Annotated in this window: 216 protein-coding genes and 2 pseudogenes; 135 read left to right on the top strand and 83 right to left on the bottom strand. The window is 61.6% G+C overall.

Features of this window, described 5'->3' with window-relative positions; all coding sequences use genetic code 11:
- Positions 1–319: 319 nt before the first annotated feature.
- The 5 genes from ACUXH0_RS15600 (at position 320) to ACUXH0_RS15580 (ending at position 4,445) form a co-directional block, all read left to right on the top strand.
- Positions 320–1,165, top strand: a complete 846-nt coding sequence (locus ACUXH0_RS15600) for a DNA-binding protein (protein WP_012435602.1) — start codon at positions 320–322, stop codon at positions 1,163–1,165.
- Positions 1,166–1,269: 104 nt separating this feature from the next.
- Positions 1,270–2,220: a TraB/GumN family protein gene (locus tag ACUXH0_RS15595; RefSeq protein WP_012435603.1), complete on the top strand. Its 951-nt coding sequence runs from the start codon at positions 1,270–1,272 to the stop codon at positions 2,218–2,220.
- Complete coding sequence (locus tag ACUXH0_RS15590) at positions 2,217–3,086, top strand: hypothetical protein (RefSeq protein WP_021197350.1); 870 nt, start codon at positions 2,217–2,219, stop codon at positions 3,084–3,086. The genes ACUXH0_RS15595 and ACUXH0_RS15590 overlap by 4 nt, the downstream gene beginning before the upstream one ends.
- A 119-nt stretch (positions 3,087–3,205) precedes the next feature.
- Positions 3,206–3,598 carry an HU family DNA-binding protein gene (locus tag ACUXH0_RS15585; protein ID WP_012435605.1) on the top strand — a complete coding sequence of 131 codons (393 nt, stop codon included), beginning with the start codon at positions 3,206–3,208 and terminating at the stop codon, positions 3,596–3,598.
- An 85-nt stretch (positions 3,599–3,683) separates the two neighbouring features.
- The gene (locus ACUXH0_RS15580; protein ID WP_004635272.1) at positions 3,684–4,445 is read left to right on the top strand and encodes a hypothetical protein; all 762 of its coding nucleotides are present in this window, start codon (positions 3,684–3,686) and stop codon (positions 4,443–4,445) included.
- Positions 4,446–4,589: 144 nt separating this feature from the next.
- On the opposite strand, the gene ACUXH0_RS15575 is transcribed toward ACUXH0_RS15580, so the two are convergent.
- The 5 genes from ACUXH0_RS15575 to ACUXH0_RS15555 all read right to left on the bottom strand — a co-directional run bounded on the left by ACUXH0_RS15575 (position 4,590) and on the right by ACUXH0_RS15555 (position 9,820).
- Positions 4,590–5,315, bottom strand: a complete 726-nt coding sequence (locus tag ACUXH0_RS15575) for a hypothetical protein (RefSeq protein ID WP_004635270.1) — start codon at positions 5,313–5,315, stop codon at positions 4,590–4,592.
- A 389-nt stretch (positions 5,316–5,704) separates the two neighbouring features.
- On the bottom strand, positions 5,705–8,104 hold the full coding sequence (locus tag ACUXH0_RS15570) for a restriction endonuclease (protein ID WP_004635269.1): 2,400 nt from the start codon (positions 8,102–8,104) through the stop codon (positions 5,705–5,707).
- A gap of 16 nt (positions 8,105–8,120) precedes the next feature.
- Positions 8,121–8,975 (bottom strand): DUF5677 domain-containing protein, encoded by an 855-nt coding sequence (locus ACUXH0_RS15565; protein ID WP_004635267.1) that lies wholly within the window; start codon positions 8,973–8,975, stop codon positions 8,121–8,123.
- A gap of 54 nt (positions 8,976–9,029) precedes the next feature.
- Positions 9,030–9,215, bottom strand: coding sequence for a hypothetical protein (locus ACUXH0_RS15560; RefSeq protein WP_004635264.1), 186 nt, complete (start codon positions 9,213–9,215; stop codon positions 9,030–9,032).
- Entirely contained in the window at positions 9,212–9,820 is a 609-nt protein-coding gene (locus ACUXH0_RS15555) for a hypothetical protein (protein WP_225694715.1), read from the bottom strand. Before ACUXH0_RS15555 ends, ACUXH0_RS15560 begins: the two co-directional genes overlap by 4 nt.
- Positions 9,821–10,016: 196 nt before the next feature.
- Between ACUXH0_RS15555 and ACUXH0_RS15550 the strand changes: the two genes are divergently transcribed.
- From ACUXH0_RS15550 to ACUXH0_RS15535, 4 genes are all read left to right on the top strand, one after another.
- Positions 10,017–12,131, top strand: coding sequence for a phage integrase family protein (locus tag ACUXH0_RS15550; RefSeq protein ID WP_012435607.1), 2,115 nt, complete (start codon positions 10,017–10,019; stop codon positions 12,129–12,131).
- A gap of 718 nt (positions 12,132–12,849) precedes the next feature.
- A complete protein-coding gene (locus ACUXH0_RS15545; RefSeq protein WP_012435608.1) occupies positions 12,850–13,548 on the top strand; it encodes a ParA family protein in 699 nt (232 codons plus the stop codon).
- Entirely contained in the window at positions 13,541–14,617 is a 1,077-nt protein-coding gene (locus ACUXH0_RS15540) for a ParB/RepB/Spo0J family partition protein (protein ID WP_012435609.1), read from the top strand. Before ACUXH0_RS15545 ends, ACUXH0_RS15540 begins: the two co-directional genes overlap by 8 nt.
- A gap of 970 nt (positions 14,618–15,587) precedes the next feature.
- Positions 15,588–16,895 carry a replication initiation protein gene (locus ACUXH0_RS15535; protein WP_012435610.1) on the top strand — a complete coding sequence of 436 codons (1,308 nt, stop codon included), beginning with the start codon at positions 15,588–15,590 and terminating at the stop codon, positions 16,893–16,895.
- Between the two features lie 4 nt (positions 16,896–16,899).
- Here ACUXH0_RS15535 and ACUXH0_RS15530 read toward each other — a convergent pair whose 3' ends face one another.
- The 15 genes from ACUXH0_RS15530 to ACUXH0_RS15460 form a co-directional block, all read right to left on the bottom strand.
- Entirely contained in the window at positions 16,900–18,621 is a 1,722-nt protein-coding gene (locus ACUXH0_RS15530) for an ATP-dependent helicase (protein WP_012435611.1), read from the bottom strand.
- Positions 18,622–18,728: 107 nt separating this feature from the next.
- Positions 18,729–19,202, bottom strand: coding sequence for a hypothetical protein (locus tag ACUXH0_RS15525; protein ID WP_012435612.1), 474 nt, complete (start codon positions 19,200–19,202; stop codon positions 18,729–18,731).
- 136 nt (positions 19,203–19,338) lie between these two features.
- Positions 19,339–19,641, bottom strand: coding sequence for a flagellar transcriptional regulator FlhD (locus tag ACUXH0_RS15520; protein WP_012755739.1), 303 nt, complete (start codon positions 19,639–19,641; stop codon positions 19,339–19,341).
- Positions 19,642–19,789: 148 nt separating this feature from the next.
- Entirely contained in the window at positions 19,790–20,656 is an 867-nt protein-coding gene (locus ACUXH0_RS15515; protein ID WP_012435614.1) for a hypothetical protein, read from the bottom strand.
- Positions 20,657–20,715: 59 nt separating this feature from the next.
- Entirely contained in the window at positions 20,716–21,276 is a 561-nt protein-coding gene (locus ACUXH0_RS15510; RefSeq protein WP_225694716.1) for an IncC plasmid conjugative DNA transfer DtrJ family protein, read from the bottom strand.
- A gap of 56 nt (positions 21,277–21,332) precedes the next feature.
- Positions 21,333–21,581 carry a hypothetical protein gene (locus tag ACUXH0_RS15505; RefSeq protein ID WP_012435616.1) on the bottom strand — a complete coding sequence of 83 codons (249 nt, stop codon included), beginning with the start codon at positions 21,579–21,581 and terminating at the stop codon, positions 21,333–21,335.
- A complete protein-coding gene (locus ACUXH0_RS15500; protein WP_012435617.1) occupies positions 21,553–22,059 on the bottom strand; it encodes a hypothetical protein in 507 nt (168 codons plus the stop codon). The genes ACUXH0_RS15505 and ACUXH0_RS15500 overlap by 29 nt, the downstream gene beginning before the upstream one ends.
- Positions 22,060–22,066: 7 nt before the next feature.
- Positions 22,067–23,923 carry a conjugative transfer system coupling protein TraD gene (traD, locus tag ACUXH0_RS15495; protein WP_012435618.1) on the bottom strand — a complete coding sequence of 619 codons (1,857 nt, stop codon included), beginning with the start codon at positions 23,921–23,923 and terminating at the stop codon, positions 22,067–22,069.
- Entirely contained in the window at positions 23,920–25,182 is a 1,263-nt protein-coding gene (locus ACUXH0_RS15490) for a TraI domain-containing protein (RefSeq protein WP_012435619.1), read from the bottom strand. The genes traD and ACUXH0_RS15490 overlap by 4 nt, the downstream gene beginning before the upstream one ends.
- A gap of 4 nt (positions 25,183–25,186) precedes the next feature.
- Positions 25,187–26,257, bottom strand: a complete 1,071-nt coding sequence (locus ACUXH0_RS15485) for a type IV secretion system protein (protein WP_012435620.1) — start codon at positions 26,255–26,257, stop codon at positions 25,187–25,189.
- Positions 26,258–26,268: 11 nt separating this feature from the next.
- Positions 26,269–27,060, bottom strand: coding sequence for a TrbJ/VirB5 family protein (locus ACUXH0_RS15480; protein WP_012435621.1), 792 nt, complete (start codon positions 27,058–27,060; stop codon positions 26,269–26,271).
- Between the two features lie 56 nt (positions 27,061–27,116).
- Positions 27,117–29,564 carry a VirB4 family type IV secretion system protein gene (locus ACUXH0_RS15475; RefSeq protein ID WP_012435622.1) on the bottom strand — a complete coding sequence of 816 codons (2,448 nt, stop codon included), beginning with the start codon at positions 29,562–29,564 and terminating at the stop codon, positions 27,117–27,119.
- Positions 29,558–29,887, bottom strand: a complete 330-nt coding sequence (locus ACUXH0_RS15470) for a VirB3 family type IV secretion system protein (RefSeq protein WP_012435623.1) — start codon at positions 29,885–29,887, stop codon at positions 29,558–29,560. The genes ACUXH0_RS15475 and ACUXH0_RS15470 overlap by 7 nt, the downstream gene beginning before the upstream one ends.
- 2 nt (positions 29,888–29,889) lie before the next feature.
- Positions 29,890–30,234 (bottom strand): hypothetical protein, encoded by a 345-nt coding sequence (locus ACUXH0_RS15465; protein WP_012435624.1) that lies wholly within the window; start codon positions 30,232–30,234, stop codon positions 29,890–29,892.
- Positions 30,235–30,246: 12 nt separating this feature from the next.
- Positions 30,247–31,233, bottom strand: a complete 987-nt coding sequence (locus tag ACUXH0_RS15460; RefSeq protein WP_235202026.1) for a TadA family conjugal transfer-associated ATPase — start codon at positions 31,231–31,233, stop codon at positions 30,247–30,249.
- Between ACUXH0_RS15460 and ACUXH0_RS15455 the strand changes: the two genes are divergently transcribed.
- The 16 genes from ACUXH0_RS15455 to pilV all read left to right on the top strand — a co-directional run bounded on the left by ACUXH0_RS15455 (position 31,159) and on the right by pilV (position 46,257).
- Positions 31,159–31,425, top strand: coding sequence for a hypothetical protein (locus ACUXH0_RS15455; RefSeq protein WP_235202027.1), 267 nt, complete (start codon positions 31,159–31,161; stop codon positions 31,423–31,425). The genes ACUXH0_RS15460 and ACUXH0_RS15455 overlap by 75 nt on opposite strands.
- Positions 31,426–31,717: 292 nt before the next feature.
- Positions 31,718–32,431, top strand: a complete 714-nt coding sequence (locus ACUXH0_RS15450) for a VirB8 family type IV secretion system protein (RefSeq protein WP_012435626.1) — start codon at positions 31,718–31,720, stop codon at positions 32,429–32,431.
- Positions 32,428–33,309: a TrbG/VirB9 family P-type conjugative transfer protein gene (locus ACUXH0_RS15445; RefSeq protein WP_012435627.1), complete on the top strand. Its 882-nt coding sequence runs from the start codon at positions 32,428–32,430 to the stop codon at positions 33,307–33,309. The genes ACUXH0_RS15450 and ACUXH0_RS15445 overlap by 4 nt, the downstream gene beginning before the upstream one ends.
- Positions 33,310–33,319: 10 nt before the next feature.
- Entirely contained in the window at positions 33,320–34,531 is a 1,212-nt protein-coding gene (locus ACUXH0_RS15440; RefSeq protein WP_012435628.1) for a TraB/TrbI/VirB10 family type IV secretion system protein, read from the top strand.
- Between the two features lie 19 nt (positions 34,532–34,550).
- Positions 34,551–35,324, top strand: coding sequence for a lysozyme family protein (locus ACUXH0_RS15435; protein ID WP_012435629.1), 774 nt, complete (start codon positions 34,551–34,553; stop codon positions 35,322–35,324).
- Complete coding sequence (locus ACUXH0_RS15430) at positions 35,321–36,571, top strand: TrbG/VirB9 family P-type conjugative transfer protein (protein WP_012435630.1); 1,251 nt, start codon at positions 35,321–35,323, stop codon at positions 36,569–36,571. Before ACUXH0_RS15435 ends, ACUXH0_RS15430 begins: the two co-directional genes overlap by 4 nt.
- On the top strand, positions 36,568–37,044 hold the full coding sequence (locus tag ACUXH0_RS15425) for a lytic transglycosylase domain-containing protein (RefSeq protein WP_012435631.1): 477 nt from the start codon (positions 36,568–36,570) through the stop codon (positions 37,042–37,044). Before ACUXH0_RS15430 ends, ACUXH0_RS15425 begins: the two co-directional genes overlap by 4 nt.
- A 17-nt stretch (positions 37,045–37,061) precedes the next feature.
- Positions 37,062–37,586 (top strand): toxin co-regulated pilus biosynthesis Q family protein, encoded by a 525-nt coding sequence (locus tag ACUXH0_RS15420; protein ID WP_012435632.1) that lies wholly within the window; start codon positions 37,062–37,064, stop codon positions 37,584–37,586.
- Positions 37,583–39,274: a type II secretion system protein GspD gene (locus ACUXH0_RS15415; protein WP_012435633.1), complete on the top strand. Its 1,692-nt coding sequence runs from the start codon at positions 37,583–37,585 to the stop codon at positions 39,272–39,274. Before ACUXH0_RS15420 ends, ACUXH0_RS15415 begins: the two co-directional genes overlap by 4 nt.
- A 105-nt stretch (positions 39,275–39,379) precedes the next feature.
- Entirely contained in the window at positions 39,380–39,997 is a 618-nt protein-coding gene (gene pilP / locus ACUXH0_RS15410) for a type IV pilus biogenesis protein PilP (protein ID WP_225694717.1), read from the top strand.
- Between the two features lies 1 nt (position 39,998).
- Positions 39,999–41,252 (top strand): type 4b pilus protein PilO2, encoded by a 1,254-nt coding sequence (gene pilO2 / locus ACUXH0_RS15405; RefSeq protein ID WP_012435635.1) that lies wholly within the window; start codon positions 39,999–40,001, stop codon positions 41,250–41,252.
- A gap of 1 nt (position 41,253) precedes the next feature.
- Positions 41,254–42,840 (top strand): ATPase, T2SS/T4P/T4SS family, encoded by a 1,587-nt coding sequence (locus ACUXH0_RS15400; RefSeq protein WP_012435636.1) that lies wholly within the window; start codon positions 41,254–41,256, stop codon positions 42,838–42,840.
- On the top strand, positions 42,837–43,910 hold the full coding sequence (locus ACUXH0_RS15395) for a type II secretion system F family protein (RefSeq protein WP_012435637.1): 1,074 nt from the start codon (positions 42,837–42,839) through the stop codon (positions 43,908–43,910). The genes ACUXH0_RS15400 and ACUXH0_RS15395 overlap by 4 nt, the downstream gene beginning before the upstream one ends.
- Positions 43,911–43,946: 36 nt before the next feature.
- Complete coding sequence (locus tag ACUXH0_RS15390) at positions 43,947–44,447, top strand: type 4 pilus major pilin (RefSeq protein WP_012755741.1); 501 nt, start codon at positions 43,947–43,949, stop codon at positions 44,445–44,447.
- A 22-nt stretch (positions 44,448–44,469) separates the two neighbouring features.
- The gene (locus ACUXH0_RS15385) at positions 44,470–44,946 is read left to right on the top strand and encodes a hypothetical protein (RefSeq protein WP_012435639.1); all 477 of its coding nucleotides are present in this window, start codon (positions 44,470–44,472) and stop codon (positions 44,944–44,946) included.
- 12 nt (positions 44,947–44,958) lie between these two features.
- The gene (gene pilV, locus ACUXH0_RS15380) at positions 44,959–46,257 is read left to right on the top strand and encodes a shufflon system plasmid conjugative transfer pilus tip adhesin PilV (protein WP_012435640.1); all 1,299 of its coding nucleotides are present in this window, start codon (positions 44,959–44,961) and stop codon (positions 46,255–46,257) included.
- A gap of 761 nt (positions 46,258–47,018) precedes the next feature.
- Here the strand turns inward: pilV and ACUXH0_RS15375 are convergent.
- The 6 genes from ACUXH0_RS15375 to ACUXH0_RS15350 all read right to left on the bottom strand — a co-directional run bounded on the left by ACUXH0_RS15375 (position 47,019) and on the right by ACUXH0_RS15350 (position 52,399).
- On the bottom strand, positions 47,019–48,002 hold the full coding sequence (locus tag ACUXH0_RS15375; protein WP_012435642.1) for a CAP domain-containing protein: 984 nt from the start codon (positions 48,000–48,002) through the stop codon (positions 47,019–47,021).
- Positions 48,003–48,150: 148 nt separating this feature from the next.
- Positions 48,151–48,594 (bottom strand): hypothetical protein, encoded by a 444-nt coding sequence (locus ACUXH0_RS15370; protein WP_012435643.1) that lies wholly within the window; start codon positions 48,592–48,594, stop codon positions 48,151–48,153.
- A 110-nt stretch (positions 48,595–48,704) separates the two neighbouring features.
- Positions 48,705–49,064, bottom strand: coding sequence for a hypothetical protein (locus ACUXH0_RS15365; protein WP_012435644.1), 360 nt, complete (start codon positions 49,062–49,064; stop codon positions 48,705–48,707).
- A gap of 146 nt (positions 49,065–49,210) precedes the next feature.
- Positions 49,211–50,392 carry a FlhC family transcriptional regulator gene (locus ACUXH0_RS15360; RefSeq protein WP_012435645.1) on the bottom strand — a complete coding sequence of 394 codons (1,182 nt, stop codon included), beginning with the start codon at positions 50,390–50,392 and terminating at the stop codon, positions 49,211–49,213.
- 50 nt (positions 50,393–50,442) lie between these two features.
- Positions 50,443–51,567: a hypothetical protein gene (locus ACUXH0_RS15355; protein WP_012755742.1), complete on the bottom strand. Its 1,125-nt coding sequence runs from the start codon at positions 51,565–51,567 to the stop codon at positions 50,443–50,445.
- A 652-nt stretch (positions 51,568–52,219) separates the two neighbouring features.
- Positions 52,220–52,399: a hypothetical protein gene (locus ACUXH0_RS15350; RefSeq protein ID WP_146049767.1), complete on the bottom strand. Its 180-nt coding sequence runs from the start codon at positions 52,397–52,399 to the stop codon at positions 52,220–52,222.
- Here ACUXH0_RS15350 and ACUXH0_RS15345 point away from each other — a divergent pair.
- From ACUXH0_RS15345 to ACUXH0_RS15320, 6 genes are all read left to right on the top strand, one after another.
- Positions 52,398–52,712 (top strand): hypothetical protein, encoded by a 315-nt coding sequence (locus tag ACUXH0_RS15345; RefSeq protein WP_012435647.1) that lies wholly within the window; start codon positions 52,398–52,400, stop codon positions 52,710–52,712. The genes ACUXH0_RS15350 and ACUXH0_RS15345 overlap by 2 nt on opposite strands.
- Positions 52,713–52,809: 97 nt before the next feature.
- On the top strand, positions 52,810–53,238 hold the full coding sequence (locus tag ACUXH0_RS15340) for a hypothetical protein (protein WP_012435648.1): 429 nt from the start codon (positions 52,810–52,812) through the stop codon (positions 53,236–53,238).
- Between the two features lie 8 nt (positions 53,239–53,246).
- The gene (locus ACUXH0_RS15335) at positions 53,247–54,014 is read left to right on the top strand and encodes a hypothetical protein (RefSeq protein ID WP_012435649.1); all 768 of its coding nucleotides are present in this window, start codon (positions 53,247–53,249) and stop codon (positions 54,012–54,014) included.
- A 17-nt stretch (positions 54,015–54,031) separates the two neighbouring features.
- Positions 54,032–54,565, top strand: coding sequence for a single-stranded DNA-binding protein (locus ACUXH0_RS15330; RefSeq protein ID WP_012435650.1), 534 nt, complete (start codon positions 54,032–54,034; stop codon positions 54,563–54,565).
- 237 nt (positions 54,566–54,802) lie between these two features.
- Positions 54,803–55,879, top strand: coding sequence for a primase-helicase zinc-binding domain-containing protein (locus ACUXH0_RS15325; RefSeq protein WP_012435651.1), 1,077 nt, complete (start codon positions 54,803–54,805; stop codon positions 55,877–55,879).
- A 101-nt stretch (positions 55,880–55,980) separates the two neighbouring features.
- Positions 55,981–56,187, top strand: coding sequence for a hypothetical protein (locus ACUXH0_RS15320; RefSeq protein ID WP_225694718.1), 207 nt, complete (start codon positions 55,981–55,983; stop codon positions 56,185–56,187).
- A gap of 81 nt (positions 56,188–56,268) precedes the next feature.
- On the opposite strand, the gene ACUXH0_RS15315 is transcribed toward ACUXH0_RS15320, so the two are convergent.
- The 3 genes from ACUXH0_RS15315 to ACUXH0_RS15305 form a co-directional block, all read right to left on the bottom strand.
- Positions 56,269–56,406: a hypothetical protein gene (locus tag ACUXH0_RS15315; protein ID WP_012435653.1), complete on the bottom strand. Its 138-nt coding sequence runs from the start codon at positions 56,404–56,406 to the stop codon at positions 56,269–56,271.
- Between the two features lie 117 nt (positions 56,407–56,523).
- Entirely contained in the window at positions 56,524–56,910 is a 387-nt protein-coding gene (locus ACUXH0_RS15310) for a hypothetical protein (RefSeq protein ID WP_012435654.1), read from the bottom strand.
- Between the two features lie 19 nt (positions 56,911–56,929).
- Positions 56,930–57,928: a PRTRC system protein D gene (locus ACUXH0_RS15305; protein WP_012435655.1), complete on the bottom strand. Its 999-nt coding sequence runs from the start codon at positions 57,926–57,928 to the stop codon at positions 56,930–56,932.
- A gap of 1,179 nt (positions 57,929–59,107) precedes the next feature.
- Between ACUXH0_RS15305 and ACUXH0_RS15300 the strand changes: the two genes are divergently transcribed.
- Both ACUXH0_RS15300 and ACUXH0_RS15295 read left to right on the top strand, forming a co-directional pair.
- On the top strand, positions 59,108–60,295 hold the full coding sequence (locus ACUXH0_RS15300; RefSeq protein WP_012435657.1) for an integrase domain-containing protein: 1,188 nt from the start codon (positions 59,108–59,110) through the stop codon (positions 60,293–60,295).
- A 9-nt stretch (positions 60,296–60,304) separates the two neighbouring features.
- Complete coding sequence (locus tag ACUXH0_RS15295) at positions 60,305–61,462, top strand: hypothetical protein (RefSeq protein ID WP_012435658.1); 1,158 nt, start codon at positions 60,305–60,307, stop codon at positions 61,460–61,462.
- A gap of 79 nt (positions 61,463–61,541) precedes the next feature.
- On the opposite strand, the gene ACUXH0_RS15290 is transcribed toward ACUXH0_RS15295, so the two are convergent.
- The 12 genes from ACUXH0_RS15290 to ACUXH0_RS15235 all read right to left on the bottom strand — a co-directional run bounded on the left by ACUXH0_RS15290 (position 61,542) and on the right by ACUXH0_RS15235 (position 72,548).
- Complete coding sequence (locus ACUXH0_RS15290; protein ID WP_012435659.1) at positions 61,542–61,664, bottom strand: hypothetical protein; 123 nt, start codon at positions 61,662–61,664, stop codon at positions 61,542–61,544.
- A gap of 25 nt (positions 61,665–61,689) precedes the next feature.
- Positions 61,690–62,607: a DNA/RNA non-specific endonuclease gene (locus ACUXH0_RS15285; protein ID WP_012435660.1), complete on the bottom strand. Its 918-nt coding sequence runs from the start codon at positions 62,605–62,607 to the stop codon at positions 61,690–61,692.
- Between the two features lie 241 nt (positions 62,608–62,848).
- Positions 62,849–63,421 (bottom strand): Lar family restriction alleviation protein, encoded by a 573-nt coding sequence (locus ACUXH0_RS15280; protein WP_021197366.1) that lies wholly within the window; start codon positions 63,419–63,421, stop codon positions 62,849–62,851.
- Between the two features lie 80 nt (positions 63,422–63,501).
- Entirely contained in the window at positions 63,502–63,744 is a 243-nt protein-coding gene (locus tag ACUXH0_RS15275) for a hypothetical protein (RefSeq protein WP_012435662.1), read from the bottom strand.
- 310 nt (positions 63,745–64,054) lie between these two features.
- Entirely contained in the window at positions 64,055–64,867 is an 813-nt protein-coding gene (locus ACUXH0_RS15270) for a hypothetical protein (RefSeq protein WP_021197367.1), read from the bottom strand.
- Positions 64,868–64,901: 34 nt separating this feature from the next.
- Positions 64,902–65,195, bottom strand: a complete 294-nt coding sequence (locus ACUXH0_RS15265) for a hypothetical protein (RefSeq protein WP_225694719.1) — start codon at positions 65,193–65,195, stop codon at positions 64,902–64,904.
- 38 nt (positions 65,196–65,233) lie between these two features.
- Positions 65,234–67,063 (bottom strand): hypothetical protein, encoded by a 1,830-nt coding sequence (locus ACUXH0_RS15260; protein WP_021197368.1) that lies wholly within the window; start codon positions 67,061–67,063, stop codon positions 65,234–65,236.
- A 179-nt stretch (positions 67,064–67,242) separates the two neighbouring features.
- Entirely contained in the window at positions 67,243–68,013 is a 771-nt protein-coding gene (locus tag ACUXH0_RS15255) for a hypothetical protein (RefSeq protein ID WP_012435666.1), read from the bottom strand.
- 39 nt (positions 68,014–68,052) lie between these two features.
- Entirely contained in the window at positions 68,053–69,420 is a 1,368-nt protein-coding gene (locus tag ACUXH0_RS15250) for a hypothetical protein (protein WP_012755744.1), read from the bottom strand.
- Complete coding sequence (locus ACUXH0_RS15245; protein ID WP_012435668.1) at positions 69,420–70,640, bottom strand: DUF1173 family protein; 1,221 nt, start codon at positions 70,638–70,640, stop codon at positions 69,420–69,422. The genes ACUXH0_RS15250 and ACUXH0_RS15245 overlap by 1 nt, the downstream gene beginning before the upstream one ends.
- 11 nt (positions 70,641–70,651) lie before the next feature.
- Entirely contained in the window at positions 70,652–72,112 is a 1,461-nt protein-coding gene (locus ACUXH0_RS15240; RefSeq protein WP_012435669.1) for a 3'-5' exonuclease, read from the bottom strand.
- 1 nt (position 72,113) lies between these two features.
- Positions 72,114–72,548, bottom strand: coding sequence for a hypothetical protein (locus ACUXH0_RS15235; RefSeq protein ID WP_012435670.1), 435 nt, complete (start codon positions 72,546–72,548; stop codon positions 72,114–72,116).
- 172 nt (positions 72,549–72,720) lie between these two features.
- Here ACUXH0_RS15235 and ACUXH0_RS15230 point away from each other — a divergent pair, with 172 nt between their 5' ends.
- The 30 genes from ACUXH0_RS15230 to ACUXH0_RS15085 all read left to right on the top strand — a co-directional run bounded on the left by ACUXH0_RS15230 (position 72,721) and on the right by ACUXH0_RS15085 (position 95,941).
- Positions 72,721–73,209, top strand: a complete 489-nt coding sequence (locus ACUXH0_RS15230) for a hypothetical protein (RefSeq protein WP_012435671.1) — start codon at positions 72,721–72,723, stop codon at positions 73,207–73,209.
- A 351-nt stretch (positions 73,210–73,560) separates the two neighbouring features.
- Entirely contained in the window at positions 73,561–73,935 is a 375-nt protein-coding gene (locus tag ACUXH0_RS15225; protein WP_012435674.1) for a hypothetical protein, read from the top strand.
- Between the two features lie 53 nt (positions 73,936–73,988).
- A complete protein-coding gene (locus tag ACUXH0_RS15220; RefSeq protein WP_253916036.1) occupies positions 73,989–74,864 on the top strand; it encodes an N-6 DNA methylase in 876 nt (291 codons plus the stop codon).
- Between the two features lie 266 nt (positions 74,865–75,130).
- Positions 75,131–76,795: a PRTRC system ParB family protein gene (locus ACUXH0_RS15215; protein ID WP_012435676.1), complete on the top strand. Its 1,665-nt coding sequence runs from the start codon at positions 75,131–75,133 to the stop codon at positions 76,793–76,795.
- A 44-nt stretch (positions 76,796–76,839) separates the two neighbouring features.
- A complete protein-coding gene (locus ACUXH0_RS15210) occupies positions 76,840–77,325 on the top strand; it encodes a PRTRC system protein E (RefSeq protein ID WP_012435677.1) in 486 nt (161 codons plus the stop codon).
- A 9-nt stretch (positions 77,326–77,334) separates the two neighbouring features.
- Positions 77,335–77,553, top strand: a complete 219-nt coding sequence (locus ACUXH0_RS15205; protein WP_012435678.1) for a PRTRC system protein C — start codon at positions 77,335–77,337, stop codon at positions 77,551–77,553.
- Positions 77,546–77,764, top strand: a complete 219-nt coding sequence (locus ACUXH0_RS15200; protein ID WP_012435679.1) for a hypothetical protein — start codon at positions 77,546–77,548, stop codon at positions 77,762–77,764. Before ACUXH0_RS15205 ends, ACUXH0_RS15200 begins: the two co-directional genes overlap by 8 nt.
- 11 nt (positions 77,765–77,775) lie before the next feature.
- Positions 77,776–78,789, top strand: coding sequence for a PRTRC system protein F (locus ACUXH0_RS15195; protein ID WP_225694731.1), 1,014 nt, complete (start codon positions 77,776–77,778; stop codon positions 78,787–78,789).
- Positions 78,790–78,797: 8 nt separating this feature from the next.
- Positions 78,798–79,520 carry a PRTRC system protein B gene (locus ACUXH0_RS15190; protein ID WP_012435681.1) on the top strand — a complete coding sequence of 241 codons (723 nt, stop codon included), beginning with the start codon at positions 78,798–78,800 and terminating at the stop codon, positions 79,518–79,520.
- A gap of 1 nt (position 79,521) precedes the next feature.
- The gene (locus ACUXH0_RS15185) at positions 79,522–80,163 is read left to right on the top strand and encodes a PRTRC system protein A (RefSeq protein ID WP_012435682.1); all 642 of its coding nucleotides are present in this window, start codon (positions 79,522–79,524) and stop codon (positions 80,161–80,163) included.
- Between the two features lie 5 nt (positions 80,164–80,168).
- Positions 80,169–80,960, top strand: coding sequence for a PRTRC system ThiF family protein (locus tag ACUXH0_RS15180; RefSeq protein WP_029674028.1), 792 nt, complete (start codon positions 80,169–80,171; stop codon positions 80,958–80,960).
- Positions 80,961–81,239: 279 nt separating this feature from the next.
- Positions 81,240–81,770, top strand: a complete 531-nt coding sequence (locus tag ACUXH0_RS15175; protein ID WP_021197371.1) for a hypothetical protein — start codon at positions 81,240–81,242, stop codon at positions 81,768–81,770.
- Between the two features lie 372 nt (positions 81,771–82,142).
- Entirely contained in the window at positions 82,143–84,218 is a 2,076-nt protein-coding gene (locus ACUXH0_RS15170; protein ID WP_012435685.1) for an SPFH domain-containing protein, read from the top strand.
- Positions 84,219–84,338: 120 nt separating this feature from the next.
- A complete protein-coding gene (locus ACUXH0_RS15165; protein WP_225694722.1) occupies positions 84,339–84,614 on the top strand; it encodes a hypothetical protein in 276 nt (91 codons plus the stop codon).
- Between the two features lie 138 nt (positions 84,615–84,752).
- A complete protein-coding gene (locus tag ACUXH0_RS15160; protein ID WP_012435687.1) occupies positions 84,753–85,136 on the top strand; it encodes a hypothetical protein in 384 nt (127 codons plus the stop codon).
- Positions 85,137–85,455: 319 nt separating this feature from the next.
- Positions 85,456–85,881 carry a hypothetical protein gene (locus ACUXH0_RS15155; RefSeq protein WP_012435688.1) on the top strand — a complete coding sequence of 142 codons (426 nt, stop codon included), beginning with the start codon at positions 85,456–85,458 and terminating at the stop codon, positions 85,879–85,881.
- 252 nt (positions 85,882–86,133) lie between these two features.
- A complete protein-coding gene (locus ACUXH0_RS15150) occupies positions 86,134–86,298 on the top strand; it encodes a hypothetical protein (RefSeq protein WP_012435690.1) in 165 nt (54 codons plus the stop codon).
- Between the two features lie 15 nt (positions 86,299–86,313).
- Positions 86,314–86,610 carry a hypothetical protein gene (locus ACUXH0_RS15145; protein WP_012435691.1) on the top strand — a complete coding sequence of 99 codons (297 nt, stop codon included), beginning with the start codon at positions 86,314–86,316 and terminating at the stop codon, positions 86,608–86,610.
- A gap of 461 nt (positions 86,611–87,071) precedes the next feature.
- On the top strand, positions 87,072–87,371 hold the full coding sequence (locus ACUXH0_RS15140) for a glycine zipper 2TM domain-containing protein (RefSeq protein WP_225694730.1): 300 nt from the start codon (positions 87,072–87,074) through the stop codon (positions 87,369–87,371).
- 70 nt (positions 87,372–87,441) lie between these two features.
- The gene (locus ACUXH0_RS15135; RefSeq protein ID WP_012435693.1) at positions 87,442–87,678 is read left to right on the top strand and encodes a hypothetical protein; all 237 of its coding nucleotides are present in this window, start codon (positions 87,442–87,444) and stop codon (positions 87,676–87,678) included.
- A 10-nt stretch (positions 87,679–87,688) separates the two neighbouring features.
- Positions 87,689–87,922 carry a hypothetical protein gene (locus tag ACUXH0_RS15130; protein ID WP_012435694.1) on the top strand — a complete coding sequence of 78 codons (234 nt, stop codon included), beginning with the start codon at positions 87,689–87,691 and terminating at the stop codon, positions 87,920–87,922.
- A 181-nt stretch (positions 87,923–88,103) separates the two neighbouring features.
- Positions 88,104–88,484, top strand: a complete 381-nt coding sequence (locus ACUXH0_RS15125; RefSeq protein ID WP_012435695.1) for a hypothetical protein — start codon at positions 88,104–88,106, stop codon at positions 88,482–88,484.
- Between the two features lie 12 nt (positions 88,485–88,496).
- A complete protein-coding gene (locus ACUXH0_RS15120; RefSeq protein WP_012435696.1) occupies positions 88,497–88,967 on the top strand; it encodes a hypothetical protein in 471 nt (156 codons plus the stop codon).
- A 295-nt stretch (positions 88,968–89,262) separates the two neighbouring features.
- Positions 89,263–89,694: a hypothetical protein gene (locus tag ACUXH0_RS15115; protein ID WP_021197375.1), complete on the top strand. Its 432-nt coding sequence runs from the start codon at positions 89,263–89,265 to the stop codon at positions 89,692–89,694.
- A gap of 122 nt (positions 89,695–89,816) precedes the next feature.
- On the top strand, positions 89,817–90,197 hold the full coding sequence (locus ACUXH0_RS15110) for a hypothetical protein (RefSeq protein WP_012435699.1): 381 nt from the start codon (positions 89,817–89,819) through the stop codon (positions 90,195–90,197).
- 85 nt (positions 90,198–90,282) lie between these two features.
- A complete protein-coding gene (locus tag ACUXH0_RS15105) occupies positions 90,283–91,821 on the top strand; it encodes a hypothetical protein (RefSeq protein ID WP_012435700.1) in 1,539 nt (512 codons plus the stop codon).
- Between the two features lie 280 nt (positions 91,822–92,101).
- A complete protein-coding gene (locus ACUXH0_RS15100; protein ID WP_012435701.1) occupies positions 92,102–93,166 on the top strand; it encodes an ATP-binding protein in 1,065 nt (354 codons plus the stop codon).
- A 76-nt stretch (positions 93,167–93,242) separates the two neighbouring features.
- A complete protein-coding gene (locus tag ACUXH0_RS15095; protein WP_012435702.1) occupies positions 93,243–94,166 on the top strand; it encodes a hypothetical protein in 924 nt (307 codons plus the stop codon).
- Between the two features lie 9 nt (positions 94,167–94,175).
- Positions 94,176–95,393 carry a vWA domain-containing protein gene (locus ACUXH0_RS15090; protein WP_012435703.1) on the top strand — a complete coding sequence of 406 codons (1,218 nt, stop codon included), beginning with the start codon at positions 94,176–94,178 and terminating at the stop codon, positions 95,391–95,393.
- A gap of 143 nt (positions 95,394–95,536) precedes the next feature.
- Positions 95,537–95,941, top strand: coding sequence for a hypothetical protein (locus tag ACUXH0_RS15085; protein WP_021197377.1), 405 nt, complete (start codon positions 95,537–95,539; stop codon positions 95,939–95,941).
- A gap of 174 nt (positions 95,942–96,115) precedes the next feature.
- Here ACUXH0_RS15085 and ACUXH0_RS15080 read toward each other — a convergent pair whose 3' ends face one another.
- The 6 genes from ACUXH0_RS15080 to ACUXH0_RS15055 form a co-directional block, all read right to left on the bottom strand.
- Entirely contained in the window at positions 96,116–96,394 is a 279-nt protein-coding gene (locus ACUXH0_RS15080; RefSeq protein ID WP_231887671.1) for a hypothetical protein, read from the bottom strand.
- 129 nt (positions 96,395–96,523) lie between these two features.
- On the bottom strand, positions 96,524–97,213 hold the full coding sequence (locus ACUXH0_RS15075; RefSeq protein ID WP_012435707.1) for a hypothetical protein: 690 nt from the start codon (positions 97,211–97,213) through the stop codon (positions 96,524–96,526).
- A gap of 10 nt (positions 97,214–97,223) precedes the next feature.
- Positions 97,224–97,955, bottom strand: a complete 732-nt coding sequence (locus tag ACUXH0_RS15070) for a hypothetical protein (protein ID WP_012435708.1) — start codon at positions 97,953–97,955, stop codon at positions 97,224–97,226.
- A gap of 159 nt (positions 97,956–98,114) precedes the next feature.
- A complete protein-coding gene (locus tag ACUXH0_RS15065; RefSeq protein ID WP_012435710.1) occupies positions 98,115–98,498 on the bottom strand; it encodes a bactofilin family protein in 384 nt (127 codons plus the stop codon).
- 10 nt (positions 98,499–98,508) lie between these two features.
- Entirely contained in the window at positions 98,509–99,189 is a 681-nt protein-coding gene (locus ACUXH0_RS15060; RefSeq protein WP_012435711.1) for a hypothetical protein, read from the bottom strand.
- Between the two features lie 193 nt (positions 99,190–99,382).
- A complete protein-coding gene (locus tag ACUXH0_RS15055; RefSeq protein ID WP_012435712.1) occupies positions 99,383–99,970 on the bottom strand; it encodes a hypothetical protein in 588 nt (195 codons plus the stop codon).
- Positions 99,971–100,611: 641 nt separating this feature from the next.
- Here ACUXH0_RS15055 and ACUXH0_RS15050 point away from each other — a divergent pair.
- The 7 genes from ACUXH0_RS15050 (at position 100,612) to ACUXH0_RS15020 (ending at position 110,084) form a co-directional block, all read left to right on the top strand.
- Positions 100,612–100,929: a DUF7696 family protein gene (locus ACUXH0_RS15050; RefSeq protein WP_182594177.1), complete on the top strand. Its 318-nt coding sequence runs from the start codon at positions 100,612–100,614 to the stop codon at positions 100,927–100,929.
- Positions 100,881–102,158, top strand: a complete 1,278-nt coding sequence (locus tag ACUXH0_RS15045; protein ID WP_182594178.1) for a recombination directionality factor — start codon at positions 100,881–100,883, stop codon at positions 102,156–102,158. The genes ACUXH0_RS15050 and ACUXH0_RS15045 overlap by 49 nt, the downstream gene beginning before the upstream one ends.
- 121 nt (positions 102,159–102,279) lie before the next feature.
- A complete protein-coding gene (locus tag ACUXH0_RS15040; protein WP_182594179.1) occupies positions 102,280–103,692 on the top strand; it encodes a metallophosphoesterase family protein in 1,413 nt (470 codons plus the stop codon).
- Between the two features lie 144 nt (positions 103,693–103,836).
- Entirely contained in the window at positions 103,837–104,349 is a 513-nt protein-coding gene (locus ACUXH0_RS15035; RefSeq protein ID WP_012435716.1) for a hypothetical protein, read from the top strand.
- The gene (locus ACUXH0_RS15030) at positions 104,331–106,655 is read left to right on the top strand and encodes an AAA family ATPase (RefSeq protein ID WP_012755750.1); all 2,325 of its coding nucleotides are present in this window, start codon (positions 104,331–104,333) and stop codon (positions 106,653–106,655) included. Before ACUXH0_RS15035 ends, ACUXH0_RS15030 begins: the two co-directional genes overlap by 19 nt.
- Positions 106,656–106,780: 125 nt before the next feature.
- On the top strand, positions 106,781–106,993 hold the full coding sequence (locus ACUXH0_RS15025; RefSeq protein ID WP_068768265.1) for a hypothetical protein: 213 nt from the start codon (positions 106,781–106,783) through the stop codon (positions 106,991–106,993).
- Between the two features lie 157 nt (positions 106,994–107,150).
- On the top strand, positions 107,151–110,084 hold the full coding sequence (locus ACUXH0_RS15020) for a Tn3 family transposase (RefSeq protein ID WP_012435719.1): 2,934 nt from the start codon (positions 107,151–107,153) through the stop codon (positions 110,082–110,084).
- Positions 110,085–110,183: 99 nt separating this feature from the next.
- On the opposite strand, the gene ACUXH0_RS15015 is transcribed toward ACUXH0_RS15020, so the two are convergent.
- The 3 genes from ACUXH0_RS15015 to cadR (ACUXH0_RS15005) all read right to left on the bottom strand — a co-directional run bounded on the left by ACUXH0_RS15015 (position 110,184) and on the right by cadR (ACUXH0_RS15005) (position 113,675).
- On the bottom strand, positions 110,184–111,146 hold the full coding sequence (locus ACUXH0_RS15015) for a site-specific integrase (RefSeq protein WP_012435720.1): 963 nt from the start codon (positions 111,144–111,146) through the stop codon (positions 110,184–110,186).
- A gap of 24 nt (positions 111,147–111,170) precedes the next feature.
- Entirely contained in the window at positions 111,171–113,099 is a 1,929-nt protein-coding gene (locus ACUXH0_RS15010) for an FTR1 family protein (RefSeq protein ID WP_012435721.1), read from the bottom strand.
- 144 nt (positions 113,100–113,243) lie between these two features.
- Entirely contained in the window at positions 113,244–113,675 is a 432-nt protein-coding gene (gene cadR / locus ACUXH0_RS15005; RefSeq protein WP_009277754.1) for a Cd(II)/Pb(II)-responsive transcriptional regulator, read from the bottom strand.
- An 87-nt stretch (positions 113,676–113,762) separates the two neighbouring features.
- On the opposite strand from cadR (ACUXH0_RS15005), the gene ACUXH0_RS15000 reads away from it, so the two are divergent.
- Both ACUXH0_RS15000 and ACUXH0_RS14995 read left to right on the top strand, forming a co-directional pair.
- Positions 113,763–116,165, top strand: a complete 2,403-nt coding sequence (locus ACUXH0_RS15000) for a heavy metal translocating P-type ATPase (protein WP_012435722.1) — start codon at positions 113,763–113,765, stop codon at positions 116,163–116,165.
- Positions 116,162–116,767 (top strand): phosphatase PAP2 family protein, encoded by a 606-nt coding sequence (locus ACUXH0_RS14995; protein WP_009241695.1) that lies wholly within the window; start codon positions 116,162–116,164, stop codon positions 116,765–116,767. The genes ACUXH0_RS15000 and ACUXH0_RS14995 overlap by 4 nt, the downstream gene beginning before the upstream one ends.
- 51 nt (positions 116,768–116,818) lie before the next feature.
- On the opposite strand, the gene ACUXH0_RS14990 is transcribed toward ACUXH0_RS14995, so the two are convergent.
- The 7 genes from ACUXH0_RS14990 to ACUXH0_RS14960 all read right to left on the bottom strand — a co-directional run bounded on the left by ACUXH0_RS14990 (position 116,819) and on the right by ACUXH0_RS14960 (position 125,118).
- Positions 116,819–117,157 (bottom strand): copper-binding protein, encoded by a 339-nt coding sequence (locus ACUXH0_RS14990; RefSeq protein WP_004635229.1) that lies wholly within the window; start codon positions 117,155–117,157, stop codon positions 116,819–116,821.
- Entirely contained in the window at positions 117,154–120,321 is a 3,168-nt protein-coding gene (locus tag ACUXH0_RS14985) for an efflux RND transporter permease subunit (RefSeq protein WP_004635226.1), read from the bottom strand. Before ACUXH0_RS14985 ends, ACUXH0_RS14990 begins: the two co-directional genes overlap by 4 nt.
- On the bottom strand, positions 120,318–121,868 hold the full coding sequence (locus ACUXH0_RS14980) for an efflux RND transporter periplasmic adaptor subunit (protein WP_004635224.1): 1,551 nt from the start codon (positions 121,866–121,868) through the stop codon (positions 120,318–120,320). Before ACUXH0_RS14980 ends, ACUXH0_RS14985 begins: the two co-directional genes overlap by 4 nt.
- Positions 121,865–123,169, bottom strand: coding sequence for a TolC family protein (locus ACUXH0_RS14975; protein WP_004635223.1), 1,305 nt, complete (start codon positions 123,167–123,169; stop codon positions 121,865–121,867). The genes ACUXH0_RS14980 and ACUXH0_RS14975 overlap by 4 nt, the downstream gene beginning before the upstream one ends.
- Before the next feature lie 71 nt (positions 123,170–123,240).
- Positions 123,241–123,660, bottom strand: a complete 420-nt coding sequence (locus tag ACUXH0_RS14970) for a hypothetical protein (RefSeq protein WP_009277756.1) — start codon at positions 123,658–123,660, stop codon at positions 123,241–123,243.
- A 150-nt stretch (positions 123,661–123,810) separates the two neighbouring features.
- A complete protein-coding gene (locus ACUXH0_RS14965; protein WP_004635218.1) occupies positions 123,811–124,011 on the bottom strand; it encodes a hypothetical protein in 201 nt (66 codons plus the stop codon).
- Between the two features lie 606 nt (positions 124,012–124,617).
- A complete protein-coding gene (locus ACUXH0_RS14960) occupies positions 124,618–125,118 on the bottom strand; it encodes a hypothetical protein (protein ID WP_004635214.1) in 501 nt (166 codons plus the stop codon).
- A 185-nt stretch (positions 125,119–125,303) separates the two neighbouring features.
- Between ACUXH0_RS14960 and ACUXH0_RS14955 the strand changes: the two genes are divergently transcribed.
- The 5 genes from ACUXH0_RS14955 to ACUXH0_RS14935 are packed head-to-tail and all read left to right on the top strand — an operon-like array spanning position 125,304 to position 129,247.
- Entirely contained in the window at positions 125,304–127,757 is a 2,454-nt protein-coding gene (locus tag ACUXH0_RS14955) for a heavy metal translocating P-type ATPase (protein ID WP_004635213.1), read from the top strand.
- Positions 127,754–127,972, top strand: coding sequence for a hypothetical protein (locus ACUXH0_RS14950; RefSeq protein ID WP_004635211.1), 219 nt, complete (start codon positions 127,754–127,756; stop codon positions 127,970–127,972). Before ACUXH0_RS14955 ends, ACUXH0_RS14950 begins: the two co-directional genes overlap by 4 nt.
- Positions 127,973–127,986: 14 nt before the next feature.
- On the top strand, positions 127,987–128,286 hold the full coding sequence (locus ACUXH0_RS14945) for a YHS domain-containing protein (protein ID WP_004635209.1): 300 nt from the start codon (positions 127,987–127,989) through the stop codon (positions 128,284–128,286).
- 44 nt (positions 128,287–128,330) lie between these two features.
- Positions 128,331–128,582 carry a DUF2933 domain-containing protein gene (locus tag ACUXH0_RS14940; protein WP_004635207.1) on the top strand — a complete coding sequence of 84 codons (252 nt, stop codon included), beginning with the start codon at positions 128,331–128,333 and terminating at the stop codon, positions 128,580–128,582.
- A 2-nt stretch (positions 128,583–128,584) separates the two neighbouring features.
- Complete coding sequence (locus tag ACUXH0_RS14935) at positions 128,585–129,247, top strand: methyltransferase family protein (protein ID WP_004635205.1); 663 nt, start codon at positions 128,585–128,587, stop codon at positions 129,245–129,247.
- A gap of 415 nt (positions 129,248–129,662) precedes the next feature.
- Here ACUXH0_RS14935 and ACUXH0_RS14930 read toward each other — a convergent pair whose 3' ends face one another.
- Positions 129,663–131,546 carry a DUF3141 domain-containing protein gene (locus ACUXH0_RS14930; protein WP_004635203.1) on the bottom strand — a complete coding sequence of 628 codons (1,884 nt, stop codon included), beginning with the start codon at positions 131,544–131,546 and terminating at the stop codon, positions 129,663–129,665.
- Between the two features lie 186 nt (positions 131,547–131,732).
- Positions 131,733–131,978, bottom strand: a complete 246-nt coding sequence (locus tag ACUXH0_RS14925) for a hypothetical protein (RefSeq protein WP_004635201.1) — start codon at positions 131,976–131,978, stop codon at positions 131,733–131,735.
- A 490-nt stretch (positions 131,979–132,468) separates the two neighbouring features.
- Here ACUXH0_RS14925 and ACUXH0_RS14920 point away from each other — a divergent pair, with 490 nt between their 5' ends.
- The 6 genes from ACUXH0_RS14920 (at position 132,469) to ACUXH0_RS14895 (ending at position 139,628) form a co-directional block, all read left to right on the top strand.
- Entirely contained in the window at positions 132,469–132,693 is a 225-nt protein-coding gene (locus ACUXH0_RS14920) for a hypothetical protein (protein WP_004635200.1), read from the top strand.
- Between the two features lie 9 nt (positions 132,694–132,702).
- The gene (locus ACUXH0_RS14915) at positions 132,703–133,506 is read left to right on the top strand and encodes an outer membrane lipoprotein-sorting protein (RefSeq protein WP_021197388.1); all 804 of its coding nucleotides are present in this window, start codon (positions 132,703–132,705) and stop codon (positions 133,504–133,506) included.
- Positions 133,503–134,207, top strand: a complete 705-nt coding sequence (locus ACUXH0_RS14910) for an ABC transporter ATP-binding protein (RefSeq protein ID WP_004635197.1) — start codon at positions 133,503–133,505, stop codon at positions 134,205–134,207. Before ACUXH0_RS14915 ends, ACUXH0_RS14910 begins: the two co-directional genes overlap by 4 nt.
- The gene (locus ACUXH0_RS14905; RefSeq protein WP_182594180.1) at positions 134,204–136,696 is read left to right on the top strand and encodes an ABC transporter permease; all 2,493 of its coding nucleotides are present in this window, start codon (positions 134,204–134,206) and stop codon (positions 136,694–136,696) included. Before ACUXH0_RS14910 ends, ACUXH0_RS14905 begins: the two co-directional genes overlap by 4 nt.
- On the top strand, positions 136,689–137,834 hold the full coding sequence (locus ACUXH0_RS14900; RefSeq protein WP_004635189.1) for a hypothetical protein: 1,146 nt from the start codon (positions 136,689–136,691) through the stop codon (positions 137,832–137,834). The genes ACUXH0_RS14905 and ACUXH0_RS14900 overlap by 8 nt, the downstream gene beginning before the upstream one ends.
- A gap of 96 nt (positions 137,835–137,930) precedes the next feature.
- Positions 137,931–139,628: an ABC1 kinase family protein gene (locus tag ACUXH0_RS14895; RefSeq protein ID WP_004635187.1), complete on the top strand. Its 1,698-nt coding sequence runs from the start codon at positions 137,931–137,933 to the stop codon at positions 139,626–139,628.
- Between the two features lie 50 nt (positions 139,629–139,678).
- Here the strand turns inward: ACUXH0_RS14895 and ACUXH0_RS14890 are convergent, their stop codons facing one another.
- Entirely contained in the window at positions 139,679–140,863 is a 1,185-nt protein-coding gene (locus ACUXH0_RS14890; RefSeq protein ID WP_004635185.1) for a methionine adenosyltransferase, read from the bottom strand.
- Positions 140,864–141,117: 254 nt separating this feature from the next.
- Here ACUXH0_RS14890 and ACUXH0_RS14885 point away from each other — a divergent pair, with 254 nt between their 5' ends.
- The 4 genes from ACUXH0_RS14885 to ACUXH0_RS14870 are packed head-to-tail and all read left to right on the top strand — an operon-like array spanning position 141,118 to position 143,647.
- Positions 141,118–141,741, top strand: a complete 624-nt coding sequence (locus ACUXH0_RS14885) for a LemA family protein (RefSeq protein ID WP_004635183.1) — start codon at positions 141,118–141,120, stop codon at positions 141,739–141,741.
- Positions 141,738–142,619 carry a TPM domain-containing protein gene (locus ACUXH0_RS14880; protein ID WP_004635180.1) on the top strand — a complete coding sequence of 294 codons (882 nt, stop codon included), beginning with the start codon at positions 141,738–141,740 and terminating at the stop codon, positions 142,617–142,619. The genes ACUXH0_RS14885 and ACUXH0_RS14880 overlap by 4 nt, the downstream gene beginning before the upstream one ends.
- The gene (locus ACUXH0_RS14875) at positions 142,619–143,119 is read left to right on the top strand and encodes a TPM domain-containing protein (protein WP_004635178.1); all 501 of its coding nucleotides are present in this window, start codon (positions 142,619–142,621) and stop codon (positions 143,117–143,119) included. Before ACUXH0_RS14880 ends, ACUXH0_RS14875 begins: the two co-directional genes overlap by 1 nt.
- Positions 143,120–143,170: 51 nt before the next feature.
- The gene (locus tag ACUXH0_RS14870) at positions 143,171–143,647 is read left to right on the top strand and encodes a hypothetical protein (RefSeq protein WP_009241694.1); all 477 of its coding nucleotides are present in this window, start codon (positions 143,171–143,173) and stop codon (positions 143,645–143,647) included.
- Between the two features lie 156 nt (positions 143,648–143,803).
- Here ACUXH0_RS14870 and ACUXH0_RS14865 read toward each other — a convergent pair whose 3' ends face one another.
- Positions 143,804–144,052 (bottom strand): hypothetical protein, encoded by a 249-nt coding sequence (locus ACUXH0_RS14865; protein WP_004635173.1) that lies wholly within the window; start codon positions 144,050–144,052, stop codon positions 143,804–143,806.
- 348 nt (positions 144,053–144,400) lie between these two features.
- Here ACUXH0_RS14865 and ppk2 point away from each other — a divergent pair, with 348 nt between their 5' ends.
- Positions 144,401–145,261, top strand: a complete 861-nt coding sequence (gene ppk2 / locus ACUXH0_RS14860) for a polyphosphate kinase 2 (protein ID WP_004635170.1) — start codon at positions 144,401–144,403, stop codon at positions 145,259–145,261.
- Between the two features lie 76 nt (positions 145,262–145,337).
- On the top strand, positions 145,338–145,943 hold the full coding sequence (locus ACUXH0_RS14855; protein ID WP_009241693.1) for a YqaA family protein: 606 nt from the start codon (positions 145,338–145,340) through the stop codon (positions 145,941–145,943).
- A gap of 112 nt (positions 145,944–146,055) precedes the next feature.
- Here ACUXH0_RS14855 and ftsH read toward each other — a convergent pair whose 3' ends face one another.
- Complete coding sequence (ftsH, locus tag ACUXH0_RS14850) at positions 146,056–147,996, bottom strand: ATP-dependent zinc metalloprotease FtsH (protein ID WP_009241692.1); 1,941 nt, start codon at positions 147,994–147,996, stop codon at positions 146,056–146,058.
- Positions 147,997–148,374: 378 nt separating this feature from the next.
- On the opposite strand from ftsH, the gene ACUXH0_RS14845 reads away from it, so the two are divergent.
- The 11 genes from ACUXH0_RS14845 to ACUXH0_RS14795 all read left to right on the top strand — a co-directional run bounded on the left by ACUXH0_RS14845 (position 148,375) and on the right by ACUXH0_RS14795 (position 161,803).
- Complete coding sequence (locus ACUXH0_RS14845; protein WP_004635167.1) at positions 148,375–149,970, top strand: oleate hydratase; 1,596 nt, start codon at positions 148,375–148,377, stop codon at positions 149,968–149,970.
- Positions 149,971–150,741: 771 nt separating this feature from the next.
- Complete coding sequence (locus ACUXH0_RS14840; RefSeq protein ID WP_004635162.1) at positions 150,742–151,035, top strand: heavy-metal-associated domain-containing protein; 294 nt, start codon at positions 150,742–150,744, stop codon at positions 151,033–151,035.
- A gap of 73 nt (positions 151,036–151,108) precedes the next feature.
- Positions 151,109–151,423 carry a DUF2933 domain-containing protein gene (locus tag ACUXH0_RS14835; protein WP_004635160.1) on the top strand — a complete coding sequence of 105 codons (315 nt, stop codon included), beginning with the start codon at positions 151,109–151,111 and terminating at the stop codon, positions 151,421–151,423.
- Between the two features lie 23 nt (positions 151,424–151,446).
- A complete protein-coding gene (locus ACUXH0_RS14830; RefSeq protein WP_004635159.1) occupies positions 151,447–152,112 on the top strand; it encodes a methyltransferase family protein in 666 nt (221 codons plus the stop codon).
- A 16-nt stretch (positions 152,113–152,128) separates the two neighbouring features.
- A complete protein-coding gene (locus ACUXH0_RS14825) occupies positions 152,129–153,493 on the top strand; it encodes an MBL fold metallo-hydrolase (RefSeq protein WP_004635157.1) in 1,365 nt (454 codons plus the stop codon).
- Positions 153,490–155,004: a thymidine phosphorylase family protein gene (locus ACUXH0_RS14820; protein WP_004635154.1), complete on the top strand. Its 1,515-nt coding sequence runs from the start codon at positions 153,490–153,492 to the stop codon at positions 155,002–155,004. The genes ACUXH0_RS14825 and ACUXH0_RS14820 overlap by 4 nt, the downstream gene beginning before the upstream one ends.
- Positions 155,001–155,906, top strand: a complete 906-nt coding sequence (locus ACUXH0_RS14815) for a ribose-phosphate pyrophosphokinase (protein WP_004635153.1) — start codon at positions 155,001–155,003, stop codon at positions 155,904–155,906. The genes ACUXH0_RS14820 and ACUXH0_RS14815 overlap by 4 nt, the downstream gene beginning before the upstream one ends.
- Before the next feature lie 142 nt (positions 155,907–156,048).
- Positions 156,049–157,392, top strand: coding sequence for an SAM-dependent methyltransferase (locus ACUXH0_RS14810; RefSeq protein WP_009241691.1), 1,344 nt, complete (start codon positions 156,049–156,051; stop codon positions 157,390–157,392).
- Positions 157,393–157,396: 4 nt separating this feature from the next.
- A complete protein-coding gene (locus ACUXH0_RS14805) occupies positions 157,397–158,047 on the top strand; it encodes a DUF6629 family protein (RefSeq protein WP_004635145.1) in 651 nt (216 codons plus the stop codon).
- A complete protein-coding gene (locus ACUXH0_RS14800; RefSeq protein WP_004635142.1) occupies positions 158,044–160,488 on the top strand; it encodes a heavy metal translocating P-type ATPase in 2,445 nt (814 codons plus the stop codon). The genes ACUXH0_RS14805 and ACUXH0_RS14800 overlap by 4 nt, the downstream gene beginning before the upstream one ends.
- Positions 160,489–160,561: 73 nt before the next feature.
- Positions 160,562–161,803 carry an MFS transporter gene (locus ACUXH0_RS14795; RefSeq protein WP_235202023.1) on the top strand — a complete coding sequence of 414 codons (1,242 nt, stop codon included), beginning with the start codon at positions 160,562–160,564 and terminating at the stop codon, positions 161,801–161,803.
- A gap of 165 nt (positions 161,804–161,968) precedes the next feature.
- Here the strand turns inward: ACUXH0_RS14795 and ACUXH0_RS14790 are convergent, their stop codons facing one another.
- Positions 161,969–162,295, bottom strand: a complete 327-nt coding sequence (locus ACUXH0_RS14790) for a four-helix bundle copper-binding protein (RefSeq protein ID WP_012435756.1) — start codon at positions 162,293–162,295, stop codon at positions 161,969–161,971.
- Between the two features lie 577 nt (positions 162,296–162,872).
- Here ACUXH0_RS14790 and copC (ACUXH0_RS14785) point away from each other — a divergent pair.
- Positions 162,873–163,259 (top strand): copper homeostasis periplasmic binding protein CopC, encoded by a 387-nt coding sequence (copC, locus tag ACUXH0_RS14785; RefSeq protein WP_009277764.1) that lies wholly within the window; start codon positions 162,873–162,875, stop codon positions 163,257–163,259.
- 122 nt (positions 163,260–163,381) lie between these two features.
- Here copC (ACUXH0_RS14785) and ACUXH0_RS14780 read toward each other — a convergent pair whose 3' ends face one another.
- Positions 163,382–164,779: a heavy metal sensor histidine kinase gene (locus tag ACUXH0_RS14780; RefSeq protein WP_009241690.1), complete on the bottom strand. Its 1,398-nt coding sequence runs from the start codon at positions 164,777–164,779 to the stop codon at positions 163,382–163,384.
- Positions 164,779–165,465 carry a heavy metal response regulator transcription factor gene (locus ACUXH0_RS14775; RefSeq protein ID WP_012435757.1) on the bottom strand — a complete coding sequence of 229 codons (687 nt, stop codon included), beginning with the start codon at positions 165,463–165,465 and terminating at the stop codon, positions 164,779–164,781. Before ACUXH0_RS14775 ends, ACUXH0_RS14780 begins: the two co-directional genes overlap by 1 nt.
- 171 nt (positions 165,466–165,636) lie before the next feature.
- Between ACUXH0_RS14775 and ACUXH0_RS14770 the strand changes: the two genes are divergently transcribed.
- Genes ACUXH0_RS14770 through ACUXH0_RS14750 form a run of 5 tightly spaced genes read left to right on the top strand, consistent with a single transcriptional unit; the run spans position 165,637 to position 170,379 of the window.
- Entirely contained in the window at positions 165,637–167,532 is a 1,896-nt protein-coding gene (locus ACUXH0_RS14770) for a copper resistance system multicopper oxidase (protein ID WP_009241688.1), read from the top strand.
- On the top strand, positions 167,532–168,506 hold the full coding sequence (locus tag ACUXH0_RS14765) for a copper resistance protein B (RefSeq protein ID WP_009241687.1): 975 nt from the start codon (positions 167,532–167,534) through the stop codon (positions 168,504–168,506). The genes ACUXH0_RS14770 and ACUXH0_RS14765 overlap by 1 nt, the downstream gene beginning before the upstream one ends.
- Positions 168,507–168,538: 32 nt before the next feature.
- The gene (gene copC / locus ACUXH0_RS14760; protein WP_009241686.1) at positions 168,539–168,925 is read left to right on the top strand and encodes a copper homeostasis periplasmic binding protein CopC; all 387 of its coding nucleotides are present in this window, start codon (positions 168,539–168,541) and stop codon (positions 168,923–168,925) included.
- A 4-nt stretch (positions 168,926–168,929) separates the two neighbouring features.
- Positions 168,930–169,859, top strand: coding sequence for a copper homeostasis membrane protein CopD (copD, locus tag ACUXH0_RS14755; protein ID WP_009241685.1), 930 nt, complete (start codon positions 168,930–168,932; stop codon positions 169,857–169,859).
- A gap of 31 nt (positions 169,860–169,890) precedes the next feature.
- Positions 169,891–170,379 carry a DUF411 domain-containing protein gene (locus tag ACUXH0_RS14750; protein ID WP_021197391.1) on the top strand — a complete coding sequence of 163 codons (489 nt, stop codon included), beginning with the start codon at positions 169,891–169,893 and terminating at the stop codon, positions 170,377–170,379.
- Positions 170,380–170,422: 43 nt separating this feature from the next.
- On the opposite strand, the gene ACUXH0_RS14745 is transcribed toward ACUXH0_RS14750, so the two are convergent.
- A complete protein-coding gene (locus ACUXH0_RS14745; RefSeq protein ID WP_009241683.1) occupies positions 170,423–171,688 on the bottom strand; it encodes a hypothetical protein in 1,266 nt (421 codons plus the stop codon).
- Positions 171,689–172,032: 344 nt separating this feature from the next.
- Positions 172,033–172,866, bottom strand: coding sequence for a site-specific integrase (locus tag ACUXH0_RS14740; protein WP_009241682.1), 834 nt, complete (start codon positions 172,864–172,866; stop codon positions 172,033–172,035).
- Positions 172,867–172,984: 118 nt separating this feature from the next.
- Here ACUXH0_RS14740 and ACUXH0_RS14735 point away from each other — a divergent pair, with 118 nt between their 5' ends.
- The 7 genes from ACUXH0_RS14735 (at position 172,985) to ACUXH0_RS14705 (ending at position 177,374) form a co-directional block, all read left to right on the top strand.
- Positions 172,985–173,308 (top strand): ArsR/SmtB family transcription factor, encoded by a 324-nt coding sequence (locus ACUXH0_RS14735; RefSeq protein ID WP_009277705.1) that lies wholly within the window; start codon positions 172,985–172,987, stop codon positions 173,306–173,308.
- Between the two features lie 13 nt (positions 173,309–173,321).
- Positions 173,322–173,804 (top strand): ArsI/CadI family heavy metal resistance metalloenzyme, encoded by a 483-nt coding sequence (locus tag ACUXH0_RS14730; RefSeq protein WP_009241680.1) that lies wholly within the window; start codon positions 173,322–173,324, stop codon positions 173,802–173,804.
- Positions 173,805–173,814: 10 nt separating this feature from the next.
- Entirely contained in the window at positions 173,815–174,309 is a 495-nt protein-coding gene (locus ACUXH0_RS14725; RefSeq protein ID WP_009241679.1) for an arsenate reductase ArsC, read from the top strand.
- A 14-nt stretch (positions 174,310–174,323) separates the two neighbouring features.
- Entirely contained in the window at positions 174,324–174,818 is a 495-nt protein-coding gene (locus ACUXH0_RS14720; RefSeq protein ID WP_009241678.1) for an arsenate reductase ArsC, read from the top strand.
- 5 nt (positions 174,819–174,823) lie between these two features.
- Positions 174,824–175,528, top strand: coding sequence for an aquaporin (locus ACUXH0_RS14715; protein WP_009241677.1), 705 nt, complete (start codon positions 174,824–174,826; stop codon positions 175,526–175,528).
- Between the two features lie 8 nt (positions 175,529–175,536).
- Positions 175,537–175,980, top strand: coding sequence for an arsenic resistance N-acetyltransferase ArsN2 (gene arsN2 / locus ACUXH0_RS14710; protein WP_009241676.1), 444 nt, complete (start codon positions 175,537–175,539; stop codon positions 175,978–175,980).
- Between the two features lie 209 nt (positions 175,981–176,189).
- A complete protein-coding gene (locus ACUXH0_RS14705; protein WP_009241675.1) occupies positions 176,190–177,374 on the top strand; it encodes an MFS transporter in 1,185 nt (394 codons plus the stop codon).
- A 71-nt stretch (positions 177,375–177,445) separates the two neighbouring features.
- Here the strand turns inward: ACUXH0_RS14705 and ACUXH0_RS14700 are convergent, their stop codons facing one another.
- Positions 177,446–179,368 (bottom strand): cytochrome c/FTR1 family iron permease, encoded by a 1,923-nt coding sequence (locus tag ACUXH0_RS14700; protein ID WP_009241674.1) that lies wholly within the window; start codon positions 179,366–179,368, stop codon positions 177,446–177,448.
- A gap of 160 nt (positions 179,369–179,528) precedes the next feature.
- Positions 179,529–179,963, bottom strand: a complete 435-nt coding sequence (gene cadR, locus ACUXH0_RS14695; protein WP_009241673.1) for a Cd(II)/Pb(II)-responsive transcriptional regulator — start codon at positions 179,961–179,963, stop codon at positions 179,529–179,531.
- A gap of 85 nt (positions 179,964–180,048) precedes the next feature.
- On the opposite strand from cadR (ACUXH0_RS14695), the gene ACUXH0_RS14690 reads away from it, so the two are divergent.
- The gene (locus ACUXH0_RS14690) at positions 180,049–182,448 is read left to right on the top strand and encodes a heavy metal translocating P-type ATPase (protein ID WP_009241672.1); all 2,400 of its coding nucleotides are present in this window, start codon (positions 180,049–180,051) and stop codon (positions 182,446–182,448) included.
- The gene (gene lspA / locus ACUXH0_RS14685) at positions 182,445–183,518 is read left to right on the top strand and encodes a signal peptidase II (protein WP_009241671.1); all 1,074 of its coding nucleotides are present in this window, start codon (positions 182,445–182,447) and stop codon (positions 183,516–183,518) included. The genes ACUXH0_RS14690 and lspA overlap by 4 nt, the downstream gene beginning before the upstream one ends.
- Before the next feature lie 55 nt (positions 183,519–183,573).
- Here lspA and ACUXH0_RS14680 read toward each other — a convergent pair whose 3' ends face one another.
- The 5 genes from ACUXH0_RS14680 to ACUXH0_RS14660 all read right to left on the bottom strand — a co-directional run bounded on the left by ACUXH0_RS14680 (position 183,574) and on the right by ACUXH0_RS14660 (position 190,390).
- A complete protein-coding gene (locus ACUXH0_RS14680; protein WP_009241670.1) occupies positions 183,574–183,912 on the bottom strand; it encodes a copper-binding protein in 339 nt (112 codons plus the stop codon).
- Positions 183,909–187,079 carry an efflux RND transporter permease subunit gene (locus tag ACUXH0_RS14675; protein WP_009241669.1) on the bottom strand — a complete coding sequence of 1,057 codons (3,171 nt, stop codon included), beginning with the start codon at positions 187,077–187,079 and terminating at the stop codon, positions 183,909–183,911. Before ACUXH0_RS14675 ends, ACUXH0_RS14680 begins: the two co-directional genes overlap by 4 nt.
- Entirely contained in the window at positions 187,076–188,608 is a 1,533-nt protein-coding gene (locus ACUXH0_RS14670) for an efflux RND transporter periplasmic adaptor subunit (RefSeq protein WP_009241668.1), read from the bottom strand. The genes ACUXH0_RS14675 and ACUXH0_RS14670 overlap by 4 nt, the downstream gene beginning before the upstream one ends.
- Entirely contained in the window at positions 188,605–189,906 is a 1,302-nt protein-coding gene (locus tag ACUXH0_RS14665) for a TolC family protein (protein WP_009241667.1), read from the bottom strand. The genes ACUXH0_RS14670 and ACUXH0_RS14665 overlap by 4 nt, the downstream gene beginning before the upstream one ends.
- 70 nt (positions 189,907–189,976) lie before the next feature.
- A complete protein-coding gene (locus ACUXH0_RS14660; protein WP_009277706.1) occupies positions 189,977–190,390 on the bottom strand; it encodes a hypothetical protein in 414 nt (137 codons plus the stop codon).
- Between the two features lie 236 nt (positions 190,391–190,626).
- Here ACUXH0_RS14660 and cueR point away from each other — a divergent pair, with 236 nt between their 5' ends.
- The 8 genes from cueR (at position 190,627) to dsbD (ending at position 198,344) form a co-directional block, all read left to right on the top strand.
- Positions 190,627–191,055 (top strand): Cu(I)-responsive transcriptional regulator, encoded by a 429-nt coding sequence (cueR, locus tag ACUXH0_RS14655; RefSeq protein WP_009241665.1) that lies wholly within the window; start codon positions 190,627–190,629, stop codon positions 191,053–191,055.
- 12 nt (positions 191,056–191,067) lie between these two features.
- Positions 191,068–193,461: a heavy metal translocating P-type ATPase gene (locus tag ACUXH0_RS14650; protein ID WP_009241664.1), complete on the top strand. Its 2,394-nt coding sequence runs from the start codon at positions 191,068–191,070 to the stop codon at positions 193,459–193,461.
- Positions 193,462–194,084: 623 nt separating this feature from the next.
- Positions 194,085–194,315 (top strand): hypothetical protein, encoded by a 231-nt coding sequence (locus ACUXH0_RS14645; RefSeq protein ID WP_009241663.1) that lies wholly within the window; start codon positions 194,085–194,087, stop codon positions 194,313–194,315.
- Positions 194,316–194,436: 121 nt separating this feature from the next.
- Positions 194,437–194,754, top strand: a complete 318-nt coding sequence (locus tag ACUXH0_RS14640) for a hypothetical protein (protein WP_021197397.1) — start codon at positions 194,437–194,439, stop codon at positions 194,752–194,754.
- Positions 194,755–194,802: 48 nt separating this feature from the next.
- Entirely contained in the window at positions 194,803–195,048 is a 246-nt protein-coding gene (locus ACUXH0_RS14635) for a DUF2933 domain-containing protein (protein WP_009241661.1), read from the top strand.
- A gap of 158 nt (positions 195,049–195,206) precedes the next feature.
- Positions 195,207–195,869, top strand: a complete 663-nt coding sequence (locus ACUXH0_RS14630; protein ID WP_009241660.1) for a methyltransferase family protein — start codon at positions 195,207–195,209, stop codon at positions 195,867–195,869.
- Positions 195,870–195,927: 58 nt separating this feature from the next.
- A complete protein-coding gene (locus tag ACUXH0_RS14625) occupies positions 195,928–196,257 on the top strand; it encodes a P-II family nitrogen regulator (RefSeq protein ID WP_009241659.1) in 330 nt (109 codons plus the stop codon).
- Positions 196,258–196,397: 140 nt separating this feature from the next.
- Positions 196,398–198,344 (top strand): protein-disulfide reductase DsbD, encoded by a 1,947-nt coding sequence (gene dsbD, locus ACUXH0_RS14620; RefSeq protein ID WP_009241658.1) that lies wholly within the window; start codon positions 196,398–196,400, stop codon positions 198,342–198,344.
- Between the two features lie 79 nt (positions 198,345–198,423).
- Here the strand turns inward: dsbD and ACUXH0_RS14615 are convergent, their stop codons facing one another.
- Positions 198,424–198,921: a c-type cytochrome gene (locus tag ACUXH0_RS14615; protein ID WP_021197398.1), complete on the bottom strand. Its 498-nt coding sequence runs from the start codon at positions 198,919–198,921 to the stop codon at positions 198,424–198,426.
- 223 nt (positions 198,922–199,144) lie between these two features.
- Positions 199,145–199,507, bottom strand: coding sequence for a COG4315 family predicted lipoprotein (locus tag ACUXH0_RS14610; RefSeq protein WP_009241656.1), 363 nt, complete (start codon positions 199,505–199,507; stop codon positions 199,145–199,147).
- Positions 199,508–199,670: 163 nt separating this feature from the next.
- On the opposite strand from ACUXH0_RS14610, the gene ACUXH0_RS14605 reads away from it, so the two are divergent.
- The 5 genes from ACUXH0_RS14605 (at position 199,671) to ACUXH0_RS14585 (ending at position 203,138) form a co-directional block, all read left to right on the top strand.
- Positions 199,671–200,009, top strand: a complete 339-nt coding sequence (locus tag ACUXH0_RS14605; protein WP_009241655.1) for a hypothetical protein — start codon at positions 199,671–199,673, stop codon at positions 200,007–200,009.
- Between the two features lie 1,024 nt (positions 200,010–201,033).
- Positions 201,034–201,789, top strand: a complete 756-nt coding sequence (locus ACUXH0_RS14600) for a class I SAM-dependent methyltransferase (protein ID WP_009241653.1) — start codon at positions 201,034–201,036, stop codon at positions 201,787–201,789.
- Between the two features lie 68 nt (positions 201,790–201,857).
- Entirely contained in the window at positions 201,858–202,253 is a 396-nt protein-coding gene (locus ACUXH0_RS14595) for a GtrA family protein (RefSeq protein ID WP_009241652.1), read from the top strand.
- 77 nt (positions 202,254–202,330) lie between these two features.
- A complete protein-coding gene (locus ACUXH0_RS14590; RefSeq protein WP_009241651.1) occupies positions 202,331–202,738 on the top strand; it encodes a hypothetical protein in 408 nt (135 codons plus the stop codon).
- Positions 202,739–202,883: 145 nt separating this feature from the next.
- A complete protein-coding gene (locus ACUXH0_RS14585; protein ID WP_009241650.1) occupies positions 202,884–203,138 on the top strand; it encodes a nicotinamide mononucleotide transporter in 255 nt (84 codons plus the stop codon).
- Positions 203,139–203,154: 16 nt separating this feature from the next.
- On the opposite strand, the gene ACUXH0_RS14580 is transcribed toward ACUXH0_RS14585, so the two are convergent.
- The 3 genes and pseudogenes from ACUXH0_RS14580 to ACUXH0_RS14570 all read right to left on the bottom strand — a co-directional run bounded on the left by ACUXH0_RS14580 (position 203,155) and on the right by ACUXH0_RS14570 (position 206,460).
- A complete protein-coding gene (locus ACUXH0_RS14580) occupies positions 203,155–203,589 on the bottom strand; it encodes a CzcE family metal-binding protein (protein ID WP_232295863.1) in 435 nt (144 codons plus the stop codon).
- A 126-nt stretch (positions 203,590–203,715) separates the two neighbouring features.
- Positions 203,716–204,480, bottom strand: a complete 765-nt coding sequence (locus tag ACUXH0_RS14575) for a copper resistance protein B (protein WP_232295862.1) — start codon at positions 204,478–204,480, stop codon at positions 203,716–203,718.
- Positions 204,481–204,658: 178 nt separating this feature from the next.
- Positions 204,659–206,460 (bottom strand): annotated as a pseudogene (locus ACUXH0_RS14570) (copper resistance system multicopper oxidase).
- Positions 206,461–206,723: 263 nt separating this feature from the next.
- Between ACUXH0_RS14570 and ACUXH0_RS14565 the strand changes: the two are divergent.
- From ACUXH0_RS14565 to ACUXH0_RS14545, 5 genes are all read left to right on the top strand, one after another.
- A complete protein-coding gene (locus ACUXH0_RS14565) occupies positions 206,724–209,009 on the top strand; it encodes a copper-transporting P-type ATPase (RefSeq protein ID WP_009241644.1) in 2,286 nt (761 codons plus the stop codon).
- A gap of 83 nt (positions 209,010–209,092) precedes the next feature.
- A complete protein-coding gene (locus tag ACUXH0_RS14560; protein WP_004635287.1) occupies positions 209,093–210,001 on the top strand; it encodes a DUF6662 family protein in 909 nt (302 codons plus the stop codon).
- Between the two features lie 27 nt (positions 210,002–210,028).
- The gene (locus tag ACUXH0_RS14555) at positions 210,029–210,550 is read left to right on the top strand and encodes an FMN-binding protein (RefSeq protein WP_004635288.1); all 522 of its coding nucleotides are present in this window, start codon (positions 210,029–210,031) and stop codon (positions 210,548–210,550) included.
- Positions 210,547–211,395 (top strand): FAD:protein FMN transferase, encoded by an 849-nt coding sequence (locus tag ACUXH0_RS14550; RefSeq protein ID WP_009277715.1) that lies wholly within the window; start codon positions 210,547–210,549, stop codon positions 211,393–211,395. The genes ACUXH0_RS14555 and ACUXH0_RS14550 overlap by 4 nt, the downstream gene beginning before the upstream one ends.
- Complete coding sequence (locus ACUXH0_RS14545) at positions 211,392–211,874, top strand: hypothetical protein (protein WP_009241642.1); 483 nt, start codon at positions 211,392–211,394, stop codon at positions 211,872–211,874. The genes ACUXH0_RS14550 and ACUXH0_RS14545 overlap by 4 nt, the downstream gene beginning before the upstream one ends.
- 136 nt (positions 211,875–212,010) lie before the next feature.
- Here ACUXH0_RS14545 and ACUXH0_RS14540 read toward each other — a convergent pair whose 3' ends face one another.
- From ACUXH0_RS14540 to ACUXH0_RS14525, 4 genes are all read right to left on the bottom strand, one after another.
- Positions 212,011–212,244, bottom strand: a complete 234-nt coding sequence (locus ACUXH0_RS14540) for a hypothetical protein (RefSeq protein WP_009241641.1) — start codon at positions 212,242–212,244, stop codon at positions 212,011–212,013.
- Positions 212,245–212,374: 130 nt separating this feature from the next.
- Positions 212,375–212,701, bottom strand: coding sequence for a four-helix bundle copper-binding protein (locus tag ACUXH0_RS14535; RefSeq protein WP_009241640.1), 327 nt, complete (start codon positions 212,699–212,701; stop codon positions 212,375–212,377).
- Between the two features lie 226 nt (positions 212,702–212,927).
- Positions 212,928–214,298, bottom strand: coding sequence for a heavy metal sensor histidine kinase (locus ACUXH0_RS14530; RefSeq protein WP_012755706.1), 1,371 nt, complete (start codon positions 214,296–214,298; stop codon positions 212,928–212,930).
- Complete coding sequence (locus tag ACUXH0_RS14525; protein WP_182594181.1) at positions 214,298–214,984, bottom strand: heavy metal response regulator transcription factor; 687 nt, start codon at positions 214,982–214,984, stop codon at positions 214,298–214,300. The genes ACUXH0_RS14530 and ACUXH0_RS14525 overlap by 1 nt, the downstream gene beginning before the upstream one ends.
- Positions 214,985–215,171: 187 nt before the next feature.
- Here ACUXH0_RS14525 and ACUXH0_RS14520 point away from each other — a divergent pair, with 187 nt between their 5' ends.
- Together ACUXH0_RS14520 and ACUXH0_RS14515 are read left to right on the top strand one after the other, a co-directional pair.
- Complete coding sequence (locus ACUXH0_RS14520) at positions 215,172–217,040, top strand: copper resistance system multicopper oxidase (protein WP_104577723.1); 1,869 nt, start codon at positions 215,172–215,174, stop codon at positions 217,038–217,040.
- A gap of 19 nt (positions 217,041–217,059) precedes the next feature.
- A pseudogene (locus ACUXH0_RS14515) lies at positions 217,060–217,472 on the top strand (copper resistance protein B); the annotation flags it as partial.

The following is a 217,472-nucleotide window of genomic DNA, read 5'->3' as shown; positions in this document are numbered from 1 at the left end:
CCTCGCTTTCAACGTAATTAAAATTGTCACTACAGAGCCCGCGTTGGCTCAGTTTCGCCAAACCGTAGTGACATTTTTATTTTGTTCTACGCCGATGCGCTCCGCGAGGTCGCGGGATCGGGACCGGGCTATCGAAGGACTGACTTTTCCCCATAAGATCAAGGCCTTACGAAGGGAGTGGAAGTCTAGGATGCCAATTGACAAATTTAATGCGGGCTTACGCCTATTGACGCTATTGCCTCGCTTTCAACGTAATTAAAATTGTCACTACAGAGCCCGCGTTGGCTCAGTTTCGCCAAACCGTAGTGACATTTTTATTTTGTTCTACGCCGAGCAAATCAAGCCGACGCTAAGCGCAGTGCGCGAGCGGCTGGGCACTGGCAGCATGAACACCATCCACCGCCATCTGGTTACTTGGCAGGGTCAACAAAAGCCTGCCGCGCGCAAGATTGGCGATCCGAACCCCCGCCTGCTGGCCGCACTGGGCACCGAGTTTTCGCGGGTGGCCGAGGACGCCGCGGCCGACGCCGAGGCCGCACTGGCGCAGGTCATGAGTGAAAACGCGGTGCTGGCCAGCACTGGCGAGGCTCTGGAAGCTGAACGCGACGCCCTGACGCAGGAGCTGCAGCAGGTTGCGACAGAGCGCGACAAGCTTGCCGGCAAGGCGGCCGAGCAGGCAGCAGAGATCGAACGCTTGAATGCAGAGTCGGAGCGGGAGCGCGGCGAACTCGCCGCCGTTCGTCGGGCGCTCGCGCAAGTGGAGTTGCGCCTGGAAGCGCTGCCACACTTGGAGCGCGAACTGAGCGAACTGCGCGCCCAACTGGCGGCGGAACAGGCCGCCCGGGTCGCTGCCGATCGCACCGCCGCCGTCGCCGATGCGCAGCGTGAAGCTGCTGACATCGCCCGAATCCAGGCCAACGAGCGCTTGGCCAACGCCGAATCGCGCGAGCACCAGGTGCGTGCCCAACTGGCTGAAGCGCAGGCCGCGCATGAGCGCACCCGCGAGAAACTAACCGAGGTCGTCGGTCTTGAGGCCGGTGCCCAGGCCGAGTTGCGAATGCTGCGCGAGCAAATTGAGGCCGCGAAGCCGACACCAGAGTCGGCACCAGATCAGCAGACCGGTCAACCGCCGAGCAAACCAAACTCACGGCGCAAGGGGGCGTAGCAACGCCGCTTACCTACCCACTGGGCGGCACGGCCCCCCTCTGCATTGCGCCCTGCCCGCCATACAGTCCTTCCCCTAGCCCTCTTCACATCCGGAGTCATCGCATGCTGCGGTCGTTTGGCCTGGTTGACCAATTTCGCACACTGGCGGCATTCGTTTGTGCCGCCACCCTCGCCTCCACACCGGCTATTGCACAGGATGGCGTACCCGCACTCGCAATCACCGCGCCGAACGGGGCCAAAAGCGTGCTGGTCGCCACTCTCCACGTCCCCTATCAGGGCATGCGCCAGCCGGCGATGTCGGTGCTCCAGGGCGCCACAAGTTTTGTCATTGAAAGTTCGAGGGCCCAAGGTCCACAGCCTGTCGAACTCCAGGGCGCCGATCTACTGGACCCCGAGGTGTTTGCTGGTCGGGCCTCTCGTGCACCATGGGCCCGGTCATTGACCGATACACAGGTTGAATTTCTTCAGCTGCGCGCGAAATGCGCAGCACCTCAACGTCCCGACCTGGCCATCGAAATGCTGCAGCACAAGAGTCCGCGTATGGCCGCCGCGTACGCTTGGATTCCCTGCACAGAATTGAGCAACCTGTCCAGAGACGCGATATTCGCGATAGCGGCACTGCGCTACAACGTAGCGATAGTGCCTCTCGAAGATCAGACCGACTTGGAAAACCGGCGACGCGCGGTCCCGGATCGGATCTATTGGCGCCTGCTGATGGGCGGCTTGAACATCGCCCGCCAGCGAGAGGATTTCCGTCAAGCTGTTATCGCATTCAATCGCGGCGACTATGAGAGGATCGCCGCTCTCGCGAGTCTGGGTAACGAATCTCCAGAGGATGCGGCGATCTATCACCGCCTGATGGTCCACGACCGCAATTTGTCCTGGATGCCGCGCTTGCGCCAAGCCCTCGACGCCGGCGGCGCGGTGGTCGCGGTTGGTGCTGCTCACCTGCCAGGGTCCGACGGACTCATCGCACTCTTGCGAGCGGACGGCTACCAAGTCAACGACATTCTGCTGCCGAATGACACAGCAATGGAGATGCAAGCACCATGATGGATGATGCAATGCATCGCGCTCAAGATGTCGTCTATGGCCAAGACCAAGCCGCGCAGATGCGAAAGGCACCGGGCCTTGCGCGCATCCGCGCGGCAGCATCTGACTCCAGTTGCACGGTATTGGACCAGTCGGTCTGGAAGCGCACTGAGCTGGGCCCGGTCCTTGATCTCCTCACGACTGAAGGATCAACCCAGCGGGTCTACGTCGACGTGCCCATCGCCGCCGTGGTTGGCTTAACGCATCGGAATTTCAGCAAGGCCTTGACGTGGCGCGGCATGCTGCAGGACCTGCACGGTTTTGGCTGGGACGAGCGCGTCATTGACTACTGCGAATCGGAAATCGGCCACCAATCATTTCCCGCCCCTGAGGCAGCGTACGAACTGAAGCTGGCCGCCTACGGCGGGGCTGTGACGTGCACCAACGGCGTCCACCGCCTGGTCGCGGCCGTGAACTGGTTGGGCGCCACGCAAGGTGAACACGCCGTGCTGCGCAAGGTCTCGGTCTGGTACCGGCCGACCGATGCCTCGTTGGTCAGTGCGTTGCGCGCGCTCGAGCAGCAAGGCGCCCGATTGCGTCTCGGCTGCGCCAGAGACGACGCCGGCATCCGCCGTATGTGGTTCATCGAATCAACCACCGCGCACCGCGTCAGCTATTTCCACGTCACGCCCGGACGCTGCACTCCAATTCAGGTCGGACCGCGCTGGGTGGCAAAAGCACGAGCATGGGCGGGCCTAGAGGCCGACGCCGTACATTTCGTGTCGGAGTGGTTCGATATTCCCCCGACCGTTCTCGATACGGTGGTAAAGGATGCTTGGATCGACGCGCAGATCCGCGCGCCCCGCTACGAGGCCCCTCTTGACTAAATGAAGACGGTGAGTCCCGTTGTCCAGCACGACTGGCCTTGCTATTCTTCCCTCGCACGCAGTAGCGCGCACAATTCGCCATCTCGCGATGGTCAACCACCTTGAAATCTACGCACTCCATGGCGACGAAATCCAAGACCGCAGCAAAGAAAGCCGCACCGGCAAAGAAGACCGCCGCCGCCGCGGCCCCGACCATCAAGCCGCTGAAGGACACCTTCACCAAAGCCAGCCTGGTGAGTCACTTGGCCGAGCAGACAGAACTTGAGGCCAAGGCCGTGAAGTCCGTGCTCCTGCATCTGGAGAACACCATCCTGAGTGCGCTGCACAAGAAAGGCGCCGGCGAGTTCACGCTGCCTGGTCTCTTCAAGGTGGTATCCGTGAAGGTACCGGCCACCAAGCGTCGCTTCGGCAAAAACCCTTTCACGGGCCAAGAGCAATGGTTCGAGGCCAAGCCGGCCAGCGTGCGTGTCAAGGTGCGCCCGCTGAAGAAGGTGAAGGACGCCGCTCAGTAAGTCCTCCGCTGCCATTCGTGCCAACGGGAGGCCAAGCCTCCCGTTTTCATTGGCGCGTGTGCCCAACGCAACCCATGAGGATGTCTTGTCTCTCTTTCCCCAGCGTAGCGCGGACGTGCGCCGCTACAAGTTCATCAATTGGAACGTCGTACTGAAGCCGGCTCTGCAAGAGAAATTTGAGAAGGTCATCACTGCAGCCGAGCAAGCAGGCTACCTCGAACGGCTATACGTGCGCGTCGAACGCGAGCACCGAACTGTCACCCTATTCCCAGGCCAGCATCCGGTGGGCGCTTCGCTGAGAAAACAGGGCTCGACAGCGGCGGAGCACGGAGCCGCACTTGTGTTCTCTCAAGCCAAAACCGGCAATGTCGCCGTGCTGCTCTATCCGTACGAGTCTGAATTCATGCGGCAGCCCGAAAAGCTCATCGTTTGGCGAGTGTTCGTGGGCCCGAACGATGTCACACAAAGCGTCATCGACGCAGCCGTGGCCGACGCGTTCCGATACTGGCGCGTATCCAGTGTGCTCGACGGTGGTTCGCGGTGGGATCGTTGGCGCATCGGAATGCTGCGGCGCCGAGACCGTTACCAATCGGCGGAGAAGGCGATGACGACTCGGCCAAGCCTGGTAGCAAGGGCCGTCGGCGCGTTCCTTGCCTGGTGGCCTGTTGCTGCCTTCGTCGCGTTTAGTGCCCTCGTGACGGTCGTGACCGGCTGGCACGACTTCAGCGACAAGTTTGGTGCCGCTTTCCACTCAACATCCACCGCAGCGAAAGAGTCGACGACTACATCAAAGACAGGCCGCGCCAGCGAAGCGGCGGCGGCCCCCTCGACAGCGCAGGATCGCTAGGCCCGCACCCGTAGTTACGGGTTCAACCGAACTGGGGGGCGAGGCATCCCTGTTTTCGGGTAGTAGCTGTAGTACACGTCAACAGCGCGGGCCCAGCAGTCGAGCAACTCGTCCGAGTGGTCGCGTACCCACTTGGCCAAGGCCTCAGCGTTCGGGTGGCTCATTCCGAACGCCGGCGCACCAGTCGCCACGTCGAACGCGCTTCGTGTCCAAGCAGAAAGCGAACGCCTTCGCCTTCTCGAAGGGATAGTCGCAGGGCACCAGGGGGTGCAGCGACTGTAGCGTGGCGGCGCTGGGCACCACAAAGCCTGCGTCATGGAAGTGCTGCCGGCCATGCGCTTCAAAGTCGTAGTCTACGAACCCAGCCGGGCTGTTGTATTCGACCCGCGTAATCTCGGAGGCGGTGATCGGCGCAAACGAGAGCCACCACGTGCCTTCTTTGGTTGTGGTCGATTTCAATAAATGCCGCCGTCTCGTGAGAGGCAGACGCCAAGGATTTTCGACGTATGCGGAAAGGCCCATAAGCTTGGCTTCATCGGGCTTTTCGCCACGACGCGCGTAGTACTCGACAAAGGGCATCAGAGTGGCTGTGTCGGCCGACATCTCCACCGTCAGGCGCACTCGGGTTTTGTTCATGACGATGCCATTCTTGGGTGCGACCCCATCGACGCGGGTCAGATACTCCATGTCTCTCGCGGTCAACGTTTTGTCGCCTGTCGTCAGGCCGTGACCATCAGCATCGGGATCCGTCGTCAGCCAGACCACTGAGTTGCGAATGCTTCCGTCACCATGCTTCACGTGGCCACGCGAAATCCCCATCGAGAGGATCGTTTCGGCGTACGAGACGGACGTGAAATGGTAGAACTTCATCCGCGTTCCTTCATCGTTGTGTGTGTTGATAGTTCAGCAACGCGATTGACCGAATGCGGTGTCAAACGGGTGCCGACAAGCTTTCTTCATTCAATTAGTCGCAACTGTCCTAGGCGCTCCAATCGCTCGCGGTCGGCCTGATCACTATGCTCCGGTGCGACCGGGTGGGCAGCGCCGCAAATCGTGCAGATCCAAAGCTGCACCCGGTGTGCCGCGTCGAACGATGTTACGCCGGCATTTTCGGGAACGTGGTCACGCAGGACGCCACAACTGTTGCAGGCGAGCCATCGTGTGTGGGATCTCATGGGAGTGCTTCGAGGGTTTTGGCCCGTTCGATGATAGCGCGCACGTTCGCAAGGCAAGGTGCTCGCTCATACAGTGAACCAACTTCAATGCCGATTTTGGCGCCACTGAGCAAATTGCTGGCCGTCGATTAGTTCGAAGCCAAACTCGCGCCCGACCTCGGCGGCCCCCGAAGTAAAGCGGCTTGTGGTAATGACGATCCCTTTGCTGGTGCCGCTGCTGCCGCGATCAGCAAAGGCAATGGCCCCATGCAGTTCACGCACGATTTCCGGGCCGACACTGCGATGCGCCGCCCAGCATTTGCATTGTACGATCCAAGATTGGCCGCTCTCGTCAACCGCGTATAGATCGACGCCACCATCGCCATCCCGACTGGCGGCCTGGTGAATCACGCGCAGCCCTCGTTCCCTGAGCAGTTGCATACAATCCCGCTCGAACTCAAACCATGCCGGCCGCGCACCTTCTGGCGCGGTTGATACCTCTTCGTAGATCATGCGCGATGCCGAGCGGCTGCGGTAGACACGCACCCGCTCAGCCTCCGCCATTGCCCCGCGAGTGTGTGGGCGCACGAATGTGAACCCTTCTGGAAGGTGCATTCCATACCGCTGTGCGAGAAAACGCTGAGTCGCCGATGTTGTTGCCGCCCGGCGCAGGTGTTGAGTGACAGCGTGTGGGGCACGACCAGATTCGTGCGCGTGTTGTGTCGCCTGCCGTAGATTGGGCCGGCTATAGCGTACGCGCGGCAGGTACACCACCGTCGTCAAGTCACGGCCACGGCTGCGGCGCGTTGTCGTTCGCGTACCAAACAGCGACTCTCGCTCCTCCACCACAAGAAAGTCCCGGATGATCGCAGCTGCGATCAACTGCAAGCTCAACTCGGCGTCCGTGTTCCACGTCACTTCGCCATCATCATCGCGCGGGCGGATCAAGCGGCCACCTGTTGCGCGCGGCGGATCGCTGGCAATGCCAATCGCGACATGGTGGTAGCGCTGCGCTGCGTCGAGAAATTGGCACGCGAACTCGCCTTGGTTCTCAAAGATCCGCACCGCCACGAATGGGCCGAACGCCACTTCTACTCGTGCGCCCCACGGGATAGTCCATTGCCGAGCTTCCTGTGCTTCGCGCAGCATCGCCTGAATCGTCGCTTCAGCTTCGTCTTCGGTGCCATCGAGCGCGACGCCGCGCATGGCTTCACAGACATCCGACAACGGGACCGGAAAATCGTTTGGCCCGAGGCGCTGGCCCGCGTCAATGAGGTCCAGCATGTCCAGACCGCTGCGCCACATCTCCTCGATGTCGGACAGCGACGCTTCGAGGTTGAACGGCGCACTACGCAATTCCAAACCGTGTTGCCCAGTGTTGGCGAACCAGGGCCGGTGGGTGCCGCCCTGCGTGATCTTGTCATCCAACAGAGCAGCCTCGAACGTCCAACGTGCGGCTTCGGACAACATTTGGTCGCCCGCATCGTTGAGCAGCGGAATCAGCTTGTCGAGCAAACAGAACAGCGCGTACGTGTCATGCAGCACCTCAACACACGCCCGATACGCAGCTTCCGCATCGGGGGCTGGACCCGCCAATGCTGCCAGCCAACGTCCGATCAATGGCGCACGCGCCACTAGCACCCTGCCCTGCTCGGCAATAATGCCCTCACCGAGCCAGTTGCCCTCTTCCGTGACGACCGGTGGTACGCGGTCATATGCCTGTCGCTCTGCAATTCCGCGCACGAAGCCAGCGGCGAGGCGGCGATTCCGATACACCTGCCTGCCCCATGCGACGCGAGCCTTGTCTGTTGCATTTAGGTCGCCTGCCCAGGGCCCGTCATAGTTCAGCTCCGACCAGACGTCTGACGCGGGTTCCGCCCAAAGCGGGATCGCAGGAGCGGCATCGGTTGTGTCAGCCTTTCGTTCGCGCTCGAATGGATCGAATCGCTGACCCTCGCGTGACCCCTGCAGTCCAGGCACCGGATGTTGCCATTGCTGCTCCATGCCTTGGAGTGAGGGAGCGGTTTCCCCAAAACCCGAATGCAACTGCGCCTCAAACCAAACAGTTTGGTACCCCTCCGGCGAAACGGCGATCATGCGAAAGCGACCGCGCTGGCGAATCGCCGCAACCACTGGATCAGCGCTCGGCCGCATCCACCGTGTGTGGGGATGGGGATTCTTTCCCTCTGTCATCAACGTAAAGGAAAACACCATGGAGGGGGTGTTGTTCCAACGCCAACCAATTGCGACGCACGTCCGCTGTCGACGTAGCCGTTGGATGGTGTCACGGTCCTGGGCGATGAACACTATGCAAGCAACGCCATCTTCACCGATCCAGCCAGGTCCGAAGAACCGTTGACCCACCGAGGTTCCCTTGAACGGCTCCGCCAGCGCTTTGACTTGGGCGGCCGTGGCATGTTCTATCGTCGTGGCAACCGCGCGCGCCACCGGCACTCGTTCGTTCCGGGGGAATTGCTTAGCAGGTGGGTTTTGGTCGGCGGGCATAGGCGAATCGGCAAGCTCAGTTCGTTGTGCCATACAGGGCAGACTGGCGATCAGCGGTCAGATGCCACCGCTGGGCAAGGTTGGCCGCTTCGGTGTTGCTGGCCAGGACCGCCTCAGCCTGCGGAAACAAGGCAACGTAGCTCGTTGCAAAGAAGCTCATGAAAACGAGGGCCACGCTTACGAACCTAGCGGCCATCGCCTCCTGGTCGCAAAGCGCTTGTGCATCGCGAATCTGCAGAATGCTGAGCCAGCTCGAGTGCGCGTAGCCGCAGAGGAAGCTGTAGATTTGGCGGATATAGACGGGGTGGAAACCGGCGGCGATGCCAGTGTCGATCCAAGACTGGCCGGCGCGCCATTCGCCCTTCAGAACCTTTTTACGCATCGGTTCGGAATACTGCTGCCAGACGCCGTGGGCTTCGATCTCGATCTGGAGTTGATCGATCCTTGTCTTCTCGTCGGCCAACTTCTGTTGGTGCTCTGGCGCACGTGCCGGATACGCCTGTCGGTCCAGTAGGCCGGCACGACGCCAGATCATATGGCGGAATTGTCGGACCTCCACATCTTTGCTGCCGTAGATGTAGGCGAACGTGAGGTAGGTCTCCAGAGCCGCGCGCGCAAGAATCATCACGGAACTGTGGTCGATGTGAAGATCTGCGCCATACCCGGCAATATCGATTTGGACCGGTTGGGCTATCAGGCGCAGCGAGGCTACGTGGTAACAGAATTTTTTGCCCAGCACTTGCGCATCGTTCATCCAAAGCTGGTCCACCGGGATCTGCTGCCCGGCCTGGGACTCAACGAGCTGCATCACCAACGTGAGCAGGCGCTCAAAGTCCCCCGAAAGATCATGGTTCAGCACTGATGCAGTCATTGCAGATATGAAAAAGCCGCCCGAAGGCGGCTCCTGTAACGTGCGAGTGTGGCCTCAGCCTGCAACCCTTACGCGCCGGCCTGCCAACACCGATCCTGCTACTTTGGGCTCCACTACCGACCGGCGCGCGACCGCCTGTTCGCGCGTCAATTTGGCGAACACGGCGAGGCGCGCGGCGACCTGTTCCGGCTTTTCGGCCAGGAGCGCTTGGCGTCGAATTTTGCGTGCTGTCGGCTTCATGGTTGATCTCCCTTGCGCATTGCGGACAGGACTGCCCCCAGATCGCGCTCAAGTCTCTCAATCTTACCCTTTTTCTCCACGACCCGTGAGTAGCCCAGGCTTTTGTAGAAATCTACCAACTCGGGAATGGGCCGCTGCAATGAGGCCGTCGTGCAGTCAAACGCCGCCGCACAGAATTCCAGGTAGCGCACTGCGATCTTGGCAAAGCGGCCCTGCAGCGGGTTAGGTGCCGGCGCACGGCTGAGCAGGTGGATCGACGCGACCACGTGTCGATTACTGATCCGCCCCAGGATCAAGCCACACAAGACATGCGTGTGATCCGGCAACTCCGCATAAACGGCGGCCTCCACGCGGCGCGGCCGACGGCGAGCCCGTGTCAACTCGCGGGACCATAGCCAGCCTGGGGCATAGCCTCCGAAGGTCCAGCGATCTGCAGCATCGACGTCCGTCCGTCCGATCGGCCGGAAGCGCACCGTTACCCCCTCTTCTACCGCGACGGCCGCGCTGGCCGCCGCGCCTGCCAGCTCGCGACGCTCAGCGCAGCGGCTTTCGGCAGTGTCCCAGTCTTGGCGCTGGGCCGCCATTTTTGAGGTCGGCGACGACATTTCGGTCTGGATGGAGGCTATTGGGCTGATTCTAACATGCCTAAAAGCGCACTCCATCGAGTGAAGTGCGCTTTTTACTGTGGTTGATAAGTATTCTTATCATGTACTGTGAAATTAATGTACGCTTTCGAGAACGTCACTTTTTCGCGTTTTCCAACAGGCCCGGAAACCCAAGCCCGACAACGCTTCGCCGCCCATGGACCCGCTCGACCCCGACCACAACCCTGAACCACCCCCCAGCCTCGAGACGCTGCAAAGTGAAATAAAGCGCACTCGACCCACCCGCCGCCGCGTTGTCGTTCGACGCCACCTCCACCGTGGCCATTTCGCGTTCCTGCGCGCGGTCGTCCAGGGGCTGGATGCCCGGCCGATGTGGGCGCGCTACCTGGCCATCGATGGCGAACTGGAGGCGCAGGCCGAGCTGACGCAGGAGACCTTCGTCGCGCACCCGAAGGTACGGCGCATGACCGCCTGGCTGCGCGCTGAACTGGCGGCGGCCGTGCGCCGCGCCGGCCACTACGGCAAGGTGCGCCTGATCCGCATCGACCTCTCCGGCCTTGCGCAGCGCGGACCCGCGTTGCCAGCGCTGGAGGAGTTCGCGCTGGAGAACGGGCTGGATGACTTCAGCATCGAGGAGCAGCTCGAAGCCTATCGGGAGCGCTTCGGAGACGCGGTGCAGCGGGCCGAGCGCCGGACCAAGCTGATGGAGCGGCAGCTGCGCCTGCTGGCCGACCTGGAACAGGTGCTGGCGGAGCCGGTGCGGGTCGACGACCACTGCCACGCGTGGCTGGCCGCGGGCGTCGCGGATCGGCTGGAGGCCGCCGGCGTAGCCACCATCGGCACCCTGATCGACCGTATCAACAGCCTGGGCGGCGGCTGGTTCCGCGCGCTGCGCGGGGTCGGCGAGAAGAAAGCCCACGCCATCGAGCGCTTCCTGCGCGCGAACGCCGACACGCTGGCGCGCAAACTGGGCGAACACGCCCGGATCCCGCGCCGGCAACTCACCGCGCACGAGCGTGACCGCGTGGTGGCATCCGGCACTGGCCTCCTGCCCCTGGAAAAGATCGTTGTGCCGGCCGCGCTCGACGGCAGTAACGGCCGTTTCCGGCGGCCCCCGGTCGAGTGCCTGCTGGACGCCCAGAACGACTACGAGGCGGTACTCACCTGGCTGCGCTCGAAACCGGGGCTGCCGCCTGCCGAGATCGCCCGGCGGCGCACCGGCCGGCGCGATGTCATCACCGAGCCCGGCCCGCTGGATTGGCTGCACTACCTGTCCAACACCCAGCGCAGTTATCGCAAGGAGGCAGAACGCTTTCTGCTGTGGGCCATCTGGATTCGGCGCAAGCCGCTCTCGTCGATGACGACTGAGGACTGCGTCGCCTACCGCGATTTCCTGGCCGACGTGCCCGACGACTGGTGTGCGCCACGCTCTCGGGAACGGTGGACGCCGAGCTGGAAACCGTTCGAGGGCAAGCTGTCGCCCGAGTCGCAGGCCTATGCCCTGACCGTGCTGCAGAACCTGTACCGGTACCTCAACGACAAGAACTATCTGAGCGGCAATCCGTGGGGCGGCGTGCGGGCGACGAATGGTGGCAAACCACAGCTGGACGTTGGGCGCAGTCTGACCGAGGACCAATGGGCGTTTGTGGTGGAGCGCCTGTTCCTGCTGGAGCGCACGTCATCGAACCTGCGGCTGCAGGTCGCCTTGCCCTTGCTCTACGCCACGGGCTTGCGTCTCGCGGAGATCGTGGGAGCGACAACGGCCGACCTGGCATGGCGCAGTCTCGCCCTCCCCCGCTCCGGCGAACGCATGGACGGCTGGTGGCTGACCGTGGTCGGCAAGGGGTCGCGTGTACGTGAGGTGCCAGTGCCCGATGAGGTCGTGCACGCGCTGGGCGCGTACCTGGACTCCCGCGGCTTCCCCAGCGACCCCGCCCAGATTCGTGAGCCGGTGGCCCTGCTCGGCCACGCGACCGATCAGGCTGAGCGTGCGCCGTGGGCAAAGCGGGACACGGCGAGCCCTGCCGCTCCGCTGACGCCGGGTGTGCTCTACCGGCAGATCAAGCGCTTCTTCCAGGCCTGCGCAACCGAGTTGGAGGCAACCGATCCGCAGGGAGCAGCACGGCTGAACGAAGCCAGCACGCACTGGCTGCGACACTCACACGCATCACATGCCATTGCCGCCGGCACGCCGGTCGAGATCATGCAGCAGAACCTGGGGCACAAGTCGCTCGACACCACGACGGTCTACGTGACGTCGGAAGAGGCCATTCGGATGAAGGAGCTGCGGGGGTTTTGGAAGCGTTCGTGATTTTCGAATGCGGGGGCCGCAACTTCCCCGTCTTTGCAGGCTTAGCCGGCACTGTCCTTAAGCTGGCGCCAAGATCAAACGAAGCCCGTCCTTCATTGGGCTAACTTTCAGTATATAGCGAGCCCCCGTGAACCCCTCAATGAGTTGTCACGTGGAAACTCGCCCCGCAAGCATCCCCAGCTGCATTGCTGCAGTTTCCACGTGACAACTTATCAGACGAGTGTCATGCGCACGCAGAATCATGCGACATGTTGTCGCCGACTGCCGCCAGAGACCGTACTTCTGAACCTTCTATTGCATCACATAGATGCTGGATAGTGACGCCAGCAAAGGGGCCCATCGCGTTTCCAGGTGGCAGCTACCAATGGGGTTCGGTAGATCCGTAAAAGTTTCGCCCAGACTTCGCGTCATTGCGATCGCCGATTCGGCTAATAGCTCCAAGTGTTCCCGTCAGCCACGAAGCCCGTTCGCCCGAACCGCACATGCAACGTATGCTTGGCACGAGTTTCCACGTGACAACTGCACTCCAGCGTCAGGAAAGATGTGACGGGTTGTCACGTGGAAACTGGTCGCAAAGTTCAGTCCACAGTGCATGACGAGGATAGTTTCCACGTGGCAACTCATTTACAACGGCTGATGAGAAAAACACTAAGAGAGATAAGAAATTCCTTGAGTTCACAGCAAGTCTCGCTAAAATCACAAAAACCTTGGAGAACCTATGAGCGCATTTACGATTGCAATCGCAAACCAAAAAGGTGGCGTAGGTAAGACAACGCTGAGTCTCAATCTCGCATCTGCCTTCCAATCTGGAGGCACGGACGTCGCTCTAGTCGACGCAGATCCTCAGAACACCTCATTGCGATGGGCAACAAGCGGTGAGGAGCCTCTCAAGATTTCGGTGGCGAGTCTCGCTCCCGCAGGTTCTAAGATCGGAAACGAAATCCAAAAATTGCAAGGCAAATACGATCTTGTCGTTGTGGACTGCCCTGGTAACCTTGAGGACCCGCGAACGCCCGAGGTGCTCGGCATCGCAGATTTCTGCCTGATCCCAATGGGGCCATCGCCGGCTGACTTGTTCAGCACTCTGGCAATGATTAACGAAATCAAGAACATCAAACGGCGCATCAATCCGGAATTAGCTTCCGCACTGATGCTGAACAACATCAATGGCCGTACACGCATGCGAGAAGAAATCCTTTCGCTGCTGAACCAGCAAGACGTTGGTACGCATCTGCTCCAGAGTCAAATTGCCCAACGTGAAATCTATCGGCAGCTGTTTGCTCTTGGGACTACCGCACATGAGTGCGGGCGATACATGAAGGGGTTGAAGGAAGCACGCGCTGAAATCGAGTCGCTGGTCCTTGAGTTGACGCAGCACATCACTCAATCGCGTTCGCAAAAGGTGGAAAATGTCTAAGAATACTAAGGACACTAAAGTGCAAGGCGCCTCGACAACAAAGGGGCAGCCCATCCCAAAGCTCACCCTCGCGAGCGGGCTGATTAAGGGGTTCAAGAACGAGCAGCAGGCCATTCAGACTCGCGAGCGAGAGCAGGAACCGCCTCCGGCTTCCCCTCAGGAGCAAGAATCTCAACCCGTTACCGAGACAACCGCCAACACGGTGGAACCTGCTGCCGGCCCAACTGCGTCCGCAGTTGGTGGGCGCAAGAGCATCGCAATTGCCGATTGCGTCTCGAACCCGTACAACCCTCGCGTCTTCTATCCAGAGGCGAAAATCCAAGAGTTGGCCCTAACCCTTCAAAGGGAAGGCCAAATTGAGGCCATCAAGTTCACGCGCCTACCTCAGTTCCCTGGCAAGTATGTGATCATCGACGGCGAGCGTCGGCTGCGTGCGAAGAGATCGCTGGGCGAGACGCACATCGATGCCGAAGAACGTCATGACGTACTGCCCATCGACCTCTACACCACGGCTTACCGAGCGAACAACGACCACGAGCGGCAGTCAATCTTCGATGACGCGATTGCGTGGCAGCAATTGATCGAGCAACAGGTGGTCGCGGATCAAAATTCGCTGGCTGAGAAGGTCACCAAAGACAAGGCATACGTCAGCAAGGTTCTTTCGCTGAACGCACTGCCGAGAGCCATTCTAGAGCGCATGGCAGAAAGTGCTGATCGTGTGGGGTTGCAGGCGGCCTACTGCCTCAAGTTGATCTTCGACCGTGTCGGGGAGGAAGGCGCTGATCGTCATCTGACGGCAGTTATCGAAGGCAAGAGAACGGTGCGCGAATTGGAGCTCATCTTGCGCAACCTGCAAGGCCCGGGCGCTACCGCGAAGCGAAGTCGCACTCGCTACCACCAGCTTTTCGATTTCAAAGCTGATGGTGTGCAGCGCGGCCAACTTAAGACATTTCCTGACGGCCGAATTAGCTTGGAGCTGAAGGAAATTCCGGCTGATAAACAAGAGGCGCTGGCTGAGAAGCTGAAGGCACTGGTTGACCAAGAGTTGGTAGAGCCATCAGCGGGCTAGCAACAGCACGCTGTATGCAGGTTTTTCAACGACGAGGCCCAGGTGTACCTGGGTCTTTGTCTTTTTTTGACGCTCTCTGAAAGAGACGCAGCGTTTACTTTGTTTACGTAAACACTTTAAACCTTTAAACAACATTTAGGCTCCGGAAACCCAAGCCCAGTAAGGCTTTGCCGGTCATATGGTGCATAGATTTGTGGATTGGGTGAACACCATTGGGGAACGCCGGTTGTGGATTTGGGGCTACGGTGAAAGCCATTGGGGCCAAGGGGTTGTGGATTTGGGGCTTTGGTGAACGGATTTGGGGCGCCGCCAGCGAACCCTAAAGGTGAAAGGATTTGGGGATGGCGAGGGTGAACAGATTTGGGGAGAGCCACCCTAGAGTACAGCCCAGGTGCGACACACGAGACCGTAGGTTGGACCCGCTTGGTGAACGGATTTGGGGAGATGAAAGGTGAAAGGATTTGGGGCGCATGCGAGCAGGCACTCCCGCACAAATCCATGCCTGCAAACATAGGTGAAAGGATTTGGGGATTCCATAGGTGAACGAATTTGGGGTAACCCCGTGAGTACCCACTTCCATCCAGCCCCAGGCTCCCGGGCATAGGTGAAAGGATTTGGGGAGGGGAAGGGTGAAAGGATTTGGGGCAATTGGCTCCGAAAGCGCACCCGAGACGACTTCAAGAGTCTGTCGCCCCTTCCAATGCTTACGAAATGGGCAAATGAGCGCTATGGAGCACAATAGATGGACGGGCAACTGCGGAAAGCCCCCCCAAATCCGTTCACCTTTCGAGGAATGCGGGGCCGAAAGCCCGCGTAAAAGGTGAACGTTTTTGGGGAGAGCGAGATCAAGAGTCGAACACTCAGGCAGCGAGCGCTGTCCCTTCCTGGCAACGTAAGATTGCCAAACGAGCGCTATAGGTGAAAAATCTACCCCTAGTTTTTCACCTATAGCGAACCCACCCACTAGGTCATGGCACGCGTACCCGAAGCAAAGAAGGGTTCCCAGATCGCCCTGTTTCAACAACAGGAGGCTCCTGAGCCGTTCAAGAAGGCGGTTCAAGCGATCCACGTTTCACCGGTAGGTAGTGCGCTGTCGCTCCAGCAGCGCCGCATCTTCAATGCACTGATCAAGAACGCCATCGAGCAACGCCTGGCAGGCCGAGAAACAAACAACACGTTTCAGGTCTCTATCCCTCAGATGATGGCAGCGCTCGACCTCACCACGAAGGACAACGCATACATCAAAGAGACCGCAAAATCGTTGATGCGCACTGTCGTGGATTGGGATCAGCTCAATAGCGACGGCACGTCGACATGGACGGGTTCAACACTCATTGCCGGCGCCAAGATTGTGGGCTCCGTCTTGTCGTATTCGTTCGCTCCGCAGATCAGTGAGGAGCTACTGGATCCCCAACGGTACGCAATGATCGACATGCGGATCGCCAAGCTGTTCCGGCGGTCCTATTCGCTTGCGTTGTGGGAGAACACTGTACGGTTCGAACGGATAGGCCTGACCGCACGTATCCCACTGGCCACCTTTCGCAATCTCATACTCGGACGCGAAGAGAGCGAGACCAAATACAAGGAATACAAGATCTTCAAGCGAGCGGTGTTGACGCCGAGTATTGCCGAAATCAATGATGTATCAGACCATGAGATCGAGTTGATCGAGCACAAGGTCGGCCGAACCGTCGGTGAGATTCAATTCAAGATCAGTCGCAAAGTGAGCGCACTGGAGGAGGAGCCTCACCAAGACCTAGTCAACACAGTGGTCAAGTTCGGTGTCCCGCATTCCGAGGCCAAGCGCCTCGTTCGCACGTTCGGAGCCGAACGCATCCTGGAGGCAATCAGCTACACGCGCGCTCGACAAGCGAAGAAGGGTGTTCCGCCGTTGGATAACATCCCGGCGTACTTTCGCAAGTCGCTTACGGAGGATTGGGGCAAGGGCGCGGGCAAGGCTGAGTCTGCCGGAGCTGGTCAACAGCAGCAGAAGCCGTTGGCACGAAGCCCAAAGAATGAAGAGGATGCGCGGGCGCAATACCTCGCAGCTCGCATTCCGCATGCGCAGGGCTACTTTGGGGAACTATCCGCTGACGATCAGTCGGCGATGCTCTCGCGTTACAACGATCAGTGTTCTGTGAAGGAGTTGAAGGTCGTCGCAGGCAAGAAGCCCTCCAAGGCAGCGGAATCGAATTTTTTCGAATGGGTGGCACACGAAACTTGGGGCGAACCCAATGCCGGCGAAATTCTGAACTTCGTGCTGTCGGGAAAAGTCTAGCTGATTATTTCGACACACCGGCTTCAAGAACGAATCGAGAGGTTGGATTCTTCTTCGCCGTGCTCATCTCAAGACGGTCGCGCGCACGGGTCATGGCCACGTAGAACAAGCGACGCTCCTCGGACTCTGTGCTCTTCTCGTTCGGCACCACGGTTTCTTCAGCCCTGATGATGCATACGTGATCCCACTCCAAGCCCTTTGAGTTGTGCATGGTCGTGAGAATCAGCGCGTCGGCCGCCGGTACGTTGTTCTCGCGCCGCAGGAAGGCGATACGATCCGAGAATGGACCGTTGAGGCGGCTCAGCACGTCGTAGGTCGTGGTGACCGCACGCTTGGCGGTGTCTGCTTTGGCACGTTGAGCCATCCACTCGTAGACACCTTCCAGCACGAGCGGATAGAACTTCCGATCGCAGAGACCGCGCCATTCGGCAAGCCGCTTCATCAGCTCCCGGTACGTGTCCGCGGTGCTCTCGGCCAGGCCCATCTCGACCAGCTCCTTGCGCGGCCGCTGCTCAAGACTGGGACCGATCCGGCTGTGCAACGTCTTGAGGTCTTGCGCTCCGACGCCAGCGAACGCCAGCACGGCATCGAGGCCGTTGGTCTTCGTTTTCTGGATGAGTTCGAGCAGGTTGCACATTAGCGCGGCCTCGGCCCGGCTCAGGATTGATTTGCCGGACGCTCGGAAATACTTCACGCCATGGGAGCGGCAGACGGCCTCAACTGGGTCGAGGATACGGTTCGTTCTTGCCAGGATCGCTGCCGATTTGCTGGCGCGCATCGACGCTGCGAGGGCCTCCACTGCGTTCACGGCCTCGGCATATTCGTCATCGAAGCGCCGAAACGAGATGTGGCCGCCGGGGCCACGCGCGGCGACCAGATCTTTGCGGATGCGCTCCTTGTTGTTCCGAATGACGTTGTCGGCAGCGGCGAGGATTTCTGACTTGCAGCGATAGTTCTCCCCCAGAATCACGGGACGCGCGTCGAACTCCTTGATGAACGACTCCATGCCTCGGAATCCGAGCGCGGCCCTGAAGCCGTAGATGCTTTGGTCATCGTCACCGACTACGGTCACGATCGAGCCACTGCGCGCGTGCTGCGCGACCCACTGGTATTGCAGCGGATCGGTGTCCTGGAACTCATCGACCAGCAGGTGCGTGAAAGGGTAGGGCGAGATGGTTCCGCGCTCCATGCCCTCGATGGCCATACAGAGCATGTCCTGGAAGTCGAGCTTCCCGTTCCGCGCCAGCGCTTGTTGGTATGCCGAATACAGGCGCTCCTCAACGCTGCCAGGCGGAACCCTGCCGAAGTCCATTTTGATTGCCTCGATGGCGGCCAAAGCGGCTTCTTCCTTCCAATCAAGGTCGGCTTCCTTCAGGGCTTGTGCAACCAGCGCCAACTGGTCCCCCTCGTTGGCGATGTCCTGCTGCTTGCATCCCTTTGGTGTGAGCTGCTTGAACGCCAGCCCGTGAAAGGTCCCTGCCAACAGGCGAGCCTTCGATGCCGGCCCGGCCAGCGCGCGAATGCGCTCCTGCAGTTCCGTGGCCGCCTCCTTGTTGAAGGTCACAGCACCGACCCTGCATGCGGGATCGGCGAGAAGAATGGCTGCCTTGGTCGCAATTGTCTTTGTCTTTCCGGCGCCCGGGCAGGCAACGGCGACACAGTGCAGGCGTAGGTCTGCCACTTCGCGCTGTGACGGGTTCAGTTCGTCTAGGATTGACGTGGGCATCTGAGAAACCAATACGGTGGCCAACCCCGAGCCTGCGATGGCCGATGGGGTCGGCAAGTGGCCTGCGAGCCGGGTGAAGCTTCTGGAAACTCGCAGGCACCCGGGACTTAGGCTCGACGGACCTTCTGAAGCGACGAGCGGAATGCGCGCAGGCTGTCGTTGAAGGACCCAGAGAACAAGTACCAACCCCAGCCCAGAAGCGCGAAGATGCTGTACATCAGCGCCAGATTCATCCCCGCTTCGCGCGCCGAAGCGTCGATCGACTGCTGTTCGAAGCCAAACGTCTTGCACAGGGCCTGCGGCGGGGGCAAGCCTTTGACGGCAGACGTGGTGTCCTTGCATGTCTGCATCGTGATATAGCCAGCCGGAGCCGCCGGATACTTGGCTCTATCAGCGACGGACTGGAGCAGCTCGCGCGGGATCGCGGAGAATGAGAAGTCACTATGGATCGCAAGCAGTAGGCAGAACGCGACGCTCGGCACGACAACCAGCAAGCGGAAAGCCCAACCACCCCAGAATGCGATGTGGCGGACCAGCGTCCATGCGACGGACAGCTTTGTCAGTGTGGCCTGTGAGTTCATGGTGTTCCCAATGGATGTGTAAGCGGTTAGCGATCGAGTGCGTCGCCACTCCATAAATGGCAGTGACTCGCAAAAACCGGCAATCGGCTTCAAAAAATGTCGGTGGAGTAGACCGCTGCGCGCCGAACCCGGGGCGTCACGCAATCGCGGGGGCCGCCTTGCCCGCCGAGGCAGGGCTTTCCAACAGCTCCAGGCGAGGTCCAGCCAACAGCGCAGCGAGCACCCGATCATCAAAGTGGATGCGGCACAAAAACAGATTGGTCTGTGCCATGCGCACGCATGCCTCTTCGTCGAGGGTCAGCAATGCCTCGCCCATCGATTGAGAGATACCCAGCGCAGTTGTCGCCAGGGCTTGATCGGTGGCTAGCAGCCTGCGAGCAAGGCGCAGATACGCGATATTGAGAGATCGAATCTCGCTCAGCAGCGATGTCGCTTCCATGGTGATGTCGTTTGCAGGCGATTCAGGAAATGCCGAGCGCATGTGGCCCGCCGCCGGCGGAACCCTCTGTGCCGATGCGTACGCCGTACCGCCACCAACAGGTGAAGATACGGCGGAGGTCGTCCGGCAGGGCACGAGCGCGCTCAGATCAGATGTTGCGCACGGTGGTCATCAGACGCAGGTGCGTCGTGTAGCAACGAATGGCCAGCGGTTGGAACTTGCGCAGGAAGCGATTCACTTCCTCGTTCACGTCCGACTGATCGCGGATGGCGTTCCACACCATGAAGTCGAAGTGATCCATGGCCCGGTCGAACTTGTTCAGCACGCCCAGAGCCCGCATCGAGAAGGGCGAGTATGCTTCGACCACCATCTCCATCGACGGCTTTGTGACCGACGGCTTCCAGATCATTGCGCCGCTGGATTCCATGTCCTTCTCGCGTGCTGCGCGATAGCCCTCGGCGACGCGCAGCTGCTCATCGACGTAGGCTTCCAGATTGGCCATTTGTGTCTCGAAGTGCTTTGTGATGGTCGACAGCTCCGACGCGGTGAACGTGCTGTGTCCGAAGCGGGTCAGGTTGATGGTCATCCGGTTCATGAACGGCCACCACTGCTCGAACAGGGGCTTGAGGCGCGTGTGGTTGAGTTTGACCATAGTCTCGACAACAGACGCACCCGCGAGCTGACGGGTCAGGATCTGGCGCCCCAGTTCGCGCCGGCGGGACACGATCTTGGCGCGATCATCCGGCGACATTTCGCGGAACATTTTGCGGGTGCGCGCAACCTCGCCCTTCTGGCTGTCCGCGTCGGCCGCCGAGATCAGACTGTCGCGCTGCAGCGCATCGACCGCGCTCTCCATCTCGTTGAGTTCTTGTTCAACGTCGGACGGTGTTGTTGCGCCTGCCGTATTCGCTGCGGCGCTGGATTCAACTTCATCGTTGGGAAGGGTATCCCCGTTCGTCGTCACGGCAACGTCGGAGTTGTCGGCGCCTGCAACCTTATCGATCGTGTTCTGCATGGTGTGCTCCTTAAAATTTGCTCCCAAAATGGGCGCCAGTGGGACGGAATGAAACGCGGCTATCGGCCTACGTGAAACGATGCAGCCATCCGCCAGCCGAGCACGCCCAACACCAGCGCGCCGACTGACCACCACATCGTGTTCAAGGAAAATGGAAACAGGAGGGCGGACGTGCCCAATCCCAGGGTGATGACCGTGGCGTGTGCCGCCACGTGAAAAGCAACGGGGCTTGCGAACCCGGCAGCAGCTGCTTTGATTCGGCGCGAGACGGCACCGTCGTTCATCATGGCCATGCCGAAGACGAAGGCACCGAATGCCCACGAGAGAGCGACGTTCGCGCGGAAGATGCCTCGGTAGATGGACATCCAGAAGTGCCGCAGCCAAGCGTTGCTCATGTCCGTCGCGCCAGCGTCGGAGATATCGGTGCTGTTCGGCAGCGTGGACGTCCACGCCTTCATGGCGCCAGACTCGACGAACCAGTGCCGAAACTGCGTGTTGGTCCGATCCGCAGCCCGCGTCGCCGCGGTGTCTCCCAGGTTCAGTTCAACCGACGCCAGTTCGGCGTCGGAAATCTCGAATGTGGTATCGCCTTCGAGGAAGGGACAGCCGACCGCGAGCATGATCGGGGCAACAAGCGTCCACAGGCGAAGGTGCGAGGCGAAGCGACTGTCAGCCATCAGAGCACCACGCGCAGGATCAGCAACGCCGGCGTCACGATGACGGAAGCCAACCCAAACCAGAACAGCGCCGGTCGGCGAAGTGCGACGCTCTGCAGCGCGAAGCACAGTGCTTCGCGGCCGCGGGCGTACTCGGGCGGAATCTCGGCCAGTTCCTGCAGGTAGCCTCGGGCGGCGAGTTCGATACGGCCGACCGTATCGAGATCGAGCCGGGACACCTTAGCGATGAGCGAATTCTTCAGCGACATCGTATTCCTCGAAATAGCGGCAGAAGACGTGCCCACTGAGCACCCGCGCAGCCATTTGCATGGCAGCGCTGCGCGGCGTCACGTCGTCAGGGCAGGGCTCATCGACCATGCGGCACTGGTAGCCGGCGCTTTGGCGTGCCTCGAAGTCCGGGATGGGTTCCTGCAGTGGTGCCCAGACGTGGTACTTCTCGCCCTTGAACGCGGCGTAGCGCATGGAAAAGATCTCGTGCGAGCGGGTGAAGAGGCCGCGCACGAAAGCAATATTCGCGTCGCCCTCCTTGCGCGCCTGGCGGTAAGCCGACAACGCATCCATCAGCATCTCGGCCACGAGGGGTTCTTCGCGCACGCGAAAATTGACGCCGAGAAAATCGACGACGCGCTTGCAGGAGTCATCCAGCTCCGGGAAGGCGATGAAGACGGGCGCGAGCTTCGACGAAAGCTTGTACTGGTTCACGACTTGTCGAAACAGACTGGGCATGCTGCAGTTATCCTTGGATGATGGGAATGCGACCTTGGTAGACCGAGCCACCGGAGATGCGCATGAAGTACTGGAGGTTCGGCAGTTCGGTGATGAGGCGTGGCGGAATCAGCGGCGCCTTCTCCAACTGCGTCGAGCGAGATACGGAGCCGCTGAATTCCCCGACGTGCGACTCGGAACCTGTGCTTGCGCTGCTCGACACCACGATGTTGCGAATGGCTGTCTCGCCCACCTTGTCGGAGAACCATTGCGCGGTGTCGGTATCCTCAAGGCGCAGGATGATCTGGTTGTTCAGGTTGCCGAGCACCTGCAGCATCTTTGCAGCACTGCCAAGCTTGGCTTCCAGGTCGGAGCGGCTTTGGAACGCCACGAACGACCGGAAGCCGGCGCCACGGCCTTTGTTGAGAATCTGGATCACCTGCTCGTTGATGGCTTCGGCCACCTCATCGACCAGCAAGACGATGTCGGGTGGCGTCTCGTAGAAGTTGTAGATGGCGCCCGCGACAGAAGCCACGTCGGCCAGCAGCATGGAAGCGATCGCCTTGGCGACGATGCTGTTGGACATCGAATCCAGGCCAACGTACAGGACGGCCTTCTGCTTGATCACGCGCTCGATATCCCAGATCTCACGGTCATCCGTGAAATCGTCGGCCTTCGGCGCGAGCATGAGACCGGTTTCGCCGGTAGCCAGCATCTGCAGCAGCGGCAGCGCCGAGGCGATGATCCGCATGTAGTGCTCGCGATCGTGCACGAAGGTGGCCACCAGGCCGTCGATCGTCTCGTGGCCGAGGCCCTTCTTTGCGAAGTTGTCGACGTAGAGCTGAACCATCCCCTGCAGAGGATCCACCCCGCCCTTCTGGGCGATGCGCTGCAGAAAGCCTCTGGCCTCGTCTTCCCAGTCGAGCATGCCCGCTTCCGGAAAGAATCGGCGCAGGCATCGATCGAGCAGACCATTGATGCCGGACTGTGCGTAATTCAGGATCGAGCGGAGGTTCGGCTTGTCGCCGACGTACAGCTCACCCTTGACTGCGCGGTCGATGAAGAGGAAGGCAAAGTCGCGGAAAGGGCCTTCTTCCATCAGTTGGGAGACGCGGCTGGCGATTTCCGACGGCTGCGACCAATTCTCAACCGGATTCATCCGAATCGATTCGGACGGCGCAGCCTGCTTCCAGTACAGGAACTTGCGACCGGCACGCTTGCATTCACGCTCGACGCGCTTCTTGAAGTCCTTGTCGTTCTTCGGGTCGACAATAATGAGGACGTCTTTGTTGGGGCTGTGAATGACCTGTGTCGCAATCAGCTCGTAGGTCTTGGTTTTCCCGGCACCCGTGGTGCCGCTCACGGCCGTGTGACCGCCGAGCGCCTTATAGTGCAGGGGCACTTCGATCTTGTTGGGTTCCATCCCGTGGATCCAGGACTTGCCCTGCGGGGCCGTGTCGGGGACGCTGTTGGGCGGCGCAAACGCGGTCTCGATTCGCTTGGCGACTTTCGGCGGGAGCCACTTCGGAAGACCCGGAATTTCGGTGGACGGCATGCGCAAGATGTCGTGCGCGATCTGGCAATGGCGCTGCGTCCATTCGAAGCCGTTACCGAAGTACATCGCGTCAAGGTCGGCTCGCATGCGGGCACTCGTGCGCAGCAGCACGTCGATCTGAATGAGGGTGAGCCAACGCGTCGAAATCGACATGCGAAAGGCCAGCGCCTTGCGCACCTGGTAGGCGCGCGCCACGAGGAACAGAGCACAAATGACCGCGAACGCCCATGCGTGGGGCATGCCGGACAGGGGGAGCAAGATCAAACCGATCAGCCAACCGACGGCCGCGCGGGCCTCGAAGATCGGGCGAAAGTGGCTCACGTAGTTCATTGCTGCGGACGGGCGAGGATCAGCGAGCCAATGCGCTCGACCAGCACGATGTCAGCGCCCTGCGAGCTGGCGAGGAGGTTGAGCTTGCGCAGGTTGTCCACCAGCGTTTCGCTGGCGATGCCGTAGCTGCCGAGAATCCGCTTTTGCAGCACCAGCCCCTTTTCGGCCCAGTGCACGGCCACCTTGCCCGACTCGACGTCCTGCACGAGTGCGCGGAAGAACTCGCGCATGAGCGTGCTCGCAGAACTCAGGATTTCGGCAAACGGGTCTTCCTGTTTGACCGTTGGCTCTTTGGGCACCTGCATCGAGTCCAAGTCGAACAGTGAGCTTTGGGTGTTGGGCTTCTCCGATGTCGGCGCTGGCGTCTCAGGCGAAGCTGAAGCGGTTGACGTCGGCGTGGCCTTGGCCTGCTCGAACAGCGCCGAGACGCTATCCGCTGCCGACGGCTCGCTCTTTGCCGCCTTGGCTTTGGGCTGCGATGGACGTTTCTCGGCCGCCGGGGCCGGTTGAGCGTGAGCGGCAAATCCGTCCTCCAACGTCTTCGCGGGAGGAATCGGCGTGGTATCGGGGGCAAAGCGCGCGCGCCGTGCTTTGTCCTCGGTGTCGCAGGTCACCGCCACGGCTTGACGCAGGACCTTGTGCAGCAGCGACTCGGTACCGGCCGGGCGGCTCTCCGGATTGATCGCACCGAAGAGGTCGGTTTGCACCATGCTCTCGAGCAGCTCCAGCCGAGTGTTGCCGAGGATGGAACGTGCGAGCAGGGCGGTACGCATCCGCTCGATGGGCAATGGCGCCTCTCGGCGTTGCACACGGTATTCGCCACCTTCCAGCCAAGCCGAGAAGGCGCCATGCGCGGCAGGGCTCCACTCGGCCTGGTCTCTCAGTCGGTAGAACTGGAAATGGCGGAACGGTTCGTCCAGCCAGGTGCAGCACGCCGCGAGGAACACGGCATACAGGTATTGTGGTTCGAGCTTGCGCCGACGCTCCGAGGGCTGGTCGGCGCCGAACTTCTGTCCCCCGGATAGCCGCAGGGCGTAGTAGACGGTCTCGACCGTGGCGCGAAACGCGCCACCGGGTTCCGGATGCTGTTCGGGGCGCAGCGGCATCGACGAATACCAGTCGGCGCAGGTTTCGAGCACGGACAACCACTTGCGCTCGAAATCCGCGCTCGACGACTCGTTCGCGTACTGCCGAACGAGGTCCAGCCGCGAACCGAGCGTGGCGGTCAATGCAGCGATGGGCATTGGCGTGTGGTTCATATCGTCAGCCCGCCATGCGCTTGCCAAGGCCCCACGCCGCCTTGATGCCGCCCTTTACGGCCCCGCCGCTGATGCCGGCACCATTGCCAAACAGCTTGCCTGCAATGCTCGGAATCTCGAACGAAATGAACAGCAGGAAGATGCTCAGCACGAGCGCATAACAGGCGCCCGCCATCGTGTCGGTACCGATCGAGTTCACGTCACCGAGTGAAGATGCGAACGACGCGGTCACCAGCTTCGACATGATTGCCGCGACCACTGCATACAGAGAGCCGGACACCATGTAGTCAAACCAGGCGAGGAAGTATTTGCGCGTGAATTCGGAAAAACCCAGGGCGACCGCGAGCTGGCCGACGACGATGCCGATGGCCACCTGAATTTGACCGAGCGAGATGTAGAAGTTGTAGATCACCGATGTCGCCACCGTCACGGCGAAGGCAAGCAGCAGGGGGATCAGGGCCAGGGCCACCCCAATCTTCTGGTACCAGGTCGCGGCATTCAGGGCATTGCCGTAGGAGTCCCACAAATTGCCGGCCGTCGTGGCCAACGTCGCACCGGGCGAAAGGTCGCCGCCGGCGATGGACGTGGCCATGGTGTTGAAGTACTGGTAGATGCCTGGCGCGAACCGCTCGTATCCCACATAGATCGCGGCGAATATCCCGAGCGTCGCCATCTCTTCCAGGAAGTTCGTCCACGCGGTGACGGGGTGGTGAGCGCCAGCGAAGCGCATTGCCGCCAGGACAATGGTGATGATGCCCAGCGCCGCCGCGAACTTGGCGGCTTCTGGGGTAATCGTGTGACTGATACCGACCGCGGCATTGATGACCTGCGCCGTCGAATCGGTGAACTTCTTGAGCGCGCTAGAGATGGCTTCCCCGACCGCGCCTTTCGGCCCGGCGAGGTTGGGACCGGATTGGTTATCCGCGCCTGACCCCGCAGAGCCGGTGGGAGACGGCGTCGAGGGTGTCGTGACAGGGAAGGTCGCGTCTGCCTGCGCCGTTGCACCTGTCGACAACGCCGCGAGGCAGACCAGCAACGCTATGCGCATCAGGCCCATCAGTCGAGGAAAGCTCATCTGTGCCACTCTCACTGGGCGGTGCTGCTGCGCGTGTACACGGACTGGCGCAGCTTCTGGAGCTGAGCGTCCTGGCTGGAGATCACGCTCTGCATGGCCGCCGTTTTTTCTTCCGTGTCGGCGTTCTCCTTCCGGTCTTTCACGGCGTCAGCCTGCACCTTGGTGCCAATCAGCTTGATGAGGTCGGCGTTCTGGCTGGAGAGCAGGTCCAGGTATTGATTGGTGGTCTGGGCGGTGGCCTGCGCCGTCGGGCTCAGCGTCATCTGTGACTGCAGGTCCTGACGACGTTGGGCCAGATGCGCGATGTTCTTGGCGACGTCGGTGCCGGCATCGAACAAGGCTTGCGCCGTCTTATTCCCAGAGGTCAGGAGCGTGCGTTGGTCCTCGAACCATTGCGCGGGCGACTTGCCGGACACCACCACCAGGCCGTTCACCTTGTCCAAGAAGCTCGCATCGCTGGAGACTGCCCCGTAAAGCTGCTGGAGCACTTGGCCGTAGTCCGAGTAGCGCTTCACGTCCGCCAGGATCGAGTCGATCTGCGCTTGGTTCTTGATGTCATCAAGGCCCACAGCCTGCTGGAGCTGGTTCAGCATCATCTTGTACTGGTAGATGATGTTGGTGTTCTCGTACACCTCGGTCTTCAACGCTTGCGCCGCGCTGATGGTGTTCTTGAGGAAGTTAGCGGCATCGAACACCGGCCAGCCGGAGGCATGGGCGGGGCTCGACAGCACGACGGCGGATGCGGCCACGACGAATGTGCCGCGCATCTTTCGCAAAGTTGCAGAGAATGTGGTCTTGAGCATGGGTGGCTCCTTCGATTGAGAGATGGCGCAACGCAGCGCCGTGGTACGACTTCGGCTTAGGCGGCCAGAAGTTCACGCACGTAGCGGTCCTCCCAGCCATCGCCCTGCATGTAGTGCTTGTCGAAAACCGCTTGCGCCTTGCCGTCGGAGCGCAGCCGGGCAACCATCTCAGGCTTGAAGTCCGTCTGGAGCATGCGCGACGTGGTCCGGGTGACCCACAGGTAGTCGCGGTTCGGCACGGCGTCGTTGATCATTTGCACCTGGTCGACGGTCAGGCCGAACGTGTCGCAGTACAGGTTCTTGCTGGTATTGGCGAGGCTGTTGGGCAGGTAGATGAAGTTCGCGATGGTTTCCTTCAGCACCTCGAAGTCGGTAATCCGCGCGATCTGGCGCAGCGACTGTGTTGCCATCCACACGGCACCGTTGAGCTTGCGGATGGTGGTCAGCCACGTTTCCAAGCGCCTGTAGAAGCGTTCGTACTTGAAGAAGAAGCCCGCCTCTTCAATCTCGATCAGCGTGAATCGCTGACCATCCATGCTCTTGCTGATCCGGAAGAAGGCGTAGTCTAGGAATAGAACCGCCGCGCGCTCGTAGTTGATGAGCAGCTCACCCATCTCGATGGTCAGGTCATCGCTGATTTGGAACGCGTCGTCGACGTTGTCGAAGAAGTCACCGTACTGACCACCCTTCATCCAGAGCTGCAGCCGCTCGCGCAGATCGGCGTGGATCAGTGTGGCGAAGAAGGACAGGGTCCATTGCTCGCGGCTATAGCCGGCCAGAATCTGAACCGCGTCGAAGATGTCCGTCTTCTGTGTGGGGGTGAGCCTGAATCCGTCTTCGTCCTCGATGGCCAAGATCAGCCATTCCGTCACGTAGGCGTGGTTCTCCGCCTCGCCGAGCAGGGACAGCGGGTTGCAGCGTGTGGCGGTCGCAAACTTACCGGTGACATCGATGAATTGACCACCACCGAGTTGCGTGGTGATGCGTGTCGACCGGTCCTTATCAAACCGGATGCGCCGGGGGTTATGGCGCCCCGACTGTGACATGAGGAAATTCAGGAATACCGACTTACCGGCACCGATCGGGCCGATCACGAAGAGGTGGCCATTGCCCCCGGGCTCGTGCATGTCGACGCGCTGGGCAGTCAGGTGGCGTGTCGGCAAGCAGGTGAGTGGTGGCATCTCCTTGCCGGCCTTGTCCGAGAGCCAGTCGTTGCGGGTCGGCCCCGGATTGATCGTACAAATCGGGGCGACGTCCGACACGGCCGGTGTTTCGACAAATTGCAGGCGCCGCTGGTTGTCCCAACGACCGGGCAGCGTGCAGTTCCAGGCGGGCATCAGGTTCGTACCTTCACGAATCGTGCCGAACCCCGCGTTACTGATGGCGCCAACGACCAGACTGACCGCGTCCGAGCATTCCTCTTCGGTGTTGCCGTAGACGATGACGGAGATGTTGGCGAAGCCATGCTGCTGACCATCCGCGGTCAGCCGGCGAAGTGCCTGACCCGCCTCGTCGGCGAGCTGTTCCCGGCCCTCATCGTTCTCCTGTTCTTCCTTGGCAGCGAACTGCTTCAGAATCTTCCACAGGTTGAAGCTCGCCATCTTGTAGAAGCTGCGGATCTTCTCGATGTAGACGTTGGCCTTGGAGTTGTCCAAGAAGCGGTAGAGGACGCAGACGTCCAGCTCAACATCGAGCTTCGTCAGGACGTCCAGCGCCGCTTCTTGGAAGCCGAGCCATTCCTTGACGGCGACCACGGCCGCGTAGCGCATTCCATGCGCCGACTCAAAGAGCAGTTGCTCGGCACCCGGCGTCACGATCGACTCGGTGAGGTGGGTGTCCAGCAGCGTCATCGGGAAGCGAATCCTGCGTGGCGGCACCGATGGGTTCGCCGCTTGATGCAGAAGTGCCATGGACTCCTGCAGCATCTGCCGTTTGAGCCCGATCTTGGTGTTGCCGCCAACAAACGCATCGAGCATGCCTTCGAAGCGCTTGGCATCGGCCTGCGTCTTGGCAAGATCGAATGCGAACGCGTTGCGCGCGAGGAACGTGTCCTTTAGCGACTCGAATAACGCCGCGACCAGCCCCTTGCCGCCCACCGTGACGTGGTAGCTGATCTTTTCGAAGATCTTGTCCAGGCCGGATGCGGGCGTGTAGCTGAGCGCGAGCGAGTGCGTGTTCTGGTAGAACTTGCCCGATGACATGTTGGCCCGATTGAGCTCGTCGATCTTGGCGTCATGAGCACTGGCGAACTCGCCGGCGATGTAGTCGTGTGCGCGGCGGTGCTTGATGCGCCACCACGCAGTGATGCGACCGTCCAGGCTGCGGCAGGCCTGATCGAGCTGATCCCGAGCGGATGTGATCTCACTCTTGTTGGGGTGGTCCGCGTCAACGCCCCCCAGCCCGTAGGTGGCCAGCAAACTGCCATCCTTGCCGAGCACCAGCGAGGGCGTGATAAAGGTGAGCCAGGGAGCGATTTCCTGGATGGGCCGTTTTTTCTTCAGCATGGCAGATCACTGTCGAACCCGTAGGGCCGGCGAAAGCGCGCGCCGAGCTTGCCGTGCCAGGGGCCTGGCTCGTACAAGTCGCCATAGCGGTCATAGACCATCAGGATTTGGTTCCACCACGGGTCCTTGTTGGTCAGCCAACGCAGCGCCATGTGAACCACCATGCCGAGCGCGAGGAATCCACAGATAAACTGCCAACCCGCCCGGTAGGTGATGTAGACCAGCACTGCGGTGAGCGTGCCGTTGGCAATGGCGAAGCCACGCACGACACCACCGATCATGCGAGGCAGTGACAGCGAGCGACTAACCTTGTGCTGGCGCATGGTTAGACGAACGTGCAGTACGTGGCGGAGATGCCGAACTTCTGCAGCAGCGGGATACAAGCCGCTGCAATGCCGATACCGATACCAATCGTCGAGACGAATTTGACGATGGTGGATTCGGACTGCGCGATGGCGATTGCACCGATCACGATCACAATCACGCCGCCCGCGAGCAGGTAGCCGCTCTTGACGAAGTTCGCGATCATGCAAACGAAACCGGACAGAGAGGCCAATTCGTCGGCGCGGGCCTCCGCCCCATAGAGCAGGGTGGTGATGGCAACGGCTTGTGCCACCGTGCCGCGCCAGGTGGTTGCGCGTTTGAGCAGGCGCTGGACTGCTTGGATCATGATGAAACCCCCTTAGAAAACACGTTTGATGACGTAGTCGTTGTTTGCGTAGCCCTGGATCTCCAGAATCTCGGAGACGTGCCGCATCTCGCCCGTGCGCCGCATGTGCACGACGTAGTGGAAGCAGTCGGCGATGAGCTTGCGCATGTCGCTCAGATCCCATCGCGAGCCGAGCGGGATGCCGAGCATGGCGAGGCTCTCCAGGCGGGAGAGCGCAGTGCGGCCGTTGTTGGCGTGCAGGGAGCCCATCCCGCCGTCGTGGCCGGTATTGAGGGCTTGAATGAAGTCGAAGGCCTCGCCGCCACGCACCTCGCCAACCAGCACACGGTCGGGACGAAAACGCAGGCTCAGCGCGACCAATTGCTGGGTCGTGACCTTCTTGTCGGGATTCGAAAGAAGACGAACGCAGTTCGGGACGCTTAGCTTCAGTTCCTGGGTGTCCTCGATGGAGATGATTCGCTCTTCGTGTGGAATCTCGCCAACGAGCGCGTTGAGAAAGGTGGTTTTGCCGGACGATGTGCCACCGGCGACGAGCACGTTCTTGCGCTGCCGCACCATGGTCGACAGCGCGTGCGCGAGCCCGTCGTCGGAGACGTCGGGCGGGAAGATGATCTGATCGTCGTCAGGGTTGCGCGCGACGGAAGAAGAGAACGCGCCCATCGCCGTGTAGTCGGAGAGCGTCAGGTTCTTTTCACGGTGACGGCGAATGCTGAGGGCGTGCCCGTCGATTGCGGTCGGGCGCATGACTGCGGCGATCCGCAGCCCCTTATGGCCGGCGTTGATGATCCCTTGATCGGTGCCTTTGACCGCCGATTTCTCAACCGACGAAGCCAGCGCGCGGATTGCGCCTTCAAGCTTCTTGGGCTCCAGCATGAGATCGAGACGCTCCAATCGGCCCTTGCGTTCAACCCACACGCTGTTGTGGTGATTGATCATGACTTCGGCCACGGTCGCCTCTTCAAGCACCGGTTGAATCGGCTTGAGCGATTCAAAGAACATCTTCACGGCGCTTTCTTCGAGCGGCGTGAGCTGATTGGAATAGGGGTCATGATTCGCGGTCATGGCGCTATTCTTTTGGAAAACGGATCAGGCCCTCGCGGCGAAAGCGGGGTCATTTTTTTCAGCTTTCGCGGAATGAATGCATTGGCGACGATGCAAGGCTCGAAGAGCTGGGGTGCTCAACTGCGCTAAGACCGTCTTGCTTGTCGCGCAGGACGTAGAACGACAATCCGGGGCGGATACCCGCGATGGACCAAAGTGCGGAAAGCCTCTATGCGGATGGGCGCTTTCCGGGGATTTATCCCGAACGCGGTAAACCAACGCGCGCTTTTTGGCACCCAAACTTCACTCCGTGAACGCGCTAGTCAGGTGGCTCACCGACTGACATGACATCGGTGAAAAGCTCGCAAATATCGCGGGGCTTTTGAATCAAGCGTCCGCATTCATTCCTGATTCAATTGTCGGCATCTAATTGGGTGCCGGAATGGGTCTTTTCAAAAGCAAGAAATCCGAACAAGCGAAGGTGCTTTCACCGCATCCCGGCATGTATGCGGAGAAAAGCATTGCCCAGGCCGTCTTCGATCAAACGACCGCGGTCAAGGTCGACCGCAACCATTGGAAGATCGCCTTCTTGATTGCGAGCTTGACGGCCCTGGTTGCCGTGGCGACGCGCGAGCCGGCACCTTCCGTGGTGAAGTCCTATGGCGTCAGCTCCGACGCCAACGGCCAGCCCCTGGTCAGAGTGCTGCAGCCCTACGAGCCGAAAGGACGTGACCTGACGGTCGGGTTCAAGGACCTCATCACGCGCTGGTTCACGATCGAACCGATGCTGACGCCGGTGGTCGAGGATGCGCGGATGTACAAGAGCATCAAGTCCGCGAAGGAGCAGATGGTTGGGACTGCACGCAAGCAGTTCGATCAATGGTTTGACGAGGACGCACCGTTCCGGGCCGTGACGTCCAGCCCGACGCTCACCCGCGAACCCGAAATCAAGAACATCGCGCCGCTGCCTGACAACACCGTCGCCGTCGAATTCATCGCGACGACGAACGAAGAAGGCCAGAAGCCCAAGCGCATGCGGTACGCGATCACGTTCCGCTACGAAATCAAGCCTCCCCAAAGTGATGCGGAGGCGCTGGGTCCGAATCCGTTCGGGATCTACCCAGTCTTCTTCACCCTCCAGAAGACCCCGGCATGACCATGTCCCTATTGCGCACAACTTCCTCGGCGCTCGCATGCGCTTGTCTCGCGCTGGCTGTTGTCGGAGGCGCGTGGGCTGCTGCCGAGCGCCCCGCGAAGCGCGCCGAACCTGTTATCCCCCCGCTGAACTTGGGATCAATGGCGGATGCCATGAACCCCATGAATCCGTTCAACGGTGGAGCGGAACCGCTGGCTATGCCGGGCGATTCCCGCCTCGTCGTCTTTACGTACAGCAAGGATCAGATTTATCGCGTCCTGACCGCGCCACTGAAGGGAACCACCATTGAGTTCCCGGACGATGAGCAGATCGTGTCGGAGCCGGCGTGGGGTGACAGCGTGCGCTGGGAATCGTCAACGGACAACGGCAATCATCTCTATCTCAAGCCGCACGCTGCCGGTCTGGTCAACACCCTGTCGGTGACCACAAACAAGCGCTCCTACGAGTTCACGCTGGTGTCGTCCCCCCTGGGCGGGATCTTCTACCAGAAGGTTCGCTTCCGCATCCCTGAGACCGTGATGGCCAAGATCAAGGCGCGGGCAGATGGCGAGGCACGCGAGCAGGGAGAGCGTCCGGCGAACACCGTCGGCGTTTCGCCGGACAAGCTCAACTTCGACTATTCGACGTCGGGAAGCGCGGACTTCAAGCCCGACGCTGTCTTTGATGACGGCAAGCTCATCTGGATGCGCATGCCCGCGACTGCCAGCGAGTGGCCCGTCGCGCTGGTGAAGGACGGAAGTGATTTCGTCGTAGCGAACTTCATTCGCCGAGGCGACTACCTCGTGCTGCAGCGCCTGGCAGAGACCGTGGCGCTTCGGTCGGGTAGCACGGAGGTGATCGTGCGCCGCGGCCGCGGTCGCTTCTTGGGTCTCTTCTAAAGGATCGGCCGTGGCTAAGCAGGTTGAGGACGTGACCGACGCTCGCGAGCGAGTCTCCAAGGGGAAGATCCCCAAAGGGATTATCTACGTCGCAGCAGGCATTGCTGCGGTGCTGATCGGCACGCTTGCCTTCTACTACCAGAGCAAAACCGACGCCGAAGTGAAAGAGGCGTCGGAGGAGCAGCGCGCGGAGAAGATGAAATCGCGGGCGACGGCGGGTGAGGCGTCGCAGAACCTCGGCCAGCAGATCCGTGCCCAGCAGCAGGCCGCCAAGGATGAGGCGTCCCGCCAAGAGGCCTCTGCGGTAAGAGCCGACTCCGGTCAGCGCGCACCGGTCATGTCGGCGAAAGACTTCACGACGGGCCGTCAGGGCACCGAGGTGATGGGGAAGAAGAATGAAGAGGACAGCATCTTTACTGCGCCGCTCTACAAGGCAGGCATGAACAAGGTGCGTGACAACGCACGCCCGAAAGTCGACCTTCAAGGTACGCTGGACCCTGCGTCCATGCGGGCGATGCAGCAGGCTGCCGCAGCGGCTGCCAACGCAACCGGCGCACCGCCTGCTGATGCTGCGCCCGTCAACAGCGATCAACAGTTTCTGAAACAGACAGCAGCAACGAAGTACGAGCGCACAGGTATTGCGGGCCGTTTGCCGAGTTGCACCGTATCCCAGGGCTTTGTGATTCCAGCGACGTTTGTCGGCGGCAACAACTCGGATAAGCCGGGCGAGTTTCGCGCGATGGTGTCGCAGAACGTATGGGACACGGTGGATGGCACCTGCCTCGCGATTCCGGCAGGTTCGATGCTGGTTGGGACTTACAGCAGCGACATCAGCATCGGGCAGGAGCGCCTTCTCGTGGCGTTCACCCGTCTGCAGCTCCCCAATAAGAAGTGGGTTCCTCTCGGCTCGATGCAGGGTGCCGACACCAATGGCTATTCCGGTGTGAGCGGGGACGTCAACAACCATTTCTTCAAGATCTTCTATGGCGCGGTTGTCATCGCCGTGCTGGAGCAACGCTTCAACAATCAGCAGACGGCGACGACCTCCAATTCGAACGGCCTGACTACTTACGGCAACGCGGCGGGCCAGGTCGCCACACAGACGGCGCAGACCATCCTGAACCGCAACCAGAACATTCGGCCGACCATCACCACGGAACCTGCCCAGAAGCTGTTGGTACAGGTCAAGCAAGACATCGTCCTGGAGCCGTACCGTGAATAGGGCGATTGGGCTTCTCCTGATGGCGGCCTGTGTGTCCGCGCACGCCGTGGTGGTCGATGCGGTGATTTCACCGACGGCCTACGTCGTGCGCGACGGTGGACAGGTTCGGCTGCAGACGCTTCCGGGCAAGCCGGTCTTGTACTGCGGCCTGGGCGCCTTCGAAACCTGGGCTCAGCGTTTGGTCGGCCAGGAGTTCCAGATCGGGTCCGCGCGACAGCCCGACGGAGTGACTCATGCCGAGACGCTTGTCAGCGTTGTTGCCGGTGCCGGGTGGCTGCGTCCCGCCTCGTTGGATGACGCGGGTCAAGCCGCCATCGTCGAGCGCAAGGGCGGTTGGGCCTGCGCACCGAAAGCCGCCCCCTTTGCGGAATTCAGTGATCGCGTCGATCCGACCATCCTGGCCGGCATTGCGCTGAACGAATCGTCGTATCAGGGGCGACCATGGCCGTGGACGTTGAACGTCGCGGGGCGTGGCTACTACTTCGCCACCCGAGACGATGCCTATGGTGCCATCCGCCGCCTGATCGAGGCGAAGCGGTGCGATTTCGATGTCGGAATCATGCAGGTGAACTGGTGCTACCACGGCCAGCGCTTCGCATCGCCCTGGGATGCCCTGTCGCCTGCATCGAACATCCGTGTCGCGGAAACCATCCTGCTCGAAAACCGGCAACGCAGCGGCTCTCCGATGAAGGCGGTCGCTTGGTATCACAGCGCTGACCCCGCGCGTGGAGGGCCCTACTTCGCCCGATTCCTGAACCACCTGAAGCGGCTGGACTCCGCCAATAGCCCATGACGAAGTTCCGACACCTCGCTTTGCTGCTGCCCGTTCTGTCCGTGCAGGCCTTCGCCGCAGACACCGATCCGCTGGATTTCGATTACCAGGTGGTGGCGCCATCCACGGCTCGCCCCGCGATGATCTTCAACGACGGGTCGAGCACGTACATTCAGCCGCGTGCCGGGCAGACCATCGTGGCCGACAACGGGCAATCATCCGGTCCGTACATCATGGTTGATGGTGTCCCCGACGTTCTGCACTTCACTGCGAACGGGCAAATGGTGACGGCGCGCTGGAAACGCTCCAACGCGATCACGCGCGAGCCGGCGAATCCGTCGGGGGACTTGCCCCATGGGTTCACTGGCTTCTCCGGCCGCATCGCGATGGTCGGCGAGCACGGCAATCTGCAACTCGTGCGTCCCGGGAGCGTCACGCAGCCGCTGGCGCAAATCGTCAAGGCGATAGCTCCCAGCGGTTGGACGGGGACCGCCCAAAAGACCATTGCGCTGACGGAGGAGACGACGTTCGTCACGCGGGATGCCGAGAACTGGCTTCAGGCGCTCGGGCGGTTGCTGGACCAGAAGGGTCTCTACGCGGAGGTCGACTTCGGCCGTCGCAACATCGCGCTGCGTGTTGAGCCGCCCAAGTCGATCGCCGTGGGCGTCGCGGTGGCTTCGTCCGATGCCAGCAACGGCGCGAATGTCGGCAACACAGGTGCGCCAGCAACGGTCCCAAACGATCAAGGCAGTGGTGACGGTGGCGTGGCCAGCTCGCTATTGGCCGAGGCGTTTGACGCGCAGGCCATCCGCGACACAAAGGCCGGGACGATTCAAATTCGCTTTGCGACGAAGCCTGAGGGTCTCCAGATCAGGAACAGCGAGGGCAGCAAGCAGGGCCTGACGTGGCTGGACGGTGATCGCGTGGTCGCGTTCGATACCGTGGATCGTTTCACCGTCTCTGCCGCGGGTAAGGCTGTCGAAGTTCGGCGAGCTGCTGAGATTCGCTATGACTTCGCGGCCGACAACGCAGCGGGCCTCGAATCGGTCTTCGAGAAGGACAACGCGACCTACCTCGTATTCCGAACTTCAAAGGCCAATGTGAGCGCACGCAACGACAACGGCGAGGGCTCGGGCGAACTGAAGGACCGCTACTTCAAGTTCAACGGAATCGCTGAGCGCTTGACTGTGGTGGCCGACGGCCGCTCAGTGATCGTGGAACGTGTCCCTGAAGTGCGCTTCTACGAGCGCAAGGCGAGGGTGGAATGAGCGGATCACGACTCCGAGTGCGAGACGTGAGCGGTGCGAAAAGGCTGTTCGCTTTTTTCGCACTTCTGCTGGCTCTTGCCAGTTTAGCGCGGGCGGATTGTCTCGACGACGCGGCCAATTACTACCGGCTCGATCCGACGCTCGTTCGCGCCATCGCGTGGCACGAGTCCGGCATGCGGCCGCTTGCTGTCAATCGCAACTCTAACGGCAGTGTTGACGTTGGCCTCATGCAGATCAACTCCTCCTGGTTTCCGACGCTGGCGCGTGTGGGCATTGCCCCTGAGCACTTGTGGAATCCCTGTGTTAACGCCTACGTCGGGGCGTGGATTCTGAGCTCGAACATCGCGCGCCTGGGGCCGAACTGGAAAGCCGTCGGCGCATACAACGCCACTTCACCGGACAAGCAGTTGCGCTACGCCAACCAAATCTACGCGCGCTGGCAGGCATTGCAGCGCGCTGGTGCCAGTCATTGACACATTGCGAGACCGTTATGAGAAGCCTTCTTTCCCACAAGCGCATGGCCGTCATCGCGATGGCTGCATGCACCTTCGTTTCCTCCGTCCACGCGGGGACCCGTACCCAGAGCGTTGACGGCGATGGTTGGCAGCCGCTTGGCAGCAGTGTTCGCAAAGCAAGCGTCGCTGGCCAAGCCAATCGCAACGGAGCCTCCGATCCCAACACGCTCGTCGCCGCGGCTTCCGCGTTGGCGAGTACCTCACCTGAACCAGCAGTGTCAGTCACGTCCGTTCCCTCAAATAGGCCGTTCGAACTCATCGCCGACGAGTCAGTAGAGCAGCAATTGCTTGAGTGGGCGAGGCGCGCGGGTTGGAAGGTCTTGTGGAGGGTGCAGGACGCATGGGTAGTGCCGGGCAATAAATCCTATGGCGATGACTTTGAATCTGCTGTGAAGCGCGTCACGGAAGACTTGGCAGCCAACGGAACAGACGTGCTCGGCGACAGCTGGCGCGGCAACCACACGATCGTTATCACCCAGAACGGAGCAGCTGAGCAATGAGGATCTTCTATCAACCGAAGCTGATCGCCGGTGCTGTGGCAACGGTCTTGAGTCTGTCGGGATGCGGTATCGCGGAGGTGCGCGGCATCCAGAAAGACGCGATGCGCGACACGCGCGCGCAGCTCGACGCTGCCCCGAGCAGCCGCCCGGTCTTCCAGATCCATGAGGGGGCATGGCTTCTTGGCGAGAAGGTCAAGGCGACCAAGCCGCAACCGGAACTCTTCAACAAGCCCGTGTCGTACAACGACGCACGGGACCGCATCAGTACGCTTGCCGACGTTGCCGACTGGATTGCTCGCACTTACAACGTACGGGTGGTCATCGATCCCTCGGTGAATGCACCGTTCCCCTCGGCGCAGTCCATTGTGACCACCGGCGCAACCGGCGCAGTCAAGGGGCCGCAACTACCCGCAGGGCTCGCCACGAGTCTTGCAGGCGCGCCCAACGCAACGTTGGCCGCCCCAGGTGGCATGCAGTCTGGGGCCGCAGCGATGCCGACGCAGTCACCGCTGCACTACGTTGGCGATTTCAAGGGTTTTATGCGGACGAACGAGCAGCGCTACAACGTCTACTCGCGCTTTCGCGACGGCACCCTCACGTTCTTCCGAGTCGAGACCCGGAACTTCACGTTGCCTGACATGGGAGCCTTCGCTTCCATGAGCGGGACGATCTCCAGTGACGGCAACCTGTCTTCCAGCTCGGGCGGCACGTCGGCTTCTACCACTAGCTCCACATCTGGCGGTTCAAGCGGTTCGGGCACCGGCGGACAAACAGCCAGCCAGTCGTTGGAAGTGAAACCGTGGAAACGCTTGGAGGAGATCGCCAAGCAAATTGCGGGGAATGGTGCGGAGGTCATCGCCGACCCGAATCTGGGGACTGTCACTGTCACCGGGACGCCGCCACAGTGTGATCGTGTTGAGGACTGGGTCCGTACTCTTGATGCCATGTTCGGTAAGCAGGTCGCCATCGACGTGCGCATCTACGAAGTCCGGCTCAATCAAGAGGACAACTACGGCTTGAATCTCTCGCTCGGGTACAAGAGCGGAAATGGGCACACCGGTGCCACGTTCACCGGGGTGGCGCCGCCAACGGTGTCGAGCAACGCGACACCCATGTCCGTCGGCGCGACGATTGTCGGCGGCAAGCTGGACGGTACCAAGGTGGCAGTGCAAGCGCTGTCGACGCTGGGCAACGTTACGCAGGTTGTGTCGCGTTCGGGAGTTACCCAAAACGGCAAGGTCATGGCAATGCAGTCTGCAACTTTGCAGGACTACATCCCGAGCTCGCAGACCACGTTGGCGTCGAACGTGGGTTCCACGTCTTCCATGCAAACCGCCCCTGACATCTCCGGCTTCACAAGCACGTTCACGCCAAAGGTTGTCAACGGCCGCATCTTGATCATGTTCGACATGACCCTGTCGAATCTGAACCCGCTACAAGAACAGACCCAGGGCAGCGGGGCCTCCTTGTCCAAGGTGCAGCTGCGAACCAAGCCACTGGCACGTTTCCAGCAGACCGTCGGCCTGAAGCCGGGCGAGTCGCTGGTACTTACCGGCTTGCGCGATCAAACGACCAGTACCACGAACAACGGCGTTGGCTCGCCCTACGTCCCAGTGACGGGCGGTGGGGTGGATGCCGCAAAGCGCGAAACGATGATTGCCGTCGTTATCACCGCACGGCTTCTTTGATACCTGGGGTTCATGATGAATCGACATTTCTTGTCTGCAGCGGTTGGACTTGCGCTGAGCGCCGGTGCAGGATTTGCAATTGCGCAGGGTGCCTCGGCGCCTCGCATGGAGAAGGCGATGCAGGCCGCTCAATCCATTCGTGATGCGCAGCCTTCGGCAACAACAACTCCGCCAACGACAACACCTGCGGCTCGTACCGCGCAAGTTGCAGAAACGTCTGTACGGCCAACCCAGGCTGCTCCATCACCCCAGGCGTCGATTCCTGTTGCGGCTGCGCCTTCGCCGAAGACCGAAGCCGCTCAGGCAGGTGCTGAGGCCGACGAACTCAGCATCCTGCAACGGCAAGCGGCAGTCCTGAAGGTCAAGGCTGAAATTGCGAAGTACCAGGCGGACATCAAAAGCTCGGAGTCGCGCGCGATGCAGGCTGCAACGAGCGTGACGCCTGGGCAGGCAGGGGAACCGGGAGTTGTTCCGTCGCTGGTCGTTCCCGGCAACGTTACGAAGCCACCGATTCCGCTACCTGCGGCCAAACATGGGAAACCGCGTCTGGTTCACATCGGGGGAGCTGACGGCGTCTACTCGGCTCTCATCGAAATCAACGGCATCACGATTTCGGATGCAGTGGCTGGCACTCAGCTCGGCGATGGCTGGCAAGTCATCGGCGTCGATGCGAAACAAGTCAGAGTGGGTCGCGGCAAGCAAGTTCTGAAGCTCGCGGTGTGACATGGCTCAAGTCCTCAACCTTCCAGGGATCAAGGGCACCTATGCCGTCGGCCTGACTTGGCGGCATGAGGATGCCAGGCCAAGCCGCGCGGCACTGCGCAAGAAGGCTCGTGATCTGCAAGCACGGTGGAGTGTCGTCCATCAGACGCGCACAGGGCACGTACAGGCCGGCTTTTGTGCGGGCCTCGAGGGCGCTGCCTCCAACTGGCGAACCAAGCCGCTTGCAGCCCTTGTCGCTGACTCACATCCTCAGCCTTGGTGCGGCTTCTATCGGATCAGCGCTGACCTGTATTGGTACATCGCGGTGCGCGACGGCCAGGAGGTTTTACCGGACGGGGACCGGACTGGCACGCTCGAAGAATTGGAGCAACTCCATGCGTTGCACAAAGCGTCCGGTGACTGGAACGTAGTCCGCGGGACCGAAGCCGAACTCGCAGACATCGTTCGCACTTCGCGATCGGTGAAGGGGCTGACCGATCTGGAGCCGGGGCCGCGACGCTACGTGCTACCGGTGGCCGGGGTGCTGACAGTGGCGGCATTGGCCGGCGTCGGCACGTGGTGGTATCAGCAACGGCAGGCTGAGGCACAGCGCGCTGCGGATCTCGCGCGACAACGTGCTGCACAGGCGATGCACGCGGCAAAGCAAGCCAAGCAACAAATTCCGCCATGGACACTTCAACCTGTGCCGTCTGCTGTTGTCGACGCATGTCGTTCGGCTTGGCACGGCAGGGCACTCGCCACGAAAGGTTGGTTGCTGACCGGCTGGAGCTGCCAGTTCGGTAGTCCCGTCACGGTCAACGTTGCCGCTCAATGGGAGCGCGACGGGGGTGTGGCTGAGGACGCGCCCGGCACGCTCCTCGACGATGGAAACCACTCTCGCTCGACGGAAGTTAAGCCCTATACGTTCACGATCCAACCAACAGGTATTGATGATTTTGAGGTTGCGAAGCGCATCGTTTGGAGCGTGTCGCACCGCAAAGCTTTCCAGTTGAAGCTGGCGGCGACGCAGCCCGCCGCGCTTCCTGGCGCGAATGGCCCCGATGCACCTGAACCGGCCCCGTGGATTGGGAATGCGGCCGATTTCACGCTTGCGATGGCTCCATGGTTCAGCGGTGCTTCTGCATTCGATCAAGTCCCAGGTTTGCGGCTGACCGAGGTCAGCGTCGACCTGCGAGATGGCCAGTGGCATGCGAAAGGGACGCTCTACGTTAACCGTTTTCCTGGGGCGACTGCTGCCCTCAAGGTGGGGAGCTGACATGGTGGCTTTGGTTGAGCGGTTCAGGGCATTCTCGCGCGTTGACGCGCATGTCGAGCCAATGCGGCTCCCGCCTGTTCCTGCCACGCTGATGCAACACGTCGTGTGGGCGGGGGTCGGCGAGAAGATTCAGGTCGATGGCCGCTATGCAGGTGGTTCGGCCTTTCTCACATGGTTGGCTGACCTCAAACGCCATGGTCTGGAGCCGGTTGTTGAATCTCTTGCCCCGCAGGAGCTGGCGCAAGCGCGCGAAAGCACGTCGGACGGGCAATCGGGCGACGCATACCTTGAGTTTCTGGAAATGTCGCGCCGGCGGCACGTCGAGGCTGCCGAACTGGGGGCGTCCGACCTTCACGTTCTGCAGCGAGAAGACCATGCTGAATTTCAGTTGCGCATTGACGGCGAGCTATGGACGGTGCCCGAGTGGGAACTGAACGCTGCGCAGGGGGAAGCTTTTGTGCGAGCAACTTGCGTCGGCCTCGCAACCGTCAAAGAGCCGACATTCAATCCGCTCGAGTTCCAGGAAGCGCAGATCAGCGGCAACAAGCTGCCTGAGACCGATATTGAAAGTGTTCGCATTACGCGCGGCCCAGCCTATCCGATCGAGGCCGGTGGTGGCGTCATGGTTAATCGCCTGCAACCGCGCAGGCACACGGCCACACTTCAGCGACGCGAGACGCCGGCGAGTCGTCTGCGACTGGTGAGACCGGAGGCGCCGGCCGGCAAAGTCGACTTTGAGCGGATGGGATTCACGACGCTGCAGCTCGCGATGTTCGAGCAGGTCGTCCTGATGCCGGATGGTCTGTTTATTCAGACGGGGCCGACGGGAAGTGGCAAGACCACGACCGGCTACGAAATGCTGCGCTACAAGGGGCAGATTTCGCCCGAGCTGCGGCAGATCACCCGTGAGCATCCGGTCGAGTACCCGCGTGAATGGGCAGTGCAACTGCTTTCGACGGGGCAGAACTCCTCATACCTCGTCGAACGCATGCTCCGGATGGACCCGGACATCATCGACATCGGCGAGATCCGCACAGGCAATGAAGGTGTTGCAGCAGTTCAGGCAGCGCAGACCGGGCACTTGGTCTTCGGCTCGCTCCACGTTCTTGATCCGTTCGAACTGATTGGTCGCCTGCAAATGCTCGACCACACGCTGCTTTCCAAGGAGTTGATGTGCAACCACAAAATCATCGCGGGTTTCATGGGGCAGCGGATGGTTCCCGTGCTGTGCACGGAGTGTCGGGAGCCATTGGCCAAACATCTCGACGCAATGCCGGGAATTCTGCTCGACCGCATCAAAACCTGGGGAAACATCGAACAGGTCCATGTGCGGGGAAAGGGATGTCCGCACTGCTTCGGCCGGCAAATCCGCGGGCGTGAGGCAGTTGCAGAGGTTGTCCTTAGCACCGAAGAGCTGATGGAAGACTTCCTCAGGGGGACGTCGTTGGCACGTCGAAATCACCGCCTGCGTGAGGGCTCCGACAAATCCATGCTCGGCAATGTCATGGAACGTGTGTTGGCCGGCAGGATCGATCCGCGCGACGCGCAGAAGAACGTGCCCATTGAGGCGTATCGCGAGGGCGTATGAATCTCCAGAAAGCTCTGCAGTGGCTGAAGGGCAATCCTCTGCCATGGAAGCTCCGAAAACGCCTCTATGAACGTGCGTCAACGCATCTGGCGAACGACGTAACGCTAGAGCGCGTGCTTACCCGGTTCGGGGCCGGCTTGCTACGACGGCGAAAACGTCGCGCTGCTGCTGCAATCGATGCCGTGACACAAGGCGTCCGCAACGGCCAGACGCTGGCGGCGGCAATGGACTCGTCGCTCACCAATCTTGAGCGAACCGTGCTCGACGCTGGTGATCGAGCGGGCAAGCTTCCCGAGGCAATGAAGCTCGTCATCGAGGTGCGCGAACTGGTGGATCGCATCTTTTGGAAGCTGATCCTCGGCTTCGCGCCGGCGCTTGTCTATGTCTACGCGCTCTACAAGGTACTCGGCTTTATCGGTGCCGACGTAGTGCCCGAGTTCGCAGGAATCTTGCCGGCCGAGAAGTGGACCGGATGGGCACGCGTCCTCTACCTGATGGGCGTGTTTGCACAAAGCGCGGCAATGCCTTTGGCGACGTACGGGCTGCTTACCTATGCGCTCTGGTGCGCATGGGCGTTACCGAACTGGGCTGGCCGTGGGAGGGCGTTCTTTGATCGATGGGTTTTTCCGTTCCCACTCTATCGGGAGATCGCAGGGTTCTCTTGGTTGCTGTCGTTTCTTGCTCTGCAGCGGGCGGGCATCCCTGAAGTGGAATCGCTGGCCGCACAGGTGCGCACGGCATCGCCATGGTTGGCGTCGCGGCTGCTCGCCATTTCATCCGGCACACGCAATGGCTTTGATCTTGCAACTTCCATGATGCGGACTGGGCACGACTTCCCTTCCGTGGATCTGATCGATGAGATCGGCGAGTACATGGGCAAAGCCGACTCGTCGGAAAAGCTGGCGAACGTGGCGCGAGAGAACGCGGCCTATGTCGAGCGAAAGGTGCTTGCGATCGGCGGTGGCATGGCGTTGACCCTGAGTCTTCTTGTGTACGCAGCCATGTTTGTCATGCAGTTTGGCTCAAACGCGCTTTCGTCGGCTCTCACGTCGTCGATGAGGCAGATGTAAATCGTTGGACGTGGTTTTACTTTAGGAGAGGGTGATATGGAACGGATCATTGGGGCGCTCGTGGCGATCGCGCTGGCAATCCTCGCAGTGGGCAACACGCTCAGCAACAGCGGGCAGGCGAAGTCGGATCAGAAGAGTGGTGGCGCGGCGACGGATATTGGCTACGTCATGACAAAGGCCCGAGCAGGGTTCGCGCAGAGCAATACCGGCTTTGCCAATTTTTCGAACGCGAACCTGGGCGGGCTTATTAACGGAGGCACCTTCCCTCCGACCATGGTCAAGAGCGGAGGCATTTTCGACAAGTGGGGCAATCCCATTACTTTGAGTTCGGCAAATAGTGGCACGAGCGGGGTGATCTCTTTTGGGGGTGGCGGGTCGCAAACAACTGACGAATGCACGTCCACCGTGACGAGTCTGTCAGGCTACGACTTGTTGACGGTTGGCGGTCAGAGTTTTACACGCAGCAACATGCCTGACACGTCGCAGGCCGGCGCTGTTTGCTCCGCGACCGCAACGATTGTCGTGACGTTCCACTGAGCCCCAGCGAGTCAGCGTTTCGATGGCATTCGCACTCCTTCCGCTCGCCGCAGTCATGCTGCTGTTCGGGCTTGGCATTCAAGCGTTCCAGCTCGCCGACAGTGTTCCTGGTGCCGGCCCCGCAGGCCAGATGGAGACGCGCTCGGTGGTGTCATCTCAGCAAGCTGCGATGTTTGGGACCGCATGTGTTAGCACAGCGATCGCGCAGCGTGGCGCAATCAGTCCAAACATGACCGTGACGCTACCGGCAGGTGTGTTGCTGCCTGCTGGTGCTGTTTGTATGACGACGGCGAATGGTAGCGGTCGCAACGTCTACGGGTACCTGCCAGCGGCACCTGGTGCAGCGGGAAAGTTACTCGCCGATGCGCAGGGCGGCAACAATTGGTTCGTCATCCGGGCCGCAGGTGTGGCGGTGAGTTTGGCGGGCGGAAACACCATGTCAGTACCCACGACCATCCCCGTTAGCTCACTCCTCAATTGGGTTCAGACGTCTTCCTGAAGGCGACGCGCAATGGATGCAATTCTCGGTTACATGATCGCCATCGCCCTGTCGTTGCTGAGCGTGGGGCAGTTCTACCAGTGGCAGGCGTCGGGCATGACAAACGTGCAGACTGCGGCCGCGGCAAGCCAGCAGGTGATCTACAACAAGGCCGCGGCTCAGTACGTTCAAGACAACGGGACATCGATCGCGGCGATTGCAACGCCTACCGTGCCGGTGACCATCACCACCGCAATGCTGATCAGCAGCGGTTACTTGCCGAACGGCTTTTCGACCACGAATGTTTTCGGACAGACATGGCAACTTCAGGTCCTGCAGCCCACCGCGGGGACGTTGCAGTCGGTCGTGCAATCGGTTGGCGGGAGGGCAATCGCGGACACTGTCCAGCTTGTTCAGATTGCCGCCCAAGCAGGGGCGCAGGGCGGATTCGTCCCCTATGCCGGCCAGAATGGTGACGCAACCATGACCCCCGCAAATGCTTACGGCGCATACGGGGCATGGAAGCTTCCGTTGACCAATTTCACCAATCCAGGCAGCGGTCACCTGGTGTCACTGCTTGCGTTCACAGGCGTGAGTGCGAACAACAGCTATCTGTACCGCGTTCAGGTTCCTGGCCATCCCGAGCTGAACAACATGCAGACCGACCTTGGTATGACCGATCAAGGGGGGGCGCTGCACAACATCAGTGGCGCACAGCAGATCAGCTCACAAAGCTTGCAGGCTCTTTCCGGTGGTTCGCTTGCCGTGCCATCGATCACGACCGCAAACGGCAAAGTAGTCACTTGGGAGCAGGTGGGCGAGGGCGGTGTGCTAGGCCTGAAAGGATCGAACGGTACATCGATCTACCTTGAGAGCTTGAATGGCACGTTCCGTATCGTCAACAACCCTTGGACACAGTCCATATTCTCGGTCGACCAGTCCGGCGATGTGGTCGCGGCGGGAACGCAGAGGCTGGGTAACGTTGCTTCGCCCAACACGGCGTGTGCCCAAAACGGAACACAGGCAGGCAATGCTGATGGCTCTGGCCAGCAATTAGTTTGTCTGTACAACGTGTGGAAACCAATTGGCGGGAGCTTGCAGCGCTTCGGGTATTACACCGCGCAACATGGTTCTGGAATTCCGAGGCCGACTTGTCCGGCGGGCGGAACCCCGATGATCGTTGTGACCCCGGCGAACTTTGCGGTCGATCCGACGACGGTCGTCAACTATGGAGCGTGGGGATCAGGCCCGTGGACTGTCTACATCATGGATGGATCAAATGCCGGCATCGGTGGCGCGACTGCCACTGTTGGGACCTATTGCGGATACTAATGGAGTCGTGAAATGAGGATGCTACTTAGGGTCTTGTCGGTGATTGTGCTTCTGGCGGGATCCAGACTTGCAATGGCGAACCCTGTGCTTTGTTCACCGGGATACCAAGACTCGACTTGCCCGAGCCCTATCGCAAGGGGCCCAGTCCCGGCACCGCAGTGTTCGTCTGGCGCTGGATGGACGACGACTTCAAGTCCCGTTTGGAAGGGTTCCTATTGGAGTGCGCCTGGCTGCAACTATCAGCCACCGCCTTCGTGTCCTTCGGGCTACTACGCTGCCAGTGGCCCTTCTTGGAATGGATCGAGCTGGGTAGGCCTGAACTGTCAGCCGACGGCACCTCCGCCCCCGCCGCCGCCTGCAGGTCACGTGTTGGTGGCAACGTATACAACCAACAGCTGTGGCAACCTTGGGCCCTTTAATGGATACGCAGACGGAACGTATGACGCCAGCAACTCCGATTGGGGAGGGCAGACTTTCTCTGGTACTTGGGACCAGATGTATTACAACGGGGTAGCGTATATGAACTCGAACTATGCTCGTTACATTGCTCCAGCTTACATCTCCCAGCCTTCGGACCCAGCGACGGCTACACAATATTTGTCGCGAGTGTTCTTTGTCTACAACCCGTGGGCATGCGGCGGCGGTGTTGGCTAAAGCAAAATGGCGTTTGTCCTGACCGCAGGCAAGTTATTGAGAGATCGGCGACACAAAGAAAAAGCCCCACGGTGACTGTGGGGCTTTCTTTTTGATGGCTAGACTGTTTAGCCCACCACGTTGCCGGTCGTGAATGTGAAGCTGCGCGTGAACGGCGTGCCGTTGATCGTACCGGACAGGTTCACCGTGTACGGCGTGTTCGGTTGCAGCGGTGCGGTCGGGTAGGCGACGGCTTCGAACGCGGGGACCAACTTGTTCGGATCAGTTGACGAGTTGAGCAGTTGCAACGTCACCGTGTGCGAGGCGTTGTCGGTCATCGTGCCGGAAGTCAGCACAACGGTGTCGCTCGGGTTGGCCGCAACCGCGACAGGAATGCCCCACGAACCGCTGGTGTTCGGCGGCGCCGGCGTTTCACCGTTCGACGAGTAGGCCACACCGGTGGTGCCTTGGCACGGGAAGGTCAAGGGCATGTTGCCCGGCATCGTCTTAGGCGCATCGAAGCTCATCGAGGCGCGCACGTCGGGGAAACCGTTGAACAGCGTCTTGGAGACGCCGATGCCAACAATGCTCGACGGCCACACGCCCGCAGCGATGTGGTAGACGCCGGACAGCCAGCCGATAATGTGTTGCTGACCGTATTGGGCGTCGGTCAATGTCGCATTGGTGTAGTAGCCCCCGCTCACGCCGCCGACGTACTGATTGGGGAAGCCAGCCGCCACCGCGCGATCCTGATAGGTGACACCGGTGAAGCCAGTTTTGCCCGCCGTCTCGCTATCCGCAACTACGCCATTCGTGCTCATGTAGGCAGCGTGTGCTTGGGCGGCAGTGTCCAGCACAGTGTTTTCGGACAGTGCCGGAAAGCCACACTGCGTACGGTACTGGTTCAGCGTGTTGAACGCTGCCAGTTGTGCGCTCGTGCTGCCGTACTGCGGTGTCGTCTGGGTGCCGGTGACAGTCTGTGCCGGCGGAGTCGTAGTGCCGCCGGTCGAACCGCCAGTCGTGGACGTGCCACCGTCACCGCCACCGCCGCATGCGGTCAGTGCGAGAGTCGATGCAGCAGCAATTGCGAGGAGAGAGAGTTTGTTCGTCATTGATTTTCTCCGGTGATTTTGAGGTCGGTGATCGATATGCGACCACTTGATTTAATCGTAGCGTGCGGCTCAAGAAGTCAAGGATGCACTCCAGGTACTTCAGATGCCGCGCTCAACGTGTGCGGGGGCGGTCGGCAGCAACGCGTTGCTACTTGACCTTGTGCAGTTCCACGGGCCCGAGCATCGAAACGAGCAGATACCCCGTCGTCGTTGGGAAGTCCTTGTTGCTCCAGTTCGAAGGGACATGGACGAGCGCAAAGTCCTTCGTGGATATCCCGCTGACTGATTCACTAACGGCGCGGCCGAAGAGCGCTTGAGCTTGCTCTTTGGTCAGATCATTGACCGGGCCCTGGATGGCTCGCCAATTGCCGTTGTGGAACTCCTGAACGGCGAGTTTGCCGTCTGCCTTCTCGATCCGAAGCGTTGGCTCGAGCCCGTTCTTTCCCTGGACGGAGTATTCGCCGACGATGTCGCTCGTCGACGAGCCACATGCCGTGATGATGGCGGTGGCGGCGATGGCCAGCAGGAGCTTTGCCTTCTTGCGCACGGTTGCGGTAAACGCCGGGATGTCGAACTTGCAGAATGTGGTCATGTGATTGTGGGCTGTGAGTTGTGTCGGCTGGGGCCGTCGTGCTGATCGTGGTGAATGCATTATGGGTAAGCGCGCTTTCTCGCTTGCCGGTGCCGAAGAGTTGCGCGCTCCTAGCACCCCTCTGCCGAGAAATAGAGCGTCTTGCCGCAGGTCTTGCAAAAATGGGCGCGTGTGCCGGGCGCACGTCGAAGCGCGTGCACGCTGAGATGCTTGGACGAGCAGCGATCACACGTGATCGTGCCAGCGTCAGATACCAACCCCGGATGCTTCTTTCGATACCAGAAAAACGTATGTGTTCGAAACCGGTAGAGCCGGTACCAGCGCGGTGCGAAGAAGATCATGAGCGCGAGACCGAGGACCAGCGCAGGAGCGGTGCCGGCGTGCGATTTCCCGACTAGGGACGCGCCAGTCAGTGCGGTACCAAACAGCGATGCGGTACCAGAAACGAAGCGGGAAGCAAGATGGCGCATATCGTTGTCCTTTGTGGATGGGGAGGCACCCGCCGCCAGTCGTGACGCCGCGGCAGAGGCTTCTACGTCTTGAGCGTACGCCGAGAGAATCAGAGTCAAGCTCGGGCGGCATCGCCAGCCCATCCACCATTCGGGGCCCGATCCAGCTATGCGAGTTGTTTGCGCGGTTTGCCCTTGCGTGGCGCCGTCAACGCACCTGTGCATGACGGGCAATAGAAGGACGCCGCCAGTTCGATTTTTGGCGTGGTATTGCACGTCAGATAGTGCGTGGAACAGGTGCGGCAACTGGACATGGACAAATCGCTGCCGGTGGACACTGATCGGGCCAAATGGAACGCCCGGTCCGGGGTCAGCCGCGCGGCATCGCCGAACAGACGCCCGACGGTGTCGAGTGCGGTGATGAACGCCTCTGGCTCGTTCGCACGTGCGGCAAGGGCGCTCCAGTACAGCCAAATCAGCGTCGTCGACTGAATGCGGCTCGACACCGACTCCACGTACCAGGATGACGAGGAGGGCATCAGGCCGCAGGGAGACGATTCGCCGTGGATTTGTCGATAGAGAGCGCGCGCCGTAGCCGCGGTGCCAGGGAACATCGAGGCCACGCTGGATGCGCGGCAACGCAGGCCAATGAGCGCCTCGGTATAGCGTTCCATCTGCGCGCGGCCGACGCGGAAATTTCCCCAGCGTTCACGTTGCAGGGGCCGCGGGGCACGTGAGTCGCCGGCGTTCATCACGTGGTGGCAGATCGTCTCTTCCGAGATGAGGTTGGCCGAATACTCAAGCCAGAACATCGGATTCTCAAAACGCCAACGGAACATCGGGAAGTTGGCGCCGAAGATGGCAAGCTCCAGCTCGTGCTGAGACACGGTCACGAGATAGTCAGCCAGGTCTTGCGGCATGCCCAGCAGTTGAGCGGCAACGGGCGTGGAGTGGAGTAGGTCGACTACCATCCAGACGTAATCCTTGTTCTGGTGGAACAAGCTCATCTTCAGGCTGGGATCAAGGTTGCCGAATTCCGCCTTCACCTTGTCAATGGCCAGGGTTGGTGTCGTCTTCTTGATGAGGCTGCGCCAATCTTCGACGTTCTTGAACATCGGTGTCACGACCAGGAACGGTGTTCCCATCAACTGCCGCTGCCCTGCAGCGTTCTGCGCGAGCATGGCCAGCTCTTCCGGCCGCACTCCAAATACTGGCGCCACTTCCCGGTGCCGAAGCATGCAGGTGCCCATGAAATCCGCAAGCTGGTAGTTGATGGAACGGATCCGGTCGGTAATCCGGTCGGGAAGGATGAGCGAGTCTTTGGCAGAAAGAGCAGTCGAACGAGTCATGGCGAGAGAGTCAGTTGTTGTTTTTGGGACCGGCGCTTGAATCAGGCGGTTTACGTGCGTGTCCGGCGGGACACGCGGTTTGTGGTCTCGGTGGTCGCGAGCGCAGCGTTCACTTCACCGAGGAATTTGGTCAGGACGCCAGCGAGGCCTTCGAGAATGGGACGGCATTCGGCCGATGCGTTGGCAAAGATGGCCGTGAGTTGCGCAGACTGGTATTTGTGTGCGACGGATTCGATGTCGGCAACCAGCGTGATCATCTTCGCTCTGGCGTCAGCAGACGAGTTGATGTCGTCCTGCTGTTGTGCGATTTCCAGGTTGAGTCGATCAAGCTCGTCCTGCTTGCGCTTAACGTCCTCATTGGCCGCTTCGAGGCGACGGTTGGCTTCTTGGAGCGCATCGTCCAGGGTCTGGAGTCCTGGCGGCAGAACGTGCACTTCGACTGTCTCTTTCACAGCCGCCGGTTGGCCGCTCTCTGCCCTTGCTGCTAGCGCGTTGCGTTCGCGCGTGAGACGGTCGATCTCTTGCTGTAGCGTGCTGACGGTCGAAGAGCTGCGGGTGACCTGGAGTTGTGCTTCGTCCATGGCACGCTGCCGATTGGCCACCTCCTCCTGGGACACCGTGAGTTGGGCAGCCAGAGTTCGAATCTGTGCTTCAAGATCGCGGTTGTTGTTCAGGTTTTCGTTCAGCTCTTCCTGCGTGACTTGGAGCTGCAGGCCGGTATTGGTCAGATCCTCTTCTGTCTTCCGAAGCTTCTCGATGATCGGCCGGATGTCCTCGCGTTTAAAGCTATCCGTCTTCAACTTGTGCTCGATGACCTTGTCGACTTCGTCATCGGTGATGTCCTTGCGGGCCAAGATCTTCATCTCACCCAAGGTCAGGTTGGTGATGGCCCGGCTGTTGTTCGCAAACTTCCTGTAGATGTTGATGTAGAGAGCCACGCGTGAATCGGTCATCCGAAGGACGGTGCTTGCGTAGCTGGACAGCATGGCACTCCCGCGCTTCCTGGCCACGGTCTCATCACCGAGGGTGCGCGTGAGGCTCCCCATGATGATGCCGTCAATGTGGACCAGCCGTGCCCCAATTGCGATGAACTCGGCCACGACACGGTTTTGCGACTGCCAGATTTCCTCGGTCGCCTGTGCGATTCGGCCAATCGACGATTCGTCCAGGTCCATGAACTGGGTCCTCGCGAATGTCATGGCGGAGACAGAACCGTCGTCCGTGATCGTTTGCGCAAGCTGGAAGTCCGTATGAGTCATGTCGATGTAAGCCAGTGGAGTGTTCTCGTGACCGGAGCCAGATGTGCTCAGGCGCCAAACGGGCGGTGCGATGCGGATGGTTACCGCGAATGCACCTCCTCTTCGAGCCATCGTAAGGCGGTCAGGGAGAAGTCAAGTGAACGCGTGGCCTGCGATGTGCGAGAGCAAAATCGAAGGTCATCGGTTGGGGCGGGTCGGAAAGCGGCTACATACGAACGGCCTATTACGAATTGCTAAAGGAAGACGCGACTCTATCGTTGTATCGTTCGCCGAATCGCAATACTTAACCCCAATGAGGTGGGGTGTGGGTGCAGTATTTGGAGGGGTGCGTGAATTAAATGAAGCTAATATCAGTCGTCAAAGCGAATTAAGATTTTCTGAATGCATCTTCAAATGCCCCACAAAAGGGGGGCATCCGATGGCATGAGCGTCGCGTCATCCACTGCCTTGCAGCGGATAGGCTCGCGCGTGCGAGCTTGCGCGGATCCACTGCATCCGCTAAAGTTCGTGACATCTCCGCGTCGTTGACGCATCGAACTTGCGCTTGATGGAGCAACTCCATCTGGCTTCACAGCCGCTCAGCGCCATTCTCCCTTTCTGATTTGTCCCGGCTCAGCTTGTTTGCCTGACGCTCGCGCGTGAGGCAAGCACGTTGTTGCTTGCGGGATTCCTTGCTCATCCGAGCATCGAATGATCGCCTGGCAGCCGCCAGGAAATCCCTTGCCGCGTTTTCTGGAGAGAGAACCATGGAATCCCTGCTCAAGTTCGTCAATACCCCCTTTCGTCTGTTCTGCACGATGCTGGTGCTGTACATGGCCGCGCATTCGCATGCCATCGCCGTTGTCGTAGGCATCGTGTTCCTCTCGGTCATCTGGCATAGCCTGAAGAGCGAGAAGGCTGCACCGATCCCTGCTGCACCCGTCATCATCCCGCCGAAGCCTGCACAAGCCGAGGCGGACAAGGCCGCTCCCGCGGTGCGCCCGGCTGCCAACACGGCACGCTATGCGAAGTCCGCGGTTGTCACGCCCATGCTTCGCCCCAAGGCCGCCACGCGCCCTTGACCTCAGGCCTTCCCTTGGAAGGCGCCTTTAACCCCCTGTTGGTGGGAGTCTTCTCCCGCCAGCAGGTGGGGGGAGGCTGCCCCATGGAGAAGTCACCATGAATACCAATGCAGTCGCGTGGCAACTCGATTTCTTCGGGGATGCTGCTGCCGTAACCCCCACGCAACACAAGCAAGACCCTCTCCCGGATCCGGCCTACTGGTCCGACTCGGTCAAGGAGAAGATGGTCGACGCTCTCATCAGCCTCGCATGCGACAGCCGCCGAGGCGACAACATGCCCGAGTCCCTTATCGACTGCGCCGACATGCTTCGCGCGCGGATGCGCGGAACCCTCTATGACTTGGAGGATTACCGCATGACGCTCGGCTGGATCTTTCACTACTGGGACGGTGCGCTGCCGTACCTGTACGTGTGCGCAGTGACCGGGGTGAACCCCGAAGTCCTGCAGGACGTCATCCTGAACCAGCCTAGGCTGAAGAAGGATCTCGACGAACTGAGGCATTCGTTCTGCGGCACGCTGTTGTAGGAGGCCGCATGACGTTCCTCGAATCGCTCGTGAAGGTGCTCCTTCCCAAAGCCGACAACCCTCAGCGTCACGCAGACGCCGAACCCATCAAGGTTGGTGCTGGCGGCAACAACGAAACACAGATGACCATCAGCGGTGAGCCGCACCTGTTTCGCGATGAAGGTGATCGAGTCGCGCATTTCGTTGCGCTCTTCGAGAGCCGTCTCACCGAGACCCCGTTCGGTCCCAAGCTGCTGCCTGCCTTAATCCCCCATTGGTCTCTCAAAGCAGTCCACGAGGGCTTGAAGGTGACGGAGGTGGTGGCACAGGTCATTCAGGGCGGCGTCCAGCCTTCCTCAGTCAAGCAGGAGCCGACTCGCAGTGCGGCTGCCCCTAGACGGGCAGTGCCCGAAACGACGGAGGAAGCACCGGTTGAGGCCGATGCGCAGGCCCGCCGCGCACGTGCCCCTGAAGCGCGCTCGCGTGCCACCTATCACGGTCGCATCAAGTCGTGGGGCGAAGAGCGGTTCCCTGATCGCAAACGTCCCGGTAAGTCCTACAAGAATTTTGCGTTGAAGCTCGAAATGGCCTCAGGCATGGAGACGCTGCAGGGCGAAGGCCTGAAGGACGCAATCTCGGAGGCGGGCTGCAAGCTCGGCGACGCAGTTGAGGTCAAACGCCTTCGCAAGATCAAGGTCCCGGCCTTCGATGAAAAGAGTGGTGACCCCGTTCTCGATGAGAACGGCAACCAAAAGGTTCATGACAAGTGGCTGTGGTCCATCTCCGTAGCCCATTAACCAAAAGGTAATTCCGTATGGCTTCAGTCAACAAGGTCATCATCGTGGGCAACCTCGGTGCTGATCCGGAAACACGTTACATGCCCAGTGGCGACGCGGTCACCAACATCCGCGTGGCAACCACCGATCGCTTTAAGGACAAGGGTAGCGGTGAGATGCGCGAAGCCACCGAATGGCATCGCATCGCGTTCTTCGGTCGCTTGGCGGAAATCGCTGGCGAGTATCTGAAGAAGGGATCGTCGGTCTACATCGAGGGTCGTCTGAAAACCCGTCAATGGGAGAAAGACGGCCAGAAGCAATACAGCACCGAGATTGTCGCGGAGCAGATGCAGATGCTTGGCGGCCGACAGGGCGCCGGTGGTGAAAGTGAAGGCGGTGGTGGTTACTCGCGCGGTGGCGATGATACTAGCGGTGGCCATGGCGGTAGCCGCAGCCAGGCTGGAGGAATGAGCCGCAGCGCAGGCGGCAGTGGCCAGGGCAGTAGTGCACGTCGTCAACCCGCGCCGTCCAACGGCTTCGAGGATTTTGACGACCCGGACATCCCGTTCTAGTCCTGATCGACAGGGCTCATTTGTAGTTCTTCTCAAGCGCCTCTGGGCTTCCACGAAAGTGGAACCTGGAGGGGCAACTTCCTCTCCTGCGCCGGCGGTCGCTTGGCGCATCCCCCTTCGAATCTCACCCCCAAGACGTCGTGCTGAAAAGACGGTCTGCCCGTGCGGGCCGTCCTTTGAGCAAGCGTTCCCTCGCCTGTCTCAGGCATCGACCAACACTCCACCTGGAGTCATCCCATGAAGAAACTGAGTGAAATAGTGCAAAACTGGACGCCCACTCAATGGGATGCTCTGGTGAACCAATACCTGCCGGCGGCTTTCCTCACGGAGAGCTTCTGGAAGGGTAGGCCTGGCCCGTGCCCGATCTGTGGTGGGCACGATCGATTTACCTACGACAACAAACGTGGTCGCGGCGATTGGGTCTGCCGCAAATGCAACGCTGGTAGCCCCAAAGCCGGAGACGGCATTGAGCTCGTGTGTCGCGCGACTGGTATGTCGTATCACGAATTGACCTGCAGATTGAACGGCGAACCCGTTCATCCAATCGGTCCCTTGGTCAATCGGCCGGTCGCCTGTCGGCAAAAGAAGTCAGCCGATCCCGTCTGGAAGAAGCGCCGCATCCATAAGCAGTGGGATGAAGCAGTGTCTCTCACGCCAGGCGACCACGTGATGCACTACTTGGCCGCACGGGTTCCGGGGCTCCGGGCGCCGCGTCCGCAATCGTTGCGGGTTGCGATGCAGGACTACCTGTTTGAGGACGAGGTGATCGGCCGTTATCTAACCATCATCGCCAAATTCACCTTGCCCGATGGCCAGATGGCGACCGTGCATCGAACCTCGTTGGACCCCGTCAAGCCGATGAAGGCGACCATCATCAGCAAGGACGGGGAGGTATTGCCCGCCAAGCGCAATGACGTGTCGGCGTTGCCGCTCGCCGGCGGCGCGGTGCGGCTGATGACGCCTCGTAACGGTGAGATCGGGATCGCGGAAGGGCTGGAGACTTCCTACGCTGCCTACATGCTCTTCGGTGTGCCGATGTGGTATTGCCTCAATCGCGTGCTGGTCAGCCAGTTCGTTGTGCCAGAAGGTCTTGGCATCCACACCGTGCACATCTTTGCCGACTTTGATGCAGTGGATCCAAAGACGGGAAAGTCGCCGGGAATGTCCGATGCCTTGACGCTCGCCAAGCGCTTGCGTGCGGAAGGCTTCACGGTTGTCATCCATCGGCCGAAGCTGCGCGGTACAGATTTCTGTGACGAGTGGTGTGCTGAATATCAGTCGCGCGCTGTGCATCACGAGGCGGTTGCCGCCTAAGTTCGTTGCCGCCTTCGGGTGGCATTTTCTCTTTACTTCTGCCCTGTGGGTTCGTCCCACAGGGCGAATTCCCTGGGCGCATTCTGGAGTTCGCTATGCCCATGAAGGGATTCATTCAAGTGGTCGGAAAACTGCAGATCCACGCGATGCGCATTGTCGATTCGCTGGAGGTTCCAGCGGGCAAGTCTGATGCGCAGTGCTACCACGTCTTTCGCCGCAGCGACGGCGGCAGCATGGAGTTCGTTGGCAAGGACAGCGATCTCGATTTCGTCGAGACGTTCTGTCTGCAACGTGCATCGCTGCACTGATTGAAGTACCCAACCCTAACGAAAAACGCCCGGCACTGCCGGGCGTTTTTTTTCGCCTTCGATTCGTGATTCGCCGGGCCGTTACTCGTGGCCGACGGGCCGCTGGGCAAACCGGCCGAGCACGACGCGCGCGGCTTCCAGAATTGCCATGCCGGTGCCGGCGATCAACCAGAATTTGGCGGTATTGACGTAGTTGAGGTGAGCGAAGAAGTCAGCCATTTCAATGCCTCCTGAAGGGTGTGAGGTTACACGAACGCGGTTGCCTTTGACCGCTTGATGTCTTCAGGATACCCGGGCTGTCGCCATGTCAACCTTTGGCGCCGCTACGCTGCAGGGTTAGTTTGGAAAGAATCGCGCCATGGCTTCACCGAGGTGCTCGGCCATCGCCGTTGGCAGTCCATCAGGCGAAGGCGAGTCGGACTCGGACAAGGCGGCCGGATCGAAAGCGGGGGCGGGCGAAGGATTTGGCCGTGCCACAGACTCCGCGAGAGCGAACGGCGCTGGTGCTGCAGACACGAGTGTGGCGACAGCCGGTGCAATGGCCTGTGCCGGCACCAGATTTGTCTGCACCGCTTGCCTAGCCAGGAACGCGGTGTAGCCGAGTTCTGCCATGTGCCGCAGCGCGTGCGCGCGTTGTTTGGAATCCAGGATGCCGGCCAGATAGGGGAAGAGAGTCGGCGCGGTGACGGGCGTCAGCGTGACCTTGATCGAGAGCTTGTCCATGGTGGAATGGCGCCCCCGATTACTTCTGCTTCACCGGGCGCGTGCTACCAATGTCGTAGAAGCCGCTCACATTAGCGAAGCACGGGGAGGAAAGGGCATGGATGGGGGTGCGCGGGAACGCGGCACGAATGGCAGGCACATAGAGTGCGCTGCCGCCGCCGGCGAGGATGATCGCGCGGATGTCTTCGGTTCGGCCGACGCGGGTCTGGATTTCCTTGACGGCGAGCTGGCAGACGCTGCGCGCTTTTTCCAGATACGGCGTGAGATCGATCTCCTTGTCGAAGAACAGCATCGGCTTTTTGTCGCGCAGGCACTTGTCGATGCGCTCAATGCCGGTGACAGGCTCACCCTCGTCCTGCTCAATCAGCGATGCGATCTGCTGATAGATCTTGGACGAGCCGCCCGGTACGCCGCCGCTGCGATTGTCGTCCATCGTGAAGCCCTGGGCGACCACCCAATCGGTGGTGAAGTAGCCGACATCGATGACCAGGTGCGCGTTGTCGGCATCGAACTTGGTGTTCTGTTGGCGCATAAACGTCACCAGCGCGCCGAGCGGTTGCGGCAAGCAGATGACCGATCCGATCTCAACGGGTTCGCCCCCGAAATCAAGCGTTCCTGTGAAGCGATCGCGCAAGTAGGAAGCGTATTTCTGGGTCGTGTGAACGGGCAGGCCTAGGATCAGTTGGCCCACCTCCGATACCTGGGCGAGGCGCAGGGCGCCACCCAGCAGCGCGGCGTACTCGTCTTTGGTCACAAAGTCCTCCGACAGCGTGCGGCCGGTCTGACCATATGCCGAGGAGAGCGACACACCGGGGCCGACTTCGTATTCCACGCCGTCAATGGCAATGGTGATTACGTCGCGCGCTTTGAAGAAGCCGTTCCCGTGGTTGGCAAGCGCGCGTGGCGCGGCTTGCGGCGCGAGGGACGGGAACATGTTCAGCTTGGTCTCGGAGCCCATCGGGAACGCGAACTTGGTGTTTCCGTATCCGACGTCGACGGCAACGGTGGCGGCTTTCATGGTGCAGACCTTGTGTTGGGGCGGAGCAGCTTCCGCCGGGGCAGTGGAATGACGCGTGAGGGCGACATGACACGTAGCTCCCCCTTGCGGGAGACGTAGATGTCACGACGAGCTGGGCGAGATTGGTCAGCCTCTGCTAGTGACACGTAGCTGCACCGTGCGGTGCACGTGAGTGTCACGTGGTTCAGCGCATAACCGATCGGTGCCCGCCGGTGACACGTAGCTTCCCCTTACGGGGTATGTACGTGTCACGTCGCCTTACGTTGGGACTGTACGAGGCTGCGCCGGCTGTTTGATGGAAGAAAGCCCGTCAATCTTGCGTAGCTTTCGTGCGGCGCAATTCACTGGGCTGCCCTATCCTTGAGTCACCACACGCGTCCCCCGACGCATCGATAGCTCCGCGAAGACCGCGGAAACTCAGGGTGAGCCGGCGACCAAGAGGTTGTTGGGCACCAATGTTCGTGCCGGATAGTCATCCGGCATTTTTTTCAAGCAAATCAAGTGGATGGGGCCGGAGAGTGAGGCCACCGGACACCGCGATACCAAAACGATCAGCGCGCTGGCTGTGAAGCTAGACCGCAGTGCGTACAAATCCGAAGCCGAACACCGAACAGTGTTTGTGGATGGAACGCGATAAGACGCACCCGTTCAGCCAGAGGGCTGGGCACGAATCACAAGGCCCGATACACAGCGGCGGAGATGGTTCGGCTTGTGGGTGGGATACGAGAGCGACCCGAGCAAGGGTGACCGCACGTATCTGAACGTGACGACCGGTAGGCGCAGCCGGCACCAGAAATGCGCAAGGAGAATCTCACACCAGGGCAAAAGCCTGTGGGCGAGTGAAGGCCGCGGAGTCGCGTGCCTTGCTCGTGTCGGCAGGAAGGCGTCGCAAGATGCCGGCCGGTGTGTAGGCCGCGAAGCGGTGAGTCAGCGCGCAAGCGCAGGCTCGCTGCAGGACGGACAGTCAGAACGCATTGCTTCCATGCGTCGGGCTGATCGATTGGAATCGCTAAAGGCGGGGAAGTTGGGCCTGGCCGGGGGAACCGGCAGCCGACCGTGGTGGGTCGGGTAAAGGGGAAGCCAGCACGGGGGTGCGGATTCCGTGAGTGCGGCGCGGTTGCCGGCGGGGAAACCTGCGTCGAGGACGTGCGCGCTGCGCAACCAATACTCGGAGTCACGGTGCAGACGCGCATCAATCTCAAGCCGATCCTGGCGAACTACTCGCTGCCGGAACGGTTCAAGTCGGAATTCGCGGTCTTGGCGGGCGAGAACCTGCACAAGCCGCACAGCCAGACCCGCGTCAGCGGTCGCGCGCTGTCGTCGATCTCGCAGAAACAGCGCGCGCAGATGTTGCTCAGTCTCGCAGTGGAGCTGCGTGAGGGCGGCTTCACCATCATGTCGCCCTACAACCTGGCGGAGAAGCACCTGCGATGGTTGGTGCAGCGTTGGGTGACAGAACGAAACCTCGCGGTGGGCAGCGTTGAACTGCGCCTCTCACACCTGCGCGCGCTGTGCTCGTGGATGGGCAAGACCAACATGGTGGGCGGCATCGATGACTACGTGGAGAGGCCGGCAGGCTACACGCGCAGCTACGCCGCCGAGACCGACCGTTCTTGGGACGGCAACAACATCGACGCGCTAGCCAAGATCGAGGAGATCGCCCAGACGGATGCCCACGTCGCAATTCAACTGAAGCTTGAGGCAGCGTTCGGGTTGCGCGCGAAGGAAAGCTGGCGACTGCGCCCAGCGCGCGACCTACTTCCATCGGGCTATCTGCACGTGCAGGACGGCACCAAGGGAGGCCGGCCGCGACAGGTGCTGATCGAGTTCGATTGGCAGTACGACCTGCTTGCGGAGGCGGCTGAGTTGGCCGCGTGCACGAATCCCGAACGGGGCTCCCTGATCCCGGCGACCTATACGCAGGTGCAGTGGCGCAGGCGCTTCTATACCGTGCTGGAAAAGCACGCCGTGACCAAGCGCGGCGACGGTGTCACCGCCCACGGTCTACGACACCAGTTCCTGCAGCAGATGTACCAACGGCTGACCGGTGAGCAAGCGGCCATCAAGGGGGGCGCACGCGTTCTCGACCGTGAAGCGCACAAGGACGCCATGACGCGGGTGGTGGAAGCCGCCGGCCACAGCCGCAAGGAGAAGGCCAACGCCTACCTGTCGACGCATTCCGCGATCGCAGCCCGGAGCCGGCCCGTCGTCACACGTGAGATGGCCGTCGCGGCGGTTGCCGCGGCCAATGGGGTCAAGCTGAAGGCGGCAGAGGCCCTGGGCATTTCGCGCCCCGCACTGTATCGCCTGCTTGCCAAGCCCGCCGAGGCGGGTACTGCGGCCGGCCATCGGCACTTCACGGGATGAGGTCGTGCGATGACTGAAGATGACGCAATGGCCGATGGCGATTGGGATACCTACCTGTTTCCAGAGCCAGAGCTGCGGGCGTGCACAGACGAAGAACTGTACACACTCATCCGAGAGAACCTGCCAAACGCGACCGCGGAGACTGACGGCACCGACCTGTTGACGGACGTGGCCATCGATCACGCTCAAGACCTGATCGAGCAGGCCCGCGATTTGCTGCTGGCTCGTGGGGCTGCTATCTCGCCGCAATGGCGCGCAGCGCTCCGCTTCCTGCGGTGGCCGCTGAGCCCAGCGGAAGTCACGGCCAACCAAGCTCGGCGGCTTCGCGAGATCGAGGAGGATCGGCTTCGGCGGGCGCACGCCGCGAAACTCGGGGTGGACATCCTCCAGGCAATTCGGACGGTGATGGACGGCGGCCGGCTACCGCTCTCCCTCTCGTTAGAGGGGGTGACTGTCAGCATTGGCTGGGGCCTGCGGACATCGGATGGTGAGCGCAGGAGCATCAGCCCCAGTGGGGCCGAAGTTGTGCGTATGCGGGACGCACTTGCCGCAGCGGGGTGCTGCCACTGTCAGATCCACGGCGCGTCCCAAGATGGGATTCCATTCGAGGAGGCGCCTACGCCGGAGTGGTCTCTCAACTTCAGTGTGCCGACGAATCGTGCCGGGTGGGATCTGCTGAAGCAATGGTGGAAGGAAGGGCGGTTCAGCCACGCGCCACACGTCTGGATGTACCGGCCAGAACTTGGCGACCCCGAGTTCTTCTGGCACTGGCCACTCGATGCGTGTTGGCCGGGCAGCGCACCTGCGTGGCGGCGCCTGTATGGGCATCTTGGTTACGTCGACCTCCCTTGGGTGCGCTTTCATCGTCGGGTGCACGGCAATTGCTGGGAGCGCGACGAAGTGAGAGTGGAATGGGCTGCAGGAGAGCTCCGGTACATCGAGTGCGCCGAAGAGGCTGACCGAGAGGCTCAGCGGTTGATCACGTCGGGCGAGATACTCGCCTACAAGATCTCGGCCAGAGCTGCTATGGACGCACATGCCGGTGCCGGTGCCGGTGCCGGCCCGGCCCCGGTTGTGCGATCGCGACTCGCAGAGCTGCTCGCCCGGGTTTGCGGAATGCTTGGGCGTTCGTGCTCATCGGGCGCGGCCGACCCAACGAAGAACTGATCGCGCGCTAGACGCGTTCAGGACAAATAACGCAAAAGCCGCCAACGGTGTGGCGGCTTTTGCGGGATTGGTCGGCGGGTTAGAACGGCGGGCTGGTCCCGGCGATGTAGGAAAGGTACAGCGCGACGGCCACAGCGATCAGCCAGAAGCTGACACGACGGCCCAGGGTTTGGGGAGATCCGTACGGTTGTTGGGCTTTCATGGGATGCCTCCATTTAGATTCCATCTTAGCGAACGGCGGCGCTGATTGCGCGGGCCAGCCGCCATACGTTGGGAACGCGGGCCACGGCAGTCGGTCCGACATCTTCCACCTCCGCTGCCGGCGCGCGGCTCAAGAGATCGTTGAGGGTGGTCTGCCGACCAGCCTTCTCGTGCGGATGCGGGGTGGGCGGCGGCAACTCCATCGCCTGATCGCGCGTCGCGGCCGGCAGCCGGGGGAACGGGTCGACGCCGGTGAATTGTGCGAGTTTGGCGATGCTGACCACCGCATATTTCGGCGTGGCATCGTTGGGTGCGATGTAGGCTGCTGCGCCGACGCCCGGGACGTAGATCGCTTTCCACAGATAGTCGGGTACCCGTACATGTTCGTTGAGGTAACGGGCCTTGCCGTCCGTGAATGCTGGGCCGGTCACCACGTAGGCTTCGCCGGTCTGCCGTACCAGGCGGCGGGTCGACGTCTCCAGGTGGCTCCACATGCGGCGGTTGCTGACCGAGTTCTGCGGGACGACGTTGGCCAAGCTGAAACTTTCCTGTTGCGATGCCAGGTCGCCGAAGTCCCCGCTTGGCGACATGTGGCCACGGTCAATCTGGACGTGCGAGCTACCGTGGTAGTCCTGCAGGGTGGCGCGGGCGGTTGCCGGCAAAGACGTCTCTTCGAAGAAATCGCTTTCGCGCGGCAGCTCACGCGCCTGGTTCACCGCCTGCGCGGTCAGGTGTTCGGCTGACCACAGCGGTGTCCGGGTCGCCGAGGACACGAGCACCGCGTAGGCGCGGTAGCAGAGCAGGTGGCTGGCGCCAGCGTGCTTGCTGGACAGCACCTTCGGTTGCGCGCCGTCCGCGACCGATGCGCCGCAGTGATCGGGAGAGGCGCCGGCGACCTGGAGGAATGCAGAGAGGGCAACGAAGAGCAGGGTTTTTTTGAGCACGGCAGTTGGGATCCGGGTTGACCTAGATCCATCGTGCCTTGTAACGGGCAATGTCAAGTACCCGAAAGCGAGAGCTTCTGCGGGCCGATTTGCGTGAAGGGTTTGGGAGTGCTGGGCACGGAACGAGATCCGGCCGGCCAAAGCATGGCCGTTACCGCACGGTCATCTACCGCGCGTCGACGCCATCGTCAGTTGGAAGGTCAGCGCCTCGCCGATCGCGCGATCATGGTGGCGAGGGGCGCTAGTCGAGCTGAGGCTCCAGGGCATCCACCGCACGCGCGACGAATACGTCCATGCGCGCGAAGGCATTTTCTTCGCCTTCAACCAGTTCGGCGTCGAACGCGTCGAGTGGTTCGAAGCGGATCCAGGGACGGCCATCGACGTAGATGACCTTGGCCAATCGCACGAGCTTGCGATACCGGCCGGCGTCTTCAAGGACGGTGGCCATTGGTACTTCCGCGGCGGCGGGGGAAGCGGGCCTGCTGAGCTGGGCGGCCATTGCCGCGAATATCGGTCCGCGGGTTTCCCAATCCATGGCATTGCGGGCGATCGCGTCCAGCAGCATTGGGATGTCCACCGGCGTCAATTGGCGACGCGCGATCGAGGCCAGCTCGTGTTGATCGGTTGGGCGATACTCGACGCGTCGGTTCCAGATCAAAGCCAGCTCGTCGTAGGCCGCTTCTTTGGAGGTTCCGATTTGCACGGGCGGCGTGCCAATGCCGCACTGTGTACACACAATGACGGCCTCCTTTCGGCCAGCGAAGAACCTGGCCCGTCCGCCGCAGTGACCACAGCCGATCAGATCGTCAAACATACCGTTGGGTCTCGATGATTGGATTTTAAGTCCGGATTATGCCTGTCGCCGAGTTTGTTGAACCACCACTGCAGACGGGTTTATGTTGCAGCGGCTCCAAAATATGCGTGAGACGTCGCCAAAATCCTGATGGCGGCGCTTTCCATGAAGCCTTGGATGATGGCTTCAGCCTCGGCGCGGGCGCGGCCGAACGCCCAGAACTCGTGCAGCCAGTGGCCTCCTGGGCTGTCTGGCCCCTGCTGGAGGCCGATGGACAGGGCGCCGCGCACGGCGATGATCGTTTCAGGGTGGGGAAATTCGGAGGAGAGATCTGCTGGGGGCATGTACTACGTTATTTGGTAAAGGCCAACTTCCTCACTGCGCTTTTGAGGAATGGCTGGAGATAATGCGGAGAATAGCTGGGCGGCACCAGAATGTATGTTCATTGTGCGTGCCGATTGTTGCTGTTGTGCGGGATCAAGTCAGCGAGGCGACGTGGACGGCGCCGCGGGTTTGAGCAACTGGTCGAGCATCCGGCAGCGAAGCTCGCAGGCTGCTTTGCCCCAGGCGCTACCGCTCTACCTGTGGCGTTCGGCGAAGGGAAGGCCGGTCGTCGGGCTGCGACCACTGAAGATGCTGCGGAGGTTGACGTGCTCACGCATGGCCGCCGCCGCCCACCGGGGCGCTGGCATGTGGCTGGCCGGGAAGGCTGGGCCACATGCTGCTATCCGCTCCGGAAATGTTCGTGTGCCAGTTGGCGAGTGCCGCAGCGGTCGTGATCGTGTGATGCAGCGCCTTGTCAACGTTGCCGGCCTGCAGGTACATCATGGAGCGGGTTTCGAGGTGGCCAACGAGAAAGACCCAGTCCGCTGGCGACTTGTCGGCGTCCTTGGCAGTTCCCCAACGCTGGCGCTGGTGGGCGGCTTCTTGCACGACCCCGCGGGCAAAGTCATGCAGCTCGGGGCTGTTGAGCAGTTGCTCTGCATTCAGTGCCCGGGCTCGCCAGTGGTCGAGCTCTGCGATCTGAGGGCGCGTGATGTCGAGAGAATGGCGCAGTGCATGCCAAACATGCGAATCCAGAGATCCCCGCTTGTGCGCGTAGACCGACTGGGCGAGCACCTTGCGATCCGAAGTGCAGCGGCGCAGTGTCACCCAGGTGGAGCCGTCGTCATCGGCCACACTGATTTCCCAGCCGGGAGGTAGCCATGGCGCGGCATTGTTGGATTTCTGGCATGCCCGGCAGGGAACCTTGCCTTTGTACACCGTCAGCTCGCTACCGAAGCCGTGGCAACTCGCACATGGCGCCTCGGGCATTGCCGTTGCCGCCGGCGTGGTGGTCGATTCCCCTTGTGGCCAGCCAAGAGCCTTCTGAGCCCGGTCAAAGGCGGGGCGGACGGTATCCGGAATGCCGTCTTCCTGGCCCGCCCACCATTGCACTGAAAGAACGAGGTCGGCAAGCAGCGTCATGGCTTCGTGTTGAGTTGTTGCCGGGGAAGCGTTCTCATTCGTCTGCTGCATCGTTGACCTCCGTCGTCGTTGCTGTGCTGTGTGGAGCGGCCTTGCCATTGCCTCGTTGGTAGCCTGGACACCCACCGCCCGAATAGTCGAAGCCGGAGCAACCATCGGTTGCGTGTGGGCACAGCGCGGCGCCGCATTCCTTGCTCATCGGGAGTACCTTGTGGCCCCTTGCCTTGTCGATCGTCAGCTTGGTGCGCGCCTCGGCTGGCGTGAGCGAGCGCCCGGTGGCATCACGGAAGAGGCCAATGTAGTCGTCCGGGTACGTGCTGCTCCGCACGAAGCCCTCGATGTCCAGGTGTATATGGAACCCCCACATCAGCGTGGGCCCTCGTCTGCGTCAATCGACGCAGCACCGGGCGTATCGCGCAAAACTGTGTGGCCATCGGCGTCAGCGTTGGCCGTGCCGACTCCGTCAGCGCACAATCGCAGCTCCTGGGGTCCTGGGTAGAACTCGACCACGTCGTAGCCATGCTCCTTCCAGTCGTCGGCGATCGCCTTGCTGTCGGTGATGGGCACGCACACAGCGGGATGCGTCGTTTTCCAGATCGCGGGCCGTGACGTGTCCGGCCGGCCCTTGTCGGCCAGCTCGTCATCCACCGCCGTTGGCCCCAGCCACTGAGAGCCCTCGCCGGGGCACTCGACGTCCCAGGCGAGCAGTCCGTCCTTGTAGGGCACAACGGCGACCTCTGCGTCGTGACCACCGAAGAACTGCTGCAGGCTCTCGGCCTGGCGGAGGGTGATGAGCAGCATGGGGCGCCGCGCCGGTGTAATGCCCGCAGTTTGATGATCGCGGATTCGCTGCAGCACAGCGCGGGTGCGGGGTCCGCAATGGCCTTCGTCGAGACACCAGTCGATCTCGGCAGCCAGCGCGGCATTGTCAACCTCCAGCGTCGCCGGAACGACAGGGGCGCCACTCAACGCCGGTGGCCACGGCTCCGGCATTAGGTGCGTGACGTTGCGTGCCGGCTCGGTACCGGGCTCGCCGTTGCGGTCCGGATCAAGCTCGTAGAAGTCGGTGGCCTTCAAGGTATGGAACCGCTGGCCACCGTACAAGGGGTACACCTCGACTTCACAGCCACGGCCTCGGAAATGCTTCGCGGTGTCGTCTGCTTCACTGCGCGTGCGTACCAGCAATACTTTGTATCCGCTCACAGCCACGTCGAACGCCCTCGGCTCGCCCTGCTGTAGGTCGGAGTGGTGGGGGCAATCATCGTTCGTGCACTGAAACTCCTCGCCCATCTCGGCCAGTGCGCTTTCGATCGTCGGATATGCCGCTGTGTCCCAGCAGCCCGGGTAGTGGATCGCCGCCGCCAGACTACTGCCCAGGACTTTGCGGACGGCGGCCAATGCTCCGTTCCAGCCTTCGTTGTGGTGCTCGGTTGCAAGATAGGCTTCCGTGCCGCTCCTATGCGGGTTGTGATGTTTTTCGCTCAGCATTGCGCTTGTTCGCTGTGGTTTTCTTGAGGTCCGGCCGAACGGCTGGTCCCCATTCTGAAATGGGCTGTCAGGAGGCAAGGCACCGCAACCGTCCTCATGGACAAACAGCTCGTGAACGCCGCGCAGCGCGTCCATGACGCCTTTCGCATGCGCATCGGACAAGGCGATGGCGCCAGCTGGCGCCTCTTCCTCGGCTGCGCGCCTCTCGCGGTCCACAAGGTCCAGCATGGACAGGCGACGTATCACATCGTGGCCGTCAATCTGGCCGACGACCCTGATGGCGGCCAACATGTTGCGAAGGGTGGAGGGTTCACCGGCACCGGCACAGTCCGCGGGAACTGCTGCCGCGGGTGGCATGCTGGCTTGCGGGGCGTCGGCACGCCGCCATTTGTCGAACTCTCGAAGGAAGACCGTGTCGGCGAGCAGGCCAGCGATTGCGTTGGCAATCAGCCCGCGTTCCCGTGGAGTCGGGACATGGGACCCCAGCGTGCCGTGTAGCTGGTATCCGGACACAAACTGGTCGACCACCGCTTGCACCGGCGCGTACGCTGGTTCCTGTCGGTCAGCATCATCTACGGCGGTCACCGCATTCAGCGCGGAGTGGTAGCCGCAACGAAAGCCTGGCACAACGAGTGCGCCATCTGGCACGCATTCGACGCAAGCATGATCGAGGGTGCGGTCTCTGCTGAGCAGAATCCATTTCGCCATGGTGAGCGTGGCGTTCGCGCGGGCGCGGCCATCGGGACCGCATGCGACTGCAGGGCTGGAGGATGCGGAGGTGTTCATCGTCAATTGTGTGCGAGGCGGCTGGCCTCGGGTGGCAATGGATTCAGATCAGCGTAGCCAGCCCAGTACAAAGTCAAGGGATGGCACCAGCCGCTCGGTGGTCATGCCGTCGCGAGTTGCGCGTCAAGCGTGTCGAGTGCCGGAACAGGCAAACGTGGCGAGCCAGTGGTCGGCCCAGCGCGAGGGCGTTCGGTCGACGCGTCGAAGGCCGCCGATTTGTCGCGCGTCAGAAGCTCCCCCAAACGAGAGGGAAGTTCTGCCAACACGAACGCGCATAGGTTCGTGTCTTGATCATCCAATGCACTGGCCGCGCGGCGCCGACCGTCGGTGCCGGCGTTCGAGCGCCGGCAATGTCGATCCCCAGCGCCAGCCATCCGAGCCAGTAGCGGCTGCGCTTCGGAGGGAACCGGTGCGGCGCGATCCTGCACCACCTGGAGCACCCGCAGAAGGTCTGACGCTTGCTCACGTGCGCGTTCCAAGTCAGTGAGGTAGGCCCGCAGGTGGGCAATTTCAGCGTCGAATTCCTTCAATTCCTGGTAGCGGATCTGACTGAGATACGCCGTAAGCGCGTATTGGAGGATCGACAGCGACTCACGGGTTTGCTTGCGGGGAAACACCGCAAGGAATTTGCGCCCGCGGTGGAATTCCGCGATGACGTCGGAGGTCATGAATGCGGGGAGCCTGACCTGAAGCGAACGAACAACCGACCGAGAGACGGCCGGCACCAATATGCCGACCTGCGCGGCGAGATAGGCCGTGCGAATACGCTGCGCAGCACAGAGCTGTGAGTGCACCCGGTCGGCACGACGGCTCAGTGCCGACAGCGCCTTGGCCAGCGTGCTTTGCGCTGCGTCGATCAATTGCTCTGCCATTCCATCCTCCGATGTCGTGTACGCCCGGGAGTCAGTCGTTCAGGCCACCTGCAGGTCGCCGGCGGCCAGCGCTGGCACGCGTGTCACCATGAAGCGGCGCACCGCGCGCAACCCCTGAGCCGAGTAGAAGGCCTCATTGGCCACGGATATCGGAAGCGCAATTACGTAGCAGGGATTGCCGTTGGCAAACTGGATCTGGGTCGACCCGTTGGGCAGCGCCACGTTGTGCTCGCGCCCACGCAAAAAGACGACTGCCACGGTGGGTTTGCCGGGCTCCTGAAACAGTGCATAGGTGGGTTGAGTCGCCAGCACATCGGCCGGCAGGCCCGGCTCCTCGGGATCGCCTGGGAGGAAAACGCGCCGCTCGTCGGACCAGACGTAGATGCGAAGCGCGCCGGCGTGGCGCATGCCGTCGGGTGCCGCGCCGTTCCACCAATCGCATAGAACGCGCACGGCCGGGTCAGCCTCGTAGTCGCTGCCACGACTGGGCATCTCGCCGCCGGCGGCTGTGAGTGCCTTCACCAGTGCGTCATAGTCACCCGTGACCGTCTGGTTGTCGCAGGCCTGCTCGAGGTCAGCGCGCCGGCGCTTCTTGGCCAGTGAGACCGGAATGCCGTGGAAATCAGCCAGGCTCGTCAGGTTGATGCGCTCGACGATGGGCCGATCTGCATTCCAGATGCCGGACAGCCATTCGTCCGTGCGATACAGCAAAACGAATTTTTGGCCTGCATCCGTTTGCGGAGTGGCCGCGAGCGCCTGTTCGAGGTCGCTTGCCGCAATCTCTGACTCCTTGAACCAGCCCAGGAACGCATCGTCGGGCTGCATGAGCATCAAGAGATCCAGGATCAGCCCTACCTCTTCCGGGTCGCAATAGAGCGACGCAAAACGAAGAGCATTGCTTTCGAGGTTGGGCGAGCGCATGACGACCCCGTACACGCTCTTGTCGTCCCGCTCGCTCAGCACCAGCACCGGCCAGTTCGAGAGGCTGTCCTTGGCAGTCAGGCCCCACTTGACCGGCCAGCTGTCCTTGAGCACGTCGTGCTCTGCAAGGTGCAATTCGGCGGACCGGAAAGGCGATTGGGCCAGCAGCTCGCGCACGATGTCGTCGGGCTCGGCAGCGAACGTGCCGGTAATCGGAACCGGGCGCGCCAATGCATAGTGGACCGTCGCGCTTTTGACATCGCTGTCGTTCGGAACAACGGCCACGTAACGGAACAGGCGTGCGGTGCCGGTCACCCTGTCATGCTGGTCAAACAGCCAATCACGAATTGCCAAGCATTGCGTGTCTTGCATGGGGGGTTCCTTGTTGACGATGTTACCGGTCATCGCCGGCGACTTGAGTGAGCTGAGCGGGGCGCCTGGTTGCATGCGTGCGCCATCGGCAGAGCGGTTCAGTGGAGTCTTCATCACCGGTCTCGATGTGTCGGCGGGAGGCGGGTGTCCGCTACGGGGTGTTTGTTCGGGTTCCATTCGACCAACCGGATACCGTTGGTCGCGTAGTACTCGCGCTTTTCCTGCATCCGCCGGTCGTACTCGCGGTTGCCGGTCATGCCGAGCACTTCGATAACGGTGCGCTGGTCGACATCCTTTAACTCGAAGTCCGGGTGGACTGCGGCGGCGCCCACATGGCGCAGTGGCTTCTCGAACCTGCGCTGCAGGCGAATCAGGTGGTCGGCCATGACTGCCTCGTGCGACGAGTCGCATGGCAGGAAGGACGAGTTGGTCAACATGGCTGCCATGTCGGCGACGTGCAAGTAGCCATTGGCGGTCTTCTCGACGGCCAGGACCGCCACGCTCCGCAAATCCTTGCGGCCGAGACCGGCCAGCGCAGTCGCGTAGGAGCGTGAGACCTTCTGAAACAGCGCATTGGACATGAAATACCGCTGGTGGCTTTGGCGCAGCACCAGCATGCCGCCGTGAGCGCTCGGTTTGAACTCGCCGACCTCGCCGATGATCAGCCCCCGGTGCGTCGTGGTGCCAGCAGTGGTCAGCCGCGCGACGAATGCATCGAACTCGGCAAGGATCTCGGCCTTATGTTCCGGGTCCCACCTGCGCATGATGTGCAGCACATCGGCTGCCGGGCGGCCGTTGATTTTCGCGTCGGCGAACTCGGCACTGAGCATGGACCAGCATGCATTCCAACCGCGGTATCCCTGATCGGCCCACGCGTGCAATCCAGCCGCCTCCCAGGCGTATTCGAGAAATGCGAGGAGAGGTGCCGATCGGCGATGCGCTCGCGGCGCACTGGAGGCCTGGGGTGATCGCGGGCCAGGCTGGCCGGTGCCGGGCTGTGTAACCTCCAAGGACAGATCAAGCTGAATGAGGTGCTTGCCGTTCCGGGTTTGGAATGGGCCCTTGGTTCTTGCCGTCGCCGTGGCGTGGCCTTTGCGTTCCTGAAACGGGCACCCCTGACGATGCTTGTAGTTGGCATCTGGCCAGCGCGCCAGGATGAACGCCGACCGGAGGCGCCGGATGACGAGCTTCGGCCGAGGGGCATGCTCTGTGCAGCCGCACTCGGCGAACCCTTGAATTCGCTTGGCGCGCTCGAGCTGGGTTGTGTAGCGGCCCGGGTTCTCCAGCACCTCAGCAAGGTCGAAGTCGGACGGGCCGATCCGGATCTTGATCATGGTGTGCCCCTTTACACCCCGGCATCCCGGAACATTCTGTGCATGTCAACTTGGATGGCAGTGATGTCCAGGTTGCGCTTGGCGCGCGTGAGTGCGACATAGAGGAGGCGCTTCTCTTCCGTGTCCATCGTGTACTTGCCGTCGTCGTCCGTCTTGAACCTGAAGTCGCCGGCAATGCGGACCGAGTCGTACTCAAGGCCCTTGACCTGATGGATGGTCGAGACCACGTAATCGGCTTCGGACTCTGGGCTGACAGTGCTAAGCAGCTGGCGGACGTAGGGGATGCCTTCATCGTCGATCAGCTTGACGAACGGCTTCAGGTCTCGCCCGGCAAACGAGTCGGCGTAGTCCTGCACCTCCGACCAGTTGGCGAACAGGGATAGCGCGGTCGGATAGTCGGTCCGCTGGCCGCACATCAGCCGTTCGGCGCCGTCCAGGAAGGCCATGATGTCGCGGATATTGGCGCGGATCGCGACCTTTTCGCCGCGTTGGAGACCATCGGCGACATAGGACAGCACCGTTGCATTCTTGCGGCAAAGCACGGCGTTGACCTTCAGCTCGCTCGGCGAGATGTCCTTGTGGATACGCGATGCAATGCTGGCCTGGCCCCTGACGGGCACTTCCTCGTCCATCGTGCGCAGGATGCGGGTCGCCAGCGCAGCGATCGGCTCGCCAAAGCGGAAGGACAGCGTCAGCGCACGCTTCTGCGCCTTGATGTGGTCCATCGCGTTGACGGCACCGCGCCACTCGTAGATCTGTTGGTACGGGTCGCCGACATAGATCACCTGGGCCGATTGGCGTCGAAGCACCGAAAGCATCAGGCCGTTTGCGTCTTGCGACTCATCGAATAGGATGTAGTCGGCAGGGATGGTCGGCCGGCTCAACTGCCACAGCTTGACGTACACGTCGTGGGAGATAGCGCCCGGGGATTGGGGGTTTTGTGATTCCTCCCAGAGCTTGACGACCGAAGGCAGCAGCGCATGGCGTAGCGCTTCAGCCGCTTGCTCGGTGATCAGCGGATCGACCGGGATGTGCCAATCGAGCGGCGTCGGCTTGGCAGAGCCACAGAACCTGGCCAAGCCGTCTCGCACCATCCGGCCAAGCTTGGCGGAGGTCAGTTCAAGGTTCTTCCCGATCGTTGTCGGGACCTTGATAGGCTGTAGGCCGAATCGCTCTGCGAGGAGGTAGTTGGGCTCCAACGGATTACGGAGCTTCCGGGTGATGTCGGCCGATACGGATCTGTATGCCTGGGAGTTGACCGTTCCGCACCGCACGGACAAAGGGAACTTGCGCTTGGCCTCCTCCGCAATGAGGCGATTGAAGGCCAAATAGACACCACGAGCCCGCCCTTTGGCGGTCGAGACGAGGCCTAGGGTGGAGGTCTTGCCGGCGCCCGCACGAGCGTCAACCTTCAACGGTTCGCCATCCAAGGACGCATCAACGACAGCGGTTTGCTCTTCGGTAGGCTGCATGTCAGGCGAGGGTCAGTTGTGTGTCAACGAGAGACGCGCGAAACGCCGCATCCCTCTCCCGGATCGCCGCACGGCGGCGCTCGCCCTCGCCGGTTTGCTGCTCAACTACATAGATGAAGTTGTTGGGAGTGGTGGGGCCACGCCATGCTCGCCACGCTTCCTGGATGTGGGCACGAACGGCCGCCGGTTGGGCGAAGTACATGCTGCGACCTTTGCGCCAGTGTTTGGCCTGGAGCGCGCGCATACGCAGCTCCAGACTGTCGGAACGACGCTGGCGCAGGGCGATTTCGTCAGCGACGGTGCGTTGTGACTCGGCTATGTGCTCGGGAAACAGGGGATAGCGCGCACGCTCGCGGGCCTGCTTGCGAGCGAAAGCGGCCTCGCGGCGCGAGGTAAAATCGATCGGGTAGTAACGGAGATAACGTGTGAAGCGCATGTCGGAAAACCATCGGGATATGGTTCCAAGTTACCGGCATGGCTGCGAAGTCAATGGCGCCGGTTGAGCGAACTGGCCGGTACGATTTTGGGGCGGGCAACGACGATCGAATCAAGCAAAAGCTCGATATTCGCGTGGGCTTTCGCCGCATTCCCACACCACAGCACACGACATGCGAGAAGTTGAAATAGGCGGCCGCCCAAAGGCCGAACCCTGCTCCCAGTTTGGGGAGGCTGAAGACCAGGCACTGGCCAGCATTGAGGCGCAGGCCTTCGCGCGCATGCTGGATCGCGTCTTCTGGTTCCCGGAGCCGCATGTGCTGCGGTTCGAGGCGCGCGTGCATTCGGATTCGCAAGGCATACACCACACTGTGGTGGGGGTTGTTGGGCACGGCGGCGAAGCGTGGTTCAGCGAGGACCTCATTCCAGCTCGTTGGGACTATGTGGCGTTCAAGGAGATTGGCTGGAGCGTCTCCAAGCTACTACGCAACAAGCTCATCGCTGACGGCGTGCTTCGTGAGGACGCACCGGGCCTGCTGGCGGGGTTGATGCCAGACTTCTCAGGGATGCAAGAACCAGAGGAGAAGGACCACTATCGCTGGGCCGTCGTCAATCGCTTGCGGAGCGCTGCAATGACGCGGCCGATGCCAGGAAGGTGGTAGCGGGCTGGGCGCGCGTGCGCGCAGCTGCTGGAAAATGCAGAGCAACTGCGATATTCTGAAACGGTTTGCCGCGTCTACGACGCATCGATTTTGACCGCCATCTGGGCGGCCTACATCTTGTTTCCCCCACAGCTGTAGGGTCCGGTTTCATCTCCGACACTGCACGTGTCGGCCTATCGTTCGCATTCTGCGGCCGGTCTTTCCCTTGAACACCTGAGCGAACTTCGCTACGTCGCGGTGTGCCTACGCACGCCGATTCGTTAGCGCTGGTCGGTCAGGTCGTTCCATCTTCTTCCCCGCTGGGAGCCGTCCCAGCAGGGACGTCTCTCGTCCATTTTCTGGAGACGTTCCATGTTCAACGCCGTTATTCAGCGTTTCAAAGAAGCACAGCTCAAAGCCTTCGAAAGCTACCTGGTGGTGGCTCGTTTCGAACAGGAGGCCTTGCCAATCCTCGATCCATCGTTGCGTGCAACGCGGATCAGGAAAGAAGCTGAGGTAACACACGAGTTCGAGCTGTTCTGTGTGCGAATTGCACGTGCTGTTGTGGAGACTGTGCGCAGCAATGCTTCGACTAGTGTGGCATCGACTATCGATGTGGAATCGGAACTCCGGGTCGCTGAAGCCGACATCAAAGCCGCTCTGGCTATTGGCGCGGTCCCCGACATGGATGCCTTTTGCGCATCGCTGAACCAGCGCTTCAATGTGCGAGTTGGGGCTCTGCAATGAGCAGGGCAGCACAACGCCGGCACCTGGAGACCGCCGACGAACACCAAAAGGCCTTGGTCGATTTGATCAAGGCCTTCGGGTACCGTCACCGCGCAAGCGATGTGTTCTCCGACTTCGTTGAGATGTCCGCACTGAGCCTCAGCAATGCGGTCGATCTCGCTCAGCGAGACGGCCGAGAGGCTCGGTACATGGAGATCGTCAAGAAGTACACCAAAGAAGAAGTGGACCAGTTCCCGAAGATGCTTGGCCACCTCGTGCTCACTTACGAGCGCCGGATGACTGATGTCCTTCCCGGGTCGCCGGCGCCGGTCAGAGTCGCCGGTGGCTTTGGCGATGTGCTTGGTCACACCTACATGCTGCTTGAGCTGGGCAACGATAGGGCGGGGCAGTTTTTCACGCCCTATTCGGTATCCAGCATGATGGCTGCGATGCAGGTCAATGACCATGATCCGGACGTCGCGGAACATGGCTTCATCACCGTGATGGAGCCAACCTGCGGCGCTGGTGGCATGGTGATCGCAATGGCGGAGGCTATGCATCAGGCGGGCCACAACTACCAGACGGCCATGCATGCAACGTGCATCGATATCGATCCACGGTGCGTACACATGACGTATGTGCAGCTGGCCTTGCTCCATATCCCTGCGGTTGTCATCCTTGGCAACTCATTGATGCTTGAGGAGCGCGAGGTTTGGTACACACCAGCGCACGTGCTTGGCGGGTGGAACCGGAAACTGGCTGCGCGTGAGCGTAGCCAGGAAACCTCCCCGCCCGTTGATTCCGAACGCAATTTCGTGCCCGCAGAAATGGGTACGGTCCTGTCGATTCTGGAGGCGATTGAACCGCCGCAAGCGCCGGCCATCATTGAAGCGGTGCCGCAACAGCACGCTGAAATTGCCCGGCAACGTGAGCAATTGTCGTTGTTCTAGGTTGGCCACTGGCCGGCCTCGCGCAAGAGCGGGTCCCCATCTGCGGAGGGGGATCCGCTGTCTGGCACCGCAGACGTGTTTCCGGTATTCTCAAAGCTCACTCCGCGTCTTTGACGCATCGATCTCCTGATCGCAGGACGCGCAGCGTCTCGCGGTTGTCCGAGGGCCAGCGGTTCGGTGGCCCTCGCTTTCATTTTCCATCCCATCGGGAACCTGTTCCCGGTGCGGCAACGGGTTCCCCTTTTCCATCCCTGGAGAACCCACAAATGCAAGAAAACCAACAGAGCGTCACCGTCAAACTCGGCCAAATCCGGCCGGGCAAGAACCCCCGGAAGTACTTCGATCCCGCGAAAATGGCGGAGATCACGGAGTCCATCCGTGAGGATGGCGTAATTCAACCTGTACTGGTGCGCCCTCTTGAGGACGGCACCTACGAACTGGTCGCTGGCGAGCGCCGGTACCGTGGGGCGAAAGCTGCCTGCGGTGACGATTACGACATGCCCGTTGTCATCCGTGAGATGACGGAAGGGGAAGCGCGCCGGCTGGCGCTCATCGAGAACGTTCAGCGCGCCGACATGGCGCCGTCTGAAGAAGCCGTTGCGGCCGCGGACATCGTTGGGGACCTGAAAGGTGACCGCGATGAAGCTGCCCGCCAACTCGGCTGGCCGCGATCGACCCTCGACCGCCGGCTGGCGCTAATGAACTGCAGTCCTGCGGTGCTGGACGCGCTGAACACGCGTTCCATCCAGCTTGGGCATGCCGAGCTGCTTGCGACCCTGACGAAGGAAAAGCAGGACCTGTTCTTGCCGATCATTCTGCAAGAGAAAAAGACGGTGGCGGACCTCAAGAAGGCCATCGAACAAGCTGCCTGCAACCTGAAGGACGCGATCTTCGACAAGAGCGAGTGTGCGACATGCGCGCACAACTCGGAATTGCAGTCGGTGATGTTTTCCGAGGCGATTTCCTCCGGTAGCTGTACCAACCCGACCTGCTACAAGGGCAAGACCGAGACGCAGCTGGAAGGTATCTCGTACGGCCTGAAGGACGAATACCCGGTTATCCGTATCGTCCGCGCTGGCGACAACCACACGCGCGTGCAATTGCAGGTGGAGGGACCGACGGGAGTCGGTGCCGAACAGGCGAAAGCATGTCACGGCTGCCAGAATTTCGGCGCCGCGGTGAGTGGTCTGCCGGACAGCCTGGGCAAGGTCTTCCGTGGTCAGTGTTTTGATCCGTCCTGCAATGCCAAGAAGGTTGCAGCGAGGATCAAGGCCGAGCGCGCTGAAGCGCCGTCTACTGTTAAGGGCCCCAAAGCCGCGCCGGCCAAGGAGGGCGCGGACAAGGGCGGAAAGGCCGAACACGCGGCCACGTCGATTGCCGAGTCGGACAAGGTGAAGACCTACCGACAAGGGGTGTGGCGCAAGGCGCTACGCCGGGAGGTGGCGGCCAACGAAGCAACGGCCAACCACTATCTCCTCGCACTTTCGCTGTCCGGTCATGCACGCACCATCACCAGCGACAAGATGGGGACGCTCTTTGAACGGATCGCGGACGAGACCAGCTCTCCCACCGATCTCTCGAAGAACCTTATCTCTGTGGCCGGCCTGGCTACTGACAAGCGGCTCAATCTGACGATCTCGCTCGCGCTTGCCGCGATCGAAGGAATCGATGTGCCTGTCTTGACGTCGCTCTGCAAGTACCACGCGCTCGACCTGACCAAGCACTGGAACCTTCAGAAATCCAAGGATTTTCTGGAACTCCTGACCAAATCGGAGTTGAAGGCTCTCGCCGACGAGCTGGGCATGCGCAACGCGCTCGGCGATCGCTTTTCCAAGCTGTTCAACCAATCGAAGCTCGAAGTCATTGAGGCCCTCCTCAAGGTAGACGGGTTTGACTACACGGGCAAGGTGCCCAAGGTCTTGAAGTTCTGACCACGCCTCGCTTCCCCATCCCATTCATTTTCAAGGAAATCCCTATGTTTCAAGAACTGGTGCCGCTCGTGAAGGCGAGCGACAAGGTTGTTATCACCCTTTCAATGCAGGGTGACGAGATGACCGTGGTCGTCGCGCCGACCGTCAGCAAGCCGGACGACGCAGCCCTGGTTGCGCCGATTGCTCTGACGGCCACGCCGGCGGAGTTGGATGCTGAGTTTGCCAATGCGATCGGTGGTGTGACGCAGGCCCGCCAGGGTCTCGCCGAACAGGTCGAGTCCACGAAGGCGGTGATTCAAGCGGCTACCGCTGCTCAGTCGAACAAGGCGACCAAGGCCCTCGCGACATCCAATCGCGCCAATCCGAAGTTGCCGGCGCCCAAGTCGAAAGGCATGGACGACGACGATGACGATGGTGTGGTCGATGTTGAGGTCACTGAAACGACGTCCGGTAGCACGAGTTCGTCAGCTAAAGATGCGCAAGGCGACAAAAAATCGTCTGGCACCTCCCTCGCTGATCTGCTCGGTTAAGGAGAAGCCATGGCTATCACCATCAACACGGTCAAGCGCGAGTTTTCCTACAACGGCATGACGCTTGCCGATCCGGGAACGCAGTTCACTCCGGACCAAGTGCGCGACATGTACACCGCCCAGTATCCCGAACTCACCACGGCAGCCGTGGAGGGTCCGGAGTACAAGGGGGAAAACGCTGTGTACAAGTTCGTGCGTGCCGCGGGCGCAAAGGGCAACCATGCGTAAGCGCGATCTGATGAATGCGTTGGCCGATCCGGTCAGCATCAATGGAACTGAGAAACCGCCCGATAGGGCGGTTTTTCTACATGATGAGGAGGTGGAATCGTGTTGTTCGATTCTTGCCAAGGTTTATCAGGCTTCAGTGAAAGCCTCACCGGCGGGGCGGCATGTCGATTCGATTCCCCTGCCGGACATAGAGCTGCCGATGGTTTTCTAACACTCCCGGCCATTTCACAATGCGTTCCAGCGATTGCACGCCTTCGGCATACCGACGAGGGAGACCTTACCGGTCTGATACGGGCGCATTTCGAGGCTGGTCCGCTCTCGCCGCGCGACGCTCGCTCCAGCGGCAATGCTGGTGACATGTTCGCAGAGGCGATGTTCGCGTGGCTGCGGCGACGCACACCGACGTGCAAGCGGCTTCTGTTTGGGTTCGCTTTGCTCGACCAGGCGGCAGCACGCGATCAGGTCGATCAGTTTGGATGGGAGACGGACCTCTCGGCGCCGTTGTACTTGGCGATCGAGTTGCCTCATGAGCAGATCTTCGAGATTGGCGCACGGATGCACCCACTGCAGCGCGCCCACCCCGGGCTCTTGTGCTCTGTGATGGCGCTGATCAACGAAGCGTCCTGCAACTCGCTCTTCTTGCGCACACCGAGTTACTTCCTGGAGATGTTCGCCAGGTGGTGGTGGGATTGGGATGAGGGTGTGTCCGACGAGAACGCGAGGGAGAGTCTTGCTGATCGCCTTGGGGCTGACAGTGAGGACATCGAGCGCTACCTGCCTTCCAATGTTCGTCCGGTCCTGGCGCCGGAAGAAATGTTCCCCGAGCGCGGCAAGCGCAAGGGCCGGAAAGGCCCTCGGCGGTCCGTTCTCAAGAGGTCGGAGGTGCTGGAGCTGGCGCGTTCGTCAAGTCGCTGGATTCAGCGGGTATGCCGCGCGATGCTGCAGCTGGAAGATGCACTGCAGCGCGCCAAGGGCTCGAAGCTCTTCGAACATTCGCAATGGGCCGAACCTGCATATTCGGCCGCTTCCATTGCGGTGTTTTCCGAAGAGTGGATCGGCGAACTGCTGGATGACCATTTCGAATGCATTAGCAATAGCGGAGAGGCGACGATGTACCAGGTGCTGATTCCGCTGGCGAGCGACCCGCAACAGGTGCCCAAGCAGTATGAGGACCTGTCGCGCATGTTCGAGATCGTAAAGGCTCTCGACCAATTACTGACCATCATTTCACGATAGGAGGCCCCATGGCCAAGATCTTGACCGCCAGTCGGTCTCATGACGTGGCCCTGCAAGGGGCCATTTTGCTGTATGGGCCGGCCGAGGGGCAGTTCACATACTCGACGGCACACCGCATCACTCACGAGGCGGGGACTCGAAAGCCTGCAATCGGCCCGGGTGTTCCGCTCAATCGGCGAGCACTCATTCACGCTGTGACCCAGGTTGCTTTGTCAGCGTTGCCGAAGGGCGAGTTCCTGACGCCGAACGTACTGTCCGTGAGCACGCGCGCCGTAACGTGGTGGTGCCCGCCGGCGATTCGCCGGGTGTTCTTTCAATGCAAAGAATTGGGTACGCGCAGTGCGGTAGTGCCGCACCCGGGCTTGGTGTTCCAGGCGGCCAATGACGGGTTCAGCGTGTTTGCCTTGATGGAGGACGTCAGGCCGACGCCGGAATCCATGCTGCACGAGCCGCCGTACTTCAATACGTGGGACGTGGGAAGGATTTGCATCGGCTCTGCGCAGGTTCCGAAGCAGATCGATGTCGCTTCGATTGCCGGTTGGGAAGAAGCCTTCTTCTCGTCGGCCTTCACGCATCCAAACCGCGGCGCCCAACGCGTCAAGTTCGAAAGAGGTGTGTACGCCTTCTGGAAGGAGATGCTCGATGGCAACTTTGCCGAGTACCCGAAGGAAGTGCTCATTCCGTTGAAGAAATCGCTCGGTGATCTCATCGCCGGCAAAGTTGGAGGTTGAAATGCATCCGATGGACATGACGCTGCAAGCGTCTTTCCCGACGATCATGGTGCCGAAATTCGGTAGCCTGACACCATTGTCTGGTAGTGGTGAACGCCTGCTGGTGGGAACCAACGGCGTGTTCCTCGAAGTGGTTCGCCCGTGGCTGCGGGTAGTTCGCAAGATCGCAAGCTACGAAGTCGAAACTGCCGTCCCCTACGGGACTGTCAATGAGGAGACCGAGTTGCCATGCGGTCAACTTCCAGCTGAACTGGTTGGCCAGTTTGGCGAGATGGCGCGTGCGTCGATGCCGAACGAAACCGGTGCTTGGATCGTCTGGAATGGCGTCTCGTGCGAGTTCCGGCTCGTCCCTGTCGCAATCTTGGATCACGGCTCCGGACATCTGCGTTACGACCGGCCGGTGCTGCAGGAAAACGAGCACTTGGTCATGGACTGCCATTCCCATGGCACGTTTGAAGCCTTCTTCTCGGGAACCGACAATCAGGACGACAGGCACGACGTGAAATTTGCGTTCGTGCTGGGCAACTGCGCAAGCATTCGCCCGTCCATGGCGTTAAGGTTGTGCGTCAAGGGCATCTTCGAACGTGTCCACGACATACCGGCCGCCTGGAGGCAGAAGTTCGGCATTCGGGAGGTTGTGTGACCAAAATGACGCATAGCATCCCTCGCGCGATGACAGAGCGGGCATGGCGCATTGCTGTAGTAGGCGCCGGCGGAACGGGGAGTGCGGTTATCCCAAGTCTGGCGCGGCTCCATCACGCCATGCTCGAACTTGGCCATCCCGGTGGTATCGACTGTGTCGTCTATGACGATGACACGGTCAGTGAGAGCAACGTCGGCCGCCAGGGCTTCTATCCAGCGGATGTCGGTCGGCACAAGGCTGCTCTTCTGGTCAATCGGTTGAATGTGCTCATGGGCACCAACTGGCAGGCGGAAGTGCAGCGTATCAATGCCAATGATCGGTTCTGCTGTGATTTGGTCGTTGGATGTGTGGATACGAGGGCGGCGCGAAAGGCCATCCTCAAGGCCATGCAACGCGGCACGGGCGGCTACTATCTCGATTGCGGCAATGAGACCGATCGTGGTCAAGTCATCCTTGGCCAAGTTCGCGGCCGGGCTGAACATCGCCTACCTCACGTCGGCGACCTGTTTCCTGAGCTGATTGATCCGAAGCGCGATGCAAAGGACACGGCGCCGTCTTGTTCGATGGAGGATGCGCTGCGCAAGCAGTCGCTGGTCATCAACCAGGCGATTGCAGTGCAAGCCTTCAATTTGCTTTGGACATTGTTCCGCACCGGGACGCTGCAGTACAGCGGTGTGTTTGTAAATCTCGAAGCGGGGCGCACGAGTCCGCTCCCGGTAGACCCGGAGGCATGGGCGCGATTCGGGTACGTGCCGAGTATGCGCAAGGCGCAGAAGCCGCCGCGAATTGCTGCTTGATTGAACATGGCCATCCTCCGAAGGATGGCCTTTTTTCTTTCTGAGCGGCATTGAGAGTCGACCGGGATGTTGTGCTGCAGCCGCTGCGCGAGGTTGCCTAGGAGTGCGCAGAACGTGCCTCTGGTGCGTGTTCCTTTGCATCGAATATCCTGCCTTCTTATCTCGCGCTTCTCGCGCATCGATTCCGCGCCACACGGTGCTACCAACAGGCCTTGCCACGTTCTTCGGGGCATCTTGGCTTTCATCCCACCGGGAACTCATTCCCGGTGCGGGCATGGGTTGCCTCGCATTGACGCCGAGATAGAGCGCACCAACGCGGAGCTGGATGCGCACATTGCCCAGTCCACGGCTTCCGCCGAGCAGAGCGCGGATCTGCTCGCCCTGCTTGGGCAGGTGAAAGCCAAGAAGGTGCCGTTGCCCGCCCAGGCAGAGGCACAGATCAGGAAGATTGCCGATGTTGCTCGCGAGAGGACAGCATTGAATTCTCGTCGTCAGCAGACCAGTTCAATGCCTTCCAGACAGCAGTTCGTCGGAAGCGACAAGCTGTCCAGCGACAGCGATGATTTTGATCTCTGGCTGTACATGGCGACAGATGTTCCGACCAGCCTGAGAACGCTGCTACTCAGTGCGCTCAACTCGTATCATCATGGCATGCCGACTGATTCACATGGACAATTCTCGGGCGCTGGGACGTCCGGGAACTGGGGCGATGACGCTCCGGATCAGAGAGCCTCGGATGCTGCTGCAGCTGCCATGGGGCTCGAAGCGCTGGCTATCTCGACAGATGACAGTCTCGGGCGCTACTCCTGACACGTTCGAAATCTTGAGCAAGCGGGGACGCGAGATGATCGAAGAGGCGAAGAGCGAGAACGCACCGAGCTTCTTCCTGCCGCCTGGGGGGAGCAGCTACTGCCGGACGCGTCCTCGGTGAAGTGCTCGCAGTGCCAGTGTTCGGATAGTGGGCCGGCCAAGCCCATACCCGATGCCAGCCATTGAATCCGAAGAAAGGCGGCAGAAAAAACAGGGCTCTTGTCGATCATTCTGTTCTGCGCGACAGACATAATCGTGTTGCGGCGGTGCCAAGGTTTGCGCGCACAACGCCGTTGCCCCCAAAGGGTTTGCAACTCCTGACCAGGAACATGTTCCTGGCAGTGCAGAACACACAAGAACCTGGATTTCTCTATGGATTACCTCCTCGGTCATATTTGGCAGATTGTGGGTGCAATCGCAGTGATCAGTATCGCAGCAGCCTACCGCCAAGTGCTCTGGCTGTTTGGCGTCATCATCGTCCCCGATGACAGCATTGGCGTCGTGACGAAGAAATTCGTTCTCTTCGGCTCAAACCGCAGTCTCCCCGACGGGCGCATCTTGGCGCTGACCGGCGAAGCTGGTTACCAGGCGGACACGCTCGCCCCGGGCCTCCATTGGGCGCTCTGGCCGTGGCAGTACGCAGTTGAGCTGAAGAAGTTCGTGACGATCCCGGTGGGGAAGGTTGGGGTCGTCGAAGCCTGTGACGGCCATCCTCTGCCGAGCGGCCGCATTCTTGCGAAACGCATCAACTGCGACATGTTTCAGGACGCGCGGCAGTTCCTCGAGGGAGATGGCCAACGTGGCCCGCAGATCGATGTAATTCCGCCGGGCACGTATCGGGTCAATCCCCTGCTGTTCAAGGTCACGCTCGCGGATACCATCACGATCCCGCCCAGCCAGATCGGCGTCGTGGAAGCCCGTGACGGCTCACCGTTGCCGGCGGGCCGCGTAATCGCCAAGCAGGTAGTGTGTGACTCCTACCAGGATGGCGCTTCGTTCCTGGAAAACGGTGGTGAGCGTGGGCCGCAGAGTGGCATCATCGCCCCGGGTTCCTATCGCATCAACCCGGTACTCTTCGATGTCAATGTGGCCGAAGTGGTGGACATTCCCGACAACAAAGTCGGCATCGTGACTACGCGCGAAGGCAAGCCCTTGGGGCGGGGCGAAATCGCTGGCCCGGAAGTGCCTGACCACAACATGTTCCAGAATCCGCAGGCGTTCATCCAGAACGGGGGCTGCAAGGGTTTGCAGGAACAGGTGCTCCTCGCCGGCCGCTACTTCATCAACCCGCGCTTCGCCACCGTTGACGTCGTCGATATGACCGAGGTACCGATTGCCCACGTCGGCGTGGTGATCGCCTATGTCGGCAACGAGGGACGGGACGTTTCCGGCGATTCCTTCAAGCATGCCAACCTCGTCTCGCGTGGTGAGAAGGGAGTATGGGCCGAGCCGCTCGATCCGGGCAAGTATCCGATCAATCCCTACACCCACAAGATCCGCAATGTGCCGACCGCAAACGTCGTGCTGAACTGGGCGGCAGGGAAATCGGAGGCCCACAAGCTCGACGCCAATCTGTCGACCATCACGGTACGCTCGGCAGATGGCTTCAAGTTCAACCTCGATGTCAGCCAGATCATCCACATTCCGCGCAACGATGCTCCGAAGGTCATTGCCCGATTCGGTGATATGTCCGCGCTGGTGACGCAGGTCCTTGAACCGACCATTGGCAACTACTTCCGTAACAGCGCCCAGGCCTCCGACATCATCGACTTCCTGCGTGAGCGGTCGAAGCGTCAGGACGACGCCCGAAAGGCCATCGGTGACGCGCTGGCTGAGTACAACGTCGGCGCGGTTGACACGCTGATCGGCGACATCGTGCCACCCGAGCAGCTGATGCAGACCCTGACCGACCGGAAGCAGGCCGAGCAGGAGAGAGTCACGTTCGAAACCCAGAAGCAAGCCCAAGCCGTCCGTCAGGAGCTGGAGCAAGCGACGGCCCTGGCCAATACCCAGGCGAAGGTGGTCGACGCAGAGCGTCAGGTGTCCATCTCGGAGTTCAACGCTCGGGCGGCGGTGAAGCAGGCCGAGGGTGAAGCGCAAGCTAAGACGATCAACGCGGAAGCGGACGCCAAGGTGGTCAGGCTGGTGGGTGAAGCGGAGGCCGCGAAGGTCGAGGCCATCGGTACCGCGGAGGCCAGCGTCATCAAGCAGAAGATCGACTCGATGGAGAGCGGCAACTACGCCGTCGTCCAGGTCGCGGAGGCGCTTGCCGGCTCCGGGATGAAGCTGGTGCCGGATGTCGTTGCAACCGGCGGCAGCGGTAGTGGTGGCGGTACTCTCGTGGAAGTGCTGCTGGCCAATCTGATTCGCGATGGCATGCACAAGGGAAGTGGTCTGCCCTTGAATGGCGAGTCAGCGGTCAAGCCCGAAGCCCTCCCGGCCCCCTAAGCCAGCGCGATGAACGCGGGGAGACATAACATCGGGACGGAGCATTGGCGTGGTGCCGGGGCGCCTTTTCTGCGTCAGCGCGCGAAGCGGGGATTGGGCCGACTGTTACTGACGGCCCTGATGTCAGCTCCAAGCGTTGCGCTCGTGTTGGCGGATCAACTGGTTTCGGCCACGCACGAACTGGAGCTGGTGCTCTTCAATACGCTGCTTGCCAGCACGCCGGGCCCGATCGCGGAGGAGGTCTATCGAGCGATCGCCGGTGCCGAGAGCACCATTCGCGTGCTGCAGCGGTCGATGTTTGCGGCTCTTGTCGTGGCCACAGGCTTGGGGGCGGTGGGTGTCTTCCAGGTCTGGCGCGGTCCTCGCAAGCGAGCAGATGAGCCTCGCCGTGCTTAAGCTCCCGGTGATGGCGGCGCCGTGTCGAGTTGAGGTCGTGGGCGTGCCACCAGTGCGCCCACGGCCTTTGCCGTGCGAAGTCGCGCGTCTGCGTTGTGAGAGCGTACGAACGACCATTCGGAATGTCTGGTGCACACAATGAACCCCGAACCCAAGCCCAAAAAGCCACTCAGGTGGCGGATTCTCGCCCTCATGGTGCAATGCGCCGCCGTGGCGATCGCACTGAATGCGGTGCTGGTGCTATTTGGCGTCATCTCGAATCCCGCAGAGCAACGCCGCGAAGTTGATGCCGTGACGTACCGCATCCTGGCGGACGGCTATACGGCGGGCTCACCCGTGTACCGCGCAGCCGTTCGTGATGCGGTGAAAGAGCGTGGGGCGATCATGCTCGCTGATCGGGAGCGGCTGATGGGCATGTGGGCCAAGGCCGCGCCGGTTGGATATGGCGTGCCCGCTGCTATTGGGCCGCGCGAAACCGAGCGAGCGCGCCTTCTGCGCCTTGTGAAAGGCGAATCAAACTAACACTGCCAACAGTTTGCGACTACGTAGACCGGCTAGGAACTTCTTTCGGCGTGTGTGCGCTTCGCGCGTCGGCTACGCAGGTAGAAGGAAAGGGTGAATAAAACAAGGGCGCAGGCTATGCCAACAACACTACTTGGCCAAATCGGATTGGCACTCATCGGAGTGCTCTTCATGTCGGCTTTCAGCCTGGGGGTGATTGCACCATTCAATCGATCGGTTTCATTGGGCGTGATCGCCCTGTGCATTGCGGCGGCAGTCGCATCGTTCGTCATACCGGGATAGGAAAAACGCCGGCTGCGCCGGTAGAAGGAAACAGACCATGTCAATTGCGAACAACAGTACCGATCCGCAGCACCTGCTGGGGCACCTGGCCAGCCAGCCTGTCGCAGCACCGTTCAAAGTGGATTTGTCGAAGCCGACCGACTTGGTTGAAGCGATGTTCGGGCCAGGCGCCAAGATCGTGCATCCGTGCGATGCATTTGCGCGCCGGGCAGGGTGTGCGGACTGGGCGTCTGCGGTGCAGGCGATGAAGGCAGGCAAGGTGCTGGTCGCGCAGGGCCCCAAGGTTGGAAAGTCGATGATGGACCTGATGATGTTCATTGAACAGGTTCGTTCCGAAGGACTCCATTCCTACGCAGACGACCTTGGCCGGATCTGGCTGGGGCTGAAAGAGAACTTTCCGCAGTCCGTGCTCGACCGGCAAGAGCAGGAACAGCATCTGCGTGACCTTCTCATTGGGCGGTAGAAAGAAACATGCCGAGTCGCCGGCCGCCACACTGGGACGAACCACTCTCGCCGCTGTGTGAACACGGCAACGGCTATAGCTGCAAGCATTGCCGCGAAGTGCTTCCTTTCCCGACAGAGCCGTTGCCTCACCAGACCGGGCATCGCCCCAGCGGGAGCAAGCACATTCGCAAGGTGGCGGCCTACAGGACCAGTGATAAGTGCGAAGGAAAGACGCCGGCACCGCGCGGGCTGACGAAATAGGACAACGACGATGAATGCAAAATATGCGCTGCCGGGGTTAGTTGATGCGGTTGGTAGTCTTTTGTGGATGCAGGTTGATCGCTATTCGTTTAGTTCGTACTGGTGGGTTTCAACGCTGATCGCTTTGCTGGTTGCCATGGCCTGGATGGTGGCAGACGGTAAGGCGGAAGGTTGATCGGAAGAACGGATAATGCGTGAGCACGTTGAAATGCAGCTCGGCGAGTGGTTCGTGCGCTTGTTCTGCAAGCTGATCGCACTCGGCGCCGCGATATGCGGGGCTGGTGGCTTCGCGATTATCGGGATGCGGACCATCCTGCCGCTGCTGGATGATGGCAGGTACGTCGAGACCGCGTGCGCAGCCATCGCGTGTGTCGCAGTGCTGTACGGACTCACTCCACTCGCTTTGGCCGTGGACGGATCGCTTCTCCATGCCTTCGGCATGGAGCCGTTGAAAGGGCTTCGACAGGACCCGAATCAAGAGCGATAGAGGGAAAGCCTCGGACGCCTGATCTGATCGTTGCCGCTGTGAAGGCAACAGTCGGACCCGAAAGGGGGTAGCCGGCCGGTGCCTTTTCGGGGATGCTGCGAGTTTTTCAAAATGCGTGTCGACGGCCCCTTTCCGGCGCCAAAGCAAGCTGCTACGATGCCCTTGCTTTCCGCGTCTTAGGCGCATCGATTCACACCAGTCTTTGGCTGGTATCTCTTCTCCCCCCCTTACGGGCCCTCACGCCCGTAGGTGTGATGGGCCCGTTTTTTTCGAGGCCCATCATGTTCAAGTCCTTTTTCTCCGCTGCTCTCGTCGCCTTCTGCGTTCTAGCATCTGGATGCGCTCTTCAATAGAGCTCGCCCGACGTCTACCGCGGCATGGAAGTCATGCGCCGCGGTGATGCCGAGCAGGTCACTGTTGTTCGCGTTCGCAATGTCACGATCACTGGTGACGATGGCTACATGTCCGCATCAAGCGGCATGCCCGGTCTCATCGGGGCAGGCATCAGCGCATTCCTCGGTGGCCGTTCCATCGGTAACGGCAATGGCCGCTATGTCGCCGGCGCAGTCTCCGGCGCCGTGGGCGGTGTGATCACGCAGCAAGTCTCCCAGGTGCTGAACAAGCGCCCGGGCGTAGAAGTCATCGTTCGCACGGATGCTGGGCGAACGTTGGTCGTTACCCAGGATGCCACGCAGCAGTTTGTGGCTCGGGAGCGTCTGTACATGATCTCCAGCGCGGCGGGCTTTCGCCTGACCCGCTGATCCTCTTGGTGGCCGCCGCAAGGCGGTCACCGCCCTGTTGGCGCTGCCAACGCTGCTCCCCCTCCACTCAATGGCCACCCCAACCACAGACGATCTGGCTGTCTATCGTCGGGATCACCGGACGCTGGAAGTCTTCAGCCACCTGACGCGTGGCCGCTGTTCCACCGTCTTCTTCTTCGAATTCAGTTCGCATCCCTCGATCGTTCCGTTCCTGATTCCCAGCTACATGCAGGGCATCACGACGGAGTTGATCCGGGAGGCGGGCCAACAATTCTTGCAACGCGAGGCGGCAGTACTGCCCGTCTAGCCGACCCATCATGAGCGAACAAAATCTCATCCGCTGCACTTCCTCGAAGTACCCAAATCCCGGCGAGGCGAGCGACGCTCTCTCGGGTTCCAGCTGCGTCCCGGGCTTTCGCTTCGGGTATGTCGATCAGGATCACCGAGTGGTGGTGTTCTTCGATGACGCACACCCGGAGAAACCTCTGCCCGAACGCAAGGGGCTGTTGCGCGTCACCGCGCGTGTTCCGCTGCCGCAGCTCCAGCGCTAGTCCGCGGCGCTCCATCCCATAGCAAGCCCGAGAGGGCTTGCCCAACTGCCAACAGTTGGGCAAGCGCTTTTGATCGCGTCACCGACGCATCGAGCTTTGTCTGGCATGCCCAGACCATACCCATCGCGGGACACCGTCCCGCTGGGGTTGGTGTACCGCACTCTTTCATAGGACACCAACGATGAAGATTCCTCAATCCTTTACCCGAAGCCGCTGCCCGTCGAACACGGCCGCCGGCGCAATCCTGCAACGTGATGCTTCACGCGTTCTGCGTCGCGTCGCCAATGACCTGGCGCTGCGTCAACGGGAATATTCGATCCGCACGCGTCGCCAGCGTCGCCGCCTGGTCGACGTCTTCGCGCTGCACACCGACGCGCTGTACTTCGAAATCTCGCACGCGCCGGCGGACCCGAAGGTGTTGGTCCGCTATCGCACCTGCGCCGGCCGTCACGATCTTGGCGGCGGCCGCAACAACGCCGTCTGCCTGGAGTCGCTGGCATCGCCGGAAGGTTACAGCCAGCTTCTGGCCAACCTGCGATTCGTTGCCGGCCGCCGTGGCTAAAGCGAGGCCGCCATGTCCAAACTCATCAAGGTCATTCTGCGCTCGACCAGCGGGGACGAGACATCTGGAAGGGCAGCCATCCAGGCTGACACCGATGTTGTCGTGTTGCCCAACCGGTTGGTGCAGCAGATCGAGTCGGCCAAGGCCGCAGGCGAGGCGTACGTCCTCGTTGCTGCCGAGGATGGCTACGAAATGCCGCTCGTGCACGTCGAAGCGGCGACGTTTCGCTTGAACCGCAAGGGCCGGGCGCGCAAGTCGTTGTGGAGCGTGGTGCGAAGCGCACTTCTCGCGCCAACGCGCGATCAGCGCCAGCAGTACGGTCGTTTCGCTCATACGCTGTCGGCCGCGGCGCTGATCGGTGCTGCCAGCTATTTCAGTGGCAGTCGCGCTTGGACGCTGGGTGCCGTGTCCGATGTCGCTACGTTGATCGCCGTCACTGTTGTACTATTTGTAGTAGGCGCTGTTTTGTCCAAAGGAGACTGACCATGACGCTCGGAATGTTCGCCGCTGTCGTCACGACATTGATCGCGGCATATCTGCTGTGGGCCGACCGACGTGGTCGTCAGCTCAACAACGACTAGCGATTGCTCGACGCTGGCCCAGCCAGCCACACCAAATGACGCACCCATTCGTGGGTGCGTTTTTTTTGCCGTTTCGGCTTTGGCCGAAGCGGCAAAAGCCCTCTTAAGGAGGCTCAACCATGATTTCAATCCGTTCACCCGAATGCCAGGCGTTGGCATACAACTGTAAGCTTGACCCCCTCGGGGCAAGCGTTCTCATGTCGCTCTCGCGCGTCTTGTCGTCGGTTGACCCGATCGGCAGCCGGGAGCTGCAGGAGCGTGCCGAATGGGCGGCAGAACTTGCAGGAATGCAGGCCATCGATAGCGACCGCATTCCGGTCTTTGTAGCCGATGGCGGCTCGCTTGAGATGCACTTTCGCGATGGCCGCCGGCAGGGAAAGGAAGATGACGAATACGCCGAGCGTCACCCACCGACCGTTTGGTTTGGCAGGTGGCGAATGGACTTTGACGGTCTGCGCGAAACACGCGCGAGCGTTGCGCAGTCGCCAGCAGGCTACCTCCCGGGGCTGGAAGTCTCGTACCAAGGCGGAGATTGCGACGTGCATTACGGTGAAGCCGTGCCGACGCTTGAAGAGGCTGTTGCAGTCGCAAAGGAGCGCGAGAGCAATTGGCACCAGGCTGACGATTAAATCTCCACCTCAAGTCGCAGGATGGTCGTCAGTCATTGACGCCGCCGCATCACCATTTCATCCAACAACCCACGCGGGGTGCGTCCCCGATGGGGCACTCCGCGTACAACAAGGAGTTCTCCATGGGCCATCAAGTCGTCGGTGCCGGCTTGGCATCATTCCCAGCGGGCGTGACGATCGCCGTGCAGCTCTACACGGATATGCACGTCGCAGTTCATCTGCACGCGGCGGACGACGGTCTGCGCTATGCCTCGTTGTCCACCAACATCCGGCACGCTCCGCTCGCAGACGACGAGTTTGCATTTTCTTCGGGGCTGGTGCCGCAGGATATGTGCCAAGCACTGCTGCACACGGGCGCGTTTGCTGATACCGGGCGCGTCATTCGCAGCGGCTATGCGACGTTCCCCATCTGGCGCATTGCCGACGAGCAACTGATCGGCCAAGTCGTCGCGATGCGTGTCGACGCTGCTGCCGCGACAAAGAGGCGCCGCAAGTCGCACTGACGCGCGGCCTTCAATTCCTTCCATCCCACCAGGGGCAATCGCCCCGGTGGGGCGCGTTGCCCCAGTCCTTATTGGAGCAACGTTCATGTACATCATCACCATCAACCATACGAAGACCGAGACCCGCACAACGATGGCCGGCGTCTTGGCCCTCCTGAACGCCGACAAATCGATTCCGCGCAAATTCACCGCGGACTCGTTCACTGTACATACCGTCGAAAATGGTCCAATCCCCGTCGTTGGTCTGCCACGCGGCCGAATCGGGCTGCGTCCCGACGGCACGGTGCACGAGATCCTCTTGCACGTGATCACCGAAGTCGAGCGGATCATCCTGAAACCGGACGGCAAGCTGCTGCGGCCCTACGAGGTCAGCTTTGAATCCTGGGAAGCTGTCCTTGCCGCAAGCGCGCTGGCCTACGAGAGCGAATACCTGATCGATCCTGAACGCCTGAAGGAGGGCTCGCTTTTCTCGGAGTTCCAAGTCGAGAGTCCGCAGCGCTTCATCACGGACGAGCTACTTCGCCGGTTTGGCTTCGGAACAGGCGGGCCACACGCCTATCCGGGCGGAGGGGCGTGCAAGGGGCATGAATGGCACGTCGCCTACGCGCTACAACGTGGCGAGCGCGTCAAGGATTGCATCCTCAACTTCTACCGTCACACGAGCACGGCGATCCCTCACGGCTTGGAATGGCTGAACGCTCTCATTGAGTTCCCAGTGCTACGCGGCGCGCTGCCGGCGGAGACGCTGCGGGACCTGTGTGATGTGCTCAGACGCGAGAAGATGGCGATGACCGAGCAAAACGTGTCGAAGCTGCTCGCCATCGTTCGGGCCTTGCCGGTCGGTAGCTCCTATATCGACATCGACGACGCGTTCTACGACGCGAAGATCCTCGGCCCACTCACGGCGCCGACACTTCAGCTCGCAGAGGGGCCTGACGCAGAGCCGCTTTCGCCGTTGGCCAAGCGCGTGACGGAGTGCGTCAACGAGAGCGTGTATGAGAAGACGGTGGCGCGGCTTCGGCAGGAGCGGGAGGACGGTAACCTTTCGAAGCGCCGTTTCGAGCTGCAGATGATGATGGCCGAGCGCCAACGCAATTGCAGAAACTACCACTACGGCAACATGATTGCCTCGCTGTTGTTGGAGCGTAATGTCGCTGGGCTGCTCGAGATTCTGGACCAGCCCAACAACAAATCGAGCAAGCGCGCCATTCGTGAAGTCATCGGGGTCAACCTGCTGACGGTAACGGGAGCAGCGCGCCGGCGCGCCATCTTCAGCATGTGCGGGTTCGCCCAGCAGGAGCAGGACGTGTGGGAGCAGCATGCGGCCGAGGCCAAGGCGGAGAAGCGCCGCATTGAGGCCATGGAGCAGGCAAAGAAGACTGCTGAGTCGGTACGCTATTCCGTCGGCGGTGGGCAGGTCATGACCGGCAAGCAGTACGTCGACCTGTGCATCGCGGAAGGCTTCTCGCAGATTGTTCCTTCGCGGCGCGGCAATGCTGTCAGCTACCTCTTCGTCGATCCGAAGCGCGACCTGGGCAGGCCACTGAAGGTGAAGGACGGCACCCTGGACTATGCACGCGCTTGCTTGAGTACACCGGCAGAGCGTGTGCCGGCGTACGCCTGACGCCAATCTCTTTCACGCGCCAGTCCCTGCCCCTCCATCACGGGGGCAGGGCGGCCGTTTCTACCCCCTTGCGCGTGTGGCGCCGCGCCGCGCAACCTGCTAACCTCTCCTTGCTGAAAAGCGCTGTTCGGACTGGCCTGAGCCAACCCAAACACTGTTTTTCCTCGCGTCTCCGACGCATCGATCCAACGCCGGCAGCATCGGCCGTTTCTTCAACCATCCCACAGGGGTCTACTCCCTGTGGGCGTGGATTCCGTGGGTTTTCGTCAAGTGATACCCCATGGACAATACCCTTACCGATCAAGTTACGCCCCTCACCAATCAGGTTTCCCCGTCGCAACTGGAGACCCTGTTGGCTGCCTACATTCCGGCACACCTGCCCGTGCTCGTGACTGGCGCGCCAGGTGTCGGGAAATCCGACATCGCAGCCGCGGCTGCAGAGCGCGCCGGCTACGACCTGCTGATCTCGCATCCGGTGGTCGAGGACCCGACAGACTCCAAGGGCCTGCCGTTCCCCGGCGCGGATGGCCAATCCGCCAGGTTCCTGCCGTTCGGGGATCTGGAGAGGGTGTTACACGCGAAAGAGCCGTTGGTCTGGTTCTTCGACGACCTCGGTCAAGCGTCTCAGGCGGTTCAAGCCGCCAAGATGCAACTGCTGCTCGCGCGCCGCATCGGCGAGCACAAGCTTCCCGAGCATGTGACGTTCTTGGCGGCGACGAATCGCCGGACCGACAACGCCGGCGTGTCTGGCATTCTCGATCCGGTGAAGTCGCGGTTTGCGACCATCGTCGAGCTTGTGCCAAACGTTGATGCCTGGGCGGCATGGGCTGTGAAGTCGCAGCTTCCCGCTGAACTGATCGCGTTCCTGCGCTTCAAGCCGGATCTGCTGGTGGCGAAGGAGCGCACGCGTGATATCGAGAACCTGCCGTCGCCGCGAGGCTGGGGCGCGGTTGGGAAGCAGATGCCCGTGGTGCCAGCTGGCTTGGAAGCAATCGTGTTCACCGGTGCTGTCGGCGCTGGTGCCGCGACCGAGTTCCAGGCGTTTCGCGAGACCTTTCGCAGTCTCCCCTCTGTGGCAAGCGTTCTGTTTGCGCCGGACACTGCCTCCATCCCGGAGGAGCCCTCGGCGCGCATCGGGATTGCGACGGCAGTTGCGAGTCAAACCACGGTCGCGAACATCGATCGCGTCCTCGTCTACGCCGACCGCATGCAAGCGGGCGGTGACGGTGACTGCGCAACGATGATGATCAGCGACGCGATCCGCCGTGACGAGTCTATCGTTTCCGTGCCGGCTTTCATTGCAGCGCAATCCGGCTGGATCGGTGCCGCGATGGACGGCCGGTAAACCGGTTCCCTTTCAAGCAGTACATCCCATGCGGCGAGCTTTGGCTCGCCGCTTTTCATTTCAAGAGGCTATTTCCATGAACATCCTCAACGTTCACGAGCGTGTCATGCTCGCATCCCTTGGCATCTCCGTTTGGCGCGCACGTCGCTTCGATACCCGCGCCACGGAAGAGGTGGAAAAGAACCACGCCACCAAAGACATCGGGCGCTTCAACAAGAAGCTCCTGACCGACGATGCCATTTCTTACAAGAGCGTGTGCAGCATCGCCACGCAAGCACGTGCCTTCTTCAATGCGCACACCCTCGAATACGACCAGCTTGGCGTGCGTTTGCTGCCCACGGCTGTTTACCTAAAGGTCGCTGACCGGCTGCGCGAGTTTCAAGACGAGTTCCGTGAAGCCACGTCAGCCTTTCTCGCCGAATACCCAGCGTTGAAGGAGCAGGCCAAGGGTGCTCTCAACGGGCTCTATACCGAGGCGGACTACCCGACCCTCGAAGCGCTGTCGACCAAGTTCGGTATACGCCTGTCTCCCTTGCCGTTTCCGGACGCAAGCCAGTTCGGCATCAACTTGCCGGCCAACGTGCTGGACGGCATCAAGGCGGATATGGACGAGCGGGTGTTCAGCGCGGTCAAGACGGCCAACGAAGACATCGTCGGCCGCCTCTACGACGCTGTGCAGCACTTCGCCAACCGTCTGTACGCGGGACGCAACGTCCGGCTGGGCGTTGTCGACAAGGTGCGCGAACTGTGTGACCTGCTTCCGACGTTGAACTTCACACAGGATCCGGCATTGACGGACATCCTGAACGAGACGCGCAATCACCTGGCTTGCTACACGGGCGCCGAATTGAAGGATTCGGCCGATCTTCGCCAGAAGGTGGCGGAGAAGGCGATGGAGATCGAGGCGCAGATGGCGGTGTACATGACCGGCGCGCTCAGCACGCCGGCAGCACCGGCACTTGGCGATTCGTCTGCGCTCAGTTTCCTCCTTGCCTCGTGAGGTGTGGCCATGCTCGAACGGATCATCAAGCAGCGTGGTCAACTGGTGCTGAACCACCCTTTCTTCGGGGCGCTGGCGCTTCGTCTGAAGCCTGTCGAAGACCCCACGTGCCACACGTTCTGGGTTGACGGCCGGGCGCTTGGCTACAACGCGCAGTTCGTGGCCACCTTGGACGATCTTGAACTGCGTGGGTGTCTCGCTCATGAGGTGCTGCACCCCGCCAGCGGGCATTGCTGGCGGCGTGGCAATCGCGATCAGAAGCTGTGGAACGCGGCCTGTGACTATGCGGTCAATCCGGTTGTGCTCGCTGCCAACTTGAAGCTCCCGAAAGGCGCACTGCTGGAGGAACGCTTCACTGGCAAGTCAGCAGAGGAGATTTATGCGGTGCTCCGCCAGGAACGGCCACCTGAGGCTCCCCAAGAGCCTCAGGCCCAGGGCGCTCGCGGTACGGGCGCTGGGCTGCCATCGCGCGACCCGAACGCATCCGATGCGGCACAAGGGCAGGGCGCTGCCGAAGGTGGCAACGCCGACGGCAGCCCGACGTATGAGCCCGGCGACATCCGCAAGGATCGCGGCAATGACCAGGCCTCGACGGAGACGCAGTGGAAAGTCGCGGCGATGAAGGCTGCGCAGGTGGCCAAGATGCGCGGCAAGTTCGGTGCGGATCTGCAGACCGTGGTTGACCAACTGGTTACGCCGGCGGTCGATTGGCGTGCGGCCCTCGCGCGCTTTGCAAGCGAGTCGGCCCAAGCCGACTACAGCTGGTCGATACCGAACCGCCGCTTCACGCACCTTGGTCTCTATTTGCCGGCGCTTCATAGCCGGCGGGTGGGGGACGCCGTGTTTGTGCGCGATTCGAGTGGCTCGGTGTTCGATGAAACGCAACGCCAGTTCGCATCCGAGATCCACCGCGTTTTCGATGAAGTGAAGCCATCGCGGCTGATCGTCATCGACTGTGACGCGCGTGTCACGCAGGTGCAGGTGTTCGAGCCCGGTGATGCGCTTGAACTGGCGCCTGTGAAAGGCGGCGGCGGTACCTGCTTCGCACCGCCGTTCGAGTGGGTGGAGGAACAGGGCTTTCGGCCGGCGTTTCTCGCCTATCTGACGGACATGTATGGCACGTTCCCCGAAGTGCCGCCGGAGTATCCGGTGCTGTGGGCCTCAACCACACCGTTGCGCAGAATCCATACCCCGCCATTCGGCGATTGCATCGAGGTCATCGTCTGACCATTGCCCCGGGCCATCCCGGGGCATTTCTTTGCTCCGGCATCGGTTGGTGGGTGTTCCGCCCAATTTGACCGCGTGCCGAAATCGATCAAAATTTTTGTGGCACTCGACATATCTAGTCCTGTGCCCGGAGGAGCAACATCATGATGGACAAAGAAGAGCCGATCGACATCGAGTCTCTTCCTCGCGCGGCCGACCTCGGGTGGATTGGCCGCTGGAAACAGGCTGTAGAAGAGGGTGGTACGGATCTCGGGTTTGACGACTGGTTCGAATCCGCACTGATCGGCGCGGCCGGTGGCCGCGATGGCCAGCCGGTGCAGTATCGACAGGGATCAGTGATCTTCGAACTGCAGCACGGCGCGGATTTCGAGATCGAGCAGGGCGGCAGCGCGAAGCGGCGCTTCCACTGCCTCATGGATGGACACGTACCGTTTGTGTCCTTCTATGGTGATGGCGACGCAGAGCGCCGGCCCTGGATCTCGATCAGCCGGCTGTTCACGGCTGAAGAGTTGCACACGCTCATCCTGGTGCCCGGACCAGCGGCCTGATTTGCGCTAGGCATGGCGAAAGGGCTGATGCGCGAAGCGGCTTTCTGTGGATTTATCCTGAACGCGGTAAACGCGTGTGTCAGAACCCACCCGATGGTGGGGGTGCAAACCAAGGGGGCCAAGTGCCCCCTTTTTCTTTTTCTATCCTGAAGAGCAAGTGCGGCAGCGCCCGCCTCAAAGGTACTCACGCCCTCGAGGGCCATAGGGTTTGGGGTCAGGGGAACCCAATACGTCAAGAACTTCACTGTAGTGCGTGACGACCATGGGTGCACCGGCAGGACCATACGGTAGCGGCATCCAGTCGTTGCGTTCACGGCTGAATTGCAGCAAGTACATGCCGCCGGCGGCATTCGGTAGCAACTGCACCACCCAGACCAGGTACTCCTTATAGGGTGTTTCAGGCGGGGAAGGCTTGCGTTCACGACAATCAATCCAGTCGATCAAGGTGCTCACGGGTTCCACGGCGTCTCCAATGATTTGTTCAACACGATATTCCGACTGGCCCTGTTTTCCGAGCAAAAAACGATGCACGGAGCGATGTACGGTGTGTCTTGTAGGACGAGTCCATCCGGCGCCAGGTTGCTACCCGGCCTTGAGCAGGCGTCGATCGCGCTGCCCGCCCGCTTGGCATGTGAGCACATAGGCCGCTGGCGCGCGCGGTTCCCAGACGATCACCGCAGCGGGTCCTTCCGTGCTGATGCGTGCCTCGGGCATGGTGCAACTCACCGGAATCGGATTCACAGGCGTCCCGTGCGCAGTCACGCGGATCGTAGACCCGCGACCGGTCATGAAATTGCCCTGCAGGCCGGCATACAGGAACGTGACAGTGGGTACGAGCGGGGGTTCGAGACCAGATTGGTCATCAGCCTCGTCGTCGGCGAGCGCGTCGATCTTGGCCTGCAGCCAGTGGCGGTCACTGTCGGAGAGATCGTGGCGGCTGAGCAGCGCCACCAGGAACGCGGTGCCAAGCCATCCCGGGCCGCTGCTTTCACGCTCGCGGATAACCTGCGCCAAATGAGCGGAGGGCTGTGCGCCACCTTCCAGCAGACTGCGGCGTGTGCCGCGCGCCCGCGCGCCTGGCGTGCTAGTCTGCGCAAGGCTGTTGGTCGCTGGTCGGTAGGTGCCGGGCTTGCTGGCGCCGGCAGACCGCGAAATGCCTCCGGCACTACGACTTGCTGTCGAGCTACCGCCAGCGCCACCGCGGCCGGCGTCTGCGACCTGTGCCGCGCTCAAAAGCACGAGGGCAACGGTCAGGGTCGAGATCTTGCGCATGGTGGTTCCCCTAGCGCCCAGCGAGAGACAGCACGGTGGGGTCGAGTGCCGCCTGTTCGGCCTGCCGGATCGCCGCCGTGGATAGGCGGCTGCGTAGCGATTCCGCGTTGACCGGGCGGTAGCCGTCATCAGGATGGCACTCGGCTCGGCAGCGTAACGCCCAAAGGTAGGCGTTGTTCAGGTCATGCAACGAATCGTAGAGCTGCGCGTTGTTCGCCGCTGCGGTCGGGTCGCCCGCCAACCAGGCGCGCGCGAACAACTCTGCCGCCTTGTCGGAGCTACGAATCACGTATTTTCCATCGCGCACGATCTGGCCAGCAACACGCAGGAGCCGACTATTGACTGCGGTACCCGTGGAAGCCTGGGCCGCCGCGAGAATGCGGGGCGCCATGTCGTCGCGTAGGGGCAGCATCGAGTCGCCCTCGAAGTATTCCGCCAGCTTTGCCGGCGTGAGCCGGTCCATCGCTTGCTTGATCCGCGCCGTGCGTGCGTCGTCCAGGTTGGCCATGGCTTGCACAATATCGCCACAGACGACTTCGCAACCAGTCAGGGCATCTCGACCACTACCCTGCAGCGGATCGAGCTTGGCCAGAGCAGAAACCGGGTCGGAGATGGTCTTGGTTGTCTCGATCTCCCGGTTGATCTGCTTGGCTGTATCGGTTGTCTTGTCGCTGCAGGCGGCCAAGCCAAGGCAGAGTGCGGCGACCGGAATGAGGGCGGCGTATCTGGATGCAAGGTGCATGATCGACCTGTCAGTTGGGTTTGTTGGTGCGGCTGGTCAGACAGCCAAAGAGCTGGAAGCGCGGCATCTCGTGTCGATCCATCACGCCGTCGGTGATTTTCATGGTGTTTGCGTCGTGTCGATTTCGCATTGCCGCCATGCTGTGGCGAGAGGCCAGCGTCAGGTACTCGATTCGAGCGCATCTTCGACAGGAGGCGCGGGCGCCGCCGCTGAAAGGCGCGGAATGCGCGTGATGCGACCCTCCAGGTTGGCGTGCGGGCCGAGCCGAATCGTGCCGGCGTAGCGGATCTCGCCTTTGACCGCACCTTCCACCTTGAGAGAGACCTGGGCATTGACGTCGCCTTCGACTGCGCCCTGGATCAATACGAACTGCCCGGTGACCGACCCCTTGATGACGGCGGCCGGGCCGATGTGGAGAAGGCCGCCTGACGAGACGACGTTGCCATTGACGAGACCCAGGATGGAGCCGCCATGGTCCATGTCGACATTGCCGTGAATCGCCATGCCCTCGTTGATGATGCTGATTTCCATCTGCTCTTTCATGGTTTGCTCCTCAGAACATCTTCACGTCGCCGGACGGACGATTCGCTTCCGTGGTGCGTGCCGGTGGTGTAGCGGCGCGCGGTGCCGTGGCGGTTGGTTGGGGTGCCGGCGCGGGCCGCGTAACAGGGGCTTGATCGGGTGCGGTGCGCTCGGTACGCCGAGCAGCGGGCTGAGCCGGGGCTGTTTCGACCTTCTCCGGCGCAGGAACGCGCTCGCGGGGCGCCACCTCGGCTGCGGAAAGGGCGGCTCGCTGTGGTTGAGCCACCGGTGCAGTGGGCGCGGCCGTGACAGATGCTGCAACCGGCGCTGAGGGCGTCGAGCTTCCGATGGCTGCCGGCGTGGCTTGGTTTGCGGCGACTGCAGGTTCCGGCGCCGAGGCAGGGGCGGCCGGCGCTTGCGTCTGTACTGCGTGCGTGACTTGCTCGGGCCCGGCCGCTGCCGCCGAACCCGCCCGGCCCTTCTTGGCGTACAGGTCCCCAAGCCCCAGGCCAGCAATCGTGGCCAGCACGATGAACGCGCAGCAGATCGCAGTAACCTTCAAGGCAGGCTTGTGCTGGTCCCACCGGCGCTTGCCGCCGGCGGCGTAGGTAAGGGCCGGTGCGGCCGCATGATCTTCCGCCGTGCCCATGTCGATCGTGACAGGGGAGTGCGAGTACTGCTGGTGCAATCGGTAGATTTCGCGAATATCCATGGCTCTCTCCAGCGGTTGGGGTGAGGGGGGCGCCTGAGAGGTCGTTTATTCGGTCCGCGATGCCTTCGCGCGGGACGACAATCCCCTCTGGCCTTCGTACCGGCCACTGTTTCGGGCGCCGTGTTGGCTGCTAGGTCGGATATGGCGCCATGCCGGCTGCCATCCCGATGGGTGCGTTGGGTGGTGTGGTTGGCTATCCCGCAGGGGTGTCGCCGTCTTGTGCGCCGTCAGCAGCGAAACGGTCGTTGTCGGGGATGCAGCTCTGGTGGATTGAAGCGATCTTGCTGCCGGCCACTTTCATCGTGCCCTCGAATTCGAGCGCCGATATGGAGTTGGCGACGCGGGCGAAGATGGCGAGCGCGAACAGCCTGTCGTGCTGGTTCAGGAGGCGAATGAGGCGCCCAGACAGCGGATGTGTGACCTGGACCTCAACGGTATCGGTCTCGATGGGGATGGGGGTTTGGCTTTTGTTCGCGTGCCACGCGATGGCTTTTTCGAACCAAAGCTCGGCTTCGCGGAATTTTTCGTCGAGCGCTCGGGTCTTGCCTGACCTGGCGACTGAGAACTTGGAAGAGCAGAAGTTGTACGCGGAGCGCAGGAAATCGCGAACGTACACAGAGGAATAGGTGACTTGAGCACTGGCGGCCGTCTCGGGGACGATCCGCTTAATCCTGTTTTCTCCGACCAGCCGCGCGATCGGCTTGAGTCCGGAGTTGGATGTACTCGGCTGTGGCGCGCCTAATGGCGCCTCAAGTTCCTGGGGGTGTTGGGCAGCGACCATGGTTCATGTGTGGTATCTCATCTCTCACTCGAAATTTTCCGGCACGTGAACACGGTGGCTGCTTACAAAAGCCACGCTATTTTGGCGAGCTTTCCGGGATTCCTAATGGATTGTCTGGTGCATACTGCAATCACTCCTCGCGTCATCGACGCATCGAACTGACTCCCTAGCGAGTCCATCTCCTTAAAAAAGTCGTGCCTTGCGCATGCGCCGACCAGTTGGCAACTGGTGTGGAAATCCCCCCTTGTGATGAGTGCTTAGCCAGACACTCCCCATCTATCAGCCGTAATACGCGTTCCCGTGTGTATGACCCTAGGTCATGCCTGTGAACACCGTCTGAGCCCCGGAAATGTGTGGTCTCTCTCTCCAGCGCCTCCGGGTGCAGGACGGTTGTCGTCGACTGATCCGTGAACCTGCGGTGGACGAAAGTCCTAAATGGGATGTTGTGCGGCGTGAACATGCTGCACGAGAACGACTTTACGTTCTCCCCCCCTGAGCGAAGTGCATTGGCACGACGCTCCCTGTGAGCCACGCCCCCGAAAGGGGCGTGGCAGCAGGTTTCTCACAAGAAGCCCGCTTCCGGTTACCGGAGCGGGCTTTTTTTGCTTTTAAGTGAGAGACCCCACACGGAGGAGCTGACCATGGCACTCGAAATGACGTTGCAATCCCAGATCAAGGCGCAGATCGCCGAACTGATCCACGCCCGTCGCCCGAAGTACAAGGACCAGCCGTACAGCTGGAAAAATTTTTGCGAGGCGGCGCACGTTGCCAGCCTTCCCGACGCCGCGCGAGCGGCATATCTCAACGAAGTAACGACCCAACGCGGGGCCGACGCCGCCCTGCATCTTGGGGACCGTGCTAAGGACCTTCGTTCCAAAGTCGTTCAGTACCTGAACAACAGGAGCGTTTCATGCACGCAATCCCAACCCACCCAGGCTTCGCGACCCCGCGCAGCATAATTGAGGAGCGGCCCCTGCGGCCGCCCGTCATTGGAAAGATCCGCCCTGGCATCAAGGTCCTCACCAAGAAGGCCAGGGAGAATCCCCAAGCCGTCCAGATTCACGACGCGCTTCTCGCCCAAGGGCTCTCGTTCGAGGACATCGGTTCCGAGATCGAACGAAGAACCGGCCTGAGCTACGCCCTCATCCCCCGCAATACGCCGTACTTCACGTGTCGTGGCAGTGATTTCACGAATCCTGCCATCGCGGAAGAGATTCTGACCCGCTACGGGGAGGATCGCGGCGACGGCCACAAGCTCTGGCGCTTTCCAGTTGTCTTTGCGTTCGATGACTGGTTGCGCAACATCCCCAACGAGCTGGCGGTATTCAACGGCTCAGGGCGGGTGTTCTGGTCGCAGTACGGGGCGGACGGTCTTCGCCAATGCAAGACGTACGCACCTGTCGAGCGCAGCGATCGCGCCAGGCGAGCCAAGCGCATCTTCGGCGGCCGCACGATCATCCTGCGGCAGGACGACGCCATCCCCGATGGCGTATGCGACCCGCAGGTCTGCCCGCAGTACCAGGACCGACACTGCAATCTCACCGCCAGCTTCCTGTTTGCCATTCCGGACATCAAGGGTCTGGGCTTGATCGAGTTGCCAACCAATTCGATCTACGTCCTGCAGAAGGCCCATGCGGCCATGCAGACGGTGGCAATCGCCCGCGGCGGCCGACTGGTCGGCACCAAGTTCTGGCTCTCCAAGCAGGAAGTGGAGATCTCCCGCATCGACGATAACGGCTTGCCGGTGCGCCAGAAGCAATGGCTCACCACGCTGGATGCCGAAATCGACCTGGGCGCGCTGCTGGACGGCGCAGACCAGATCGGTGCGGCGATCGATGTCGGCACGCAGACGGTTGCCCTTCTGGAGCAACCGACTGCCGAGCAGGCCATCACCGCCACGCCGACGTCAGGCGAGGAGGGTGGTCAGCCAGGAGCGCAGAACGAGCCGCCTGCCGGAGCTTCTATCGCCGAGCAGTTTGAACGTCTCATCGTGGCGCTGGGCATGGAGGGGCAGGAAACGCGCGAGCATTTGCGCGTGTATGCACACTCCAAGTTCGGCAAGGGCTGGACCAAGCGCGAGCAGGACATGCGAGCGCTGATCGATGAGATGGGTGTGGCTCTCGTGTCTCCTCCCGCCTTCCGCGAGAAGGTGAAAGCGGAGTTCGATGGCAGTCTGTTCTCAGCTTGACCTGCGCCGGCTTGGCGCCTGGTCGTAGCATCAACGTGCGGCGTCGGGAGTTTCCCCGACGCCGTTTTTCTTTTCCGTTGCTGTGGCCGTTCTGGTCGCAGCTATTCCATAGGAGGTGAGCATGCCCAACGATGGCGAGAGCCTTCACGTGGGTCATTTTTCCGACCTGCACTATTCGACTGAGCGGTTGGTGGAAGCGGACCGGTGCTTCGGTTTTGCAGTGGAGGATGCGATCTCGCGCGGCTGCGATTTGGGTGTTGTTTCCGGCGATGCAACGGATCACCGGCTCGATGCACACACACCGGCGCTTCGCGTGCTGGCCGAACGCATTCACGCGCTGTCGGGTCACATGCCGGTCCTGATGCTGCAGGGGACGTTCTCGCATGAGCCGCCCGGCACGCTGGACCTGTTCCGGTTGATCGGCAGTCGCTATCCCGTGTACGTCGCCGATCGCATCCACCAGGTTGCGCTTATCGGATCGACGTTCCAGCCGTCGGCTGGCCCGCTGTTCACCGCCGACGAGCTGCACACGCTTTTGCAGGAGGGCACGCCCTCTGCGGTGTTCACCTGCGTGCCGACCGTCAACAAGGCTGTGCTGGCGGGCATCGTGGGCGCCATGGAGGCGGCAACCGCCGTCGGCGACCACCTGGCGGTGTTCCTCGGTGCTGCCGGCAAGGTGAATCGGCTGTTGCGTTCCAAGGGCATCCGAACCATCGGTGTGTCTCATGGAACGGTCAATGGCTGCTACACCGAACACGGCGTACCGATGGCCGGTTTCGACCATGAGTTCTCGCTTGGCGCGCTGTTCGAAGCCGAGTGCGATGCCTTCATGCTGGGACACATCCATGCAATGCAGTTGTGGGAACGCGAAGGCCGGCTGGTGGGTTACGCCGGCTCCATCGGGTGCTTCCACTACGGCGAAAAAGGCAAGAAGGGCTACCTGAACTGGCAGATCACGCCGGGCCGTGCAGAAGCGATGCAGGTGGAAACGCCGGCGCGCGAAACGGTCTGCGTCGATTTCGATGGTCCGCCGGATCTGGAGCGCCTAGCCAACATCGCCGAGCAGACGCAGGACAAGTTCGTGCGCATTCGCTGGACCATTGACGAGGAGCATCGCCAGCTTGTCGACCGCGAGGCCATCCGCACGCTGTTCGCCGGCGCCGCGGAGCTGAAGCTGGATCCGCGTGTGTTGCCCGCCGTCAGAAGCCGTGCGGAGGGCATCAGCCGCGCTGCGACTCTCGGTGAAAAGGTTCAGCGTTGGTGCGGTTTGACCGACGTGAAGCCGGATGCGTTGCTGGAGCGCCTGTCCATCCTGGAGGCACTGGAGCCGCAAGACATCGCGGATCGAGTGGTCGCCTCGTTGGAGAGCGGGTCTGCTGCTGACAGCGGTGAAACGGTGGCGTCCGCCACGGCTGAGCCGGTGACAGTTCAGCCGGCCTGGCAGGACGCTGACCAAGTTCAGAACCAATCGTCGTTGGATTGGCTGACCGATGACCTTTTCGCGGCAGATGCCGCCCAACCCTTGAACGTGTGAGCCACGTTCCGACAGCCTTCGGGGCTGTCGAAACTCGGTTTTCCCCGCGTCTACGACGCATCGACCAGCAGTACCTATTCCTTTGAACCCGGACGGGCGCACAACCCGTTGGGGATGCGCTTCGCCCAATTTTTGGAGTGCATCATGATTCTCTATCCCGCAGGTTCCCAGTGGACCCGTTGCTTTGAAGCCGATCTGCCGGCCTCCGAGTTGGCCGCGCGGTTGGTGGGCAAGCACGAATTCACTCGTGCGATGCTGTTCCAGCCGTTCGGTCATGGTCGTGGCGCGGTGATCGCCACGCGCGGCCACATGCTCGTCATGGCTGTCGAAACGGACGGTGAGCGCACGGTTTTTACCGTGGCGCCCACGGTCCAGGTGCAGAACCTTCTGTGGTCCCTCTCCAACGGCTACACCAGCCAGTGGAGTGAGGCTGAACTCAAGGCCTTGACCGCATGCACCACCTTTCCGGAGGTGCTTGACCTGGCACGGACGCAATTTTTCGCGGCCGTGCGTTCGTTCGAGCGCGCACTAGCCGGCAAGCCGGAAGTCGACGTCGTCGTCACGTATGACGACTCGCGTGAGGTGCTGGAGATCCCCGGCGACTACTACATGACTGGCTTCAGCGGTGAGGGGGCACCATGCGACCTCTCAAACTGACCCTGTCTGGCTTTCGCGGCATCCTGGATGGGATGCACCGCGACAGTGTGACGGTCGACCTGCGCGAGCTGCCGACCGGACTGATCGCCGTGATGGGCCCTAACGGTGCCGGCAAAACGACGATCATGGACAACCTGCATCCGTATCCGCTGATGCCTAGCCATGCATCGAAGATGTCGGCCGATGCGTTTTCGTACTGGGACCACCTCACGGGTACCCGGGCCGAAAAGGATTTGGAATGGGAGCACGATGGCCAGCAATACCGGTCACAGTTCGCGTTTCGTAATTCTGGCAAGACGCGCAAGGCCGAGTACTACCTGTTTGTGCTTGGCTCGGACGGCGTATGGCAACCGGTTCAACTGGCAGACGGATCGCTGTCTGACGGTAAGGCGGAGACGTACAACCGCTGTGTGGAATCGGTCCTCGGATCATCGGAGGCGTTCTTCACCAGTGTCTTCTCTGCCCAGAACCGACGGCCGATTGCTGGCTACCAGACCTCTGAAATCAAGAAGTTGCTTGCTGAGCTGCTTGGTCTGGAGCGGATGCGTGAGCTGTCGGGCAAGGCTATGGACGTGGCGAAGTGCCTCGGCCGTGCTTTGGATGTCGTTCAGCACAACATCACCAGCCTGGTTGGTCGGCGCGATCGTGTTGCACGACTCTCCTTGGAGATCGAGCAGGCGGAGGCCTCGTTGGTTGAGACCCGCCAGGCGCGTGATCGTGAGCTGGAGGCCAATGCGCAGATGGTTCAGGAGCGTGCGACGCTTGCAGCCAAGCAGGCGAGCAGCACCGTAGCAGAAGCGCGCATGCGTGAGCTTGGCCAACAGAAGGTGGCCCAGGAAGCAAGGCGCCGAACGCTTGACAACGACGAACGGGCTGCCGTGCAACGTACCGAGGCGCAAGCCAAGGAACTGGGGGCCGTCATTTCAAGCCGCCGCGCAATCCTGGCCAGCAGCACCGCCATCCTGGCGGCCGCAACCTCGCGTGATGCTTTGCAATTGACCGTCACGCAGCGACAGTCGGAGGCAATTCGGCTGCAAGAGGGGATTGCTCAGCTCGAAAAGGTTGTGCCTGACCAATCGCGCATCATCGGCGAATTGCAAAACATGGCCGGTCAAGGTGAATCGAAGGCTGTCCTTGAAAAGTCGCTGAAGGGCCAGGCCGACGTCATTGAGTCTGTTCCGTGCCGGGACAATCCGATGCACTCGACGTGCCCATTGCTGGCTCAGGCGCGCAGGGCGAGCACGGATCTCACGGAAGTGCGGATCTCGTTGGCAGAGCTTCGAACCGGCTACCGGGACAAGCTCAAGCTCAAGACGGCGCTCGATGAGCAGCTCGCGCCGTTGGCGGGCCAACGTGCTTCACTTCGAGCACTGCAGGGGCAGGTGGCGGCCGACCAACGGGAGTTGCAACGGCTGACCGAACTTGCTGCGCAGAAGCCATTGCTTGACGACGCCCAAGAGACGCTGGCGAAGGCCGAGCGTGATCTGGTCGAGCTGAACGCCGAAGCTGCCGCCCGAAAGGAGCGATACCAGCGCGACGTTGTTGCGACGGACGATCAGTTGGCCACGATCAACCGGGAGGTTACGTCACTGCAAAGTGCCGACGTTACCGGAAAGATCGCGGACTTTGATCGTCAGGTTGCCAGCTCGCGCGAGCGCATTGCCCAGTTCGAAGGCCGGATTGAAGCACTGATCCGGACTCAGACTGCGCTCAGCACCGAGCGGCAGGGCCTCCTGGTTGATCTGGAGGCACTACCCGTTGTGCAGCGTAAGGCAGAGCGGATCTCCGACGAGATTTCGTCGTGGAAGCTGCTCGGCAAGGCCTTGGGCAATGACGGTGTGATTGCGCTGTCGATCGACGATGCAGGCCCTGAAATCACGAAGAAGGTCAACGACCTGCTCCTGGCGTGCTATGGACCCCGATTCACAATCGGTATCCACACGCAAACGGAGCTGGCCAACGGCGATAAGCGTGAGGGGTTTGAGATTCGTGTCCACGACGCTCAGGCTGACAGCGAGAAGGAGTTCGCGGTCATGTCCGGCGGGCAGAAGGTGTGGATCAACGAATGCCTGACGCGTGGTATTGCGCTATATCGCGCGCAGGGCGCCGGCACCGCCTTCCAGACGTTGTTCACGGACGAGGCGGATGGCCCGCTTGATCCGGAGCGCAAGCGCGAGTTCATGAAAATGAAGCGCGAGGTGTTGCGCCAGGGAGGGTATGAGCGGGAGTTCTTCATCTCGCAAACACCCGATCTGGTCGACGAGGCCGATGCTGTCATCGATGTGGTCGCACTGGCCACTCAGTAGGTTCCACCAACCATATTGGTCCGCTCTCACCAGAGGCGGACCATTTTTTTTTTGAGATATCGAAATGACTACGATTCAAATCTCAGCCGTCGATGCTGAACGGCTTCTCCCACAGAAAAAAAGAAGTGCACACGTTCATTCGCAGTCTGGGCTGGATGGGGGCAGACGTGACGCGCGAGAAGGCGCTCGCAGCCTTCAAGGCCTCGGTCCGCGTTGATCTGTCGGATGAAGCGGACATGTTTGATCACCAACTGGTCGTCGCGATGGATGGCCTGCGCACGTTCGTCGAAACCGATCAGCAGGCGCTGGCCACGTTGTTTCCGCAGTTTGCGGGGTAATTGTCCTTTTCGTGCATTTTCTTACGGTTTCCCCGCAGAGCCTTTATTCATAAGGGCCCCAGGTCTCTGCCGACAATTGTCTGCTGCCCTCCAGTGACTTCGGGAGTACGATATTCGCCCGCGATTTCGGATCGCGCCACCTTGACGGGGGCACAAGATGCCGGGCTTGGAATTTCGCTATGTGGGAAGAGACTCCCTACCCACGCGTCTGCCGGAGTTCGACGTCGAGCATTACTTCGCGTTGACCGCTAGCGATGTCGCCGCGATCAACCAGAAGTTCCGACGCGCCAGCCGCCCTGGAGTCGCCATTCAGTTGGTCTTTCTGCGCGCCAGCGGCCGTACGCTGGACCAACTCAACACACTCCCCCGTCAGTTGCTGCGCTATATCGGCGAAAAACTCGCCGTCGAGACACCAACGATCGCCTCGCTGCGCACCATTTACCAGCGATACCCGACGCTGTATGAGCATCAGGTCTGGGCCCTCCAATATCTGGGCCTGACACGCCTCGATGACGAGCAATGGGCCGGACTCGAAGCCTGGATGCGTCAGGACGCCGCCGAATCGCTGACCGTTGAGGAACTGCTTCAGCACGCGCACTACTGGTTGTACGAACGGCGCATTCTGATCCCGTCGACGCGTGCGCTGCAGGATCTGGCCCGCTCCATCTGGGCGGGCATCGAGCGGGATCTGCTGGCCATGATCGACGTGGTGGTCTCGCGCGAGCAGATCCTGCGGGCCGAGGCTGCGGTGTTTGCCCAGCACGCCACATCGGGCACGACGGTGCTGGAATGGCTCAAGACCCCACCCGCGCGCCACAGCCCGTCAACGATGACCGAGATGCTGGCCAAGATCAGCTTCTTGAAGGACCTCGGCGCGCATACCTGGACATTTGACGCGGTCCCCATCGAGAAACAGCGGGCCTACGGCCAACGTATCCAGGCCCGCCGTCCCGCCAAAATCCGCGAACTCAAAGCGTCGACGCGCACGCTCGAACTGGTGTTCTTCCTGCGTGTCACCTTGCTGGAGTTGACTGACGCCATGGTGTACCAAAGCGGGCGCCGTATCTCAGACCTGGTCCGGCAGGCGTACAACAAGACCACGACGAAGCAAGCCCGCTCGGCGATCGAATACCGGCAGCAACTGGTGGAGATCAAGGCCCTGGTGGACGATACCCGCCGCTCGGCCGAGGACCGACTGGCCGACATCGGCAAGCTGCTTAAGGGTCTGTCCAGTCGGCCGCCGGCAAGTCACGCCGCAAGCGTGCGCGAAACCCTTACCGAAGACCACCACCGACTCCGCAACCTCCTGACACCCTTGCGGGCGTTGGAATTCGCCAGTCACGGTAACGATCCTGCCATGCGCCAACTCGATCTCGTTGGCGGTTTGCACGATCGGGGCATGACGGAGTTGCCGCCAGACTGCAATGTGCCAGTGAGCGCCAGTTGGCGCGACCTGGTCGACGGTGAGGACCGCCAGCGCGCGCTGCGTGCCTTGGAGGCCTCTGCTGTAATGAGTTTGCGCAAGGGGCTGCGCCGCGGCACGGTGTGGATCAACCATAGCCTGTCGTTTCGAGAACGAGACCAGTTGCTGATTCCGCCGGCACAGTGGGAGGTCGACCGCGACCGGCATCTGTCTTCGCTCGGCCTGCCAAGCCAAGCGAGGCTCTATCTTGATCGCCTGACCGAGCATTTGAAGGCGGGTCTCGCTGCGCTGGACGAGGCCCGTGAGGCTGGCCACTTTACGATCGACGCGGACGGCATCCTGCATTTGTCGCCATTGGAAGCGCAGACCACGGATACCACGCCTCAACGCACCCGAGATCTGCTGTTCAAGGACATCGGCAGCGCACAGTTTGCCGACATGATTCTGGAGATGGATGCGCGCACCAATTTCAGTGAAGTGCTGTTGGCGCGCAAGGCGCGGGATGCCCACGAACTCGTCTCCCTTTATGCAGCCCTGATCGCGCACGGCACCGAACTGGATGCCAAGGGCGTCGCGGCGATGATCCCGCAGTTGGACCTCGCGCACGTCTCCACCGCGATGCGCTCCCTGGAAATGCCCGGCCGGCTGCGCCGCGCCAACGAACGTGTGGTGGAGTTCCAGCGCACGCACCCGATCACCGATCTATGGGGCACCGGCCAACTCGCCTCCAGCGACTCCATGAGCCTGGACACGTCCCCACATCTGTTCTACGCGCGCGCTGATCCCCGCCGACGCACGCACGCCGCTGGCGTCTATACGCACGTGCTGGATCAGCATGGGATCGTCTACAACCAGCCGATGGTGCTCAACGAGCGCCAAACTGGCGCGGCGATCGAAGGCGTCATGCGTCACAACGAAACCCGCGCTGACGGTGGGCTGCTGCGGCTCGCCGTCGACACCCATGGCTACACGAACGTGGGGATGGCGGTGGCCAAGCTACTTGGCTTTGACCTCTGTCCCTGGCTGCGCAACCTGTCGGAGCGCAAGCTGTACCTGCCGCGTGCCCTGTCGGTGACGGAGGGATTGTCGGCTGCCGTGTCGCACGAGGTCTCCCTCAAGGCGATCCGCGACGGCTGGGATGGCTTGCTACGCCTGGTGGCGTCCATTCACGCGGGGCGCGTGAGCGCGATCGTTGCGCTGCAACGCTTCGGCAGTGCTGCCCAGGGTGACCCGATCCACCGGGCAGCGGATCACCTGGGCAAGCTGCTGCGCACGCTGTTCCTATGCGACTTTTTCAGCAACATCGAGTTTCGTCGCGAGTTGCGCACGCTCCTCAATCGGGGTGAATCCGTGCACCATCTCCAGCGGGCGATTTATATGAGTAAGGTCCAACACGAGCGCGGTCGCCGCCAGGACGAGATGATCGCGATTTCCGGGGCGCTCTCGCTGCTGACCAATCTGGTGATTGCCTGGAATACCGAGCGGATGCAAACGACGGTGGATACGTGGCAGCGCAAGGGGCAACGGATCGACGATGACTGGCTGCGCCGCATGGGGCCGGCACACTTCGCCCATGTGAATTTCCGGGGCGTTTTGAGCTTCAAGATCCACCAATTTCAGGATGCCCTGTTGGAGGCGGCACCTCGCCGGCGTGCGAGCCAAGCATGAAGTCCTGCTTGGCACGGGTCGGCCGCAATCGCGTTTATTAGAGGTTCATGCAAGGTTACTGCGTCAAAGCAATGGCAGAGGTCCGCCAGACCGGACCTGTCAGACTGCAATGCCCGGCCGGGGTGCGACCGACAGCGCTGTTTCGATCCGATGCTGGGCAAATGGGTCGGCCGCGTCGATATAGCGCATGGCCGAGCGTACGTCCTTCCAGCCGACGTATTCCATCAGCATCTTGAGATCCCACTGGTTCGAGTTCGCCCAGGTTGCAAAGCCCCGTCGTAGTGAGTGGCTGCTGTAGCGGTCCGATTGCGGCAGTCCTGCGCGATGGAGCAGCGCGCGCAACAAAGGCACGATGCTGCTGGCCTGCAGTCCATCGGCTGCGATTCGGCTCCAGCGGTCAATCCTGCGGAACGCGGGGCCCTCGGTCAGGCCGGACGCCGCCAACCAGGCCTCGTAGGCGGCGACTGGGCACAAGCGCGACAACGCGGGCGCCTTGTGGGTCGTACCGACATGGTTGCGGTCCGTCTTGGTGCGCGGCAGGAAAATCGTCATGCCCCGGCCGGGCTCCACCGTGATGTGCTCGATCTGCAGCCGACTCAGTTCGTCCGACCGGAAGCCCCGCCAGAAGCCGATCAGCACCAGCGCCTTGTTGCGGGTATGCACCTGGAGTTGATGGGCGTTGCCCTCAGACGAGGCGGTCGCGATCTGCGCATCCAGCGAGGCAACCAGTTGCTCCAACTGGGCGAGCTGCAATGGCTTGGCGCGCCGCTCCTGCGCGGGGTGCAGTGCCTGGATGCCCTTGAGCACCTTGCGGACGTGCGGTGCTCGCGTGGGGTCGGGAAAGCCCTGCGAAACGTGCCACTGCGCGATCGCAGCCAACCGTTGGCGCAGCGTGTTGATGGAAAGCGTCTGTGCGTGCTCAGCCAGATAGCGTGCAACGCTGTCGGCGCTGGCCGGCAGGAAGCCACCCCACTCTTGCTCGAAATGACGGATGGCGGACTGATAGCTGCGCCGTGTGTGATCGCGGGTCGCTGCCTGCAGATACCTGTCGATATCCGCCATTGAACTCTCAAATCAAGGTAGCGACTACGCTTTGCTCGATGCCTTCTGCGATCGGAGGTTATACGCGAAGCTGAGCACAATGATCAGCAAGATCGCCACCTGTGCGATCACCGTCTGCATGGACGGGTAAATCCCCAGCACGTCAATACGCGGCATCGAAATCGGCGTGATGTGCAGAAAACCAACCTTCTGCAACGCCGCAACGCCCTTGCCGATCAGCACCACTGCCAGGACCGCGACCAGAGCCGAGCTGAAGGCAAAGAACTGGCGGATCGGCAGGCGCGCCGAGGAGCGCAGCAGCACGACGGCGATGATCGCCAGGATCGCAATCCCGGAGCCCAAGCCGGCCAGCAGGTAGATGCCGTTCCCTTCGCTCCACAGCGCGGCGTAGAACAGCACGGTCTCGAACACCTCGCGGTACACCGTCACGAATGACAGCACGAACAGCATGATCGCCGAGCGCTTGTTCAGCGCGGAGGACAGCTTCTGCTTCACATAGGCCTGCCAGCGACCGGCCAGGCTCTTCTGGTGCATCCACATGCCCACGCCGAGCAGGACCACGGCCGCAAAGATTGCCGAGAAGCCTTCGGTCATCTCGCGGCTGGCACCGCTCAAATCCACCAGGTAGGTAGCGACGGCCCACGTCAGTCCACCGGCGGCCAGCGCAACAATCCAGCCGGCATGGACGTATGGCAGCACGTCGGTGCGTTCGGCCTTCTTCAGGAAGGCCATCATGGCGACCACGACAAGCAGTGCCTCCAGGCCCTCGCGCAGCAGGATCGTCAAGGCGCCCAGGAACGTCGACAGCGGGTCGTTGGTGCCACCCAGTGCATCCTGGGCTTCAGTCAGCATCGTCTGCAGATGCTGCGCGATGTCCCGTACCTGCTCGGCCTGACCGGTAGTGATCGCGTTGCGATACAGGCCCATCATTTTTTCGATGTCCTGGAACAGCGACTGGTTCTTGGCGGCCAGGGCCGGTTCGACCGGCTCGAAGCCGTCGAGGTAGGCGGAGAGCGCCAGGCGCGAGGCAGTCGCTTTGTCGCCCTGGTCGAAGGCGGCTACGCTCTCTTTGAGCTTGTCCTTGGCGATTGCGAGACTGTCTGCGTTGGAGGCGTTCAGCACATCCGGCGCGCTTCTCAAATAGGCGGTCAATTGCCGCGCGGCATCCGGGCTGATCGTCTTGGCCAGCAACGCTTCTGGCGTCTGGCTGAGCTTGGCGAGCGTCGGCACCGCGCTATGCAGCTCCGGGCGGGATGCCCACAATTTGGCGCCGGCTTGCCGGTCCGCATCGGAATAGGACAAGGTCGACGCAAAATAGGCCAGTGCCCAGCGATCATCGTCAGTGAGCTGCGCGAAGCTCGGCATCGAGGTGCCCTCGACACCGCGCGTGATGATCTGCTGGAGGGCGAAGACGCTGCGCTCCTGGGCGCGCTGATGATCGGCCAGGGCTATGGGGGGCGGGCTCAGCTTGGCGGCCAGCGGACCATCGGCGTGTCCGGTGTTGCCATGGCAGGACGCGCACTGGCTTTGATACAGCGTAGCTCCATGCTTCAGGTCGGGCACCTTGCTGGGCGCCATCGGCACCGGGTAGGCGGCCAGCAAGCTGTCCGCGAGCTTATGCGCCTGTTCACCGACGACGGTGGGTGCGGCCTTGTCGGCGATGAGCGTGCGCAACGCGCCAGCATCCTTGAGCAAGGCTTGCGTCTGTGGCCCCGCCGGCAACTCGGCAATCTGGCGCTGCGCCGCATGCGCAAACTCCTGCATTTCGGCGTACTCATCGGCATTGGCCACCTGGCCGTCCTTGACGGAGCGACCGTAATCGACCGCCAGATAGTCGAGTAATTGCCAGACCTGCTTGGTCTTGTCTTGAGTGGACAGCGTGTCGGCGTACGCGCTTGAAACCGATGTCAGCAGGTAGAACAGGATGAGGGTGACGACGCGCTGCAGTTGCATGAAGAGCCTACCGGCGAAGCGGGAGAAATGGCTTTAAATGAGAATGATTGTAATTCATGTTTCGTGACGCAGATGTCGCGCTGGTCAAAAAACATGCGGCCGAAGGGGTCACATAGCGAACCCGTTCGGCCATTCCCCTTCGTGTCAGCGGTGCGTGCCGTCTCCAGTGCACGTGCCGCTACCTTCGGACAACCCCTGCAGGATTCCGCAAGCTTCTGCAGCTCGCCCGTCGGAACAGGTCTCGCGCAGCGCGCACAAATGGTGCTTTAACACCCCCAGTGCCTCGATACGCCGCTCGACTTCCTCGATGTGCTTGTCCAGGAGGGTGTTCACCGCGCCGCAATCCTCGTCCGGTCGCTCGCGGTAGCGCAGGAGTGTCCGCACGTCGTTCAGCGGCATGTCCAATGACCGGCAGTGGAGGATGAACTGCAGCCGCTCAATGTGCCGCTCGCTGTACAGCCGGAAGTTGCCCGAGCTGCGGTCCGGCGGCGGCAACAGGCCTTCGCGCTCGTAGTACCGGATGGTTTGAATCGGGCAGGCCGTGCGCTTGGCGAATTCACCGATCTGAATGTTCATGATGTCGGGCCGAAGTCCCTTGACTCTATAGTAGCTATAGAGTGTGTACTTGAGTCCAATCCATTTCAAGCGACAAAGGGAGGTGCTGTGAGTGATTGCGGCTCCAAGGGGTGCGGTTGTGCTGCCACCAACGTGGTGACGCCGGCGGACGGCGATGCGGCGGCTGTTGACCTGAAACGATCCCGCTACCGGATCGACAACATGGACTGCCCGACGGAAGAAACGCTCATTCGCAATAAGCTGGCGGCGCTGCCCGGCGTGGTCAACCTTGAGTTCAACCTGATGCAGCGTTCGCTGGCCGTCCAGCACCGGCTGCCATCCCCGGCGCCGATCGAGCAAGCCTTGGCAGCCGTTGGCATGCGAGCGGTTCGCGCCGATGAAAGCCCCGCCGGGCAGAGCACAGTCCTGACCATTCGTCAGATGGACTGCCCGACCGAAGAAACGCTGATTCGCGGCAAGCTGGCGGGCATGGCGGGCGTGTCAGACATGCAGTTCAATCTCGTCCAACGCACACTCGCCGTTCAACACGCTGCCGATGCGCTACCGCAAGTGCTGGCTGCCATTCAGTCGCTTGGCTTCGATGCCGAGGTGCGCGACCGCTCTGCCGCAGCACCGCTTCCCGAACAAGATGCCGCGCCCACCAAATGGTGGCCGCTTGCCATTGCCGGCGCGAACGCCGTCCTGGCGGAAGTGGTGTATTGGCTCAACGGTGGCAACCATTGGGTGGTGGTGATCCTGGCGCTGGCCGCGATCCTGACCGGCGGGCTGTCCACCTACAAGAAAGGCTGGATCGCGCTCAAGAACCGCAACCTGAACATGAACGCCCTCATGTCGATCGCAGTCACTGGGGCGATGGTGATCGGCCATTGGCCGGAAGCGGCGATGGTGATGGTCCTCTTCGCCTTGGCGGAGGTCATCGAAGCCCGTTCGCTGGACCGCGCCCGAGATGCGATCCGGGGGCTGATGGATCTCGCCCCGGAGACAGCCACGGTACAGCGCAGCGACGGCAGTTGGTCCGACGTCGATGCCAAGACCGTGGCCGTTGGCAGCCGTGTGCGGGTCAAGCCGGGCGAGCGCATCGCGCTCGATGGCACGATTCTGCAGGGGCGGTCATCCGTCAATCAGGCGCCGATCACGGGCGAGAGCCTGCCGGTCGAGAAGGCAGCGGGCGACTCCGTGTTCGCCGGCACCATCAACGAATCCGGGTCGTTCGAATATCGCGTCACCGCAGCGGCAAGCGACTCCACACTGGCACGGATCATTCACGCCGTCGAGGCCGCGCAAGGCAGTCGAGCGCCCACGCAGCGCTTCGTTGACCAGTTCGCCCGGCTGTACACGCCCATTGTGTTCGCGGTTGCGCTTGCGGTGGCCATCGTCCCTCCGCTGGTCTTCGGTGCGACTTGGCTGGACTGGATCTACAAGGCCCTAGTTCTTCTCGTGATTGCTTGCCCCTGCGCGCTCGTGATCTCGACGCCGGTGAGCATTGTGAGCGGCCTGGCGGCCGCCGCGAAGCGCGGCATCCTCATCAAGGGCGGCGTCTATCTGGAAGAGGGACGCAAGCTGAAATGGTTGGCGCTCGACAAGACCGGCACGATCACGCACGGCAAGCCAGCGCAGACGGACGTCGTGGCCTGGAACGGTGCGGACGCGTCCGCCGCCCAGATCCTGGCAGCTAGCCTGGCTGCCCGCTCCGACCATCCCGTCTCCCTGGCCGTGGCCCGCGCGGCGCAGGACCAAGGCCTAGCCCTGCGCGACGTCACCGATTTTGCGGCCTTGCCCGGACGCGGCGTCCGGGGCCATGTCAACGGTGCGCTCTATCACCTGGGCAATCATCGTCTGGTCGAGGAACTGGGCGTGTGTTCGCCGGCATTGGAAGCACAGCTTGCCGTGCTGGAAACCCAGGGCAAAACGGTCGTGATGCTGATCGGCCAGGACGGCGTACGCGCGTTGTTCGGTGTGGCGGACACCATCAAGGACAGCAGTCGCCAAGCGATCAAGGAATTGCACGCACTGGGCATCAAGACTTTGATGCTGAGCGGCGACAATCCGCACACCGCAGAGGCGATTGCGCAGCAGGTCGGTATCGACGAGGCTCGCGGTAATCTGCTGCCGGAAGACAAGCAGCGCGAAATCGAGCGCCGATCCGCACAAGGAACCATCGGCATGGTCGGCGATGGCATCAACGATGCGCCGGCGCTGGCACGGGCCGATATTGGATTCGCAATGGGCGCGGCCGGGACGGACACGGCGATCGAAACGGCCGACGTTGCGCTGATGGACGACGATCTGCGCAAGCTCCCGGCGTTTGTACGACTATCCCGGTCCACGGCCGGGGTGCTGAAGCAGAACATTGCGCTGGCGCTCGGCATCAAGGTCGTGTTCCTGGCACTGACCTTTACAGGCCAGGCCACCATGTGGATGGCGGTGTTTGCCGACATGGGCGCCAGCCTGCTGGTGGTCGGCAACGGGCTGAGGTTGCTGCGCAAATGAATTGGAAGTTCCTCGTGTACGACTGGGGCGGCTGGAACGTCGCGCTATTCCACGCCATCAACTCGGGGATGCCAAGCGCCCTGGACCCGGTGGCGTGGTGCTTTAGCCTGATTGGCAACTACTGGACTGCGCCGCTCTTGCTGCTGGGGCTCTGGCGGTGGTCGATATCAGCGTCGAATCCAGCGCGCGCGTGCGCTGTCAGGCAACGCCTCGTCACGTTTGGGTTGGCCTTCGCGCTTGCCCTGCTGGCCGCTTCCGCCTTGAAGTGGTGGCTGGATTTCCCACGGCCACCGGCGGTACTCGGCCACCTCGTGCACGTCATTGGTGAGCCGGAACTGCACTACAGCCTGCCGAGCGGGCACTCGACGTTCGCAGCGCTTGTGGTCGGGGCACTCTGGCCCTTGGTGGGTTTTCGGGGGCGTCTCGCGTTGGTGTTCTACGCCGCGTTGGTCGGGTGGTCGCGTGTTGCCGCCGGGATGCATTTCCCGGCGGATGTGGTCGCCGGCTGGATGCTCGGGGCTAGCAGCGTCGCTATAGCAGGGTTGTTGCGCTCAGCATTGATGTCACGACAAGGCGCCCTCGTGAAGGGACTTTCTGGCTGATTCCGCAGCATGCAGCGGCGCACGACCGATGGGCCGTGCGCCGCCGAGGGTTTACTTGCTCCGCAAATCGACGACGGTCGGCTGACCGTCGACCATATCAAAGACGGCCCACACCGCTTGGCCCTCCTTGAAGTGCTGCAGTGATGCCTTGTCCTTGACGGCAAACGTCATCGTCATGGCGCCCATGCCGAGATTGTCGATGGCGCCGTGCTTAAGCGTGACCTTGCCGGTGTCGAGGTAGATCTTGCGGACCTCTGCTGCCACGGGCTTGGGCGCCTGCTTGGTTTGACCAGCAGGCTTCATGTCCATACCTTCCATCGGCGTGGCCGCAAAGGCGGCTGGAGTCGACGCCAGCGTCAGGGCGAATACAACAGCGGAAACGTAGTTCATCGTGAGACCTTGTCATGAGAGGGTGGTTGGGGAATGGATTGCCCGCTGCCACGCCTGCGCAGCAGCAGGTAGACAGCAGGAACGACAAACAGGGACAGCAACGGCGCGGTGATCATGCCGCCGACCATCGGCGCGGCAATGCGCTGCATGACTTCGGAGCCTGTGCCGTCCGACCACATGATCGGGAGCAGGCCAGCCAGGATGACGGCCACCGTCATGGCCTTGGGGCGTACACGCAGCACGGCGCCTTCCTGAATCGCTTCCAGTAGCGCTTGGGTAGAAGTTTGACCGTTTTCCTGCCGCTCGGTCCAAGCGTGTTTGAGATAGAGCAGCATGATCACGCCGAATTCGGCCGCCACCCCGGCGAGCGCAATGAAGCCGACGACTCCGGCCACCGACAGGTTATAGCCGAGCAGATACAGCAGCCAGAACCCGCCGATCAGTGCGAGCGGCAGCGTGCCCATGATGAGCAGCGCCTCGTCGATACGGCCGAACACGAGGTACAGCAGCACGAAGATGATCAGCAAGGTGAATGGTACGACCACCTGCAGCTTGGCACTCGCACGCTCCAGGTACTCGAACTGCCCTGACCAGCTCAGCGCGTAGCCCGCCGGCATCGGCACCGCCTTGGTCACTGCTGCCTGCATGTCCTTCACCGCCGAGCGCAGGTCGCGCCCCCGGATATCGACATAGATCCAACCCGAGAGCCGGGCATTCTCGCTGCGCAGCATCGGCGGGCCCTGCACGACGCGGATGTCCGCGACGTCGGACAACACAATCTGCTGGCCCCGGTCAGTGACAATCGGCAAACGCCGCAACTGCTCCACGGAATCCCGATAATCGCGCGGATAGCGGAGGTTGATCGGGAAGCGGGCCAGGCCGTCAACCACCTCACCGACATTATCGCCACCGATGGCGGATGACACGATGCTTTGCACGTCGTCGATGTTCAGGCCGTATCGGCCGGCGGCCTGTCGGTTGATGTCCACGTCGATGTATCGTCCGCCGGACAACCGCTCCGCTAGCGCAGAGGTGACACCCGGCACGGTTTTGACGGTCTCCTCGATCCGAGTGGTCAGTCGATCGATCTCCTTCAAGTCCGTGCCCGCCACCTTGATGCCGACCGGGCTCTTGATGCCGGTGGCGAGCATGTCGATGCGGTTGCGGATCGGTGGCACCCAGATGTTGGACAGCCCCGGCACCTTGACCACGCGGTCGAGTTCTTCCACCAGTTTGTCGGTCGTCATACCGGGGCGCCACTGGTCGTGCGGCTTGAACTGGATGGTGGTCTCGAACATCTCGATCGGCGCCGGGTCCGTTGCGCTGTCCGCGCGCCCAGCCTTGCCGTACACGCTGGCCACTTCGGGAACCGTCTTGATGAGGCGGTCGGTCTGCTGCAGGAGCTGAGCCGCCTTGCCGGCCGACAACCCAGGCAATGCTGACGGCATATACAGCAGATCGCCCTCATCCAGCGGCGGCATGAATTCGCCGCCTGTGCGCAGGATCGGCCAGGCCGTTGCCCCCAGCAGCACAATGGCGATAGCGACCGTCGCCTTGGGATACGCCAGCACCTTGGACAGCATTGGCTGGTAGAGGCGGATCAGCCAGCGGCTGAGCGGGTTCGATTGCTCGCTCGGGATACGCCCGCGGATCAGGTAGCCCATCAGCACAGGCACCAGCGTGACCGACAACCCAGCCGCTGCCGCCATCGAATACGTCTTGGTGAACGCCAGCGGCGAGAACAGGCGGCCCTCCTGCGCCTCCAGCGTGAACACGGGGATGAACGACAGCGTGATGATCAGCAGCGAGAAGAACAGCGCCGGCCCCACTTCTGCCGCCGATTCCCCGATCACGTTCCAGCGCTCGTGGCCTGTGAGTTCGCGGCCGGGGTTGTCCTCGAGCCAATGCTCCAGATGTTTGTGCGCGTTCTCGATCATCACCACGGCCGCGTCGACCATGGCGCCGACGGCGATGGCGATGCCACCCAGCGACATGATGTTGGCGTTGACGCCCTGGTATCGCATCACCAGGAAGGCCGCCAGGACGCCCAGCGGCAGCGAGACGATTGCCACCAGTGCCGAGCGCAGATGGAACAGGAACACCAGGCACACGACAGCGACGACGATGAATTCCTCGATCAGCTTGTGCGTCAGGTTGTCCACCGCGCGCTTGATCAAACCGGACCGGTCGTAGACAGGAACGATCTCCACGCCTTCGGGCAGACTGGTGCGCAGCGTGGCGAGCTTGGCCTTGACGGCTTCGATCGTCTCCAGGGCATTCTTGCCTGAACGCAGGATGACGACGCCACCTGCCACCTCGCCCTGACCGTTCAGTTCCGCGATGCCACGGCGCATCTCGGGCCCGAGTTGGACGGTGGCGACATCGCCCAAATGCACGGCGATGCCCGCATCGTTCGTCATCAGGGGAATCTGCCGGAAGTCGTCGAGCGTCTTCAGGTAGCCGCTGGCGCGGACCATGTACTCGGCTTCGCCCAGTTCCAGCACGGAGCCACCGGTCTCCTGGTTGGCACCCTTGAGCGCTGCCAGCACCTTGGCCTGTGTCAGGTTGAACGCACGCAGCCGGTCCGGCTGCAACACCACCTGGAACTGCTTGACCATGCCGCCGACGGAAGCGACCTCCGCGACGTTCGGCAGGGCCTTCAACTCGAAGCGCAGGAACCAGTCCTGCAACGCCCGCAGTTGGGCCAAGTCGTGCCGGCCGGTCTTATCGACCAGCGCGTATTCGTAGATCCAGCCCACGCCGGTGGCATCCGGGCCCAGCGCCGGTTTGGCCGCCGCAGGCAGGCGGGACTGCACCTGGTTCAAGTACTCCAGCACGCGCGAGCGTGCCCAATACAGGTCAGTCCCGTCCTCGAACAGCACATAGACGAACGAATCGCCGAAGAACGAGTAGCCGCGCACCGTCTTGGCGCCCGGCACCGACAGCATGGTGGTGGTCAGCGGATACGTGACCTGGTTTTCCACGATCTGCGGCGCTTGGCCAGGGAACGGCGTGCGGATGATGACCTGTACGTCCGACAGGTCGGGCAGCGCATCGAGCGGCGTGCTGCGCGCGGCCCACAGACCCCAGGCCGTCAGCATGACGGTCGCTAGCAGCACCAGGAAGCGGTTGCGGATGGACGCGAGAATCAGCCGTGCGATCATGGCTTGCCCCCCTGATCCGCGCCGGCCGGCTCGACCGAGGACAGGACTGCCATGCCATCGTCATGCAGTTGGAACCGGAAGCGCACACGGTCCCCAGGCTTGAAGCGCTTTGGCAGGCCGGAGGGCGGTGCGGCAAAATCCATTGTCATCGCGCTCCAGTGCGCGGACGGAATCGCGCCATGTGAGATCGTCAGGCCTTCGCTGGTGACAGCCTCAATGCGGCCGACGCCTTCATGCTCGATGGCGGCCGCTGCGGGCGCGGAGGCCGCAGGTGGCGATGCCATGCGTTGGGCGGTGCCGCGCAGGCTAGCTTCCGAATCAATCAGGAACTGCCCGGAAACCACCACCTTCTGTCCCGCGCTCAAACCGTCGGTCACTTCGGTCTGCCCATTGGCTTCGGCTCCGGTCTTGACTTCGATGGGGTTGAAGCCGCCATTGCCGGCGTCCACCATGACGATCGTGCGCGTACCGGTGCGAATCAACGCCTCCGTGGGGACCAGCAGCTTGTCCGGGCCGGCTTGCGCGCCAAACCGCACGTTGGCGAACATGCCGGGCAAGAGGCGGCGGTCCCGGTTCTGGAGTTCGACGCGCACCTTGACGGTTCGCGTATTGGCATTGACGTCGGGCAGGATGGCATCCACCTTGCCGGTCAGCGCGTGTCCAGCGATTGCCGTCGCCGTGGCCGTCACCGCCTGGCCCGGGCGGATGGCCGATGCTTGGCTCTCGGGAATCTCCGCCAAGACCCACACGGTGGACAAGTCGGCAATCTTGAAGAGCGTCATGCCGGGTGCGACAGCCATGCCGTCCCGGACCCCGACCTCGGTGATGACGCCATCGATGTCGCTGGAAATCGCCAGCCGTGGCTGTGGCTTGCCGGTGGATTCGACCAGCCGGATCTGCGCCTCCGTCATGCCGGCCTGGCGCATGCGCAGCAACGCTGCGCTGCGCAGGTCCCCCTGCAGGGCGTTGGCCGTACGCGAAACGGCCAGGTACTCCTCTTGTGCGGCGACCCATTCCGGCGCGTAGACGACGATCAGCGGTTGCCCGCGCTTGACCGGGTCTAACGTGGTTTTCGCGTACGCCCGTTCGACAAAGCCGGCGGCGCGCGCTTGAATGATCTCGATGCCGCGCTCGTTGATGGCGATATTGCCGGGCACTTCCAGCATGGCGTCCAGCCGGCCGGTCTTGACCTCAGCCGTGCGCACAGCAAGATTCTGTGCCACACGGCCATCAACCGTGACGGCGGCGCTCCCGCCGGCGCCATTCTCGTAGACGGGGGCAAGCGGCATGTCCATGAAAGGTGATTTGCCTGGTTTGTCGAAACGCTGGCCAGGTGCCATGGGGTCTTGCCAATAGAGAATCCGCTTGCCCGTCTTGGGATCGATGTCGCCCGCTTTGAGCGGGGCATCGGCGGCTTGGGCAGATGCTGCCGCCTGCGTGGGCGCGCTCCGCTGTCCCTGCCTCACGCCAAGGTAGTAGGTGGCGCCCATGCCAAGGCTCGCCAACACCAGACTGGCTGCAATGCGCGCAAAGATGGTTCGGTTCATGGTTGAACTCCAACGTTGGAGGTCGGCTGGTTTGCCGTGGGGAGCGGTTTGAGGAAGGCGAGCTCGGCCCAGAGTTGGGCCGTCGACGCTTCGAGCTTGAGACGTTCCAGCGCAAGGTCGAGTGCCTTGCGGCTTGCCTCGGCGACCGCGGCGAGCGAACCGCTTCCAGTCCGGTAGGACGTTAGCGCTGCCTCGGTTTGCGCGCGCGCTAGCGGGACGGTCGTGGTTTGATAGCGATCCAGGCGGCGTTGGTTCAGTCGCAACGTCTCGCGCTTGCCCAGAATCTGGCCCACCATGTTGCGCCGCAAGACTTCTGCTTGAGCGCGCGCGGCATTGGCTTGCGCCAGCTTGGCCGAGACCTCGCGGTCCTGGCGGTTCTTCTGATCCCAGGGAATCGGCAGGGAGACGTTCAACGACACCATGTTGGCGTAAGCCGGTCCGCGCTGGCTATACATCAGCTCCACCGTCACGTCGGGTGTCTTGGCCGCACGAGAGACACGTCCTTCAGCGTCCGCCATGGCGGCTTGCGCGCTGGCAGCGGCCACATCGGGCAGGGTATCGATGGCCGCGTCGTCCAGCGCGTCGAGCCACTGCGGGACGTCGAACCTGGGGGGCGCGGCGGGCGGGCGGCTGGATGCGTCGCCTACCCAGCGCCGCAGCATGGCCTTGGCAGACGCTTCCGTCGCCCGGGCCTCGTCGGTCCGGTCTTGCAACTGCTGCCGTTCAAGGCGTGCAGCTACGATGTCGGCGCGTGAGCCGCGATTGCCGCGATAGGCCGCCTCGGCTGCCTCGACCTGCAAGGCGACAGAGGCTGTTTGTTCCGCCAGCAGTTGAACGGTACGTGCGGCATACCAGCGGTCAAGCCAGGCTTGCGCTGTGCTGCGCTGGACGGCTGCCAGCGCGGCGACACGCTGTGTTTCGGCCGCGGAGGCCTCGGCGTTGAAACGTTCCGCACGGGCACGGCGCTTCTCGGTCCGCGTGAGCTCTTGCATCACGCTGACCGAGCGCATGGTCATGAAATCGGTGCCGATGGAGAACCGGTCGCTGCCATCGGCGGGAACATTGTTCACGCCGAATTTGAGGACAGGGTCGGGCAGTTGGGCTGCCGCCACGGCCATGTCGAGCGCCGACTGTACACCGGCGCGGGAGGTTTCCGCGTCGGCGGAGCGGGACGATGCCAAGCCGATCGCTTCCTGCAAGGAGAGCGCATCGGTCTGGCTATACGCCAGATGACTGCTTAAAAGCAGCAGGACGGCGAGCGCGAGCAAGCGCCCACCGCGTGGGGGAAAACGCAAAAGCATAAAGCCTCCGGAAAGCAACGACCACCTTGCCGGTTAGGCGGCAAGGCGTGAGAGATACGTCGCTTCGGAGGCTACGTGCGGAAACAGCAGTTCAGGATGGGAATCGGGGGTGGTGGTGCACGGGGCGCCACATCGGCGAGCAAGACCGATTGGCCGTCCGCCATGATGACTGGCTCGGCCGTGATCATCCGGATCAGGACGGGCAGGAAGATGGGAATCTGCGGCGATACGTGATTGGCCGACTTGGTGCCGCTCTGGCAGTGCTCAAGACAGAGGCCGTCATGCTGGTGCACATCCTGCTGCGCCTGCATGGCCATCTCGGGGCACGACTGCACCATGGCACCGGCGTCGGTCGCATCGGCCATGGTGGGCATGACCTCCGCTGAGCCGCGGCTTGCCGCACAGGCGTATGCTGCCGCTGCCAGTTGAACTGTCAGGAAAGCGATGACTAGGAATCCGGCGAACCACGGCCGGCGAAGCGATGCGCGCACGTTCTGCAGATGATGTGATTGGATCGAATGGTAACAGCGGCTACGCGCGATGTGCACGCGGACGCGGCTTATGATCGAACGGGTTGATCTGCCGCAAACGTGCCATCGCGCGATGGGCGTCCTGCCGATAATGCAGAACGCCCCACCGTGTTATTTCGGCGCTTGAATCATGTCTTGGCAGGGCTGCGGCATCGCAGGCATGCCAGCGCTTTTCTGCGCTTGCGCTGCGCGGATCTGCGCAAGTTTCGCGTTGCGAGCTTTCTCGATGACCTGCCAGTCTGGCCCGGCAATGGCCGTCAACGATGTCAAAACAGCCGCCAAGCCGACAGCGGAAAGAATGACCTTCTTCATGGTGATGCTCCAGTGATTTCACGCGGGGCCGGCATGAATGCCGGCTTAGCAATTTGCGTGGCGTATTCGCTTACGCCGCTATACGGATGCCGCACTGCAAAAAGGCGCGATCCGTAAAGCTAAATGGAGCGGGCTCGGGGTGGCCGTTCGAGCGGCACAGGAACTGCGGAAATATAGACAGGCTCCTGGGCGGGAACCAGGATGTGCATCCCCTTGGCGCCGAGCGGCATCGCTGGGCTGGAAAGCGCCCCGATCACAGCGCAGAAAGACACGCAAGGAGCGGTGTCCGTGCAGTCGGAACCACTCTGGGCATGGCCGTCACCGGTGATATGGCAGGGGTGTCCTTTCTCGGCTTGTACGACATCATGCGCTGTCGACAGCCCTGGCAGACCCACAGCGCCGTGCATCTGCATTGATGCCATGGGGAGCCCGCGCGCAGGCAACGCCACGGCAAGCAGCACGATCATCAGCATGCGCCAAAGGGGATTCATCGCGCGCGGATTTTTGTCAGATGTTGCGTAGGTTCAAGCTAACGGTCAGCAGGTATGCGTCACGCACGCCTGTTGACCAATTCTGGGCAGTATTCACCTTCCCACAATGGCAACGTCAAGGTTTCTTTGATGGTTCCTGCTGTTTGAGCATCTGGTCCATCATCATCTGCATCATGTCCATGCGGTTTTCCATCATGTTCATGCGCTGCTCCATGGGCATGCCCGAGCCGCCCATCATCGGCGCCGCACCGCCGGCCCCCATCCCTTGACCGCCCATCATGTCCATCATCATCGGGCCGCCCATACCGTGCATTGTCTGCATCGTGTCCTGCATGGCCTGCATGTGCTCGGCCATCAGACGTTGCCGTTCCTTCGGGTCCTTGGTCTGATGGATCTTGTCCATCTGGGCCTGCATCTTCTTCATCTGCTGACGGGCTTGCTCGAAGCGCTTTTCCGTATCCGCAGAGTTTGCCGTGGCAGGGGCAGTCTTCGCTGGGGTTGCCGCACTAGGCTGGCTCGCTGCGGCGGGGTGGTGCTCGTCAACGGCCCAGACCGATGCACTGGCGATCAGCAGCGCGCCTGCTACAAGAAAGCCAACATGCTTGTTGTTCGTCATGGTGCTGCCTCCTGAAATGATGGGATTTCATTTTGATATGCGATCGGTGGTCGCCAGTTGACGTATCACAACGAATTGCTCTCGCTTGACCCGTATCAACCTCCCGTTCCGGGCGTGGAACACACTGCAATCGTAGTTGTGCCCAGACCTAATCAAGTTAAACAATCAGCACATCCGAGGTTGGCATGCCAAGCGATTCCATCGGACACCATCGTGGCGATCAAGTGGTCGGTCGGCAGAGCGCGCTGCGCATCGCTCAACCGGTCGTCGATGCCGGTCGCGTGCGCGATCCGGTTTGCGGTATGGAGATTTCCCCTGCGCAGGCAGCAGCCAGCACGGAAGTCGGGCATCAGCGCTATTGGTTCTGTTCTCGGCACTGTGAGAAGACTTTTCTCGCTGATCCGGCGCGATATCTCTCGCATGACGCGCATGACGCGCATGACCACGACGGCGCGGCCCATGATCACGCGCCAACCGGAGTTGCTGCGGTGTCCGCAAGCACGAAGCAACTGGCCAAGGACCCCATCTGCGGAATGATGGTTGACAAGGCCACTGCCTTGTCCGCAGAGCGAGGAGGGCGAAAGTACTACTTCTGCAGCGAGAGCTGTCTGCACACGTTTGAGTCGCCGGAGTCCGAACTGAAGGCGATGAAGACGCGCGTCACCATTGCCTTGACCGGTGTGCTGGCGTTGGCGGTGTTACGCGCCGGGGCGTTTCTGGCCTTGGCTGCAGGTGCGACCCTGCTGACTTGGGCGCCCATTCCGGCGCTGCCTTGGTTCACATGGGGAATATGGCTGTTCCTGCTGGTGACCCCCGTACAGTTCATTGGAGGTTGGAGCTTCTACAAAGGCGCGTGGAACGCGGTCCGCACGCGCAACATCAACATGGATTTCCTGATCGCGCTGGGTACGTCGGTAGCGTACTTCTACAGCGTGGTCGTGTTGTTCTTCCCATCCTGGTTGCCGGTGAAGGTGGCCGAACGCGATGTCTACTTCGAGGTGTCCGCGGTCATCATCGCTTTTGTGCTGCTGGGCAAGTACATGGAGGAGATCATCAAAAAGAAGTCCTCCGCCGCAGTCCGTCGCCTGCTTGACCTCAAGCCCGCTGTGGCGCACGTGATTCGCGATGGCAAGGAAGTCGAGATTCCCGCCGAAAGCATCATGGTCTCGGAGCTGGTAGTGGTCCGCCCCGGCGAGAAGATTCCAACCGATGGCAAGGTGACGGACGGGCAAACCAGCGTGGACGAATCGATGCTGACCGGGGAGTCGATGCCAGTTGACAAGAAGCCTGGGGCAACGGTGATCGGCGGTACGCTGAACCGGTCAGGCGCCTTTACGTTCCAGGCGACCCGCATCGGTGCGGATACGGCGCTGGCGCAGATCATCAAGATGGTAGAAGACGCGCAGGCAAGCTCGGCACAGATTCAGCGGCTGGCCGACCAGGTGACCGGCTATTTTGTGCCGGCGGTCGTGGGCGTTGCACTGCTGGCTGTCATCGGATGGACGCTCGCGGGGCATTTCCCGCAGGGGCTGCTCGCCTTTATTGCCGTGCTTATCATCTCCTGCCCGTGCGCTCTGGGTGTAGCGACGCCTGCCGCCTTGATGGTCGGCGTGGGAAAAGGCGCGGACGCCGGCATCCTGATCCGCGGCGGCGAAGTGCTCGAACGCGCTGAGAAATTGACCACCGTTGTCTTTGACAAGACGGGCACGATTACGCGCGGCGAACCGACCGTGACCGATATCCTGCCGCTTGGGACACACCAGGAAGCCGAGCTGCTCAGTATTGCTGCAGCGGTCGAGTCCGGCTCGGAGCATCCGCTGGGCGAAGCGATCGTCCGTGCCGCACAGCATCGTGAGCTGGCGACGCGTAAGGCGAACAACATCCAGGCGCTGTCGGGGATGGGTATTCAGGGGGCCATCGACGGCCAGCAGGCCTGGCTAGGAAACCGGCGCATGCTCGCGCAGCAGGCCATCTCAGTCGATACGATTGAAGCGACGCTGGCCGGGCTGGAGGCTGATGGCAAGACAGCGATGCTGGCGGGGATCGGGCATGAACTGCTTGGCATCATCGCCGTGGCCGATACGGTCAAGCCAGAGGCGTCAGAGGCCATTGCCATGCTCAAGTCGCGCGGCATCAAGGTGGTTCTGCTCAGTGGGGATAACCAGCGCACCGCGCAAGCTATCGGGCGGCAGGTCGGCATCGAGCGCGTAATCGCAGAGGTCATGCCGGAAGACAAGGTCAAGACCATCCAGGGCTTGCAGAAGGACGGCGAGGTGGTTGCCATGGTCGGCGATGGGGTCAACGACGCGCCCGCGCTCGCTGCGGCGGATATCGGCGTCGCTATCGGCTCGGGCTCGGATGTGGCCAAGGAGACCGGCAGCATCATCCTGATCCGCAATGACGTACGCGACGTGGCGGCTTCCATCGAGTTGTCCCGCGCCACGATGCGCAAGATCAAGCAGAACCTGTTTTGGGCCTTCTTCTACAACACCATCGGCATTCCGGTGGCGGCTTTCGGCCTGCTCAATCCCATCCTGGCGGCGGCGGCGATGTCGCTGTCCTCGCTTAGCGTGGTGGCGAATTCGGCCATGCTCAAGCGCGTGCGGCTGACAAGTAAGGCGCAGGAGGTGCCGGCATGAAACCCGCTGTCTGGTTCTGTGCCGCCGTGGCGACGGCGCTGGCCGCCGCCATCCTCTATTGGTACGGAATCTCACTGTTCTCGGTGCTGGTTGCGCTGATTCTCCTGGCCTGTCCGGTCTGGGTGATCTGGATGAGTTTGCGTCTTTCACGGCAAACCAGACGAGAGGTTGAGGCGGCAGTGGAGCGGGAACTGAAATCGCGTAGGAAGTCGTAAGACGGAGGTGGAAAATGACCTGGCTTTCGCAAAACCTGATCTGGATCGTGCTGGGCGGATTGGTGGTGGTGTTCCTTTGGCGCAGCCAAGCGATGCGCTCCAGAGGCGGCGAGGGTGCCGGCATGATGCACGGCGCTCCAGATGCAAACAGTGACCCAGTGACCGGAAACCGGGTTGACCCGACCCACGCCATCACGGCCAATTTTGAAGGGAAGACGTTCTACTTCGAGTCTGAGCAATCTCGCGCGGTCTTTCAGCAGAATCCTTCACGTTTCGTCCACCAACACCATCGCCATCACGGCGGGTGCTGCTAGCCAGCCTTTTTTCAAGCCGATTGCCTGTGGACGAGGAGGCTCGCATGAATGATCAAATGAACCCTGAAGATGGGCCGCACGCGGCGCACAGGACAGTCTTCAGGTCCAGGTGGGTTTTGATAGGCTTCCTGCTTGTGATCGCCTATTTCCTGTTCACGGAACATCGGGCACACGTGATCCCGTTCCTGCCCTTCCTGTTGCTCGCTACTTGCCCGTTGATGCACCTGTTCATGCACCACGGCCACCAAGACGAAGGGGGCGAGCCGTCAACGCACGTACATCCAAAGGGAGAGTAACGATGCAGCACGACACACAATCCGGCTACGGGCTCTGGTCGTTGGTCATCATCAACTCGGCCATCTTCATCATCTTCGCTTTCAGCTTCACCAAGCCAAAGACCTCGCGTGACTGGCGGTCCTTCGGGGCCTTCTCGGCGTTTCTCGTGGCGCTGTTTACGGAGATGTACGGGTTCCCACTGACGATCTACTTGTTGCTGCCCTGGTTGAGCAAGCATTTTCCCGGTATCGATTTCCTCTCTCACGACGCGGGGCATTTGCTGGAGGTGATGTTCGGCTGGCGCGCTAATCCGCATTTCGGGCCGTTCCACATCCTAAGCAACCTGCTGATCTTCGGTGGTTTCATCATGCTCGCTTCCGCCTGGCGGGTGCTGTATCTGGCGCAGCAGCAGCACCGTCTGGCCACCGGTGGACTCTATACCCGCATGCGCCATCCGCAATATGTGGCGTTTGTCCTGATCATGCTCGGCTTCCTGCTGCAGTGGCCGACGTTGCTCACGCTGATCATGTTTCCAGTGCTGGTCTGGATGTATGTTCATCTCGCGCTGACTGAGGAGCGAGATGCGCTGGCCGAGTTCGGCCGGGCATACGAAGCGTATTGTGAGCGCACACCACGTTTCATCCCCCGTTGGAGCAGTGGTGCGTCGAAGGCGTCGTCTCATTGATCACGACATCCTCGGCAGGAGGCAACCCTTCGCAGCCGCTGTAACAGAGTCCGCCACTCTGATCCTCTTCTCCACGTAATGCACGTTGGCTTGGCTGGCGGCGCCCGAACCTTTCGTGGATTTCATGGGCACGCTTTTCCATGGCGTAGATTTCAAGCATCTGCCGGCCAACTGCTCACGTGATGGTCCCTTCTGTATCCCGCCATCATGTTTGTAGTACGGTTCTTTGCGGCGGGCGCCTTCTTTTAGTCGCCGCACAACGGCCAGTTAGGTCAAAGAGAAAGCGCTGCCCGCTGAGGCTCGCGTTGCTAGTGCGCTTGGCCGGCAAATTCGAGCGCCCGTTGATTGGGCCATTGCCCATGTCTGGATCATCACAACCGCCCATTGGATATGCAGCTAAGAGTCGCCGGAAACCTCACCGCACGTCAGTGTCGCAAGCGCTGCAAGCTTGGCGAACCGTTGCTTCTCCAACGTCGCAGTCACGATGGTCTGATGCCGGAATATAAGACTGCGCAAACGAGTAGGGCCAAGATGGCCCGTAAAGCCACTGGAATGCCGTCTCGGCCACCAAGTCGCGCACTGACCGACCTGTCTCAAGTGTGTGTGTCAGCGTGGCGCTAAGCGCTTCTTCCGAAGCGCGCCAGATATTGTCTTCCCCGGCTTTTCGCCTGGAGGCCCTCACGCCCGCAGCCATGGCGGCTACGAGCAACAGCCATGGTTGGAACCGCTCGGACCATGCATAGCGCGTCCAGCGCATCGGATGGCTCCATTTCAGCCATTCAGCGCTCCACGGCGTTGCCAGCGCGCGCACGGTTGGGCTCCAGAACTGGTCATACAGCCGTTCGTTGATTTCCGAGACGGCGCGCACATGCTCGAACAGGGCACGCGGGTATGGGAATTGAATGTCTTCGACGCGACGCGGCTCAAACGTGACCCCGCGTTGGGAGTTGTTCTGTGGCGGCGCATCGGAGTGTTCCGACAGCTTCATCTCGTACAAGCCGGGCGGCAGCGCCTCAATCGCATCGAGGCTTTGCAGGATCGCGCGATGCTCGTGACGCGCCACGCTTGCGGAGACGAAAATGCCGAGGTGTCCGACATGCGGGTTGGTGAGATACACGATTCGCTGGCCGGCGGCGACCAGAGCTTCCGTACTTTCGTACACGACGGGAATCCAGCCGAGCGCCTGGTGCGGTGGCGTGATGTTGTCGCCGTACGAGGCAAAGATGACGATCGGTTTGCAAATGCGCCGTAAGTCGACCGTGCACTTACCGTCGACATGCACTTCGCCGGTTTCCAACTTGTTGCCGACAAAAAGATCCTGGATGGTTGCGACCAGTTCTTCCCGGCTGAGAAAGTAAAAGCCATTCCACCAGCGCTCGAATTCCAAAAACCGGTCACCTTCACCATCCGGATCGGCGAAGACAGTGTAGAGCTTGGTCCAGAGCGCGGACTCAGGCTTGAGTGCCTCGAAGTTCTGTACCAGCCATGCACCGTCAAAACGGCCGTTGCCCAGATCGGCAAGAAAGTTTGCTGACCACACGCCGCCGGTGAACGCCCCGAGCAGGCGCATCGGGTTGACGCCTGCTTCGCCGGACCAGTACGAGAGCGGGGAGCCGTTGAGCACCGCAGGGCAGGCGACGCGCTCGCAGCAGTGGGCAGACAGGAGCATCACTTCCCAGCCGGCCTGGCAGTTGCCGTAGAGCACCGGCGCCTGCCCGTCATGCCGTCGCGCGACCTCCTCGACGAAGGTACGAAGCGCGTTCAGGACGTCGCCAAGGGTCTGTCCGCGGCAGGGGGCCGGGAAGAAGCTGACAAAGTAGACAGGATGGCCTTCGGCGAGGGCCATGCCGACTTCCGAATCGCGCTTGAAGCCCCCAATGCCCGGTCCGTGACCGGCACGCGGGTCGATGACGATGACGGGGGTTGCATCCGCCCGAACCTGTCGCTCCAGGTGGTCGGTGCCACAGCGCGTGATACGGAGCAGGGCATAGTTGGCCGGGCGCTCGAAGGTTCGCGCATCCAGTAGCAATTCGTAGTCGAAATGCAGCGGTGGCGGCAGGCCGGCCTCCTCATGGGCCAACATATTGTTGGCGCGTTGCCGCAGGATATCGATGAACAGAATCCACCGCTGCGTGACATCCACCCAGTAGTCCCACCCTTGCTCAAGAGGGGGCTCGGCAGGTGCCGGCTGTGGCTCGGCCTGGTGGTCCGGTTCGCTAACCAACCGCAGCGCCGGGGCTGCTACACCCGGCGCCGATCGGGCCGGACGTCGTTTGCGCTGTACCGTACGGTCTGTCATCACACCACCTCATCACTTCCTGTGAAAGTCGTGATGTCCGTCACCAGACAGTGCGGACACGGGCTGCAAATCATGCGGTGCAACTGCATGGGCCTTGTAGGCCAGCTTAGCCGCATCGGGCCGAACTTCGTTGTCGCAGGTCAGGTGAATTGAAGCGCGGGCTCTTTTCTGAGCCCGCGCGCAGACTTACTTGGTATCGGGATGGAAATGCTTGGACTTGTCCCTGCCCTTGGTGTCCTCGGCGGGGGCGGCCGCCGGCGCGCTGGCGGCGGAAGCGCCAGCTTTCTCGGCGACGTGCGAATGCGGTTTCATTTTGTGCGCGCCGGAGGCTTCGGATGCCATGGGCATGTCGTTGTCCGTGGCAAATACGCCGGCCGACATGGATGCGGCGGTTGCAAGCAGCAGTGCGGAAAGGATGGTTTTGCGGTTCACGTTGTGTCTCCTAGCGATAAAAGTTGGCGGTTCAGTTTTGCAGTCCATTCTGGGTGATGAGGGGCCACTATTGCACTGACTCCTGCTGGATAGCGACCGTGGCTTGATCCATGTCAAGCCGGATCGGCGCTCCATGTCTCATTTCACCCAGCCAATAGCAGGATGTTTGGTCTCGTACGCCATGCCCCAATGCTCTTGGGCAGGGGCGGTGGGTGCGGGGATGGTTTCCATGAGCGGGGTATCGGCAGTCTGCCAACTGCTTCCCGATGGGAAGCTGACCGGAAGGTGACTTTTCTGTCATGCATTCCAGTTGCTTGATCTTCAGGTGCATGTTTCTGGCACATGGGGGCTGAAATGGCGACGGGTAAGCTATTACCTGCTACGCAATTGGATCGAATATGCCTTGATCCAGGTAAAGCGATGCCGCCCATAAAGGTGTAACGTGAATTGTGCTTGGGGTTACACCTTGGGTTTCACGAGGAGGTGCACGATGATGGTTCACGGGTTCGACATGGCCGGCTATGGTCTCGCTCACTGGATCACGTTTGCCGTCATGGCGGTGGTATTGCTGTATCCCATCGGCCGAATCCTGATGCGGATCGGGTTGTCGCCTTTTTGGGCCATTCTGGTGCTGGTGCCATTCTTCAACCTGATCGGGCTTTGGGTGCTGGCATTTGTCGAATGGCCACGGCAAGGGTCTGGCCGTCCTGGCTAGTCGGATGCCATGAAATCGTTCAGCTGCCCGGATGGCACCATGGTTCGCAAGGCCATTCCCTCTCTGGTGTCCGCGTGCCTTGTGGCGTTTGCTGCCGCATGCATGGTGGGTGGGGCTTGGGCTGAGGAACCAGACGGCCGCACGCTCGTCGATCGCGTCGATACCCTGCTGTGGGGCAAGACGCTGCAAGGCGAGTTCCAGATGACGATCACCACACCGCGCTGGCAGCGCGCGCTTGACCTGCGCGCCTGGATGGAGCGGCCGCGGCGCTCGTTCATCCGCGTTCTGGCGCCGGCCAAGGAGGCCGGTATTGGGTCGCTGCGTATCGGCTCGGAGATGTGGAACTACCTGCCCAACATCGAGCGCACCATCAAGATTCCGCCGTCGATGATGCTGCAGCCCTGGATGGGCTCCGACTTCACCAACGACGACTTGGTCAAGCAAAGCAGCGCCGTGGATGACTACACGCATCGGGTTCTCCGCACGGAGGTGCTGAACGGCGCCGCGTCTTACGTGATTGAATCGATTCCCAAGCCGGATGCCGCCGTCGTGTGGGGAAAGATTCTCTACTGGATTCGGCAAGCGGATACGATTCCGCTCAAGCAGTATTACTACAACGAGCGCAACGAACTGGTGCGGGTCCTGACGTTCTCCGACGTTGGCCCGATGGGTGGCCGCACCATTCCGACCAAATGGGAAATGCGCCCCGTGAATGATCCAGGCCACGCAACCGTGATCGTCGTCAAGGCCGCGCGCTACGACCAGCCGATTGACGACGAACGCTTTACGCAGCGCAATCTGCAAAAGCCATGAATGCTGCAGCCGATACAGTCGTCAAGCTCGTAGGTGTCTCCAGGCTGTATCGGCAAGGTGCCAGCGTCGTGCATGCGCTGCAGCATATCAATCTGGAAATCCGCAAAGGCGACTTTGCGGTGCTGGTAGGGCCGTCCGGCTCGGGCAAGACAACGCTCCTGAACGTGATCGGTGGCTTGGACTCACCCACCGAAGGCCATGTCTGGGTCGACGGCAGCGAGATCGGGACACTGGGTAAAGCCGCGCTTTCGGACATCCGCTTGCGCAAGATCGGCTTCGTCTTCCAGGAGTTCAATCTGATTCCCGTTCTTTCCGCGCTAGAAAACGTGGAATTCGTGATGCTGTTGCAGGGGGTGCCAGAGATGCAGCGCCGGGACCGCGCCATGACGCTGCTCAAGGAACTGGGATTGGAAGGGATGGAGCACAGGCGTCCGCAGCAACTCTCCGGTGGGCAGCAGCAGCGCGTGGCGGTGGCGCGCGCCATCGCGGCCGAGCCGATCATCGTGCTGCCCGATGAGCCGACCGCCAATCTGGATTCCAAAGCCGGCGCCGCGCTCATGGACATGATGAAGGCCATGAATGAACGGCGCGGCGTGACGTTCGTGTTCTCCACCCACGACCCGATGGTGGTCGAACGCGCGCGGCGGGTCATTCGCCTGCGTGACGGCCGGATCGAAGCCGATGAGCGCCGACCGCCATGATGCTGCTGCCACTCGCCGTGCGCAATGTGCTGCGCAACCGCAGGCGTTCCGCCATCACCATCTCGTCGATCGCCATCGGCCTAGCGGCGATGATCTTCAACTGGGGATTCACCGCTGGCATGAACCGCGAGATGGTCGAGAACACCACGCGGTATTTCGCCGGCGATGCGCAGGTGCATCTCAAGGGCTACCACGACGATCCGATCCTTGATCTCGCCATGCCAGACTCGGCCCCCATCCTGCATGCCGTGCGCAACGAGGCTGGGGTGGCAGCCGCCAGCATCCGCCTGGAAACCAAAGCGCTGGCCAGCCGGGGCGACAAGTCGCGCGGCCTCATGCTCGTCGGCGTCGAGCCGGCAGACGAGGCGCAGGTGACGATGCTCTCGGACGCCATCGTGGCCGGGCAGCCGCTGACGACCGGCGCGCCCGGCGTGCTGATCGGGGAGATGCTTGCTGAAGCGCTCGCGGTGCGGCCCGGGCAGAACATCGTGTTCGTGGGGCAGGGCTACGACGGCTCGATATCGAGCGGAAAGTATCCGGTGCGCGGCATCTTCCGCAGCAAGATCGACGATCTCGACGGCTACGTCGCCGTGATGCCGCTGCCTGTTGTGCGGGAGTTTCTCTCCGCGCCCGGTGGCGCCACCGCCATCGCCCTGCGGCTGCGCGAGCGCTCGCGCCTGGAGCCGGTCAGCGCGGGGCTCGCCGAGCGCCTGGGAGATCGTTACGAAGTCGTGGGGTGGCCACGGCTGCTACCGATGGTAGCGGTCAGTTCGCGCTTTCACGAGGTCACGACCTACGTGGTGCTGTTGGTGTTCTTCGTGGTGGTCGTCTTCGCGGTGGCGAATCCTGTGCTGATGTCCGTGATGGAGCGCACGCGCGAATTCGGCATCATGCTTGCCGTCGGCATGAGCCGCACGCGCGTGCTTCGGCTGGTCCTGTATGAATCGATCCTTCTGGGCATCGTTGGCCTGATCGTCGGCAACGCCGTCGGCTGGACAGTGACGGCGTATTTCGCGCGCGCGGGTATCGATCTGCACGGTTTTGAAGCCGGGCTGCGCACGATGCCCGGGCTGTCCGACGTCGTCTATCCGGTGGTGAGCGCCGAGCGTGGCGTCGTGCTGTCAGTGGCGGTCTTCGTCATTGCCGGGCTGGCGGCACTGTATCCCGCTGCCAAGGCCGTGCAGTTGCGGCCCATCGAGGCGATTCGCGGGCTACCCGCTGCCATGCGGGTGTCGTCACGAAACACGGGCGATTCCCGCTTGCCGGTGTTCGTGCTGCTCGCACTGCGCAACCTGCTGCGCAATCCACGCCGCACGGCCCTCATGGCCGCAGGCGCTGCCTTCGGCATCGTGGGCTTTGTCTTCATCCTGGGGTTTTTCGACGGATTCTTCGACCAGACGATCGAGAACTCCACGCGTTATCTGACGGGGCACATCCAGGTCGAACGCAAGGGCTTTCGCAAGGATTATGCCCCCGAGCTTGCCATCGACGATGCCGTCTCGCTGCTGCAAGCCGTCCGGGGCACGCCTGGCGTGATTGCGGCTGCGCCGCGCACCCAGGTCCAGGCGTTGGCCAGCACGGCCTCGAAATCCGAAGGCATCATGCTCATCGGCATCGATCCGGTGGCGGAGGCTAAGGTCACGTTCATTTCCCGCACGGTTGTCCAGGGACGGGCGCTCATACCTGGCGCCGATCGCGAAGTCATGATTGGCCGCAGGCTCGCCGACAAGCTCGGTGTCCGCCTGGGCGAGAAGATCGTCGTCATGGCCCAGGCCGCCAACGGCGAGCTCGGCACGGCAGCCTACGGGGTGGGGGGCATTTTCTCGACGGAAAGTGCCAGTTTCGATGGCGCATTTGCTTTTGTCACGCTGCCAGCGGCGCAGTCGTTGCTTGCGCTCGGTTCACGCGTTTCCACCATCAATGTCCGGCTGGAGGATCGCGCGCACGTGTCCGCTGCCGTTGCCCTGCTACGCGCGCGTATCGGTGGCACCGACGTGACGCTGATACCGTGGCAGGAACTCTTGCCGCAGCTCGAAGACATGGTCCGGCTCCTGCGCGTGGTGAGCAGTATCATCCTGGCGGTGCTGCTTCTGGTGATTACCACGTCGGTCATCAATACCGTGTTCATGGCCGTCACCGAGCGCACGCGCGAGTTTGGCGTGATGCTGGCGCTTGGCACGTCGCCCGCCGCCTTGAGGCGCATGGTCGTATATGAGTCCATCGCCTTGCTGTTGATCGCGTCTGCCGTCGGGTATGGCGCCGGCATTGCGCTGGTGCTGTATCTTGGGCATGCCGGTATGGACCTGTCGAGCTTCTTCGCCGGATATTCCGCCATCCCCGGGTTGACCGGCATCGTTTATCCGCGCATTTTCGGTGCGACGGTGGTCCCGCCGGGTATTGCGCTGTTGATTGCCGGCGTGCTGGTTTCGCTCTATCCCGCGGCCAAGGCGGCGCGGCTCGATCCAGTGCAAGCGATACGCCATGTTTAAGCAAGCCGTGCCGTTCGGACTTCTGGCGGCTCTGGCCTTCGGAGCCTCGGCGCAGGAGACGTCGCAGTCCGGGTTGAAATTTTCCGGTTACTACAAGAGCTTGCTGGAGGAATCGGAAACCATCGTGCCCGGCGGGCAACGCTATCTGCTCGATCTCAATCGCCTGCGGCTGCAGTTGCAGGGCAAGCTCTCCGAGCACGTCGCCGTGGATCTGCAGTACGACAACGAATTGCTGTTCGGCAGCTACCTGCACACCGCACAGTTCGCAAGCCAGAGCAGTCTCGCGCCGGATCAGTACCTGGATCTCGACGGCAATTACCTGCGTGGCGGCTCGTACTACGGCCAGCACCGGCTGTATCGCGGCAACGTCACCCTGTCATCGGGCGACACCGATGTGCGCATCGGGCGGCAGCGCATCGCATGGGGAACGGGCCGTTTCTGGAGCCCGCTCGACCTGCTGAACCCCCTGAACCCGACTGCCATCGAGCGCGAGGAGCGCGTGGGTGTCGACGCGGTGCTGGCCGAGCACAAGCTGGGGCCCATCTCCCGCATCAGCGCTGTGTACGCGCCGGGGCACGGTGGCGCGGACTCCAGCGCGGCATTCAATTGGCACGCCAACACGCATGGCGTGGACTATTCCATTGTCGGCGGGCGCTTCGGCAATGAGCAGGTCGCCGGCTTCGATCTCGCGGGGCAGATCGGCACGGCGGGCATTCGTGGTGAGTTCACGCAAGTGCGTGCCAAGACTGGCTCGACCTATCAACGTGCCGTTCTCGCGCTCGATTATGCGTTTGCGAACACGCTCACGCTTAGCGCCGAGCTCTACTACAACGGCGCCGGCACGACCAATGCCGCCGCGTACGATTTCACGTCGCTGTTGACCGGCAAGATTCGCAGCGTTGCCAAGCACTATGCTGGTGGCTACATGAGCTACGAAATCACGCCGCTGCTCAAGTGGGAGGGCTATGTGGTGGTCAATTTGGACGACCATAGCCGTTTCGTTTCGCCCCTGCTGACCTATTCGATCAAGACGAATCTCGACTGGCAGATCGGCGCCCAGTTCTTTATGGGCAGCAGTGGCAGTGAGTTTGGACATTTCCATCACATCTACTACACGCAGATACAGTGGTTCTTCTAAAACGATAGTGCTTGCCGGCTGTCGACGTCCGGAAAGCTGGGCTCGGATGCGTGCATGGCGCGGCAATGGGGAAGGTGGGCAACGAGGAGAAGGAACATGGGCGTCATAACGCATGCGAATCCCGAACCAGCGGTGCGCGAGCGGGTGCCCGCTGAACTGCCACGGCTCTTGTACATCCTGCGCGCATTGGCCGGGGCAGGGTGGGCGCATTATGTGGAGCGGCTACGGATTGGCCGTGACGCACTCGAAGCTTCAGTTGAGGCGGTGCAAGCGACCGATCAGGATGCAAAGCGGCTGAGAGCTACGCTCGAAGGGCTGGGGCCCGCGTTCGTCAAGTTTGGCCAGCTTCTGAGCCTGCGGCGCGATATGTTGCCGGAGGTCTATATCGAGGAGCTGCAACGGCTCCAGGATGATGTCGCTGTTTTCCCTGGCGAGCAGGCGCGTGAGATTGTCGAGCGTGAACTGGGCAAATCCGTTCACGCGTTGTTCACCAGTTTCGATGAGACGCCCCTGGCTGCCGCGTCGATCGGCCAGGTCCATACGGCGCAGTTGATTGACGGCACCAGCGTGGTGGTCAAGGTGCAGCGCCCCGGCATCGAGCCCATCATTCATGCCGATGTCAGGATCATGCGCTTCTTGGCCCGTCAACTGGAGCGGTATGTGCCGGAGAGTCGCCGATTTGGCCCGGGCGATCTGGTGGAAGAGTTTGCCCGGCTCATCAACGAAGAATTGGACTATCAAGTCGAGGCGCGCAACGGCGATCTCCTGAGGGAGAATTTGCAGGATGATAAGCACGTCTTCGTGCCCCGCATCTTTTGGGAGCAGACCAGCCGACGTGTCTTGACCATGGAGCGCAGTTTCGGCAAGAAGCTTACGCATATTCCGTCGTCCGAACAGGAGAGCCGACGGCGCGTGGCGCAGGCGCTGATGGCATCGTTCTTGAAGCAGGTCTTCGAGGACGGCTTCTTTCACGGCGACCCGCATCCGGGCAACGTATTTTTGCTGGAGGACGGCCGGCTTTGCTTTCATGACTTTGGCATCATGGGACGGCTGTCCGCCTATGATCAGGAAGCCTTGGCCCAGTTGATTCTCGCCGTCAGTTCCGGCGAGGTGTCATGGATGGTGGATGCCTATTTCGAGATGGGGGTGGCGACCGAGGGGGTGGATCGTGAGGCATTTACCCGCGATGCTTCGCAGGCACTTGACGCATACTACGAAGCCGCCGGGAAAGGCTATTCGTTCGGCGAAATTGTCCGCCAGTTTGCGCTGCTCAGCCAGCGCCATCGGATCAAACTGCCGCGCCAGTTTCTGCTGGTCTCGAAAGCGTTCATGCTGGTCGAATCGCAAGCGTTGACGCTCGCCCCGGACTTCAACGCACTCGCGTCCTTGCGGGAATATGCGCCGCATTTGCTCGGCCGCAAACTATTGCAGGGGGCGAATGTACAGACCGAGTTCAGCAGGGGATTCCGCACCTTGCGCGCGCTGCATCACGCCGCCGCCTTGCTGCCCGACATTCTGAACCGCACGGTGGAGGCGCTCAGCAGCGGTAAGGCGACGCTGCATATCAAACACGACCAGTTGCAAGGATTGGAAGCGCATATCGACCGTGCAAGCAACCGGCTGAGCTTGAGCTTGATTATTGCGAGCGTCGTGATTGGCTCCTCAATCGTCATGGCGTTCCACAGCGGTCCGCACTATGCGGGCATTCCAGTGCTGGGGCTTCTGGGTTTCGTCGTCGCCAGCGTGATGGGCCTCGCTTGGGCGGTTGCGATCCTGCGATCAGGAAAGTTCTAGAGGCGCCGCTACAAGCAATGGGGCCTCGAAAGCAACGATGCAGCGCTCCGCTAAAAGACGGCGATGGCACCCGTGGCCAACTCCCGTATCAGCGCTGGAAGCGCCGCCAAATGCTGCGCGGTCAGCTCGCGAACTTGCCGCTGCCGCGCAGCGGAGAACCCACCCGCCGCTGCAAGGTCGATCGCCACCAACTGAGGCTGGTCGACCGGGTGGCCGATTGCCGAGAGCAGCCTGACCGTCACTTCATCCACGCCTTCGATGTCGGCATGAATGCTCGCCGCCAATCGATGTGCCAGCACGTTGTAGAGCTTGCCGACATGCGCGGCCGGATTCTTTCCCGCTGCCGCTTCCAATGACATCGGGCGGTACGGCGTGATCAAGCCGTTGACGCGATTGCCGCGGCCGACCTCGCCATCGTCGCCGTGCTCCGCACTTAACCCGGTCACGGTCAGGTAAATTCCGCTCTCGTCAAGCGTAGCTGGGTCATCCAGGGTGTTGATCCCGATATGGCACGCCGTCGGCAGACACCCAGCCAGGTACGCTGCCAATCGGCCCTTGAGTGTGAAATAGTCTTCAATACTTCCCACGTCTCGGTCGACGAGTGCGAGCGCCACGGTAAGGCCGAAGTGCGCGCCCAGCCGGTGCCCCATGATCTTAAAATCCGCCCCAGCCGCATCAAAGGCGCTGCGAAATTCGTTGGAGCGCAGGACGCGCGCAGCGCAAAGGACCGTGTCTTCGAGTCGGGAGCGGGGTGCGTACCCGACGCCGAAGGAGGTGTCGTTGGCCAGCGGAAGCGCCGCCTGCTGGATAACACGCTGAAGATTCGGCGCCGAAGGCCTCAAAACAAGCTCGATGCCGATGTCATTGCCTGCCTTTCCCAAGGTTGCCACCAGGTATTCGCGGATGGATTGCTCGACGAGTGACGTGGCCGAAGCCGACGGCAACTCGGTCACGGGGCCGCAGACGATCAGCCGCGCGGGACGCAGAACTTTGCCGCCGCCGAACCGTGGCTGGCTGATGCCTCCGATTAACAGCGCCTTATCCAGGTTGAAGTGCTGAATCGCTCCGTATGCTTGCAGATAGGCTCGGGATAGGGCGCAGGCTGCCGCCTCGACGGCGCCATCGCACAGGCTGTCCGGATGGCCGAAGCCCTTGTGCTCGGCAATTTCGGTTTGTGTGGCTTCCAGCGTCGACGTGGTCGAGATGGAGAGTGCAATTTCGCCGACAGTCCGCATGATAAGACGCTCCTGCCCAAATCCGATTGGGTCATTCTATTCACTGGCAGTCCAGTTTGGTATTAAGACCGTCCCCTCGGGGGTCGCGATTGTGGGCCTTGAGCGACATCAACAAATTCGCCGCCCGAGTGACTAGCATGGAAACAGGACACCCGGAGCGGCATGGGCTCTTGTGTGGCAGGAACGGCATGGTTGGCCCATGCGCGGTGTTCCCATGCCTCCGGGGCTAAGAATCTCGAAAATGGAGGTGTCTGATGCGAGCAGCATGGTCAGTCGTTGTTGCGGTAATTTTGGCAATCAGCCTCTCGGGGTGCGGCTATAACACCATTCAAGCGCAGGATGAACAGGTCAAGGCAGGCTGGTCTGAAGTCGTGAACCAATACCAGCGGCGCGCCGACCTGGTACCGAACCTGGTCAACACGGTCAAGGGTTACGCAAGTCATGAGAAAGAGGTGTTGACGGAGGTGACTGAGGCTCGCGCGCGTGTCGGCGCCATCCAAGCCTCGCCTGCGTTGCTCAATGATCCGCAGGCGTTTGCCCGATTCCAGTCGGCGCAGCAGCAGTTGACCGGATCGCTGTCCCGACTCCTTGCCGTGTCGGAGAACTACCCGCAGTTGAAGGCAGATGCTGGGTTTCGCGATCTGCAAGCACAGCTTGAGGGGACCGAGAACCGGATCACCATTGCACGAAATCGGTACATCCAATCGGTACAGAGCTACAACGTGACCGTGCGCTCATTTCCATCGAATCTGACCGCGAAGGCCTTCGGCTATCAGGAGAAGCCCAATTTCACCGTTGCCAACGAGACGGCCATTGCCAAGCCGCCCCAGGTGGAATTCGGTTCGCCGTCCGCCAGTGCGCCGGGGAGCTCCAAGTGAACCTCCTCAAAATCGCGCGTGGCTTGCTTGTGGCAGCGGCTGCGCTCGTCTCTTTTGGGGCGGTTGCCGAAGTTGCCGTGCCACCCTTGACGGCGCGGGTGACTGACCAGACCGGCACACTCACGCCTGGGCAACTAGCAGAGCTAGAACAGACGCTGCAAGCCTTCGAAAACAAAAAGGGCGTGCAGATCGCTGTACTGATCGTGCCCAGCACACTGCCCGAAGCCATCGAACAGTATTCGCTGCGCGTGGTCGAGCAATGGAAGTTGGGGCGAAAGCGCGTCGACGACGGCGCACTGCTGATCATCGCTAAAGACGACCGCACACTTCGCATTGAAGTCGGGTACGGGTTGGAAGGTGTCCTAACCGATGCGACAAGCAAGCGCATCATTAGCGAAGTCATCTCGCCGCGGTTCAAGACTGGCGATTTTTATGGCGGCGTGAAAGACGGTGTTCAGAGTATGCAAGCCGTGATTGAGGGTGAAGCACTGCCGCCCCCCTCACGGTCGACGCGCGACGGAGGCGTATCCGTTCGGTCCTATATGCCTGTCATTCTGGTGTTGACGTTGGTGTTTGGCGGCGCGCTGCGAGACTTCCTTGGCCGTTTTCCGGGGGCGGTTGCAGCGGGCGGCGCCGTCGCCCTAGTCGCTTGGTTGCTTTCGGGCGCCATTTTTGTCGCGTTTACGGCGGGAGTGATCGCGCTCATCTATACGCTATTGGGTCCGGGCATGGTTGGGCACGGAGGCTCTTGGTCTACAGGCTCACGCTCGGGCCGCGGGGGATTCGGCGGTGGCAGCGGCGGTTTCGGCGGTGGCAGCGGCGGTTTCGGTGGAGGCGGCGGTGGTTTCGGTGGTGGTGGTGCCTCGGGAAAATGGTGATGGAAAACATCAAGCGAATTCTTTCCCATCTACTGACGACGCACTGGCGCGTCAGGCGAGCGTTCCCGCGCAAGGCGATGCGGGCCATCGGGCAAGCGATCGCTCAAAGCGAGTCGTCCCATGTCGGGCATCTGTGCTTTGCCGTGGAAGGCGCGTTGAGCTTCTCTGCGCTATGGAAGGGGGTGACGGCGCGGGAACGGGCTCTTGAAGTCTTTTCGCAACTGCGTGTGTGGGACACAGAGCAGAACAACGGCGTCCTGATTTATCTATTGCTGGCGGACCGCAGTGTCGAGATCGTTGCCGACCGTGGCATTCACGCGCGGGTTGGTGCTCAAGGATGGCAGGCGATCTGCAGCCAGATGGAAGCCGCGTGTCGGCGCGCCGAATATGAGCGCGGTGTGATCGACGGGATACGATCCATCACGCTGCGCCTGACGCAGCATTTCCCGGCGCGCGACCGGCGCGAGCAGAGGTTGCCCGGCAAGCCGGTCATCCTGTGAAGACGCAGAAATCTCTGTTTGATATTTGCGAAGTCGCGGTAGGAGGTGAATATGTTGTCTCTGCGCTCATTTGTTCCCTACGCTGCGGTGATTTGTGTCTTGGCGCTGCCGTCGGTGGAAACGCTCGCGCAAGCGCGGCTCGAACGTGAGGGCGTCGTCCTCTACTGGGGGTTGATTCCCGCCGCCATCGCCTCGGAAAGGCTCGACTTGGAGGAGTCGCATGGCGCACCTTCACCGGGAGGCGGCCGCCCTCACCACTTGCTAGTGGCGTTGTTTCGTGCCGACGGCTCCCGTATCACAGATGCCGTGGTGCGTGCGCAACTCAAGGAAGTCGGGATCGTTGATTCGCCGCCGAAGTATCTGACGCCCATGGTTATCAACGGCCAGGTTTCCTACGGCCAGGTGTTCACCTCGGTGCTGAGTGGGCGCGTGTATTTCCGCGTACTGGTGAAACTTGTTGACCGAACGAATGACATCGAATATCGGATTTCGGTCTCGCCTCCGCACATCGGCGGAAGTGAACCTTGATACCGGATGGAGCATGGCCGATACTGTGCCGACCAATGCATCTCGGCGGATTCGCCAAGCCTGTAAGACGATGATTGGACGTCGAAAAGGTCAGCAGCGACCAAGACCTGTCAACTCAGGTTGAGGGCCATGATCGCGTAGACATTTCGTAATGCCTCAACTCGACGAGCCACCGGTGGCCGGATAGCGCGTGTCGCCCGTCCATGCGCCGTCCGAGTAGATCTCAAACTTTCCAGCCTTGGCGCCATCAGTGTACGGATCGCGCGCGTCAGCAGCCCGCGCCCCGTCGGTGTAGACGTCGCGCTGAGCGAGGGCCCCGTTGCTGGAGGTTGCTGCGCTGGAAATGTTCGCGCCGAGAGAAATCAGCGCGGCTGCGATCAAGACGGTCTTCTTGGTGTGGTTCATTGCATTCTCCTGAAGTGGTTGGACTCAAAGGACTTGCTATGGGAGCCACTATAAGAATCCGCCCCTGACCGAGCGATGACGACCACATTACGAGAGCGTCATTCGGGCAAAGGATCGCGCAATAGTCGCGCTGATCCATGTCCTCCTGAATTCGACCATACATCGGAGGGCGCTTGACTCACATCAACCGCGCAAAATTGGCAGGTGCTTAAGCTTGTTCACCCGTTCGTAGGTTCAAAATGTGGTTGTCTGCCCATTTGAGCGTTTCGTAACAACGAAACCGCCATACGGCTGATGACGCTCTGGAGCGTTACTCCCGTTTCCATAGCCAACGCCGGAGGTGCGCATATGGCAAAAGGCAAGTCGAAGAAAAAGACCACTTCATCGGACGCCGAACACGTAACTGGCTTATCGTCCAGCCAGGCGCGAGTCGATGCTGCCAAAGGAGTCCAGGGTCGCGAGGACTACGAGGCGCAACTGCACCTGCTGCAAATTGAATTGGTCAAGCTTCAACGGCATTTCATCGGGTGTGGTGACCGCATCCTTGTCCTGCTGGAGGGGCGGGATGCGGCAGGCAAAGACGGCAGCATCAAACGCATTATCGAATTTCTCAGCCCCCGCGAGACGAGGGTGGTAGCGCTGGGTAAGCCGTCAGATCGCGAGCGCACCGGCTGGTATTTCCAGCGCTACGTGCCCCATCTTCCTCTCGCCGAAGAGTTTGTCCTCTTCAACCGCAGCTGGTACAACCGGGCAGGCGTTGAGAGCGTGATGGGCTTCTGCACTGCTGAGCAGTATGACGAGTTCATGTACTCCGTGCCCCACTTCGAGGAAATGCTCGTCAATTCCGGTATCAAGCTGCTTAAGTACTACCTCGACATCAGCAAAGCCGAGCAAGCTCGCCGACTTGCCGAGCGGCGCCGCGATCCGCTCAAGCAGTGGAAGACGAGCCCGGTCGACGCCGTGGCGTTGAAGCATTGGGATGCCTATACGACGGCACGCAACGCCATGCTGATGCATACGCACACGGCTGCCGCGCCATGGCACATCGTGCTCGCCGACGACAAGCGCACGGCCAGGCTCAACTTGATTCGTCACATCCTGTCGCGGCTGCACTACGCGGGCAAGAAGAACAAGCTGGTCGCTCCCGATCCTGAGGTCGTGTTCGAATTTTCGAAGGAGTGCCTCGATGCGAAACGTCTCGCATCCTGATGCTATCCAGCAGACGCAATCGATAAGGAGGAGACGCTTGAAGGTCGTCTGCGTGAGCGATGAAGGCAACTGAGCAATGCTACGCCTGAGCCTGCAGTCCGGTCTGCTCCGTGCCCTAACCCGGCGGGCCGACTCGCGCGCGTTCCCACTGGTGGTTGCCGGGGCAGCACTGGCGGCGGAACTGTCGATGTCGGTTCCATTTGCCAGCCTGCTGATGGCCGCAGTCCTGTTGGCGCCGCGCCGCTGGGTGTCCATCGCGACTTTGGCCAGCCTGGGGGCCGCTGTTGGCGCTCTCGTGCTGTACCTCGTCTTTCATCACCTGGGGTGGAACCGGTTGTTCGCTGCCTACCCGGACGTGGTGCGATCCACCGCGTGGCGTGATGCGACCCACTGGCTCGAACACTACGGCGTCGTATCGCTTTCGGTCATTGCCGCATTACCGGTGCCTCTCACCCCCGCTCTCATGTTTGCGGCGATCTCGCGACTTCCGGTCGCAGAGGTCATCGCCGCACTGTGGCTCGGCAAGTTGGCGAAATACCATGTTTACGCCTGGCTCGCCTCGCGATTTCCGGATCGGCTTGTGCGCCACGGCCGGCGCCATGTCGATACGTTGCGGGCAGTGCTCGGCAACGGCACGAAGGCTGACGGTGGCACAACCCCCACGCGGGGAGGGCGTCGGTAGCTCAATACACCATCGGGGCGCCTGTCTCACGTGGTGAACGCATTGATTGCCGGCAGCCGGCCGCGCTTTGGCGTGGTTGCGTTCTTGGCATGCCATGGCATCAATCTTCGCTCTATGTGCCTTGCGTTTTTTGGTCCGGTTTCCCCGTTGCAGTTGACTCCTCGATATTCGCGACGGGCTTGGGCGGAGGCATTGGCGTCACCTTCGCTGACAAAAACATGTCCAGGTCTTGGCGGTCAACCACTTCCTTCTCGAGAAGTAATTGGGCCAGAGCATCGAGCTTGGTCCGCTGTCCTTCCAGCGTCGCTTGTACGCGATGACTTGCTTCTGCCAATAGCTTACGGACTTCAGCATCAATCATCTGTGCGGTGCTCTCGCTGTATTCATTGCGTTCGCGCTGCATTAGCCCCGTCCCAGCAAAGAGCGGGTTCGGCATATTCTCGTACGTGGCCAGGCCCAGCTGGTCGCTCATGCCAAACTGGGTAATCATCTGCCGAGCCATGTCGGTTGCGCGCTGCAGGTCGTTCTGTGCGCCCGTGGATACGTCGCCGAAAATGAGCTGTTCCGCAATACGGCCACCGAGCAAGACATCGAGCCGGTCAAGCAGTTCGCTGCGCTTGAGCAGGTAGCGGTCCTCGGTTGGGGTCTGTTGCGTGTAACCCAACGCCGCAACGCCCCGCGGAATGATGGAAACTTTGGAGACACGGTCAGCCAGCGGCCGATGCTCCGCGACGATGGCATGTCCTGCCTCGTGGAATGCGATAGTTTCCTTCTCCTTCGGATTCATCACGCGGTTCTTTTTTTCCAGGCCGCCGACGATCCGGTCAAGCGCCTCGTCGAAATCTGCCATCTCGACCATTTGCTTGCTCTTGCGCGCGGCAAGGAGCGCGGCTTCGTTAACCAAGTTGGCAAGATCGGCACCTGCGAACCCCGGGGTCCGTCCGGCGAGTTTAGTCAGGTCGACCTCAGGAGCGAGGACAACGCCCTTGACGTGAACTTTGAGAATCTGCTCCCGTCCCTTGAGGTCAGGCCGGTCCAGTGCGACGTGGCGGTCAAAGCGACCGGGGCGAAGCAGGGCGGGGTCCAGTATCTCGGGTCGGTTTGTGGCGGCCATGATGATGACGCCTTTGTTGCTATCAAAACCGTCCATCTCGACCAGAAGCTGGTTCAGTGTTTGTTCGCGCTCCTCGTTGCCGCCGACCGCATTCAGTGCTCGCGTCTTTCCGAGTGCGTCAAGCTCATCAATGAAGATGATGCAGGGGGCTTTGGTTTCGGCTTGCTTAAAGAGATCGCGGACCCGTGCTGCACCCACACCAACGAACATCTCGACGAAGTCGGAGCCGCTCATGCTGAAGAATGGCACGCCGGCTTCGCCTGCCACGGCCTTTGCCAATAAGGTCTTGCCAGTGCCCGGGGCCCCAACCAGCAGCACGCCCTTGGGAATTTTTCCGCCCAGGCGCTGGTACCGCTGAGGATCTTTCAGGAAGCTAACAATCTCCGACAGCTCCTCCTTGGCTTCGTCGATTCCAGCCACGTCGGCAAAAGTCACGCCGGTCTCCTTTTGCATGTAGACCTTTGCCTTGCTCTTGCCAATTTCCATCATGCTGCCGGCGGCGCCGCCCACGCGCTTGATGAGAAAGCTCCAGATACCGAAAAAGATGACGGCCGGCACAACCCACGAGAGGATCGTGCTCAGCCATTTGTTGTCGGGCTGCCCGACGAAGCGCACCTTTGCCGCTTCGAGCTCCTGCACCAGCTCAGGATCGGCCACTCGAAGCGTGGAGAAGGCGTGGTCGCCCTTTGCCTCTCGGCGGATTTCCTCGATCTGCTGCTTGGCAAGGAGATTGTCGATACCTTCTGTCGAGAAGGTTCCGCTGATAGCCTGCTCACCAATAGCCACGTCCTTGAGCTTGCCAGCCTTCAGTAGGACCTTGAAATCGCTGTATGGGATCGTCTCGACATGCCCCGACACGAAGAGCGTCTGGATTGCAAGCATGGCCAGTATGGTCACGAGCACGTACCAGAGGGAGAACTGTTGCTGTCGCGGTTCCATGGGATTCTTCTCCAAGTCGACCTTATTGAAAGTGAGTCTGGTCTCCAATGCTGGGAAGGTTGGTGGGCGGCCTGGGTAGGCGCCGGACAACCGCGCATTGGTATGCGTTCCCAGTATTGACGCTTGGAAATCGCCGAGGTTGACCTTCATCAACCCGCGACATTGGGGCCGCGCGCGCGGGCGCAAGCGCCGTGGCTTCTCCATGGTTGTGCCCAGCCGATAGGGGATGTGTCGCGGAAAGCAAACATGACAAATCCATTACGGCGGCATGAGACTCAACAGCAACTTGCGCTGGCGCAAAGTATCGATCGCATACCCACCTAAAGTATTCCCAAGTCGCGTTGCTCATTGAGCATCCACACAGAATCAGAGGATTCCATGGCTGAGGTAACGAAGAACGAGCACCGTAGCGCATACCTGGTTGGCAGCGGCATTGCGTCATTGTCGGCTGCCGTGCTGCTGATTCGCGACGCAGGCTTCAAGGGGGAGAACATCCACATCTTGGAGGAACAGCAGGTGGCCGGTGGTGCGCTCGATGGCTCCGGTGATCCGCACAAAGGCTATGTAACTCGGGGCGGTCGCATGTTCACCGAAGAGACTTATGTCTGTCTGTGGAACGTGCTCGACAGCATTCCGTCGCTGGATGATCCGAAAATCAGTGTCAAGCAGCAGGCCTGGGCCTTCAACGCCGAATGGCGCTCGGATTCACACGCCCGGCTGATCGACGGGCAACGCCGTATCCTCGACGCTGCCGATCTGGGTTTCAACCTCCATGACCGGTTGGAGATCATGCGATTGCTGGCCACGCCAGAAGGGCTGCTGCATACGCTTCGCATTGAGGACTGTTTCTCGCCGCACTTCTTCGAGACCAACTTCTGGGCCATGTGGCGTACGACCTTCGCCTTCCAGAACTGGCACAGCGCGATCGAACTCAAACGCTATATGTTGCGCTTCTTGCAGGAGTTCCCGCGTATCCACACGTTGGCCGGCGTACGGCGCACGCCGCTGAACCAGTATGACGCGATCGTGCGGCCGATGGAGCAATGGCTGAAACAGCAGGGTGTGGTGTTCGAATATGGCACAAAGGTGGAGGATGTCGACTTTGTTGAAACCGGTGACGGCCGGCGAATTGGACTGCTGCGCGTGGTGCGCGGCGGACAGCCGATGGCCTATGACGTGCGGCAAGAGGATCTGGTGCTCATCACCATCGGCTCGATGACCGCCGACGCGTCTTATGGGGACGACCACCATGCACCGGAACTGGTGCGCGACAAACGCGATGGCGCCTGGACTCTGTGGGAGACCATGGCCCGTAAGGAACCTGGGCTCGGGCGGCCGAATGCGTTCTGTGGCAACGTCGACGAAAGCAAGTGGGAGTCGTTCACCTTGACGATGCGCAGCCCGGCGCTTGTGCACCGGATTGAGACCTTTACCGGCAATGCGCCAGGCACCGGCGGTCTGATGACGTTCAAGGATTCGAGTTGGCTGATGTCGATCGTCGTGCCTCACGCGCCGCACTTCGCCGGACAGCCGAAAGACATGTACACCCTGTGGGGCTACGGGCTCTTCGTGGACAACAAGGGCGATTACATCGACAAGACGATGGCCCAGGCAACCGGCCAGGAAATCCTCACCGAGCTGCTGCACCATTTGCATTGCGAGGACATTCTTGACGAGGTCTGTCGTACCACCACTGTGATCCCGGTGATGATGCCGTACATCACCAGCGAATTTGAGCGCCGCGAGCCTTCGGATCGGCCGCCAGTGATCCCGCACGGAGCGAAGAACTTCGCGCTGCTTGGGCAGTATGTTGAGATCCCTCAGGACGTAGTGTTCACCGTCGAATATTCGGTTCGCGGCGCGATGCACGCGGTTTATGGGCTGCTGGGCTTGAAGAACGAGATCCCGGCCATTTACCACGGGATTGCTGACCCAGGCGCTGCGTTTGCGGGCCTGAAGACGTTGTTGAGTTGAACCGTCGGACGGTTTACGGTTGATTTGTATCAACCGGAGGTTGGACATCCGCGCCTAGGCTGACTCTGTGTGACCGTTCCTCTCTTTGGGCAGAAATCATGTTCTTCCACTCCCGACATCTACGCCGCTGGGCAGCTCAAATGCTACTGGTGTGGCTGTTGGGTCTGGCCGTCGGCATCGCAAACGCGTGCGCTGTCGCGGATGCAGGTAAGGCCGCAGCGCCGGCATCTGGCCACGTGTCAGCCCACAGTCATGGACACCATGCGGATGCCGACGATGATGGCTGTGACGATAGCGGCAAGATTGCCTGCCACAGCTTCTGCGAAAAGTCCTCAACCAGCATTCCCCGTGTGCTGTCGGATCATGACAAGCCTCTCATTCCGGTGGCCGTGCCATTACCGATGAGCATGGCATCCACGCCGGAGGTGGACCGCTGCAGTGTGCACCGTCAGTCCAATCCCCGGCCAGCGGACAAGTTCGCGTCTATACCAATCGTCTTCCTCCGGTTGACGCTATAGCGCTCTGTCGCTGTTTGGCAGTGCGCGGCTTTGTCTTACGTATCGCCTTGACGCGCATCCAGTGCGGACACCGCCAAAGGTGCGTTGCAACACGCCGTTCCATCGTCAATGCACTGAACAAAAGCGGCCTTGGTCGGCATTCGCCCCGAGCGTCTCGATTGCGTTCTTTCTCTACTGCCGGAAAGTGTCTGGCGCTGTGTTGAACGCAGTCGCAGTGAGATTTTCAACGTCACCTCCTAAAAGGATTTCTTCCATGGACACTATCGAACTGAAGATCAAGGGCATGAGCTGCGGCTCCTGCGTCTCGTCGGTTACTCATGCACTGCAGCGAGTGCCTGGTGTGGATGCCGTCGACGTGGATCTGGCGCGCGGTATCGCGCGCGTCAGCGGTAACGCCCAGGCCGCGCCCGCAATGCTGGCCGCGCTGGCAGCAGCCGGTTACGAAGCCGAGTCGCTTAGCACTGGCGCCGGAGCGAAGACGGAGCATGCCCACCATGGTGACGTCCCAACCGGCACTGCTCACAAGAGCGGTGGATGCTGCCACTGATAGACCGCTAGGAGGGGCGGCCGGGCAGTGCACCGATCGGCGTCCCTAACCTTGACCTTGCGAAGGAGTTCTCATGTCGTCGCTTCGATCTCTCTCCAGGCACCGCCAGTCGGGCCGCATCGGTTCAGGGGCCATCTTCATTGCGTTTGCGTTGATTGCCCTGTTCTTCCTGTTCACCGAGCACCGGGCACATCTGTTCGGCTGGTTGCCGTTTCTTCTACTGCTGGCTTGTCCGCTGCTGCACCTCTTCCACGGGCACGGTGGCCATGGAGGGCACGCAGGTCACGAGGACCAGCCGCGCGGTTCCGATTCCGGAAGTAGCCGCCCATCGGGGTCGACGGCCAGCGAACAACCGCCCGTTCAGGGCGCTCAGCATCACCACCACTAAGTTCTTCTCAGAGGAGCGCCATCATGGACCAATCGACACCTCCCGCCTATGGCTTATGGTCGCTGGTAATCATCAATTCCCTCGTTTTCATCATCTTCGCGTTCAGCTTCGCCAAGCCACAAAGCCCGCGCGACTGGCGTTCGTTTGGCGCGTTCTCTGCGTTCCTGGTGGCGCTATTCACCGAGATGTACGGCTTCCCGCTGACGATCTACCTCCTGTCGGGTTGGCTGAGCGCGAAGTTCCCCGGCGTGAATTTCATGTCGCATGACGCTGGCCACCTGCTGGAGGTGATGTTCGGCTGGCGCGCCAATCCGCATTTCGGGCCGTTCCATCTGCTGAGCGCTATCTTCATCGGCGGTGGCTTTTGGCTATTGTCGGCCGCTTGGGCGGTGCTTTACCACAACCAGCGGAGCCATACGCTGGCGACCACCGGCGCCTACTCCCGTATCCGGCATCCGCAGTATGTGGGCTTCGTTTTGATCATGTTCGGTTTTCTACTGCAGTGGCCGACCATCCTGACACTGCTGATGTTCCCAGTGCTGGTGGTCATGTACGTGCGTTTGGCCATTACGGAAGAGAAGTGGGCGGAGCGCGAATTTGGGGAGGAGTGGGCGCACTATGCGTCGCACACCCCGCGGTTCATCCCGAATTTTGGCGACAAGCAAGCGGATCGCCACCACCACGCATGACAAAAAGGGGGAGGCGATGAAGCTCAGTTTTCACGGTGCGGCCGGCACAGTGACCGGCTCAAAGTATTTGGTGGAGCATCAGGGGCAGCGCCTGCTGGTTGATTGCGGGTTGTTCCAGGGCTACAAGCAGTTGCGATTGCTGAACTGGGAGCCGTTGCCGTTCAGCGCCGCCGACATCGATGCGGTGGTGCTGACACACTCCCATCTGGACCATGCCGGTGCGTTACCGTTGCTCGTGAAACAGGGCTTCCGGGGCCGGATTCTGGCGACGCCCTCGACAATCGAACTATGCGGTCTGCTGTTGCCCGACAGCGGGAGAATCCAGGAGGAGGACGCCGCCTATGCGAACCGGCATCACACCTCCAAGCACGCCACGGCTTTGCCGCTGTACACGGAGGACGACGCACGTCGCGCAATGGAACAGTTGCACCGATTGCCTTTCGACCAGTGTGTGGACGTCGTCCCCGACGTTACGGTGACCTTGCGCCCGGCTGGGCATATTCTCGGCGCGGCCTCGGCCGAACTGACAGCGGGGCAGACGACAGTGCTGTTCTCCGGAGACGTTGGCCGCCCCGACGACCCGGTGATGCGTGCGCCTGCGCCGGCTCCCAAGGCAGACTACATCGTTGTCGAATCGACTTATGGGGACCGGCTACACGAACCGGTACCCAATGCGCAGGCCGTGCTCGGTGAGGCGATTGCTCGCACAGCACACCGTGGCGGCATGGTCGTGATTCCGGCGTTTGCGGTGGGGCGTGCACAGTTGCTGCTGCATTTGATCCACAAGCTGAAGCAACAGGGCGCGATTCCAGACCTGCCTGTTTTTCTCGACAGCCCGATGGCAATAGATGCAACCGAGATCTATCACCGCCATCACGCCGAACATAAGCTGTCGCTCGAAGATTGCCTCGGGATGTACAAAGCTGCGCGCATGATCAGGACCCCGGAGGAATCGCGGGCGCTGGCTGGGCTGGCCCTCCCGGCTGTGATCATCTCGGCCAGCGGCATGGCCACCGGCGGCCGCGTGCTGCACCATCTGAAGCATCTGGCGCCGGACCGGCGCAACACCATCATCCTGGCCGGTTATCAGGCTGGGGGGACACGCGGCGCGCGGCTGCAGGCTGGTGAGCGAAGCCTGCGCATTCACGGTGAGGACGTCGCCGTGCGTGCCGAAGTGATTTCACTGCAGGGCATGTCGGCGCATGCCGATGCAAGCCAATTGATCGAGTGGCTGGGCAGTGCGCCAGCGGCGCCGCGCTCGGTGTTCGTCACCCATGGCGAGCCGGGGCCGGCTGATGCGATGCGCCAGCGCATCGAGCGGGAACTTGGGTGGTCCGCCAGCGTTCCGTTGTTGGGACAGCACGTGGAGTTCGATGTATGAGGAACCCTCGCCACAGGGCAAGTCTTGCCGTGCGTCGGATGGGCATCGAGACGCAGCAGGAATATGTCGTCTACATGCATCGAGACTGCCATGTTTGCCGCTCCGAGGGTTTCGAGGCGCAGACGCGAGTACTGATTAGCCTGAACGGACGCTCGATCATCGCCACGCTGAACGTTGTCGATCCGACCTTGCTGGAGTTGGGGGAGGCGGCGCTTTCGAACAGCGCGTGGCGAGCGCTGGCGCCCGCGCCGGGCGACCGGATCACGATCTCGCATGCCCCGACGCTGGACTCAATGAGCCAGGTGCGGGCGAAGATCTACGGCCACAGGCTCGACGCGTCGGCTCTGGACTCGATCATTAGTGACGTCGCCGCTGGCAGCTACCCTGGGACACATATCGCCGCTTTTCTAAGCGCCTGCGCCGGCGGGCGGATGGATTTGCAGGAGACGATCGATCTGACGCGAGCGATGCTGGCCGCGGGCAAGCGGCTCGACTGGGGGCATGCACCGATCGCGGACAAGCACTGTGTGGGTGGATTGCCGGGAAACCGCACGACGCCGATTGTCGTGTCGATCATCACCGCGGCCGGGCTCACGATGCCGAAGACGTCGTCAAGGGCCATTACCTCGCCGGCTGGCACCGCCGACGTGATCGAAACGATGACGCCGGTGGCGCTCGATTTGGAGCAGATGCGCCGCGTTGTCCAACGCGAGGGCGGCTGCTTTGTCTGGGGAGGCTCGCTGGCGCTCAGCCCGGCCGACGACATGTTGATCCGCGTCGAGCGCCCGCTGGACCTCGACAGCGACGCGCAGCTCGTGGCATCTGTGCTGTCGAAGAAGATCGCTGCCGGCGCTACCCACTCCGTGATCGATGTGCCGGTCGGGCCGACCGCCAAGGTGCGCAGTGACGCAGACTACGAGTGCCTGAAGCAAATGCTGGAGCAGGTAGCGCAGGCCTTTGATTTGCACTTGCAGGTAGTGCGTACGGACGGGACGCAGCCGGTGGGCCGTGGCATTGGTCCCTCACTGGAGGCGCACGACGTGCTGGCAGTCCTTCAGCGTGCCGAGCGCGCGCCCGAGGATCTGAGCGTGCGCGCTGTCGCATTGGCTGGACAACTGTTGGAATTTTGCGGTCACAGCGAGCCGGGTACTGGCGTCTTGGTCGCTCAGCGGTTGCTTGATAGCGGCGCCGCGTGGGCCAAATTCCAGGCGATCTGCAAAGCGCAAGGGGGCTTACGCGAGCCGCAGCGGGCGCGGCTACGCGAGCCTGTGCTGGCCGAACGTGACGGGATGGTACGTGAGATCGACAGCCGGCGGTTGGCTCGCGTGGCCAAGCTCGCCGGGGCACCGAAGGCACCCGCTGCCGGGCTCGAACTGCATGTCAAGCTGGGGGATCGCGTCGAGCGAGGTATGCCGCTGTTCACCGTGCATGCCGAAGCGCTCGGCGAGTTGGACTACGCGTTCGACTACCTGGAGGCTCACCCGCTGATCGATGTGGGAGATTCGAGATGACGCCACTGATTTTTGCCATGCCGGGCAATGAAGCGATGGCAGAGAAGCTGGCTTCGGCGTTGGGCGCAGAGCGCGGGACTACGACGGTGCGGCGCTTTCCGGATGGAGAGTCGTATGTGCGGGTGGAGTCTGCCGTGGAGGGGCGGCGGGTCGCCATCGTCTGCACGCTAGACCGGCCGGACGACAAGCTGATTCCGTTGCTGCTGTTGGCGGCGGCCGCCCGGGAGAACGGTGCGACCGACGTTGGTCTGGTCGCACCTTACCTCGCCTACATGCGACAGGATAGTTGCTTCCAGCCGGGTGAGACGGTGAGTGCACGGCATTTTGCAGCCTGGTTGTCGCGTGGATTTGATTGGCTGGCAACAGTCGATCCCCACTTGCACCGCATCACCAAGTTGTCGCAGGTCTATGTAATCCCAACGCGTCACGTCCACGCGGCGCCGGCTGTGGCGGCATGGCTGCGCGCCCATGTGACACGCCCGGCGCTTGTGGGCCCTGACGAGGAGAGCAACCAATGGGTGGCCGATGTCGCAAGCAGGGCGGACGCGCCCATGGTGGTGCTGCACAAGGTCCGCAAAGGTGACCGGGATGTCGAGGTTTCGGTGCCGGATGTGGAGCGCTGGCGCGACCACACGCCGGTGCTGGTCGATGACATTGTCTCCACCGGTCGCACGATGGCCGAGACCATTGGTCATCTGCGGCGCGCGGGCTTGGCCGCGCCTGTGTGCATCGCGATTCACGCGGTGTTTTCAGGCAACGCGGTTCAGGATTTGGAGTCCACTGGGGCCGGGCTGGTGGTGAGCTGCGACACGGTTGTCCATCCCACCAATGGAATCTCCGTTGCCCCGGACCTAGCGTCCGCGGTTCGTGAACTCATGCAAGACCCCGGGGGTGCCACATGAGTGCCAAGACTCCGCACGTTCACTTCGAGATAGATCTGGCCGGATTTTGCAAAGCCGCGATTCCGATGTCGGGTTGGCGCTTCATCGTGTCAATTGGCGGAGAGGACCGCGACGAGCCATCAACCCAACGGGAGGGCAAGAGATGAACAGCACCAAGGCATTTATTGGCAGCGTTCCTTCGACCGACACCGAGCCGGCGCTACGCATCCTGCGTCGGTTGCTCGCTGGGATGGAGAAGCCGCCCGCACTGCGGCTGTGGAACGACACGCTGCACGGGCACGATACGGCGGTCGATTTCACGTTGGTGGTGCGGGACCCCAGCCTGTTGCGTCAGTTGGTGGTGGCGCGCAGTCCCCTTTTATTGGCTGACGCGTACTTTCGGGGCGTGCTCGACATCGAGGGAGACCTGTACGGCGCGCTCCGGTTGAAGAACCATTTCGAGTCGATCCAGTTGTCGTGGCGCGACAAGCTCGCGCTGTTAAAGGACGCGTTAATGCTGCCCGCTCCGGACCTGGGTGAGATCAAACCGGATGCGGGCTTCGCATCCCGGGTCGCCCGGCGCTTCGCGCACCGGCATTCGCGCCACAGCGATCGCGCCGCGATCTCGTTCCACTATGACGTGTCCAACAAGTTCTATGGGTTGTGGCTGGACGAGGAGCGGGTGTACTCCTGCGCCTACTTCGAGCAGCCCTCCGATTCGCTGGACACGGCGCAGCGCAACAAGCTTGAGCACGTTTGCCGCAAGCTGCGCCTGCGGCCCGGCGAACGGCTGCTGGATATCGGCTGCGGCTGGGGGGCGCTCGTATGTTGGGCCGCGCGCGAGCACGGTGTGCACGCCCACGGCATCACCCTAAGCGAGCGACAGCTCGAATACGCCCGCGAGCGCATTCGGATCGAAGGGTTACAGGATCGCGTCACGGTGGAGTTGCGCGATTACCGTGATCTGGAAGGCGAGGGTGTCTACGACAAGGTTTCCAGCATCGGGATGTTCGAGCACGTCGGCCTGCGCAACCTGCCGGCCTACTATGCGGTGGTGCGTCGGATGCTCAAGCCGGGCGGCCTATTCTTGAACCACGGCATCACGCACGACGAGGAAGGGTGGAACAAGACAGCTGCCACCGAGTTCATCAATCGCTATGTATTTCCCGACGGCGAGCTTGATTGCATCAGCAACATCCAACTCGGCATGGAGCGCGCGGGCTTTGAGATCCATGACGTCGAGGGACTGCGCCCGCACTACGCGATGACCTTACGGCACTGGGTGCATCGCCTGGAGGCTCAGCGCGATGCGGCGATCGCTGAAGTTGGAGAAGCCGCCTATCGCGTCTGGCGCCTGTACATGGCGGCCTGCGCGTTGGAGTTCGAGGCCGGTGGCTCCGGCATCTATCAAATCCTGGCGTCCAATCGCCACCCGGGTAAATGGCCTGTGCCGATGACACGGCGTGATCTGTACCGCAGTCGACCGCATTGGGATTGGGGGAACTAGCGCTATGTGCTTTTCCGCGACGGCCAGCTTTGGCTCCGGCACGCTACTGCTGGCAATCGGCACCGTGACGCTGCGTATGGCGCGCTGCCCGGCGGAGCGCCCTTATGCCGCCATCCCATTGCTGTTTGCGATCCAGCAGCTTGTCGAGGGGGTGGTCTGGCTCAGTTTTGGTGGCCCCGCTTGGCTTAACTTTGTTGCTACGCAGGTGTACTCATTTTTCTCCCACGTACTGTGGCCGGTGTACGTCCCCTTAGCGGCATGGCTGCTAGAGCCCCGGGGTCCGCGCCGCCGAGGGTTGTTGGCCTTTGTGGTTATGGGTCTGGCTGTGGGTGCATACCTGTTGTACAGCCTGGTGGTCAACCCGATTCAGGCGCGCCCGATGGCAGGCCATGTGGACTACCAGTCCCCGCATTTCTACATTGTCGCGTCGATGACGCTGTACCTGCTTTCCACGACGGTGAGCCTGTTGCTCTCCAGCCATGTTTGGGTCAAGGTGTTCGGGGCGCTCACGCTGGCCGCTTCGTTCACCGCCTACGTTTTCTATGCCCATTGGTTCATTTCGGTGTGGTGCTTCTTCGCCGCGCTGCTGAGTGGCGCTGTCGCACTGCACTTCATCGCACTGCGTTCGATTCCCCAACAACGGATTCCCTCATGAGCACAACCAACACATTCGAGGTGGCAGGGCTACTATCGCCGCTGGCAGCGCGCGGCGTCGAAAAGCACCTAGCGCAGATGCCGGGCATTGAGCATGTCTCGGTCAACGCGGTGGCCGGATCGGCCACGGTGACGTACGACCAGGGGCGCATTGATCCGGAACGCATCCGGGCGGCAATCCAGGACTGCGGGTACCACTGTGCGGGCGAAATGTTGCCCCGGCACATGTGCGGGCCGATGGAGCATGCTGTGGCGCCGGCACACGCGCACGGCCATATTCAGCACGAGCATCCTGAGCGGCACGTACATGCCGCTGGTGGGCCGGCCACAGCGGAGGCGCCCGTCGCGCACGACCACGCCGCGATGGCTCACGGTGGCATGGATGCAATGGCCCACGAGATGGGCCATGGCCCCGGTATGGATGCCAAGGGGATGGCGCGCGACATGCGCAACCGTTTCTGGGTCTGCCTGGCGTTTACGGTGCCGATCTTCCTGTATGCCCCGATGGGCATGGATTTCATCAAGCTGAAGCCACCGTTCGGCTTGGATTTGGGGCTGTGGCTGTTCCTGCTCGCCACCGCTGCGGTGATCTACCCCGCGTGGCCGTTCTTCGTCGCCGCCGCGCGTGCGTTGCGCAATGGCGTGCTCAACATGGCGGTGTTGGTGGTGCTGAGCGTCGGCACCGGCTACGTCTTCAGTGTCGGCAGCACCTTCATTTTCGGCGGTGCGCAGTTCTATGAGGCTGTGTCGGTGTTGCTGGTGTTCATTCTGCTGGGCCACTGGCTGGAGATGCGCGCGCGCGCAGGAGCGTCGGAAGCCATCCGCGCGCTGATGGATTTGGCCCCGCCAAAGGCCACTGTCTTGCGCGCCGGCAAGGAAGTGACTGTGGCGACCGCCGAAGTGCTGCTCGACGACATCGTCCTGGTGCGTCCTGGCGACAAGATTCCGGTTGACGGCGAGGTGCTCGAGGGCGGTTCTCAGGTGGACGAATCGATGCTCACCGGCGAGTCGATGCCGGTGAAGAAGATGGTGGGCGACAAGGTGATTGGCGCGACGATCAACAAGAGCGGCAGCTTCCGTTATCGTGCGACCAAGGTGGGTGCCGACACCGCGTTGGCGCAGATCGTCAAACTGGTGCAGGAGGCGCAGAATTCCAAAGCGCCAGCGCAGTTGCTGGCCGACCAGGCCTCACAATGGCTGGTCGTGATCGCCTTCCTGATCGGTGTGGCCACTTTCGCTGTCTGGTACTTCGTGCTCGGGCAGCCGGTACTGCTGGCACTGACACTCACGATCACGGTGTTTGTGATTGCCTGCCCAGATGCACTGGGGTTGGCGACGCCGATGGCGGTGATGGTGGGTACCGGCCTGGGCGCGATGAACGGCATCTTGTTCAAGAATGCTGCGGCGCTGGAGGACGCGACACGGCTAAATGTGGTGATCTTCGACAAGACCGGCACCCTGACGCTTGGCGAGCCGGAAGTGGTCGATATAGCGGTGGCCCGGGACGTAACGCCAGACGACCTGCTGCGCGTTTCAGGCTCGGTCGAAAAGCTCTCCGAACACCCGCTTGCGGTCGCGATCCTCAAGCGTGCCGGCGCACTGGCCTCCGAAGCGGTGACGGATTTCACCAACATCGATGGGCAGGGCACGCAGGCGGTGGTGGCCGGTCGGCTGGCCCTGCTCGGTAATCGGCGGTTGATGGAGGCCAATGGCGTTGACCTTGGCGCGCTCAAGGCAGATGCCGACCGTCTGCAGGGCCAAGGCCGCACCGTGGTGCACGTCGCACACGGCGGTCGCCTGATCGGTTTGATCGCGATCGCCGACGCAGTGAGGCCGTCTTCGGCCGAGACGATCAAGGCACTGCATGGCCGCGGGGTGCAGGTCGCAATGCTAACCGGTGACAACCGTTCGACCGCTGAGCGCATTGCGAAGGAATTGGGCATCGACATCGTGCTGGCCGACGTGCTGCCGGGCGACAAGGCCGCAAAGGTCAAGGAACTGCAGGGGCAGGGCAAGAAGGTCGGCATGGTGGGCGATGGCGTCAATGATGCTCCGGCGCTGACGCAAGCCGACGTGGGCTTCGCGATCGGTGCGGGCACCGATGTCGCGATGGAGAGTGCCGATGTGGTCCTGATGAAAAGCGATCCGCTGGATGTGGTCGGTGCGATTGAACTGTCCCGCGCGACCTTGCGAAAGATGCATCAGAACCTGTGGTGGGCGGTCGCCTATAACGTAGTGGCGTTCCCGTTGGCGGCCGGCGTACTCTACCCATTCACGATCAGCCCCGAGGTGGCGGCGATTACCATGTCGGGCAGCTCTGCGCTAGTGGCGATTAACGCGCTAATGCTCAAGCGAACCCGGCTGACTGGAATCCGACGCGCAAGCGCGGCGACGGTCCACAACGGCGTGACCGCTCCGGTGGCCGCTCACGGCGCGGGCTGAAGGCATCATGCTTAATCAATCGTCCGCCACTCCCGCACCCCTCGATGCGCGGGCCGTCAGGCCAGCGTTGGTCGTGCTGCTTGCTCTGGTATTTGTTGTCTCTCTCGGCTATGGAGTCGGGCTGCCGTTGCTGCAGTTGTATCTGGCGCAGTACCTGCCTGGTGCGACGCGGCAAACGCTGGCGTGGCACGTTGGCATGCTGGGAGGAATCTACACGCTCGCGCTGTTCATCTTTGCGCCGTGGTGGGGCCGCCAGTCGGATCATCGTGGGCGGGCGGCGGCGCTGACTACCGGCTTCGCTATGTTTGTGCTGGGAACCGCGATGGTCGCGCTAATACCCAGTCTCATGGCGATCTATGGCGGTCGATTGATCGCCGGGGCGGGGGCAGCGGCTATCGTGCCCGGTGCCCAGGCCTATGTGACCGACATCAGCAATACCGAGGACAGGAGTCGGCGCTTTGTGCTGATCGGTAGTGCATCGTTCGTTGGCTTTCTCGCGGGCCCCGCGTTCGGTAGTTGGCTTGCCGGGCCGCTGATGGGCATGCCTGCAGGCCAGATGCCCAGTATGGTCAACTGGCCCGCGTTGGTGGTCGCATCGGTCGGACTGCCACTTCTGTTGGCGGTTCGCCGCTGCCTGAGCACGACCAAGCCGATCTTGCTCGACAGCGGCTCGGTGCAGATGACCCGGCAGCGCAAGCGCTTCGTTGCTGTATCGATGCTGTTAGCCCTGCTGGCGTCCTTTGCCGCAGGTACCTTCGAAGTCGGCTTCAGCCTGTTTGGTGGCCAGACACTGCGCCTACCCAACTCGATGATTGCGGTGATGTTTGTCACGTGCAGCCTGGCGATGCTCGCCGCGCAGGCTTTGCTGCTGCTTCCGGCAGTGCGCAAGCATATCGACCATCGCTGGGTTGCCGGCGCATTTGCCGGCTCAGCGGTGGCACTGGGCTTTGCCGCACTGGTGCCCGATGCCGCCGCGCTTGGGCTGCTAATCGCCGTGGTGGCTACCGGCGTCGGCATGATTGGACCGGTGCTGTCTTATGAGTTGCTGGAAGGTGACCGTAGTTTCGCTGGGTCGCTGTTGGCAAGGCAGGCAGCCGCAGGCAACCTGGGGCAGGCACTAGGTTCGGTGAGTGCCGGTACCCTGTTTGGATGGAATACGTTCGCTCCATTTTGGGCAGCGGCGGCTGTGTTGCTGCTTGGTAGTGTGGCTGCACTGCGTTGGTGGGGCGCGGCGCGGCAGGCTGAACGTCAGCCAGAGCAGCGCAGCTTTCAAGCAGAAGGAGAAAGGCAGACGAGGGAAGGGCGGGGCGCATGAACAACAATGAAAATTCCTCGTGCTATGTGCGCGCATTGTGCTTTTGAGGCCGCTTTCCAATGGCAGCGCACCGAACCGGCAATTCGTGGATGGTGTAACACGTGACGGCGGATGTGACCTATCAGCGCCATTTGCTCCTTCCAATTGAACTGGGGTTCAAAGCCGTTATTGCATAGCTCGACAGGCTTGCGCGCATTCCTCACACGCACGTGCGCAAGTTTGACAGTGGTCGTGTGCATGCTTCGCGCACTCTGCGCCGCATTTCTGACAGATGGTTGCGCATAATACGCAAACGGCTTTGGCTTGGCTGCTGCCGCGTGCCATATAACCAACGGCAGTCTGGCACAACTCCGCGCAATCGAGATCCAGGCGAATACAGTCGGCAAGTTCCGCCGGGCTTGGCTCGTTGAGGCAAGCCACAGCACAGTGCAAGCATGTGACCTGACACGCGTTACAGGCGTCGAGACATTCTTGATAGGTTTGGTGAGACATCGTCGTTCTCCTGGGTGGTTGGCGTACCGACATGGCATGCGCACCCACGAGAAAGCAAGGACGGCGCCTTGTGCCAAAGAGGCGGGGCACGTTGAGTCGCAAATGGCCAGATCTGTCCGAACCGTAATCGGACCGCCATGTGGCGGTCATGTGCGCTTTCCGCCAGTGGCCCATGGTGAACCGAAGTGTTCGCGCTCTCGGCGGAATGCGGTCGGCACGTGGAGACGCGCGTGCGCCACGACGACCACAAGGCCATGTCGCGGGGGTGTGCCGGATCGCATTGGGCAGCAAATCACCAACGTAGCAGCGCCACAGCAAAGTGGTCTAGAACTAGCCTCTGGTGGACGGTGTCGAGCCGGTGCCGAACCCGTACACCTCTATGCGTCGTGACATCACCCAGCGGGCGCTACCGCGCGCACCAACAACTTCGGTACGCATTGCCATATCGTGCTGTTTTGGGACACCGATTACCATCTCATCGCACGCTAGTTGCTCGTGGGTGGTCTGACCTGCATCAACAGGCTCCGTGTGCAACGACTTAAGCTAAATGCACATTCCCAAGAAACGGAGGTGCGCCATGTCCGCAAGTCGCCGCGCATTGCGAGGCTCAGTCACCGTCCTGTTCGCGATTCTGAGCGAGATCGCTCTCGGCCATCCAAAGCTGGTTTCATCGAGACCAGCGAACAATTCTGAAGTGGCCGCCCCAAAGCGAATCGAATTGAGATTTTCAGAGGAACTTGTATTCCCGCCTTCGGGAGGTAATCTAGTTATGGCGTGGCTGCCGGGCCGGGCGCTTCACGGGCCGATGAAGATTCCGGCTGAAGTATCGCGTGGCGGAGACGCCAAGACGGTCGTTATTCAGCCGACTCAACCTCTCATGGCTGGTTCCTATCGCGTTGACTGGCAAGCGGTCTCATCCGATGGGCATCCTGTCAATGGCAGGATCGTATTCCGAGTACGATGAAGCGCCGATCCTCATCGTTTGAGTCCATCGGAGTGGCGCGCGAAACCGGCGGCTGTTTCGGTTTGCGACCCAAAATGCCCGCCAAGCCCGGCTTGGCAGTAGTCGCCGCAGTGTGCAAAGAACTATACAGACAATATTGCGGCATCGATGCAACGCGGTAGGCGGATAGAGAACCGTGTGCGCCCGTCAATGCGCGCAACGGTGATGGTGCCGCCGTGCGCCGCAACGATCGCTTTGGTGATGGCCAAGCCAAGGCCGGCACTTTCCGACTCGGGCCGCGCGCGCGATTTGTCCGCCCGGAAAAAGCGCTCGAAGATAAATGGCAGCAGCTGCGGCGCGATCTCGCTGCCGTCGTTGTCTACCGAAACCGTCATGCCGTCGCGATCATCACTGACCGAGACGACCACGCGGCCATGTCGCGGGGTGTGCCGGATGGCGTTGGAGAGCAGGTTGCTCAACGCACGGCGCAGCATGAGCCGGTCTCCTGTGACGTGTCCATCGCCCCGCGTTTCGAGCAGGACAGCCTTGTCTTCTGCAAGCGCGTCATAGAAATCGAACAACGCGCGGATTTCGTCAGCGATGCGGATGTCTTCGGCGCTTGGCAGCGTCAGGCTGTGCTCCATCTTGGCGAGGTACAGCATGTCGGACACCATGCGTGCCAGGCGCTGCAGTTCCTCCGCATTGGAGGTCAGCACATCGCGATACTTCGTGCCCTCGCGCGGCTGGGATAGCACGACCTCCGTCTGCGTGAGCAGGTTCGTGATAGGCGTACGCAGTTCATGGGCGATGTCGGTCGAGAAGTCCGACAAGCGGCGGAAATCGTTCTGCAGGCGCTCCAACATGCCGTTCAGGGTCGCGGCAAGGTCCGCCACTTCGACTGGCACGGTATCAACAGGCATGCGTTCATCGAGCTTGTCGGCAGTCACCGTGCGCGCCCGCGAGGCCATGGTGCGCAAAGGCGCCAGGCCTCGGCGTGCAGCCCACCAGCCGAATAGGCCCGTGGCCAGCGCTGCGACGGCGATATAGAAAGCGAGCGTCCCGCGGAAGGTGTGGAGGAAGTGGGCGTGAATGTCCGTGTTGATCCCCAGCAGGACATCAAGCTCGCCCGATGATCCATCTCGCAGTGGGATGGCCGCGTGCATGCCCCGATATTGCTGACCGCCTTGCGCCCAAACGAGGGTTTCGCTGGTATGCCGCAACTGCGCCAGCGCTTGCGTTGCCGCTTGAAAATCGAAATCCTGGGTTACGTACAGCATGTGCCCGTCCGAACCCTGGATACGAGCTACGAGATCGGTGCGATGTTGGATTGCCTCGCGGATGCGTTCGGGGACCTGTTCGGCGGGACTCGATTCGACAATCTTTTCAATGACGCTGACGTTCTCGCGCAGCGCGGTGTAGTCCTCCACCGCAAAGTGCTGATCCATGGCCAGCGCAATCACCACGCCCAGGCCCAGCAAGACGGCTGCCGAACACAGCGAGAAATACGCGGTGAGCCGAGTGGTCAGGGAGAACTGCCCCATCAGGCCGCGTCCTCGGGCGCTTCCAGTACATAACCCATGCCGCGTACCGTTTGGATCAGCTTCGGCTCGAAGTGGTCGTCGATCTTGGCGCGCAACCGGCGAATGGCGACGTCGATCACATTGGTATCACTGTCGAAGTTCATGTCCCAGACCTGCGAGGCGATCAGGGAGCGAGGCAAGACCTCGCCACGGCGGCGGACCAGCAGCTCCAGCAGGGAGAACTCCTTGCTCGTCAGCGGGATCTTCTGGCCTCCGCGTGAGGCACGACGGCGAGCCAAATCCAGCACAAGGTCGGCCACTTGGATTCGGTCGGACGAGACGGCACCGGTTCCCCGGCGCAGCAGCGTGCGGACCCGGGCTAGCAACTCAGCAAACGCGAATGGCTTCACCAAGTAGTCGTCGGCGCCCATTTCAAGGCCTTTGACGCGGTCGGCCACGCTGTCGCGGGCGGTCAAGAACAACACCGGCACCGCCTGTTCCGCAGCGCGCAACGATTGGACGATCTGCCAGCCATCCACGTCAGGCAGCATCACGTCCAGCAACAGCAAGTCGTAGTCGCCCGACATGGCCAGATGGCGGCCGTCAGTACCGTTGCGTGCCAGATCGACCACAAAGCCGGCTTCGGTCAGGCCTTGCTGCAGATACTCTCCGGTTTTGGGCTCGTCCTCGACGACCAACAGTTTCATATCGCGCCTGAATCACTTCCTATGATTTATGGGCTGTAGAGTACCGCGCTGCAGGCGGCATCACACCAAGATGACGGATTTGTAATGTTTCAGTCAGGTCGGGGTAGCCTGGCGCTGGGTAGCCTGCACCCACCTTTCAGAGTCGGACATTTTGTTAAGGAAATCTCGATCATGCGCAGCAATCGTGCATCCGGCCTCGTGCTACCGAACCTGCCGCGGCGGCGGTTTGTGCAAGGTTTGGCTGCCGGCGGTGTCATCGCCGGTTTGGGCCTGGGTGGTTTCACTTCGGCGGCATCCGCTGCGTCCACCGCGCTGGGGACCGCACCAGTGCTGCGCGGCACCGAATTCGACTTGGTGATCGACGAGACGCCGGTCAACTTCACGGGCAAGCCGGCTATGGCCACGACCATCAATGGCATGCTCCCGGGGCCCACGCTGCGCTGGCGCGAGGGTGACACCGTCACCTTGCGCGTGACCAATCGCCTGCGCGAGCCGACGTCAATCCACTGGCACGGCATTGTCCTGCCGTTCGAGATGGATGGCGTACCGGGCATCAGCTTCCACGGCATTCCGCCCGGCGAGACCTTTACCTACCGCTTCAAGGTGCGACAAAGCGGCAGCTACTGGTACCACTCGCATTCGGGCTTCCAGGAGATGACCGGGGTCTATGGCGCCCTCATCATCGATGCCGCCGGCGGTGACGCGATCCGGGCCGACCGCGATTACAGCGTGCTGCTGTCGGACTGGACCGACGAAGATCCGATGCGCGTCCTCTCCAAGCTCAAGACGCAGGGCGACTACTACAACTACCACCAGCCTACGGTGGTGGACTTCTTCCGCGACGTTTCCAACGATGGCTGGAAGGCGGCCATGGAAAAGCGGGCCATGTGGAACCAGATGCGCATGAACCCGACCGATCTGGCCGATCTCTCCAGTGCAACGCTCACCTATCTGACCAACGGCGTCACGCCGGCCGGCAATTGGACGGGCCTGTTTACGCCGGGCGAGACTGTGCGGTTGCGCTTCATTAACGGCTCCGGCAACACGTTCTACGACGTGCGCATCCCGGGGCTGAAACTCAAGGTGGTTCAGGTCGATGGGCAGAACATCGAGCCGGTCACGGTGGACGAATTCCGCTTCGGCCCCGGCGAGACTTGCGATGTGCTGGTCGCGCCCAAGGACGACGCCTACACCATCTTCTCGCAGTCGATGGACCGTACTGGTTATGCACGTGGCACGCTGGCTGTCTGCCGGGGCTTGCAGGCTGCAGTGCCTGCGCTCGACAAGGTGGAATGGCTGTCCATGGCTGACATGATGGGTGACATGGGCGGTATGGGTGGCATGAGCCACGGTGGCATGTCGGGCATGGACCATGGTGCGATGTCCGGTATGAACCACGGCGGCATGCCCGGTATGGATCATGGCGACATGCAGATGATGGACGACACTGGCATGACCATGATGGACTCCGGCGGCATGCAGATGATGGACCACAGCCAGCATGCGGAATCCGGCGGAGCGGCTAACAGCTTGAAGGTGCCGAGCAAGACAGCACGGCACGCGCGCACGGAATACGGTCCGAGCACCGATATGCACGTCGACATGGCGCGCACCAACCTGGACGATCCCGGCGTCGGTCTGCGCAACAACGGGCGCCGCGTTCTGGTGCTCGCCGACATGCATACCATCGGCGGTCCGATGGATAAGCGCGGTCCGGAGCGCGAGGTGGAACTGCACCTCACCGGCAACATGGAGCGCTACACGTGGTCGTTCGACGGCGTGGAGTTCGGCAAATCGACACCTGTGCACTTCCGTTATGGCGAACGGCTGCGCGTCATCCTCCACAACGACACGATGATGACGCACCCCATGCACCTGCATGGTATGTGGAGCGAACTGGAAGCGCCGGACGGTACGTTCCTCGCGCGCCGGCATACCATCCCCGTCCAGCCCGCCCAACGGATCAGCTTTCTCGTCACAGCGGACGCGCTGGGTCGCTGGGCCTGGCATTGCCACCTGATGTTGCACATGGATGCGGGTATGTTCCGCGAAGTGGTGGTGGTCTGATGCTCGACTTTCACAGCGGATTGATCATGCACAAGCACGTAAGAACACTGTTGACTGTGGCGCTGGCTGCCGCCGGCATCGGCGTTGCCTCGGCCCAGGAAATCCAACTGATGAACGGGGAGACAACCCCGGCGTCCCAATCTGGCGCTCAGAATACTGGCAGCTCAATGCAGGGGATGGACCACGGCTCGATGCAAGGCATGGACCACGGCAGCATGAAGATGCAGGATGGTTCGGCGCCGCCCGACGCACGCGATCCCGATGCTTACTCGGGCGGATACCAGCTCGGCACCGGCAAATACGCACTGGGCGATCCCCGCCACATGATGATGATGGCGGACGCGCACAACTTTGGCTCAGTGCTGGTTGACCGGCTGGAGTGGGTGCACGGTAACGATGCCAATGCAACCGCCTACGAATTGCAAGCCCGGTTCGGCAGCGTGTACAACAAAGCGGTCCTAAAAGCCGAAGGCGATGTCTCAAAGGGGCGCTTCGAAGAGGCGCGCACCGAGTTGCTGTGGAGCCATGCCGTCACAACGTTCTGGGATACCCAGCTCGGTGTGCGGAATGACACGGGTTTCGGCCGACCCACACGCAACTGGGTGGCCTTCGGCGTGCAAGGTCTGGCTCCATACTGGTTCGATGTCGAGGCCACCGCCTATGTGGGCAATAGTGGACGCACGGCATTGCGTCTGTCCAGCGAATACGAGCTGTTGCTGACCCAGCGGCTGATCCTGCAGCCGCGCATCGAAGCCAACTTCTATGGCAAGCGCGATCCCGATCTCGCCGTTGGCAGCGGGCTTTCCAACGCGACGGTGGGCTTGCGGCTGCGCTATGAGTTCAGCCGCCAGTTTGCGCCCTATATCGGCGTCGAACGCAGTCAGGCATTTGGCGGTACCGCCAACATGATCGAAGCGGCCGGTGGGCGCCGCGGCGACACCCGTTTTGTTGCGGGTGTGCGCCTCTGGTTCTAGTTTTCTCAACTCCCAACCACAAGGGTGTTTCTATGTTCACGTCTCGTTTTGCCACCAAGGCCATCATTGGCACGTCCTTGGCGCTTCTGGCTTCGGCCGCGTTCGCGCATCCCAAACTGGTCTCTTCGACGCCCGCCGATCAGGCGGAAGTGACTGCGCCGACGAAGATCGAGCTGAAGTTCTCGGAGACCCTCACGACACAATTCTCCGGGGCCAATCTCGTCATGACGGAGATGCCCGGCATGTCGGGGCATAACCCGATGAAGGTTGGCGCAAAAGTCTCCGCCGGCGACGACGCCAAGACGATGGTCATCACGCCCGCACAACCGCTGACGACCGGGACGTACAAGGTGGAGTGGCGCGCGGTCTCGTCGGATACCCACCCGATGACGGGGAATTTCACGTTCAAGGTGAAGTAAGGCCATGGCGGACGATTGGCTCAATATCGCCCTGCGCTTTGGGCTGTACCTGGACTTGACGATCCTTTTCGGGGTCTCGCTGTTCGGGGTCCAGGCGTTGCGACCCGATCACCGGGCCACGGCGATTGCGCGCCGATACGTCCGTGCCGTCGGAGTCACTGCCGCATTGGGCATCGTGCTGTCGCTCTGGAGCTTCGTTGTCATGGCCAAGGCGATGACGGGGGCCACCGAGTACGCTGAACTCACCAGCCATGTCTTCAGCATGATGCTGACCACCACCGCGGTTGGCCTGGCCTGGATGGCGCGATTGGTGGCCCTGGCCGGATGCTTGGTCGCCGTTGCGCGTTTGCGGAAGCACCCAGCGCCTCACTTCGGCGTGTGCGCCGGGCTGGGTGCGGTGGCTCTGCTAACGGTCACTTGGGCCGGGCATGGGGCGATGGACGACGGTGTGAAGGGATACCTTCATCTCACATTTGATATCGCGCACGTTTTGGCCGCGGGCGCCTGGGTTGGCGCATTGGCAGCGTTTGTGCTGCTGGCGTCGACAAGACAAGCGGCCTCATCGGAAACGGTGGAAATCCTTAGTCACACATCCAATGGCTTCGCGCGTCTTGGGACGCTGATTGTTGCCACGCTGTTTGCGACAGGGACGTTCAACTATTTTTTGATCGTTGGGCCGACGATTAACGGGTTGTTCACCACGCCATACGGGCGCTTATTGTTGATCAAGCTGGCTTTGTTCGCGCTGATGCTCGGACTGGCCGCAGCCAATCGTTATCGGCTGAGCCCACGGCTTGCGGCGGCGGTTAGGGCCGCAGACCACGTCCACGCGGTGATAGCACTGCGCCGCAGTCTGGTCATGGAAACCAGCCTTGCCATACTGATTTTGGCGTTGGTCGCTTGGCTTGGTGTGCTTTCGCCGCCTGGAACCTGATACTGCTTACCTGTTTGCCGGAGGAACCATGATGATGAAATCGCCGACTGCCAAGCCCGTGTCCGCGACAAGACGGTCCCTGATTGCAGGTCTGTTACTGCTGCCTGCCGTAGCCCTGGCGCAAAAGGCCGGATCGAAACCCGTGATCCAGGTGTGGAAAACGCCGGGTTGCGGCTGCTGCAAGGATTGGCTTGCCCACTTGCGGGACAACGGGTTCGACGTGGTTGCACATGACGTCGAGGAAACGGTGGAAGCCAGGCGAAAGGCTGGCATGCCAGAGCGCTATGCCTCTTGTCACACGGGCATCGTGCAGGACTATGCGCTGGAAGGCCATGTTCCGGCACGCGAAATCAAGCGTCTGCTGCAGGAGCGCCCGAAAGCGATCGGGCTGGCGGTCCCCAGCATGCCGCTCGGCGCCCCTGGCATGGATGGGCCGGCATACGGTAATCGGCGCATGCCATACAACGTCCTGCTGATCGGATTGGACGGACAGGCCACCGTGTTCCGCGCATACAGCTGATGGGGTGTGACCGTCTCCTTGGCACCCGCAATCGTGCCACCGGTCAGAGCGTTTTGGCGATGGCTTCAATCGGCTTGATACCTGCGCCGAACCGGGCCATGGTTTCCCGGTGCTCGGTGAGGCTGGTGTAGGGCACATATCGGATGCCAAGTTCCGATACGCGGCTGAAGGCGGGGCGTGCAAGTTGAGCGCGCACGTCGGCCTCTCGTCCATCCGGCGCAACCAGGAACAGGTGTTTCTTCGCCGGCTGTTCTGTGCCCAGGGCTAAATCAAGCAGTCGCACGATGCCTGAGTAGATCGAAGTGGTGTGTTCGACCTCGAAGGCGGCTTCCACCTCCAGCGAAGCAGCGTTCAGCCAAACGACGTCGATAAGGGGCACGGTGTCGGCACCCGCTACCAACAGCGAGTTCGGCAACGTTGCCAGGCAGCCATCGCTGAGCACGCCGCCGTTGTAAGGGCGGCTACGGTCGTTGGTTGCCACCCATACTGCGAAGCCCAGTGCCTTGCCGAGATCGCGCAACCAGCCTTGCACCTCTGTATGGGAGGCATCGTCGGTTCGTCCCGCCTGAAGTTGTTTGGCGAAGGAGGCCGCTTCCTCGCGCGCCTTGGCCAGATTGCTCTCCCACTCAGCGATCGTGGCAGCATCGCCTTCTCGCGGCGGCGCCGGATAGCGCTCCATTCCGATATCGAACAGCAGTCCGGCAACTGCGCCCAAATCGTTGGACAGGAGGTCGCGGTAGCGACCATTCAGGGACAGCACACCCTCGCGCATGGCCAGGTAGTGGTCCCATTTCCCGAGCTTGACGCGAGAACCCGTCAGCGCGTTGTATCCGTTGACGATCGCGGTGTTGAAGGGAACCGCCAGCGTCGGGTGAATGAAGTACAGCAGGTTGGCGACGGCCGGGCCCAGCCCCTTGATGCCGTGTTGGTTCAACTGCTGAATCGCTTGAACCAGTTCTTGTTCGGTGTCGCAGCAATTGCACGTATGCAGCAGCCTGGCGAACGCTCGCTGATGATCGGCATTCTCATAGATGTCCGGGATGCGCAGTTTGGGCTTCCAGAGGAAGGCATGGTCCGCCCCCTTGAAGATCTGGCGCTGCTCTGCAATCGAGGAGACCACGGTTTCGAGGGGGGACCCGCGATAGGCGTTGCCGAATGTCCCAGCTTGAATCTCATTGACGACCGCGCCGATGCCGCGCCGAATGGAGCGGAAGTTCTTGAGGCGCTCCGGCCAGAGAAACCACGTCTGATATGTCCCGTCCCTGTCAGCTTTCCATCGCTCAATGAGCGTTCTTGTCAAATCGGTCATGCACGCCAGTGTTCTTCAAAAGATCGGAGTCTATCTTCTCAAAGAATGCGTTCAATTTGTCGCTCGTATGCGCGTCTTGTTTCGATAACCAGCGTGCTGGTGCCGGGAATGCTGTATGGGCGCAAACTGATTTCGGCGGACACCCTGGAACGTGCACCGCAGGCGTCAGGTGATACCAGTGTGGCTCACTGAGAGCAGGGTCGGTGGCCGTACGGCCAATTGCGAAGGTGTATGTTTTTGAAGTGTACGTTGCCCCTTGAATCCATAGAGGCGCGCTCCACCGCTTGATCCTATGACCTATTTTCTTTTCAAATCAGCACCTTAGATCGGATGTGGCGGATTTTTTACGAATCCCGGCCATCCCTCCCATTGGCCCAGGTGGCGAAGCCGCGCCGCAGCGAGTGGCTGCTGTAGCTACCCGCCTGCGCCAGGCCTGCGTCACGAAACAGCGAACGCAGCAACGGCACGATGCTGCTGGCCTGCAGCCCGTCGTCGGCCATCCGTCCCCAGCGATCGATCCGTCGGAACACGGGGCCGCCGGCCAATCCGGATGCGCCCAGCCAAGCCTCGTAGGCGGCGACCGGACACAAGCGCGACAGGGCCGGTGCCTTGTGGGTGGTGCCCACGTGGTTGCGGTCCGTCTTGGTGCGCGGCAGGAAGATCGTCATGCCCCGGCCGGCCTCGACCGTGATGTGCTCGATCTGCAGCCGGCTCAGTTCGTCGGAGCGGAAGCCCCGCCAGAAGCCGATCAGCACCAGCGCCTTGTTGCGGGCATGAACTTGTAGTGGATGGACGTTTCCCGCGGCCGAGTCTGCCGCAATTTGCGCGTCCAGCCACGCCACCAACTGCTCCAGTTGGGCGAGCTGCAGCGGCTTGGCACGTCGCTCCTGGGCCGGGTGCAGCGCCTGGATGCCCTTCAGAACCTTGCGGACATGTGGCGCTCGGGTGGGGTCCGGAAAGCCCTGCGAGATGTGCCATTGCGCGATCGCAGCCAAACGCTGACGCAGCGTGTTGATGGAAAGCGTCTGCGCGTGCTCGGCCAAATACTGCGCAATGTTGTCGGCGCTGGCCGGCAGGAAGCCTCCCCATTCCCGCTCGAAATGGCGGATGGCAGACTGATAGCTGCGTCGCGTGTGATCGCGGGTTGCGGCTTCCAGGTATCGGTCGATGTCGGCCATGAAGCAGTCGTGGTGGGCTGGATGGCCATATTGTCGCCGCTGCAGCACCGTGATGTGGCACCGGTCAACAGTGACCGTACTCCTTGCCATCAATCCATATTTCTACTACATTGGAAATATGGAAGAAAACGACGTCATCCGATCCCTCGCCGCGCTCGCGCACAGCCTCCGCCTGCAAGTTTTCCGCATGCTGGTGGTGGCTGGGCCCACGGGCATGACTCCAGGTGCGATCGCCGAACAGCTCGACGTGCCGGGTGCGACCTTGTCGTTCCACCTCAAGGAACTGATGAACGCGCACCTGGTGACGCAAGAGCGCGACGGCCGCAACCTGATCTACCGCGCGGCCTACGACCATATGGATGCACTGTTGGGCTTCCTGACCGCCAACTGCTGCCAGGGCGAAGCCTGCCTGGAAGCCGACACCACCGCATGCAAATGCTGACTGGAGATGCCAAATGAAGCGATTTCACGTACACGTTCACGTTGACGATCTTGGCAAGAGCATCGCCTTCTATTCGAAGCTGTTCGCCGCCGAGCCGGCGCGCGTGGAAAGCGACTATGCGAAATGGATGCTGGACGATCCGCGCATCAACTTTGCCATCTCCACGCGCGGCAGCGCCGCCGGAGTGGACCACCTCGGCTTCCAGGTCGATGACGCTGCCGAGTTGGCCGAGTTGAAGGCGCGAGCCGAAGCCGCAGACATGGCGTTGCTGGACGAGGGCGAGACCACCTGCTGCTACGCCCGTAGCGACAAGCACTGGATCACCGACCCGCAGGGCATCGCGTGGGAGCACTTCCATTCGCTCGGCAACATCCCGGTATTCAGCGAAGGCAAGAAGGAAGAAGTTGCTACTGAAGGCTCCGCCTGCTGCGCTCCGCGTGCGCCGGGTGGAAAGCCGATTGGGATTGCGGTGAAGTCGGGTTCGTCCTGCTGCTAGGAGCCCCTCCATGGCCGACAAGACCTACAACGTGCTGTTCATCTGCACCGGCAATTCCGCGCGCTCGATCCTGGCCGAGGGTCTGTTGAACCACCTCGGTGGCGACCGATTCAAGGCCTTCTCCGCAGGTAGCCACCCCGCCGGTGCGGTGAACCCGTTTGCGCTGCATGCCCTGCAGCAGTTCGGTATCCCGACGGACGGGTTCCGTAGCAAGAGCTGGGACGAGTTCTCGCAAGACGGCGCGCCCGAACTGGACTTCGTTTTCACCGTCTGCGACAAGGCAGCCGGCGAGGTGTGTCCGGTATGGCCGGGCCAGCCCATGACCGCCCATTGGGGTGTGGTTGATCCTGCAGCGGTGGAGGGTTCCGACGAGCGCAAGCAGCAGGCCATCCGCGATGCAGCCATCACCCTGAAGCGCCGCATCGAGCTGTTCCTGTCGTTGCCAATTCCAAAGCTCGATACCGTTGCCTTACAGAAGGCTGTGCGCGACATCGGCCAGCAATAACCCGATTTCTTCCCATGACTACAAACGTCCTTATCCTCTGCACCCACAACTCCGCACGCAGCGTGCTGAGTGAAGGCATGCTCAACCACTGGGCACAAAAGCTCGGCAAAGACGTGCGCGCCTACAGCGCCGGTAGCGCGCCGAGCGGCCGCCTCAACCCGTTTGCATTGGAAGCCCTCACCAACGCCGGCATCGACACCGCCGGTTATCGCAGCAAGAGCTGGGACGAGTTCGTCGCTGACGGTGCGCCACAGATGCGCGTCGTCATCACCGTGTGCGACAGCGCCGCCGCCGAGCAATGTCCCTACTGGCCGGGCAGCCCGGTCAAGGTGCATTGGGGCTATGCCGACCCATCCAACGCTCCAGGCGGCGACGAGGGTAAGCGACAAGCGTTTGAGGTGACGCGCCAAGCCATCGGCTACCGCATGCTACAACTGCTGGCGTTGCCACTCGATACGCTCTCCAACGCCGAGTTGCAAGCGCAGCTCGAACGCATCTCGCAAGACTGAACGCCATGGTGGATCTGCGCAGCCGGCTTGCCGCCGAAGCATTGGGCACGGCGCTACTGCTCGCCATTGTCATCGGGTCCGGCATCATGGCCGAGCGCCTGGCGGGCGGCAACGTCGCGGTGGCACTGCTGGCCAACACAGCTGCCACGGTCGGCGGCCTCTACATCCTGATCGAGGTGTTCGGGCCGATCAGCGGCGCGCACTTCAATCCGGCTGTCCGTGCGGTCATGGCGGCACGCGCAGAACTGCCCGGTTCGGCGCTCGCTCCCTACATCGCGGCACAGCTTGTGGGGGCGGTACTGGGTGCATGGCTGGCGCACGCCATGTTCGACATGACGATCCTGCAGTTCTCGACCAAGGTGCGCAGCGGACCGGGGCAATGGATTGCCGAGGCGGTGGCGACCGCGGGGCTGCTGCTGGTGATTCTGCGTGCGCCGAACGGTCGTGCCTCTTCCATGGTGGCGGCCTACATCGGTGCGGCCTACTGGTTTACGGCCTCTACGTCGTTCGCCAACCCGGCGGCCGCGTTCGGACGCATGTTCAGCAACAGTTTCGCCGGCATTGCCCCAAGCAGCGTACCGGGTTTTGTGCTGGCCGAATGCGCTGGCGCGGTGCTCGGATTGATGCTGCACCGGATGCTGGAGCCGCGTCTGGCGCGTCGCGGGCATCCCAACGTCATCGAGTCCTCCGGCGAACACCCGGCGGATTGACTTCTCCAATGAGCACACCTGACTTTCGCCCTGCACGCCCTGAGGACTATCCAGCCATTCGCGCGCTGCTCATTGAGGAAGGGCTGCCGAGCGAGGATGTTGCGGTCGGGCAAGTCAGCCGCTTCCACCTGGCTGTGCAGGATGGAGAGCTTTTGGCTTGTGCAGGGTTGGAGCTATACGGGTCGGATGCGCTGCTCCGATCGGTCGCCGTCGCCAAATGCGCCCGCCAGAACGGTCTTGGCCGCGCCCTCGTGGGAATCGCCGAGCGCGATGCCTTTGCCATTGGCGTAAGCCGCCTCTTTCTGCTGACGACGACAGCAGCAGGCTACTTCACCGCGCTGGGGTACGAGCGCTTCGACCGGCGCTTGGCGCCTGGCTCGCTTCAATCCAGCTCGCAATTCAGCTTGCTGTGTCCGGCGTCCGCCACGTGTATGACAAAGAACCTGCTGTAATCGCGGGAAAATGCCCGTTTGTGTCGCGACGACCTCAAGGGAGCGGATAGACTCGTGGCGCGGCCATACGGTATGGGCGCGACCAGCGCGGCTCAAGCGACCGCGGTTCTCGGCCTCGCTATGGCAGGATCGATCCACCCGACACAGAGCCAATCGCTGTGACTGCACCCACTCGCACCACCTTGAGCCAGATACCCGCAGGGATTTGGATGCTTGGCTTTGTCAGCCTGCTGATGGACATTTCGTCGGAAATCATTCACAGCCTGCTGCCTGTCTTCATGGTGACCGCACTCGGCGCGAGTGCCTTCTATGTTGGCCTCATCGAGGGTGTCGCCGAGGCGACTGCGTTGATCGTCAAGGTGTTTTCGGGCGCATTGAGCGACTACCTCGGCAAGCGTAAAGGGATCGCGGTGCTGGGCTATGCCCTTGGGGCGCTGTCTAAGCCGTTCTTCGCGCTGGCGCCAGGGGTGGGAGTCGTGCTGGCGGCGCGTCTGGCCGACCGGATCGGCAAGGGCATTCGGGGCGCACCCCGTGACGCGCTGGTCGCAGACATTGCGCCACCGCATCTCCGAGGGGCAGCCTTCGGGTTGCGGCAGTCTTTGGATACTGTGGGCGCCTTTCTCGGCCCCCTGATCGCCATTGGCCTGATGTTTTTGTGGGCGAACGATTTCAGGGCTGTTTTCTGGGTGGCCGTCATCCCGGGCATTCTCTCGGTGTTGCTCCTTCTGGTCGGCGTGCGGGAACCGGATACCCACATCGGCGCCAAGCGGACCAACCCGATCAAGTGGGCGAACCTTGTCCGGCTTGGACGTCCATACTGGCAAGTGGTCGCAATTGGAGCGCTGTTCACGCTGGCGCGCTTTAGCGAAGCGTTTCTGGTGCTGCGCTCCCAGCAGGTCGGCCTGCCGCTATACCTGGCGCCGCTGGTGTTGGTCGCGATGAACGTCGTCTATTCGCTCTCGGCCTATCCGTTTGGCAAGCTGTCCGATCGCCTACGTCACACCACGCTGCTGGCGTGGGGCCTTGGGGTCCTGATTCTCGCCGACCTGGTGCTAGCAGTAAGCGCGCATTGGGCCGCCACGCTTGCCGGTGTGGCAGTGTGGGGCCTTCACATGGGCATGACGCAGGGGCTGCTCGCCACCATGGTCGCCGACACCGCCCCAGAGGATTTGCGCGGTACTGCTTTCGGCTTCTTCAACCTGGCCAGCGGCCTAGCGCTGCTGGTGGCCAGCGCCTTGGCTGGCCTGCTGTGGGACCAGCTCGGGGCCGCTTTCACCTTCTATGCCGGCGCTGCCTTCTGTGTGGCCACCATCGCGTTGATCATCCTTGCGCGGTATGGCGCGCGGAGGCTGTCGTCGGGCGAGACGGCAGGTGCCGGGCGTATGCGCCGGTGACGGCAGCTCACTTGAGGCTGTACGAGTCCGACGCGCTTCGGCCGGACCCCTGGTTCGCGGTAGGCTGACGCTTATGCCTTGTTCGATGCAGACCGCACGTTGTAGGCGATCATGCCGGCAATGATCAACAGAATCGCCACCTGGGCCAGCACGGTCTGCACAGAGGGGTAAATTCCCAGCACGTCGATGCGCGGCATCGAAATCGGCGTGATGTGCAGGAAGCCGACCTTCTGCAGCGCTGCGACCCCTTTGCCGATCAGCACTACCGCCAGGACAGCGACCAGAGCCGAACTGAAGGCAAAGAACTGGCGGATCGGCAGGCGTGCCGAGGATCGCAGTAGAACAACGGCGATGGCTGCCAGGATGGCGATCCCCGAGCCCAAGCCGGCCAGCAGGTAGATGCCGTTGCCTTCGCTCCACAGTGCGGCGTAGAACAGCACTGTCTCGAACACCTCGCGGTACACCGTCACGAACGACAGCACGAACAGCATGATCGCCGAGCGCTTGTTCAGCGCCGACGACAGCTTCTGCTTCACGTAGGCCTGCCAGCGACCGGCCAGGCTCTTCTGGTGCATCCACATCCCCACGCCAAGCAGGACCACGGCCGCAAAGATCGCCGAGAAACCTTCGGTCATCTCGCGGCTGGCGCCGCTCAAGTCCACCAGATAGGTGGCGACGGCCCACGTCAGCCCACCGGCGGCCAGTGCAACAATCCAGCCGGCATGGACGTACGGAAGCACGTCCGTGCGCTCCGCTTTCTTCAGGAACGCCATCATGGCGACCACGACGAGCAGCGCTTCAAGGCCTTCGCGCAGCAGGATCGTCAAGGCGCCCAGGAAGGTCGACAGCGGATCGTTAGTGCCGCCCAGCGCGTCCTGGGCTTCGGTCAACATGGTCTGCAGACGCTGAGCGATTTCCTGCACTTGCCCTGCCTGTCCGGTTGTGATGGCGTTGCGGTACAGCCCCATCGTCTTTTCGATGTCCTGGAACAGCGCCTGGTTCTTGGCGGCCAAGGCGGGCTCAACCGGCTCGAAGCCGTCGAGGTAGGCGGAAAGCGCAAGGCGCGAGGCGGTCGCTTTGTCACCTTGGTCGAAGGCGGCCACGCTTTCCTTCAGCTTGTCCTTGGCAATCGCGAGACTGTCAGCGGTGGACGCGCTCAGCACGTCCGGAGCGCTTCTGAGGTAAGCGGTCAATTGCCGCGCAGCATCCGGGCTGGTCGACTTAGCCAGCGACGCCTCGGGCGTCTGGCTGAGTTTGGCGAGCGTGGGCACCGCGCCATGCAACTCAGGGCGGGACGCCCACAACTTGGCGCCGGCTTGCCGATCCGCATCGGAATACGACAGGGTCGACGCAAAATAGGCGAGCGCCCAGCGATCGTCGTCGGTGAGCTGCGCGAAGCTCGGCATCGAGGTGCCCTCGACACCGCGCGTGATGATCTGCTGGAGCGCGAAGACGCTGCGCTCCTGAGCCCGTTGATGATCGGCCAGGGCAATGGGCGGCGGACTCAGTTTGGCGGCCAGAACGCCATCGGCGTGTCCGGAGCTACCGTGGCAGGACGCACACTGATTTTGATACAGCGTGGCCCCACGCTTGAGGTCGGGCACCTTGCTGGGCGCCATTGGCACCGGATAGGCTGCCAGCAAGCTATCCGCGAGCTTGTGCGCCTGCTCACCGACTGCGGCTGGCGCGGCTTTGTCGGCGATTTGCGAGCGCAATGCCCCGGCATCCTTGAGCAGTGCTTGCGTGCCGGGCCCCGCCGGCAACTCTGCAATCTGGCGCTCCGCCGCATGCGCAAATTCCTGCATTTCGGCGTACTCGTCGGCATTGGCGACCTGCCCGTCCTTGACGGAGCGGCCGTAATCGACCGCCAGATAATCAAGCAACTGCCAGACCTGCTTGGTCTTGTCTTGCGTCGACAGCGTGTCGGCGTACGCGCTTGAGACCGATGCCAGAAGGTAGAACAGGAGGAGAGAAACGACGCGCTGCAGCTGCATGAAAAACCTTCCGGCGAAGCGGGAGAGATTGCCTTAAATGAGAATGATTGTAATTCATGTTTCGCAGCAAAAGCCATCCACGTCCTCCCTGCAGCCGTGCAGGCGGTTCCTGAGAGATGATCGGCGCGAAGAATCGGGACGATGACCTGTGGGCTGCGTATCAGCCTTGACGGGTGACGTCAGCGTCGCACCCGTAACTCGCGTCGGACAACCCTTGCAGGATCCCGCACGCTTCAGCGGCCCGGCCATCGGAGCAGCTTTCGCGCAACGCGTACAGATGGCGCTTCAAGGCCGCAAGCGCCTCGATGCGCCGCTCGACCTCATGGATATGCTTGTCCAGGAGGGTGTTCACCGCACCGCAATCCTCGCGCGGTTGCTCGCGGTAGCGCAGCAGAGCCCGCACGTCGCTCAGCGGCATGTCCAGCGACCGGCAGTGGAGGATGAACTGCAGCCGTTCAATGTGCCGCTCGCCATACAGCCGGAAATTTCCTGAGCTGCGCTCAGGCGGCGGCAGCAGGCCTTCGCGCTCGTAGTAGCGGATGGTTTGAACCGGGCACGCCGTGCGCTTGGCCAGTTCACCGATCTGAATCGTCATGATGTTGGGCAGGAGTCTCTTGACTCTATAGTAACTATAGAGTGTGTACTTAAGCCCAATCCAATTCAAGCGACAAGGAGTTGCCGTGAGCGAATGCGGCCCGAAGGGATGCGATTGCGCTGCTGTCAACGTGGCGCCTCCGGCCCCCGATGCAACTGGCGTCGATTTGAAGCGCTCGCGCTACCGGATCGACAACATGGATTGCCCAACCGAGGAAGCGCTCATTCGCAACAAGCTGGCGACGTTGCCTGGGGTGGTGAAGCTTGAGTTCAATCTGGTACAGCGTTCGCTGACCGTCAATCACCGGCTGCCGTCCCCGGCCTCAATCGAACAGGCGTTGTCGGCCATTGGCATGCAAGCCGTGCGCGCGGAAGAGACGCGTTCCGCGCAAAGCACGGTCCTGACCATCCGGCAGATGGACTGTCCCACTGAGGAAGCACTGATTCGGGGCAAGCTGGCGGGCGTGCCGGGTGTGGCCGGTCTTGATTTCAACCTCGTTCAGCGCACGCTGGCGGTCCGTCACGCTGCGCACACGTTGCCCCAAGTATTGGCCGCCATCCAATCGCTTGGCTTCGATGCCGAGGTCCGCGACACCTCCGCTGCCGCACCCGCTTCTGTGCCGGATGCCGCGCCCACCAAATGGTGGCCGCTTGCCATTTCCGGGGCGAACGCCGTACTGGCGGAGGTCGTCTATTGGCTCAACGGTGGCAATCACTGGGTGGTGGTGGTCCTGGCATTAGCCGCGATCCTGACCGGCGGGCTCACCACCTACAAGAAAGGCTGGATCGCGCTCAAGAACCGCAACCTGAACATGAGTGCCCTCATGTCGATTGCGGTGACGGGCGCGATGGTGATCGGCCACTGGCCGGAAGCAGCGATGGTGATGGTCTTGTTCGCGCTGGCCGAAGTCGTCGAAGCCCGGTCGCTGGATCGTGCGCGTGACGCGATCCGTGGTTTGATGGATCTCGCGCCCGAGACCGCCATGGTTCAGCGCAGCGATGGGAGCTGGGGCGACGTCGATGCCAAGACCGTTGCCGTCGGCAGCCGGGTGCGGGTCAAGCCGGGCGAGCGCATCGCGCTCGATGGCGAGGTGCTGCAGGGGCGCTCCTCCGTGAACCAGGCACCGATTACGGGCGAGAGCCTGCCGGTCGAGAAGGCGGAAGGCGACCCGGTGTTCGCCGGCACCATCAACGAGTCCGGATCGTTCGAGTACCGCGTCACCGCGGCGGCAAGCGACTCTACGCTGGCACGCATCATCCACGCAGTGGAGGCTGCTCAAGGCAGTCGCGCACCCACGCAGCGTTTCGTTGATCAGTTCGCCCGGCTGTACACCCCCATCGTCTTCGCCGTCGCGCTGGCGGTGGCCATCTTGCCGCCGCTCCTGTTCGGTGCCGCCTGGCTGGATTGGATCTACAAGGCCCTCGTACTGCTGGTGATCGCGTGTCCCTGCGCCCTCGTGATTTCGACGCCGGTGAGCATCGTGAGCGGCCTGGCCGCCGCCGCGCGACGCGGCATCCTGATCAAGGGCGGGGTCTATCTCGAAGAGGGGCGCAAGCTGAAATGGTTGGCGCTCGACAAGACCGGCACCATCACACACGGCAAGCCGGCGCTCACCGATGTCATGGCCTGGAACGGCACAGACCCCTCGGCCGCCGAGAGGCTTGCCGCCAGCCTGGCGATTCGCTCCGACCACCCCGTCTCTCAGGCGGTGGCCCGCGCAGCGCAGGACAAAGGTCTCACCCCAGGCGAGGTCGCCGATTTCGCGGCCATGCCTGGGCGCGGCGTCCGGGGCCATATCGACGGTGCGCTCTATCACTTGGGCAATCATCGCCTGGTTGAGGAACTCGGGGTGTGCTCGCCGGCATTGGAAACCAACCTTGCCACCCTCGAAACCCAGGGCAAAACCGTCGTGATGCTGATCGGCCCGGACGGCGTACGCGCGCTGTTCGGCGTGGCCGACACCATCAAGGACAGCAGTCGCCAGGCGATCAAGGACCTGCACGCGCTGGGCATCAAAACCGTGATGCTCAGTGGTGACAACCCGCACACCGCGGAGGCGATCGCGCAGCAAGTGGGTATCGACAAAGCTCGGGGCAACCTGCTACCGGAAGACAAGCAGCGCGAAATCGAGCAGCTATCGGCACAGGGAACCATCGGCATGGTCGGCGATGGCATCAACGACGCGCCGGCGCTGGCACGGGCCGATATCGGTTTCGCGATGGGGGCCGCCGGGACGGACACGGCGATCGAAACGGCCGACGTCGCGCTGATGGACGACGATCTGCGCAAGCTCCCGGCCTTTGTACGGCTATCCCGGTCCACGGCGGGAGTTCTGAAGCAGAACATTGCGCTGGCGCTCGGCATCAAGGTGGTGTTCCTGGTGCTGACCTTTACCGGCCAGGCCACCATGTGGATGGCGGTGTTTGCCGACATGGGGGCCAGCCTGCTGGTGGTCGGCAACGGGCTGAGGTTGCTGCGCAAATGAATTGGAAGTTCCTGTTGTACGACTGGGGCGGCTGGAATGTCGCGCTGTTCCAGGCCATCAATTCCGGGACGCCGGGCGCGCTGGACCCGTGGGCGTGGCTTTTTAGTCTGGTTGGGAGCTATTGGACCGCGCCGCTCATGCTGCTGGGCCTGTGGTGGTGGTCCACGTCTGCATCGAATCCGACTCGCGCATGCGCTGTGCGGCACCGTCTGGTCACGTTCGGCGTGGCCTTTGCGCTCGCCTTGCTGGCCGCTTCCGCGTTGAAGTGGGGGCTGGATTTCCCGCGGCCGCCCGCAGTGCTTGGCACTCTCGTGCACGTCATCGGCGTAGCGGAACTGCGCTACAGCCTGCCCAGCGGACACGCGACCTACGCGGCACTGGTTGTGGGCGCACTCTGGCCCTTGATGGGACGTCGAGGCCATCTCGCCTTGGTGTGCTACGCCGCTCTCGTCGGGTGGTCACGCATTGCGGCGGGGATGCATTTTCCGGCGGATGTACTTGCGGGCTGGACCCTCGGGGCTGGCTGCGTCGTTGTCGCTGGCCACCTGGTGCCGTTGCTTGCTGCAACATGGAGGAACCGTGGCACACCGAACGCGGTCTGGTATGGCGTTGCGGCGTGTTGCTTCATGGCCGATCAAGCTGCCAAGTTCGCCATCACGCGGATGTTTGCCTATGGTGAGCGGGTTGAGATCACGTCAACGTTCAACCTCGTGTACGTGCGCAATCCTGGCGCGGCCTTCAGTTTCCTCGCCAATGAGGCCGGCTGGCAGCGCTACCTTTTTATTGGCTTGGGCCTGGCTGTCTCAGCGTGGTTGGCCCACACGTTGCGCAAGCGGTTGTCTCGTATGGAAGCTTTGGCGTACAGCTTGATCCTTGGCGGTGCAGCGGGAAATCTCACAGACCGCGTCTGGCGTGGTCAGGTCGTGGACTTTCTGGACCTGCATTGGATGCAACTCCACTGGCCGGCATTCAACCTTGCTGATATGGCTATCTCCGCGGGCGCGGCATCGCTGATGCTGGCAGTGTTGACGCAACGGCATGGCATTACGGCGAAAACCCTGTCCGGCTGATTGCAGCCATACCTTGCGGCGGCACACGACCGATGGGCCGTGCGCCGCCGACGGCTTACTTGCTCCGCAGGTCCACCACGGTCGGCTGGCCATCGACCATGTCAAAGACCGCCAACACTGATTGGCCTTCCTTGAAGTTTTTCAGCGACGCCTTGTCCTTCACGGCAAACGTCATCGTCATCGCGCCCATGCCGAGGTTGTCGATGGCGCCGTGCTTGAGCGTGACCTTGCCGGTGTCGAGGTGGATCTTGCGGATCTCCGCAGCCACGGGCTTGGGTGACTGCTTGGCATGGCCGGCCGGCTTCATGTCCATGCCATCCATGGATTCGGCCGCAAATGCCGCTGGCGCTGCAGTGAGTGCAAGCAGGATCGCAAAGGTCTTGATGTGCTTCATGGTGATTCCTCTTGATGTGAGGGGTGGGTGGGAAGTGGTGATGATTTCGTCTGCCGCCGACGGATCAGCAGATACACGGCTGGGACGACGAACAGGGACAGTAAGGGCGCAGTGACCATGCCGCCGACCATCGGGGCGGCAATGCGCTGCATGATCTCGGACCCGGTGCCGTGCGCCCACATGATCGGGATCAGGCCGGCCAGGATGACGGCGACCGTCATGGCCTTCGGGCGGACCCGTAGCACGGCGCCTTCCTGGATGGCTTCCAGCAGCGCTGGTATCGTGTTCTGGCCCGCCTCCTGCCGCTCCGTCCACGCCTGCTTGAGGTAGAGCAGCATGATCACGCCGAACTCGGCCGCCACGCCGGCCAGTGCGATGAAGCCGACGACCCCGGCCACCGACAAGTTGTAGCCCAGCAGATAGAGCAGCCAGAAACCGCCGATCAGCGCGAGCGGCAGCGTGCCCATGATGAGCAGCGCCTCGTCGATCCGGCCGAACACCAGGTACAGCAGCACGAAGATGATCAGCAAAGTGAACGGCACGACGACCTTCAGTTTGGCGCTGGCGCGCTCCAGGTACTCGAACTGGCCCGACCAGCTCAGCGCATAGCCCGCCGGCATCGGCACCGCTTTGGCGACCGCCGCTTGCATGTCTTTCACTGCGGAACGCAAATCGCGCCCACGGATGTCCACGTACACCCAGCCCGACAGCCGGGCGTTCTCGCTGCGCAACATCGGCGGGCCTTGCACCACCTGGATACGGGCCACGTCGGCCAGCGTGATCTGCTGGCCGCGGTCGGTGACGATCGGCAGGCTCCGCAACTGCTCGACCGAGTCGCGGTAGTCCCGTGGGTAACGGACGTTGATGGGGAACCGGGCCAGACCATCCACGACTTCACCCACGTTGTCTCCCCCCACGGCTGATGACACGATGCTTTGCACGTCCTCGATATTGAGGCCGTATCGCCCCGCGGCCATCCGATCGATATCGACGTCAATGTAGCGCCCGCCGGACAGGCGTTCGGCCAGCGCGGACGTGACTCCGGGTACGGTCTTGACGGCCTCCTCGATCCGAGTGGTCAGCCGGTCGATTTCCTTCAAGTCCGTGCCCGCCACCTTGATGCCGACCGGACTCTTGATGCCGGTGGCGAGCATGTCGATGCGGTTGCGGATCGGCGGCACCCAGATGTTGGACAGGCCCGGTACCTTGACCACGCGGTCAAGTTCCTCCACCAGCTTGTCGGTGGTCATGCCGGGCCGCCACTGCTCGCGCGGCTTGAACTGGATGGTGGTCTCGAACATCTCGATGGGGGCCGGATCGGTGGCGGTGTCGGCGCGGCCTGCCTTGCCGAACACACTGGCGACCTCAGGGACGGTCTTGATGAGGCGGTCGGTTTGCTGCAATAGCTGGGCCGCCTTGCCGGCGGAGAGCCCCGGCAGCGCCGATGGCATGTACAGCAGGTCGCCTTCATCCAGCGGCGGCATGAATTCGCCTCCGATCCGCATCACCGGCCAGGCGGTTGCGATCAGCAGGACGGCGGCGATCCCGACGGTGGCTTTGGGGTAGGCGAGCACCTTGGCCAGCATCGGCTGGTAGAGGCGGATCAGCCAGCGGCTGAGCGGGTTGGACTGCTCCGTGGGAATCCGTCCCCGGATCATGTAACCCATCAGGACCGGCACGAGCGTGACCGACAGACCAGCCGCTGCTGCCATCGAGTAGGTCTTGGTAAATGCCAGCGGCGAGAACAGCCGGCCTTCCTGCGCCTCCAGCGTGAACACCGGAATGAATGACAGCGTGATGATCAGCAGTGAGAAGAACAGCGCCGGCCCGACCTCGGCTGCCGATTCGCCGATCACACTCCAGCGCTCGTGGCCTTCGAGCTCGCGGTTCGGATTTTCCTCATGCCAGCGTTCCAGGTGCTTGTGCGCGTTCTCGATCATGACCACGGCGGCGTCGACCATGGCACCGACGGCGATGGCGATGCCGCCTAACGACATGATGTTGGCATTGACGCCCTGGTAGCGCATCACCAGGAAGGCCGCCAGCACGCCCAGCGGCAGCGAGACGATGGCCACTAGCGCCGAGCGCAGATGGAACAGGAACACCAGACACACCAATGCGACGACGATGAATTCCTCGATCAGCTTGTGCGTCAGGTTCTCCACCGCGCGGTTGATCAGCGCGGAACGGTCGTAGGTCGGCACGATCTCGACACCGGCTGGCAGGCTCTTCTGCAGCGTGGCGAGCTTAGCCTTGACCGCTTCGATGGTTTCCAGTGCGTTCTTGCCGGAGCGCATCACGATGACGCCGCCAGCGACCTCACCCTGGCCGTTGAGATCGGCAATGCCACGCCGCATCTCCGGCCCGAGCTGGAGGGTGGCGACATCGCCCAGGCGAACGGCGATGCCTGCGTCGTTCGTCGTCAGTGGAATCTGCCGGAAGTCGTCGAGCGTCTTCAGGTAGCCGCTGGCGCGGACCATGTATTCCGCCTCGCCCAACTCCAGCACCGAGCCGCCAGTCTCCTGGTTGGCTCCCTTGAGCGCCGCCAGCACCTTGGCTTGGGACAGGTTGTAGGCGCGTAATCGATCCGGCATCAGGACGACCTGGAACTGCTTCACCATCCCGCCGAGCGACGCCACCTCGGCCACATTGGGCAGCGACTTGAGTTCGAAGCGCAGGAACCAGTCCTGCAGCGCGCGCAGCTGGCTGAGATCGTGCTGGCCGGTCTTGTCCACCAGCGCGTACTCGTAAATCCAGCCCACGCCGGTCGCGTCCGGGCCCAGCGCGGGCTTGGCGGCGGCCGGCAGGCGGGATTGCACCTGGTTCAGGTATTCCAGCACCCGTGAGCGTGCCCAATACAGGTCGGTCCCATCCTCGAACAGCACGTAGACAAACGAGTCACCAAAGAACGAGTAGCCGCGCACCGTCTTGGCACCCGGCACCGACAGCATGGTGGTGGTCAGTGGATAGGTGACCTGGTTCTCCACGATCTGCGGCGCCTGGCCGGGGAACGGTGTGCGGATGATGACTTGCACGTCCGACAGGTCGGGCAAGGCATCGAGCGGCGTGCTACGCACGGCCCACAATCCCCACGCAGTCAGCATCAGCGTCGCCAGCAGGATCAGGAAGCGGTTGCGGATCGACGCCAGAATCAGCCGGGCGATCATGGCTTGCCTCCCTGATCCGCGCCGGCGGGCGCGACCGAGGAGAGGACTGCCATGCCGTCCTTATCCAGGTGGAAGCGGAATCGCACCCGGTCACCCGCCTTCAGTCCCTTCGGTAGCCCGGCGGACGGCGCCGCGAAATCCATCGTCATGGCACCCCACTGAATCGAGGGGATCGGACCATGCGAGATTGTCAGGCCTTCACCCGTGACGGCCTCGATGCGACCGACGCCTTCGTGTTCGGTGGTGGCCGCCGCGGGCTCAGATGCCGCGGCCGGCGCCGCCATGCGCTCGGTGGTGCCGCGCAGACTGGCCTCCGAATCGATCAGGAACTGGCCGGAGGTGACTACCTTCTGGCCAGCCTTGAGGCCCGCCAGGACTTCGACCATGCCGCCGGCCTCGCGCCCGGTCTTGATCTCGGTGGCCACAAAGCCCGACTGACCTCCGTCCACCATGACAATGCTGCGCTGACCGGTACGGATGACGGCCTCCAACGGGATGGTCAGCACGTCCTGGTGCTCGCCGCTGTCGAAGCGGACCGTGGCAAACATGCCCGGCAACAGGTGCCGGCCCTTGTTGGGCAGGACGATGCGCACCTTGATGGTCCGCGTCGCCGGGTTGACGTCGGGCAACACGGTGTCGACCTTGCCGACCAGCGGCTCGACTGCCCCGGTCGGTGTCACCTTGACCGCGAGGCCAGGCGAGATGATGCGAGCTTGGCCTTCCGGTACCTCGGCAATGACCCAGACCTGGCTCAGGTCGGCCAAGCGGAATAGCGTCATGCCGGGGGAGACGGTCATCCCGTCTCGCACCGCAACCTCAGTCACGATGCCATCGATGGGGCTTGCGATGCCCACGCTGGGCTGCAGCCGGCCGGATGCCTCGACCGCGCTGACCTGACCCGGCGTCATGCCGGCCTGCAGCATGCGCGCCTTGGCCGCACCGGCGAGATCGGCCTGACCGTGTGCCGACTGGCGCAACACGGCCAGATACTCTTCCTGGGCCGCCACCCAGTCCGGCGAATACAGCGTCACCAGTGCCTGCCCCCGCCGCACGGGGTCAAGCGTCGCCCTGACCGCGACGTGCTGGACGAAGGCATTCGTGCGCGCCTGGATCACCTGCACGCTGCGCTCGTCGATGGCGATATTGCCGGGCGCCTCCAGCACCGCGCTCAACCGGCCGGCTTTGACTTCGGTCGTGCGGATGCCGAGGTTTTGCGCAACACGGCTATCGACCGCGATGCCGCTACCTCCGTCCCCCTCGGCATAGACGGGCACCAACTGCATGTCCATGAAGGGGGATTTGCCCGGCTTGTCGAAACGCTGCCCGGGCACCATGGGGTCGTGCCAGTACAGTACCTTCTTGCCGGTCTGGGGATCGACGTCGCCGGCCTTGAGGCCGGATGCCGAGCTGGCCGGCATCGACGATGGTGCCAACCGGGCACCCTGCGTGACGCCGACCCGGTAGGCGCCATAGATGGCGGTCCCGATAAGAACGAGCCCCACAGCCGTTGCAATGACCAGTTTTTTCATTTGCGTTCCTTGATGGCGGACTCGGTCTGCGCGGTGGGCAGCGGAACCAGGAAGGTCAGATCGGCCCACAGCTTGGCCGTCTTGGCTTCCAGCGCGAGCCGTTCCAATTCCGTATCGATGGCGCGGTGATTGGCCTCGGCCACGGCCAGCAGCGATCCGGTATTGGCGCGGTAGGCTGTCAGGGCCGCCTCCGCCTGCGTGCTGGCGAGCGGCAAGGTCTTCTCGTCATAGCGCTTGAGCCGTTCGAGATTGCGCTGCAGCTCGGCCAGCTTGGCGCCGACCATGGCCTGGGTGTCGCGCCGGAGGATTTCGGACTTGGCACGTGCCGCCTGGGCCTGGGCCAGCCTGGCCGCGACTTCGCGGTCCTGCCGGTTGCCCTGGTCCCAAGGCAGCGGAAAGCTGACGTTCACGGAGCCCATGTTCGAGAACGCGGAGCCGCGCTGGCTGACCATCAGCTCGACCGTGATATCTGGCTTCTTTGCTTGCGCAGCGGCCCGGATCTCGCTCTCTGCCAGACCCACCTCGCGTTGCGCGGCGGCGACCTCAGGCACGGTATCCAACTCACCGCGCGCCAACCGCTCGACCGGCAGGGGAACGTCCAGGCGCGGCGGCTCGGAGAGCGGGCGGGTGGCGGCCGGACCGATCCAGCGCTCTAGCGCGACGGCGCTGGCCGCCACGGCGGCGCGGTTTTCGTCCAGGCGGTCCTGCAGCTTCTGGATTTCCAGTTCCATCGCCAGCACGTCGGCGCGCGTGCCCCGTCCGCTGCGATACGCGGCGGTCGCCGCCTGCAACGCAAGTTCAAGTGGGTGTCCATGGTGGCCCAGCAAGGTCCCCGTCTGCTCGGCATACCAGCGGTCCAGCCATGCGCTGACGGCGTTGCGCTGCACGTTGGCCATGCTGACCGCGCGCTGCGCTTCGGCAGCGTCGGCTTCCGCTTCGAAGCGTGCCACCTTGGCGCGGCGTTTGTCCGGGCGTGTGAATTCCTGCATCACGCTGATGGAGCGCATGGTCATGAAATCCCGGCTGACCGAAAACTGGTCGGGGCCATTGACCGGCACGTTGTTGATGCCGAGCTTGAGCACGGGGTCCGGCAATTGGCCGGCGGCGACCGCCATTTGGGTCGCGGCGTCGATGGTCCCGCGCGAGGATTCGGCGTCGCCGGCATGCGCGGTGGCGAGCGCGACGGTTTCCTCAACGGAAAGCGTAGGGACAGATTGCGAGGTCGCGGCATGCGACATCGCGATGCCGAAGGCAGGCGCGCAAAGCAACGCCAGCGTCAGGCGACGTGGAAAAAGCATAAAGCCTCCAAGAACGACGACAGCTACCCCAATCTAGAGAGGGCAGCACCGGGTGACGTCGGTCTGGAGGCTACGTTTGGAAACTGCAGTAAAGAACGGCCAGCGGTGGTGGCGGCGCGCGCGCTGCCACTTGTGTGCGCAGCACCGTGCGGATATTGGCAAACGCCACGGGGGCCGGTTCGATGACGCCGGTGAGCACCGGCAAGAACACCGGCAGTTGCGGTGCGACATGATCAGCGCTCTTGGAGTCAGCCTGGCAGTGGGCCAAGCACAGCGCGCCGTTGTCCTTGTCCTGGCTGCTGCCCTGATCGGTCCCATTGGCCATGTCGGCGCACGATTCGGTCAGGGCGGCCTTCATGTTGTTGCTGCCCACTTGGTATCGGCTGCCGGCACAGGCGTACGCCGCCGCTGCCAGTTGGACTGACAGGAAGACCAGCAGGAGAAAGCCAGCGAAGAAAGAATGCCGGCGCAGCGTGTGACGCAAGGGTTAATTGCCGTGGAAACTTTGTCGGAAGCATACCTTTTTTCATGCGCAATGTAACTTCGCCGGATACCCGCGCCGCGATCGGACAAAAGAACGAGCGCGCCGTCCTTGACCTTCCCACGTGGGCAGGGTCTACCGTGAAGCCGTGAAGATTTGGGTACGCGTCGCTCCCGTGGCACATGCCACGGACACGTGATGCCGAAGCTTCGATGCACGCAGGAATCGAGGAGCACACCATGAATATCGGACAGGCCGCGAGCGTATCCGGGGTCTCGGCCAAAATGATCCGCTACTACGAAAGCATTGGCCTGGTGGCGTCGGCTGCCCGGAGCGCGGGCAACTACCGGACGTATGGAGACAACGACATCCACGCCCTGCGCTTCATTGGGCGGGCGCGGGCATTGGGCTTCTCCATGGAGCAGATTCGAGAATTGCTCGGGCTGTGGGAAAACAAGCGGCGCGCGAGTGCAACGGTGAAGGCGATTGCGTTGCAGCGCATTCAAGAGCTGGACGCTCGGATTGCCGCGCTTACCGGCGTGCGCGACACCCTGATGTATCTCGCCCAGCACTGTGACGGCGACGATCGCCCCGCCTGCCCGATTTTGGACGCGATCAGCAGCGCCGTCCCAGAGAGGCAGCCTGTGGCACATGCCACGCGGCATTGAGGCACCGCGAGAATGAACGACAAACGACCACATCCGCATACGTCATCCCCTGCGCCCGGGCACGTCGGCGGAGATTTGTGCGCACAAGGCGGGGACCACCAGCACGCCATGGCGAAGCAACTGACGCTTGTGACCGCCACCGAGGACCGAGATCCAGTGTGCGGCATGGCAGTGAAGCTCGGTACGCCATACCAGTCAAACTACGCGGGGGCGCGGTACGTCTTCTGTAGCGCGGCATGCCAGAGGAAGTTTGAGGCGGAGCCAGCCAAGTATGTCTCCGCCGGTGACGAAGCCAGTGCAGCACCTGGCGCCGTCTACACCTGCCCTATGCATCCCGAGGTCCGTCAGGACCATCCCGGGAGCTGCCCGAAATGCGGCATGGCGCTTGAGCCTGAGATGCCGAGCCTCGACGCCGACGAGAATCCTGAACTCGCAGCGTTCCGCCGGCGCTTCTGGTGGACCTTGCCGTTGACGATTGCCACCGCATTGCTTGCGATGCTGGGTGAACATGCCTGGGCAATGGGGCCGACGGTGCAAAGCTGGGTGGAGTTCGCATTATCTGCGCCCGTGGTCCTGTGGGCAGGCTTCCCCGTCTATGCCCGGTGCCTGCAATCGTTCCGAAACCGCAGCCCAAATATGTGGACGCTGATCGGTCTGGGCACCGGCGCCGCGTTCGTGTACAGCGTTGCGGCCACCGTGGCGCCCGACCTGTTCCCCCGCAGCTTTGTTGTGCATGGCCGCATTGCGGTCTACTTCGAGGCCGCCGCCGTGATCATTTCGCTGACGCTGCTCGGCCAGATCTTCGAGCTGAGGGCGCGCTCACAGACCTCGGCGGCCATCAAGTCGCTGCTTGGTCTGGCACCCAAGACAGCACGCCGCATCAACCCGGACGGCAGCGAGGAGGACATCCCGCTCACGCACGTGCATGTCGGTGACTTGCTGAGAATTCGGCCGGGCGAGAAAGTGCCGACCGATGGCGTTGTGATTGAAGGTGTGAGTGCCATCGACGAATCGATGATCACCGGTGAGCCACTGCCTGTCTTCAAGCGGGCGGGCGACCACGTGATCGGCGCCACCCTCAATACGTCGGGCAGCCTGGTCATGCGCTCGGAAAAGGTTGGCGCTCAGACGGTACTGTCCCAGATCGTGCAGATGGTAGCCCAGGCCCAGCGCTCGAAGGCGCCAATGCAGCGGATGGCGGACCAGGTGGCCGGGGTGTTCGTGCTGGTGGTGGTAGCCATCGCCGTGCTTGCCTTCTTCGGCTGGGGATTGTTCGGTCCCGAGCCGAGCTGGGTCTTTGGGCTGGTCAACGCGGTGGCCGTGCTGATCATCGCCTGTCCATGCGCGCTGGGGCTGGCTACACCGATGTCGATCATGGTGGCGAGCGGCAAGGCGGCGACCCAGGGCATTCTGTTCCGCGACGCGGCGGCCATCGAACATTTCCGCAAGGTCGACACCCTGATCGTCGACAAGACCGGCACGCTGACCGAAGGCCGTCCGGTCTTCGAGCGGGCGTTGGCCGTCGATTCGCTCGATGAGACCACGGTGCTGCGTCTGGCGGCGAGTCTCGATCAAGGCAGCGAGCACCCGCTGGCGGCCACCATCGTTGCGGCGGCGCGTGAACGGGGCCTGACCTTGGCGAAGGTCGAACATTTCGCATCGGACGCGGGCATGGGCGTGCGAGGCCGGGTTGACGGTCACCAACTGATACTCGGCAATGCCTCCCTGATGCGTCGGGAGCAAGTCGATATTGAATCGCAAGCGTTGCGGGCAAACGTGCTGGGGCAGTACGGCGCCAGTGTCATGTACCTGGCCGTTGACCGGAAATTGGCGGGGCTGCTGACGGTCTCGGACCCGGTCAAGGCCAGCACCCCCGAAGCGCTTGCGGCGCTCAAAGCAGCCGGGATTCGCGTGGTGATGGCAAGCGGCGACAGCATCGCGACAACGCGAGCCGTGGCCGGCCCCCTTGGCATTAACGAGTTTCATGGTGAGGTCAAACCGGCCGACAAGCTGGCGCTGGTCGCAAAACTCCAGAGCGAGGGCCACGTGGTGGCAATGGCTGGCGACGGCATCAATGACGCACCGGCACTGGCCAAAGCCGATGTCGGCATTGCCATGGGGACAGGAACCGATGTGGCAATGCATAGCGCCCAGGTCACGCTGGTCAAGGGTGACCTGCGCGGCCTTGCGCGCGCACGGGAACTGTCGCAGGCCACCATTGCCAATATGAAACAGAACCTGGGATTTGCGTTCGTCTACAACGCGCTGGGCATACCGCTGGCAGCCGGAGTGCTGTACCCGTTCACCGGGTGGCTGCTGTCACCGATGATCGCGGCCTTGGCCATGAGCCTGAGTTCGGTGTCAGTGATTTCCAATGCGCTTCGGTTGAGAACGCAGGTGTTTTAGGCGCTGCCTCTTGGATGACCATCATGCCCGTGCGCAATCGCCCCTCACCGTTTTTGCCCGCCTTGCGGTCAAGGTTTGGCAGAACTAGAGTGAACACAATTGTTGGCAGTGATTCATGATGCATCGCCAAAGTCCTCTCGCTCGGCTGCTTACGCTCTCATTGATCGCGATGGTGCTTTTCTCGCGCCTTGCGATTGCGGGATACGTTTGCCCGCCCGAGGCGGGGACCATGGCGAACTCCTCGACGATGGTTGTTTCCGTCGTGAACTGCCAGCACATGGATGAGGCGCAGCCCGCGCTCTGCGCGGACCATCGGCACGATGGGCGCCATTGGGCGGATGCCAACGGCCACGCTCCTGATCTTGGCATGCTGCCCGCCGCAATTGGGCTCGTGCACGTTCTTCCTCCGACGCCTTACGCCGGACCGGCTTACCCGAAGGCCTCTCGGCCCGTTGCAGTACCTGGGCCCATCTACCTCGCAACAGCGCGCTTGCGAATCTGATCGCTCCCCACACGCGGCAATCCGTCGCCGCGAGCCTTGATTTCAATCGCTCCCCCGGCGGGATGTCCCTGGACTCTGCCTTGACTGAGCCGGAAAGAAACCTTATGTGGGGAAGACCATCATGCATTCCATTCTCAGAATCATCGTTCTCGTTTCGCTTGGTGTTGCCGCTGGCGCGGCCTTCGCAGGTCCCAATTGGGATGCCATCAACAGTGCGCGCGCGGCGGCGAAACGCTCTGCCGCAGCTCCGGGCGCCGCATCAGCCAAGGATGCGATGCAGAAGCAGTGCGCTGAAATGATGAAGTCGTCGGCGGACAGCGCCAGCCCGAAGGGCCCATCCGAGGCGAAATGATCGCATGCGCTTCGGCCTGGTCGTCGAGGCGCGTATATCGACGCAATCGCTTACCGGGAGTAAGCCGCTTGATCTTGCGGCATCCGGAACCGGTGGCGAACAGCACGGAACTTAATCGAAGATGGAGATCGTCATGAGAACGAGATCAGTCATGGCCACAGCGCTTGCGCTTGCCCTGCTTGGGGCCGGTGGATGGAGCGCTGCAGCCGGCCCCAGTCGCGCTACCGAAGGCGCCAAAGCAAGTCCGCAAGACCCCATGCATTCCATGATGATGGGCCACATGATGGACGGCGGGATGATGGGCGGTTGTCCGATGATGGGGCAGTTGCCGCCCGGAAACGAAAAGCTCTCGATGCAGATGCACGGAGAAATGATGCAGGCGATGGGGGAAATCCTGCGCAAGTACGCGGACAAGATCCAGACGCCCTCATCGAAATGACGGTGGCCGGCCGTATCGCGAACGACCGAGTACCACAGGAGTACCGCTATGAAATGCAACACGAGAACCATGGTCGCCGTGGGCGCTGCCCTGGTGGCGATCTTGGCAGTCGCCTATGCCGTTTTCCCGTCAGTTCGTGCCTTCGTGCTGGGCATTGGTCCCTACCTGTTGATCCTCGTCTGCCCGCTATCGATGTGGCTGATGATGAAAGGCATGCAAGGTCAAGACGATCAGCGGCGTTCCATGAGAGAGGACACGCCTGAGCGGAAGCAGCCGTTTCGGATCGAAAAGTGAATCGTGAGTGCGGCCGCGCGTATCGCGAAGGCGGGTTCCAGCGCGAGCAGGACAAGGACTGTAGGCCAGCGTGGTACGCGAAATCATCAGCGCAAGTGTGAGGCTGTGTCCGGAGATACAGGGGCAAATCCAATCCTGTCGTCTGCGGGAGGAGTGCGATGAGCATCATGAGTAGTTTCAGTGCGCACTACGGCCATTGGAACCTGGTCGCGGTCTTGGTTGGGGTGGTGTCATGGATCTTGTATCGGTACGTGGCGCCGCAAGGCTGGCGCGAATGGACTGGGGCGGGTCTCGTGCAGGCCTTTGTGATCGCGCTGTACGCGGAAATGTACGGCTTCCCCCTCACGATCTACCTCCTGACGGGCTTCCTCGGAATCGACATACCGCTGACGGCCTACAGTGGGCATCTGTGGGCAACGCTGCTCGGTTATGGCATGGCAGGCGCAATGGTCGAGATGGTGATAGCGACTGTCTTTATCCTCCCGGGCCTCATTCTGCTGATTTGGGGGTGGAGCACTGTCTATCGAGCATGCCGTGCCGGCCGCATCGCCCAGGAGGGGCCTTACGGATTCGTCCGTCACCCGCAGTACCTCGGCATCATGCTGGCTGTCTTTGGGCAGCTGGTGCACTGGCCCACGCTGATCACCGTGGTGCTGTTGCCAGTCATTGTGTTTGTTTATGTCAGGCTGGCGCGCAAGGAAGAACAAGACATGGTCAGCCGTTTTGGGGCCGCTTACGAGGCGTATCGACGCAGGGTGCCCATGTTCGTACCGGGCCGCAGTCAATGGAAACAGCTATTCAGCACCCACGTGGGCTCATGATTTCTCGCCCTATAGCCCCGGCTGCCGTGGTCGCACCTTGATGATCAAGGAGAGGGTTATGCGTACCAAATGGATCATCGCCATCATTCCCACTGAACTGCTTGAGTCGCTGGAGAGGCAGCTCGCGACCGCCCATGCCCCTGGCCTGACGATCACAAAGGTCAAGGGGTACGGCGAGTACAAGAACTTCTTTTCCAGTGACCTGACCACCGTGCACACCAAGGTTGAAATCTTCGCGGACGAGGCCGAGGTCGAGGCTATCACCAACGCGATCGTTGAGGTCGGAAAATCGACGGTGCCGGGCGCCGGGATCGTCGCGGTTGTTCCTGTCGAGGGGTTCTTGCATCTTCACGTTCCCCCTGGGGAGTCGGCTGGTCCGGCGGAATAATCCCATCGTGTGTCAATGGCGGGGCGCCAGGCGGCACGGGATCACATGCCCGTGTGACCCGCGAGGCGTGAGGGCATCCGCCGAGAGGCTATAGCGCGATCAGCACGGTGTGGTCGGTCATTGAGGTCAGGGAGTGATGTATGGGGTGGAGCGTGGCAGCGACGCGCACTGGAGGTGGCGGGCGAGTACGAGGCGTCGCCCCGGCACAGCTCGTTTTGCTGCTGCTCGCTGTCCTGTGGTTCTGCGTCGCAGGCTCCGGTGGTGTTGCCCATGCCGCGGAAGAGGAAAATCTCTTGCCACCGGAGCAGGCCTTCCGCTTTGCGGCGCGGCAACTCGACGACCGCTCCATCGAGGTGCACTTCGACATCGCCGACGGCTATCACCTCTTCCGTGAGCGATTTGTGTTCGCCGCACAGCCGGCTGGGGTCAAGCTCGGTACGCCCGAGTTTCCGCCAGGGCAGGTCAAATTTGACGAAGCGCTCGGCAAGCAGATGGAGATCTATCATGGCGGCGTCACCATTCGCGTGCCGGTGGCGGTCGTGCCGGCTGACGGCGAATGGCTGCTGACGGTGACATCACAAGGCTGTGCCGACAAGGGAATCTGCTATCCGCCGATGCACAGTGTGTACAAGGTCGGCGGTGGCTTGCTCGGTGGCCTATTCGATAAGCATCGGAGCAGCAGGCCAATGACGTCGCCCGTGCCGCCGGCGATGCCGATTTTGCCCAGCTTGGGAGAGGGGCAAATTGGGCCGGCTGTTCCATCAGCCGCGCCAAGGAATGACGACGGCGACCGCGTTGCGCACGTGTTGGCCGGCCACCAGCTTGGGAGGATTGCTACGGTCTTTTTCGGCCTCGGTCTGCTGATGACGCTCACGCCAGGCGTGCTGGCGATGGTGCCGATCCTGTCGTCAATCGTCGTCGGCGAGCACGTGACGCGCGGTCGTGCCTTGGTGGTCTCATTAGCCTACGTGCTCGGAACGGCGGTGGCTGATGCCGGTGTCGGCGTGGCAGCGGGATTGCTCGGCGAGAGATTCTCGACGGGGCTGCTGACGCCGTGGGCGCTGGGGGCTTTTACCATGCTGGCGGTGGCCCTGGCGCTGTCAATGTTCGGACTCTATGAGCTAGGGCGGCTGCCCCCAATGACGGCATCCTCAAATCGCTGGTCGGGCGGTCGGATTGCTGTTGCCGCAGCAGCAGGCGTGATTTCAGCATTGGTCGTCGTGCGCAGCGTGCCTGTGCCGCTGTCGGGCACGCTGACCGATGCCGAGCAAACCGGTGATGCGATTGGCAGTGGCGGTGCACTATTCGGTATGGCGATCGGCATGGGGGCGCCGTTGGTGCTGGTCGGCGTCGCTACTGGCTATCTTGTGCCGCGCGCTGGGCACTGGTTGATGGTGACGAAGCGCTTCTTGGGCTTCCTGCTGCTCGGCGAGGCGCTCTGGGCTGTCAGCCCGCTTTTGCCACCCTGGGCATTGATGGCGGCGTGGGCCATGCTGCTGCTGATTGCCTCCGCCTTCCTGGGCGCCTTCGGTTCGCTTGGTCCAGAGCCTCGCAGCTTGACCCGGTTGGGCAAGGGCATGGGCATGGTGGCCGCGCTGGCAGGGGCGATCCTGCTGGTCGGTCTGGCGTCCGGCGGACGGGATCTGCTCCAGCCGCTGTCGCATCTGCGTGCTGGCCTGATGGCGCCCGCCTCCACTGCTGGCCCGGCGCTGGTGCGCTTCGAGCGCATCCGTTCTGTGGCCGAACTCGACGCGCGCCTGGTGCAGGCCGCCGCGGCCGGCAAGCCGGTGCTACTAGATTTCTATGCCGATTGGTGTGTCAGCTGCAAGGAGATGGAACGCTTGACCTTTAGCGATCCGAGAGTCCAGGCACGGCTGGCGGATGTTGTGCTGCTGCAGGCCGACGTGACACGCAATTCTGCCGACGATCGCACCCTGCTCAAACGCTTCGGCCTATTCGGTCCACCCGGCATCATCTTGTACGGTGCCGATGGACGTGAGAGCCCGGTGCGAGTGATCGGCTTCCAGTCTGCAAGCCTTTTTCTCGACAGTCTCGCGAAAGCCTTCGGCGACGACGGGAAGCATTGAGATCTGCCTGACCCCGCCCGCAGCTTATGCAGCAGTATCGCCACCGGGTTCTAGATGCTGTTGGCAGGGTGGCCAGTCTTTATGGACACCGCCTCTGAATGAAGGCAGAGATTTCCTCGGGGCGCGCAAAAACCACGGCGGCGCGGTCGCCCTGCATGCCTGTGCCGATCAGCACAGGTTGACCGGCAGCCGGGCCGGCAGCACTGCCATCGGTTTTGAAGCGCAGGTTGAACTCCCAAAAGACGTGGGCCTTCCGGTCGGCGGTGGTGAGGCGATAGGTATCGCCACAGAAGCGGATTGAGGTGACCCGCGACGCCGCATCGGACTCCTTCAAATTCGGCAGGCCACGATCGGGCACCTTCACACGCCCCGTGGAAACTGCCTCAATGTAGGCGACCAGATCGGCCCGCGTGCGTGCATCGGCAATGCCGGGAAAGGTCATCGCGTTACCCGGCACCAGGGCCGCCGGATTCTCAAGCCACGCATCGAGGTTCCGTTTGTCCCAGACCAGACCTGATTGCTTGAGGGCGTCAGAGTAGCGTGCAAAGCCGTCGGCTGTGCCTGCTTTACGTCCCAAAACGCCCGCCAAGCTCGGGCCCGTCAAGTGGCGACTCGGTGCAAATGAATGGCACGCCATGCAAGTGCGGGCGGCTTGTGCACCCCGCGCGGGGTCACCCTCTGCACGAGCCGGCGCGCCAAAGGCAAGTGAGGCCAAAGCGATCCCGATCGCATGAAGAGCAGGTCGTTGAATCATTGGGCCGCAGCGCCCGCTCCATCCACGTGCTCTTCTAACGCGCCAGTCAAGGCCTGGCCACGTGCCACGCGCCAATGACGCCGTCGCCAGTGGTGTCGCCCGGCTTCTGATCCTTGCTCCAGCGGTAAAGCGGATGGCCCTTGTAGGCCCACTGGCGCTTGCCGTCATCACGGGTGATGAAACTCCAATCACCGCTCGCCTTGTCGTATGAATCGGCCAGCGCGGGTGGCCAGTTGGTCGCGCACGTCCCGTTGCACGCGCTTTTGCCGGCCGCAGTGTCTTTGTCGAAAACATACAGCGTCATCTTGTGCTCATCGACCAGCTTGCCTTGCATAACCTCGGGCGGCTCGGCAAGCGCCGGAAACGATGCGACCGCGCCCAGCGCCAACATCATCAGGGTACGCGACATAGTGTGCTCCTTGCGTTGTTGATCAATATCTACGCTAGCGCCGGGACGGCAAGCTGCTACCAACGACCTGGGAATCCCGGTTGTGTGAGATGAGTATAGGGGTGCCGAAAACCGCACGGCAATTGATGCTGTAGCACGCCCGCCGTCGACGAAGAGGAGAAGCATGGGTGCCATGGTGGAGCGCTTTGTGACGCCGATCAACCAGATGCCGACGAGGCCTGTTAAGGCCAATCTTGATGCTCCCCCCGATGATCAGACGACGACCACGGGCTTGGCTACCGGCGACACGCTGGCGTTTGACATTGGTCCAAATGCTGAACTTCGTCTGCGCAGGGTAGGCTGGCGCGTGCCGGCGGCGGCCTTCGGGGACGCCATGATTTTGCTAAGGACAAGGTGCGCGGATCTCATCAAGGCTGCGGGATTGCTTCAGCAGCGGCCTACCAGGCAAGCCGGATACATGCATGCAGACCGTTTCAACATCACCAACAGAGGCTTGCAATAGACGTCGAGGCCATACATGCCTGAAAAGGACGACTACCCCGATTGCCAATATGAAAGAGCGCAATTGCCAAGATCGATTGCGCAACTGATAGGACACACTGCGCATATTCTTTCTATTGTTGGGGTGGACCACTGGAGCGTTGCGTAGGCTTTGCACCCTTGGCAAATCATGTCCTGGCGCGAGCGATCATGTACCGATTGCATGCTTGTGCCGTCAGCATGCCCACCTTGTCTAGTGGGAGGGAAACGCGCAGCGCCAAACACCTTCAACCGGCTGCATTCTTGTAATGCGCCCGTAACTCTGTGGTCAGGTTCCGTTTCCTAGACTGCGGCTTCGTGATCGTTGGTTCATGGTGCCCGGTGAAGTTGCTGCGTGTGTTTTTGCTCTGGTTAGTACTGCTTGCGCTGCCCTCACAGGGCATGGGCGCAGGCATTCTCGCCGACTGCGAACGCGCGCATACAACAACCAAGAAGTTACGAAAGATGCAGCCCCAGCGGCCCCCCACCGCTGCACGCGCCGGCCATGAGCATTGTCATGACCACCATGGAAAAGCCACGCCCGTTCGTTTCGACGACCGCTGCAAGTCATGTCCGTCTTGCGGGGAAGTTCCGCAGCATGCGATGTTGGCGGGACTGACCATGTCCGCTTACCAGCCGAGATTGAAAACACATCGTTCGTCTCGCGCTCACTTTCTCAGCTTCGTCCCGGACCTTCTCCTACGGCCTCCTCGGCTGGTTGTCTAACACGCATCGCCGATGGCGAGCCAGCTTTCGCTTTTGTAAGAGGAGGCAGACGGCGCATCGGCAAGACCTTTGGCAGCGCCTCTACACGCGCCAAGGGAAATCGAGTGTTTCGTCAGCAAGCAACCAGGACGCCGTCAATGGCGCAGTTGCTTGCTGCGTAGGAGTTTGCCGTGCATATCTGTGTAAGTTGCCATACACCCTTGAGGCCCTTCGCTTGGTCGTGCAGCGCTTGTGGCTGGCGAGCCACCATCCGTGATGGCGTCGCTTGCTTGGCGCCCGAGATGCTGCAGGACAACGACGGCTTCCATGAGCCGCTGTTCGAGGAATACCAAAAGCTGCAGGCTGACCACTTTTGGTTCGTGCATCGCCGCAGGCTAATCGTGTGGGCGCTGCAGCGCCATTTCCCGCAGCTCCAGTCGTTTCTGGAAGTTGGCTGCGGCACAGCGGAGAACCTAGCCGCGATTGCAGATCGGTTTCGGCACGCAGAAGTGTGCGGTGGGGAACCCTCGCTGAATGCACTCCAGATGGCGCGCCGTCATTGCGGGGCGAAGTTCTTGCAAATGGATGCTCGCGCGATACCGTTTGTTGAGGCATTTGAGGTGGTCGGCGCCTTTGATGTCATCGAGCATATCGATGATGATCGACGTGCCCTAAGTGAGATGTACAAGGCCTGCCGGCGCGGTGGCGGGCTGATCTTGACAGTGCCCCAGCACCCCCGGCTCTGGAGCCGCGTGGACGATGCGGCCAAGCACAAACGTCGCTATACGCGCCGGGATCTCATTGAAAAGTTGCGCGCCACCGGGTTCCGACCGCTCTATGTCAACTCCTTTATGTCGCTGCTGCTACCGGTCATGGTTCTTTCGCGTCTGCATCAAAAGATCGCACGGACCGAGCAGGAAGTTGACGAAGGCTTTCGTATCGGGAAAACGCTTAATCGCCTGTTCTCGACGGTCTGCAACGTTGAGTCTCGCTTGCTTACCCGCGGCATTCACTTTCCGGCCGGCGGCTCACTGCTCGCCATTGCGGTCAAGGAGTAAGGTAGCGACTCAACGAACAGGAACCCGCCATTTACACGTGTCCGATACACCTACGAGAATGAGCCGCCATGACGAATCGACATCGCTTCTACAGGTACCTCGCGAGCGGCGGTGTTTCCACCGCCGCTCACTATCTGACCCTATACGCGCTGGTCCAAATGGGGACCGAGCCTGTGCTCGGATCAACCATTGCGGCGCTGGTGGGGCTGGTGCTCAACTACTCGGTCAGTCGGCGGTGGGTCTTCGATGCGTCAGCCAAGATCCCGGAGACGCTCGCCCGATTCGCCCTCGTATGGATGCTGGCATTGTTGATCAACGCCTGGGCACTGGCATCCCTCCTCGCTTTAGGGTTCCACTATCTGGTTGCGCAGGTGACCGCAACCGGGGTCTTGGTCCTGATCAATTTCAATCTCCACCGCCGTTGGACGTTTTCCGGTGCGCGCGTGCCCCCCCTCGATAAGTGACCCATGTCTCACCAACGCAAACACTGGACAGCACAGCCTCAACACGCCTTAGGGCAGTTACATCAGGAGACGATGCCATGAGAAAAAGTACTGTCATATCGATATTGGCAACCCTTGCCAGCTTTCCCACGATTGCAAGCGCCTTCGTCCTGCATCTCGAACATGGGTTCGGCACCCACAACCCCGTCGTGACGTTGGGCGGCATGCAGCCCTCATCCGCACTCCCTGAAGAGATCGACGTTTCGCTCAAACGGGGCGATATTCTGTCCAAAACGCTTTCGTCTCAACAGCGCTATTCCATGCGGCTGGTCAACCGTGGAAGCGTTTCCGTGAAACTCCGCTTGGATATACAAGACGCAGGCGGGATCGGCGCACTACCGGGCACGCAACCGATCGATTTGGTGTTGGAGCCGGGGGAAGCGAGAGAACTGGCTATGGAGGCTTGGACTCCAATGATGGTGGTCGTCAGTACAGCGGCGCCTTAATTTCTCCGCGTGCAACACCTGAGGCAGACGTTAGCCCGCACGGCAAAAGCCAAGAATGAGCGGGCAATGTGCCTCTGTTGCAGAGACTGCGCGTTGCACTGTTCTGACACAGTAGCGAAACCGCCGCAACAGTCGAAAAATCACCGTGAGCCCACTGCAACTCTTCGTTATCTTGGCCGGCTTAACCGGCCAGCTATTCATTGCCCGCAAAGACCCGCGCGGCTATCTAGCCTGGATTGCCGGCAACATGGGCCTGGTGTTCGTGTACTGGGAGACCAAGCAATTTGCATTGATTGCATTGCAGTTCGTCAACACAGGGATCCAGGTCACGGCTCTGATCGCTTGGCGACGAGCAAAGCGGTGCAATGAAACCAGCCCTGCACAACCGTGTGAGGCGTGACAGGGCTGGTGGTATTTTAACTGCCGGTGAACCAGGTGCTGCGCGCGATGATGACACGCACTCCCTTGGCTTCGGGTGCATCCGGCAGCAGAACGCCCAGGTCGACCGAGGTGCTCTGCATCGCTTCAATGAATGTCCACGCTTGCGTCCCGGTCCCCGTGGAGAATGCGATGGTCTCACCGGAGTCAACATTGATGTACTTCATCCCGGGCTTCACTACCACCGTGCGCGCAGCCATTGACGCAGGGGCAGGTGAGCCGAACAACAATGCGGTCTTGTTCATATTCGACGGGGGTGCCGACGGGCTTTGCCGCACGTGTTCGATCCAATTGTCCCCGCCGTCACCGCGGAATTTGTCAGAGGCCCATGCCGCCGAGCTTGCGGCAAAGAGGACTGCGAGCATGAGCGAAGCAAGTCCATTGCGATTCATCGTTTTCTCCTGGAGCGTCAAGTGGTGTGAACGATTCTAGAGAGGCATTCCTCTCCCTTCGATGACTCGCGAATTACGTCTCGGTAAGGCGCTCATACCGAAGATGAGCCTCAGGGGAGGTACACAAAAAAAGGGCCATGCCCCCATTCAGAACCACCACCGTATGCCGGCAATGATTTGCCTATCTGTCGCGCTTTGCCCCGCCGCTCGCGCAAAGTCGGCGGTCTTGCCCATCTTCTTGCCCCAAACCACGCCGATATACGGAGCAAAGTCGCGGCGGACTTCGTATCGGAGTCGCAGACCTAGCCGGAGGTCAGCCAGCCCGCTGCCGATTTCCCGTGCCTCGTCAGTCTTTGCGTAGGCGTTCGCTTCGATTTCGGGAGTCAGGACGATGCGCTGTGAGAAGCGGACGTCGTAGGTAGAGCGTACACGCGCAGCCACGCGCCCCGCGTTGCTGACGTACAGTGTCGCCTCTGCATCGAACCAGTAAGGCGCAAGGCCTTGGATTCCGAACGCTGCCCATGTGCGCGCCGGCCCGCCACCAAAGTCGCGCCGAATGCCCGTCTGCCAATCCCAGAACGGAGCAAATGCATGTCCCCACAGCGCCTCAACTTTTGCATCTTCGGTCTTACCGAATAGCCGCATACCCTGCAGTTTGAGCCACAGCCTATTGATGTCCTTTCCGATCCATCCGTGCATGTCCCACGCCAACCCGGTGGCAGCGGGAGCGCGTATGGCTTCGAACCGGTCGAACAAGAATTGGTGATAAACGTCGTTGTCGGCCATGGTGTTTCCCGGCATGGTGATGCCTCGCTTGGGATCTCGCATGGGCACGCGAGGCTCATCGCTCTTAAGGATGACGTTGATGCCGCTTTCCTCGGTATTAGCGGCCCGTTCGGGTGATGCGGACATGTTTGCTCCCTGGCTGAGAACTTGGTCAGGCATGCCCTGTCGCTTCTGTGGCATGGCTTGCATGGAGGAGCCTGCTGTCTGTGCGCCTGCGGCGTCCACAGTAAGCGCCAGCGGCGCGGCGACCAAACACAGCCATCTTTGCACTCTTGGCAACATGACTCGCTCCTTAGCCGATGGGTTAGGCCACAACCACCTTGCGGAACATGCCGGCTTCCATGTGATACAGCAGGTGACAATGGAATGCCCACTGCCCCGGGGCATCTGCCGTCACGAGGAAACTGATCTGCTTGGACGGTTGAACGTTGATGGTGTGCTTGCGAACGAGGGCTTGGCGCTCACCGTTCTCCAATTCGCTAAACATGCCGTGCAAATGCATGGGGTGGTTCATCATGGTGTCGTTGACGAGGGTGATCCGCACCCGTTCGCCGTAATACAAACGGATTGGCTCAGCCTCGGAGAACTTCTTGCCATCGAACCCCCAAATGAACCGGCGCATGTTTCCGGTCAGGTGCAGGACGATTTCGCGGCCCGGGGGCCGAGCGTCAATGGGGGGGCGAGCGTTCGCAAATCCGCATAGGCCAATACCCGACGGCCGTTGTCGCGCAATCTTGGACCGGGGTCGGCGAGCGACTTCGAAGGATTCATGGAACGCATGTCGACTTCGGGGCCGGTCTGCATGACCGACATCGTCATTGGCGGAGAAATCATGGGCTTTTGGCGTGGCGGCATCGGCATGGGGGATGCCATTCCTTCATGGCCTGACTGCGGTTGCTTGTCTTGCATATCGGCCACGGGTCCGCTCATCTCCGGCATTGAATGGCGGGGGGCGGAGTGGGATCCGTTGTTTGGCATTCGCATCGTGGTACCGGGCTGTTCTCTGCCCATAGCCATCCCGCTAGTCTCCATTCCCATGTCCGCCATGGAGAGCCAAGTTTTAGGGTCCATCGGTGGAACCTCGGCGCGCATGCCCGGCTCCGGCGCGAGTGTGGCACGTGCGTAGCCGCTGCGATCCATCGCCTGAGCAAAGATCGTGTATGCAGCATCCTGGGGCATTTGCACCAACACATCGTAGGTCTCGGCCACCCCGATCCGGAACTCGTCGACGTCCACCGCTTCGACGTCTTGCCCGTCCGCTGCGCAAACGCGCATCGTTAGACCCGGAATCCGGACGTCGAAGGTAGTGGTAGCCGATCCATTGATAAAGCGCAGTCGTACGCGCTCGCCGGCCTTCGCGATGGCCGTCCAGTTGGCAAAGGGAGTGGCGCCGTTGACTAAATAGCTATAAGTGGCGGCTGATACGTCGGCGAGGTCGGTAGGGTTCATGCGCATCTCGTTCCACATGCGCCGACGTTTGAGCGCTCCCGAGATGCCCACTGTCCTTGTGTCGTCAACGAAGTCGGCGACCGTAGGTAGCTGGAAGTTATAAAAATCGCTCGATTGCTTCAGATGTAGGAACACGCTGTCTGGATTTTCGTCCGTCCAATCGCTCAGCATGACAATGTAGTCGCGGTCACTGCGGACGAGATCTGGCTCTTGTGGTTCGATTACCAATGGGCCGTAGAGTCCGAGCTGCTCCTGAAAACGCGTGTGACTGTGATACCAGTAGGTGCCGGCCTGCCTCACCTTGAACGTGTAGATGAATGTCTGGTGAGCGGGAATGCCAGGGAATGACACGCCGGGCACACCATCCATCGCAAATGGAACGAGGATGCCGTGCCAGTGGATCGAGGTTTGCGTGTCCAGTGTGTTGGTGACCCGCAGTGTCACCTTTGACCCCTGCTTCCATCGCAGTATCGGCGCTGGGATCGACCCATTCACGGTGATGGCATAGCGTGCGCGCCCAGTGAAATTGACGAGCGTGCGTCCAATAGTCAAGTCAAAGTCGGTCCCCGTAAGCGCACCCGGATAGTTCTGAACTTGTTGTGCCCATATGGGCGCGGCCATTGTCCCGCCGAACGCGGTTGCGACCGTGCCAGCCATCCGGTGCAAAAACTTGCGGCGGCCCACGCTGCCCAGTGAAATGCTGTCGCTCACGATCCTCTCCCTATGTTGGAAGGTTGTGGTCCTGCGTTACGAACGATAGTCCCCAACGGGACTCAATGTCGGTAGCATGGGGCATGCCCAGGGCGGAGGGTGCAACGGCGGCGTTGTTGTCTTCGCTCACCATTGCTCCTCCTGTGCCAGACCGCTATGCTCACTACGACCTTCGTAGCGCGCCACTCTTTCCTCACAGGATGCCGAGCATGACCCGCCAGCACAGCCACAAAGAAGCAGCTTCGCGCCAGGAAAACGCCAACGCACCGCAAACACACAACGAGTACACGCACCAACGCCTATGCGACAGCGACGACCAACACGCTCATTCGCCCCCCGTGCCCGAGGCTGTCGAGAGCGACAAAGCAGGCGTCTCATCAACGACGGAGTTCGCGCCCACGGTTTACACCTGCCCGATGCATCCGGAGATTCGCCAGGATCATCCCGGCACGTGCCCCAAATGCGGTATGACGCTGGAGCCGGTCATGCCCGCGGTAGAGGAGGAAGAGAATGCGGAGCTTGCGGACTTCCGGCGGCGATTCTGGGCAAGCTTTCCATTGACGGCGATTGTTTTTGTGCTGGCCATGGCTGGACACCGATTGACTCGCCTCGATCCAGCATGGCAAGACAGGTTTGAGTTGGCACTGGCCACACCGGTCGTGCTTTGGGCGGGATTGCCATTCTTCAGACGGTGTGCCCAATCCTTTGTATACCGCAGCCCGAACATGTGGACGCTCATCGGCCTGGGCACGGGGGCTGCCTATCTTTACAGCGCGGTAGCGGTCGTTGCGCCGGGTGTGTTTCCCTCTACCTTTGCGGCGTCCGGCCGGGTGCAAGTGTATTTCGAAGCGGCGGCCGTCATCATTTCATTGACACTGCTGGGGCAGATGCTCGAACTGAAAGCCCGCTCGCAGACCTCAGCCGCAATCAAGTCTCTACTCGGCTTGGCCCCGAAAACGGCCAGGCGTATCAACGCAGACGACAGCGAAGAGGATGTTCCCATTGCCCATGTTCATGTGGGCGATTTGCTGCGTGTGCGACCCGGTGAAAAGGTGCCCGTGGATGGCGTTGTGGTCGCGGGCGCGAGCGCGCTCGACGAGTCGATGATCACCGGTGAGCCGATTCCCGTCTCCAAACGCGCGGGCGACCATGTGATCGGTGCCACCATGAACACCTCGGGCGCACTCGTGGTCCGGTCCGAGAAAGTGGGCGCGCAGACGGTCCTCTCGCAAATCGTACAAATGGTTGCGCAAGCACAGCGTTCCAAGGCGCCGATGCAGCGGATGGCAGACAAGGTGGCGGGCGTCTTTGTGATCGGTGTGGTCGGCATCGCCGTCATGACGCTCTTCGCCTGGGGGATCTGGGGTCCACAGCCGAGTTGGGCCCACGGCTTGATCAATGCGGTCGCCGTGCTGATCATTGCTTGCCCGTGCGCGCTCGGGCTTGCCACGCCCATGTCCATCATGGTGGCCAGCGGCAAAGGGGCCGAACACGGCATTCTTTTTCGGGATGCCGCAGCAATCGAGAACCTGCGCAAGGTCGACACGCTTATTGTGGACAAGACAGGCACGTTGACCGAAGGGCGCCCCTCATTCGATCGGGCCATTGGCCTCAATGGATTTTCCGACATGGACGTCTTGCGCTTGGCGGCCAGTCTGGACCAAGGTAGTGAGCACCCCTTGGCCGCTGCGATCGTGGCGCAAGCGCGCGAACAGGGGCTCGCGCTCGAGCGGCCGGAAGATTTTGAATCCGCGTCAGGGATCGGCGTGAGAGGACACGTCGCTGGGCGAAGCCTGGCGCTCGGCAACACCTCGCTGATGCAGGCGCACGCGGTTGCTGTCGATGCCGCCTCCACCGAGGCAGACGCCATGCGAGCCCGAGGCGCCAGTGTGATGTACCTGGCGGTCGATGGGGTCCTTGCTGGCCTGCTGTCGGTTTCCGATCGCGTGAAGACGACAACACCGCAGGCCCTGACCCAACTCAGAGCCGATGGGCTTCGGATCGTGATGGCTACCGGCGACGGAAACGTGACCGCCCAATCCGTCGCAAAACAACTTGGCATTGTTGAGTTTCGCGGCGAGGTCAAGCCTGCGGATAAGCTGGCGTTGGTCGCCACACTTCAAGAACGAGGCTTGGTTGTAGCGATGGCAGGCGACGGCATCAATGATGCACCGGCGCTCGCCAAAGCCGACGTGGGTATTGCGATGGGTACCGGTACCGATGTCGCGATGAACAGCGCCCAGGTTACCCTCGTGAAAGGCGACCTGCGGGGCATTGCCCGTGCCCGCGCCTTATCCGAGGCAACGATTGCCAACATGAAGCAAAACCTCGGCTTCGCCTTCCTTTACAACGCACTGGGTGTGCCATTGGCTGCCGGCGTGCTCTATCCTTTTACCGGACTTCTGTTATCACCCATGATTGCCGCATTGGCGATGAGCTTGAGTTCGGCATCGGTGGTCGCCAATGCGCTGCGACTCCGTGCGACCCGACTCTGATCCCAGCATTCGCCGCTTCACGAGGCTATTGCGAACAATTCTCATTCTCCCTTACAATCTCCTTATTTCGGAAGGGGAGTCAAATGCAAGGTGCTACAAAAAGCACGCATTGGGGGAAGGTTTGGCTTGCTGGGGCGCTTGCCTGGCTGTGTTCCACAACTGCGCTTGCCGGCGAATCGCCGTTCGGGTGGATTTACACGGCCGACGTTATGCCCAAAGGCCGCTTCGAATTCGAGCACCAGTCTTTCCTGCAGCGGGGCCAGTCCCAAGGATCCTATAGCGGATTGCTCAACCGCGAAGAAGTCGAGTACGGCGTGACGGACAAATTCCAATTGGCCGGCTATTTCAACTGGAGCTACGTGAACGCCAATCGGAATGGTCTTGATGGCACCACGCGTGGGCCGCTGACAGATCTCGGTCCCAATGACGATCCGACTGGGCGTTACCGCAAGACTCGCTTCGAGACTGTTTCACTCGAAGCGATCTACCAACTCATGAACCCAGTGACTGATCCGATCGGCTTGGCACTGTACATCGAGCCAGAACTGGGGCCCCGTGAGCGCGATCTCGAATGGCGCATCATCTTGCAGAAGAACTGGTTGGATGATCGGCTCATTTTTGCCGCCAATATTCTCGGTGCCCATGAGCGCGACAAAACCGCCATGGGTGATATTGAGCGTGCTTCCATGCTTGATCTGACCGCCGGCGTGTCCTATCGCTTGACCGACAACCTGAGCCTGGGCATGGAGGCGCGCAACCATCGTGAATTCCAGGGGTATCGCTATAACCGTCGTGATCACTCCGCGTGGTTTCTTGGCCCCAATTTGCACTACGCCACCAAACACTGGTGGGTAACGGCCGCGTGGCGCCACCAATTGCCCGTAGTCAAAACCTACAACGAGGACCAGGCGGACGTAGTGGCAGGCAACCGTATCTTCGGTGACGAGCATGCGCGCAACGAGTTCATGGTCAAGGTGGGGTTCCCATTTTGAAGCGCGTCCATTGATACGGAGACAGACATGAAGTGGACTCCCATGGCGGCAGTGCCGCTTGCGGTGCTGGTCGTGCCCGTCCAAGCGACGGAATACCTGACAGTTCAACAGGCTCAGGCGCAGATGTTTCCTGGCGCGAGTTTTCAGGCCGTGCCTCTCCAGATTACGGACCAGATTCGCGAAACATTGAACGAGCGCTCCGGGGTACACGAGCCATTCAATGACAAGGGGGTCTGGAAAGTGTCGACTGGCGGCTGGTTCATCGTGGATCGCGTGGTGGGCAAGCATGAAAAAATCACGTATGCCGTGGCGCTCGACGCCAAGGGAGCCGTGCGCGCCGTCGATATCCTGACGTACCAGGAAACGTATGGCTATGAGGTGCGCAATGCCGACTGGCGTGCCCAGTTTGTTGGTAAGACCGCGCAGGATGCTGTGCAGCTTGGTAAAGACATCCGTAACATCAGTGGCGCGACGCTCTCATGCAAACACATCACCCAGGGAGTCAAGCGGGTGCTGGCTGTGTATGACCTCTTACTAGCCAAGATGTGATTCGTCGCTCCAAACCGCTATTGGGGACTTTCGTTGAAGTTCGCATTGACGATGTGTATCCCCAGGACTGCGCTCACTTGGCAGAAACCGCCATCGCAGCGGCGTTCTCCGTAATCGAGCAAGCCGAGGCGTTGATGAGCTTCCAGCGCTCGGATAGCGACTTGTCACGTCTGCATGCGGCGTCGGTAGGCGAAGCGGTCCGCGTTCACCCTTGGACCATGCGTGTGCTGCGCGAGGCCCAGCGCATGCACGAGCGTACCGGCGGCGTGTTCGACCCCACCGTGGCCCGCATGTTGGTGGCACACAAGATTCTGCCCCGCCCGGCGGGGCCGACAGCGGAAGTCGACGCGCGGATTGCGGACGTGGTGACGCTCGGTGAAAATCGCATCGGCAAGCGGCGCCCGCTATGGTTGGACCTCGGTGGCATCGCCAAAGGCTTTGCCGTCGACATGGCCGTCCTGAGTTTACGGCACCACGGCATCCGCAGTGGTGCCGTTTCGGCTGGAGGGGATCTGCGCGTCTTTGGCACACATGCGCAGCCCATCCACGTACGCAGTGCCAACGCGCCGGCTCGGCTGGAATTACTCGGTATGCTCGCCCACGGGGCCGCGGCCACCAGCGGTCACTATTTCGCAGAAAGCTTCGGATTGCCTCCCGGTACTGAGTCCATTCGATCGCAACAAATACTGACGGAGGCGCCCTGCGCAGAGCGGACTGTCACCGTTATCGCTCCTCGCTGTATCTGGGCGGACGCTCTTACCAAGGTTGCCATGCTTGCGGGCACGACGGCCCCTTCCACGATCCGCGCGCTATCGAGTTATCACGCACACGTTGTTGCATCATGACGCAATCCTCGCATCGACATCCGCTTAAAGGGACAGGCATCCGCTTGCATCCGTATCACTATTGGCTTGCTCTCGCCGTATTACTAGCGGTAGCGGTGTCTGGACTGGTGTGGACAGTTTTGCATGACCTGCTTCAATGGGCGGATGCGCCGGTCGTCCGCCAGATACTGCAATTGCACGGCGCCTTTGCGTTCTGCAGCCTGATTCTCTTCGGTTCCATGCTGCCGCAGCACATCCGCTTCGCGTGGGTCGCGCGCCGCAACCGCGTGACCGGCACGTTGACGGGAATCGTGTTCTTGCTGCTGACCATCAGCGCCTATGGTCTGTATTACGGCCCCGAAGATTGGAGTGGTCTTGCAAAGACTGCGCACCTTGTGATGGGCATCGCCGCTGTTGCGGCCGTTCCCCTACACATGCTCATCGGCCGGAAGCGCCACGAAGGCTATCGTGCGTCGGCGAGCAAGAGTGCGCGGCACTAGAGCGATTGAAGCGGATTGATGAGTCAGTCCAGCGAGCACGTGCAGCGAATGCCTCGACGTGCAAAAAAGCCCCGGAGGTGCGCTCCGGGGTGAGGGGGAAAGCCCGGAAGGGGGTGTTCCGGGGTTGAGCTTTCAGTTACTGGTGACCGCCGTCCGTGTAGGGATCGCGTGTGCCCATCGAATGCGCGCCATCGGTGTAGATGTCGCGCGCTGCGCGTCCACCATCGGTATAGGGGTCGCGCTTGCCCATCGCGTGACCGCCATCGGTATAGGGGTCGCGCGCGCCGGTAGCCATTGACGCGTTGGCGACGTTGATACCGAGCGCCAGCAACGCTGCCCCCATCAATGCGGATTTTTTCAGGATGTTCATCGCGTTCTCCTTCTTCAAGTTGAAACAAGACACTGCTAGTCACGGCAGTGTAGAAGGCTGAGGCTGACAGAAACGTGACCCTCGTATTACAACTGCGCCAGATCAGCGAGATTGATCCGGTATGCCACCCTCAATGCATGGCACGACAGGCGTCGGCACACTTCTCGCAGGCGCGCGCGCACTCCTGACAGTGCTCATGGGAGTGCTTGGCACACTCGGCGGCGCAAGCTTGACAGATTCTCGCGCACAGTTCGCATATGGCATTGGCTTGGGTGCTGCCTCGCGCCATCAACCCCACGGCGGTCCCGCAGATATCAGCGCAATCGAGATCCAGCCGAATGCAGGTGCTCAATGTCAGAGCGTCCTTTTCGGTCAGGCAGGAGGCGGCGCAGTGCAGGCACGCCACGTGACACGCGGCGCATTCATCGATGCAGGTTTGGAAGTATTGGTGAGGCATTTGGGTTCTCCTTGATTGGCGACGTGCCGAAATGGCACGATGCACGTGGAGCAAGGAGAGAGCCTGGGCCTTGGTGCTTGTGGAGAAATGCTGTCGCCATGTTGTGATGCGTGCACATACTTTCAAAAACGTCATAGGTAAGCAAGATTTCGGACAGGTTGGACTGCGCCTGTGCCGTCATCCTGGTCGAGCCGGCGCATCACGTCAGCGAGCGGACGCCCAAAGTTCAGGAGCGGATCGGCAGCCGGACGGTAAATCGAGTACGGTCGTGCGCGCGTGTAACAGAAATGATTCCCCCATGGGCGAGAACGATTGCTTTGGTGATGGCCAAGCCAAGGCCTGCTCCGTCAGATTCGGGACGCGCGCGTGACTTGTCTGCACGAAAGAAGCGCTCGAAGATGAACGGCAGCACGTCAGGAGCAATCGCTTCGCCGTCGTTGTCGATCGTCACGGCGAGATCCTCCTCGCCTGGCTTGATGGAAACGATCACACGGCCGCACCTGGGCGTGTGCCGTATTGCATTCGACAACAGATTGCTGAAGGCGCGTCTGAGCATGAGCCGATCGCCGCGCACCTGCGCTTGTCCTTCCACTTGCAACTGCACGGCTTTGTCCTCTGCAAACGCATCGTAGAACTCAAAGAGGGCACGCACCTCGTCGGCAAGCTCGATCATCTCGGCACTAGGCAGCGTCAGGTTGTGCTCCATCTTGGCTAGATAAAGCATGTCCGACACCATCCGAGCCAGCCGCTGCAGCTCTTCCACGTTTGAAGCAAGGACGTCTCTGTATTTCGCAGGCTCGCGAGTCTGTGAGAGTGCCACCTCGGTTTGCGTCAACAGGTTGGTGATCGGTGTGCGTAGCTCGTGTGCGATATCGGTCGAGAAGTCGGTGAGTCGCTGGAAATCGCCCTGCAGGCGCGCGAGCATGCCGTTCAACGTCACGCCAAGATCGGCAACCTCGACAGGTACCATATCAACCGGCATCCGTTCGTTCAGGCGGTCGGCAGTTACAGACTTCGCTCGCGAAGCCATTGCGCGCAATGGCAACAGCCCGCGCCGGGCCGCCCACCATCCGAATAGGCCGCTCGCCAAGGCGGCCAACGCGATGTAGAGCATCAACGTCTTCCGAAACGCTCGTAGGAAATGCGCATGGATCTCCGTATTGATGCCCACCAACACGTCGAGCGCATCGCCGTCGCGCAGTGGCACTTGCATATGCACACCCCGGTATTGCTCTTCGCCCTGCTGCCAAACAAGGGCCCCGGAATGGCGGCCTGCCTTGCGCAGCACGCGCAACACCTCCGCAAAGTCAAAGTTGGGGGTAGCAAAAAGGGGCTGACCCTGTGGCGCCTGGACCCGCACAATCAGATCCGTGCGATGCTGCAACACGTCGTTGAGTCGAGTGGAGACCTCGGCCGCAGAACTACTCTCAACCACCCGGCGAATGACGTTCACGTTCTCGCCCAACGCCGTAAAGTCTTCCACGGCAAAGTGTTCCTCCATCGCCAGGGCAATCAGAATGCCGAGGCCCAACAACACGGCCGCTGACGACAAGGAGAAATATGCGGTTAGCCGCGCCGTCAATGAAAGGCGCCGCATTACTCCCCATCCTCCGGGCCTTCGAGGACATAACCCATACCACGAACGGTATGGATCAATTTGGGTTCGAAGTTATCGTCAATTTTGGCGCGCAGGCGTCGAATGGCGACGTCAATCACGTTGGTGTCGCTGTCGAAATTCATGTCCCAGACTTGGGACGCGATCAGGGATCGGGGCAGCACCTCCCCATGACGGCGGGCTAGCAGTTCGAGCAACGAGAATTCCTTACTGGTCAACGCGATTCGCTGCCCGCCGCGGGAAGCACGGCGGCGAGTCAGATCCAGCACCAGGTCGGCCACCTGGATGCGTTCTGCAAGTGATGGCGCACTGCCTCGTCGAAGCAGGCTCCGAACACGGGCGAGCAATTCCGCGAATGCAAAAGGTTTCACCAAGTAATCGTCCGCGCCTAGTTCCAAGCCCTTGACCCGATCGGCGACGCTATCGCGCGCGGTCAGAAACAGCACCGGTACGGCCAGTTCAGCTGAGCGCAGCGCGTGCAGAATCTGCCACCCCTCGAGATCGGGCAACATCACGTCAAGGATCAAGAGGTCACAGTCGCCCGTCATTGCAAGATGACGGCCGTCCATCCCATTACGGGCGAGGTCAACAACAAAGCCGGCTTCCGACAGCCCCTGCTGCAAATATTCGCCAGTCTTGGATTCGTCTTCGACAACAAGGAGCTTCATGTCTGTCTCTTTATTACTTATGGCGCACGAAAAGTGCGATCGGTATCTTGTAGCGTACATGGAGCCGCCTGGTTGCTGACCAACCTGACCAATATGTAATGTATCGGTCAGGTTAAAGTAGCCTTGCAGTGATTAGTCTGCTCCTGCCGTACAAATCTCATCAGGGACTTACGCAAGGAATCAAGAGATGCGCAGCAATCGTGCAATGGGCGTGGTGCTTCCGAACCTTCCTCGGAGGCGATTTGTGCAGGGCTTGGCAGCCGGAGGGGTGATCGCCGGCCTGGGTTTAAGCGGGATGCCCGCGCGGGCGTCGCAACCCCAGGGCGCGGCCTTTGGCACTGCGCCCGTGCTGCGAGGCACGGAGTTCGATCTGGTGATCGCCGAGACCCCGGTGAACTTCACCGGCAAGCCAGGCATGGCCACCACCATCAATGGCATGCTGCCCGGCCCGACGTTGCGTTGGCGTGAAGGTGACACGGTCACCATCCGGGTAACCAACCGCCTGCCGGAGCCCACGTCAATTCACTGGCACGGCATCATTCTGCCGTTCCAGATGGACGGCGTGCCCGGGATCAGCTTTTCTGGGATCGCTCCGGGCGAAACATTCACGTATCGCTTCAAGGTACAGCAGAGCGGCAGTTACTGGTACCACTCGCACTCCGGCTTCCAGGAAATGACTGGGCTGTATGGGGGCATCGTTATCGACCCCGCGGGCGAGGACCGCGTGCGGGCCGATCGCGATTACACCGTCTTGCTCTCCGACTGGACGGACGAGGATCCGATGCGCGTCCTAACCAAGCTCAAGATCCAGGGCGACTACTACAACTATAACCAGCCGACCGTGGTCGATTTCTTTCGCGACGTCTCGCGTGAGGGATGGACCTCTGCCATGGACAAGCGACGGATGTGGAACCAGATGCGGATGAATCCGACCGATCTGGCGGATCTCTCCAGCGCAACGCTGACCTACCTCATGAATGGCGTGACGCCAGCGGGGAATTGGACCGGCCTATTTTCTCCGGGCCAGACGGTACGGCTGCGCTTCATCAATGGGGCCGGCAACACGTTCTATGACGTTCGCATTCCGGGCCTGAAAATGAAGGTGGTGCAGGTCGACGGACAGGATATCGAGCCGGTGTCGGTCGATGAGTTCCGCTTCGGCCCTGGCGAGACCTGCGACGTAGTGGTCGCTCCAACGGACGAGGCCCACACAGTGTTTGCCCAGACGATGGACCGGACCGGGTACGCCCGCGGCACTCTCGCCGTGCGTCCGGGTGTGCAAGCCCCTGTGCCAGCTGTCGACAAGGCCGAATGGCTGACGATGGCGGATATGATGGGTGACATGGGTGACATGTCTGGGATGTCTGGGATGTCTGGGATGTCTGGGATGTCTGGGATGTCTGGGATGTCTGGGATGTCTGGGATGTCTGGGATGTCTGGGATGTCTGGGATGGACCATGGCGCCATGGTCATGGACCACAGCCAGCATGGAACGATGCAGGGCAACGTCGCAAACTCCTTGAAGGTGCCGAGCAAGAAGGCCCGTCATGCGCGAACAGAGTACGGTCCAAGCACCGACATGCATGTCGATATGGCGCGGACAAACCTCGACGATCCCGGCATTGGGCTGCGCAACAATGGGCGACGCGTGCTGGTCCTGCAGGACATGCATACGATCGGCGGCCCCATGGACGCCCGCAGCCCGCAGCGCGAGGTGGAGTTGCATTTGACCGGCAACATGGAGCGCTACGCATGGTCGCTCGACGGCGTTGAGTTCGGCAAATCAACCCCCGTCCATTTCCGCTATGGGGAGCGTCTTCGCGTCATCCTTCACAACGATACGATGATGACGCACCCGATGCACATGCATGGGATGTGGAGCGAACTCGAGGCGCCGGACGGTACATTCTTGGCGCGCAGGCACACGATTCCGGTGCAGCCCGCGCAGCGCGTTAGCTTCCTTGTCACGGCTGACGCTCTGGGACGATGGGCTTGGCATTGCCATCTCATGCTGCATATGGATGCAGGTATGTTCCGTGAAGTGATCGTCGCCTAAGCCCGGATCGACAAGTCAAATGACCACGCATAAGCACGTTAAGACAGCATTGGCAGTTGCCTTGGCCGTTGTCGGCATCAACGCCGCGTCGGCACAGGAATCTACAGCTACCTACGACGCCATGGCGCCAAGCTCGGGCGCCAGCACTCGGCCGACTGCCCATGGCTCGATGCAGGGCATGGACCATGGCTCGAAGCAGGGCATGGACCATGGCTCGATGCAGGGTATGGACCATGGCTCGATGCAGGGTATGGACCATGGCTCGATGCAGGGTATGGACCAGGGCTCAATGCAGGGTATGGACCAGGGCTCAATGCAGGGTATGGACCAGGGCTCAATGCAGGGTATGGACCATGGCTCGATGCAGGGTATGGACCATGGCTCGATGCAGGGTATGGACCAGGGCTCAATGCAGGGTATGGACCAGGGCTC

The sequence above is a fragment of the Ralstonia sp. 110700041-2 genome, from assembly GCF_056280165.1.
The sequence above is the reverse complement of the archived record's forward strand: the minus strand, read 5'-3'. Positions and strand labels throughout refer to the sequence as shown.

Bases quoted from the DNA above. Each gene is read 5' to 3' on its own strand.
- ACUXH0_RS15595 (WP_012435603.1), top strand. From the start codon at position 1,270: ATGCTGCGGTCGTTTGGCCTGGTTGACCAATTTCGCACACTGGCGGCA.
- ACUXH0_RS15590 (WP_021197350.1), top strand. From the start codon at position 2,217: ATGATGGATGATGCAATGCATCGCGCTCAAGATGTCGTCTATGGCCAA.
- ACUXH0_RS15585 (WP_012435605.1), top strand. From the start codon at position 3,206: ATGGCGACGAAATCCAAGACCGCAGCAAAGAAAGCCGCACCGGCAAAG.
- ACUXH0_RS15575 (WP_004635270.1), bottom strand. From the start codon at position 5,315: ATGAAGTTCTACCATTTCACGTCCGTCTCGTACGCCGAAACGATCCTC.
- ACUXH0_RS15570 (WP_004635269.1), bottom strand. From the start codon at position 8,104: ATGCCCGCCGACCAAAACCCACCTGCTAAGCAATTCCCCCGGAACGAA.
- ACUXH0_RS15565 (WP_004635267.1), bottom strand. From the start codon at position 8,975: ATGACTGCATCAGTGCTGAACCATGATCTTTCGGGGGACTTTGAGCGC.
- ACUXH0_RS15560 (WP_004635264.1), bottom strand. From the start codon at position 9,215: ATGAAGCCGACAGCACGCAAAATTCGACGCCAAGCGCTCCTGGCCGAA.
- ACUXH0_RS15555 (WP_225694715.1), bottom strand. From the start codon at position 9,820: ATGTCGTCGCCGACCTCAAAAATGGCGGCCCAGCGCCAAGACTGGGAC.
- ACUXH0_RS15550 (WP_012435607.1), top strand. From the start codon at position 10,017: ATGGACCCGCTCGACCCCGACCACAACCCTGAACCACCCCCCAGCCTC.
- ACUXH0_RS15545 (WP_012435608.1), top strand. From the start codon at position 12,850: ATGAGCGCATTTACGATTGCAATCGCAAACCAAAAAGGTGGCGTAGGT.
- ACUXH0_RS15540 (WP_012435609.1), top strand. From the start codon at position 13,541: ATGTCTAAGAATACTAAGGACACTAAAGTGCAAGGCGCCTCGACAACA.
- ACUXH0_RS15535 (WP_012435610.1), top strand. From the start codon at position 15,588: ATGGCACGCGTACCCGAAGCAAAGAAGGGTTCCCAGATCGCCCTGTTT.
- ACUXH0_RS15530 (WP_012435611.1), bottom strand. From the start codon at position 18,621: ATGCCCACGTCAATCCTAGACGAACTGAACCCGTCACAGCGCGAAGTG.
- ACUXH0_RS15525 (WP_012435612.1), bottom strand. From the start codon at position 19,202: ATGAACTCACAGGCCACACTGACAAAGCTGTCCGTCGCATGGACGCTG.
- ACUXH0_RS15520 (WP_012755739.1), bottom strand. From the start codon at position 19,641: ATGGAAGCGACATCGCTGCTGAGCGAGATTCGATCTCTCAATATCGCG.
- ACUXH0_RS15515 (WP_012435614.1), bottom strand. From the start codon at position 20,656: ATGCAGAACACGATCGATAAGGTTGCAGGCGCCGACAACTCCGACGTT.
- ACUXH0_RS15510 (WP_225694716.1), bottom strand. From the start codon at position 21,276: ATGCTCGCGGTCGGCTGTCCCTTCCTCGAAGGCGATACCACATTCGAG.
- ACUXH0_RS15505 (WP_012435616.1), bottom strand. From the start codon at position 21,581: ATGTCGCTGAAGAATTCGCTCATCGCTAAGGTGTCCCGGCTCGATCTC.
- ACUXH0_RS15500 (WP_012435617.1), bottom strand. From the start codon at position 22,059: ATGCCCAGTCTGTTTCGACAAGTCGTGAACCAGTACAAGCTTTCGTCG.
- traD (WP_012435618.1), bottom strand. From the start codon at position 23,923: ATGAACTACGTGAGCCACTTTCGCCCGATCTTCGAGGCCCGCGCGGCC.
- ACUXH0_RS15490 (WP_012435619.1), bottom strand. From the start codon at position 25,182: ATGAACCACACGCCAATGCCCATCGCTGCATTGACCGCCACGCTCGGT.
- ACUXH0_RS15485 (WP_012435620.1), bottom strand. From the start codon at position 26,257: ATGAGCTTTCCTCGACTGATGGGCCTGATGCGCATAGCGTTGCTGGTC.
- ACUXH0_RS15480 (WP_012435621.1), bottom strand. From the start codon at position 27,060: ATGCTCAAGACCACATTCTCTGCAACTTTGCGAAAGATGCGCGGCACA.
- ACUXH0_RS15475 (WP_012435622.1), bottom strand. From the start codon at position 29,564: ATGCTGAAGAAAAAACGGCCCATCCAGGAAATCGCTCCCTGGCTCACC.
- ACUXH0_RS15470 (WP_012435623.1), bottom strand. From the start codon at position 29,887: ATGCGCCAGCACAAGGTTAGTCGCTCGCTGTCACTGCCTCGCATGATC.
- ACUXH0_RS15465 (WP_012435624.1), bottom strand. From the start codon at position 30,234: ATGATCCAAGCAGTCCAGCGCCTGCTCAAACGCGCAACCACCTGGCGC.
- ACUXH0_RS15460 (WP_235202026.1), bottom strand. From the start codon at position 31,233: ATGTTCTTTGAATCGCTCAAGCCGATTCAACCGGTGCTTGAAGAGGCG.
- ACUXH0_RS15450 (WP_012435626.1), top strand. From the start codon at position 31,718: ATGGGTCTTTTCAAAAGCAAGAAATCCGAACAAGCGAAGGTGCTTTCA.
- ACUXH0_RS15445 (WP_012435627.1), top strand. From the start codon at position 32,428: ATGACCATGTCCCTATTGCGCACAACTTCCTCGGCGCTCGCATGCGCT.
- ACUXH0_RS15435 (WP_012435629.1), top strand. From the start codon at position 34,551: ATGGCGGCCTGTGTGTCCGCGCACGCCGTGGTGGTCGATGCGGTGATT.
- ACUXH0_RS15430 (WP_012435630.1), top strand. From the start codon at position 35,321: ATGACGAAGTTCCGACACCTCGCTTTGCTGCTGCCCGTTCTGTCCGTG.
- ACUXH0_RS15425 (WP_012435631.1), top strand. From the start codon at position 36,568: ATGAGCGGATCACGACTCCGAGTGCGAGACGTGAGCGGTGCGAAAAGG.
- ACUXH0_RS15420 (WP_012435632.1), top strand. From the start codon at position 37,062: ATGAGAAGCCTTCTTTCCCACAAGCGCATGGCCGTCATCGCGATGGCT.
- ACUXH0_RS15415 (WP_012435633.1), top strand. From the start codon at position 37,583: ATGAGGATCTTCTATCAACCGAAGCTGATCGCCGGTGCTGTGGCAACG.
- pilP (WP_225694717.1), top strand. From the start codon at position 39,380: ATGGAGAAGGCGATGCAGGCCGCTCAATCCATTCGTGATGCGCAGCCT.
- pilO2 (WP_012435635.1), top strand. From the start codon at position 39,999: ATGGCTCAAGTCCTCAACCTTCCAGGGATCAAGGGCACCTATGCCGTC.
- ACUXH0_RS15400 (WP_012435636.1), top strand. From the start codon at position 41,254: ATGGTGGCTTTGGTTGAGCGGTTCAGGGCATTCTCGCGCGTTGACGCG.
- ACUXH0_RS15395 (WP_012435637.1), top strand. From the start codon at position 42,837: ATGAATCTCCAGAAAGCTCTGCAGTGGCTGAAGGGCAATCCTCTGCCA.
- ACUXH0_RS15390 (WP_012755741.1), top strand. From the start codon at position 43,947: ATGGAACGGATCATTGGGGCGCTCGTGGCGATCGCGCTGGCAATCCTC.
- ACUXH0_RS15385 (WP_012435639.1), top strand. From the start codon at position 44,470: ATGGCATTCGCACTCCTTCCGCTCGCCGCAGTCATGCTGCTGTTCGGG.
- pilV (WP_012435640.1), top strand. From the start codon at position 44,959: ATGGATGCAATTCTCGGTTACATGATCGCCATCGCCCTGTCGTTGCTG.
- ACUXH0_RS15375 (WP_012435642.1), bottom strand. From the start codon at position 48,002: ATGACGAACAAACTCTCTCTCCTCGCAATTGCTGCTGCATCGACTCTC.
- ACUXH0_RS15370 (WP_012435643.1), bottom strand. From the start codon at position 48,594: ATGACCACATTCTGCAAGTTCGACATCCCGGCGTTTACCGCAACCGTG.
- ACUXH0_RS15365 (WP_012435644.1), bottom strand. From the start codon at position 49,064: ATGCGCCATCTTGCTTCCCGCTTCGTTTCTGGTACCGCATCGCTGTTT.
- ACUXH0_RS15360 (WP_012435645.1), bottom strand. From the start codon at position 50,392: ATGACTCGTTCGACTGCTCTTTCTGCCAAAGACTCGCTCATCCTTCCC.
- ACUXH0_RS15355 (WP_012755742.1), bottom strand. From the start codon at position 51,567: ATGGACCTGGACGAATCGTCGATTGGCCGAATCGCACAGGCGACCGAG.
- ACUXH0_RS15345 (WP_012435647.1), top strand. From the start codon at position 52,398: ATGGAATCCCTGCTCAAGTTCGTCAATACCCCCTTTCGTCTGTTCTGC.
- ACUXH0_RS15350 (WP_146049767.1), bottom strand. From the start codon at position 52,399: ATGGTTCTCTCTCCAGAAAACGCGGCAAGGGATTTCCTGGCGGCTGCC.
- ACUXH0_RS15340 (WP_012435648.1), top strand. From the start codon at position 52,810: ATGAATACCAATGCAGTCGCGTGGCAACTCGATTTCTTCGGGGATGCT.
- ACUXH0_RS15335 (WP_012435649.1), top strand. From the start codon at position 53,247: ATGACGTTCCTCGAATCGCTCGTGAAGGTGCTCCTTCCCAAAGCCGAC.
- ACUXH0_RS15330 (WP_012435650.1), top strand. From the start codon at position 54,032: ATGGCTTCAGTCAACAAGGTCATCATCGTGGGCAACCTCGGTGCTGAT.
- ACUXH0_RS15325 (WP_012435651.1), top strand. From the start codon at position 54,803: ATGAAGAAACTGAGTGAAATAGTGCAAAACTGGACGCCCACTCAATGG.
- ACUXH0_RS15320 (WP_225694718.1), top strand. From the start codon at position 55,981: ATGAAGGGATTCATTCAAGTGGTCGGAAAACTGCAGATCCACGCGATG.
- ACUXH0_RS15315 (WP_012435653.1), bottom strand. From the start codon at position 56,406: ATGGCTGACTTCTTCGCTCACCTCAACTACGTCAATACCGCCAAATTC.
- ACUXH0_RS15310 (WP_012435654.1), bottom strand. From the start codon at position 56,910: ATGGACAAGCTCTCGATCAAGGTCACGCTGACGCCCGTCACCGCGCCG.
- ACUXH0_RS15305 (WP_012435655.1), bottom strand. From the start codon at position 57,928: ATGAAAGCCGCCACCGTTGCCGTCGACGTCGGATACGGAAACACCAAG.
- ACUXH0_RS15295 (WP_012435658.1), top strand. From the start codon at position 60,305: ATGACTGAAGATGACGCAATGGCCGATGGCGATTGGGATACCTACCTG.
- ACUXH0_RS15290 (WP_012435659.1), bottom strand. From the start codon at position 61,664: ATGAAAGCCCAACAACCGTACGGATCTCCCCAAACCCTGGGCCGTCGT.
- ACUXH0_RS15280 (WP_021197366.1), bottom strand. From the start codon at position 63,421: ATGTTTGACGATCTGATCGGCTGTGGTCACTGCGGCGGACGGGCCAGG.
- ACUXH0_RS15275 (WP_012435662.1), bottom strand. From the start codon at position 63,744: ATGCCCCCAGCAGATCTCTCCTCCGAATTTCCCCACCCTGAAACGATC.
- ACUXH0_RS15270 (WP_021197367.1), bottom strand. From the start codon at position 64,867: ATGACGCTGCTTGCCGACCTCGTTCTTTCAGTGCAATGGTGGGCGGGC.
- ACUXH0_RS15260 (WP_021197368.1), bottom strand. From the start codon at position 67,063: ATGGCGAAATGGATTCTGCTCAGCAGAGACCGCACCCTCGATCATGCT.
- ACUXH0_RS15255 (WP_012435666.1), bottom strand. From the start codon at position 68,013: ATGGCAGAGCAATTGATCGACGCAGCGCAAAGCACGCTGGCCAAGGCG.
- ACUXH0_RS15250 (WP_012755744.1), bottom strand. From the start codon at position 69,420: ATGAAGACTCCACTGAACCGCTCTGCCGATGGCGCACGCATGCAACCA.
- ACUXH0_RS15245 (WP_012435668.1), bottom strand. From the start codon at position 70,640: ATGATCAAGATCCGGATCGGCCCGTCCGACTTCGACCTTGCTGAGGTG.
- ACUXH0_RS15240 (WP_012435669.1), bottom strand. From the start codon at position 72,112: ATGCAGCCTACCGAAGAGCAAACCGCTGTCGTTGATGCGTCCTTGGAT.
- ACUXH0_RS15235 (WP_012435670.1), bottom strand. From the start codon at position 72,548: ATGCGCTTCACACGTTATCTCCGTTACTACCCGATCGATTTTACCTCG.
- ACUXH0_RS15230 (WP_012435671.1), top strand. From the start codon at position 72,721: ATGCGAGAAGTTGAAATAGGCGGCCGCCCAAAGGCCGAACCCTGCTCC.
- ACUXH0_RS15225 (WP_012435674.1), top strand. From the start codon at position 73,561: ATGTTCAACGCCGTTATTCAGCGTTTCAAAGAAGCACAGCTCAAAGCC.
- ACUXH0_RS15215 (WP_012435676.1), top strand. From the start codon at position 75,131: ATGCAAGAAAACCAACAGAGCGTCACCGTCAAACTCGGCCAAATCCGG.
- ACUXH0_RS15210 (WP_012435677.1), top strand. From the start codon at position 76,840: ATGTTTCAAGAACTGGTGCCGCTCGTGAAGGCGAGCGACAAGGTTGTT.
- ACUXH0_RS15205 (WP_012435678.1), top strand. From the start codon at position 77,335: ATGGCTATCACCATCAACACGGTCAAGCGCGAGTTTTCCTACAACGGC.
- ACUXH0_RS15200 (WP_012435679.1), top strand. From the start codon at position 77,546: ATGCGTAAGCGCGATCTGATGAATGCGTTGGCCGATCCGGTCAGCATC.
- ACUXH0_RS15190 (WP_012435681.1), top strand. From the start codon at position 78,798: ATGGCCAAGATCTTGACCGCCAGTCGGTCTCATGACGTGGCCCTGCAA.
- ACUXH0_RS15185 (WP_012435682.1), top strand. From the start codon at position 79,522: ATGCATCCGATGGACATGACGCTGCAAGCGTCTTTCCCGACGATCATG.
- ACUXH0_RS15180 (WP_029674028.1), top strand. From the start codon at position 80,169: ATGACGCATAGCATCCCTCGCGCGATGACAGAGCGGGCATGGCGCATT.
- ACUXH0_RS15170 (WP_012435685.1), top strand. From the start codon at position 82,143: ATGGATTACCTCCTCGGTCATATTTGGCAGATTGTGGGTGCAATCGCA.
- ACUXH0_RS15165 (WP_225694722.1), top strand. From the start codon at position 84,339: ATGTCAGCTCCAAGCGTTGCGCTCGTGTTGGCGGATCAACTGGTTTCG.
- ACUXH0_RS15160 (WP_012435687.1), top strand. From the start codon at position 84,753: ATGAACCCCGAACCCAAGCCCAAAAAGCCACTCAGGTGGCGGATTCTC.
- ACUXH0_RS15155 (WP_012435688.1), top strand. From the start codon at position 85,456: ATGTCAATTGCGAACAACAGTACCGATCCGCAGCACCTGCTGGGGCAC.
- ACUXH0_RS15150 (WP_012435690.1), top strand. From the start codon at position 86,134: ATGAATGCAAAATATGCGCTGCCGGGGTTAGTTGATGCGGTTGGTAGT.
- ACUXH0_RS15145 (WP_012435691.1), top strand. From the start codon at position 86,314: ATGCGTGAGCACGTTGAAATGCAGCTCGGCGAGTGGTTCGTGCGCTTG.
- ACUXH0_RS15140 (WP_225694730.1), top strand. From the start codon at position 87,072: ATGTCCGCATCAAGCGGCATGCCCGGTCTCATCGGGGCAGGCATCAGC.
- ACUXH0_RS15135 (WP_012435693.1), top strand. From the start codon at position 87,442: ATGGCCACCCCAACCACAGACGATCTGGCTGTCTATCGTCGGGATCAC.
- ACUXH0_RS15130 (WP_012435694.1), top strand. From the start codon at position 87,689: ATGAGCGAACAAAATCTCATCCGCTGCACTTCCTCGAAGTACCCAAAT.
- ACUXH0_RS15125 (WP_012435695.1), top strand. From the start codon at position 88,104: ATGAAGATTCCTCAATCCTTTACCCGAAGCCGCTGCCCGTCGAACACG.
- ACUXH0_RS15120 (WP_012435696.1), top strand. From the start codon at position 88,497: ATGTCCAAACTCATCAAGGTCATTCTGCGCTCGACCAGCGGGGACGAG.
- ACUXH0_RS15115 (WP_021197375.1), top strand. From the start codon at position 89,263: ATGTCGCTCTCGCGCGTCTTGTCGTCGGTTGACCCGATCGGCAGCCGG.
- ACUXH0_RS15110 (WP_012435699.1), top strand. From the start codon at position 89,817: ATGGGCCATCAAGTCGTCGGTGCCGGCTTGGCATCATTCCCAGCGGGC.
- ACUXH0_RS15105 (WP_012435700.1), top strand. From the start codon at position 90,283: ATGTACATCATCACCATCAACCATACGAAGACCGAGACCCGCACAACG.
- ACUXH0_RS15100 (WP_012435701.1), top strand. From the start codon at position 92,102: ATGGACAATACCCTTACCGATCAAGTTACGCCCCTCACCAATCAGGTT.
- ACUXH0_RS15095 (WP_012435702.1), top strand. From the start codon at position 93,243: ATGAACATCCTCAACGTTCACGAGCGTGTCATGCTCGCATCCCTTGGC.
- ACUXH0_RS15090 (WP_012435703.1), top strand. From the start codon at position 94,176: ATGCTCGAACGGATCATCAAGCAGCGTGGTCAACTGGTGCTGAACCAC.
- ACUXH0_RS15085 (WP_021197377.1), top strand. From the start codon at position 95,537: ATGATGGACAAAGAAGAGCCGATCGACATCGAGTCTCTTCCTCGCGCG.
- ACUXH0_RS15075 (WP_012435707.1), bottom strand. From the start codon at position 97,213: ATGCGCAAGATCTCGACCCTGACCGTTGCCCTCGTGCTTTTGAGCGCG.
- ACUXH0_RS15070 (WP_012435708.1), bottom strand. From the start codon at position 97,955: ATGCACCTTGCATCCAGATACGCCGCCCTCATTCCGGTCGCCGCACTC.
- ACUXH0_RS15065 (WP_012435710.1), bottom strand. From the start codon at position 98,498: ATGAAAGAGCAGATGGAAATCAGCATCATCAACGAGGGCATGGCGATT.
- ACUXH0_RS15060 (WP_012435711.1), bottom strand. From the start codon at position 99,189: ATGGATATTCGCGAAATCTACCGATTGCACCAGCAGTACTCGCACTCC.
- ACUXH0_RS15055 (WP_012435712.1), bottom strand. From the start codon at position 99,970: ATGGTCGCTGCCCAACACCCCCAGGAACTTGAGGCGCCATTAGGCGCG.
- ACUXH0_RS15050 (WP_182594177.1), top strand. From the start codon at position 100,612: ATGGCACTCGAAATGACGTTGCAATCCCAGATCAAGGCGCAGATCGCC.
- ACUXH0_RS15045 (WP_182594178.1), top strand. From the start codon at position 100,881: ATGCACGCAATCCCAACCCACCCAGGCTTCGCGACCCCGCGCAGCATA.
- ACUXH0_RS15040 (WP_182594179.1), top strand. From the start codon at position 102,280: ATGCCCAACGATGGCGAGAGCCTTCACGTGGGTCATTTTTCCGACCTG.
- ACUXH0_RS15035 (WP_012435716.1), top strand. From the start codon at position 103,837: ATGATTCTCTATCCCGCAGGTTCCCAGTGGACCCGTTGCTTTGAAGCC.
- ACUXH0_RS15030 (WP_012755750.1), top strand. From the start codon at position 104,331: ATGCGACCTCTCAAACTGACCCTGTCTGGCTTTCGCGGCATCCTGGAT.
- ACUXH0_RS15020 (WP_012435719.1), top strand. From the start codon at position 107,151: ATGCCGGGCTTGGAATTTCGCTATGTGGGAAGAGACTCCCTACCCACG.
- ACUXH0_RS15015 (WP_012435720.1), bottom strand. From the start codon at position 111,146: ATGGCGGATATCGACAGGTATCTGCAGGCAGCGACCCGCGATCACACA.
- ACUXH0_RS15010 (WP_012435721.1), bottom strand. From the start codon at position 113,099: ATGCAACTGCAGCGCGTCGTCACCCTCATCCTGTTCTACCTGCTGACA.
- cadR (WP_009277754.1), bottom strand. From the start codon at position 113,675: ATGAACATTCAGATCGGTGAATTCGCCAAGCGCACGGCCTGCCCGATT.
- ACUXH0_RS14995 (WP_009241695.1), top strand. From the start codon at position 116,162: ATGAATTGGAAGTTCCTCGTGTACGACTGGGGCGGCTGGAACGTCGCG.
- ACUXH0_RS14990 (WP_004635229.1), bottom strand. From the start codon at position 117,157: ATGAACTACGTTTCCGCTGTTGTATTCGCCCTGACGCTGGCGTCGACT.
- ACUXH0_RS14985 (WP_004635226.1), bottom strand. From the start codon at position 120,321: ATGATCGCACGGCTGATTCTCGCGTCCATCCGCAACCGCTTCCTGGTG.
- ACUXH0_RS14980 (WP_004635224.1), bottom strand. From the start codon at position 121,868: ATGAACCGAACCATCTTTGCGCGCATTGCAGCCAGTCTGGTGTTGGCG.
- ACUXH0_RS14975 (WP_004635223.1), bottom strand. From the start codon at position 123,169: ATGCTTTTGCGTTTTCCCCCACGCGGTGGGCGCTTGCTCGCGCTCGCC.
- ACUXH0_RS14965 (WP_004635218.1), bottom strand. From the start codon at position 124,011: ATGAAGAAGGTCATTCTTTCCGCTGTCGGCTTGGCGGCTGTTTTGACA.
- ACUXH0_RS14960 (WP_004635214.1), bottom strand. From the start codon at position 125,118: ATGACGAACAACAAGCATGTTGGCTTTCTTGTAGCAGGCGCGCTGCTG.
- ACUXH0_RS14955 (WP_004635213.1), top strand. From the start codon at position 125,304: ATGCCAAGCGATTCCATCGGACACCATCGTGGCGATCAAGTGGTCGGT.
- ACUXH0_RS14950 (WP_004635211.1), top strand. From the start codon at position 127,754: ATGAAACCCGCTGTCTGGTTCTGTGCCGCCGTGGCGACGGCGCTGGCC.
- ACUXH0_RS14945 (WP_004635209.1), top strand. From the start codon at position 127,987: ATGACCTGGCTTTCGCAAAACCTGATCTGGATCGTGCTGGGCGGATTG.
- ACUXH0_RS14940 (WP_004635207.1), top strand. From the start codon at position 128,331: ATGAATGATCAAATGAACCCTGAAGATGGGCCGCACGCGGCGCACAGG.
- ACUXH0_RS14935 (WP_004635205.1), top strand. From the start codon at position 128,585: ATGCAGCACGACACACAATCCGGCTACGGGCTCTGGTCGTTGGTCATC.
- ACUXH0_RS14930 (WP_004635203.1), bottom strand. From the start codon at position 131,546: ATGACAGACCGTACGGTACAGCGCAAACGACGTCCGGCCCGATCGGCG.
- ACUXH0_RS14920 (WP_004635200.1), top strand. From the start codon at position 132,469: ATGATGGTTCACGGGTTCGACATGGCCGGCTATGGTCTCGCTCACTGG.
- ACUXH0_RS14915 (WP_021197388.1), top strand. From the start codon at position 132,703: ATGAAATCGTTCAGCTGCCCGGATGGCACCATGGTTCGCAAGGCCATT.
- ACUXH0_RS14910 (WP_004635197.1), top strand. From the start codon at position 133,503: ATGAATGCTGCAGCCGATACAGTCGTCAAGCTCGTAGGTGTCTCCAGG.
- ACUXH0_RS14905 (WP_182594180.1), top strand. From the start codon at position 134,204: ATGATGCTGCTGCCACTCGCCGTGCGCAATGTGCTGCGCAACCGCAGG.
- ACUXH0_RS14900 (WP_004635189.1), top strand. From the start codon at position 136,689: ATGTTTAAGCAAGCCGTGCCGTTCGGACTTCTGGCGGCTCTGGCCTTC.
- ACUXH0_RS14895 (WP_004635187.1), top strand. From the start codon at position 137,931: ATGGGCGTCATAACGCATGCGAATCCCGAACCAGCGGTGCGCGAGCGG.
- ACUXH0_RS14890 (WP_004635185.1), bottom strand. From the start codon at position 140,863: ATGCGGACTGTCGGCGAAATTGCACTCTCCATCTCGACCACGTCGACG.
- ACUXH0_RS14885 (WP_004635183.1), top strand. From the start codon at position 141,118: ATGCGAGCAGCATGGTCAGTCGTTGTTGCGGTAATTTTGGCAATCAGC.
- ACUXH0_RS14875 (WP_004635178.1), top strand. From the start codon at position 142,619: ATGGAAAACATCAAGCGAATTCTTTCCCATCTACTGACGACGCACTGG.
- ACUXH0_RS14870 (WP_009241694.1), top strand. From the start codon at position 143,171: ATGTTGTCTCTGCGCTCATTTGTTCCCTACGCTGCGGTGATTTGTGTC.
- ACUXH0_RS14865 (WP_004635173.1), bottom strand. From the start codon at position 144,052: ATGAACCACACCAAGAAGACCGTCTTGATCGCAGCCGCGCTGATTTCT.
- ppk2 (WP_004635170.1), top strand. From the start codon at position 144,401: ATGGCAAAAGGCAAGTCGAAGAAAAAGACCACTTCATCGGACGCCGAA.
- ACUXH0_RS14855 (WP_009241693.1), top strand. From the start codon at position 145,338: ATGCTACGCCTGAGCCTGCAGTCCGGTCTGCTCCGTGCCCTAACCCGG.
- ftsH (WP_009241692.1), bottom strand. From the start codon at position 147,996: ATGGAACCGCGACAGCAACAGTTCTCCCTCTGGTACGTGCTCGTGACC.
- ACUXH0_RS14845 (WP_004635167.1), top strand. From the start codon at position 148,375: ATGGCTGAGGTAACGAAGAACGAGCACCGTAGCGCATACCTGGTTGGC.
- ACUXH0_RS14840 (WP_004635162.1), top strand. From the start codon at position 150,742: ATGGACACTATCGAACTGAAGATCAAGGGCATGAGCTGCGGCTCCTGC.
- ACUXH0_RS14835 (WP_004635160.1), top strand. From the start codon at position 151,109: ATGTCGTCGCTTCGATCTCTCTCCAGGCACCGCCAGTCGGGCCGCATC.
- ACUXH0_RS14830 (WP_004635159.1), top strand. From the start codon at position 151,447: ATGGACCAATCGACACCTCCCGCCTATGGCTTATGGTCGCTGGTAATC.
- ACUXH0_RS14825 (WP_004635157.1), top strand. From the start codon at position 152,129: ATGAAGCTCAGTTTTCACGGTGCGGCCGGCACAGTGACCGGCTCAAAG.
- ACUXH0_RS14820 (WP_004635154.1), top strand. From the start codon at position 153,490: ATGAGGAACCCTCGCCACAGGGCAAGTCTTGCCGTGCGTCGGATGGGC.
- ACUXH0_RS14815 (WP_004635153.1), top strand. From the start codon at position 155,001: ATGACGCCACTGATTTTTGCCATGCCGGGCAATGAAGCGATGGCAGAG.
- ACUXH0_RS14810 (WP_009241691.1), top strand. From the start codon at position 156,049: ATGAACAGCACCAAGGCATTTATTGGCAGCGTTCCTTCGACCGACACC.
- ACUXH0_RS14805 (WP_004635145.1), top strand. From the start codon at position 157,397: ATGTGCTTTTCCGCGACGGCCAGCTTTGGCTCCGGCACGCTACTGCTG.
- ACUXH0_RS14800 (WP_004635142.1), top strand. From the start codon at position 158,044: ATGAGCACAACCAACACATTCGAGGTGGCAGGGCTACTATCGCCGCTG.
- ACUXH0_RS14790 (WP_012435756.1), bottom strand. From the start codon at position 162,295: ATGTCTCACCAAACCTATCAAGAATGTCTCGACGCCTGTAACGCGTGT.
- copC (WP_009277764.1), top strand. From the start codon at position 162,873: ATGTCCGCAAGTCGCCGCGCATTGCGAGGCTCAGTCACCGTCCTGTTC.
- ACUXH0_RS14780 (WP_009241690.1), bottom strand. From the start codon at position 164,779: ATGGGGCAGTTCTCCCTGACCACTCGGCTCACCGCGTATTTCTCGCTG.
- ACUXH0_RS14775 (WP_012435757.1), bottom strand. From the start codon at position 165,465: ATGAAACTGTTGGTCGTCGAGGACGAGCCCAAAACCGGAGAGTATCTG.
- ACUXH0_RS14770 (WP_009241688.1), top strand. From the start codon at position 165,637: ATGCGCAGCAATCGTGCATCCGGCCTCGTGCTACCGAACCTGCCGCGG.
- ACUXH0_RS14765 (WP_009241687.1), top strand. From the start codon at position 167,532: ATGCTCGACTTTCACAGCGGATTGATCATGCACAAGCACGTAAGAACA.
- copC (WP_009241686.1), top strand. From the start codon at position 168,539: ATGTTCACGTCTCGTTTTGCCACCAAGGCCATCATTGGCACGTCCTTG.
- copD (WP_009241685.1), top strand. From the start codon at position 168,930: ATGGCGGACGATTGGCTCAATATCGCCCTGCGCTTTGGGCTGTACCTG.
- ACUXH0_RS14750 (WP_021197391.1), top strand. From the start codon at position 169,891: ATGATGAAATCGCCGACTGCCAAGCCCGTGTCCGCGACAAGACGGTCC.
- ACUXH0_RS14745 (WP_009241683.1), bottom strand. From the start codon at position 171,688: ATGACCGATTTGACAAGAACGCTCATTGAGCGATGGAAAGCTGACAGG.
- ACUXH0_RS14740 (WP_009241682.1), bottom strand. From the start codon at position 172,866: ATGGCCGACATCGACCGATACCTGGAAGCCGCAACCCGCGATCACACG.
- ACUXH0_RS14735 (WP_009277705.1), top strand. From the start codon at position 172,985: ATGGAAGAAAACGACGTCATCCGATCCCTCGCCGCGCTCGCGCACAGC.
- ACUXH0_RS14730 (WP_009241680.1), top strand. From the start codon at position 173,322: ATGAAGCGATTTCACGTACACGTTCACGTTGACGATCTTGGCAAGAGC.
- ACUXH0_RS14725 (WP_009241679.1), top strand. From the start codon at position 173,815: ATGGCCGACAAGACCTACAACGTGCTGTTCATCTGCACCGGCAATTCC.
- ACUXH0_RS14720 (WP_009241678.1), top strand. From the start codon at position 174,324: ATGACTACAAACGTCCTTATCCTCTGCACCCACAACTCCGCACGCAGC.
- ACUXH0_RS14715 (WP_009241677.1), top strand. From the start codon at position 174,824: ATGGTGGATCTGCGCAGCCGGCTTGCCGCCGAAGCATTGGGCACGGCG.
- arsN2 (WP_009241676.1), top strand. From the start codon at position 175,537: ATGAGCACACCTGACTTTCGCCCTGCACGCCCTGAGGACTATCCAGCC.
- ACUXH0_RS14705 (WP_009241675.1), top strand. From the start codon at position 176,190: ATGCTTGGCTTTGTCAGCCTGCTGATGGACATTTCGTCGGAAATCATT.
- ACUXH0_RS14700 (WP_009241674.1), bottom strand. From the start codon at position 179,368: ATGCAGCTGCAGCGCGTCGTTTCTCTCCTCCTGTTCTACCTTCTGGCA.
- cadR (WP_009241673.1), bottom strand. From the start codon at position 179,963: ATGACGATTCAGATCGGTGAACTGGCCAAGCGCACGGCGTGCCCGGTT.
- lspA (WP_009241671.1), top strand. From the start codon at position 182,445: ATGAATTGGAAGTTCCTGTTGTACGACTGGGGCGGCTGGAATGTCGCG.
- ACUXH0_RS14680 (WP_009241670.1), bottom strand. From the start codon at position 183,912: ATGAAGCACATCAAGACCTTTGCGATCCTGCTTGCACTCACTGCAGCG.
- ACUXH0_RS14675 (WP_009241669.1), bottom strand. From the start codon at position 187,079: ATGATCGCCCGGCTGATTCTGGCGTCGATCCGCAACCGCTTCCTGATC.
- ACUXH0_RS14670 (WP_009241668.1), bottom strand. From the start codon at position 188,608: ATGAAAAAACTGGTCATTGCAACGGCTGTGGGGCTCGTTCTTATCGGG.
- ACUXH0_RS14665 (WP_009241667.1), bottom strand. From the start codon at position 189,906: ATGCTTTTTCCACGTCGCCTGACGCTGGCGTTGCTTTGCGCGCCTGCC.
- cueR (WP_009241665.1), top strand. From the start codon at position 190,627: ATGAATATCGGACAGGCCGCGAGCGTATCCGGGGTCTCGGCCAAAATG.
- ACUXH0_RS14650 (WP_009241664.1), top strand. From the start codon at position 191,068: ATGAACGACAAACGACCACATCCGCATACGTCATCCCCTGCGCCCGGG.
- ACUXH0_RS14645 (WP_009241663.1), top strand. From the start codon at position 194,085: ATGCATTCCATTCTCAGAATCATCGTTCTCGTTTCGCTTGGTGTTGCC.
- ACUXH0_RS14640 (WP_021197397.1), top strand. From the start codon at position 194,437: ATGGAGATCGTCATGAGAACGAGATCAGTCATGGCCACAGCGCTTGCG.
- ACUXH0_RS14635 (WP_009241661.1), top strand. From the start codon at position 194,803: ATGAAATGCAACACGAGAACCATGGTCGCCGTGGGCGCTGCCCTGGTG.
- ACUXH0_RS14630 (WP_009241660.1), top strand. From the start codon at position 195,207: ATGAGCATCATGAGTAGTTTCAGTGCGCACTACGGCCATTGGAACCTG.
- ACUXH0_RS14625 (WP_009241659.1), top strand. From the start codon at position 195,928: ATGCGTACCAAATGGATCATCGCCATCATTCCCACTGAACTGCTTGAG.
- dsbD (WP_009241658.1), top strand. From the start codon at position 196,398: ATGGGGTGGAGCGTGGCAGCGACGCGCACTGGAGGTGGCGGGCGAGTA.
- ACUXH0_RS14610 (WP_009241656.1), bottom strand. From the start codon at position 199,507: ATGTCGCGTACCCTGATGATGTTGGCGCTGGGCGCGGTCGCATCGTTT.
- ACUXH0_RS14605 (WP_009241655.1), top strand. From the start codon at position 199,671: ATGGGTGCCATGGTGGAGCGCTTTGTGACGCCGATCAACCAGATGCCG.
- ACUXH0_RS14600 (WP_009241653.1), top strand. From the start codon at position 201,034: ATGCTGCAGGACAACGACGGCTTCCATGAGCCGCTGTTCGAGGAATAC.
- ACUXH0_RS14595 (WP_009241652.1), top strand. From the start codon at position 201,858: ATGACGAATCGACATCGCTTCTACAGGTACCTCGCGAGCGGCGGTGTT.
- ACUXH0_RS14590 (WP_009241651.1), top strand. From the start codon at position 202,331: ATGAGAAAAAGTACTGTCATATCGATATTGGCAACCCTTGCCAGCTTT.
- ACUXH0_RS14575 (WP_232295862.1), bottom strand. From the start codon at position 204,480: ATGTCCGCATCACCCGAACGGGCCGCTAATACCGAGGAAAGCGGCATC.
- ACUXH0_RS14565 (WP_009241644.1), top strand. From the start codon at position 206,724: ATGACCCGCCAGCACAGCCACAAAGAAGCAGCTTCGCGCCAGGAAAAC.
- ACUXH0_RS14560 (WP_004635287.1), top strand. From the start codon at position 209,093: ATGCAAGGTGCTACAAAAAGCACGCATTGGGGGAAGGTTTGGCTTGCT.
- ACUXH0_RS14555 (WP_004635288.1), top strand. From the start codon at position 210,029: ATGAAGTGGACTCCCATGGCGGCAGTGCCGCTTGCGGTGCTGGTCGTG.
- ACUXH0_RS14545 (WP_009241642.1), top strand. From the start codon at position 211,392: ATGACGCAATCCTCGCATCGACATCCGCTTAAAGGGACAGGCATCCGC.
- ACUXH0_RS14540 (WP_009241641.1), bottom strand. From the start codon at position 212,244: ATGAACATCCTGAAAAAATCCGCATTGATGGGGGCAGCGTTGCTGGCG.
- ACUXH0_RS14535 (WP_009241640.1), bottom strand. From the start codon at position 212,701: ATGCCTCACCAATACTTCCAAACCTGCATCGATGAATGCGCCGCGTGT.
- ACUXH0_RS14530 (WP_012755706.1), bottom strand. From the start codon at position 214,298: ATGCGGCGCCTTTCATTGACGGCGCGGCTAACCGCATATTTCTCCTTG.
- ACUXH0_RS14525 (WP_182594181.1), bottom strand. From the start codon at position 214,984: ATGAAGCTCCTTGTTGTCGAAGACGAATCCAAGACTGGCGAATATTTG.
- ACUXH0_RS14520 (WP_104577723.1), top strand. From the start codon at position 215,172: ATGCGCAGCAATCGTGCAATGGGCGTGGTGCTTCCGAACCTTCCTCGG.